225 protein-coding genes and 4 pseudogenes (2 of these 229 only partly in view) are annotated in these 228,592 nt (G+C 58.7%); 109 read left to right on the forward strand and 120 right to left on the reverse strand.

Features of this window, described 5'->3' with window-relative positions:
* The 3 genes in view from BN77_RS24790 to BN77_RS24800 are tightly spaced (each overlapping or abutting the next) and all read left to right on the forward strand, a layout consistent with a single transcriptional unit that may run on beyond the window.
* Positions 1-1,171, forward strand: the 3' portion of a protein-coding gene (locus BN77_RS24790; protein ID WP_007537280.1) for an ABC transporter ATP-binding protein. It extends 380 nt beyond the left edge of the window; only the last 1,171 of its 1,551 coding nucleotides appear in the window; its start codon lies off the left edge, out of view; its stop codon occupies positions 1,169-1,171.
* Entirely contained in the window at positions 1,171-1,839 is a 669-nt protein-coding gene (locus BN77_RS24795) for a cysteine hydrolase family protein (RefSeq protein ID WP_007537281.1), read from the forward strand. Before BN77_RS24790 ends, BN77_RS24795 begins: the two co-directional genes overlap by 1 nt.
* On the forward strand, positions 1,832-2,179 hold the full coding sequence (locus BN77_RS24800; protein WP_007537284.1) for a cupin domain-containing protein: 348 nt from the start codon (positions 1,832-1,834) through the stop codon (positions 2,177-2,179). Before BN77_RS24795 ends, BN77_RS24800 begins: the two co-directional genes overlap by 8 nt.
* A 363-nt stretch (positions 2,180-2,542) precedes the next feature.
* Here BN77_RS24800 and BN77_RS24805 read toward each other — a convergent pair whose 3' ends face one another.
* Positions 2,543-2,974, reverse strand: a complete 432-nt coding sequence (locus BN77_RS24805) for an Rrf2 family transcriptional regulator (protein WP_007537286.1) — start codon at positions 2,972-2,974, stop codon at positions 2,543-2,545.
* Between the two features lie 256 nt (positions 2,975-3,230).
* Between BN77_RS24805 and BN77_RS24810 the strand changes: the two genes are divergently transcribed.
* A complete protein-coding gene (locus BN77_RS24810; RefSeq protein WP_007537289.1) occupies positions 3,231-4,250 on the forward strand; it encodes a zinc-dependent alcohol dehydrogenase family protein in 1,020 nt (339 codons plus the stop codon).
* A 110-nt stretch (positions 4,251-4,360) separates the two neighbouring features.
* Positions 4,361-5,431, forward strand: coding sequence for an alkene reductase (locus tag BN77_RS24815; protein WP_007537291.1), 1,071 nt, complete (start codon positions 4,361-4,363; stop codon positions 5,429-5,431).
* A gap of 262 nt (positions 5,432-5,693) precedes the next feature.
* Here the strand turns inward: BN77_RS24815 and BN77_RS24820 are convergent, their stop codons facing one another.
* From BN77_RS24820 to BN77_RS24875, 11 genes are all read right to left on the reverse strand, one after another.
* Entirely contained in the window at positions 5,694-6,710 is a 1,017-nt protein-coding gene (locus BN77_RS24820) for an extracellular catalytic domain type 1 short-chain-length polyhydroxyalkanoate depolymerase (RefSeq protein WP_007537293.1), read from the reverse strand.
* Positions 6,707-6,880 carry an NUDIX hydrolase gene (locus tag BN77_RS35045; protein WP_007537296.1) on the reverse strand — a complete coding sequence of 58 codons (174 nt, stop codon included), beginning with the start codon at positions 6,878-6,880 and terminating at the stop codon, positions 6,707-6,709. The genes BN77_RS24820 and BN77_RS35045 overlap by 4 nt, the downstream gene beginning before the upstream one ends.
* A 611-nt stretch (positions 6,881-7,491) precedes the next feature.
* Positions 7,492-7,701 (reverse strand): hypothetical protein, encoded by a 210-nt coding sequence (locus BN77_RS24835; protein WP_007537298.1) that lies wholly within the window; start codon positions 7,699-7,701, stop codon positions 7,492-7,494.
* A gap of 202 nt (positions 7,702-7,903) precedes the next feature.
* Positions 7,904-8,212: a hypothetical protein gene (locus BN77_RS35960; RefSeq protein ID WP_040678431.1), complete on the reverse strand. Its 309-nt coding sequence runs from the start codon at positions 8,210-8,212 to the stop codon at positions 7,904-7,906.
* 660 nt (positions 8,213-8,872) lie between these two features.
* On the reverse strand, positions 8,873-9,757 hold the full coding sequence (gene purU, locus BN77_RS24845) for a formyltetrahydrofolate deformylase (RefSeq protein WP_007537302.1): 885 nt from the start codon (positions 9,755-9,757) through the stop codon (positions 8,873-8,875).
* A 263-nt stretch (positions 9,758-10,020) separates the two neighbouring features.
* Positions 10,021-11,205: an NAD(P)/FAD-dependent oxidoreductase gene (locus tag BN77_RS24850; RefSeq protein ID WP_040678760.1), complete on the reverse strand. Its 1,185-nt coding sequence runs from the start codon at positions 11,203-11,205 to the stop codon at positions 10,021-10,023.
* 87 nt (positions 11,206-11,292) lie between these two features.
* Positions 11,293-11,601 (reverse strand): MocE family 2Fe-2S type ferredoxin, encoded by a 309-nt coding sequence (locus BN77_RS24855; RefSeq protein WP_007537306.1) that lies wholly within the window; start codon positions 11,599-11,601, stop codon positions 11,293-11,295.
* A 115-nt stretch (positions 11,602-11,716) separates the two neighbouring features.
* Positions 11,717-11,896 (reverse strand): hypothetical protein, encoded by a 180-nt coding sequence (locus BN77_RS24860; protein WP_007537308.1) that lies wholly within the window; start codon positions 11,894-11,896, stop codon positions 11,717-11,719.
* Between the two features lie 82 nt (positions 11,897-11,978).
* A complete protein-coding gene (locus tag BN77_RS24865; protein WP_007537310.1) occupies positions 11,979-13,004 on the reverse strand; it encodes a sterol desaturase family protein in 1,026 nt (341 codons plus the stop codon).
* A gap of 11 nt (positions 13,005-13,015) precedes the next feature.
* Positions 13,016-13,807, reverse strand: a complete 792-nt coding sequence (locus tag BN77_RS24870) for a 3-methyl-2-oxobutanoate hydroxymethyltransferase (RefSeq protein ID WP_007537312.1) — start codon at positions 13,805-13,807, stop codon at positions 13,016-13,018.
* 157 nt (positions 13,808-13,964) lie between these two features.
* Entirely contained in the window at positions 13,965-14,963 is a 999-nt protein-coding gene (locus BN77_RS24875) for a LacI family DNA-binding transcriptional regulator (protein WP_007537314.1), read from the reverse strand.
* Positions 14,964-15,740: 777 nt separating this feature from the next.
* On the opposite strand from BN77_RS24875, the gene BN77_RS24880 reads away from it, so the two are divergent.
* The 3 genes from BN77_RS24880 (at position 15,741) to BN77_RS24885 (ending at position 17,033) form a co-directional block, all read left to right on the forward strand.
* A complete protein-coding gene (locus tag BN77_RS24880) occupies positions 15,741-15,944 on the forward strand; it encodes a hypothetical protein (RefSeq protein ID WP_040678432.1) in 204 nt (67 codons plus the stop codon).
* A gap of 240 nt (positions 15,945-16,184) precedes the next feature.
* Positions 16,185-16,565, forward strand: a complete 381-nt coding sequence (locus tag BN77_RS33730) for a hypothetical protein (protein ID WP_157224511.1) — start codon at positions 16,185-16,187, stop codon at positions 16,563-16,565.
* A 159-nt stretch (positions 16,566-16,724) separates the two neighbouring features.
* On the forward strand, positions 16,725-17,033 hold the full coding sequence (locus BN77_RS24885; protein WP_157224512.1) for a hypothetical protein: 309 nt from the start codon (positions 16,725-16,727) through the stop codon (positions 17,031-17,033).
* Between the two features lie 42 nt (positions 17,034-17,075).
* Here BN77_RS24885 and BN77_RS24890 read toward each other — a convergent pair whose 3' ends face one another.
* Complete coding sequence (locus BN77_RS24890; RefSeq protein WP_007537319.1) at positions 17,076-17,321, reverse strand: hypothetical protein; 246 nt, start codon at positions 17,319-17,321, stop codon at positions 17,076-17,078.
* Positions 17,322-18,096: 775 nt separating this feature from the next.
* Between BN77_RS24890 and zwf the strand changes: the two genes are divergently transcribed.
* Positions 18,097-19,566, forward strand: a complete 1,470-nt coding sequence (gene zwf / locus BN77_RS24895) for a glucose-6-phosphate dehydrogenase (RefSeq protein ID WP_007537321.1) — start codon at positions 18,097-18,099, stop codon at positions 19,564-19,566.
* Positions 19,567-20,028: 462 nt separating this feature from the next.
* Here zwf and BN77_RS35050 read toward each other — a convergent pair whose 3' ends face one another.
* A complete protein-coding gene (locus BN77_RS35050; protein WP_040678433.1) occupies positions 20,029-20,277 on the reverse strand; it encodes a hypothetical protein in 249 nt (82 codons plus the stop codon).
* 472 nt (positions 20,278-20,749) lie between these two features.
* Here BN77_RS35050 and BN77_RS35055 point away from each other — a divergent pair, with 472 nt between their 5' ends.
* Complete coding sequence (locus tag BN77_RS35055) at positions 20,750-20,929, forward strand: hypothetical protein (protein ID WP_007537323.1); 180 nt, start codon at positions 20,750-20,752, stop codon at positions 20,927-20,929.
* A 259-nt stretch (positions 20,930-21,188) separates the two neighbouring features.
* On the opposite strand, the gene BN77_RS24910 is transcribed toward BN77_RS35055, so the two are convergent.
* Positions 21,189-21,530: a type II toxin-antitoxin system HicB family antitoxin gene (locus BN77_RS24910; RefSeq protein ID WP_007537326.1), complete on the reverse strand. Its 342-nt coding sequence runs from the start codon at positions 21,528-21,530 to the stop codon at positions 21,189-21,191.
* Positions 21,527-21,787 carry a type II toxin-antitoxin system HicA family toxin gene (locus tag BN77_RS24915; protein ID WP_007537328.1) on the reverse strand — a complete coding sequence of 87 codons (261 nt, stop codon included), beginning with the start codon at positions 21,785-21,787 and terminating at the stop codon, positions 21,527-21,529. Before BN77_RS24915 ends, BN77_RS24910 begins: the two co-directional genes overlap by 4 nt.
* 479 nt (positions 21,788-22,266) lie before the next feature.
* On the opposite strand from BN77_RS24915, the gene BN77_RS24925 reads away from it, so the two are divergent.
* The 12 genes from BN77_RS24925 to BN77_RS24980 all read left to right on the forward strand — a co-directional run bounded on the left by BN77_RS24925 (position 22,267) and on the right by BN77_RS24980 (position 35,078).
* The gene (locus tag BN77_RS24925) at positions 22,267-22,467 is read left to right on the forward strand and encodes a hypothetical protein (protein ID WP_040678434.1); all 201 of its coding nucleotides are present in this window, start codon (positions 22,267-22,269) and stop codon (positions 22,465-22,467) included.
* A 405-nt stretch (positions 22,468-22,872) separates the two neighbouring features.
* On the forward strand, positions 22,873-23,448 hold the full coding sequence (locus BN77_RS24930; RefSeq protein WP_007537334.1) for a TetR/AcrR family transcriptional regulator: 576 nt from the start codon (positions 22,873-22,875) through the stop codon (positions 23,446-23,448).
* 3 nt (positions 23,449-23,451) lie between these two features.
* Positions 23,452-24,054 (forward strand): 2-hydroxychromene-2-carboxylate isomerase, encoded by a 603-nt coding sequence (locus BN77_RS24935; protein ID WP_007537336.1) that lies wholly within the window; start codon positions 23,452-23,454, stop codon positions 24,052-24,054.
* A 452-nt stretch (positions 24,055-24,506) separates the two neighbouring features.
* The gene (locus BN77_RS35060) at positions 24,507-24,764 is read left to right on the forward strand and encodes a molybdopterin dinucleotide binding domain-containing protein (RefSeq protein WP_007537338.1); all 258 of its coding nucleotides are present in this window, start codon (positions 24,507-24,509) and stop codon (positions 24,762-24,764) included.
* Between the two features lie 266 nt (positions 24,765-25,030).
* Complete coding sequence (locus BN77_RS24945; RefSeq protein ID WP_007537339.1) at positions 25,031-26,683, forward strand: ABC transporter substrate-binding protein; 1,653 nt, start codon at positions 25,031-25,033, stop codon at positions 26,681-26,683.
* 33 nt (positions 26,684-26,716) lie between these two features.
* On the forward strand, positions 26,717-27,727 hold the full coding sequence (locus BN77_RS24950) for an ABC transporter permease (RefSeq protein WP_007537340.1): 1,011 nt from the start codon (positions 26,717-26,719) through the stop codon (positions 27,725-27,727).
* Positions 27,724-28,572 carry an ABC transporter permease gene (locus tag BN77_RS24955; protein ID WP_007537342.1) on the forward strand — a complete coding sequence of 283 codons (849 nt, stop codon included), beginning with the start codon at positions 27,724-27,726 and terminating at the stop codon, positions 28,570-28,572. The genes BN77_RS24950 and BN77_RS24955 overlap by 4 nt, the downstream gene beginning before the upstream one ends.
* Complete coding sequence (locus BN77_RS24960) at positions 28,551-30,254, forward strand: ABC transporter ATP-binding protein (RefSeq protein WP_007537344.1); 1,704 nt, start codon at positions 28,551-28,553, stop codon at positions 30,252-30,254. The genes BN77_RS24955 and BN77_RS24960 overlap by 22 nt, the downstream gene beginning before the upstream one ends.
* Positions 30,251-31,342, forward strand: a complete 1,092-nt coding sequence (locus tag BN77_RS24965) for an LLM class flavin-dependent oxidoreductase (RefSeq protein ID WP_007537346.1) — start codon at positions 30,251-30,253, stop codon at positions 31,340-31,342. Before BN77_RS24960 ends, BN77_RS24965 begins: the two co-directional genes overlap by 4 nt.
* A 135-nt stretch (positions 31,343-31,477) precedes the next feature.
* Entirely contained in the window at positions 31,478-32,581 is a 1,104-nt protein-coding gene (locus BN77_RS24970) for an LLM class flavin-dependent oxidoreductase (protein ID WP_007537349.1), read from the forward strand.
* Positions 32,581-33,777: an acyl-CoA dehydrogenase family protein gene (locus BN77_RS24975; protein WP_007537352.1), complete on the forward strand. Its 1,197-nt coding sequence runs from the start codon at positions 32,581-32,583 to the stop codon at positions 33,775-33,777. The genes BN77_RS24970 and BN77_RS24975 overlap by 1 nt, the downstream gene beginning before the upstream one ends.
* 2 nt (positions 33,778-33,779) lie before the next feature.
* Complete coding sequence (locus BN77_RS24980) at positions 33,780-35,078, forward strand: ketopantoate reductase family protein (protein WP_007537354.1); 1,299 nt, start codon at positions 33,780-33,782, stop codon at positions 35,076-35,078.
* On the opposite strand, the gene BN77_RS24985 is transcribed toward BN77_RS24980, so the two are convergent.
* Positions 35,019-35,612: a type 1 glutamine amidotransferase gene (locus tag BN77_RS24985; protein WP_051177245.1), complete on the reverse strand. Its 594-nt coding sequence runs from the start codon at positions 35,610-35,612 to the stop codon at positions 35,019-35,021. The genes BN77_RS24980 and BN77_RS24985 overlap by 60 nt on opposite strands.
* 73 nt (positions 35,613-35,685) lie before the next feature.
* Here BN77_RS24985 and BN77_RS35065 point away from each other — a divergent pair.
* From BN77_RS35065 to BN77_RS25000, 5 genes and pseudogenes are all read left to right on the forward strand, one after another.
* Positions 35,686-35,775 (forward strand): annotated as a pseudogene (locus BN77_RS35065) (GntR family transcriptional regulator); the annotation flags it as partial.
* Between the two features lie 137 nt (positions 35,776-35,912).
* Positions 35,913-36,074 (forward strand): FCD domain-containing protein, encoded by a 162-nt coding sequence (locus tag BN77_RS35070; RefSeq protein WP_244426258.1) that lies wholly within the window; start codon positions 35,913-35,915, stop codon positions 36,072-36,074.
* Positions 36,071-36,319: a hypothetical protein gene (locus tag BN77_RS34265; protein ID WP_167540377.1), complete on the forward strand. Its 249-nt coding sequence runs from the start codon at positions 36,071-36,073 to the stop codon at positions 36,317-36,319. Before BN77_RS35070 ends, BN77_RS34265 begins: the two co-directional genes overlap by 4 nt.
* A gap of 30 nt (positions 36,320-36,349) precedes the next feature.
* Positions 36,350-36,478: pseudogene (locus tag BN77_RS24995) on the forward strand (GntR family transcriptional regulator); the annotation flags it as partial.
* Between the two features lie 4 nt (positions 36,479-36,482).
* Positions 36,483-37,264 (forward strand): annotated as a pseudogene (locus BN77_RS25000) (pyrroline-5-carboxylate reductase).
* Here BN77_RS25000 and BN77_RS25005 read toward each other — a convergent pair.
* Positions 37,261-37,809 carry a cupin domain-containing protein gene (locus BN77_RS25005; protein ID WP_007537361.1) on the reverse strand — a complete coding sequence of 183 codons (549 nt, stop codon included), beginning with the start codon at positions 37,807-37,809 and terminating at the stop codon, positions 37,261-37,263. The pseudogene BN77_RS25000 and the gene BN77_RS25005 overlap by 4 nt on opposite strands.
* Before the next feature lie 140 nt (positions 37,810-37,949).
* Between BN77_RS25005 and aptA the strand changes: the two genes are divergently transcribed.
* Positions 37,950-39,284, forward strand: coding sequence for an omega-aminotransferase AptA (aptA, locus tag BN77_RS25010; protein WP_007537363.1), 1,335 nt, complete (start codon positions 37,950-37,952; stop codon positions 39,282-39,284).
* A gap of 756 nt (positions 39,285-40,040) precedes the next feature.
* Here the strand turns inward: aptA and BN77_RS25015 are convergent.
* From BN77_RS25015 to msuE, 18 genes are all read right to left on the reverse strand, one after another.
* Complete coding sequence (locus BN77_RS25015; RefSeq protein ID WP_007537369.1) at positions 40,041-40,475, reverse strand: DUF2721 domain-containing protein; 435 nt, start codon at positions 40,473-40,475, stop codon at positions 40,041-40,043.
* A gap of 176 nt (positions 40,476-40,651) precedes the next feature.
* Positions 40,652-41,932, reverse strand: coding sequence for an alpha/beta hydrolase (locus tag BN77_RS25020; RefSeq protein WP_244426259.1), 1,281 nt, complete (start codon positions 41,930-41,932; stop codon positions 40,652-40,654).
* Positions 41,933-41,992: 60 nt separating this feature from the next.
* Positions 41,993-42,784 carry a hypothetical protein gene (locus BN77_RS25025; protein ID WP_040678436.1) on the reverse strand — a complete coding sequence of 264 codons (792 nt, stop codon included), beginning with the start codon at positions 42,782-42,784 and terminating at the stop codon, positions 41,993-41,995.
* Between the two features lie 14 nt (positions 42,785-42,798).
* Positions 42,799-43,440 (reverse strand): hypothetical protein, encoded by a 642-nt coding sequence (locus tag BN77_RS25030; protein ID WP_007537375.1) that lies wholly within the window; start codon positions 43,438-43,440, stop codon positions 42,799-42,801.
* A 71-nt stretch (positions 43,441-43,511) separates the two neighbouring features.
* On the reverse strand, positions 43,512-44,942 hold the full coding sequence (locus tag BN77_RS25035) for a DUF1254 domain-containing protein (protein ID WP_007537377.1): 1,431 nt from the start codon (positions 44,940-44,942) through the stop codon (positions 43,512-43,514).
* 22 nt (positions 44,943-44,964) lie between these two features.
* The gene (locus tag BN77_RS25040; protein WP_007537379.1) at positions 44,965-45,534 is read right to left on the reverse strand and encodes an OmpA family protein; all 570 of its coding nucleotides are present in this window, start codon (positions 45,532-45,534) and stop codon (positions 44,965-44,967) included.
* An 18-nt stretch (positions 45,535-45,552) separates the two neighbouring features.
* Positions 45,553-46,032 carry a hypothetical protein gene (locus tag BN77_RS25045; RefSeq protein WP_244426236.1) on the reverse strand — a complete coding sequence of 160 codons (480 nt, stop codon included), beginning with the start codon at positions 46,030-46,032 and terminating at the stop codon, positions 45,553-45,555.
* Positions 46,033-46,443: 411 nt separating this feature from the next.
* Positions 46,444-46,824: a response regulator gene (locus BN77_RS25050; protein ID WP_081593600.1), complete on the reverse strand. Its 381-nt coding sequence runs from the start codon at positions 46,822-46,824 to the stop codon at positions 46,444-46,446.
* Positions 46,825-46,931: 107 nt separating this feature from the next.
* A complete protein-coding gene (locus tag BN77_RS25055) occupies positions 46,932-47,576 on the reverse strand; it encodes a response regulator (RefSeq protein ID WP_007537386.1) in 645 nt (214 codons plus the stop codon).
* Positions 47,577-47,586: 10 nt separating this feature from the next.
* A complete protein-coding gene (locus BN77_RS31545) occupies positions 47,587-49,677 on the reverse strand; it encodes a PAS domain-containing protein (protein ID WP_167540383.1) in 2,091 nt (696 codons plus the stop codon).
* Between the two features lie 365 nt (positions 49,678-50,042).
* The gene (locus BN77_RS25065; RefSeq protein WP_007537390.1) at positions 50,043-51,281 is read right to left on the reverse strand and encodes an SfnB family sulfur acquisition oxidoreductase; all 1,239 of its coding nucleotides are present in this window, start codon (positions 51,279-51,281) and stop codon (positions 50,043-50,045) included.
* A 37-nt stretch (positions 51,282-51,318) separates the two neighbouring features.
* Entirely contained in the window at positions 51,319-52,098 is a 780-nt protein-coding gene (locus BN77_RS25070; RefSeq protein ID WP_007537392.1) for an ABC transporter ATP-binding protein, read from the reverse strand.
* Positions 52,099-52,218: 120 nt separating this feature from the next.
* Positions 52,219-53,562, reverse strand: coding sequence for an ABC transporter substrate-binding protein (locus tag BN77_RS25075; RefSeq protein ID WP_007537394.1), 1,344 nt, complete (start codon positions 53,560-53,562; stop codon positions 52,219-52,221).
* 70 nt (positions 53,563-53,632) lie between these two features.
* Positions 53,633-54,676 (reverse strand): branched-chain amino acid ABC transporter permease, encoded by a 1,044-nt coding sequence (locus BN77_RS25080; protein WP_007537396.1) that lies wholly within the window; start codon positions 54,674-54,676, stop codon positions 53,633-53,635.
* Between the two features lie 3 nt (positions 54,677-54,679).
* Complete coding sequence (locus BN77_RS25085; protein WP_007537398.1) at positions 54,680-55,576, reverse strand: branched-chain amino acid ABC transporter permease; 897 nt, start codon at positions 55,574-55,576, stop codon at positions 54,680-54,682.
* Complete coding sequence (locus BN77_RS25090; RefSeq protein ID WP_007537400.1) at positions 55,576-56,487, reverse strand: ABC transporter ATP-binding protein; 912 nt, start codon at positions 56,485-56,487, stop codon at positions 55,576-55,578. The genes BN77_RS25085 and BN77_RS25090 overlap by 1 nt, the downstream gene beginning before the upstream one ends.
* Positions 56,488-56,597: 110 nt before the next feature.
* On the reverse strand, positions 56,598-57,707 hold the full coding sequence (sfnG, locus tag BN77_RS25095) for a dimethylsulfone monooxygenase SfnG (protein WP_007537402.1): 1,110 nt from the start codon (positions 57,705-57,707) through the stop codon (positions 56,598-56,600).
* Positions 57,708-57,738: 31 nt separating this feature from the next.
* Positions 57,739-58,323 carry an FMN reductase gene (gene msuE, locus BN77_RS25100; protein WP_007537404.1) on the reverse strand — a complete coding sequence of 195 codons (585 nt, stop codon included), beginning with the start codon at positions 58,321-58,323 and terminating at the stop codon, positions 57,739-57,741.
* 283 nt (positions 58,324-58,606) lie between these two features.
* On the opposite strand from msuE, the gene BN77_RS25105 reads away from it, so the two are divergent.
* Both BN77_RS25105 and BN77_RS25110 read left to right on the forward strand, forming a co-directional pair.
* Positions 58,607-59,593, forward strand: coding sequence for an AraC family transcriptional regulator (locus BN77_RS25105; RefSeq protein ID WP_051177248.1), 987 nt, complete (start codon positions 58,607-58,609; stop codon positions 59,591-59,593).
* A gap of 58 nt (positions 59,594-59,651) precedes the next feature.
* Positions 59,652-60,860 (forward strand): MFS transporter, encoded by a 1,209-nt coding sequence (locus tag BN77_RS25110; RefSeq protein ID WP_007537410.1) that lies wholly within the window; start codon positions 59,652-59,654, stop codon positions 60,858-60,860.
* Between the two features lie 231 nt (positions 60,861-61,091).
* On the opposite strand, the gene BN77_RS25115 is transcribed toward BN77_RS25110, so the two are convergent.
* The 4 genes from BN77_RS25115 to BN77_RS25130 form a co-directional block, all read right to left on the reverse strand.
* Positions 61,092-62,117, reverse strand: a complete 1,026-nt coding sequence (locus BN77_RS25115) for an ABC transporter permease (protein WP_007537412.1) — start codon at positions 62,115-62,117, stop codon at positions 61,092-61,094.
* 42 nt (positions 62,118-62,159) lie between these two features.
* Positions 62,160-63,701: a sugar ABC transporter ATP-binding protein gene (locus BN77_RS25120; protein WP_040678437.1), complete on the reverse strand. Its 1,542-nt coding sequence runs from the start codon at positions 63,699-63,701 to the stop codon at positions 62,160-62,162.
* 75 nt (positions 63,702-63,776) lie between these two features.
* Positions 63,777-64,742: a sugar-binding protein gene (locus BN77_RS25125; RefSeq protein WP_007537416.1), complete on the reverse strand. Its 966-nt coding sequence runs from the start codon at positions 64,740-64,742 to the stop codon at positions 63,777-63,779.
* Between the two features lie 352 nt (positions 64,743-65,094).
* On the reverse strand, positions 65,095-65,694 hold the full coding sequence (locus tag BN77_RS25130) for a TetR/AcrR family transcriptional regulator (protein ID WP_007537418.1): 600 nt from the start codon (positions 65,692-65,694) through the stop codon (positions 65,095-65,097).
* A 117-nt stretch (positions 65,695-65,811) separates the two neighbouring features.
* Between BN77_RS25130 and BN77_RS25135 the strand changes: the two genes are divergently transcribed.
* Both BN77_RS25135 and BN77_RS25140 read left to right on the forward strand, forming a co-directional pair.
* Entirely contained in the window at positions 65,812-66,234 is a 423-nt protein-coding gene (locus BN77_RS25135; protein WP_007537420.1) for a tautomerase family protein, read from the forward strand.
* 58 nt (positions 66,235-66,292) lie between these two features.
* Positions 66,293-66,688, forward strand: a complete 396-nt coding sequence (locus BN77_RS25140; protein WP_007537422.1) for a VOC family protein — start codon at positions 66,293-66,295, stop codon at positions 66,686-66,688.
* A 400-nt stretch (positions 66,689-67,088) separates the two neighbouring features.
* Here the strand turns inward: BN77_RS25140 and BN77_RS25145 are convergent, their stop codons facing one another.
* The 10 genes from BN77_RS25145 to BN77_RS25190 are packed head-to-tail and all read right to left on the reverse strand — an operon-like array spanning position 67,089 to position 74,447.
* Positions 67,089-68,126, reverse strand: a complete 1,038-nt coding sequence (locus BN77_RS25145; protein WP_040678772.1) for a Gfo/Idh/MocA family protein — start codon at positions 68,124-68,126, stop codon at positions 67,089-67,091.
* Between the two features lie 7 nt (positions 68,127-68,133).
* Entirely contained in the window at positions 68,134-68,583 is a 450-nt protein-coding gene (aroQ, locus tag BN77_RS25150; protein ID WP_007537427.1) for a type II 3-dehydroquinate dehydratase, read from the reverse strand.
* Between the two features lie 27 nt (positions 68,584-68,610).
* Positions 68,611-68,979 carry a 5-carboxymethyl-2-hydroxymuconate Delta-isomerase gene (locus BN77_RS25155; RefSeq protein ID WP_007537429.1) on the reverse strand — a complete coding sequence of 123 codons (369 nt, stop codon included), beginning with the start codon at positions 68,977-68,979 and terminating at the stop codon, positions 68,611-68,613.
* A 13-nt stretch (positions 68,980-68,992) separates the two neighbouring features.
* On the reverse strand, positions 68,993-69,853 hold the full coding sequence (locus BN77_RS25160; RefSeq protein WP_007537431.1) for a shikimate dehydrogenase: 861 nt from the start codon (positions 69,851-69,853) through the stop codon (positions 68,993-68,995).
* Between the two features lie 18 nt (positions 69,854-69,871).
* Positions 69,872-70,633, reverse strand: coding sequence for an amino acid ABC transporter ATP-binding protein (locus tag BN77_RS25165; RefSeq protein WP_007537433.1), 762 nt, complete (start codon positions 70,631-70,633; stop codon positions 69,872-69,874).
* A 20-nt stretch (positions 70,634-70,653) separates the two neighbouring features.
* The gene (locus tag BN77_RS25170) at positions 70,654-71,478 is read right to left on the reverse strand and encodes a transporter substrate-binding domain-containing protein (RefSeq protein ID WP_007537435.1); all 825 of its coding nucleotides are present in this window, start codon (positions 71,476-71,478) and stop codon (positions 70,654-70,656) included.
* A gap of 41 nt (positions 71,479-71,519) precedes the next feature.
* Positions 71,520-72,170: an amino acid ABC transporter permease gene (locus tag BN77_RS25175; protein WP_007537437.1), complete on the reverse strand. Its 651-nt coding sequence runs from the start codon at positions 72,168-72,170 to the stop codon at positions 71,520-71,522.
* A 9-nt stretch (positions 72,171-72,179) separates the two neighbouring features.
* Positions 72,180-72,848: an amino acid ABC transporter permease gene (locus BN77_RS25180; protein WP_007537439.1), complete on the reverse strand. Its 669-nt coding sequence runs from the start codon at positions 72,846-72,848 to the stop codon at positions 72,180-72,182.
* Between the two features lie 46 nt (positions 72,849-72,894).
* A complete protein-coding gene (locus BN77_RS25185) occupies positions 72,895-73,716 on the reverse strand; it encodes a sugar phosphate isomerase/epimerase family protein (RefSeq protein ID WP_007537440.1) in 822 nt (273 codons plus the stop codon).
* Positions 73,716-74,447: a GntR family transcriptional regulator gene (locus BN77_RS25190; RefSeq protein ID WP_007537442.1), complete on the reverse strand. Its 732-nt coding sequence runs from the start codon at positions 74,445-74,447 to the stop codon at positions 73,716-73,718. The genes BN77_RS25185 and BN77_RS25190 overlap by 1 nt, the downstream gene beginning before the upstream one ends.
* A gap of 253 nt (positions 74,448-74,700) precedes the next feature.
* On the opposite strand from BN77_RS25190, the gene BN77_RS25195 reads away from it, so the two are divergent.
* The 16 genes from BN77_RS25195 (at position 74,701) to BN77_RS25270 (ending at position 90,967) form a co-directional block, all read left to right on the forward strand.
* Complete coding sequence (locus BN77_RS25195; RefSeq protein ID WP_007537444.1) at positions 74,701-75,594, forward strand: intradiol ring-cleavage dioxygenase; 894 nt, start codon at positions 74,701-74,703, stop codon at positions 75,592-75,594.
* A gap of 23 nt (positions 75,595-75,617) precedes the next feature.
* Positions 75,618-76,400, forward strand: a complete 783-nt coding sequence (locus tag BN77_RS25200; protein WP_007537446.1) for a fumarylacetoacetate hydrolase family protein — start codon at positions 75,618-75,620, stop codon at positions 76,398-76,400.
* A gap of 8 nt (positions 76,401-76,408) precedes the next feature.
* Positions 76,409-77,182 (forward strand): 4-hydroxy-2-oxoheptanedioate aldolase, encoded by a 774-nt coding sequence (gene hpaI, locus BN77_RS25205; RefSeq protein ID WP_007537448.1) that lies wholly within the window; start codon positions 76,409-76,411, stop codon positions 77,180-77,182.
* Positions 77,183-77,186: 4 nt separating this feature from the next.
* On the forward strand, positions 77,187-77,882 hold the full coding sequence (locus BN77_RS25210; protein ID WP_007537450.1) for a transporter substrate-binding domain-containing protein: 696 nt from the start codon (positions 77,187-77,189) through the stop codon (positions 77,880-77,882).
* A 173-nt stretch (positions 77,883-78,055) separates the two neighbouring features.
* Positions 78,056-80,692 carry an AMP-binding protein gene (locus BN77_RS25215; RefSeq protein WP_007537453.1) on the forward strand — a complete coding sequence of 879 codons (2,637 nt, stop codon included), beginning with the start codon at positions 78,056-78,058 and terminating at the stop codon, positions 80,690-80,692.
* Positions 80,693-80,802: 110 nt separating this feature from the next.
* The gene (locus tag BN77_RS25220; RefSeq protein ID WP_007537455.1) at positions 80,803-81,459 is read left to right on the forward strand and encodes a response regulator transcription factor; all 657 of its coding nucleotides are present in this window, start codon (positions 80,803-80,805) and stop codon (positions 81,457-81,459) included.
* Complete coding sequence (locus BN77_RS25225) at positions 81,456-82,832, forward strand: sensor histidine kinase (protein ID WP_007537457.1); 1,377 nt, start codon at positions 81,456-81,458, stop codon at positions 82,830-82,832. The genes BN77_RS25220 and BN77_RS25225 overlap by 4 nt, the downstream gene beginning before the upstream one ends.
* A gap of 134 nt (positions 82,833-82,966) precedes the next feature.
* Positions 82,967-83,650, forward strand: a complete 684-nt coding sequence (locus BN77_RS25230) for an MtnX-like HAD-IB family phosphatase (RefSeq protein WP_007537459.1) — start codon at positions 82,967-82,969, stop codon at positions 83,648-83,650.
* 22 nt (positions 83,651-83,672) lie between these two features.
* The gene (locus BN77_RS25235; RefSeq protein ID WP_007537461.1) at positions 83,673-85,094 is read left to right on the forward strand and encodes an aspartate aminotransferase family protein; all 1,422 of its coding nucleotides are present in this window, start codon (positions 83,673-83,675) and stop codon (positions 85,092-85,094) included.
* 4 nt (positions 85,095-85,098) lie between these two features.
* Positions 85,099-86,052, forward strand: a complete 954-nt coding sequence (locus BN77_RS25240; protein ID WP_007537462.1) for an arginase family protein — start codon at positions 85,099-85,101, stop codon at positions 86,050-86,052.
* Positions 86,049-86,402, forward strand: coding sequence for a DMT family transporter (locus tag BN77_RS25245; protein ID WP_007537464.1), 354 nt, complete (start codon positions 86,049-86,051; stop codon positions 86,400-86,402). The genes BN77_RS25240 and BN77_RS25245 overlap by 4 nt, the downstream gene beginning before the upstream one ends.
* Positions 86,399-87,271, forward strand: a complete 873-nt coding sequence (locus tag BN77_RS25250; RefSeq protein ID WP_007537466.1) for a fatty acid desaturase family protein — start codon at positions 86,399-86,401, stop codon at positions 87,269-87,271. The genes BN77_RS25245 and BN77_RS25250 overlap by 4 nt, the downstream gene beginning before the upstream one ends.
* A complete protein-coding gene (locus BN77_RS25255) occupies positions 87,261-88,076 on the forward strand; it encodes an alpha/beta hydrolase (RefSeq protein ID WP_007537468.1) in 816 nt (271 codons plus the stop codon). Before BN77_RS25250 ends, BN77_RS25255 begins: the two co-directional genes overlap by 11 nt.
* The gene (locus tag BN77_RS25260; protein WP_007537470.1) at positions 88,057-89,202 is read left to right on the forward strand and encodes a GNAT family N-acetyltransferase; all 1,146 of its coding nucleotides are present in this window, start codon (positions 88,057-88,059) and stop codon (positions 89,200-89,202) included. The genes BN77_RS25255 and BN77_RS25260 overlap by 20 nt, the downstream gene beginning before the upstream one ends.
* A complete protein-coding gene (locus BN77_RS25265) occupies positions 89,202-89,630 on the forward strand; it encodes an EamA family transporter (protein WP_040678440.1) in 429 nt (142 codons plus the stop codon). The genes BN77_RS25260 and BN77_RS25265 overlap by 1 nt, the downstream gene beginning before the upstream one ends.
* Entirely contained in the window at positions 89,630-90,967 is a 1,338-nt protein-coding gene (locus BN77_RS25270; RefSeq protein WP_007537474.1) for an SAM-dependent methyltransferase, read from the forward strand. Before BN77_RS25265 ends, BN77_RS25270 begins: the two co-directional genes overlap by 1 nt.
* On the opposite strand, the gene BN77_RS25275 is transcribed toward BN77_RS25270, so the two are convergent.
* Positions 90,908-91,732 carry a MipA/OmpV family protein gene (locus BN77_RS25275; protein WP_007537476.1) on the reverse strand — a complete coding sequence of 275 codons (825 nt, stop codon included), beginning with the start codon at positions 91,730-91,732 and terminating at the stop codon, positions 90,908-90,910. The genes BN77_RS25270 and BN77_RS25275 overlap by 60 nt on opposite strands.
* Positions 91,733-92,020: 288 nt before the next feature.
* Here BN77_RS25275 and BN77_RS35965 point away from each other — a divergent pair, with 288 nt between their 5' ends.
* Positions 92,021-92,392: a LysR substrate-binding domain-containing protein gene (locus BN77_RS35965; RefSeq protein ID WP_040678443.1), complete on the forward strand. Its 372-nt coding sequence runs from the start codon at positions 92,021-92,023 to the stop codon at positions 92,390-92,392.
* 520 nt (positions 92,393-92,912) lie between these two features.
* Here the strand turns inward: BN77_RS35965 and BN77_RS25285 are convergent.
* Together BN77_RS25285 and BN77_RS25290 are read right to left on the reverse strand one after the other, a co-directional pair.
* Positions 92,913-93,497, reverse strand: coding sequence for an RES family NAD+ phosphorylase (locus BN77_RS25285; protein ID WP_007537480.1), 585 nt, complete (start codon positions 93,495-93,497; stop codon positions 92,913-92,915).
* Positions 93,498-93,500: 3 nt separating this feature from the next.
* Positions 93,501-94,217 carry an antitoxin Xre/MbcA/ParS-like domain-containing protein gene (locus BN77_RS25290; protein ID WP_007537482.1) on the reverse strand — a complete coding sequence of 239 codons (717 nt, stop codon included), beginning with the start codon at positions 94,215-94,217 and terminating at the stop codon, positions 93,501-93,503.
* 601 nt (positions 94,218-94,818) lie between these two features.
* On the opposite strand from BN77_RS25290, the gene BN77_RS25295 reads away from it, so the two are divergent.
* From BN77_RS25295 to BN77_RS35715, 3 genes are all read left to right on the forward strand, one after another.
* A complete protein-coding gene (locus BN77_RS25295; RefSeq protein ID WP_007537484.1) occupies positions 94,819-95,595 on the forward strand; it encodes an SDR family oxidoreductase in 777 nt (258 codons plus the stop codon).
* Entirely contained in the window at positions 95,592-97,379 is a 1,788-nt protein-coding gene (gene treZ / locus BN77_RS25300) for a malto-oligosyltrehalose trehalohydrolase (protein ID WP_007537486.1), read from the forward strand. Before BN77_RS25295 ends, treZ begins: the two co-directional genes overlap by 4 nt.
* A gap of 288 nt (positions 97,380-97,667) precedes the next feature.
* Positions 97,668-97,985 carry an ATP-binding protein gene (locus tag BN77_RS35715; protein WP_157224514.1) on the forward strand — a complete coding sequence of 106 codons (318 nt, stop codon included), beginning with the start codon at positions 97,668-97,670 and terminating at the stop codon, positions 97,983-97,985.
* Here the strand turns inward: BN77_RS35715 and BN77_RS25305 are convergent.
* Positions 97,913-98,380, reverse strand: coding sequence for a DUF2269 family protein (locus tag BN77_RS25305; RefSeq protein WP_007537488.1), 468 nt, complete (start codon positions 98,378-98,380; stop codon positions 97,913-97,915). The two genes, BN77_RS35715 and BN77_RS25305, sit on opposite strands and share 73 nt — an antisense overlap.
* On the reverse strand, positions 98,377-99,663 hold the full coding sequence (locus BN77_RS25310; RefSeq protein WP_007537490.1) for an SDR family oxidoreductase: 1,287 nt from the start codon (positions 99,661-99,663) through the stop codon (positions 98,377-98,379). Before BN77_RS25310 ends, BN77_RS25305 begins: the two co-directional genes overlap by 4 nt.
* A 574-nt stretch (positions 99,664-100,237) precedes the next feature.
* On the opposite strand from BN77_RS25310, the gene BN77_RS25315 reads away from it, so the two are divergent.
* Entirely contained in the window at positions 100,238-100,438 is a 201-nt protein-coding gene (locus BN77_RS25315) for a hypothetical protein (RefSeq protein WP_007537492.1), read from the forward strand.
* 396 nt (positions 100,439-100,834) lie between these two features.
* Here BN77_RS25315 and BN77_RS25320 read toward each other — a convergent pair whose 3' ends face one another.
* On the reverse strand, positions 100,835-101,212 hold the full coding sequence (locus tag BN77_RS25320) for a response regulator (RefSeq protein ID WP_007537493.1): 378 nt from the start codon (positions 101,210-101,212) through the stop codon (positions 100,835-100,837).
* Between the two features lie 111 nt (positions 101,213-101,323).
* Positions 101,324-102,451 (reverse strand): helix-turn-helix domain-containing protein, encoded by a 1,128-nt coding sequence (locus BN77_RS25325; RefSeq protein WP_007537496.1) that lies wholly within the window; start codon positions 102,449-102,451, stop codon positions 101,324-101,326.
* Between the two features lie 230 nt (positions 102,452-102,681).
* Here BN77_RS25325 and BN77_RS35075 point away from each other — a divergent pair, with 230 nt between their 5' ends.
* The 7 genes from BN77_RS35075 (at position 102,682) to BN77_RS25350 (ending at position 109,233) form a co-directional block, all read left to right on the forward strand.
* The gene (locus tag BN77_RS35075; protein WP_007537500.1) at positions 102,682-103,626 is read left to right on the forward strand and encodes a cyanophycin synthetase family protein; all 945 of its coding nucleotides are present in this window, start codon (positions 102,682-102,684) and stop codon (positions 103,624-103,626) included.
* A gap of 33 nt (positions 103,627-103,659) precedes the next feature.
* Entirely contained in the window at positions 103,660-104,331 is a 672-nt protein-coding gene (locus BN77_RS35720) for a Mur ligase family protein (protein WP_007537502.1), read from the forward strand.
* An 18-nt stretch (positions 104,332-104,349) separates the two neighbouring features.
* Complete coding sequence (locus BN77_RS35725) at positions 104,350-105,462, forward strand: glutamate ligase domain-containing protein (RefSeq protein ID WP_007537504.1); 1,113 nt, start codon at positions 104,350-104,352, stop codon at positions 105,460-105,462.
* Positions 105,462-106,331, forward strand: a complete 870-nt coding sequence (locus tag BN77_RS25335) for an isoaspartyl peptidase/L-asparaginase family protein (RefSeq protein WP_007537506.1) — start codon at positions 105,462-105,464, stop codon at positions 106,329-106,331. The genes BN77_RS35725 and BN77_RS25335 overlap by 1 nt, the downstream gene beginning before the upstream one ends.
* Positions 106,324-107,154 carry a cyanophycinase gene (locus BN77_RS25340; RefSeq protein ID WP_007537508.1) on the forward strand — a complete coding sequence of 277 codons (831 nt, stop codon included), beginning with the start codon at positions 106,324-106,326 and terminating at the stop codon, positions 107,152-107,154. The genes BN77_RS25335 and BN77_RS25340 overlap by 8 nt, the downstream gene beginning before the upstream one ends.
* A 373-nt stretch (positions 107,155-107,527) precedes the next feature.
* Positions 107,528-108,598: a nucleotidyltransferase family protein gene (locus tag BN77_RS25345; RefSeq protein WP_040678782.1), complete on the forward strand. Its 1,071-nt coding sequence runs from the start codon at positions 107,528-107,530 to the stop codon at positions 108,596-108,598.
* A 392-nt stretch (positions 108,599-108,990) separates the two neighbouring features.
* Positions 108,991-109,233, forward strand: a complete 243-nt coding sequence (locus tag BN77_RS25350; protein ID WP_007537516.1) for a hypothetical protein — start codon at positions 108,991-108,993, stop codon at positions 109,231-109,233.
* A gap of 183 nt (positions 109,234-109,416) precedes the next feature.
* Here BN77_RS25350 and BN77_RS25355 read toward each other — a convergent pair whose 3' ends face one another.
* Positions 109,417-110,460, reverse strand: a complete 1,044-nt coding sequence (locus tag BN77_RS25355; protein ID WP_007537518.1) for an S-adenosylmethionine:tRNA ribosyltransferase-isomerase — start codon at positions 110,458-110,460, stop codon at positions 109,417-109,419.
* Positions 110,457-111,176 (reverse strand): SDR family NAD(P)-dependent oxidoreductase, encoded by a 720-nt coding sequence (locus BN77_RS25360; RefSeq protein ID WP_007537520.1) that lies wholly within the window; start codon positions 111,174-111,176, stop codon positions 110,457-110,459. The genes BN77_RS25355 and BN77_RS25360 overlap by 4 nt, the downstream gene beginning before the upstream one ends.
* 96 nt (positions 111,177-111,272) lie before the next feature.
* Between BN77_RS25360 and soxR the strand changes: the two genes are divergently transcribed.
* On the forward strand, positions 111,273-111,698 hold the full coding sequence (soxR, locus tag BN77_RS25365) for a redox-sensitive transcriptional activator SoxR (RefSeq protein WP_341872167.1): 426 nt from the start codon (positions 111,273-111,275) through the stop codon (positions 111,696-111,698).
* Positions 111,699-111,846: 148 nt separating this feature from the next.
* Here soxR and BN77_RS25370 read toward each other — a convergent pair whose 3' ends face one another.
* The 5 genes from BN77_RS25370 to BN77_RS25390 form a co-directional block, all read right to left on the reverse strand.
* Entirely contained in the window at positions 111,847-112,755 is a 909-nt protein-coding gene (locus BN77_RS25370) for a homocysteine S-methyltransferase family protein (RefSeq protein ID WP_007537524.1), read from the reverse strand.
* Positions 112,756-112,820: 65 nt separating this feature from the next.
* Complete coding sequence (locus tag BN77_RS25375) at positions 112,821-113,510, reverse strand: ABC transporter permease (protein WP_007537526.1); 690 nt, start codon at positions 113,508-113,510, stop codon at positions 112,821-112,823.
* A gap of 11 nt (positions 113,511-113,521) precedes the next feature.
* Positions 113,522-114,247 carry an ABC transporter permease gene (locus BN77_RS25380; protein ID WP_007537528.1) on the reverse strand — a complete coding sequence of 242 codons (726 nt, stop codon included), beginning with the start codon at positions 114,245-114,247 and terminating at the stop codon, positions 113,522-113,524.
* Positions 114,248-114,259: 12 nt separating this feature from the next.
* Positions 114,260-115,033 carry a transporter substrate-binding domain-containing protein gene (locus BN77_RS25385; protein WP_007537530.1) on the reverse strand — a complete coding sequence of 258 codons (774 nt, stop codon included), beginning with the start codon at positions 115,031-115,033 and terminating at the stop codon, positions 114,260-114,262.
* Positions 115,034-115,080: 47 nt separating this feature from the next.
* Positions 115,081-115,860 (reverse strand): ABC transporter ATP-binding protein, encoded by a 780-nt coding sequence (locus tag BN77_RS25390; protein ID WP_007537532.1) that lies wholly within the window; start codon positions 115,858-115,860, stop codon positions 115,081-115,083.
* Positions 115,861-116,032: 172 nt separating this feature from the next.
* Between BN77_RS25390 and BN77_RS25395 the strand changes: the two genes are divergently transcribed.
* On the forward strand, positions 116,033-116,521 hold the full coding sequence (locus tag BN77_RS25395; protein ID WP_007537533.1) for an Lrp/AsnC family transcriptional regulator: 489 nt from the start codon (positions 116,033-116,035) through the stop codon (positions 116,519-116,521).
* A 332-nt stretch (positions 116,522-116,853) separates the two neighbouring features.
* On the opposite strand, the gene speB is transcribed toward BN77_RS25395, so the two are convergent.
* From speB to BN77_RS25415, 3 genes are all read right to left on the reverse strand, one after another.
* Complete coding sequence (speB, locus tag BN77_RS25405; RefSeq protein WP_007537535.1) at positions 116,854-117,903, reverse strand: agmatinase; 1,050 nt, start codon at positions 117,901-117,903, stop codon at positions 116,854-116,856.
* A gap of 82 nt (positions 117,904-117,985) precedes the next feature.
* The gene (locus tag BN77_RS25410; protein WP_007537538.1) at positions 117,986-118,378 is read right to left on the reverse strand and encodes a YybH family protein; all 393 of its coding nucleotides are present in this window, start codon (positions 118,376-118,378) and stop codon (positions 117,986-117,988) included.
* A 15-nt stretch (positions 118,379-118,393) separates the two neighbouring features.
* The gene (locus BN77_RS25415; RefSeq protein WP_007537540.1) at positions 118,394-119,020 is read right to left on the reverse strand and encodes a TetR/AcrR family transcriptional regulator; all 627 of its coding nucleotides are present in this window, start codon (positions 119,018-119,020) and stop codon (positions 118,394-118,396) included.
* Positions 119,021-119,136: 116 nt separating this feature from the next.
* Between BN77_RS25415 and BN77_RS25420 the strand changes: the two genes are divergently transcribed.
* The 6 genes from BN77_RS25420 to BN77_RS25445 all read left to right on the forward strand — a co-directional run bounded on the left by BN77_RS25420 (position 119,137) and on the right by BN77_RS25445 (position 125,241).
* Complete coding sequence (locus BN77_RS25420; RefSeq protein WP_007537542.1) at positions 119,137-120,231, forward strand: polyamine ABC transporter substrate-binding protein; 1,095 nt, start codon at positions 119,137-119,139, stop codon at positions 120,229-120,231.
* Between the two features lie 73 nt (positions 120,232-120,304).
* The gene (locus BN77_RS25425; protein WP_007537544.1) at positions 120,305-121,168 is read left to right on the forward strand and encodes an ABC transporter permease; all 864 of its coding nucleotides are present in this window, start codon (positions 120,305-120,307) and stop codon (positions 121,166-121,168) included.
* On the forward strand, positions 121,168-121,959 hold the full coding sequence (locus BN77_RS25430) for an ABC transporter permease (RefSeq protein WP_007537546.1): 792 nt from the start codon (positions 121,168-121,170) through the stop codon (positions 121,957-121,959). The genes BN77_RS25425 and BN77_RS25430 overlap by 1 nt, the downstream gene beginning before the upstream one ends.
* The gene (locus BN77_RS35970) at positions 121,956-123,050 is read left to right on the forward strand and encodes an ABC transporter ATP-binding protein (protein WP_007537548.1); all 1,095 of its coding nucleotides are present in this window, start codon (positions 121,956-121,958) and stop codon (positions 123,048-123,050) included. Before BN77_RS25430 ends, BN77_RS35970 begins: the two co-directional genes overlap by 4 nt.
* A gap of 9 nt (positions 123,051-123,059) precedes the next feature.
* The gene (locus BN77_RS25440) at positions 123,060-123,794 is read left to right on the forward strand and encodes an MBL fold metallo-hydrolase (RefSeq protein ID WP_007537550.1); all 735 of its coding nucleotides are present in this window, start codon (positions 123,060-123,062) and stop codon (positions 123,792-123,794) included.
* Positions 123,795-123,807: 13 nt separating this feature from the next.
* Entirely contained in the window at positions 123,808-125,241 is a 1,434-nt protein-coding gene (locus BN77_RS25445) for an aldehyde dehydrogenase family protein (RefSeq protein WP_007537552.1), read from the forward strand.
* 226 nt (positions 125,242-125,467) lie between these two features.
* Here BN77_RS25445 and BN77_RS25450 read toward each other — a convergent pair whose 3' ends face one another.
* From BN77_RS25450 to BN77_RS25485, 8 genes are all read right to left on the reverse strand, one after another.
* Entirely contained in the window at positions 125,468-126,505 is a 1,038-nt protein-coding gene (locus BN77_RS25450) for a LacI family DNA-binding transcriptional regulator (protein WP_040678451.1), read from the reverse strand.
* Positions 126,506-126,608: 103 nt separating this feature from the next.
* Positions 126,609-126,992 carry an antibiotic resistance protein VanZ gene (locus BN77_RS25455; protein WP_040678783.1) on the reverse strand — a complete coding sequence of 128 codons (384 nt, stop codon included), beginning with the start codon at positions 126,990-126,992 and terminating at the stop codon, positions 126,609-126,611.
* A 71-nt stretch (positions 126,993-127,063) separates the two neighbouring features.
* Positions 127,064-127,624, reverse strand: coding sequence for a dTDP-4-dehydrorhamnose 3,5-epimerase (gene rfbC / locus BN77_RS25460; RefSeq protein ID WP_007537558.1), 561 nt, complete (start codon positions 127,622-127,624; stop codon positions 127,064-127,066).
* Entirely contained in the window at positions 127,621-128,505 is an 885-nt protein-coding gene (gene rfbA, locus BN77_RS25465; protein WP_007537560.1) for a glucose-1-phosphate thymidylyltransferase RfbA, read from the reverse strand. The genes rfbC and rfbA overlap by 4 nt, the downstream gene beginning before the upstream one ends.
* Positions 128,502-129,398, reverse strand: coding sequence for a dTDP-4-dehydrorhamnose reductase (gene rfbD, locus BN77_RS25470; protein ID WP_007537564.1), 897 nt, complete (start codon positions 129,396-129,398; stop codon positions 128,502-128,504). The genes rfbA and rfbD overlap by 4 nt, the downstream gene beginning before the upstream one ends.
* A complete protein-coding gene (rfbB, locus tag BN77_RS25475) occupies positions 129,395-130,444 on the reverse strand; it encodes a dTDP-glucose 4,6-dehydratase (RefSeq protein ID WP_007537566.1) in 1,050 nt (349 codons plus the stop codon). The genes rfbD and rfbB overlap by 4 nt, the downstream gene beginning before the upstream one ends.
* Positions 130,445-130,493: 49 nt before the next feature.
* Positions 130,494-131,933 (reverse strand): exopolysaccharide biosynthesis polyprenyl glycosylphosphotransferase, encoded by a 1,440-nt coding sequence (locus BN77_RS25480; protein ID WP_007537568.1) that lies wholly within the window; start codon positions 131,931-131,933, stop codon positions 130,494-130,496.
* 519 nt (positions 131,934-132,452) lie between these two features.
* Entirely contained in the window at positions 132,453-132,824 is a 372-nt protein-coding gene (locus tag BN77_RS25485) for a hypothetical protein (RefSeq protein WP_007537570.1), read from the reverse strand.
* A 417-nt stretch (positions 132,825-133,241) separates the two neighbouring features.
* Between BN77_RS25485 and BN77_RS25490 the strand changes: the two genes are divergently transcribed.
* Positions 133,242-134,108 carry a right-handed parallel beta-helix repeat-containing protein gene (locus BN77_RS25490; protein WP_244426238.1) on the forward strand — a complete coding sequence of 289 codons (867 nt, stop codon included), beginning with the start codon at positions 133,242-133,244 and terminating at the stop codon, positions 134,106-134,108.
* 29 nt (positions 134,109-134,137) lie between these two features.
* Here the strand turns inward: BN77_RS25490 and BN77_RS25495 are convergent, their stop codons facing one another.
* From BN77_RS25495 to BN77_RS25540, 10 genes are all read right to left on the reverse strand, one after another.
* Complete coding sequence (locus tag BN77_RS25495) at positions 134,138-135,427, reverse strand: tetratricopeptide repeat protein (protein ID WP_007537574.1); 1,290 nt, start codon at positions 135,425-135,427, stop codon at positions 134,138-134,140.
* A 23-nt stretch (positions 135,428-135,450) separates the two neighbouring features.
* A complete protein-coding gene (locus BN77_RS25500; RefSeq protein WP_007537576.1) occupies positions 135,451-138,327 on the reverse strand; it encodes a tetratricopeptide repeat protein in 2,877 nt (958 codons plus the stop codon).
* Positions 138,328-138,339: 12 nt separating this feature from the next.
* Positions 138,340-138,534: a hypothetical protein gene (locus BN77_RS25505; protein ID WP_040678455.1), complete on the reverse strand. Its 195-nt coding sequence runs from the start codon at positions 138,532-138,534 to the stop codon at positions 138,340-138,342.
* A 61-nt stretch (positions 138,535-138,595) separates the two neighbouring features.
* A complete protein-coding gene (locus tag BN77_RS25510; protein WP_007537579.1) occupies positions 138,596-141,547 on the reverse strand; it encodes a tetratricopeptide repeat protein in 2,952 nt (983 codons plus the stop codon).
* A complete protein-coding gene (locus tag BN77_RS25515) occupies positions 141,544-142,713 on the reverse strand; it encodes an alginate lyase family protein (RefSeq protein WP_007537581.1) in 1,170 nt (389 codons plus the stop codon). Before BN77_RS25515 ends, BN77_RS25510 begins: the two co-directional genes overlap by 4 nt.
* Positions 142,710-146,450, reverse strand: a complete 3,741-nt coding sequence (locus BN77_RS25520; RefSeq protein ID WP_157224515.1) for a right-handed parallel beta-helix repeat-containing protein — start codon at positions 146,448-146,450, stop codon at positions 142,710-142,712. Before BN77_RS25520 ends, BN77_RS25515 begins: the two co-directional genes overlap by 4 nt.
* A gap of 79 nt (positions 146,451-146,529) precedes the next feature.
* Positions 146,530-147,660, reverse strand: a complete 1,131-nt coding sequence (locus BN77_RS25525) for an alginate biosynthesis protein Alg44 (RefSeq protein ID WP_007537585.1) — start codon at positions 147,658-147,660, stop codon at positions 146,530-146,532.
* A gap of 10 nt (positions 147,661-147,670) precedes the next feature.
* A complete protein-coding gene (locus BN77_RS25530) occupies positions 147,671-149,326 on the reverse strand; it encodes a glycosyltransferase (RefSeq protein WP_007537588.1) in 1,656 nt (551 codons plus the stop codon).
* Positions 149,327-149,431: 105 nt separating this feature from the next.
* A complete protein-coding gene (locus BN77_RS25535; RefSeq protein WP_007537590.1) occupies positions 149,432-150,823 on the reverse strand; it encodes a nucleotide sugar dehydrogenase in 1,392 nt (463 codons plus the stop codon).
* An 867-nt stretch (positions 150,824-151,690) separates the two neighbouring features.
* Positions 151,691-153,409: an alpha/beta hydrolase gene (locus tag BN77_RS25540; protein ID WP_007537595.1), complete on the reverse strand. Its 1,719-nt coding sequence runs from the start codon at positions 153,407-153,409 to the stop codon at positions 151,691-151,693.
* Between the two features lie 337 nt (positions 153,410-153,746).
* On the opposite strand from BN77_RS25540, the gene BN77_RS25545 reads away from it, so the two are divergent.
* The 3 genes from BN77_RS25545 (at position 153,747) to BN77_RS25555 (ending at position 157,787) form a co-directional block, all read left to right on the forward strand.
* Positions 153,747-154,340: a DUF3611 family protein gene (locus tag BN77_RS25545; RefSeq protein ID WP_007537598.1), complete on the forward strand. Its 594-nt coding sequence runs from the start codon at positions 153,747-153,749 to the stop codon at positions 154,338-154,340.
* Between the two features lie 739 nt (positions 154,341-155,079).
* Complete coding sequence (locus tag BN77_RS25550; protein WP_007537599.1) at positions 155,080-156,516, forward strand: basic amino acid/polyamine antiporter; 1,437 nt, start codon at positions 155,080-155,082, stop codon at positions 156,514-156,516.
* Positions 156,517-156,530: 14 nt separating this feature from the next.
* Positions 156,531-157,787, forward strand: a complete 1,257-nt coding sequence (locus BN77_RS25555) for an arginine deiminase (protein WP_007537601.1) — start codon at positions 156,531-156,533, stop codon at positions 157,785-157,787.
* Positions 157,788-157,880: 93 nt separating this feature from the next.
* Here BN77_RS25555 and ureG read toward each other — a convergent pair whose 3' ends face one another.
* Positions 157,881-158,507: an urease accessory protein UreG gene (gene ureG, locus BN77_RS25560; protein WP_040678788.1), complete on the reverse strand. Its 627-nt coding sequence runs from the start codon at positions 158,505-158,507 to the stop codon at positions 157,881-157,883.
* Between the two features lie 308 nt (positions 158,508-158,815).
* Between ureG and BN77_RS25565 the strand changes: the two genes are divergently transcribed.
* The 7 genes from BN77_RS25565 to BN77_RS25595 all read left to right on the forward strand — a co-directional run bounded on the left by BN77_RS25565 (position 158,816) and on the right by BN77_RS25595 (position 165,183).
* Entirely contained in the window at positions 158,816-159,709 is an 894-nt protein-coding gene (locus BN77_RS25565; protein WP_007537606.1) for an urease accessory protein UreD, read from the forward strand.
* Between the two features lie 14 nt (positions 159,710-159,723).
* Complete coding sequence (gene ureA / locus BN77_RS25570; protein ID WP_040678458.1) at positions 159,724-160,026, forward strand: urease subunit gamma; 303 nt, start codon at positions 159,724-159,726, stop codon at positions 160,024-160,026.
* 12 nt (positions 160,027-160,038) lie between these two features.
* Complete coding sequence (locus BN77_RS25575) at positions 160,039-160,350, forward strand: urease subunit beta (protein ID WP_007537609.1); 312 nt, start codon at positions 160,039-160,041, stop codon at positions 160,348-160,350.
* Between the two features lies 1 nt (position 160,351).
* Entirely contained in the window at positions 160,352-162,055 is a 1,704-nt protein-coding gene (gene ureC, locus BN77_RS25580) for an urease subunit alpha (protein ID WP_007537611.1), read from the forward strand.
* A 54-nt stretch (positions 162,056-162,109) separates the two neighbouring features.
* The gene (locus BN77_RS25585) at positions 162,110-163,201 is read left to right on the forward strand and encodes an urea transporter (protein ID WP_007537614.1); all 1,092 of its coding nucleotides are present in this window, start codon (positions 162,110-162,112) and stop codon (positions 163,199-163,201) included.
* A gap of 97 nt (positions 163,202-163,298) precedes the next feature.
* On the forward strand, positions 163,299-164,348 hold the full coding sequence (locus BN77_RS25590; RefSeq protein ID WP_007537616.1) for a HoxN/HupN/NixA family nickel/cobalt transporter: 1,050 nt from the start codon (positions 163,299-163,301) through the stop codon (positions 164,346-164,348).
* Positions 164,349-164,448: 100 nt separating this feature from the next.
* Positions 164,449-165,183: an urease accessory protein UreF gene (locus BN77_RS25595; protein WP_244426239.1), complete on the forward strand. Its 735-nt coding sequence runs from the start codon at positions 164,449-164,451 to the stop codon at positions 165,181-165,183.
* Between the two features lie 120 nt (positions 165,184-165,303).
* Here the strand turns inward: BN77_RS25595 and BN77_RS25600 are convergent, their stop codons facing one another.
* The 3 genes from BN77_RS25600 to BN77_RS25610 form a co-directional block, all read right to left on the reverse strand.
* Positions 165,304-166,749, reverse strand: a complete 1,446-nt coding sequence (locus BN77_RS25600; RefSeq protein ID WP_007537621.1) for a GntP family permease — start codon at positions 166,747-166,749, stop codon at positions 165,304-165,306.
* A 247-nt stretch (positions 166,750-166,996) separates the two neighbouring features.
* Positions 166,997-167,623 (reverse strand): hypothetical protein, encoded by a 627-nt coding sequence (locus tag BN77_RS25605; RefSeq protein WP_007537623.1) that lies wholly within the window; start codon positions 167,621-167,623, stop codon positions 166,997-166,999.
* Between the two features lie 31 nt (positions 167,624-167,654).
* On the reverse strand, positions 167,655-169,049 hold the full coding sequence (locus tag BN77_RS25610; protein ID WP_007537626.1) for a selenium-binding family protein: 1,395 nt from the start codon (positions 169,047-169,049) through the stop codon (positions 167,655-167,657).
* 391 nt (positions 169,050-169,440) lie between these two features.
* Between BN77_RS25610 and BN77_RS25615 the strand changes: the two genes are divergently transcribed.
* Both BN77_RS25615 and olsE read left to right on the forward strand, forming a co-directional pair.
* On the forward strand, positions 169,441-170,841 hold the full coding sequence (locus tag BN77_RS25615) for a Do family serine endopeptidase (protein ID WP_007537629.1): 1,401 nt from the start codon (positions 169,441-169,443) through the stop codon (positions 170,839-170,841).
* 247 nt (positions 170,842-171,088) lie between these two features.
* The gene (olsE, locus tag BN77_RS25620; protein ID WP_040678461.1) at positions 171,089-172,045 is read left to right on the forward strand and encodes an ornithine lipid hydroxylase OlsE; all 957 of its coding nucleotides are present in this window, start codon (positions 171,089-171,091) and stop codon (positions 172,043-172,045) included.
* A 136-nt stretch (positions 172,046-172,181) separates the two neighbouring features.
* Here the strand turns inward: olsE and BN77_RS25625 are convergent, their stop codons facing one another.
* Positions 172,182-172,988, reverse strand: coding sequence for a response regulator transcription factor (locus tag BN77_RS25625; RefSeq protein ID WP_007537636.1), 807 nt, complete (start codon positions 172,986-172,988; stop codon positions 172,182-172,184).
* Positions 172,989-173,681: 693 nt separating this feature from the next.
* On the opposite strand from BN77_RS25625, the gene BN77_RS25630 reads away from it, so the two are divergent.
* Complete coding sequence (locus BN77_RS25630; RefSeq protein ID WP_007537639.1) at positions 173,682-174,494, forward strand: TIM barrel protein; 813 nt, start codon at positions 173,682-173,684, stop codon at positions 174,492-174,494.
* Between the two features lie 16 nt (positions 174,495-174,510).
* Here the strand turns inward: BN77_RS25630 and cobM are convergent, their stop codons facing one another.
* On the reverse strand, positions 174,511-175,272 hold the full coding sequence (cobM, locus tag BN77_RS25635; protein ID WP_007537641.1) for a precorrin-4 C(11)-methyltransferase: 762 nt from the start codon (positions 175,270-175,272) through the stop codon (positions 174,511-174,513).
* 10 nt (positions 175,273-175,282) lie between these two features.
* The gene (locus BN77_RS25640) at positions 175,283-176,515 is read right to left on the reverse strand and encodes a bifunctional cobalt-precorrin-7 (C(5))-methyltransferase/cobalt-precorrin-6B (C(15))-methyltransferase (protein ID WP_007537643.1); all 1,233 of its coding nucleotides are present in this window, start codon (positions 176,513-176,515) and stop codon (positions 175,283-175,285) included.
* Between BN77_RS25640 and BN77_RS25645 the strand changes: the two genes are divergently transcribed.
* Positions 176,514-177,284 (forward strand): cobalt-precorrin-6A reductase, encoded by a 771-nt coding sequence (locus tag BN77_RS25645; protein WP_040678463.1) that lies wholly within the window; start codon positions 176,514-176,516, stop codon positions 177,282-177,284. The two genes, BN77_RS25640 and BN77_RS25645, sit on opposite strands and share 2 nt — an antisense overlap.
* On the opposite strand, the gene BN77_RS25650 is transcribed toward BN77_RS25645, so the two are convergent.
* The 5 genes from BN77_RS25650 to cobF all read right to left on the reverse strand — a co-directional run bounded on the left by BN77_RS25650 (position 177,248) and on the right by cobF (position 181,564).
* Positions 177,248-178,012, reverse strand: coding sequence for a precorrin-3B C(17)-methyltransferase (locus BN77_RS25650; protein ID WP_007537647.1), 765 nt, complete (start codon positions 178,010-178,012; stop codon positions 177,248-177,250). The two genes, BN77_RS25645 and BN77_RS25650, sit on opposite strands and share 37 nt — an antisense overlap.
* A complete protein-coding gene (locus BN77_RS25655) occupies positions 178,009-178,740 on the reverse strand; it encodes a precorrin-2 C(20)-methyltransferase (protein WP_007537649.1) in 732 nt (243 codons plus the stop codon). Before BN77_RS25655 ends, BN77_RS25650 begins: the two co-directional genes overlap by 4 nt.
* Positions 178,737-179,369, reverse strand: a complete 633-nt coding sequence (locus BN77_RS25660; protein WP_007537651.1) for a precorrin-8X methylmutase — start codon at positions 179,367-179,369, stop codon at positions 178,737-178,739. The genes BN77_RS25655 and BN77_RS25660 overlap by 4 nt, the downstream gene beginning before the upstream one ends.
* A 2-nt stretch (positions 179,370-179,371) precedes the next feature.
* Positions 179,372-180,730: a precorrin-3B synthase gene (gene cobG, locus BN77_RS25665; RefSeq protein WP_007537653.1), complete on the reverse strand. Its 1,359-nt coding sequence runs from the start codon at positions 180,728-180,730 to the stop codon at positions 179,372-179,374.
* A gap of 66 nt (positions 180,731-180,796) precedes the next feature.
* On the reverse strand, positions 180,797-181,564 hold the full coding sequence (gene cobF / locus BN77_RS25670) for a precorrin-6A synthase (deacetylating) (protein WP_007537655.1): 768 nt from the start codon (positions 181,562-181,564) through the stop codon (positions 180,797-180,799).
* Between the two features lie 198 nt (positions 181,565-181,762).
* On the opposite strand from cobF, the gene repA reads away from it, so the two are divergent.
* The 3 genes from repA (at position 181,763) to BN77_RS25685 (ending at position 185,199) form a co-directional block, all read left to right on the forward strand.
* Positions 181,763-182,959: a plasmid partitioning protein RepA gene (gene repA / locus BN77_RS25675; protein WP_007537656.1), complete on the forward strand. Its 1,197-nt coding sequence runs from the start codon at positions 181,763-181,765 to the stop codon at positions 182,957-182,959.
* Positions 182,956-183,939, forward strand: a complete 984-nt coding sequence (gene repB / locus BN77_RS25680) for a plasmid partitioning protein RepB (protein ID WP_040678798.1) — start codon at positions 182,956-182,958, stop codon at positions 183,937-183,939. The genes repA and repB overlap by 4 nt, the downstream gene beginning before the upstream one ends.
* Before the next feature lie 126 nt (positions 183,940-184,065).
* On the forward strand, positions 184,066-185,199 hold the full coding sequence (locus BN77_RS25685) for an RHE_PE00001 family protein (RefSeq protein WP_007537661.1): 1,134 nt from the start codon (positions 184,066-184,068) through the stop codon (positions 185,197-185,199).
* 129 nt (positions 185,200-185,328) lie between these two features.
* Here BN77_RS25685 and BN77_RS25690 read toward each other — a convergent pair whose 3' ends face one another.
* From BN77_RS25690 to BN77_RS25700, 3 genes are read right to left on the reverse strand one after another with little or no spacing between them, the layout of a single operon-like run.
* Positions 185,329-186,045 (reverse strand): Bax inhibitor-1/YccA family protein, encoded by a 717-nt coding sequence (locus BN77_RS25690; protein ID WP_007537663.1) that lies wholly within the window; start codon positions 186,043-186,045, stop codon positions 185,329-185,331.
* A 23-nt stretch (positions 186,046-186,068) separates the two neighbouring features.
* Positions 186,069-186,836 (reverse strand): anti-sigma factor family protein, encoded by a 768-nt coding sequence (locus tag BN77_RS25695; protein ID WP_007537666.1) that lies wholly within the window; start codon positions 186,834-186,836, stop codon positions 186,069-186,071.
* A complete protein-coding gene (locus tag BN77_RS25700; RefSeq protein WP_007537669.1) occupies positions 186,823-187,362 on the reverse strand; it encodes a sigma-70 family RNA polymerase sigma factor in 540 nt (179 codons plus the stop codon). The genes BN77_RS25695 and BN77_RS25700 overlap by 14 nt, the downstream gene beginning before the upstream one ends.
* A gap of 232 nt (positions 187,363-187,594) precedes the next feature.
* Here BN77_RS25700 and BN77_RS25705 point away from each other — a divergent pair, with 232 nt between their 5' ends.
* From BN77_RS25705 to BN77_RS25735, 7 genes are all read left to right on the forward strand, one after another.
* Complete coding sequence (locus BN77_RS25705; RefSeq protein WP_007537671.1) at positions 187,595-187,954, forward strand: hypothetical protein; 360 nt, start codon at positions 187,595-187,597, stop codon at positions 187,952-187,954.
* Positions 187,955-188,215: 261 nt separating this feature from the next.
* Positions 188,216-189,142 (forward strand): cation diffusion facilitator family transporter, encoded by a 927-nt coding sequence (locus tag BN77_RS25710; protein ID WP_040678800.1) that lies wholly within the window; start codon positions 188,216-188,218, stop codon positions 189,140-189,142.
* A gap of 372 nt (positions 189,143-189,514) precedes the next feature.
* Positions 189,515-190,540: a sulfate ABC transporter substrate-binding protein gene (locus tag BN77_RS25715; RefSeq protein WP_007537676.1), complete on the forward strand. Its 1,026-nt coding sequence runs from the start codon at positions 189,515-189,517 to the stop codon at positions 190,538-190,540.
* A gap of 8 nt (positions 190,541-190,548) precedes the next feature.
* Positions 190,549-191,406: a sulfate ABC transporter permease subunit CysT gene (cysT, locus tag BN77_RS25720; RefSeq protein WP_007537678.1), complete on the forward strand. Its 858-nt coding sequence runs from the start codon at positions 190,549-190,551 to the stop codon at positions 191,404-191,406.
* Positions 191,396-192,268 (forward strand): sulfate ABC transporter permease subunit CysW, encoded by an 873-nt coding sequence (cysW, locus tag BN77_RS25725; RefSeq protein WP_007537680.1) that lies wholly within the window; start codon positions 191,396-191,398, stop codon positions 192,266-192,268. Before cysT ends, cysW begins: the two co-directional genes overlap by 11 nt.
* A gap of 10 nt (positions 192,269-192,278) precedes the next feature.
* The gene (locus BN77_RS25730; protein WP_007537682.1) at positions 192,279-193,316 is read left to right on the forward strand and encodes a sulfate/molybdate ABC transporter ATP-binding protein; all 1,038 of its coding nucleotides are present in this window, start codon (positions 192,279-192,281) and stop codon (positions 193,314-193,316) included.
* A gap of 267 nt (positions 193,317-193,583) precedes the next feature.
* Positions 193,584-194,408 carry a cell wall hydrolase gene (locus BN77_RS25735; protein WP_007537684.1) on the forward strand — a complete coding sequence of 275 codons (825 nt, stop codon included), beginning with the start codon at positions 193,584-193,586 and terminating at the stop codon, positions 194,406-194,408.
* 10 nt (positions 194,409-194,418) lie between these two features.
* Here BN77_RS25735 and BN77_RS25740 read toward each other — a convergent pair whose 3' ends face one another.
* The 6 genes from BN77_RS25740 to BN77_RS25765 form a co-directional block, all read right to left on the reverse strand.
* A complete protein-coding gene (locus tag BN77_RS25740; protein ID WP_007537686.1) occupies positions 194,419-195,474 on the reverse strand; it encodes an ABC transporter ATP-binding protein in 1,056 nt (351 codons plus the stop codon).
* A gap of 5 nt (positions 195,475-195,479) precedes the next feature.
* On the reverse strand, positions 195,480-196,310 hold the full coding sequence (locus BN77_RS25745) for a carbohydrate ABC transporter permease (protein ID WP_007537688.1): 831 nt from the start codon (positions 196,308-196,310) through the stop codon (positions 195,480-195,482).
* Between the two features lie 4 nt (positions 196,311-196,314).
* Positions 196,315-197,250, reverse strand: coding sequence for a carbohydrate ABC transporter permease (locus BN77_RS25750; protein WP_040678803.1), 936 nt, complete (start codon positions 197,248-197,250; stop codon positions 196,315-196,317).
* A gap of 83 nt (positions 197,251-197,333) precedes the next feature.
* Positions 197,334-198,593, reverse strand: a complete 1,260-nt coding sequence (locus BN77_RS25755) for an ABC transporter substrate-binding protein (protein WP_007537693.1) — start codon at positions 198,591-198,593, stop codon at positions 197,334-197,336.
* Between the two features lie 37 nt (positions 198,594-198,630).
* Positions 198,631-199,797 (reverse strand): PLP-dependent transferase, encoded by a 1,167-nt coding sequence (locus BN77_RS25760; protein WP_007537695.1) that lies wholly within the window; start codon positions 199,795-199,797, stop codon positions 198,631-198,633.
* The gene (locus BN77_RS25765) at positions 199,794-200,516 is read right to left on the reverse strand and encodes a FadR/GntR family transcriptional regulator (RefSeq protein ID WP_007537697.1); all 723 of its coding nucleotides are present in this window, start codon (positions 200,514-200,516) and stop codon (positions 199,794-199,796) included. The genes BN77_RS25760 and BN77_RS25765 overlap by 4 nt, the downstream gene beginning before the upstream one ends.
* Before the next feature lie 464 nt (positions 200,517-200,980).
* Between BN77_RS25765 and BN77_RS25770 the strand changes: the two genes are divergently transcribed.
* The 3 genes from BN77_RS25770 to BN77_RS25780 all read left to right on the forward strand — a co-directional run bounded on the left by BN77_RS25770 (position 200,981) and on the right by BN77_RS25780 (position 202,325).
* The gene (locus tag BN77_RS25770; protein ID WP_040678467.1) at positions 200,981-201,268 is read left to right on the forward strand and encodes a hypothetical protein; all 288 of its coding nucleotides are present in this window, start codon (positions 200,981-200,983) and stop codon (positions 201,266-201,268) included.
* A gap of 456 nt (positions 201,269-201,724) precedes the next feature.
* Positions 201,725-202,000: a ribbon-helix-helix domain-containing protein gene (locus tag BN77_RS25775; RefSeq protein WP_007537705.1), complete on the forward strand. Its 276-nt coding sequence runs from the start codon at positions 201,725-201,727 to the stop codon at positions 201,998-202,000.
* Positions 201,981-202,325: a type II toxin-antitoxin system RelE/ParE family toxin gene (locus BN77_RS25780; RefSeq protein WP_085989867.1), complete on the forward strand. Its 345-nt coding sequence runs from the start codon at positions 201,981-201,983 to the stop codon at positions 202,323-202,325. The genes BN77_RS25775 and BN77_RS25780 overlap by 20 nt, the downstream gene beginning before the upstream one ends.
* A gap of 316 nt (positions 202,326-202,641) precedes the next feature.
* On the opposite strand, the gene BN77_RS25785 is transcribed toward BN77_RS25780, so the two are convergent.
* Positions 202,642-202,845 (reverse strand): hypothetical protein, encoded by a 204-nt coding sequence (locus tag BN77_RS25785; protein ID WP_007537709.1) that lies wholly within the window; start codon positions 202,843-202,845, stop codon positions 202,642-202,644.
* A gap of 101 nt (positions 202,846-202,946) precedes the next feature.
* Positions 202,947-203,159, reverse strand: a complete 213-nt coding sequence (locus BN77_RS25790; protein ID WP_007537711.1) for a hypothetical protein — start codon at positions 203,157-203,159, stop codon at positions 202,947-202,949.
* A 337-nt stretch (positions 203,160-203,496) separates the two neighbouring features.
* Here BN77_RS25790 and BN77_RS25795 point away from each other — a divergent pair, with 337 nt between their 5' ends.
* From BN77_RS25795 to BN77_RS25815, 5 genes and pseudogenes are all read left to right on the forward strand, one after another.
* A complete protein-coding gene (locus tag BN77_RS25795; RefSeq protein ID WP_007537713.1) occupies positions 203,497-203,820 on the forward strand; it encodes a DUF982 domain-containing protein in 324 nt (107 codons plus the stop codon).
* Positions 203,821-203,999: 179 nt separating this feature from the next.
* Positions 204,000-204,446: pseudogene (locus tag BN77_RS32545) on the forward strand (ATP-dependent DNA ligase); the annotation flags it as partial.
* A gap of 138 nt (positions 204,447-204,584) precedes the next feature.
* Positions 204,585-205,259 (forward strand): L,D-transpeptidase, encoded by a 675-nt coding sequence (locus BN77_RS25805; protein WP_007537717.1) that lies wholly within the window; start codon positions 204,585-204,587, stop codon positions 205,257-205,259.
* Positions 205,256-205,810, forward strand: a complete 555-nt coding sequence (locus BN77_RS25810) for an OmpA family protein (RefSeq protein WP_007537719.1) — start codon at positions 205,256-205,258, stop codon at positions 205,808-205,810. The genes BN77_RS25805 and BN77_RS25810 overlap by 4 nt, the downstream gene beginning before the upstream one ends.
* Positions 205,811-206,645: 835 nt before the next feature.
* Positions 206,646-207,689, forward strand: a complete 1,044-nt coding sequence (locus BN77_RS25815) for an NAD(P)-dependent alcohol dehydrogenase (protein WP_007537725.1) — start codon at positions 206,646-206,648, stop codon at positions 207,687-207,689.
* Positions 207,690-207,703: 14 nt separating this feature from the next.
* Here BN77_RS25815 and BN77_RS25820 read toward each other — a convergent pair whose 3' ends face one another.
* Entirely contained in the window at positions 207,704-208,540 is an 837-nt protein-coding gene (locus BN77_RS25820) for a nickel-binding protein (protein WP_007537727.1), read from the reverse strand.
* A gap of 228 nt (positions 208,541-208,768) precedes the next feature.
* Complete coding sequence (locus tag BN77_RS25825; protein WP_007537729.1) at positions 208,769-209,770, reverse strand: catalase family peroxidase; 1,002 nt, start codon at positions 209,768-209,770, stop codon at positions 208,769-208,771.
* A gap of 218 nt (positions 209,771-209,988) precedes the next feature.
* Here BN77_RS25825 and BN77_RS25830 point away from each other — a divergent pair, with 218 nt between their 5' ends.
* Positions 209,989-210,216: a hexameric tyrosine-coordinated heme protein gene (locus tag BN77_RS25830; protein WP_007537733.1), complete on the forward strand. Its 228-nt coding sequence runs from the start codon at positions 209,989-209,991 to the stop codon at positions 210,214-210,216.
* A gap of 80 nt (positions 210,217-210,296) precedes the next feature.
* Here the strand turns inward: BN77_RS25830 and BN77_RS25835 are convergent, their stop codons facing one another.
* From BN77_RS25835 to BN77_RS25880, 10 genes are all read right to left on the reverse strand, one after another.
* Positions 210,297-211,190, reverse strand: coding sequence for a helix-turn-helix transcriptional regulator (locus tag BN77_RS25835; protein WP_007537735.1), 894 nt, complete (start codon positions 211,188-211,190; stop codon positions 210,297-210,299).
* A gap of 9 nt (positions 211,191-211,199) precedes the next feature.
* On the reverse strand, positions 211,200-212,096 hold the full coding sequence (locus BN77_RS25840) for a helix-turn-helix domain-containing protein (protein ID WP_007537738.1): 897 nt from the start codon (positions 212,094-212,096) through the stop codon (positions 211,200-211,202).
* Between the two features lie 40 nt (positions 212,097-212,136).
* On the reverse strand, positions 212,137-213,087 hold the full coding sequence (locus BN77_RS25845) for a catalase family peroxidase (RefSeq protein WP_007537740.1): 951 nt from the start codon (positions 213,085-213,087) through the stop codon (positions 212,137-212,139).
* A 122-nt stretch (positions 213,088-213,209) separates the two neighbouring features.
* Positions 213,210-214,466: a condensation domain-containing protein gene (locus BN77_RS25850; protein ID WP_007537741.1), complete on the reverse strand. Its 1,257-nt coding sequence runs from the start codon at positions 214,464-214,466 to the stop codon at positions 213,210-213,212.
* 52 nt (positions 214,467-214,518) lie between these two features.
* Positions 214,519-215,733, reverse strand: coding sequence for a 5-aminolevulinate synthase (gene hemA / locus BN77_RS25855; protein WP_007537743.1), 1,215 nt, complete (start codon positions 215,731-215,733; stop codon positions 214,519-214,521).
* 143 nt (positions 215,734-215,876) lie between these two features.
* The gene (locus BN77_RS25860) at positions 215,877-216,785 is read right to left on the reverse strand and encodes a helix-turn-helix transcriptional regulator (protein ID WP_007537745.1); all 909 of its coding nucleotides are present in this window, start codon (positions 216,783-216,785) and stop codon (positions 215,877-215,879) included.
* A gap of 342 nt (positions 216,786-217,127) precedes the next feature.
* A complete protein-coding gene (locus tag BN77_RS25865) occupies positions 217,128-218,495 on the reverse strand; it encodes an FAD-containing oxidoreductase (protein ID WP_007537750.1) in 1,368 nt (455 codons plus the stop codon).
* Entirely contained in the window at positions 218,495-218,953 is a 459-nt protein-coding gene (locus BN77_RS25870) for a hypothetical protein (protein WP_007537752.1), read from the reverse strand. Before BN77_RS25870 ends, BN77_RS25865 begins: the two co-directional genes overlap by 1 nt.
* 92 nt (positions 218,954-219,045) lie before the next feature.
* Positions 219,046-220,233, reverse strand: coding sequence for an acyl-CoA dehydrogenase (locus BN77_RS25875; RefSeq protein WP_007537755.1), 1,188 nt, complete (start codon positions 220,231-220,233; stop codon positions 219,046-219,048).
* 87 nt (positions 220,234-220,320) lie between these two features.
* The gene (locus BN77_RS25880; protein WP_007537757.1) at positions 220,321-221,241 is read right to left on the reverse strand and encodes a LysR family transcriptional regulator; all 921 of its coding nucleotides are present in this window, start codon (positions 221,239-221,241) and stop codon (positions 220,321-220,323) included.
* A 310-nt stretch (positions 221,242-221,551) separates the two neighbouring features.
* Between BN77_RS25880 and BN77_RS25885 the strand changes: the two genes are divergently transcribed.
* The 7 genes in view from BN77_RS25885 to mmsB are tightly spaced (at most 18 nt apart) and all read left to right on the forward strand, a layout consistent with a single transcriptional unit that may run on beyond the window.
* Positions 221,552-222,757 (forward strand): ABC transporter substrate-binding protein, encoded by a 1,206-nt coding sequence (locus tag BN77_RS25885; protein ID WP_007537759.1) that lies wholly within the window; start codon positions 221,552-221,554, stop codon positions 222,755-222,757.
* A gap of 4 nt (positions 222,758-222,761) precedes the next feature.
* Positions 222,762-223,544: an ABC transporter ATP-binding protein gene (locus BN77_RS25890; RefSeq protein ID WP_007537761.1), complete on the forward strand. Its 783-nt coding sequence runs from the start codon at positions 222,762-222,764 to the stop codon at positions 223,542-223,544.
* Positions 223,544-224,245 (forward strand): ABC transporter ATP-binding protein, encoded by a 702-nt coding sequence (locus BN77_RS25895; protein ID WP_007537763.1) that lies wholly within the window; start codon positions 223,544-223,546, stop codon positions 224,243-224,245. Before BN77_RS25890 ends, BN77_RS25895 begins: the two co-directional genes overlap by 1 nt.
* 4 nt (positions 224,246-224,249) lie before the next feature.
* A complete protein-coding gene (locus BN77_RS25900) occupies positions 224,250-225,137 on the forward strand; it encodes a branched-chain amino acid ABC transporter permease (RefSeq protein ID WP_007537765.1) in 888 nt (295 codons plus the stop codon).
* A 2-nt stretch (positions 225,138-225,139) separates the two neighbouring features.
* Entirely contained in the window at positions 225,140-226,129 is a 990-nt protein-coding gene (locus BN77_RS25905) for a branched-chain amino acid ABC transporter permease (RefSeq protein ID WP_007537767.1), read from the forward strand.
* A gap of 18 nt (positions 226,130-226,147) precedes the next feature.
* Positions 226,148-227,743 carry a GMC family oxidoreductase gene (locus BN77_RS25910; protein ID WP_007537769.1) on the forward strand — a complete coding sequence of 532 codons (1,596 nt, stop codon included), beginning with the start codon at positions 226,148-226,150 and terminating at the stop codon, positions 227,741-227,743.
* Between the two features lie 9 nt (positions 227,744-227,752).
* On the forward strand, positions 227,753-228,592 hold the 5' portion of the coding sequence (mmsB, locus tag BN77_RS25915) for a 3-hydroxyisobutyrate dehydrogenase (protein ID WP_007537770.1). 45 nt of this gene lie beyond the right edge of the window; the window shows 840 of its 885 coding nt (coding positions 1-840); its start codon is at positions 227,753-227,755; its stop codon lies beyond the right edge, outside the window.

Here is a 228,592-nt window from a genome sequence, read left to right on the forward strand (position 1 = left end):
CAAGGAGCGGAAGGATCTTTCCGCCTTCATGGAACGGATGCCATTCGACATCCCGCTCGACCGGCGGGTGAGCGAGCTTGCCGCCGGCGAGAAGCAGAAGCTCGAAATCGTCAAGCAGCTCTATCTCGGCCGCTCCTTCCTCGTCCTCGACGAACCGACCTCGGTGCTCACGCCCGCAGAAGCAGACGAGATGCTCGGCCTCGTGCGCGGGATGACAGAGCGTGGCGAGCTGACCGTACTGATGATCTCCCACAAGTTCCACGAGGTGACGAAATTTGCCGACGCCGTCTCGATCCTGCGGCGCGGCAAACTCGTTGGCACTGGCAAGATCGGCGAGCTTTCCACCGCAGATATGGCAGCGATGATGATCGGTGACGTGAAACTCGCCTCGCTTGATACCCGCGTTCCCGTTTCCCAAACCGCCAAGCCGGTGCTTAAGGTGGAGCAGGTGAAGGCGCCGGATCGCTCCGGGCTCAAAACCATCGAGATCGAGAATCTCGAAGTCCGCTCTGGCGAGATCGTGGGAATCGCAGGCATCTCCGGCAACGGCCAGAAGGAACTGACAGAGATCCTTGCCGGACAGCGGCCAACCGATGCCGGCCGCGTCAGCGTCAAGGGCGAGGCCTATGGCGCAACACGTCTCGAAACGCGCAAGAACAATGTTCGCTTCATCCCCGAGGAGCCGCTGCAGAATGCCTGTGCGCCGCGCATGACGGTCAGCGAAAATCTATCCTTTCGCACCTTCGATCTCAGGGCGGACGGCAAGGACGCGATCTGGCTGAACAGGAGCAAGATGAAGAAGCGTGCCAAGGCGCTGATTTCCGATTTTAAGGTCAAGACTGCCTCGTCGTCCTCGCCGATCGCGGCGCTTTCGGGCGGCAATGTACAGCGCGCCGTCCTCGCCCGCGAACTGACCGGTGAGGTGGATCTCCTGATCGTCTCGAACCCATGTTTCGGGCTCGATTTCTCCGCGGTTGCCGAGATCCGGGCCCGCATCATGAAGGCGCGCAACTCCGGCGCCGCCGTGCTGCTGCTCTCCGAGGACCTCGACGAACTGCTGGAGATGTCCGATCGCATCGTGGTCATTTCCGGAGGCAGACTGGTCTACGAGACACCGGCCCGCTCGGCAGACATCGGCGTGATCGGCGCCCATATGGCAGGGCATCATTGATGGATAAGATCAAGGCAGAACCCTTCTCCTTTCCGGTAAAACACGACCAGCTCGCGCTTGTCGTTATCGACATGCAGCGCGACTTCGCCGAGCCAGGTGGCTTCGGCGCAAGTCTCGGCAATGACGTCAGCCGCATCACGAGAATCGTTCCCGACGTCAAACGCCTTATCGAGGGCTTCCGCAACGCCGGCCTCCCGATCATCCACACGATGGAATGCCACAGGCCCGATCTCTCGGATCTGCCGCCGGCTAAACGCGACCGGGGCAATCCGACACTCAGGATCGGAGACATAGGCCCCATGGGCCGCGTTCTCATTTCGGGCGAGCCCGGCACGGCGATTTTGCCGGAGCTCGCTCCCGTTGAAGGCGAAGTTGTTATCGAAAAGCCCGGCAAGGGCGCCTTCTATGCGACTAAGCTCGGTGAGGTGCTGCAGCAGAGGGGCATCAAGCAGCTTGTCTTCGCAGGTGTGACGACTGAAGTCTGTGTTCAGACAACCATGCGAGAGGCGAACGATCGTGGCTATGAGTGCCTGCTCGCCGAAGAAGCCACGGAGAGCTACTTCGCCGAATTCAAAGCAGCAGCCATCGCCATGATCCGAGCCCAGGGCGCAATCGTCGGCTGGACGGCTCATGTGGATGACATTCTGGAAAGCATTTCCCATGCCTGAAACCACCCGCAAATTCCTGACGTCCGGTGGCTGGAAGGAACTGGAATTCGTCCCCTTCCGCGAAATGGTGACAATACACTGGATCCGCCCCTTCGAGGGCGACCAGCCAGGCGTAGCGCTGCTGAGATACGAAGCAGGCGCCGGTGTTCCGCGCCATCGACATGAGGGGCTGGAAACCATTCTCGTACTCGATGGCGTGCAATCCGATGAAGCCGGCGATTACGGCCGCGGCAGCTACATCGTCAATGCGCCCGGTAGCGAGCACTCCGTCTGGAGTGACACCGGCTGTGTCGTGCTCATCCAATGGGATCGCCCTGTAAAGATGCTCGAAGAGAAATAGCATGAAGCTCTAGGAGCCGACCGATTTCCAGAAGCGCTTCAGACTGCGATTTAACCGGCGTCAGTCAAGTAACTGACACAAACACCTGAAAATCGATACTTCTGGCGTGCGCATAGTTATGGACTCGATAGCAGAGGTCAGCCCGACATCGATCAGGACGCAAGAAGGCCTGGTCTGTCGAGGTGGAGGCTAGCGACCCCTCTTGCGACAGATTACTGCCGGCGCCACACACGCGCCTAGGCAGGTCTAGGCAGCGACAGTCAAAAACCTGCCTTTCACGATCCGAAAGCTCCCCACATTGCAGGAAGACCGAAGCTCCTTCGACCATCTCCCGCCAATCGCATTGTGGCTGATACTCGACATCTAGCGCCCTGCCAGCGTTTTCTCGAGGATGTCCTCAACCGTCGTGACGGCTAGCTCCCTCCGCAATACGTCATCGATCGAGTCGTAGACGCTGCCGAGTGCCGCCCCTATGCCGCGTCCGACGGGGCAAGCCTGATTGGGTGTCGATGGGTGCAGGGCAAAGGGAGCGCTCTCATTCAATGCGCTGTGGACATCGCGCAACGTGATCGCATCGGCGCGCTTGGTAAGACGCCATCCGGCGTTTATGCCCCGATAGCTCTCGACAAGACCTGCCTTGGCCAAGAGCCCCAGGGTACGTCGGATCACAACGGGGTTGGTGTTGACGCTTAGTGCAATACGCTCTGATGTGACTGGATCGGATGTCCTGCGCGCGACGAGAGCCATCCACGCAAGGATATGGGTCGCCACTGTCAGGCGGCTGTTTGCGCTCATGCAAAACTCCTATTGACAAGCTTAAATGTAACAGTAATTGTTACGACCGTTGTTGTCAACGGCAAGCGGTCAAGTGGACCTTGGCGAGGCCCAAAGGCAGGTGGATGGAGGTATCACGGTCAGCACGTCTGGCTGCCTTTACGCTTCCGCAGAAAGAGAGGCGTTTGCCGTCTCAGCCGTTTCGCGCAGTCTGTTGTAACAAACATAGTGACATCAGCTCGAATTGTTCGAGCTGAACCCGATAGGAGATCATCAGATGCAAACCATGCGCGCACTCGTTGCCCACAAGGTTGGTGAACCGGCCGAAGGGCTTCGACTGGAGACCCGTCCCATTCCTGAACCTGGCGTGGGCGAGATCCGCATCCGGGTGGAGGCAACGCCGGTTCATGCCAGCGATCTGCACATCCTGCGCGGCCGATATGGCTTCGCACCGACCTTTCCGACGGTGCTCGGGCTGGAGTCCGTCGGTGTGATCGACAAGCTCGGCGACGGTGTTACGGGCGTGGTATCCGGCCAGCGCGTCATCACGCTTGGCGTGACGGGCACGTGGCAGGAGTACATCGTCGCCGATGCGGGGCGTGTCCTCGTCGTGCCTGACGGGATTAGCCTGTCGACTGCCGCACAGATGATCATTAATCCGGTCACGGCGTTGGTTCTCGTCCAGGACGAGCTCCGAGTTCAGGCGGGCGAGTGGCTGCTGCAGACGGCGGCAGGCTCCGCCGTCGGCAAGCTGATCATCCAGCTTGGCAAGCACTTCGGTTTCAAGACGCTGAACGTCGTTCGCCGTCGTGCCGCCGTCAACGAAATCCTTGAGTTGGGCGGCACGGCGGTGATCTGCACCGAAGACGAGGACCTGTCCCATCGCGTGGCCGAGATCGCGAGTGCGCAGGGCGTCACCAAGGCGATTGACTGCGTCAGCGGCCAGGTGGGCGCGGATGTGTGCCGCGCGCTGTCTCCGGGCGGCCAGATGCTGGTCTACGGGGCGCTGGCAACGCACCGCCAGACCGACGCCGAAAAGCTGACGATCCCGCTGTTTGCCCGGTCGATGATCTATGAGACCAAGACCGTTCGCGGCTTCTGGCTCTATCGCTGGTTCACCGCGATGCCAAAGAACGAGGTTCAGTCGGCCGTCAAGCGGACGCTCGATCTCGTTTCGAACGGCACGCTCAAAGTACCCGAAGGGCAGCTATTCAAGCTCGAGAGGTTCGCCGATGCCGTAGCGCTCGCGGAAGCTCCCGCACACGGGGGCAAACCGCTGCTCGTGTTCGAAGCCTAACAACGCCGGAACAAGACTTGACTCTGGCCGGACCAAGACCGGCCAGAACATTCCTGCCGAGGGCGCCGCTCCGGCGCTCCCACTCCACCATAGACACGAAAGGCAAACCGATGGCCACACTCTTCGACCCCGTCCAGATCGGCGATCTGCAGATGAAGAACCGAATCGTCATGGCACCACTGACCCGAATGCGCAATTTCAACGAGCGCAGCCCCGGCTCCATCAACGTGAAGCACTATGTACAGCGGGCAAGCGCAGGCCTGATCATCACAGAAGCGACCTCGGTAACGCCGCAGGGCGTTGGCTACCCCAGCACTCCCGGCCTCTGGTCGGAAGCGCAGATCGGCGGCTGGAGGAGCGTGACCTCGGCCGTTCACGACGCCGGCGGCCTCATCGTGCCCCAGCTCTGGCACGTCGGCCGGGTCTCCGATCCAGTCTATCATGGCGGCAGGATGCCCGTTGCCCCGAGCGCGATCGCACCGGAGGGTCAAGTGAGTCGTCTCAATCCGAAACGCCCCTACTCGGTGCCGCGGCCACTGGAAACTGACGAGATCCCCGGCATCGTGGAGGATTTCCGAGTCGCGGCCGCCAACGCGTTGCGTGCCGGCTTCGATGGTGTGGCACTTCACGCCGCCAATGGCTACCTTTTCGACCAGTTCCTGCATGACGGCTCGAACAAGCGCACCGACCGCTATGGCGGCCCGATCGCCAACCGGGCCCGCTTTCTGATGGAAGCAGTGGACGCGCTGTTGTCCGTCTGGCCGGCGGGCCGGATCGGCGTGCACCTCAATCTAATGTCGAGCAGCCATTCGATGAGCGACACTGCCCCTCGCGCGCTCTTCGGCTATGTCGCCGAGCAGCTCAGTGCCCGCAACGTCGCCTTCATCTTCGCCCGCGAGGCGCTCGATCGTGGTGACCAGCAAATCGGCCAGGAGGTGCGACGGCTCTTCGGGGGCGCCTATATCGTCAATGAGGGTCTCACGAGGGAGCGCGCCCAACGGGCCATCGAAGCTGGCGAGGCGGATGCAGCCGGCTTCGGTCGCCTGTATATAGCCAATCCCGATCTTGTGGAGCGCTTCCAGCGTGGTGCGCCGCTCAACTCAATCAAGTCGGAGACCCTCTACACGGAGGACGAGACCGGGTATAATGACTATCCGCTGCTTGGCGAAGCCGCGGAGTAAGTCCCGTCCCGCCCAGGCGGGATGGGAGTGCGTGTTTTCCCTGCCACCCCGCCAACAAGTCGGCCGAGAGCAGACAATAATCGGCACCTCTTTAGCTGGAGGCTTCCCTGGGATGAGATTCGAACCTTAGCCCCCGCTGCTTATGGGGGCAGAACACGGGACCTCGTCAATTCGCCGTCCGGCTGCAGTTGATGGGAGCAGAAACCAAAACCCCGTCACCCACTATCGCCTAGCAACCGTACTTTCGACTATACAGCAAAGCTCACTTCAAGCCCCAGAGTCGTACCAATTCGGCTGGAGCCGAGATCTCCGCCGCGACGACGAAAGGGTCACCGGAACGTCTCGACCTTTCGGCGTCTCGCGCCTTGATTGGAAGCCCGTGTCCCAAATTCTTGATCGAATAGGATGCCAGTTTCAGGCCGTCTGAGGTCCGCCACGACTGCAACCTGCCCCACGGTTTTTCCTCGGCACGTCCACTGCTTTCGGCAATGCCCTGGACTTCCAACCACTGCGCTATGCTGGCGAGTGCATTGCCGGGGTTCACGGTGTGGTCGTCCATGCCCTGCCAGATAGTTATCGGAGGCCACGCCTTTACCTCGGAGGAGATCTCCCTGACAGGTCGCCCCCAACCGCCGGATGGCGGTGTGGCGCCCGACTTCATCGCTCGTAGCGCCGATATCGCATCTCGTGCCGAGCCGACGGGCATGCCGGCGATAATCGCCGCGCCTGCGAAGAGCGAGGGATAGTTCGCAAGAAGTACGGCTGTCATCGCCCCGCCTGCCGATAGTCCTGTGATAAAGATCCGTGAGCGGTCGATATGATGTTTTTCGCATGCATGTTCGATCATCTGCTTGATGGACAGGACCTCTCCACGGTCTCTGGCGACCGCGCTTGGGCGAAACCAATTGAAGCATCGTTGCGAATTATTGGCGCTTCTCTGCTCAGGATAAAGGAGAACGAAACCGCGTTCATTTGCGAGTTTTGAGAAGCCCGCGGCACTGTCCAGGCTCTCGGCTGTCTGCCGGCAGCCGTGAAGCACGACGACAAGTGCCGGGCTTTTCGGCAGCCGTGCTGCCGGCACGAAGGTTTTCATGATCAGCCGACCGGGATTGCTTCCAAACGCGGTCGTCTCGACCAGAACCGGTTTCGCGGCACGCGGTATCGGCCTTGCGCGTTTCGCCTTGTTTCGAGGCGGCTTGAGGGCCTTCTCGAGCAACCTGCTGAACTTCTTCTGGGATTTGAGGGCGCGCGCTAGCGACTTACCGAAACCGAACTTCATGCGCCCGTGGTCTCGAGCCGCGACAACAGCGTCCGCAGTCCTGGCTGCGCGGCTTTACGACTTGCTTCCTTCAACAGGAACCACTGCGTCTTGCGAAATCCCGCTTCAGGAAAGGCCGCGGCAATCTGGGAAACTTTCAAAAGATGAACGGTAGCCGGGTAACGGTTCATACTGCTGTCCTTTTAATAGGCAAAATGCCGACCGGCGTGCCATCGACGTCACCGATGATGCCGGCTTCCTCAAACGCCTCCCTCAAGGCTGTCGCGCGACTTGTCGCGGCTCTCCGTATGGCCTTTCGGAACGCCCCACCGACCGTTGCGTCGACTGCCGACCAAAAGCACTTCGAGACGTCCTTTCGCGTTCCGCCGGTAGCAGAAGGCGCTGTGCGACATCAAGGCCGATGTTGTCGGCTAGAGCTTCGTTTCGCGTGGACTCCTGGAGCATGAACGGTCTCCGATACAAGGCGCAAACTAGGCTGATGACGCTGGCAGGTCCAGTTGTTTCGTTTACATTTGCGAAACACAAGAATCCCGCGGATTTCGGCGTTGGCGGGCCAATCGAACGTGGAGCGTGTCTTTCCAAGATCCAAGTGAAGCTCGACCTCACAAGCCCGATCAGAAGCTAGCTTGGGTCGGGTGTCGAGCTGGGGCCGGTGTAAGGCCGCAAGTGGCTACTTGTCGGCTGCGGCTTCAACCTTGGATTGCGATGGATCTTCGATCGATATAGCATTGCTCAGGGCTATCGATTGGTCACCGGGGAAACTTTCATAATCGTGCATCGTTCACCACGCATGCTCAGCTTTTCGACGTGCCCCTTCAATACGTGTGGAGGAACCGACGCTTTCGATGGTGGCGAAACGCCGGAGGCTGGACAGCCGCTCAGGAGCGATCCGGTCGATCGCACGCCAAGCACCTTTGAATTCGTCGATTTCGGCGATCAGCGACAGGATTTCGGGCGTGATCCGGACGGTCGCCGTGTTTAGAAATTCCATTTCCCATCCATTCCCATCCAATTCCCGAGGGCTCTCATGCACTCGTTTCCATCCAATTTCTACGAGATAGTTTGTCAGATCTGTCAGCTGATCGCGCTAGATGACTGGACAGTCTTCTACAGCGGGGTCGTAGGTTCGACCCCGCTCAAGAGCGAAGTATCAACAACTGCAGGCAGAGGCAATTCAGGGCTATCGGCCAAACTTAGCCATAAGAAGAAACAAGCTGTCCCACCTGAGATCGCATCCACCGATTGGCCGGATCGTTGTCGTTTGAGAGCGACCAGACCATCGAAATCGGACTCACCGCTAACCACATGGCGCCCGAGTTGATGCGGTCGAAATCCACCAGCCGCTCGAGCGTCGCCTTGAGCGGTGCGACGTCATAGAAGCTCTCTGCTTCGATGCTCCCCGAGGATGAAAAGAAAGGCGGCAGCGGACGGGGCGTGAAGAAGCCCGCCGCGCCGTCCTGTTGGACTTGGCGATGGCGGGCGGTTTCGACCGTGCCCGTCAAGCTCCCGCACGCTTGTGGCATAGACCTGCACGCGGCGCGCCAGCTCGGTTTGGTAGGTGAAGGTTTTAAACGCGTATATCTCCGTCCTGATAGGGCTCGCGGGCGTGGCGATTGGCAGTCTGGCCTCGTTCGCCGCCACCTGGATTAGCAGCGGTCGCAGGTGAATGCGGGCGCGGCTTGGCGGAAGGATCGGATCTGGGCAGCGGGGCGATTTGATTTCGCCGGAACGAAATGGTTTCGGACGAATTTTCTCGCCGACCGCAACCTATCTCGGTTGGAGGAATGACTGTCCAAAGAGTTAGTGATCGTCGAGAGGGGCCTCGTCGGGGCTGTTGCGTGTATGGACGGCTATATTGTGAAGATCTGACACTCGATCGGATCTCTGTTCGGACGCAACGATCACGGCGTAGAAGGCCGCTGGGGTGATCTCCTTCTTCGCGGCTCTTCCGGACCGCTGCGATCAACTCCTTGGGTTTCATTCCCGGTTGGACGAGGCTGTCTATGGTTTCGGCTATCCTCGCGATTGCGGACATAGCATTGTCTTTCATCCTATGCCTCCGTCCCATAAGCCGCCCTCTGGATGCTCGGGGGTGTTGGAAGGGGACACGCTTCACCCGATGTGTCGTCTTGCTTGCCGACACACCATTTGTCGCAATGAACTCAACCCATATGTTCCGAAGTGTGCGAGCCAGGCGAGGCCGGGAACACGACGGTCTTGTTTCCATTTATGAACACCCGGCCGTGGATATGCGCGTGAATGGCCCGTGCCAATACTTGCGCCTCCACATCACGCCCCAACGAGACATAGTCGTCGGACGATTGCGCATGCGTCACGCGAATAATGTCTTGTTCGATTATCGGTCCTTCGTCGAGGTCGCCAGTGACATAGTGCGACGTCGCACCGATCAATTTAACTCCTCGCTCATACGCTTGCTTGTAGGGATTCGCCCCTTTGAAAGACGGCAGGAAGGAGTGATGGATGTTGATGATCCGGCCCGACATCTTCTGGCACATCTCGTCGCTCAGTATTTGCATGTAACGAGCCAGGACGACCAGCTCGGCACCTGTGTCCTCGACCACGTGCATGATCTCCGCCTCGGCTTGTGGCTTGTTGGCCTTTGTCACCTTGATACAATGAAAGGGGATGTCGTGGTTCACAACGAGCTTCTGGTAGTCCATATGGTTTGAGATCACCGCCACAACGTCAATTGGTAGCGCGCCAATCCGCCATCTGTAGAGCAAGTCGTTCAGGCAGTGTCCGAATCGCGACACCATCAGAACAACCTTCCTCTTGGAAGTTTCGTTGAAGAATTCAGCTTGCATTCCGAACTCGACCGCAATCGGCCTAAAGCCGGAGGTCAGTTCGCTCAGACTCCGGCCACCTTCGGAGATGAAGCCCGTGCGCATGAAAAAATAGCCAGTGCTGCTGTCGTCAAACTGGGCGCTGTCCGTGATATTGCATTCCTGGTTCGCGAGAAAACCCGAGATCGCCGCGACGATCCCCCTCTTCGATTTGCATTGAACGCGAAGAGCGAACTTCGTCATGTTGTAAAATCCTTTTTGCGGAATGCGGATCGCTTGTGAGCGATTGCACTCTTGCTTAAACGCCAGTTTCGGTGGAGTTCAGAAACGCCTCATACGCAATGGCGCGGCCCCTCGATCGAAAGCATGTCAAGGCCCGCTGCTCGGCCGCCATGCTTCGTCGAGTGTCGCGACATAGAGCATTTAGAGCTTCCCGCCGCTTTTTTCGCCCTGACGTCGGCGATCAAAGGTCTCTTTTTTGTCATGTTGAAATTTCCGCCCTGCGATCATGCGGCCTTCACGAGGCTCTTCAGGTTGACGTCCGGATTGGAGAGCTCGGCGGGATCGTGCTGTCGCCCGAGCTCGATCAACTTTTCCAGAAGGCGCACATCCTTCGCGGCCATGTTGCCTGGGCCGATTCCGGCAGCAGCGGAGAGACGACCATCGTTTTCGAATTGGAACACCAGATACGTATCCGGCGAACAGCTGCGGCTGTGGGTCGCCCGCAAAGGATCGAACAGGCCGACGACCTGCAGCGTCAGGTCATATTGATCGGACCAGAACCAGGGCATCTTGGCGTATTCGCCGCTGTGCCCGAGCATGGTGGCTGCAACGTGGGCACCCTGATCCTGCGCCGCCTTCCAACTTTCCAGCCGGACGCGACCATTGCGCCAAGGGAAGTTGCAGCAGTCTCCAGCCGCGTAGATGTGGGGGTCGGAGCTCCGAAAAGAGCTGTCGACCACGACGCCATTGTCGACCTCCAATCCGGACGCCTTGGCGAGTTCGCTGTTGGGGAGAGCGCCAATGCCCGCGATGACTACGTCGAAATGCAGAACCGTACCGTCGGCCAAGGTGATAGTCGTCAGCGTCGCTGACAGCACGCCTGAATCGACCAGCATTCTCACGCCCGCTGCCTCATGCCGCGCGAACACTACCGAGGCAATCTCCGCAGGCACCGCTCGCGCCAGGATGCGCGAACTCCTCTCGACTACGGTCACGTCAGCTCCCCCATTCCGCGCCGTGGCAGCAAGTTCGAGACCGATAAACCCACCGCCAATGATACCCACCCGCGCTCCTCGCTGCAGCTTCGTTAAGATGGCCGCGGCATCAGATTCGGTCCGCAATGTTAGACAACCTTCGTAGCTCGAGAAAATTTGTGGTCTCGCGCCGAGAGCGAGTAAAAGCTTGTCGTAGCCGACCGTAGTGTCGTCTGCCAAGTGGAGCTCACGCCTACCTCTGTCGATTGTCACGACGCGGGTGCCGAGCCGCAATTCGATGTTGGCGTTATCATATGCGGCTGCTGGCCGTATGTCCTTGAGCGTGCCGATACCCTTCGAAAGTGGGGGACGCTCATAGGGCAGCACCTTTTCGTCGCCGATGAGGGTCACCGCGCCATCGAAGCCTTTTTCGCGCAATTCGAAAGCGGCTCGAACACCGCACTCACCTGCCCCAACGATCGCAATTCTATCCATCTTAAACCTGCCTAGCTGGAAGAGAGTACTCCGGCGGATTTCCGCGGCTGCTTCGAGAGGCGCGCCGCGGCAATTTCTGCCCATGTGTCAGATTTCAATCATTACTCGGCCATTCTCGACCCTGGTGGAATAGGTATGCAGGTTCTCGCAAGCGGGAGGCGTCTCGACCTCTCCTGTCGTGAAGTTGAAAACGCTTGCGTGTTTCGGGCATTCGACGGTGTTCTCCATTACCAGTCCATCCGCCAGATGGATTTCTTCATGGGTGCAGAGGCCATCGGTGCAGTAATACTCGTCCTTGTCGTTGCGGAAGATCGCGAAGGTCCGGCCGTTGTGGTCGAAGCGGACCACGTCTTCGGCGTCGATCTCTTTGGCGGAACAGGCGTCAATCCAAGGCATATGTGTCTCCTTTCATTCGATTTATCCGAATTGGCTGAGGCTCTTTTTGCACGCTCCCTCCGGCTCCGCCCGTGGCAGACCGCTGGGCAAGGTGCTGGCGCCCACCCGTCCCGAGCTAGCGCTTCAGCTCGATGACTTTGGGAGTGTCGCCTACATGCGATTCCATGTAGCCTTCGATCGAAGCCTCGAGATCGGCCATCGTTTCTCCACCCGCCATAAGCTCAGTGATCTCTTCGCGGTCTTCTCCCTTTTCGGATGTGGGCCGCGTGATCTTCAGTACATTTCCTAACTTCATTTGGGATTTCCTCCTCCCCGTTGACCGCCGCGTTGTGCGGCGAAAGCTAGATCGTCCGCACCGACTCTCCGGCCGTTGTTACCTATTTGGCGGGCGTCTTCGCCGCCCGCTGAGCGTTCGCGCGCGCCTTCTTGGCGAGATAGCGCGCCTTCATTTGTTCGTCGGCTTGTTTGGAACCGTCGTGGAATGTGCCGAGCCACTTATCGATCGGGATCAGTCCATCCCCGTAGTTCACCTCGAAATACTTGTGGTGCAGGTAATGGATGTAGGCGTGGCTATCGACAGCGGTGTTCTCGGTGAGCTCGACCTTGTCAAAACCGACATGGCCTGGCACGGCTCCGAACCCCGCGTAGTGCAATTGATACATCGCGATGATTGGATTCGACGGGATAATCAGATGGTAGAAGGTGGCCGCGAAGTAGAGGAGATGCTCCACCGGATGCATGCTGAGCGAAGACCACGGGCTCGGGTTGATGGAGTTGTGATGCACCGAATGCACCCACTTGTAGAGAAATGGCGTGTGGATCAGGCGGTGGACGCAGAAGAAGTGAAATTCATGGATCACAGGTACGACAAGGCACAACAAACCAAGGTAGACCGGATTGGCGGCGAAGGTCAGCCATGGAGCGTAGCCGTTGGCGAATGCTGAAAGGACGATTACTTGGGCGCCCGTCCAGATCGGCACTCCCGACAGGAAGGCACGTAGCATGTTGTCCAGGTTCTGGCTCTTGAACCAGAAGACATCCGAAGGAGTTTCCGAGGGAAACTTGCCGTTATATTTGAAGCGGTTTCCCTGCGTACGACGTACATAGAGCTGCACTTCGAAGGCGAAATACCAGAAGAAAACAGCCACGGCGTTTACCGCGAAAAGCTTCAAAACCCAGCCCCATGCCAGATGTTGCATCGTTTCAACAGGCGGAATCACCCAGTGCCACCACGCCAATGCCGACAGGAAAAACAATGCGTTGTAGGGCAAGAAATAGCTTGGAATCCACTTCAGGAATTCCAGGGGCTTAGGGGGCCAAATGAATACCGGGGCAGTGCCAGCGGGTTGGTTCGGCGAATAGTTACCGCGCTTATCGCGCGTTCCATATTTCAGATCATCCATTTGACTCTCCGTTAGAGCCTGTCGGCTTTGCTGAGAAATCCTTCCAAGGCCTCAGCACTCATGTGGACCTCGTGTTTAGGCTCGGGATAGCTTCCCGATGCCACATCTGCGGCGAAGGCCTTCAGGGCCTCGACGCGCTTGGCCTGCAACTCCCGCTCAAGAGCGGCAAAGTCGGCATATCTCGCGGCATGGCGCGGATAGTGACCCGTGTTCGTGCCGAGCACGTCGCAGGAAAACAGGTACTGTGTATCGCAAGCATTCCCGCATCCCATCCCCATGGTGATCATGTGCGTGTTGCGCGTGATATGATCGGCCAGTTCCACCGGCACGACCTCGACTTCGACACATGCACACCCGGCGTTCTCCAGGTCCTTGGCTTTGCGAAGCACCTTCAGAGCCTCGTCCGCGCTCCTGCCGACGGCGCGGAAATTCGTCCAGGTCGCCCAATTCGGGACAAGTCCGACATGACCCGTCACTGGAATTCCCTCGCGCGCCATCGCTTCGATGAAGAATGGCGAATGCGAACAGTAGACCGCGTCCGCGCCGCGTTTCAGGATCTTAAATCCCTCACGGATTGCTTCCTGCGGAGAACTCACCAACCCGTGCGGCATACCTGCAGAAACGAATGCGGTCGGCGCGGCCGCGCGGATAGGCTCCAGGGAATGGTCCGGCTCGCAGGAGAGAATTACGATGCCGGCCTCGACGGCGGCAGCGGCTTCCTGCCCGCTGTCCACGTGCAACTGCAGCCATTTCCGCCGACCCTTTGCGGATTGAAGATCATAAACCGTGGGCTTCCCTCGCATGCGACACGTCCTCCTTTGAACACCCCCAAAATACGGTTTGGTTTAAGGAATAGCCTGCAGATTCTTGATCAGATCAGATCAAATCGCGTTCTCGAACCGGATGGGCATCGGACGGTCACCGCAAGGCCTCGCGCTATTCTGATCAGATCACCTCAGATCAAAGATTTTCTGCCGTGATGGTCGTGAAGCGGATCGGTGGATTGTCGACAGACTCGTGTAGGAGGCCGATTTTCGAGAAAAGAAGGTCCGTCGCACGCCGGGCCTGGGCTTCAGGCATCTGGTCGAAGATGACATCCGCCGTCCCGTCGGCCAGAGAGGATCGAGTGACATCCGTCAATTCATGACCAGCGAAAAACATCTTCCGGCCGCTGCGCCTAAGATATTGCAAGATGGCAGTGTTGGCCCCGCCGGCGTTATAGAATCCAACGAGGTCGGGCCAAAGATGAAGTGCCTCCATGACGCACCTGACGCTCGCGTTATGATCATCCATGCCGAAAAACACGTGATTGAAATTCAGTCCCTCGCGCGGGTTCCTCTCGATAAAGTCTGAGAAGCCCTGGATGCGCTCCTTGTGGACCTGGTATATCTGGCTATGGCAGAGCGCGACTAACGTGCCTTCCTTCCCAACGGAGCGAGAGAGCATCAGACCCGCCATCCGACCGACGGCGCGATTGTCGATGCCGACGAAATCGGCCTCTTCGATAGTTTTGCTCACAACCTGCACGATCGGTAGCCCGCCTCTATGAGCCTTTCGCAATGCGGCACCGATTTGCGGATGGCTTGGGCTGGCGATTACCAGCCCCGAGCGACGGATAGATGGATTTGTAATTCGCTCGCAGATCGCGACGGGATCATCCTCTTGCAGGAACGTCAAATGGATCTGAATTGTGGTATCGAGTGACGAAGCAATTCGCCTGAAAGCCCGAGCCAAGCGGGCATAGAAACTGGTGTCTGGTCGAACCAGGATGACTTCGATCCGAATAATGCCTCTATGCATTTCAGGCATCCGGCCTGGCCAATCGAGGGCTCGCGCCGCGAGCAAAACTTTCTGAGCTGTGTGCTCCTTCACGCCACCCCGTCCGTTGAGTACCCTCTCGACGGTTGCCGATCCAACGCCCGCGCGCTTGGCTATGTCAACATAGGTGGGCTTGGTCACTATCGCCCCCTTCATTTTGCGTCGGAATTCCAGTCTTTGCCACGATACTTTCGCCCCACATGAGCATCCACCGGCATTTTCGTTAATCGCGAACGCCGGCGTTGCCAAGCTGCTGCCGGGGATAGCCCTATATCGCAAGTTAAAAGGGACCGTCAGCCAACGAGTGACGTTCCGATCGGCGGAGCCCCTACATTGGCAGGCGGAAACGGTTCACGACAATGCCGAGCAGCGGGATGAGCGACCTTGCACCGGCAAAGAAAGCCGCGGAAAATGCCTGCCTGCCGAAGTGCGAGCGGACACGTGCGTCTCGCAGCGCGGGAGGCGGTATTGCGTGATCGACGTCCTCTCACAGCGCTGGAAACCGAGGCGCTCGCTAACCTTATTTCGTGAAATGTCCAGTGATGAGGAAGCGTGGCCGTCGTGGCTGTCTGTGTTTAACCGGAGCCCGACAAGATGCCCCACATTCAGCATGCCTTGGGACAAGCCCTGCGCGACTGCACCGATATCGGCCTGCAAGCTTACCTCGACACCATAAACCTTTCGACGCCAACGGCGCATGCTCCATCGAGGTCGCGGCCTGCTTGAGGGAGTTCTCGGCCACCGCGTCGATGGAAACGAGACGTTCGCTAAGCAGGCGAGCATGGGATCGATGGACGAACTGGAACTTCGGCGTCGACGGCAACGACGAAACGGCCACCGCGGACAGGTCGGAACCGGGCTACGCTGTTCTGATGTGGCTTGGCTCGATCGAAAGATAAGAAGTTGGTGACCCAGGAAATGGAACGCGTCGAGGGCAAGTTCCTTCTCGTCGAGAAAGATTGGTATTCCGACATCATGGGGCTTCAGCGGAAGGTGAGCACGCGGACAGCACGTTTGAGGATCTACGTGATCGCTCAGTTGAAAGGCGCCGACGCGCCGGACGCTGCCCATAAACAACAGGCCGCCGGCAGGAATAGCAAAATTGGATTTCGCGAAGACTGAATTGGCCTTCACTACGATCGCTCGCCCTTGAGGGGTATCGCGATCGTCCAACATTATTCCCGGCGCTACAGCGGATGTCCGATCCATATCAGCGATCGCGGTTCTGGAAAAGCTGAGCCACAACTTCGGTGTGCCGCTATTTCTGGAGAACAACGTAATTTTTTGCGCGGCCCTGGCCCGAATACCTTCCGGTGCCGCACCGATCCCATCCTGATTCGGTGAACTAATGCGAGCCACTCAGTGTCAGTTGATCAGCAAATTCCCGCTGGTGATGAAGTGATCGTCTTCCACGTCCACTTCGATCATCACGATCTCATCAGGTTTGCAGAAGGAAAAAACGTGTCGCCTTCCACCTGCCTGAACGACGATAAGACCGTCTTCATCCGGATGCCGGTGGCGACGAGGTTACGCTCGGGGCCTTCGTGGGAGATCGGTCCGGCGTCGCCTGCGCCCACGCGCATCGCGGTCATGTCGTGCGATAGCGAGGAAGGCGTTCTAAAGCTCCGACGCCGGGTCGAAGCACAATCGGCACTTTCCGCTAACTCGGAGTATACTGCTGCGTTGCACCAGGGTGAAATCAAACTTCCCGCGCCGCTACTAGCATGTTCACCGGAGGCCTGAACACGGGCCGCTTGGCAAATCTCCCCAGTCGCCGTGAACTCCAAGCCGCTCAAAACCTGTCGACAATCCTAATCGCACCATTTATTAGCATGGACTAATTCTGGTACACTTGTGCCATCCTAGCAGTTAACGACTCTATCGAACGGCATGGAGGCTGGCGTGCGAAAGATTGCGGTGAACGAGGACTACCTCGATATGGGCACCCTTGCTTGTAGCGGCGCGCTCCTAAAGGGCGTGGTGTTCGACAACATTAGCACTAGCCAGTCGGCTCCTCCCCATCTCCGCGACTTTTCCTTCATTAAATATGCCCTCAAGACTCTGTGCCGTGAGAGCGGGATCGTTCGGGATAGAAAGGCTACCGTTGAAGTCGCGGCACTGTTGGTGGCTCTGGTCAAGGAAGGCGCGCATTGCGAAGCGGAGCTGGTAAACCGTGCGCGCCAGAGATGGTCAACCCCTGAGCGGGGCTAAGGTGATCACCTGGGGCTTTGGGGGATTAATTCCAAAGCGCCATTAAAAGGGACTCTCCCCGGCTTTTGTTCCAACTGGAAGAGCTGCGCTAAAGTGTCCCTGCCACGGGCCAACGTAGGTTTCGATCAGCGCCGTGGCGATGCCTTCCACAGACCGATGGCCTTTGTCGAAAAGTTCCACAGCGGCGCGATTAAGGAGCGTCGATGCCTGGTCGTCCGGATCTATGTCGTAGTACAGATACCATTGCTGAACGGCCCTAGAGAGTATTAGAAGATCGGTGTGTTGCATGGCCGCCTCCCTTCGAGAAGGGGGCAAGTAGCGGAGCGCTCGCGCTCTTCAATAGTCAGGGTCGTTAGAAACGGGTTAGATTTAACGGGTCACCCGAGATCATGATGAACTAGGACCGTTCCTCGGGATCAGAGATGATGGCGTCAAAATCCGCGGACTTGTGAGCCGTCAAAGGCCGCGGTCCGTTTGCAGGGGCAGCCGCACCCAGACCGCCGCGGCACGCCTCCGTTGTTTAGCGGCAGCTTGAATTGGAGCGGTCCTTTCTGTGACCGGACCGACGTTTGATCTTCCCCAATGTGAACCGCGCCACCTAGTTTGCGGGTCTGCATCCCCGCGGTCAACCGCTGGCCGGTGGAAACGAAGAAATCGAGGCTGCGCCGCAACGGGGTACACCCATATGCCATGAGCAGAGGTCTCTCACCTCATTCCTTTGCGGTCCCTGCAACCCTCCCGCTATGCGAAGTGCTCACTGCGGTCGACAAAGCTTTGGATTTGCTGTCAATAGCCGCCTGCGCCTCTGAGCTGGGTCATCTTACTGACTAAGTTGCAAGGACATTGCTATTAAGAAGTCGACAAAGGAGCGACCGAAGGCCCTGAGACGCGGCAATTCGGGACGGTATTGCAGCCCCTTGCTCCGCTACGCAATCCATGCCTCTATTTAAACTCAGAGGGGTGAGCTTCAACGTCATGGCGTTACGCAAGAAGGTAGCCGCCTTCGCGGCAGCGCGAAGCTGAGGTCGACCTGCATCCCCAAGCGACAACGGAAGACTTGAGGATGAGTGTTTTGCGCAAGAATTCAACTCGGGTTGGCCCCGGCTATCCACAGGTCGTTGTGCTCGTCGGCGCAACGGGCGATCTCTCAAGGCGTAAGCTACTGACCGGGCTGTTCCACCTCACCAATGCGGGCTTCATCCCAGGGTGTCGCATTATCGGCGTCTCGCTCGACGACATCGATGCCGATGCCTTCCGCACCATCGCCCGTGACTCACTGGACAAGTTCTTGACTCGCAAGTTCTCGCAGTCCGAATGGGAAGCGTTCTCCGCATCGCTCGACTATGTCCCACTCGCTGCCGGCGCTAATGCTCTCAAGGAAGCGGTCGGCAGGGCCGAGGAAGCACTGGGCGCCGAGACGCGGCGCGTGCACTATTTATCCGTGCCACCAAGTGCCGCCCTCCCGGCGGTGCAACTCCTCGCCCAGGCTGGGCTGACTGAACGCTCCCGTATCATAATGGAAAAGCCCTTCGGCACGGACCTTGCCAGTGCGGTTGAACTGAACAAGGAGCTGCACGAAGTGTTCGACGAGAAGCAGATATTCCGCATTGACCATTTCCTCGGCAAGGAGCCGGCTCAAAACATCCTGGCCTTCCGATTTGCCAATGGGCTGTTCGAACCAATCTGGAACCGCAACTTCATCGACCATGTGCAGATCGACGTTCCGGAGACGCTCGGCCTTTCCACCCGCGCCGCCTTTTACGAGACCACCGGCGCCTATCGTGACATGGTGGTGACCCACCTCTTCCAAATCCTCGCGTTCATGGCGATGGAGCCGCCCACTGCCCTTGAGCCTGCGCCTATATCGGAAGAGAAGAACAAGGTGTTCCGCTCCATGTTGCCGATTGAGCCGCACGACGTGGTGCGCGGTCAATACATCGGCTACCGTAAGGAGCCTGGCGTCGATCCCGAAAGCGACACCGATACCTTCATCGCGCTAAAATGCGCCATCGATAACTGGCGCTGGGCTGGCGTGCCCTTCTACCTGCGTACCGGCAAGCGCATGGCCGAGGGGCAGCGCATTATTTCGATCGCATTCCGCGAGCCCCCGAAATCAATGTTCCCTGCGGGCTCTGGCGTGGGAGCACAGGGCCCTGACCACCTCACCTTCGACCTTGCTGATGCCTCCAAAGTCTCGCTTTCCTTTTATGGCAAGCGCCCTGGACCGGGCTTCCGGCTCGACAAGCTCTCGCTGCAATTCGCCATGAGCGAAACCGGTCTGATCGGCGAAGTTCTGGAGGCCTATGAGCGTCTGATTCTCGACGCCATGCGCGGTGACCACACGCTGTTCAATACGGCCGAGGGTATTGAGCGGCTCTGGGAGGTTTCCCAACCTCTCCTCGATCACCCGCCGCCCGTACGCCTCTACGACCAGGGCGGCTGGGGGCCGAAGTCGATCCACCAACTCATTGCGCCGAACGCTTGGCGCCTACCGTTCGAGCGCGCCTGGAGGGATGCGGCAAAGCCTGATTGACGGTCAACAGTTGGATCGATGCCGGCGACCAGAATAGCGCCGACCAATTGCGAAAAATCCCATTACGATGACGCTGTCAGATATGTGCAGGAAACCGAGTTTCGACCGCGAATGCTCCAGAGTGGCATTGGTGCTTGGATCTGCATTTGTACGGAATTCGTCTTTGACATCTTTTATCTCGTCGCCGGGTCGGTACCTTGCAGCGAACGGATTTCCGGCGTCCGCAGGTGGGTATTCGGTTCAGTATTGCAACGCCGGAGTCTCTTTTTGCTGAGCGGCGAACGAGCTGTGCAACCGGCTGCATCGTCGTCCTGGCAAGTGCTCGCTCCAGAGCTTCGATGCAGCCCGATCGTGCAAATGCCCCTAAAAGACTACTATCGACTTACTGATTGGCATGGCAACTCGATCCCGACGGCACGAAACCTTCATAAATTGGCTGGGCTGTGGTGATCGCATCAGGACTCAACCTTTGGGATCGCGGTCAAGAAGAAGACCGTGCAGGCGGCCACGTCCGCTATTAAGGGGAATGTCTTTGAACAATCGCGATATGAGGCGTGGTCGCAATCCTTGCCTCTCATCGATGAGGAGGAATGACATCCTCTTTATTTCGATCGTGATCACGCCTGCATGGTCATGGCGACGATAACTCCGCGAATCGATCGCATGGAAGCCGTTTTCCACCGCCCAGGCGGCTATCATATCCGCGTTCATCAGGGTCCTGCCTAGGAGATTCGGACGTGGTTTCTCGAGCTGTCCAGGTCGTGCAAATCGCTTTTGCAGTCCTACGGGTACCGCAACTGGAACGCTACAAGCCAGCCAAATCCGTCCATGATTCCACTTCTCACATAGGTGTTGCGAGAAAGACTCGCAGCAATCGGTACGACTCAACCGTAGCCCGCCCATTTAGTGCTCTTGAAGGGATACGAACCCTGGGACCCCTTTCTTGAAACCTCAGGGCCTAGCGAGGCGGAGGGCTCTGCCATCGAAAAGAAGGTCCGCCCAGGAATAACAATTTTGAACGAACCGAACCGTCAGTGATTTGTTTCGGGTTACCTTGAGTCCCATCTGCAACACCTGCCCCAACGTTTTTAATCAAAAGGCACGAAATGAGATTCTCCCTCGTCAAACAGCGACGAAGCGGCCATCGTTGCTCAAGCCGAACGACCTGCTCCAAGGAGACGCAATGAAACGAGATCATCTCATTGTACAGGCCCGTAAAAAGGTTTCAGATCCTTATGACGTAGCGTACTTCGCAAAGAAGCACGGGATAGACTCCACCGATGCGGCTCCCATCATCAACCTCCATCGGTCCGATAGAGATTCGGCAGATCGGGCCGCATACCATTTGAAAAACACTCTTTGAGACGCCACCCCTGTATTTTCCGCTGCCGGCGTTGTCGCTGCCGCGCTCTAGCTGTGAGCTATCAGGAGGTTGTCCATTCGGAGTGGATTTGGGAGACTGGAGTTACCACACCTCAGTTTTCCAGGATCACTCCGAAAATCCATAAGAATGCCAGACTGACGTCTTTGCGTCGAGAGGAGTGGCTCTGGCAGGCAACGACATCTGCTTTGATATCCATTGAGGAGGCGACAGCTGATGTGCGTGTAAGCTCGTACAGCGATTATGCGACCTTATGCGATACGGCGCGTTCCAGCGCCTGCGTTACCCATTTGTTGAGACTTACACCCTCGCGCCGCGCCGCGCTCGACACCGCCTTATGGACGCTGGGTTCGGTCCGAACGACGAACTGACCGGAAAACGGTTTTTCAGGCTCTTCCCCACGTTGCTTGCAGAACGCCAGGTAGTCCTCAACCGAATCTGCCAAGGCTTGCTTCAGTTCGCCCGCTGATGTTCCCTGGAAGGTGATGACATCGCGCATATTGATGACCTCGCCGTGAAAAATCTCGGCGTCCTCATCAAACTCAACAACAGCTTCGTAGCCCTTGTAGTGCATTGTGGTCATGGTTTTATCTCCGCTTCGAGCAGAAAGCCCCGGACGGATTTTACCGCCCCCTTGTCGGTCTCCTTTTGCGGGTGCGGGCGATGGAACACCGCGCGCACCCCGTTCAAGGCGACCCGCACCCGCGACCCTTGCCCTTCGGTGATCTCCGCCCCACATGCAGCGAACAGCGCTTCAATGTCCCGCCAGACAATTCCGGCAAGAACGGGGTCAGTAAACACGGCTTCAAGAGTTGCTTGGTGCTTCCTGCTTAATTTCATATAGTATCGCTTTTCAGTATCAAATTCAAGATTCCTGACAGGAGGCCCCTGCGACAGGGAAACCCCATTGCTCCGCGGCGATCAACAGCCCACCCGCGTGAGTGCGAACGTTTTCCGATTACTTTTTTGCAGTTGAAGGGATGCGAACCCGCGGCCCGCCGGCCAGCGGGCCAGCGATCACAACAGCAACCGCCGGGCACAATTTCGTTCTTGTGGGCTTTGACACCGACCCCAAACAGTATCTCGACGATCATGCCGATCGGGCCAGCCTCGGTGCGAGCAAAATCTTTGTTGCTGGGCCTAACCAGGGCTTATCCGGCACCCATGCATTCAGGCACAAGACAGTCGCCTCCCTCTGCCCGACAGCAAAACAGGACGTGGCACTTTTCCGGCCGGACCGGGTGGTCATGGCCGCTGGCCCTGCCGATCAGGTGAACGCTTAGGACTGCCGCGCAGCACCTGAACGGGACTGGGCGGTGATGGCCATACTCAGGAGCCTGCAGGCCTTTGCGACCGGTGAAGGTCGCCCCCGTGATCATGCGCTCGCGTTCGACGGCACCTTCGGTGACCAGATCGGGAGAGCAGCGATCGACACTGTCAATCTCGCGAGTTCGGCGGCCAGAGCAGTGGTAATAAGCATCCTTGTTTTCTCCCAAATGAGCGAAGCCGTAGATGGCTAATGCATTATTAAGAGAAGAGACGTCGCCGTGGTTCGAACCGCCCGCGATCGACCCGCATTCTTTCTCAAGTGGTTGAAGGGCCTGCTTACTCGATCCCCAAAAAAGTTGATCCTTCCGAAGCATATTCGGCGAAACATTTTCCACAAATATTGTAGAATAGGAACGACCTGTCTTTCTCTCATGTGCTCGATCATCTAGCGTTTGAACGTGAAAGGCAGTTTCGACCGTCACGACCCCGCGAGAAGGTGCAAAAATTGAAACAGTTCGCTGGAGGCGCGCGCACAGGTATCCACTTCCCAAGTGCCGAGTAGGGTGTTTACTCTTCAAAAGCCGAGCCTTGCGAGCGCCCGTCCCTGAAAAGGGCTTGCTGACCATTACCACAAGATCTCCAACCAAAGCAGTTCAATGAAAGAGCCCATATCCGACCATATTATCAGATCTGCTGGAACGCTCTTTTACCGTGAAGGCATCCGTGCCGTCGGTATCGATCGGATCATCGAAGAGGCGAACGTTGCCAAGGCAACCCTCTATAGACATTTTCCCTCGAAGGACCATCTCGTGGCAGCTTACCTGCACGAGAGGCACGAACGCGTCGTCCGCTCGCTGCACGAGGTTCTGAATACGATGGAGCGTCCACGGAACCAGATCAAGCTAATCTTCGAGCGGCTACATGAGAAAGCCGATAGCCCGGAGTTTCGAGGCTGCGCATTTGCCCTTGCGGTTGCAGAGCACGGCGATTCCGATCGTGTAGTCGCAGTGGCACAAACCCATAAGAAAGCGGTCGGCGACATTTTTCGAGCCATCGTGTCGAAGGCCGATATCAAGACCAATCAGATCGCTGCGCATCTTTCCCTTCTTTATGAAGGCGCGCTTGCGACGGTCGCCGTGGCGCGCGATCCGAAGGCTGTTCTCATCGCCCGCGACTGCGCGCTCCTGGCATTCGATGCGGCAGTTTCCTCGACCCAGCTCTTGAAAGCTTAGGCCATGGCAAAGACAATTGACTACTTCTTCGGCATCGGCTCTCCCTGGGCTTATATCGGCCTTGAGCCGTTTGCGGCCCTCGCTGCTCAACACGACGCGACGATCCGCCCTTACGTGATCTCGCTGATCGAAGACAATGGAGCGATCTATTCTCGCAACCGACCGGAGGCACGCCGCTCCTACTGGACCAAGGATCTGAAACGTTGGGCGGCCCTGCGCGGCAAGGTGCTAAACGTTGAAAATCGCTCAGGCCTTTCCGACCCGATGCCGGCCGGCATGTTGGTCATCGCCGCGATCGAAAAAGGCGCCGACTGGCTGAAGCTCACCGGGGCCCTTCAGGAGGCTTTCTGGACGCGCGGCGAGGACATCGGCAAGGTCGAAGTTCGCCGGGCGATTGCCGATGCAGCAGGATTCGACGCCACAGCGCTCGAAGCTTTTGCTCAGAGCGCTGCCGCCCGATCGATCTGGACATCAAACATCGGGATTGCCAAGGCCGCGGGCGTCTTTGGCTTTCCGACCTTCCGCTTCGAGGACGAACTCTATTGGGGACAGGACAGCCTGCCATTCCTTGAGCGCCATCTGAACGGCGAAAAACTGGTCGCCTGATCGCTGTCTTATCGGACCGGCGCAGCCATCTCTGCGCCGGATTTGATCTCTGTATTCCGGAGTTTCCCACGTCTCTTTCCCTGCCAGGCTCGCTCGTCTCCACCGAGTGGCTGGCCGCACATCTTCACGATTCCAACCTGGTCATTCTCGACGGTTCGTCGGCTCCTACGGCTGGTCCAGTGTCGGACGGGTTCATCACGCCCAAAGCCAGATCCACCGTCGCTGCCGAAGCAATCGGGCAAGATCTAAGCTTTTCTGACTCGATAGAGAGCTTTGGTTATCACGATTGCCTCGGCCATCCGCGCTGGTATGGACCCAGATGCGGGACCGAGGCTGCCGAGAGCCGAACCCCCTCATGCCGTCTGCAACCAGCCCCACTCGCGCCTTCACAGCCAGCTGACTATGGTGACTTCAGCCGCTCCACCAAGATCAACGGCCGAGAACCGGCACGCATGAACGCTGCTAATGCGGCAGAGCGCGGCGTTTCGGACGGGGATATCGTCAGGTTGTTCAACGCCCTCGGACGTTGCCTGGCGGCTGCGGCGATCAATGGGGATGTAAGACCGGGTGTGATGCAGCTTGCCACCGGCGCTTGGTTCGAGCCCGATGATGCGGATGCCGAGATTGCTATGTGTATTCATGGCAACCCCAGCATCCTCGTCCGCGATGCCGGCACCTCGCAGCTTGCCCAGGCATCCATGGACAGCTGACGAAGGTCGATGTCGCTTTGTCGGGGAACTGCCGCCCGCGCATTCTCGACAGGAAGACGTTCGTCGCTGGGTAATCCGCGCTATACGGATACGGATGCCTCTGCTAGGCGATCGAAAGCCGGAAATGCTGATCCTCGTGCTTCAGATTGCGCTGATAAAATAATCTACGAATTTGGTAGAAAAAGAACAACCAGTCTTTCTCGAAATCGATCCGCTCACATAGGCTCCTGTTTGTCATCAGCCCGGCAACCAAACAGGACCGCTTCATGGACGACCGTTTTTCCCGCCCTCTTCTTTCCCGGCGTCGTCTGCTGACCGCCACCTCTGCACTGGCATTTGCCGCTCTCGTCGCAACATCTGGTGTAACCCCGACCCTGGCTGAGGACGGAGCGCATGATGGCGGAGATGTCGTCTTTCTGATTGACTCGCTGGGCGACACCTGGATTCCCAACAACAGTGCGATCTCAAGCTTTCAGGGCCATATCTGGGGCCATGTCACCGACAAGCTTCTTTATGTCGATGCCGACGGCAAGGTCAGCCCGTGGATCGCCGAGCGCTGGGAACAGAACGACAGTGCGACGGAATTCACCCTGCATCTCAAGAGCGGCGTGACCTTCTCCGACGGTAGCGCGCTCGATGCGGCAGCCGTCGTCGCAAATCTCGACATCTGGTATGCCGGACGCAAGAGCGAGGGCATCAACCCGATCGGCCTCTTCCCCAAGACCTATGATCATGCCGAAGTCGTCGATGCGACAACCGTCAAGGTCTTCTTCAAGAAGCCGACGCTGGGCTTCATTCCAACGCTTGGCTATCACGGCTCGATCCTCATTTCCCCGAAGACCATTGCCTCGCCGGCGAGCAGCCAGGCCGATCTCGGCAAGACCTCCGGCAGCGGCCCCTATGTCGTCGAGTCCTGGAAGGAAGGCGACTACGTCAAGCTTACCAAGCGCAAGGACTACAACTGGGGTCCTGCGGCGGTCGGCCAGACCGGTCCGGCCCATCTCGATACGATCACCTATAAGCTCGTCTCGGAACCGTCGTTGCGTGTCGCAGCCGTCCAGTCGGGCCAGGCCGACGTTGCCTACAACGCATCGCCGCAGGAACTCGAGTCCCTCAAGTCGGAAGGCCTCACGGTAGCGACGCCCCGCTATCTCGGCTTCGTCAACGGCTGGGCGATCAATACCAAGCTTGCCCCCTATGACGACGTAAGGGTTCGCCAGGCCCTTCAGGCCGGTATCAATCGCCAAGAGATCATCGACACGGTCTATACGCCCGACTGGAAGCTTGCGACGTCGTTCATCCAGAGCAATGTTCCAGGTGCGACCGACCAGAGCGCGCTCCTCGCCTACAATCCTGAAAAGGCAGAGAAGCTTCTTGAGGAGGCGGGCTGGAAGAAGGGAACGGGCGGCATTCGCGCCAAGGATGGCAAGCCGCTGTCGCTGACGCTGAATTCCAACCCCTACCTCGCGGCATCGAAATCGATAGACGAGCTGATTGCGCAACAACTCGGCAAGATCGGCTGGAAGGTCGATATCCGGGCCTATGACGTCGTCACCTTCGGGCAGAAGGTAAAGTATGGCGGCGCGGGCGTGCCGGCATATGAGGTGACGCGCTCCTTCATCGACGCCGGCACCGTCGCCAGCATCCTGACGAATGCCAACAATGGCGAGAACTGGTTTGCGCTCGACGAGAGCGACAAGACGCTCAACGACCTACGCGACAAGATTGCCGGCGCCGGCTCCATCGAAGGCCGCAAACCGCTGCTCGATGAGTTACAGAGATACGTCCTCGATCAGGGCTATTTCATTCCGCGAACGCAGATCGTCCAGCGCATCTACGTGCAGTCGCCGAAGCTCAAGGGCGAGGTCTACAACGGCGTCGCCTATGCCAGCTACTACACCGCAACGAAAAGCGAATAGTCCGGTCTTTCAACAGACACAGAGGTGATGGGCATGAGCAAGGCCTATTTCGACTATGCCGGAAAGCGGCTCCTGCAGGCAATCGTCGTGATCCTGCTGTCTTATGTCTTCACCTTTGTCGTCGTCAGCATCCTGCCCGGCGACCCGATTACGAACGTCCTGAACAATCCCCAGAACGGCTTCACGCCGGATGAGATCAAGGAGATCATCGCTGCGCAGGGCCTGGATAAACCGATCCCCCTACAGCTTTGGAAGGCCTTTTCCGGTTTCGTGACCGGCGATCTCGGTCTGTCGATGCGAACGAACCGGCCGGTGGCGACGCTGATCGGCGAGGTTCTGCCGTCAACACTCGTGCTTGCCTCGGCGGGACTCGCAGTTGCGCTGTTCCTGGCGGCGATCATCGCCTACGGCACGCAATTTCTGCCCCGGCGGTTCGGCCAGGGACTACTCCGCGGCTTCCCGTCGTTGTTCCTTTCGGTTCCGAACTTCGTGATCGCCCTGGTGCTGATCCATCTCTTCGGTTTCCAGCTGGGCGTCTTTCGCGTCATCGAGCCCGACAGTTTCTGGGCAACGCTTTTCGCAGCGATCGCCCTCGGCATTCCGATCTCGGCACAGATCGCCGAAGTCCTGATTGCCAATCTCGATCACGAATCAGGCCAGGATTATGCCGCCGTCGCACGCGCACGCGGGCTCGGCCAGATGCGGCTCTTCGTCATGCACCTGCTCAAACCCTCATCTCTGCCGGTCATCACGGTCGTCGCTTTGACGATCGGCGAATTGCTCGGGGGCTCGCTCATCACCGAAACGGTGTTTGGGCGAAACGGCCTCGGCAGCCTGGTGCAGCGGTCGGTCAGCACGCAGGACCTGCCGGTTCTGCAAGCGGTCGTTTCTCTCGCCGCGGTCGTCTTTGTCGTCGTCAACCTGATCGCCGATCTCACCTACCCGCTCCTCGATCCGCGCGTCAAACTTGTCGGTGGGCAAGCGCGCCGCCCGACGACTACTGACGACAGTTCTCATTCCATCTCCAAGGCAGTGACCCCATGACACTTGCCTCTGTTTCCTCCACCCCGGGTGCGACGGCAATCGGCCGTCTGAGGGGCCTGCGCGCGCCGCCAGTCGTCATCCTGTCTTTCCTGGTCGTTGCTCTCGCGATCGGCTGGTCCTTGGCGCCTGGATTTTTTACCCATTACGATCCGGTGAACGGCACTCCCGCACAGAAGTTGCTCGGCCCAAGTGCCGCACACTGGTTCGGAACTGACCATCTCGGCCGCGATCTCTATGCACGCGTTGTCTATGGCACGGCCTCATCGGTGGCGAGCGCATTGATTGCGGTCGTCATCGGCGTCGTCGCGGGCGGAGTTGTCGGACTGCTGGCCGGCTTCTTCGGCGGCTGGGTGGACACGGTCTTTGCCCGTCTCGTCGATGTGTTGCTGGCCATCCCGAAATTCCTGCTGGCGGTCATCGTCGTCACCGCAGTCGGTTTCGACACAACGAATGCGGCAATCGCGACGGGCGTCTCCGCCGTTGCACTGTTTGCGCGGGTGATGCGCTCAGAAGTCATCAAGACCCGGCAGGCAACATTCGTCGAATCGTCCTTCCTTCTCGGTGGCTCGCGCTGGCACATTCTGTGGCGGCACGTGCTTCCGAACGCATCGCGATCGGTGCTGCCGCTTGCCGTCTTGCAATTCGGCGATTCCATTCTGGTGATCGCCAGCCTTGCCTTCCTTGGCTACGGCGACCCGCCGCCGGCCTCCGACTGGGGCCTGCTGGTCTCGATCGGCAAGGACTACCTCAAATGGCCCTGGCTGGTTTATGCCCCGGCCCTCGTCACGATCGCAACAGTCCTCTCTGTAAACAGGATCAGCCGATGGCTCCGCAAGACAGACTGACGACGCTTTCAAACCGACCGTCGACCCCACTGCTGCGGGCCGAAGGATTGTCGGTCGCCTACGGCACCCACAGGGTCGTGAGCAATGTCGGCTTCGAACTCGGACGCGGCAAAGGGCTCGCGCTGATTGGCGAATCCGGATCAGGCAAGTCGACCATCGCTCGCGCCGTCCTGCGACTGCTTCCCGCAACGGGACACGCCACCGGCCGCGTCGAATTCGAGGGCCGGGAGCTACTGGGGCTTCCGGATCGCCGCTTTCGCACGTTCAGAGGACGCAGGATCGGCTTCGTGCCGCAGGACCCAAGCAACTCCCTGAACCCCGTCCGCACGATCGGCGCGCAGGCAATGGAAGCGGCCGCACTGCTGGACGAACCGGACAAGGCGCTTCGCAAAACGTTCGTTCTGGAGACATTCGCGCAGGTCGGGCTCGACAATCCGCGGCGTGTCTATGACTCCTATCCGCATCAGCTTTCCGGCGGAATGCTTCAGCGCGTGTTGATCGGTCTGGCCGTTCTGCCGCGCCCTTCGCTGCTGGTCGCGGACGAGCCGACCTCCGCGCTCGATGTGACGATCCAGAAGCGTATTCTCGACCTGTTGTCGGCGTTGCAGCAGGAACTGCAGATCGGCCTTCTCCTGATCACCCACGATCTAGCGATCGCAGCAGAGCGCGCAGATTCCATCGTGGTCCTCAAGGACGGCGCCATCCAGGAAGCCGGCAGCACTGCTACGATATTTTCCGCCCCTTCCTCGTCCTACGCCAGAAAGCTCCATGCCGACGTGCCGGCACTCAACCCCGACCGGTACCGGCTGTTGCGAGAGCCTGGTTTCCAGCGTCTTGGCGGCAGGCGCGAGAAGACACCGAAGATCGAAGTTGCCGGCTTGACGAAGAACTTCACCGTCGACGGCAAAGTTCTGACCGCCGTCAACGACATCTCGTTCGACGTTCAGGCGGGAACGACGCATGCGCTGGTCGGCGAATCCGGATCGGGAAAGACAACAGCGATCCGGCTTCTGCTTGGGCTTGAGCAGCCTGATTCCGGGAAGATCACGGTGGGCGGCGAACAGGTCAACGGCAAGTCACCCGAACAGCTGCGCTCTGTCTGGCGCCAGCTGCAGCTCGTCTACCAAAACCCATTCACATCGCTCGATCCGACCTGGAACGTCGAGAGGCTCGTGCGCGAGCCGCTGGACCGCTTCAACATCGGGACGCATCAGGAGCGGGCGCTTGCGGTGCGCAAGGCGTTTGTAGATGTCGGGCTGGGGGAGCATCTCTTGTCCCGCAAGCCTTCCGCCTTATCTGGCGGGCAGCGCCAGCGCGTTGCCATTGCGCGCGCACTCGTCCTGAAACCTGATGTGATCGTATTTGACGAACCCACCTCGGCGCTGGACGTCAGCGTTCAGGCCGATATTGTCGAACTGCTGCTGTCGCTGCAGGTCAAGCTTGGTCTTACCTATATCTTCGTGTCGCATGATCTGGCGCTCGTGCGCCAGCTTGCCCACACAGTCTCCGTCATGCAACGCGGACGCATTGTCGAGCACGGCACCACCGGCGAGATCTTCGACACCCCCCACCAGCCGTATACGCGCTCGTTGCTGGAATCGATCCCGTCGGGTTCCGCGCGTTCCGCACGCGCCCAGCCCTTGCAGCAGCGACAGATCTTAAACGAGGAAAGGATCGCATGACCGTCACCGCCCCCGCCGCGGCACCGTCCGCGGCATTACGTCCGAAGAAGCGTCTTGGCTTCAACACACGCGTCTCGTTCAACGACGAGGTCGGCCCGGCTCACGGCTTGCGGGAGGGCATCGAACTTTTCAAGGCGGCAGAACGTCTGGGCTACCAGTCGGGTTGGGCCTATCAACGCCATTTCGACCATTATCTGTCCTCGCCGCTTCCCTTCTTTGCCGCAGCCGGCCAGCATACCAGCCATATCGTGCTGGGCTCGGCCGTCATTCCGATGCGCTATCAGGACCCCATCCTGCTGGCGGAAGCGGCAGGTACGACAGATCTCCTGATCGGCGGACGGCTGGAACTGGCAATCTCGACCGGCTCCAACGCCGCCTTCGATGCCGTCTTCGGCACGGTCGAAACCGATGCCCGGACGGAAGCCAAGCGCCGTCAGGCCCGTTTTCTTTCTGCAATCTCCGGCGAAGTCCTGCACGTCGTCGCGGAATCCGACCAGGGTGCCGCTGAAGGCAGCCAACTGAGGGTGACGCCGCACAGTCCGACCCTTCGCTCGCGCATCAGACAGGGTTCCGCTAGCCTTGGATCGGCGATACAAGCAGCTGAACTCGGCATCGGACTGATCGCCGGGACCGTACAGCATGACCACGCCGAGGGTGAGAGCTTCGGAGACTATCAGGCTCGCTGCATCGAGGCTTTCCGAGCCACCTGGCGGAGGGAACGGGCAAGCGAGCCGCCGCCTGTCGCCGTGGCGGCGTCGATACTGGTTGGCACCACGCCGGAACTTCGCGAAAAATACGCCGCCTATGATCTCGAACGACGCACCCAAGGCATCGCAGCGTCACGGCCAAAGGGCGCGCTTGAGCCTAGCGCGCGGACCAACCAGCCGCCGGGAAGCCAGATCTCACCCGTCTTCCACGGCACGCCGGACCAAGTAATCGAAGCGGTGCTTAGTGATCCCGGGCTTGCCGCGGCCGATGAGGTCGTCCTCTTTTTGCCACCTGCCTTCGGCCTGGCCGAGAACATCCGCCTGCTCGCCGATCTTACCGCAACCGTCGCTCCAAGCCTAGGCTGGTCTCCCGACTGGTAAGGCAGTCGCTCACCAGAGCTTTAGCCGATTAGTCAATATTTTCTATAGTTTCAATGGAAATAGAAAGACCTGTCTTCCTTACACCTTAGCCGTCGCCTAACTTTCGTCCAGCATTCGACAACCAGAGGAGCTCCCATGTCCGCGGAATTCATCAGCGTTAGCTTTCCCAACGCCTCGAACGACCTCAATCCCATTCCGGACGCTCCGGTCGATCCCCGCTATCTCGAGCGCTATGCGCGCGCCCTCGATGACTACGGCTTCAACTATACGCTTATCCCCTACTCGTCCTCCTCCTTTGACCCCTTCACCATTGGCGCCACCGTCCTTGCGCATACGAAGAACATCAAGATCATCGTCGCGCTCAGGCCTAACACCGTCTACCCGACAGTCGCTGCCAAATCGCTGGCCACACTTGACCAGTTGAGCGGCGGGCGCGTGGTCGTCCATTTCATTGCCGGCGGCAGCGATGACGAGCAGGCGCGCGAGGGGGACTTCCTCAACAAGGAGCAGCGCTACGAGCGGCAGGAGGAATATATCCGCATCCTGCGGCTCGCATGGAGTTCAACGGAGCCCTTCGATTTCGACGGCAAATACTATCAGTTCAAGCAGTTCCGCAGTGCCGTCCGCCCGACGCACGGGCTGATCCCCATCTCGCTCGGCGGGTCATCGGACGCCGCCTACCGCATCGGCGGCTCTCTCTGCGACATATTCGGACTGTGGGGCGAGCCTCTGGCGGAAACCAAGCAGCAGATCGAGCGAATATACGCGGAGGCAGCAAAGGCCGGCAGGGACGACCGGCCTCGGATCTGGGTGACGTTCCGTCCAATCGTTGCGGAAACCGACGAGCTCGCCTGGGAAAAGGCTCACCGGGTCCTTGACCGCCTTAAGGACAACCGGGAAAGGGGCCTTCATCGCGCGCCGCCCACCGCCCCTCGTCCCGCCAATGTCGGATCGCAGCGGCTTCTCGACATTGCTGCACGCGGCGACGTCCATGATCGCGCCCTATGGTATCCGACCGTCACGGCGACCAATGCTTCCGGGGCAACCACCGCGCTCGTCGGATCGCCGCGCACGATTGCCGATTCGATCCTCGACTATATCGACCTCGGCGCCGACCTGATCTCTATCCGCGGCTATGATAACTTCAACGATGCCGTCGACTACGGCCGCTACATCCTGCCGCTGGTGCGCGAGGGCATACGTGAACGGGAAGAGGCTAAGAAGAAGGCCGCAGCCTGATGATCGCCCATGAGACGCCTTTCGATCCAAGCCTGCTGAGAACGACGACGCGTGCTCTTGCAGACGCTGCCCCCGAGGCTGACCGAACGGGGGACTTCCCATGGGTAGGCATCCGTGCGGTTCATGAAAACGGCCTGCTCGAAAGCACCGTCGCGTCGAGATATGGAGGCGCCGGCGCAACCCTATACGAGGTCGCGACGATCCTCGCGGCGCTCGGTCGGGGTGATCCGTCGGTCGCGCTCATCAGCGCCATGACGATCTTTAGCCACCTCGGTCAGGCAACGAAAAGCCATTGGCCGGAGGATCTCTATAAGCGCCTGCTCACGCAGGCCAAAGAGCATCCGCTGCTCATCAACGCAGCGCGCGTCGAGCCGGACCTTGGTTCGCCCGCCCGCGGCGGCCTGCCGGCGACGCTCGCCCGCCGCACCGCCTCGGGATGGTCGATCACCGGTCGCAAGCGGTTTGTCACCGGTGCCCACGGCCTGACGCATTTTTTGGTCTGGGCGCACACCGATGAAGCACCGGCCCGCGTCGGAACATTTGTCGTGCCGAACAAGCTCCCAGGCATTCGCGTAATCGAGAACTGGAACAGCCTTGGCATGCGCGCCTCCGGCTCTCACGACGTCGAATATACCGATGTCGAGATCCCACTCGAGAACGTTATCGATCTCGTCGATCCGTCTGTTGCACAGCAGGACAATCGCGCGCACGCAGCAATCACGCTGGCGCTGACTGCGCTCTATCTCGGAGTGGCCGAAGCCGCTCAGGAAGCGTTCATCCGCTTTGCCCACGAGCGGATTCCGAGCAATCTTGGTCATCCGATTGCACGCACGGAACGCTTCGTGACACTCTCCGGCGAGATCGATCTGCTGGTTTCCGGTGCGCGGCAGATCATTTTCGATGCCCTGAAAGACAAACATGCCGATGCGGAGAAGCACATAAGGGCTCGGTTGATCGCAGGACGGCAACTGCGCGACGCGGTTCAGGTTGCTGTTCGCGGGATCGGTAATCCCGGTCTCGGAAACGAGCTAGGGCTGGAGCGACACTTCCGCGACATTCAGTCGGTGCTTGTCCATGCCCCGCAGGAGGACACGTGCATCTCCATCCTCGGGCGCGCAGCCTTCGAACGCTGGAAGAGCGAAAAACACGCACCGTCGGCTCCTCCGCTCAATCTCACCGTATTGAAAACGGCCTGATCATGACACGCTACATCATCATCGGTGCCGGTGCGGTCGGCGCAAGCCTTGCGGCCGAGTTCGAAATGCACGCCATCCCCTATGTCTTGGTCGGGCGCGGCGCCCAGATCGCACATATTGCCAGGCACGGTCTTTCCTATCGCCGTGCAGCGGAAAACAGGGCCGTGCGGCTCAACACCGCCGATACGGCCGCACCGCCGGCGCTCCGGCGAGGTGATATCCTCATCCTTGCGGTCAAGGCGCAGGATGTCGAGGCCACGACCGAGTTCTGGGCCTGGCGCAATGTCGAGAGGTCACGCTTCGCATCAGAACTGCCGCTGGTGACGCTGCAAAATGGACTGGCTGCGGAAGATATCGCTCTGCGGCGCTTTGATCGAGTCTATGCGGCCAGTATTCGCATTCCGGCGCGATACACGGTCACCGGCGAGGTCGTGGTCGGGGGTGAGCCGAATGTCGGCATCGTCGCCCTTGGATGCTACCCTGCAGGGCTCGACGATACGGCCCTCTCGATCGTCGCGGATCTTACGACGGCCGGCTTTCTGGCCGAGGCGCGTCCGGACATCCGCCGATGGAAGGCTGCCAAGCTGGAGCACAACGTCACCAATGTGGTCGAACTATTCGCCGGTTCTCCCGAGCTTTGTTCTAAAGCGGCAGCCAGCCTGGCAAAAGAGGCACGCGCTGTTCTCGTGGCTGCCGGCTATGATCCGGCCGCACCTTCGGAATGGAGGATCGACATCTCGTCCTGGCGGATCGCACCCGAGAGCGGCATAAGGCCCGGCCAGCAATCGACCTGGCAAAGTTTCACCCGTGGCACCTCAAGCGAGGTCGATTACTTGAATGGCGAAATCGTCAGGCTGGCCCGCCTCCATGGGATCGCAGCTCCTCTAAACGCAGCCTTCCAACAGGCGGCAGCAAGGCTTGCGCTCGAAGGCCGTCCACCGGGCACGAGGGATATCGGCGAAATCTGTGGCGAAGTACTGTTGCGCTATTGGATTGAGGAAAAGAGCATTGGAATGCGAAGGATGGTCGTGCGCCCCCTTTCGGCAATAATGGCGAGTGCACCGATCGGACCGCAGCCCATCACGAGCACACATATGCCCCATCAGCGAGCCTGCGCGGTTGACGGCGTGCAGCGTCACTGCAAAAGCCTCGAGGGGCTGAAGCCCCGGAGACTTGTAATACTCATGCGCCCTTTAATACGCTGGGCGAATGGGAGCGCTCGGTCGCCGATACGGTACAGCCTAACCGCGGCGGATCAGGAATTCCGCGATCTCGCTTGCAATTTCGGTCCGCGCCAATGAAACGCCGGCCGGGGCGGCAACGTTGCGCCGTAGCTCAATCGGCAGGACGCCCCCGCGCTTCGCCATGAGGTCATCGAAAAACGCCGGCGCGAATTCGGGATGCGGTTGATAGGTGAGCGCGCGGTCGTCATAGCGAAGCATCGCGTTGGCGCAGAACGAGCTTGAACCGATGACTTCCACCCCGGGCGGCGGATCGACAACCTGGTCCTGATGCCAGGCGAGCAGCGTCTGCGTCTTGCCGAGATCGTGCCGGTGATATTGGACCGGGCCGACCGACCACCCATCACCATATTTCTCGACCCTTCCGCCAAGCGCCTGCGCGATGATCTGGTGGCCGAAACAGATGCCGACCAAAGGAAGGCGCTTCGCATAGATCTCGCGGACAAGGTCTTCCAGTGGGGCGATCCAGGAATGCGACTCGCAGACGCCGAACCTGGAGCCGGTGATGAGCCATGCATCCGCTACGGTCGCATTCTCCGGAAAGCATCCGTCAACGTTGAAAGGATTTGGTTCAGTGAAAGACGGCGCAATCAAATTGGTTTCGGAAGGCAAACGCCCGACAGAGTCCATCAAGCAATGGGTCTATCGCAGTCTGCGCCATGCGATCATGACCGGCCAATTTCCACCCGGGCTGCCGATCACGATCCAGGGTATCGCCGAAATGCTGGAAGTGAGCGCCATGCCTGTGCTAGAAGCCCTTCATCGGCTCGTTGCCGACGGCGTCCTCGAAAGTCTTGATAACCGCCGCGTTCGGGTGCCCGACATTGACCCCACAAATTCGATGAAATCATTACTGTGCGTGTCTCGCTCGAGACGATCGCAGCCGAGCGCGCAATGCCATTCGTCGATTATCTCTGCCTTGCGCGCCTGCAGCAACTTGATGCCGAGATCGACGCCGCGTACGGTGCCGGCAACATCGAACTCGGCATCGAGAGGAACTTCACTTTCCACCGCTGCCTTTACGAGGCCACGCCGTCTGCGTGCTGCTGCCATTGATCGAATCCGTATGGCTGCGCCTTGGCCCATTCATGCGCAAGGCAACGGAAAATCTTGACGAAAGCTACCGCGTGGATCGTCATGCCGAAGCATTGGAAGCCATTCGCCAACAGGATGCCGCTGCGCTCACGGCCGCAATCGCAGCCGACATTCAAGAGGGTTCGGGACACCTTGGGCGCAAGCGGTTTCTCGATGTGGAACTAAAGCAATTTGGTTCACGTACACAGCCGCGCCCTGCTCGTTGACACACGATCGCCTGAATGCCATCAGGGACAAGGAATGTGGATCTCGCCGATGAGCTCGCCCACGCCCATACGCGCCAGTTCCAGGACAATTTCATCAACTTCATGCGCGAAACCTACACGACAGATGTCGCGCTAGGACCGCTTAGAGCCGCGGAGTGATCAGGTGAACGTTAAAAGCATCGGATTCGTCGGGACCGGCGTCATCACCGAGGCCATGATTCGCGGGCTTCTCGCTGACCGGCCTATGCCTTAGAGATTCACGTCTCTCCACGAAGCGCACACATTGCAGAAACTCTGGCAAGCGAATTCGCCGCTGTCCGGATTGCCAGGGACAATCAGGAGGTCGTCGATCGCAGCGACATGGTGTTCTTGGCGATCAGGCCTCAGGTCGCCGAGGATGTCGTCCGCGCGCTTTCCTTTAGGAATGGCCAGAGGGTCGTCAGCGTCGTCGCGGCGACGGAACGGCAGGCCCTCATCGACTGGATCGGCGCAGACGTGCATCTCGTCCAGGCGATCCCCCTGCCCTTCGTCGCGAAACGGCAGGGCGCGACCGCCGTCTATCCGGCTGATGACGCGGTTGCTGCGCTGTTCGACACGCTCGGAGGGGTCGTCCACTGCGAGTCGAGGAAGGAGTACGATCTTATTTCAGCCGCGAGTTCGATGATGTCGACCTATTTCGGAATTATGGAGACGGTTGCCGGCTGGCTGGAAAAGCGCGGCCTCGAAAGGGCCAAGGGCCATGCCTACATCGCCCCGCTCTTTGCCAGCCTCGCGCAGAAGGCAACCGGTCCCGGCGCCGAACCGTTCAGCACGCTGAGCAGCGAATTCGCGACCAAGGGCGGACTGAACGAACAGGTTCTTTCAGACTTCGAAAAGAAGGGCGGCATCGCCGCTTTGACCGCTGCCCTCGACGGCGTGCTCGCACGCATCGAGGGCAGGAACTAAAACGTCGGCGGCGTGCAGGCGCTGATGACTTCACAGGGCACCGGTCCGACGCAGCGGAAGCGGTGCGGACGCCTGCTTTCAAAATAATAGGCGTCCCCTGGTCCGAGGATGCGCCGCTCGTCGTCAACAGTCACCTCGAGCCTTCCCGAAAGTACGACCCCGCCCTCCTCGCCTTCGTGAACAAGCGGCACCTTTCCGGTGTCGGCCCCCGGCTGGTAGCATTCCTTGAGGATCTGCAGGCTGCGGCCGAACAAGCTCTCGCCGACCTGCTTGTAGGAGATGGCGCCCTTGCCGATCTCCACCAGTTCCTCAGCCGCGTAAAAGGCTTTCTTCGGCCGGTCGGGCTCGAAGGCGAAGAATTCCGCAAGCCCGATGGGAATGCCGTCGAGAACGCGCTTCAAGGCGCCGACCGATGGATTAGAAGCGTTCGATTCGATCAGCGAGATCGTCGAATTGGGCACGCCCGTGCGCTTGGCAAGCTCGCGCTGGGAAAGCTTGTGGGCGATGCGGAGATGACGCAGGCGGCCGCCGATATCGACTGACATTGGACTCGTTTCTGTTGTTCAGAATATCGAAAATGATATCTTGCGGTACATTAAATTTCAATGACTTGCATCGGCAAAGAAAAGGACTTGTTTGCAGCTGAGAAATCGCCATCCTCGCCGCCATCTCAAAGGAGGCCGGAATGGACCAGATCAGCAAGACGAACGCGCCCGTACTCGAAAATTTCTGGATGCCGTTCACCGCGAATCGGCAGTTCAAGGCCGCGCCGCGGCTTCTCGCCGGCGCAGACGGTATGTACTACGCGGACATCGACGGAAACCAGGTTCTCGACGGCACGGCGGGGCTCTGGTGCTGCAATGCCGGCCACGGCCGCAGGAGGATCGCCCATGCCGTCGAGCGGCAGCTTGCAACGCTCGATTATGCCCCGACCTTCCAGATGGGCCACCCTGTTGCCTTCGACTTCGCCGCCAAACTGGCTGCCAATGCGCCAGGTGGTCCTGATGCCAAGCTCGACAGGATCTTCTTCACCGGCTCGGGCTCTGAATCGGTCGATACCGCGCTGAAGATCGCCATCGCTTATCAGCGCGCCATCGGCCAGGGCACCCGCACGCGCATTATCGGGCGCGAAAAGGGATACCACGGCGTCGGATTCGGTGGCATTTCTGTCGGCGGTCTCGTCAACAACCGCCGGGTCTTCCCGCAGATACCGGCCGATCATATGCGCCATACGCTCGATGTCGAGCGCAATGCCTTTTCCAAGGGCCTTCCTGCTCACGGCGTGGAACTTGCCGACGATCTTGAACGCCTGGTGCAGTTGCATGGCGCCGAAACCATCGCAGCCGTCATCGTCGAGCCGATGTCGGGATCGGCGGGCGTGATCCTGCCGCCGAAAGGCTATCTCGAGAAGCTGCGGGTGATTGCCGACAAGTACGGCATCCTCTTGATCTTCGACGAGGTCATCACCGGTTTCGGCCGTCTCGGCACGCCGTTCGCGGTAAATTATTTCGGCGTCGTTCCCGATCTCGTCACCACGGCAAAGGGCCTCACCAACGGCGCGATCCCCATGGGCGCGGTCTTTGCCAGCCGCAAGATCCATGACGGCCTGATGGTCGGGCCGGACAACGCGATCGAACTTTTTCACGGCTATACCTATTCCGGCCACCCGGTCGCCTGCGCCGCAGGTCTTGCGACGATGGAAATCTACGAGGAGGAAGGCCTTCTCACCCGGGCAGCGGATTTGGCCGACTATTGGCAGGAGGCTCTGCATTCGCTGAAGGGCCTGCCCCATGTCGTCGATATTCGCAACCTCGGGCTGGTCGGCGCGGTCGAGCTGGCGCCGAGAGCCATAGCGCCGGGAGCCCGCGCCTATGACGTCTTCGTCGATTGCTTCAACAAGGGACTGCTCATCCGTGTCACCGGTGACATCATCGCGCTGTCGCCCCCGCTCATTGTCGAGAAGGACCAGATCGACACGATCGTCTCGACAATCGGCGATGCGCTGAAACGAGCGGCTTAAACCGGTAAAGAGGCGGGCTCCGGCCCGGCTCCGGCCCGCCTTTGGAACTTTCAAAGCAGCTAAAGGAGATCGGTCTTGATGTTTCTCAGGATTCGATTGCAGTGCCCTTCGCGTTAGTCGGAGCAGAACCTGAAACCCGGTCATTCAATGTCTTGGGCAGTTGAACAGATTCGAACCGTCGACCAAGCTATTTCGATTTTGTGGCGGGAAAGTTGGAATGTCCGTTTGTGCGACGGCGATCAGTTCGCGCCAGTATTGATCCAAATTCGGCCAGCCGGCAGCGTTGACGTTGCGCCCTTTTAGCCTTTTGCTCTTGAACGGAATCGAACCGTCGGCCCATCTCACGAATAGGTAAGTCACCGCAGGTGCCGACCTTTTAACATTCTATCCCTGCTCACGGTTCATTCCGGGACCACAAACGCTGAAAATTATAGGGGTCAGGAGCGGCTTGTTCCCATGATCCTCCCAAAACAGTAACACCGGTACCATCTATTTTGGCGGTCACGGTGGCATTAATTTTGATACCGCCGAGTGTGCTTTGCTCTTGGCCTGAATAGGATGCGCCAATTCTCCGAGCTGGAGGCTGTGAACCCGTTTCCAAGGTTAATGGCTGCTATTCTTGACGGAAGGCTACCCCGGTCGATCTCCCTGACGTTGAGGGTCTCCTGTAGATTTCGAACATTTACCGCAATGCTGCGCCCAGATCCCCCAGTAGTTCTAATACAGCCCTCTTCCATCTGGGACCTCCGACGTCGCCTACACATAGAAATCGAGGTCGTGGAGCGCGGCCCGCACTTCCAACAGCAATGTAACCAGGGAGGCGGCGAAGAATAGAAGCGCTATCGAGAACATGACCGCCGCGCCGTATTCATGCTTGAGGTTGAGAAGAGAGCTGGCAAAAGCCAATATGACAAGCACTGTCGTGCATATCCCGCTCGTCACGGCAAACTCAATCGCCTTGTTGAGCAACCTCGCACGCCGTTTCAACCTTGGAAGAACGACCTGAAGGTGGCTGCGGCTCATGTCCCCTTCGGGAAAGGCGCTTAAGACATTGCTGCGATCCGCGATGCGGTTCATGCGCGTGATCAGAACCGAGATGAATGCTGCAACCGCACCCAATAGAAAGGCTGGGGCAGTCGCTTGCGAAATCACGCGAGAGATCTGTTCGGCAGTTGTAACTTCGTTCAGCATCACATCTCCTATCTTGAGCTCACCTTGGAAGGTTGATCGCGAGGGTGGCCGCGTAGCTCAGCAGTGTTTGTTTTTCTGGTCTGTTGACCAATGGCGACGTCGCACTATTGCCAAGCAGCTGACCAAGGACAGTGGGGATCAGCTTTCATCCAAGCGCAACCCATTGTTGCAGCACCCTAGCGATCGCAGTTTTTGACTTTTGTCTGTCTGGCGGGATCACACCTGCTCCTGGCTACTTGCGAATTCGATTCACTGCCAGACACGACAAGCGACTGGGCATAGTGGCCGTAGTTCTGCCGCGTGTTTTGGTCGACGATGGCGACCGGAGCAGAAATGACCAGACCGGCGGCCGTCCCCACTGTTTGCGCAGCGCCGGTCGTCGCCACAACGATATTGTCGCCAAGCCCCAGTCTGCTGTCGGTCAGGGTTTGTCCGTCTGACAGGCGCTTGCCGATCAGTTGGACAATCTCGGGGGACTCGGCGAATTTGGTGTGGTGAAGACTATCTCCCTCCTTAAGCTTCGTCAGATCGATAACGGTGATCTTGTTGGCTTCCAAAGTCTCCCGATAAGGTGACTGGTCAGGATTGATTGCTCCCAATCGGGGGACGTTGCCCCAGATGCGGCGGGAGACAGCGAGCGCGCGGTCGTCGCGGGAAACGAACAGCGTGAAGCGCGGCCTTTGCCGGCCCATGTCGGCGATCTGCGAGCCGAAAACGTCGACATCGACGTCCGGCGCCGCCAACATGACGTTCTTAAACTTGGCTGGAAGGCCTCCGTTGCGAATGGCCATTTGTCGTAAGGATTCCAACGCCAGCCAATTGCCCATCGAGTGGGCCAGGATCGACACGTCCTTTACCTGCGGATCACGGGCCAGATATTGAAACAAATTTTCGACAGCGTTTCTCGTGTAATTGGTGCTTTCGCGATCGTACCCGTAGTCCAGCAGCTTGCCGCGTGACGGCCATGTCGCGAGGACCGGAACACTGTGTGCGCCTGAATCATGCACGATCTGCGCGAAACGAAAGACCGCGTCGTCAAACCGGTTATTGAACCCGTGTATGAAGACCAGAACGCTGCCGTCCGAGGTCTTGTGCACATGATTGCTCAGCCATTGTTCTGCCGCACGGCGGTCGATTTCCTCGGCCTTCAGCGTCGCAAAATCGGTCGCTGGATTTGGCGGCAACCGTCGCGGCCACGCGACGTCGCCCACTTTTCTGGCCTTGGCTGACGGAATTGATACGGTTATGTCGGCATAGTTCGGCGCGCGAGCGCGCTCGCCGCTGAACATCTCGCCTGGCTTATTTGCTTTCGCACGGGTCGTGGCAACTAGCATCTCGACTTGGCTTGCCGAAGAATTGGCTGTTACCGGTTCGAGCACGCCGGTGGGGCGGCCTGCACAGGCACAGAGCAAGGTTAGAAAAAGGGCTGCGCTAAGAAAGCCAAGCGAGCGTGGAATGACGCTGCCGGAGCTCTGGAAAAAATTCGCCAAACCAAATCCCTCACCGATGGCATCGAACTAGAAATGAACGACCAAGCCGAGGATGGGCCCCTGTTGGACGACGTCGAACTCGAAGCCATCGTTCTCGAAATCGACGCCGATGGCACGATATCCAACCACAGCAGAAACAGTCTCATTGAATTTGTAACCGAGAGTTGCAGCGACATCCCAGTCGAGGTCTGCGCCACCTCCCCCGACAAGACCCCACCCACTGAGGTAGACGTTCGGGGTCAGAGAGTAGCTTCCCTTGAAGCCGCCAACTGCATCGACCCAGGTATCGCCGTCGCTCCTCGATCTGCCGTCGAGGAGGCCGCCCTGCAACGAAATGGTCGTGTCGACCGACCAGACCCGCGCGCCGCCCACAAGGTCAAGCTGGCCGGTCGTATCTTCCAGCATCGAATATCCAACGCCGATGAGCCCGCTGAAAGCTTCAGTCTCGAGCTTCCCGTCATCGGCCAGAACGCCAAAGGGTGTTGCTTTCCGGCCGGATATCTTTGTGTAGAAAACGTCGGCGAAAATAGAGTATCGGTCGTAGCGAGCTTCCCCTATGGCCATGGCACCAAAGTCGAGATGGTCCCAGATTTCACTGAAGGACGCATCCACGTGAACCGCCGGCAGGCCGAACTGGGCCACCTGACCCGATAGCCCCGCGCCCCAGAAATAAGGTGCGAAGACAAAAGTCCAACCGCTCTCCGTCTCGATCTTTTTGGCGTCAGGAGTGACCGTGCGTGCCATATCGGCGGCAAGCGCAACGCTGTTGAGCAACAGCATCGCACCCAATGACATCGTCCAAAGCTTTTTCAGTGGCATTGAGTGCTCGCGTTCTAGTAGCAGGGGGGATATGGATAGAAGCCACAAGCGGGCCGGCCGTAGGCAGCAGCCGCTCCCGCTGCTGCCCCGGCATACCATGCTCCCCGAAACGCAGTGCGGCGCGCAACGCCCGCAAAGGACATTGGCGTCCTCGGCATGCCAATGATGTCAATGAAGATCGATGCGGGACCATCCGCCTTGGAAAGACCGCCCTCAAGCACATCCACCTTAAATGTCAGGTTCGTGCCTTCGAGTTTCGGTTCCTTCAGAACGACGACAGCGTCCTCGACACCGGCCCCATTCCTGTTAAGCACCGAGACAGTGGCGTTCGGCGGATCTTTTTCAAAACTGCCGCCCTGCGCCCATTCTTCCAGCAGGTGCTTGGTCAATGCATGGCCGGCCGAGCGAACCGGCCGATCGGCAAACAGGATCGAATTATCGGAAATGCTCGTCAGGGTGAGTGTGTCGCCCTTCAATGTCGCGCCGCTTGAATTCATCACGATCAGCGAGGGAACCAGTTCAGTCTTTTGATGGCTTGGAGCGCCAATGGACTTTGCTGCAGGAGCAGAAATCGCATCTTGCGCCGGCACTGCGCCGGCGTACAGGGCAAGGCCGGCCAAGGGGGCAGCAATCAATATAGTTCTTTTGAAGGTCATCAGGCTTTCTCTCTCGAATGGTGAGAACTATTTGGCCCGTCGTCCGGTTTGCAGACGACGGGCCGCTCGTTCTAGCCAATCACCTCGACGGGCGGGATCGTCCAGGTCGCGTCGATGATTGAAGGGTCATTCTCGTTTGGCCAGTATAGTCTCAACATCAGGATGAATTTGCCAGCCGGTGCAGGCAACCAGTTCGACTCCTTGCCTTTGCCGGGAGACTCATGCTGGAGGAAAAGGTCCAATGACCCATCGGCGTTATACTTCAGATCTTGCCGAGGGCTGATTGAGTAGCGATTGATTGGGTTTGCGACGAAGAAGTAGTTCTCGTCATACATGGTCAGCGACCAGAAGCCGGAGACCGGTGGCGCCTTGCCTTTATCGAAGTGGATGACATAATTCTTCCGGCCATCATAGGTCCGCTCGTGAGCGTCCTTTTGGGACGTCGGATAGACAGCGTCCTGGGGACGATTGGCACCGAGACCAATCGCCGTGACGAGCGCCCGCATGAGATAGTCTGTCCCGTAAAGCCCAGTCTTGGTCGTAAATGCCCAACCATTAATATTCTTGACCTGGCTGTTTATCTTGAACTGCAGCATGATCCGATCGAACCCGACGGTGGGGATCCGCTTATGGAACTCAGCCTTAAGCTTGCTGGCGTCAAAATCCTTGCCTGCGACCAATCCTATCCGCGCAAACCGTTCAAGTGCGGGCGCATCTGCGTCTGATGGCGGATTGGTCTTCATGAGCTCCGCGAGCAGAGTAAAATACTCGACGGCTGTCAGACGGTTCACCTGATCACGCACGGCCGTCTTCATGTCGATCGACGGATCGACCTTGCCGGGAGGCGGGGTATAGTCCTTGCCATAGGCACTCAGCGGGACCAACTTGAACTCGTCCTGCAACTTATGGACCGCGGCGTAGTCCTCGGGGGTTCCCGTGCAGTAAATTCGGCCGAGCAGCCAGACAATATTGGTCGGAGACTCGTATTTCGTGACTCCCTCGGGAAGCGTACCACTCCAGCCGGGGGCCGTAATGGCATATGTCTGTGCCCCCGTGCCCGTCGTCCGCTTGCCCGGCACCTGAAAGACGTTTGTCCAGCCATCGAGCATCGGCAGCAGGAAATACCGTCCTTTCATGTCGGGCACGCTGAGCACATAGGGCTCCTTGCCGACATCAAGCCAGGAGGTCGTGTAAAGCGTATCGGCGTTCGGTGCTGTAACATCCTTGAAGGACGCGTCCGGATACTGCCGCAGCTTGATGATATGCCCCATTGGGCCGCGGGTGCCCTTGAGTTCCGCCACGTTGGTCATGACGCGGCGCGTCATTTCCATGGTCACCAAAGGGTAGCCATAAATGTATGCGTCAGTGGCAATCCAGAAATCCTCAAGGTCCTCGCCAATGTGCAATCCTCCTTCGCCGAACTCGGCAAGGGCGGGAGAGATTGCGGTTCCAGCGAGTAGGCTGAGGCCGGCGAATGTCAGGGTGCGACGGGTAATATTCATCATGAGCTCCTTCCGGACAGCGTTACTTAAGCAATCCGACGTTGATCAGCTGGACTCTTCGATTTGCGGCGGCCTTTGGATCGGTGACGTTCAATGGCATTTCCTCTCCGACCCCAACCGCAAACAGCCGGTCGGGCGCGACTGCGAATGTCGTATTCAACGCGTCCCTAATCGCATCGGCTCGGGCCTGGCTGAGCTTGAGATTGTCTTTCGCATCACCGGTCGAATCGGTGTGGCCAACGATCAAAATCTTGTGACCAAGCAGTCTCGGATCGTGGAGGGCGTCGGCGATCATGCCGACATTCCGATACGATTCTGGTGCGATTACTACGGAGTTGAGTTCAAACTCGATATCGACGTTGATCTGCGGCATCGCCGCAAGGCTAGACCACGCCGGCAGTGCAGTGCTTCCCTTGCCGACATTTGCTGCGACTTCCTCGGCAAGGAGGGCCGCATCGATGGATGGCGCTCCCTCGGCGACTTGACCGAGGGTCGAGATCAGCTCCTGGTTTGTGAAGGTTTCTGCACACGCGCTACCCGCTGTGATCGTGCCGACCAATGCGAGCATAAACCCAAGTTTTGAAATCCGCATTTACCCCTCCAGCTAGAGTTATCGCCAACCGGCATCTGTTATGGCTTGGCTGCATTTTTTGCCGACGACCTCTGTCGCCCTGGCCAGACAGTTAACAAGGTTCGCCTCGCCAGGAGCCACGTCGTGGCAAACCCGCGCTGCATCTTCGCTGCAGATCTTGGTGACGCTGGCCTGCGCCGCTAGGCGCAACTGGATTGAATTCGTGACCTCGCTGAGCGTCGTGGTACAGCTTGGTGAAACCTCGGCCTGGTGCTGCTGTAGGCATTGTTGAACGCCATGGTCGGCGAGATTTACTCCCCTGCAGTGCTTTTTGATGTCGGTGCCGCAAGCCTGGACGAGTGTCGATACAGCATCTGCGAAGCTGATCGTCTCCGCGCGGACAACACCGGCGGCAAGCGACATCGCCAAAAGAGCGCAACTGAAAATGCGAGATCGTTTCTCCATGTCATCCCCTAAATTTATGGTCTTCTGCGACTTGCTCAGGTGCCTGAAAAGCAAGGCGAGTACGGGTAGGCGCCGCAAGATGGACGTAGATGCTAGCCAGAGGCCCGCTTGGCACTGACCCCAACGCAAGGTTGCTTAAAACGGAGCCAAAAATCACCTCGTAATATTACGAGTTCCTGGGTAGAAAATTTACGAGGTGAGCGTTGCCCCTCTCGATTAGAGCTTCTCGAAGGCCTCGCATCCCCAAAAACTGTGTCATCCAGGACGTTCCATCTCTCTTCCGAATTCTTGCCTGGACGCTCGGCCTTGCTGCCGTTGAACGCGCCGTTCAGTAAGTCACGCGGAATTCCGCCACACGGTGGTGAGCTTCGCATTGGCGCATTTTTCAGGGTTAGGCCCGCCTGCGATTGGGTACTCGACACTGCTCCCCTGCGCGATCAAAATTCTATATCGCCACAGTGGCCGTCACCGCTCGGCAGTACCTGTGAGCGCGTCCAGCGCGGGGATGAGGTCCGTTGCAATCGCTCGTTTAAGTACGAACGCATCCGCTCCCGCGCGCAGGACTGCGCTGCGGACACTCGGCTCGTCGTGAACGCTGATGACAATCAGCTTGAGGTCACAAAACTGCTCGCGCAGGCGGCTGATAATGTTCGAGCCGTTGCCATGCCCAATCGATATGTCAACAACAGCGAGCTCCACGCGCATGCGGTCGATGGTCTCGAACAGCGATGGCTCGTCCGCAACCATCACCACAACGCCAAATGTCGCCTCCAATAGACCGCGAATGCCGTCGCTCAAGGCTAGGTGACGGTCGGCTAGTAGAGCGCAGCGAGGTGACTGGCTAATCGTACCCTCCCTTTAGGCGGACAGCCTAAAAAATCGGTTGAGGGAACTGAAATGTCACCTCGCAAAAATACGGGTTCTCGGCCCGAAAATTTACGGGGCTCAAGCGTTCAGACCGCGACGATCCCGTTCTTGATTGCGAAGTGAAGGAGCTCGGCGCTATTGCGCAGACGGTGTGCGTCCATCATCTGGTATTTATGAAACTCTACGGTCCTCGGTGATATCGAGAGTGCCGCCGCAATCTCCTTGGCCGAGTGTCCCTCGGTCAGCAATTGCAGTATCTCGCGCTGGCGCTGGGTGAGAGCAGCGTGGGCGGGCTCTGCATCATGTTTGGGATCGCGCTCGATATCTGTCAGCACCTCCGCGGTCATTGACGGAGCGATAAAGGTCTTCCCCTTGAACGCGGCTTGGATGGCCATCACCAATTCGGCCGGTGCTGCGTGCTTCACCACAAAGGCGGAGGCGCCGGCTTCGATAGCACGGCGTGCGTAAGCCGCCGTCTGGTGCATCGTCAAGATGACGATCTTGACGGCGGGGTTGTCGCGCTTCAGGTGATAGATAGCCTCGATGCCGTTGAGGTTCGGCATTGAAATGTCGGTGACCACGACATCGGGTCTGAGCCTCCTTGCGGTGTCGACGAGCGCACGACCGTCTTCCACCACGCCAATCAACTCGAAATCGTCGGCCAGAATACGCTTCAGACCCTCCGCCATCATCACGTGATCATCTGCCACTAGCACCCGTAGCCGTTCCATCGTCCTTCTCCTAAAGTGGAACCGACGCGAACACGGTGGTTCCGGCTCCCGTGGCGCTCTTGATCTCGATTGTTCCGCCAATCAATCTGGCGCGCTGCCGCATACTGGCTAGACCGAGGCTCGCCTTCCCGGTTACAGCCAGTGGATTGTAGCCTTTGCCGTCGTCCTGGATAGTCAGGTTCAACTTGTCCCCCTTTTGGATCAGAGATACCCGCACTCGGCTGGCGCTTGCGTGACGGCCGACGTTGCGTAGCGCCTCCTGGGCGATGCGGAACAGGCACAAAGCAATGTCCGGCGATATGTTTGTGCTGGAGCTCTCTGTATCCAGGTCTATGATCGTCCGCTCCAAGCCGGCGAAACGATCACACTCGGCCCGCAATGCTTCCTCCAGTCCAAGGTCTTCGAGGATCGATGGATGAAGTCGATAAGACAGCGAGTGGACATCCTCGCTCAGCCGGACCAGCTCCTCGCGCATCTCATACATCGCTGCACGATCGGCGGGGCTTTCCGCCCTTCGCTCACCACGTCCCGCATTAATAGCGAGAACCGCCAGCCTCTGCGTGACATCATCGTGCAGCTCGCGTGCCAGTCGCGCCCGCTCGTCTTCGTGAGCATGAATGAGCCGGCCGCTCAGCTCCCTCGCCTCCTCCTCCGCTGCCTGTCGGCCGGTGATGTCGACAGCCACACCACGCATGCGGCTGGGATTGCCCGCTGAATCGAATTCCACGCGTCCGCGTGAGGAGACCCAGCGTAGTCCGCGTCCCGGCACAGTCAGACGAAACTGCGGCTCGAACTCCCCTCTCTGGGTAAGCGCCTCACCAACGGCACGCCAGAATGGTCTGCGATCATCGGGGTGGATCACTTTGACCAAGTGCTCGAACGTCGTGCCCTCGACGCCCAAGCCGAACAGTTGTCGCCCACTCTCCGACACCCAGATGTCATTCTTCTGTATGTCCCAGACCCATAGGCCAACGTCCGCGGCAATGGCGGCCGTGCTCAGACGCTCCTCGCTGATACTCAACGCTTGCTTGGTCCGTCTCAGCCGCCTGCGGTGTTCGAGCAACGCAACCACAAAGATGGTTTCGATCAGCAGAAGAGCCAGAACACCGAGGATCTGCCATCGATACGCTTCGTAGAAAGTTGGCTCCCTGAACAGCGCAACGCTCTCCACCGGCAGACGACTTTCGGGTATTCCCCACCGGGCAAGTTCTCGATCATCGAAGGTCGGTGCGCTTGGGCGGCGAGGAGGTATGCGGATATCGGCTGGCGCATCGCCGGCCAGCATTCGCAAAGAGGCATCGGCAGCGTCGCTTGCGAGATCGTCAATTGCCAACAGGGGGCCACCAACGATGCCCTTGCCTAGTTGACTGTCAAACAGACCGAACAATGGGGCATTGGCGGCCTCGTGGAGTCGGGCGATTACCCGATCCTCTTCGTAAGGTACGCCTGCCGCGTCGACCACCATTAGACCCGACAGGATCGCCGTGCTGGGCGGCAACGCCGCAACCCGGGAAACGATCTGGTCAAACGACATTGAGCTGGAAAATTCAAAGGCAATTCGATCCTTGAAGGGCTTGAAATCCTCCTCGGCTTCCTGCGCCCAGAACCGTTCAAGCGGGGAGCTGCCGATCACGACAAAGACCTTTTTCGTCTCGGGTCTCACCTGCAGTATGTTTTCGATCATTGCAGGCAGGTCGAGACTGACCGCGACCGCAGCGTCCTTGGCTGTCAGAGAGTCGGCCTTCAACACGCGCTCGTCCAGAGCTGTGAAGAGGGTAGGTGTCGAGGGGAACAATTCGCTGCGGTGAGCCTGAGCAAACCGCGTGGCAGCTCCCCCGATAGTGACAACAAGCTTTGGCGGCCGCGCCCTTACGAGAGCGGTAAGGTAGTCCACGAACGGATCGTCCTGTTGATCGGAAGAAAAGCGCGCGGTTTCAAGCGATGCCTCGTAAATATCGATCGGCTTTCGGGATCGGCTAATGAGATCGACCCGAAACGCGCTCGAGAAGGCGTTGAACGGGGAAAAATGCGCGCCAAATGAATGCAGCAGCAGCACCCGTTGCGGCTCTTCGGCTCCCCCAACGCCCTTGGCAAGACTCAACAGCAGCACCAACCAGAAAAGACGGCGAGACGCCCCCCAGATCTTCCCTTTATCCCTTATGATTTTTGCGCCGACACTATATGTGTCCCCCTCACGCCGAACACGCGACCGACGCATCGCCAGTCCATCGGCACCCTCTCATAAACTAGCATCAGCGCGTGCAAACGCAACTGGCTTGATGCACGTTATAATCGCGGCAAAATACATGGCGCCTTGTCACCATGCGCCGATTTAGCTCGAGCTGTCCTCTGGTCGGCGTGAGGCTGCGTAAGAGGCGACTTACACGGGCGAGCGGGCGACGGTGGCAAGAGCCTTTCTCTTGCCACCAGAACGTTGTCTTCTTGCAGCGCCGATGACGGCTATCTTCAACTCCAGGCGTGTAGCGGCGGTTTTTCACCATTAAGGAAGTACTTGCCGAGGATCGAATATTTCCACCGTACCGGATCATGCAACGTATGGGTCCGGGCATTGCGCCAGTGACGGTCGAGATTGTGTTCAGCGAGCGTCGAGCGGGTGCCGGCCAGTTCAAACAGCTTGTTGGTGGCCTCGATAGCGATTTCGGTCGAAAGAATTTTGGCCTCTGCAGTAGCGATCTGCGCTTCTGCCACGCTGTCGCCATCGGGATTGGCAACCGCCCGGTCGATCGCAAGTCCGGCCTTGTCGAGCAATGCCTGGGCGGCATGCAGCCTGAGCTGCAGTCCACCGATAGCCTGGATCGTATAAGGGTCCTCCCATGCGTGCTCGAGGCCGCTGTCGACCCACGCGCGCGACTTGGTGCGAACGAAGTTTATCGTCTCCTTGATGGCTGCCGATGCGATGCCGGTATCGACAGCAACCTGGATGATCTGGAAGATGGCGCCGTCTGCCGTCGGCTTGTCATATCCCTTATAGCCGGGCACCAGCCAGGCCTTGTCGACTTTGACGTTGTCGAGGACGACGGTTCCCGAGAGCGTGGTGCGCTGGCCGAAGCTCGACCAGTCGTCGATGACGGTCAAACCTGGAGCGTCCCGGTCGGCGATCGCGTACCAGGCACGGCCCTCGTCATCGAGCGCCACGATCGGCACCTTATGGGCAAGCAATGCGCCGGACGAGTAGAACTTCCGGCCATTCACGACCACGTGGTCGCCTTGGTCCACAAACTTTGTCTCGAAATCGACGGCACGTTTGGAGCCAAACTCGGAAAACGCATTGCCGAAACGCGTGCCCTTCAGGATTTCGCCGAATAACAGTTCCTGCTGCGCTTTGTCCGAGACTGTCCGGATCGCCGCCACGACGCCGAGGTGGTTCTGCGAGATCTGTCCGATCGACGAATCCGCCTCGGAGACGATTTCGACCACCTTGGCAAGCGTGACATAGGAGACCTCCGGTCCGCCGAAGGCCTTGGGCACGTTGATCGACCAGAGCCCGCTCTGCGAGAAGGCATCAAGTTCTTCCGCCGGCCAGATCCGCTCGCGGTCACGATCCGCCGAACCTTTGACGAACTCGGCGGCGAGCCGGTGGGCAACAGCGATCGCTTCTGCGTCATCTCTGATGATATGCGCGGGCTTGTCTGGCCGTTTGACGCCCGGTACCCCAACCCTGTCTGTTTTGGCAATGACGTTCATTTTGGTCTCCTCTTTTCGTGGTGGATGTGAGAGTGGATCAGGCCGCCGGCCTGTCGTGAGCGAAGGCCGTGCCTTCCCCGAGATAGAAAGCCTTGATGTCGTCACGGCCGCGCAATTCGGCGGCGGAACCCGACAAGACGGCGAGGCCGTTTTCGATGACGGTGGCATGATCGGCATATTGCAGCGCCACCGTCGAATTCTGTTCGGCAACAAGGATGGTAAGGCCGTGTTCGCGATTCAGCGCCTTGAGTGAGCGGAAGATGTCCTTGATTACGAGCGGCGCGAGCCCCATCGACGGTTCGTCGAGAACAAGAAGCCGTGGCCGCGACATCAGCGCCCGGCCGATCGCCGTCATCTGCTGCTCACCGCCAGATGTAAGCCCTGCCGCGATGCGGCGTTTCTCCTTGAGCCGAGGGAAAGTGGCATAGACGCGCTCGAGATCGGCGGCGATCTCGCCCCTGGACGATGAGCGGCCGAGGCCGCCGGAGATGAGGTTTTCCTCGACCGACAGGCTCTTGAAGCAATGTCGGCCCTCAAGCACCTGCACGAGGCCGGAGCGAACCAGGTCAGACGGCTTCGCGCTCAGCACATTTCGCCCGTCGAAGCGGATCGTTCCTGATGTGACCTGACCTCGCTCGGCCGGAAGCAGGTTCGAGATGGCCTTCAGCGCCGTTGTCTTTCCCGCTCCGTTCGATCCGAGAAGTGCAAGGATTTCTCCTCGCCGGACCCGAAAGCTCACGCCGTTCAGGGCTTTGATTGTCTGACTGTAGACGGCTTGCACCGCTTGGACATCGAGAAGGATCGTTTCGTCGGACATGTCACTCGTTCCAAAAATGGATAGCGAAAGGCGCGGAATGCAGGCAACCGTCCTCCACCGATGAAGTTGCCGCAGCTGCAATTGGGTAAGGGATGGCGCCAGGCGCCATCCCTTATGGTGTCAGTTGGTGGTCGCCGTCCCTTCGGCATCCGCGGCCGTGCGCAGCTTGATACCTTTTTCCTTGGCGTAGGCTTCCGAGGATTTTTCGATGATCGGACGTAACAGCTTCCAATCCGGAGCGATCCAGTCGGAGACGACGTTCCACTTCTTGCCGTCCCATTGCTGGAAGGTCACATAGCCATCGCCTTCGTGGTTGTCCCAGGTGACATTGATCGAGTGGAACAGATCTTTGGCGCCGAGTGCCGCAACCTTGGCCTCATCGAGCTTCAGGTGCTCGAAGCCCCAGCGCACTTCGTCCCCGGTCAACGTACGCTTGCCGAACTTTTCCTGGGCGGTGCGGATCGCCTCGACATTGAGGATGCCATTGACGATGCCGAGATTATGGTAGACGGAGCCGATGCGCTTCTTGTCTTCAAGGTTGCCCTTGCCCTGGTCGTAGAGCGTTTTCACGATCTCCTGGACGACGGGATATTGCTCGCCCGAGGCCTGGGTGGTGATTGCGGTATAACCGATGGCGGCCTCCCCTGCCGGGATCACGTCTTCTTCCGAATTTGACCAGACATTCCCGACGATCTTCGAGGCCGGGAAGCCGACCTTGGCCGCCGTCTTCAGTGCTACCGGGTTCATTACGCCCCAGCCGCGCAGAACGACGTAATCCGGTTTGGCGCGGCGGATCGTCAGCCATTGCGACTGCTGTTCGTTGCCAGGATGGGGCACTTCGATCTGCTGGACCGTGAAGCCATACTTCTGGGCCAGCAACTCATAGATCGGGATGGTTTCCTTGCCATAGGGCGAACCGTGATAGAGCACGACGATCTTCTTGCCCTTGAGCTTGTCGACGCCGCCTTCCTTCGAGGCAAGGTAATTCACGATGCCTGATGTCTCCGAATAGGGATTGAGCAGCAGCGGGAAGACATAGGGGAAGACGCGCCCGTCGGTAGAGTCGGTACGGCCGTGGTTTACCGTGATCAGCGGCACCTTGTCGCCGGTGATGCGGTCGATCATCGCATAGGCGATGCCGACCGAAAGCGGGTTCCAGGCTGCCGCATTCGGGTGGCTCTTCTGGCGCTCGTAGCATTCGACGCCGCGCTCGACCTCATATTGGGTTTCGCATTCGTCCCAGGTGAGCTTGACGCCGTTCACGCCGCCGTCGCGGCTGTTGATCAGGTTAAGATAGTCGATGAAACCACCGAAGAAGCCGGTGCCGCCGGCCGCATAAGGCCCGACGCGATAGCTCTGCAGCGGGAAATATTGCTCATCGGCATGGGCAGGCACCAAGCCTGTCGTGCCGATGATGGCGAGCGCCGCGACCGCCGCCTTGAATGTGGTTTTCAGACTTTTCATTGGACAAACTCCCTCTGTTGACCGGCCTCTGCCGGTGTTCCAATGTGATTAGAGATGATGATCTGGCAGCTCAGCCGACGGGTTTGGGCGCGCTGGGTCTAAAACGTCCTATCTGACGTTTTCCGAGTGCCGCGAGTCCATCGGGTTCGAGGATCAGGAAGGCGATGATGAGTGTGCCGATGACAATGCGCTGGCTCATGTCGAGCACGCCGGAATCGAACAGATCGCCTAGGAGGAACGATCCGACCCGCGACAACAGGACGGGAAAGACCACCATCAGCGCCGCGCCCAGGAAGGCCCCGCGGATCGTCGCCAGACCGCCGATGATGATGATGAACAGGACCTGGAACGACCGGTCGAGATTGAAGCCGGCCGGCTCCACCGTGCGAAGATAGGCAAAGGCCCAAAGTGCGCCTGCAACCCCGATGATGAAAGAGGAGAGCGCGAAGGCGAGCAGCTTGGTGCGCAGCACCGGCACGCCGATGATCCGGGCCGCCGTCTCGTTGTCGCGAATGGCGATGAAATTGCGGCCGGTCTGGGAGGACGCAACGCGCCAGGCGAACAAGGTCAGAACCGTCACGATGATCAGCGCGAAGTAGTAGCGCCCGGTCGAACTGTCGAAATCGATGCCGGCGATAGCGAGCTTCGGCGCATCGATGACGCCTGACGGGTTATCGTTTGAGAACCAGCCGAACTTGGTCAGCGCCCACTGTACGAAGAATTGCGCCGCGAGAGTGGAAACCGCGAGATAGAAGCCGCGCAGGCGCAGGCTCGGCAGCCCGAAGACGATGCCGACGGCAGCCGCGATGCCACCAGCAAGCGCAATAGAGACGAGAAGCGGCAGACCCTCGACGCGCAGATTGAAATTGAAGGCTGCGAAGGCGCCGACTGCCATGAAGGCGGCGCTGCCGAGCGATACCTGGCCGGCATAGCCGGTGAGCAGATTGAGCCCGACGCCAGCCAATGATAGCGCCAGGAAAGGAAGGAGCAACGCCTCAATCAGGTAGCTCGAGCCGACGAAGGGCACGACGGCTGCGGCGGCGAGGACGGCGAGCGGTGCTAGCCAGCCCGAAAGCTTTGCAGACAAGACGGGCTCGGAGGTGATGACAGCCATGGGTCAGACCCTTTCCACGAGTTTCTGGCCGAACAAGCCGGAGGGCCGGACGAGCAGGAAGATCAGCGCGATGACATAGGCAAACCATCCCTCGATACCGCCGCCGAAATATTCGCCGACATAGACTTCGGCGAGCTTCTCCGAGGCCCCGATCAAGAGGCCGCCGATGATGGCGCCGGCGATCGAGTCGAAGCCGCCGAGCACGAGCACCGGCAGGGCCTTCAGCACCACGAGCGAGAGCGAGAATTGTACGCCACTTCGCGCACCCCAAAGAAGGCCCGCAACAAGTGCGACAAGGCCCGAGGTCGCCCAGACCGTCGCCCAGATTCGTGGCAGGCGAAGCCCAACGGCGAGTGCTGCGAACTGATCGTCCGCCGCCGCGCGAAAGGTCAGGCCAACCCGGGTATAGCGGAAGAAGAGTGTCAGCCCGATGACCATCAATGCCGCCACGGCCGAGGCGAAGAGGTCGAACTGCGAAATGAAGACCCCGTAGAATTCGAATGGCACGTCCTCAATGCCGAGGTCCAGGGCATGGACCTGCGTACCCCAGATTAGCTGAGCAGCCCCCTCGATGATGTAGGAAAGCCCAAGCGTCGCCATGAACAGCGTGATCGGCGGCTTGTTCACGAGCGGTCGCAGCACCGTGCGTTCAATGCCGATGCCCAGCAACACCATGATGGCAAAGGTAATGACGAGCGCGAGAACAAACGGCACCCCCCGCTCGACCAATGAAACGAAGGTGAGAGCGGCAAACAGCAGAAGCGCCCCTTGCGCGAAATTCAGCACCCCCGAGGTCTTGTAGATCAGCACGAAACCGATTGCGACGAGCGAGTACATGACGCCGGAGAGCAATCCGCCTGTCAGCACCTCGAGGAAGAACAGATAGTCGAAGCTTTCCATCACGCGCCCGCCTCTTGATGGCCCTCGCGGGCAACGCCGAGATAGGCGTCGATGACGGCCTGGTTGGCGCGCACCTCAGCCGGCGGGCCGTCGGCGATCTTGCGGCCGTAATCGAGCACGGCGATCTGGTCGGAAAGTCCCATGACCACGCCGATATCGTGTTCGATCAGGATGATGGTCGTGCCGTAATCTACCTGTGCGGCGCGGACGAAGCCCGCCATTTCCTGTTTTTCCGTGGCGGTCATCCCGGCCATCGGTTCATCGAGCAGCAGGATCTGCGGATCGGGCGCCAGCGCCCGTGCAAGTTCGACGCGCTTCTGCAAGCCATAGGGCAGCGAGCCGGCAAGCTGGTCGTGGACGTGTCCGAGATGCAGGAATTCAATGATTTGCCGTGCTCGTTCCCGTGCCTCGCGCTCCTCGCGGCGAGCGCGAGGCGACGCGAACGCCTGTCCGACGAAGGTCGAGCGGCGCTGAAATGCCAGGCCAGTCATGACGTTTTCAAGAACCGTCAGCCCTTTGAACAGGGCAAGATTCTGGAAGGTTCGGGCAATGCCGAGGCGCGCGGCTTTCTCAGTGGGTACCTGCGCATAAGCCTTGCCGTTGAGGCGAATATGGCCGGCATCCGGCCGATACTGCCCTGAGATCACGTTGATCAGTGAGCTCTTGCCAGCCCCGTTCGGCCCGATGATCGCCCGGATTTCCCCCGGCTGCACTGCAAGATCGACGTTTGCGATCGCGGTGACGCCGCCGAAGGAAAGCGTGATCTCCTCGAGCGCCAAGATCGGCTGACGGGCAGGCGCACTGTTTTCGATATCCCGGAAGGGACCACTTGATCGATTGGACGCCGGCCGCAAGGAAGATTCCCTCAGCGTGGCGGTCTCATCGAGTGCCGTGTAATGCGCATTCACCATCGTCTGCTCCGTTGTGCGCAGAAATCCTGGCGCGCGACCTGTCGGCGCACGCCACCCCCCGGCTCCCCGCAATGGGGAGCCGTTCGCGTTTCAATTTGTGAAGGAAGCCGTTACTCGGCGGCTTCCAGCCGCTGGTCCTCGATCGCTTCCAGTTCGCGGACGATCGGCAGGACGTGCTTGCCGAAATATTCCACTTCTTCCTGGAAGTGCAGGAAGCCGAGCAGAATGAGATCAGCCCCCGCCCGCTTGTGCCCAATGATGCGTTCGGCGACCTGTTCCGGCGTGCCAATCAGGTTTGAACGGAAACCGTCGTTGTACTGTACCAGATCCTGGAACGTGGACTTCGCCCAGTTGCCCTCGCGTTCCGGCGAGGCATTGCCGGCATTCTGGACTTCGTGGTGGAATCCCTTGACCGCCTCGGGGATGGCCTTATCGAGGATCTCCTGCAGAACGTCCTGCGCCTCCTTCTCCGAAGAGCGGACGATGCCGAAAGCATTCATTCCGATCTTCGTGCGCCAGGTTTTGCCGAACGCCTTTTCCTTGGCGCGGATGTCATCCACCTGGGCCTTCAGGCCTTCCGGCGTGTTGCCGTTGGTGAAGTACCAGTCGGAAACGCGGGCCGCCATATCGCGAGCCGCGCGCGAGGAGCCGCCCTGGAAAACCTGCGGAATGCCGCCGATCGGCTTCGGCTTCATCGAATAGTCTGTGAAACGATAGAAATCGCCGCGCAGGTTATAGACGTCTTCCGTCCAGATGCCGCGGATCGCCCGGATGAATTCCTCTGAGCGGCGGTAACGTTCGTCATGGTCGAGCCAGGGCTCGCCGATGGCGGCGAATTCACCGCGAAACCAGCCGGAGACAATGTTGACGTCGACGCGGCCGTTGGTGAGATGACTGATCGTCGAAATCTGCTTGGCGAGTAGCGCCGGGTTCCATGGGCCGGGCAGGACCGCGGCAATGACGCGAAGCTTTTCTGTAGCCGCCAGAAGTGCGTGGGAAAAGGAAACCGACTCGTGCTGGTTGTCGGCGCCATATCCGGCCGTGAAGCGAATCTGGCTCAAGGCATATTCAAAGCCCGACTGTTCGGCGATCTGGGCGAGCTTGCGGTTGTAGTCGATGCCCCAATCGGTGCGTTGTTCGACCGAACTGATGACCAGGCCGCCGGATACGTTCGGCACCCAGTAGGCGAATTTCAAGGGTTCTTTTTTCGATTGTGACATCGGTCTTTCTCTCCGTCCTTATTCGTGATTGTCAGGCGCTCAGCCGCGATTGTTCTTCTGCGCGCGCCAAAGCGAGTGTCCTGGCGTGCGGAACGATCAGCTCCAATTCATGCACGGCCGCTCTGATCCGCTTCTGGATGTCCGAACTCGCAACCGCGTATGAATTGAAATCGCTCTCGAGCGCATAGACCGATGTTGGCAGTGCCAGTGCCTTGAAAAAGCTGAACAGCGGCCGCAGCTGATGGTCGATCATCAAACCATGCAACGGCGTTCCGCCAGTTGCGGCGAGGATTACAGGCTTGCCTGCCAGCGCCTCGTAGTGAACCAGGTCGAACAGATGCTTGAGCGCCCCGCTATAGGAAGCACGATAGACCGGCGAACCGACGACCAGCACATCTGCGCTCTCCACCGCGCGCACAATCTCTGTGCCCTCCTCGTCCAACTGGTCGACCCGCAGGGCTCGGAAGAGCGCCGGTGCAGACACTGCCAAATCGATGTGCCGTCCAGAAGAGCCAAATCTAGATTCGATCTGTCGAAGAACGGCCGCAACGAGCGAAGATGTGCGCGATGGCGCCTTTACGTTTCCTGAAATTCCAACAATGCGCAGGTCTTGCATGGGGATCCTCCATGCATAAAACCTATAAATTTAATAGGGTACTGGTCAACAAAGGTCCCGTCTTATTTAATCGGCGGGCGGAACATGACGTTCCAAAGAATAAGAGATATTAGAAATTTTTTATCTGCCTTGTCATGCCAAGGACCAGGCGTTCATCCGCGCTATTCTTTTGCGAATTCGAGCGCGATCTCTCTCACGGCTCTCAGCGGTGCCGCCATCGGAAGGGAGTTGCGTGGCGACCATCGTACTTGCATGCAGGACGTTCGAGACTTAAATTGGCGAAATGCTTGATCATTCGTCCCGACAGCTTTCGTCAAATATCCCAATGGATGCGCTGAGCGAAGTGCTACAAGACTTTCGCTTGAATGGAGTGAACTATGGGCGGTGCGAACTCCAACATCCTTGGAGCATCGCCTTTCCCCACCAACAGCTGCTTCGCTTTCACTTCGTTAGCCAAGGTCCGTGCTGGATTCATACCGAAGCCGAAGGATGGCAGGAGTTGAACGACGGAGATCTGGTGCTACTGCCGCAAGGTATCGCACATCGATTGGCCAGCGCACCAGATGTCGAGGGCTGCTCACTTGAAAGCTGTCAGATAACAAGGGTGGGCAGCAATGTTTGCGAAGTGGTGCGGGAAGGAACGGGTAGGACCAGCACGCTCTTCTGCGGCTCCATGGCGTTGAGCGCATATGCCCTGAACCCCTTGATCGCCTTGATGCCGCCAATGATCAGGGGCTGCGATGTCGCCGGCAACGATCCGATCATTGGTCCGCTGCTGGCGGCCATGACGGTAGAGGCTTCGCAGCCTCAGATGGGGAGCGCCACTGTCCTTTCCCGCATGGCGGACTTGCTCGCAGCACGGCTTATCCGGTGCTGGGTTAACTGCAGTGGAGCCTCGACAACCGGCTGGCTCGCCGCCATCCGTGACCCCCATCTCGGTCGTGTATTGGCAGCGATGCACCGAGACCCAGGCCATAACTGGACCTTAGAACGCCTCGCCAGTGTGGCAGGCCAGTCGCGCTCGCTCTTTGCCGAACGCTTCAGCACTGTCCTAGGAGAGGGCGCTGCACGCTATCTTGCCCGGCTGCGGATGCAGCTTGCCCGCGAATTGCTAGGTCAAAGCGGCATGTCGGTTGCCGAAGTTGCCTCCCGGTTGGGTTACGAATCCGAGGCGTCCTTCGCGCGCGCCTTCAAGCGCATCACTAGCGTCTCGCCCGGCGTTGTGCGTCGCACAAGTTCCGGACGAATGGACATGGATTTCGGATTTTAGGACACATATCATCCCGGCAACTTCGTCTATGAAATCTCCGAACGTAGGAGATGATTCAATGACGGACACGACATCACAACAAGACGACATCGCGGTAGAGTTTAATACTGCCGAGCCAGCCGCGTGGAGCCCAGCGACTTGGTTCGCCGTCCTTTCGATGGCGGCGACCAGCTTTGCGCTGGTGTCAGCTGAGTTCTTGCCGGCGGGCCTGTTGACGCCAATGGCTCGCGATCTCGGCATTAGTGAAGGAACAGCCGGGCAGGTCGTAACCGCGACCGCTTCTATCGGCGCAGTGACCGCCTTGTTGAGCAATGTTCTCATCGGCAGATTGAACCGCAAGACCGTACTGGTTGGTCTTAGTGCGTTGGCAATCGGCTCTAACATACTTGCCGCGCTAGCGACGGATTTTTGGTTTTTGTTGCTGGGTCGAGCCGGATTAGGCATCGCGCTTAGCGGATTCTGGGCGCTTTCGGTTGCCGTTGTGGCGAGGTTGGTTGGCGCGAATGCGACGGGGCGCGGGATGGCTGTCGTCACTCTCGGGGTCTCGCTCGCCACCATCGCTGCACCGTCGGTCGGCGCCTTGATCACCGACTGGCTGGGCTGGCGGCCCGCCATGGCTATGACAGCAGGGCTTGCGGCGCTTGCCATGCTGCTGCAGGTACTCAGCTTGCCAACGCTGCCCGCAAGTACAGGCAACAGTCTTGCCGATGTTTTTCGGCTGACAGGGCGGCGTGGCGTTCAGCTCGGAATGCTTGCCATCCTTTTGCTTATGACAGGGCATTTTGCCGGTTCGGTTTATGTGCGCCCCTTCCTTGAAAACGTGACGCTCCTGCAAACTTGGCCGATTGCCATGGCGCTGCTCGGATTTGGTATCGCCTCTGTGATCGGAAACATTGCGGGCGGGCGAGTGGCCGACCTCAATATCCGCATGGCACTCGCAATCACCGCAGCGTTAATGGCGTTTGCTGCGCTCGCGCTGGTGCTTTGGGGCGTCCATATCGGCGCTGCCTTCGGTTTCGTTACGCTTTGGGGCTTCGCCTTCGGCATGGCCCCGGTGGTGCTGCCGACCAACCTCTCCCGCGGGGCATCCGACGCTCTGGAGGCAGCCGGCAGTCTGATGGTCGTGTCTTTTCAAGTTGCCATCAGCATCGGTGCGGTACTCGGCGGCTATATCGTCGATCATTACGGCGCAGTCGGGCCCTTGACCCTTACCTCCGCCCTGGCCGCATCAACCGTCGCCTTGGCGCTCACGCAGCCGCGCAACTGATCTGCGCGGATTGAACAACAAGGCACGATCGGACTGGAGATGGCGTGGGGCTAGTGTGCATCTGGAAGGTAGCAGCTTGGCGACGCATGCTGGGACGAAATAGTGCTCTGGCGCTCTGCATACGAGGCTGCCGGTAACCGCCGGCGCCCTCCGTCGTTTTAGATTAATCGGCAGCTGCCGGCAAGGTTCGGACATCAGTGCCGGCCTGACCAAGCCATCATAGCCACCAACCTAGTCCTGATTGGCAGTCACGGGCACTGTGGCTTGGTCCGCCATATGGGCTTCGGTCTGGCGAGCGGCAGAGACGAGGCGTCGCTGTGCACGGATCGCGTTCCATTGCTGGTCGATCAGGACGCCAATAAGGATCACGCCTCCCATGACGGCGAAATTCAGCGACGAGGGGATGCCAAGCAGATTGACGAGATTCTGCAACTCCTGGAGCAGCACCGTTCCGAGCACGGCGCCAACAATCGAACCTTCTCCTCCGCGTAGCGAAAATCCGCCGAGTACGGCAGCGGCAATCGCATAGAGCTCATAGAACTGGCCATGGCTCGCCGGCGAGATCGAGCGTGTGTACATCGCAAAGTAGATCGCCGAAAGCGCCGTAAGAAGTCCGCAAATGACATAGGCCGACATTACCATCCTGCCGGTCCGGATACCGGAATAGCGAGCCGCCTCTTCGTTCTTGCCGATTGCATAAAGATACCGCCCAAAGACAGAGCGGTGCAGCACCACCCACATCACGACGGCAATGATGACGAGTGCAATAAACGTGTTCGGAATACCGTAGAGCCGGCCGGCGGTTAGGAATTCAAGGTCTGGAAAACTCTGGCCGAACGCAAAACCCGCGGTTCCGTCGGCCGTATAGAAACGCGCTGCTCCGCGATAAATTAGCAGGCCGCAGAGGGTGACGACGAAGGGCTGTAGGTTCAGCCGGGTGATCAGCAGGCCGTGAATGGCACCGATGGCCGCACCCAGCACCAGAATGAGTGGCAGCGCCAGCATCCACGACATGTCCTGCACCGCAACGAAATCGACAAACAGCACCCCAAGAAGCGCTACAAGCGAGCCCACGGAAAGTTCGATACCGCCTGTGATGATGACGTAGGCCTGACCGATCGACAGGATGCCGAACAGTCCGATCAGGTTGGCGGTATTGGCCAGATTGATTGGCAGCAGGAAGCGCGGATTGATGATGGCGACGACAATGCCGACGACGACGATCAAAAGCAGCAGCCCAAGATCTTTTTTGATCATTCGAAATCCATCCCCCGATACCTAAGCATAGTGGCAAGGCGGCTATTTTACGCTTCTGCCGACGGCAAGCAAAAGGACGCTTTCCTGACTGAAGTCGTCCTCATCAAGAATGCCGGCAATCTGGCCCTCATGCATCACGCCAATGCGGTCAGAAACACCAATCACCTCTTCCATGTCGCTGGAGATCATCAAGATCGCGACACCGGCATCGGCAAGCGCTCGCATCAGACCGTAGATCTCCTGTTTCGCGCCAATATCGATACCGCGTGTCGGCTCGTCGAAGATCATTACCTTTGGGCTCATCGACAGCCATTTAGCAAGCACCACCTTCTGCTGATTGCCACCCGACAAAGTGCCGGTTCGGGTCGAGACAGAGGGCGCCTTGATGCCGAGGCGAAGGCGCTGCTTTTCGGCCGCCGCCGTCTCCCGTTCGGCAGAAAGCATGAAGTAGCTGGCGAGCATCGGAAGATCGGCAAGGGTGATATTCTGGGTGATCGGGAAATCAAGAAGAATGCCGTTGCGCTTGCGATCCTCCGGGACGAGAAAAATGCCGCGTTGAACGGCGTCCCGCGCGGAACGGAGCACAATTTCTTGTCCGTCCTGCAGGATGGCTCCGCCGTAACTCCGGTCAATGCCGAAGAGTACCCTTGCCAGCTCGGTGCGGCCCGAGCCGACGAGGCCCGCAAGCCCCATGATTTCTCCATACCGGATTTCAAGGTCGACAGGCCGGCTGGGATAGGCCGCGGTGCGCAAGCCATTTGCCCTCAGCGCAACTGCGCCGGGCAAGCGCTGCGGCTTTGCTGTACGGGCCGCAAGCACCCGGCCGATCATCAACTTGACCATCTGGTCGTGACCGATGTCCTTCTTGGCGAGCGTGCCCACAAGGGCGCCATCGCGCAGTACGACAACCCGGTCGGCTACGCGCTCAACCTCGTGGAGGCGATGCGAGATGAAAATAACGCTGATACCATCCGCCTTCAGCAATTTTATGATGCTGAGAAGCCGCTCGGTTTCGGCCAGTGGAAGGCTCGAGGTAGGTTCGTCGAAGATTACGAGCCTTGCGTTGATCGACAGCGCCTTTGCGATTTCCACCATCTGCTGTTCGGCAAGCGAAAGCGACGCTACCGGTGTGTCGGCTGAAAAATGTGCGCCCACGCGCTTCAGGAGTGGTTTCACCATGTCCCTTAGCCGATCGCGATCGACGAGCCTAAGAAGCCCCCCCTTCAGTGGTTCGCGCCCCAGGAAGATATTTGCGGCAACATCGAGATTCTCAAAGAGATTGAGTTCCTGATGCACAAACGCGATGCCAGACGAGATGCTCGATTCCACAGTGAGGGAACGCAGTTCCACCCCGTCGAGCAGGATCGTGCCTCGGTCGGGTGCAATCACGCCCCCGAGGATCTTCATGAGGGTCGATTTACCAGCCCCGTTTTCGCCGACAAGGCCAATAACCTCGCCTGGCACGATGTCGAGTGAGAGACCCTCGAGCGCAACGACGCCTGGATAGGTCATGCCAACTCCGGAAAGCGAAAGAAACGGCGTTGAGGGCGCGCCCGGTGACTGAATATCGGAGCTATGGTTCATCGCCTGCCCGTGACTGCTGCATTGTCGGCGTGATCCCTTCGCGGCAGCGGCAAGTTCCGCCGCCGCGAAAGCGGGTTATTTTCCAGCCATGGCCTTCAGGTTGGCGGCATACTTGTCAACGTCATCCTTGCCGATGATCACCGTGGGGATAATGATCAAGCCATTGGCGGGAATGCCTGACTTATCCCCCTTAAGATAGGCTGCCATCAGTTTCATACCCTGATAGGCCCATTCGAACGGCTGCTGTACCACGGTCGCGGCGATCGTGCCTTCCTTGACGCCGCCGAGTGTGATCGGATCGTCATCAAAGCCAACAACGGTGATTTGGCCGAGTTTGCCTGCATCGCGAAGCGCCTCATAGATGCGCGGCGTATTGTAGGAGTAGAAGCCAACCATGCAGGTGAGGTCGGGGCTGGCTACAAGCGCGTCCTCGACGTTCTTCTTGGCACGAGTCTGGTCAATGTCGTCACCGCGTACATCGACAAGCTCGATTTTGGTGCCCTTGAGCCCGTCCTTCATGCCTTCGATCCGTTCGCGCGCGTTGTCGGCGCCCAGCAGGCCGACAAAGCCCATGCATTTGCCGCCGTTCGGCATTGCCTTCTTGGCAATTTCAGCGGCTTGCTTGCCGGCATCGACGTTCGAAGAACCGATGTAGGCGATGCGATTGGTCTTCGGCGCATCGCTGTCTGTGGTGAAGAGAGCCGTCTGTGAACCTATCTTATTGAGACCATCTGTCTGGGTTTTGGGATCAACGGCGGAAACCATGATTCCCTTGACACCGGCGCTGACGAGATCTTCCATGAGACGCTGCTGAATGGCGACAGCCGCCTGCTCGGGATACTTCAGTTCCATGGTGTAATCGGGCATTTCTGCCTGCGCCTTCTTAACACCCGCCTCGGCGGCCTTCCAGAAGTCGGACGCTCCGTTGACGACGAATGCGAGGGTGGGCTTGTCGGCAGCATGGGATGCCGCAATCGGTGCCGCACTGAGCATCAACCCGGCGAAGAACACGGCTGTATTTTTTAGTATCAGCTGTTTCATAATACACCTCCCGTGGGCCGCGTTTGCGAGGGCCCGTTCGCGACTTACGGTCGGCCGGATGCGCTCCCCTCCAAGGGCTCACCGCGAAGTGACATTTGGCATAGGTGCCGATCGCACCAAAAACGGTATACCAGAATCTTAATTAGTAAATAGTAATATTTATATCAGCCTGAACATGTTGATGGCAGGTCGGCTCTGTTCAAAAATTTGGTTGATATTAGAGTGCAGAAGATTTTCACCGAGCTTTTTGATGAGTGATTGTGGTTCCGTTCCGGCTGAGAGCGGAATGACACTTGAGCTTTTGACTAGGTTGGCGGCCCCTTAGCAAAACGCCGACTGATTGCTTGCTGCCTTACGCTTCGGGTTTCCCCCCGCGTAGCGCTTCCGTCGTTACAAGCTCGGCAATCTTCTCGGATAACGCAGGATTCGATACAGCCCGAGCGAGAGTGACACCGCCGGTAAGCAGGGCGAGTAAGAGAATGGCCCGGTCGTCCCGCGACGTACCTTGACGATCAGCTGGTGTACCTTCTGGGAGGCCAGCGGCGATTTCCGCGATGAGATGCTCCAGTTCTTCGGTATAGGCATCTCGGGTTTCGTTGTCGGTGCGCATGACATCGGCTGACAAGCTTGGCAAGGCGCAGCTTTCACCGAGATCGCATGTCCGCTTGTATCCCAAATAGTAATTGACGAAGTTTTTCAGCCAACCCTGTGGATGTTCGGCCTTGAGGGCCGATATTCCCGCACGTAACTCTTCCAGCCCTGCAAGGACGGCAACGCGGAAGGCCTCGCTCTTTGATCGAAAGTGCCCGTAGAAGGCGCCGTTCGTCACTCCTGCCGCCTTTGTCAGCGCGTCGATGCCCGCCCCACCATATCCTTCCTTACGAAACACCTGCCCAGCGGCGGCGATGACCTTGGCCTGGGTACGCTTCTTATGTTCAGCGCTGTAGCGCATATACACCTCATAGAGAGCAGACGCTCTTTTTATCTTGCATAAAGAGTTGTCGCTCTCTAATGATAGAGAGCGTCCGGTACATATCGCACTCGGACATGTCTAAAACAAGGAGAGACCATGCCCATCACACTGACCATCCCGGATGGCCTGCTGTCGCCTACCGCGCAGGCGGAGGCCTTTGCAGCATTGACGGAGGCCGTCCTCGAGGTCTCGGGCCTCAATGGAAATGCGTTCATGACTTCGAACGTTGTCGGCTCGATCAATGTCCTTCCCAGAGAGCACGTGCTTGTGGCCGGGAAGCCAGCGCAGGCAGCATTCGTCGAACTGAAACTGCCCGAGATCGCACTGGCGACGCCGGAAGCTAAGCGGACCTTTATCGAGAAAGCTACCGATGTGGTCGAACGAGCCGCAGGCGGGAGGCTGCAACGCGACCATATTTGGTCAAACATTGTCTATGCACCTGACGGAGCTTGGGGGATTGCTGGCCGCAGCTATGACAACGGTGACCTTATAAGCGCCATCACGGGGTCGGCGGCGTAACCACATTAGCCATCCAAAAGCCGGGCCGGAAGGCCCGGCAGCAGTAGGAATTTGATCCATGCAACTGGCCAACTATCTGTTCTTCACCACGCAGTGTGATGCCGCGCTCACCTTCTATGCGGAATGCGGCCTTGGGCGGGTAACGATGTTGATGCGCCATGGAGATCACGGAATTCCTCTCGCCAGCGAGGGGATGAAGGGTAAAGTGATGCACGCCCGTTTCGAGGGGCCGGGAATCCTGTTCTTCGCCTCGGACAATCACGACGCCGAGCCGATGAGAGGCTCGGCTCACATTCTTATCATGGACGATCGGGGCCGGACTGACGACCTGTTTGCGAAGCTGGCAGATGGCGGCAATGTGACGACACCACTCGTGATGCAGCCTTGGGGAAGCTACTATGGCAAGCTCACGGATAGGTACGGGGTTCAGTGGATGCTGGACTGCACAGTCTAGGGTCTTCAAAACGACAGCGCTGGGACGAGGCTGGTCACCGTATTCTTGCTGATGCAACATGCCGCTTAGTTTAGCCAGTGTGGTTTCGCATTTAATCGCAACACTGCAAATTCGATAATTTCAATAAGATAGCGCGGCACTTATATTGAGATCGGGCACCTGCCCTGAGATTCTGGGTTCGATTTTGGCACTTAATGTGAGATTCGCCGCCGTAGAAAAGATGACCGCCTACGTTCAAGCTTCATCGGAAAATACCAAATATCACAAAGGGATATTTCCGAATCGGGGAGCGTCAAGCGCCGAAAATCGCACCGAAAATCTCAAATTAAGTGCCATGACCTGCCGGAACGGGCGCATTCTTACAATTAAATGCCAAACGACAGCCTGACCCAACAAGGCGTCACTTCAACTCAATGCGTTCTCCCGTTGCCGCCGAGCGTTTTACCGCATCGATTACCCTCAAGGTTTCGAGCCCCTCACGCCCACTGACAAGCGGCGGTTCTTCTCCGCGGATCACTTTGCAGAATTGCCTGATCTGCAGGACAAGCGGGTCCTCGGCGTCGACCTCTATTCGCATCTGATCAAGTGGCTCCCACCAGCTCCGTTTACCAGGATTGCGCCAGACTTCGAGCGCTGGAACTGCCAGGGATCCGTGCGTTCCTCCGATCATGTAACAAGACTGCTCCGTTCTGGGATAGGCCGGATTCTCACCCGTTGTCATCTCCCAGCTCCACGGCGCGACCACCGAGTCCGAGACGGTCGCAGTTCCCAAAACTCCATTCTTGAACTCGATCAGGATCACAGCCGTTTCCTCAACCGCGTTGCCGCGCACCGCGTTGGACTCGCGTGCCTGAACTGCGACCACATCGCCGAAAAGGTAGCGCAGATTGTCGACATCATGGATGAGATTGAGGAAAACCGGCCCCGCGCCGCGCTCACGACGCCACGAGATGTCGAAGTAATCGTCGGGCTTGAACAACCAGAACATCGCATTGACAACAAGAACGCGGCCTAGCTTCCCGCTTTCGATGATTTCCTTTGCCTTCCGCATCATCGGATTGTGTCGGCGGTGATGGCCGGTCAAAAGAGGAACACCTTTTGCCTCTGCCGCAGCGATCAGCTTTTCGCCGGATATAATGTTGTCGGCGATAGGCTTCTCGATAAGTGCGGGAATGCCGGCTTCAACGGCTTCCAATCCATTCTGCACGTGAGCCTGGTTGGGCGTAGCCACGATGATCCCGTCGGGACGGTCTGCGGCAATCATCTGTGCGAAGCTTGTAAACCACTTCACGCCGACTTCCTTGGCAATGGTCTCGCCAACCGGCGTGGGATCGACCACGGCACTAAGTTGCGCCGAGGGCTCGGTCAGGACGTGCTGAATATGGCGCTTACCGATGAGGCCTGCGCCAAGCACGGCCAACTTAACCGGTCGGGTCATCATCACCTCAGCCCTTGCTCGCCGCCTTGATCATGGTCGCCGCGCGCCGGATGCCAAGCTGGTATCCTTCCGTTCCAAGGCCGCAGATCACGCCGTCCGCGCGGTGCGAAACGAACGAATGGTGTCGGAAGCTTTCGCGCTTGTGCACATTCGAGATGTGGATCTCGATCACAGGCCCTTCGAATGTGTTCAGGGCGTCGAGGATAGCGAGTGAGGTATGGGTGAAGGCCGCCGGATTGATGACGATGCCCGCACCGTCCTCGCGCGCTTCATGAATCCAATCGATGATCTCATATTCCCGGTTGCTCTGATGAAAGCGGATTTCATGACCGAGTTCGGCTGCCAGCTTGCGGCAGTCCGCCTCCACGTCTGCGAGCGTTTCATGCCCGTAGATATGCGGCTGGCGTTTGCCAAGCAGATTGAGGTTTGGTCCATTGAGAACGTAGATCAGGCTCATAGTATCCTCCTTGAGCACCCTATCTGGTCAGACGAACGCGATTGCTTGAACGGCAAAATCAGGGTCCGACTCGTAGAGATCTGCGCGTAAGCCGAGCCTTCCAGCTTCGAGAGCAGGCGCGGCGATCGTCCGCGCGGCCTCGAGAACGGCAGCAAGAAGCTTCTGCTTGGTCTCCGCGGTACGACCCGGTGCCATCCGCACAATAATTTGGATGAAATGATGATCGACATGCTCATCGCCCACGCAGGAGTATGTCGCCTCGCGCGCAAATGTGCGCACGGCGGAAGGTTTCACAAGGCCGCCATCGCGAACGCAGCGATGCACGGTCTGCGTCAGTCGGTCCATGGCTACATGCTCGCCTGCGCCCCGGCTGTAGTCGATGATGATGTGCGGCATTGGGATCTCCCCATCAAGCTGACAGGCGGCATAGGTCCGTAAAATGACGGGACATGCGCTCTGCGTCCGGTGCTATCCCGGTGAACAATTCGAAAGCTGCTGCTGCCTGGTAGACGGTCATGCCACCGCCACGAAGGGTCCGGCAGCCTCTTCTTTCGGCGAGAGCAAGGAGCTCTGTGACGAGCGGCATATAGACAATATCGGCGACCCAATGTCGTGGCAGAAGCCATTCTGGATCGATCGGCAAACCAGGATGGCTCTTCATACCCGTCGGCGTCGCGTGGATAAGGCCATCCGCGGAGCGAAGCGCGCTGCCGACGTCCGTCGTGGCATGCGCACAATCCCTTGAGAACCGATCGTTCAACTGCTGAGCCAAGGTTTCTGCCCGTTTCGAATCCTGGTCAAAGATCGATAATCGCTCAATACCGAGCTTGATTGCGGCATGCGCCACGGCCACACCGGCGCCGCCGGCGCCAAGCAGGACGGCATGCGACCTCGCAACGTTCACAAGGCCGCGCTGGAAATTCTCATAGAAACCGTACCAATCGGTGTTGTGGCCGATCCTCTCGCCGTCACGAAAGACCACGGTGTTGACCGCACCAAGCATCTCGGCATCCTCCGAAAGGCGATCGAGGTAGGCGATCACCGTCTGCTTGCACGGATGCGTAATATTGCTTCCGGCAAAACCACGCCGCTCTTCCTCATCCAGGAGGTCCGGCAGCGCCGAAGCAGTAAGGCCTCGCTCGGCGAAGTCGAGAAGCTCGTAGCGGTAATCGAGGCCCTGGTGTCGAGCCTCCGTTTCGTGGAGCGCCGGGGACTTTGACATTTGGATGTCGGCCCCGATCAGTCCCACAAGGAATTTCTTGTCTTGCATTGGTATGGCTTTCGAACGTCAGTGGTGGGCAAGGATTTCGCCGAGGAAGGTTTTCGTGCGTTGGTGCTTGGGAGACTTGAAGAAGATCTCCGGTTCGGCCTCTTCGACGATTTCTCCGGAAGCCATGAAGATGACGCGATCAGCGACCTGGCGGGCAAAGCCCATTTCATGTGTGACACAGATCATCGTCATGCCGTCACGGGCGAGACTGATCATTGTGTCGAGCACCTCCTTCACCATTTCAGGATCGAGGGCAGAAGTCGGTTCGTCGAAGAGCATGACCTTCGGCTCCATGCAGAGCGCGCGAGCGATGGCAACACGTTGTTGTTGTCCGCCCGATAGCTGCGCAGGATACTTTTCCGCCTGGTCAAGGATGCGAACGCGCTCGAGATATTTTCTAGCCAGCCGCTCTGCGTCGGCGTGACTTGCGCCTCGGACACGCATCGGGGCGAGTGTACAGTTCTGAAGTACGGTCATATGGGGGAAGAGGTTGAAGCTCTGGAAGACCATTCCCACTTCGCGACGGATCGCATCAATGGATTTGGTGCTTCCGTCCAGCACTTGACCCTCGACGAGGATCTTGCCTTCCTCGATCGTCTCAAGGGCATTGATGCAGCGAATAAGCGTAGATTTCCCGGACCCTGACGGCCCGCAGAGGACAATTTTTTCCCCTTTGCGGACCGACAGACTGATGGATTTCAATGCATGGAAAGCGCCGTACCACTTCTGCACGTCCTCAAGGGAAATTAGAGTCGGTTGATCGTTTGCGGAATTGAGCACGGGAACTCTCCGTTTGGGTTTTAATTGACGGTGAACGGGATGTTCGGAATTGACTGCGGGAACTGCGGCAGATCGATCGCCATCCACTTCTTCGTGATGGCAGCCAGCTCACCATTGGCCTTGATCTTGTCGATGAAGGCGTTGACGGCTTCGTTCCAGTCCTTCTCGCCGAGACGGGTCCCGACGCCGTTGTAGGTCGTCAGAAAGTTAATCTTGCGTTCATAGGTGCCGGCACTCGCCGCATCCAGACGCTGGCCGTAGAACTGGTTACCGCCAACTGCCTTTACCTGTCCGGAGATGAGAGCCTGGATGGTTGCGGCGTCGTCATCGAAGCGGCGGACCGTTGCGGTGGATCCGACGGCGTCCGTTACAGCCTTATCCTGCGAACTGGACTTTGGAACGCCGATCTCCCATCCCGCAACGTCTTCAGGCTTCGCAACGGTGTCGGACTTCGCGGCATAAAGCGAGATTGTGTTAGCGGCGTAGGGCTTGCTGTATTGAATTGATTTCGCGCGTTCTTCCGTCATTGCCATCGTTGCAAACAGGATGTCGACTTTGCCGGTCGTGAGCGCCGGAATTCGGTTGGCAACGGCGAGCGGCTGGAACTGAACCTTCACGCCCAACTCCTTGGCAAAAAGGTTGGCGATGTCAGCATCGAAGCCGTCCTGTACGCCGCTTGTGTTGACGAACCCCCATGGCGCATTGTCGCCCTGGATGCCGACCACGAGCGTGCCCTTTGCCTTGATTTCCTCTACAGTTGCCGCAGAAGCGGCGGCAGCGCCAACGGTTGCGAAGGCAACGGTTGCCAGTGCAAGTCCGAGAAAATTCCTGCGATTGTTATGCATGCTTATCCTCCTCCTTGAGAGTTTTGCTTCGAGCGAAGCGGCTAGCGGGCAGCTTTCGCCATCCGTTTTTCGAGGCCACTTCCGGCATGGGAGAGCGGCCAGCAAATGATGAAGTAGATCGCGCCGACGATCCCGAAGACGAGCAGCGGACGATAGGTCTGGTTTGAAATGATCTGGCCGGCGCGAGTAAGCTCAATGAAGCCGACGATTGATGCCAGCGACGTGCCCTTGATGAGCTGGACAAGGAATCCGATCGTGGCCGGCATCGAGATTTTCAGGGCCTGCGGCAGGATTACGTCTTTCATCCGCGAGACATAATGCAGTCCGAGTGCATTGGCGGCTTCTGTCTGGCCCTTCGGCACAGCCTCGATGGAGCCACGCCAGATCTCGCCCAGGAAAGCACTGGCATGGAGCGTGAAGGCGATTGCCACCGCGATCCACGCATTGACCTCGATGCCCAACAGCGCAACGCCGTAATAGACAACAAAGAGCTGCATCAGAAGGGGCGTGCCCTGGAAGACGCCGATATAGGCTGCGGTGATCCTCCGGGCGACCTTCGTCCCCGAGGTGCGCAGCAGCGCGATGAGGATTCCGAATATCCCGCCACCGATGAACCCCACGATCGCGAGCAGAACAGTCCACTTCAAACCCTGCATCAAAAAGAAGAATTCATTTTCGCCCATGGGACCCATGGCTGCCTCCTATCGCGTCGGGTAGTTGAAGTAATGGCGAGAAATGAGGGCAAAGAGGCCCATCATCAGGGTTGATATAACCAGGTAGATAGCGGTCACGGTGAAGTAGACCTCGAAGCTGCGGAAGGTGTCAGACTCAATGCGCTGAGCGGCCGAGGTCAGTTCATAAGCGGCGATTGACGTGCAGACAGAGGTTGTCAGCGTCAGCATGATGAACTGGCTTGTGAGCGAGGGATAAATCGCCCGCAGTGCCGGCTTGAGCACGATGAGCCGGAAGACGTCCGCCTTGTGCAGACCAAGTGCAAAACCTGCCTCGATCTGGCCGCGCGACACGCTTTCGACCCCGCCTCGGATGATCTCGATTGCGTACGCCCCACCATTGATGCCGAGGGCAATAATCGCCGTAACGGTCGGATTGAGGCGGATGCCCGCGAGGGGAAGGGCGAAATAGATAAAGAAGATCTGCACCAGGAATGGCGTATTGCGCACAACCTCGACGAAGACGATTACAAGAGTGCGCATGATCTTGATCTTGGAACCCCTTGCAACAACGCCCAGGATTCCAATGACGAGTGCGAGGAGCATCCCGGCCAACGCAAGGCCAAACGTTCCAAGCGAACCCCATAGCAATTCCGGGGCGCGGTCGAGGACCGCACCGAAGTCGAATGTATAACGCATGTAAGACTTCCTCCTCCCGACCGGCCTACACCGGGTCGGCGCCGGATCAATGATCCGGTTTCAAAACTCCCAGTACGCAGTCATGCAGATGTTTTAGATGTCTATCCGGGTCCACCGGCCCAACGAGTGGCACTTCAACCGAGATAGCCGCGCCGGATTCGGTTGCCGCCCAGAGGTCCTTCAACGGCAATTCGCCTTCTCCAGGAGCGAGCCTACCGCTTCTCGCCTCGGCGATCATTGCGTCCGATGTTTTTGGAGCGGGCCCGCGGACGTCGCAAAGCTGGACGTGTTTTACCTTCCCTGCATTTACACGAAGCTCGTCGATCGAGGCTCCGTTTCGAAAGAAGTGAATCCCGTCAACGAGGACACCGGCGTTCTCTGCTCCACAGGAATTCACGACTGCTACGCTGTCGCGAAAGGTTCTGACTGTCCGCCAGCCCATATTTTCGATGTCGACTGACATGCCATATCGCGCCGCGAGGGCGCAAAACTCTGAAAGGTTTGCGGCAAGACGGCCGCCGTCTCGATCATCGCCGCAAACACTCAGCCGGCGCGCGCCTATGTTCGCAGCGGCGGCCACGATCGCCTCATGGGAGGCCGCAACGAAGCTCTCGTCGATCACGAAGAACTCGATATCGAACACCTTGACGCCTTCGCCATCGGCAATTGTCTTGAATTCCTGGGCGCTGTGACTGCCGACCGGCAACTCGTAGAAAGGGGCGCCAGGGAAGGCAGGGTGAAGACGCAGACCTATCGACGCAAAACCCGCCCGAGCAGCCACCACGGCGAATTCCTTGGGCGGCAGCGCGATGGATGAAAAATGCGCCACGCCCAGTTCAAGCCTCTGTCTTGACGCCGCGACCGTCATTACAAAATCCCCTTCGTTGAAAGGTGATTGCGCAGGTTGGTTCCCGTGCGGTGGATATGCTGACGCAACATATCGCACGCATAGTCCAGATCCCGCGCGACGGCTCCCTGAGCAATCTCACTGTGCTCCTGGCTGACGTTGCGGTCACCCGACGTGCGGGTCAGAAACACGCGGCGATAACGGTCGTTCAGATTTAGAAGCAATCTGCAGAAATGCAGCAGGATCGGCTTCCCGCAGCCAGAGATGAGTGTCAGATGATATTCGCGGTGGAGTTCTTCCCAGCGCTCCAGTGTCTCTGGCCGAGCCGCGTCGCGCTCGGTGCGGTTAAGGCGATGCAGCGCGCGCATGACATTGCCCTCCCATTCCACATCGCCGAGCCGCATGGATTCGCGAAGCGCAAAGACTTCAAACTCTTCGCGCAGGGTGGTGATCTCTTCCAGATTGGCCAAGGAAATTGCTGAAACGCGGTAGCCGCGATTGTCCTCGAACTCCACTAGACCGTCCGATATCAGCCGCGCCAACCCTTCGCGCAGCGGACTGAGGCTTACGTTGAACGTCTTGCGCGCCTTGTCGAGATTGATCTTGCTGCCGGCTTGAAGCTCGCCGGAGATGATCGCCTCACGAAGACGGGATGCAAGCTGGCTCCCAATTGTGTTTTTGCCGTCATCGAGAAAGCCAGAAGACGGTGGAGCGTCTTCTGGAGCAAATGCGCCGTCGTCATCCTGCACCATTGTTCCCTCCCCGGCTCCCCGAATTAATCGTCGACGATCGATATAATAAACGATTATTTCTGTCAACTTGGATGCGCTTAATTTTGCAAAAGGACAAGCCAGAGCTTCCTTTCACGCAACAATAACGCAATAAAATCAGCGTTCCGAATGTGCTAATCCCCTCCCCCTTGACTTCCATGGGCCGCACGAATGCATGGCGGCCTTGACAGATAATCGATTATTTGGATAGTCAGAGAAATCGGGAGGTAGCCCAATGGTGATCAAAACTGAAAGCGATCTGACGCCAGCCGTCCTCGCTGCAATGAATCGCACTGAAGACCCCCGCCTGCGAGAAATCCTCGTGGCGATGGTCACGCATCTTCATGCCTTCGTGCGCGAGGTTCGACTGACGGAGGTCGAGTTTCGCGAGACGACAGCGATACTGAATGAGATCGGGAAGCTGCATACTGATCACCACAACGAGTTTGTGCTGATGGCCGGTTCTCTTGGCGTGTCTTCACTTGTATGCCTGCTGAACAACGGCGACAGAGGTCAGACTGAGACCTCCCAGTCGCTGTTGGGCCCGTTCTGGCGCCTCAACTCTCCGCGAGTCGAAAATGGCGGGTCGATCATCCGATCCGAGACCCCTGGCACTCCCTTATTCGTGCATGCCAGGGTCGTCGACCGCGACGGCAAGCCAATTGCCGGCGCCGAAGTGGATGTGTGGCATGCATCTCCCGTCGGGCTTTATGAAAACCAGGACCCGGATCAGGCCGAGATGAACTTGCGCGGCAAATTCATGACCGACGAGCAAGGTCGGTTCTGGTTCAGGACCGTCAAGATGGTCGGATATCCGATACCGGTCGATGGTGTTGTCGGACGCCTGCTCAAAGCGCAGGGGCGCCATCCGTACCGACCAGCGCACCTGCACGCACTGATCTTCAAGCATGGATACAAGACGCTGATTTCCCAGGTCTTTGACCCCAGCGACCCGAACATCGACTCCGATGTTCAGTTCGGTGTCACAGCAGCGCTGACCGGCGACTTCATTCGTCACGAGGAGCCCCATCCGACCGAAGCGGATATTCCTGGTCCGTGGTTCTCGCTCGACTACACCTATGTCATGGAGCCCGGCGAAGCCGTTTTGCCGCGTCCCCCGATCAAATAATCACGACCAGCAGAGCAAACGATATGATCACAGAAGAAGAACGCCGGGCCGCGGCAGACGCGCTGCTCAAAGCTGAAATCGAGCGCAAGCCGATCATTCAGCCTAGCAAGACCTTCCCGAACCTCGAACTCGAGGACGCCTATCGGATTCAGGCTTTGTGGGCGCAGGCGAGGGTGGCCAAGGGCGCACGGATCGTCGGGCATAAGATCGGCTTGACGTCACGCGCAATGCAGATGGCTTCGAAGATGACGGAGCCAGACTACGGCTGCATTCTTGACGATGCGCTTTACAACGACGGAGCGCAGATCAGGGCGGATTTGTTTATCAAGCCGCGCCTTGAGGTCGAGCTGGCCTTTGTTATGGGTGAGGATCTCGTCGGGCCTGGCACCAGGATTTATGACGTCATGCGCGCGACCGAGTTCGTTGTCCCGGCGCTCGAGATTATCGACTACCGGACGGAAGTCCCTCGAGCGATCACCGATACCATTGCGGACAACGCAGCTTTCGGCGCCATCGTCGTTGGCGGCCGTATAATTCGCCCGATGGACATTGATGTCCGGTGGGTAGGAGCGACTCTCTCCAAGAACGGCATCATCGAGGAATCGGGCGTGTCGGCGGCGATCATGGGACATCCGGCAGCCGGAATCGCGTGGCTGGTCAACAAGCTTCATGCTGTGGGCGGTGGCCTGAAGAAAGGACAAATAGTCCTGGCGGGCTCCTTCACGCGTCCTGTCGATATCGTGAAAGGTGATGTGATCCAGGCCGACTATGGCCCTGTTGGCTCCATCGGCGTGTCGTTCGTGTGAGGTGCTAGATGGAACATCCTGTCAATCGGTTCAAGCAGAAGCTTCTCGCTGGTCAAAGTCAGATCGGCCTGTGGTGTGCCTTGCCGGGAAGCTACGCCGCGGAAATCGTCGCGCCTTCAGGTTTCGATTGGCTCCTGTTCGACACGGAACATTCCCCGGGTGACGTTTTGACCGTATTGCCGCAATTGCAGGCGGTCGCACCCTACGACGTTTCTCCAGTCGTCCGTCCTGCCATCAACGATCCCGTTCTCATCAAACGTTTCTTGGATATCGGCGTTCAGACACTGCTCATTCCCTACGTTCAGAACGTGGAAGAGGCGAAAGCCGCAGTGGCGGCCGTGCGATATCCTCCCGATGGAATTCGTGGTGTTTCTGCCCTGACGCGTGCCACTCGTTTTGGCCGAGTTGCGCACTATGCGCAAAATGCCGAACGGGAAATTTGCCTGTTGCTGCAAGTCGAGACGCGGGAAGCGCTTAACAGCCTTGAGGCGATTGCCTCGGTAGAGGGAGTGGATGGCGTCTTCATAGGACCGGCAGACCTGGCAGCGAGTTTCGGACACAGGGGCCAACCGAACCACCCGGAGGTGGTCGAGGCAATTGTCGACGCGATTGAACGCCTGAAAGCGTTGGGCAAGCCTGCGGGCATTCTTACCCCGGATGAGAAGTTCGCGGCACGGTGCATCTCACTGGGAACGCTATTTACTGCCGTTGGTGTCGATGTCGCTGTTCTGGCGAGGGGATCAGAAGCACTCGCGGCACGGTTTGCATCGCAAGGAGCGTAAAGCAATGCCGCAACGTGATGAACTCCTCACTGAAATCGCACCGACCGGAGTCATCAGAGCGGCGGTCAACATGTCAAATGCCGCACTTGTCCAACTCGATCCAGTGACAGGCACGCTAACAGGGTCGAGCGCGAAGATCGCGGTCGCACTTGCAGCAGAACTTGACTGTGGTCTGTCGCTGGTTCGATACGGATCGGCCGCTGACATTCTTGCGGCTGCCGAAGGCGACGAATGGGACGTTGCGTTCATTGCATCCGATCCATCACGTGCCGATAGGTTCTCCTTCTCGCCCCCCTATACCAGGGTGACCGCCAGCTTCCTGGTACCAGACAGCAGCCCGTTGGACAGCTTGGAGCATGTCGATGTCGAAGGAGTGCGCATCGCCGCCGCCAGAAACGCTGCTTATACAAAGCAGCTTGAGCGACAGGTTAAAAATGCAATTGTCCTCCATACCGAAAATCCCGCCTCCGCCCTCGGTATGCTCGTATCCTCCGAGTGCGATGCGGCCGCTGGCTTGACAGAGTCCCTGTCACGTTTCTGCGAGGAGAATCCAGGTTTCCGCGTTGTTGAGGGGCCATTCTCGGAAGTGCCTCAGGCGATCGCTGTCCATCGGAGCTGCGTTCGCGCTTCAACCTTCCTGTCTAATTTCATCGAGCAGCATTGCAGTGCGGGGAATGACGTAAACCCCGAATTTGGATGATATCGGATCGACGATCCGCAAAGATGAGTTTGCAGCGACGATCACAATCCTTTCGAAAGTGGGAAAGCCGCCAACAAGATCAAAAACCGACGGGCTAGGCCGCCAGTAGTTGACTGCGAAACTCATGTATAATAGGCGCTTCGGAACGTTTTCCGGAAACCTAAAGCGCGAGCATGACCCCTCTCGACATCTTCTCCGAAATCCTTCGCGCGGATGATCGCGTGGCGCTTATCTTCGCCGATGGGAGGACGCTTTCATACGCTGACCTCAACGCGCGAACGTTACGGTTTGCAGAGCGGCTGGGCCAAGGAGAAAAGCGGCTTATCGCAATCTCGGCGCAAACCTCGGAACATATGATCGTTGCATATCTAGGTGCCTTGCGCGCTGGCCACGCAGTGGCGATGCTGCCCCCATGCGACGACCGGCTATGGACCGATTTTCGAGCGGCCTTTCGACCCGACTTCACCTTCCGGCAAGCCGACGGCCGCTGGCGCCTGTTCGATGAAAGCCGGTCTGCGCGAAGCACGCAGCAACTTCATCCCGATCTCGCTCTCGTGCTCATGACCTCCGGCAGCTCGGGCACTGCCAAGGCCGTGCGCCTTTCATACGCCAATCTCGACGCCAATGCTCGCTCGATAGCAAATTATCTCGACCTTTCCTCGGCGGACCGGGCTGCGTTGGTCCTGCCACTTCATTACTCCTACGGACTATCTGTCCTCCATTCTCACCTGGTCGCCGGCGGCAGTATTTTCCTGCCCGATGTCTCCGTGATGAGCGACGATTTCGCACGAGTGATTGGCGAAAGCGGCTGCACCAATTTTTCGGGTGTGCCTTATTCCTACGAGCTCATGGAGAAGACCCCCTTTCGGGCGACTAGGCTCAAGACGATGCGCTTCATGACGGTCGCTGGCGGACGGCTCGCCCCCGAACTCATTCGCCTCTACCGAGATCACATGCGCGCCAATGGCGGTCGTTTCTTCGTCATGTACGGCCAGACCGAGGCTGCAGCCCGTATCGCCTTCGTGCCGCCAGAAAGCCTGTCGGACAATGAAGAGCGGATCGGCATTGCCATCCCCGCCGGCAGCCTCAGCCTCGTGGATGATAACGGAAATCCGGTCGACCGACCGGGTGCTGCTGGGGAGCTCGTCTACGCAGGCCCGAACGTGATGATGGGCTACGGTTCAGATCGCATCGACCTTGCGCGCCCCGCCGAGGTCGAGGCGCTGCACACCGGCGATATCGCAGTCCGCGACGAGCAGGGTTTCTTCCGTATCGTCGGGCGGAAAAGCCGTTTCGCAAAGGTTGCAGGTCTGAGGATCGGCTTCGACATCATGGAGCAGGCTCTGGCGAAGGCAGGCATTGCTGCTGCCGTGGTGGGTGACGATGAAGGTCTGCAGGCCTATGTGACTGACATTGGCGCGGCTGATCGGACGCGGCGGACCCTTGCGGAGGCGAGCCATCTTCCCGTGAACCTGATCTCCGTTACTGAGCAAACGAGCCTCCCAAGGCTTGCTTCCGGCAAGATCGACTATGACAGCCTCGCAAAGACGATGCAGCAAACGCGCGAGAAAGACCGTCCGGCGTCCGTCAGCGTGCTGGAAGCTTATGCCCGCGTCTTCTATCCGCTCACAGTCGGCCGCAATGACAGCTTTGTCTCGCTTGGCGGCGATTCTCTTCGTTTCCTGCAGCTAGCACTTGAACTCGACCGGCTTGGCCTCGACCTGCCGGAAGGCTGGGTGCACACGCGGATCGCCGAACTCGACAATTGCCTGAAGGCAAAACGCCCCTCCCGGATTGCAGACACAAGAGCGCTGCCAACCGATCTGGTCCTAAGGGCTGCGGCCATCCTGATGGTGGTGCTGCACCACGAGATGCTATGGCCCATCCCCGGCGGATCGGGCGTCATGATGCTCCTCGTCGGCTTCAGCCTAGCGCGCTTCCAGTCAGCCCACTTCCTTGCCGGCCAATTCCGCCCTGCGCTGCGGCCCGCCATCAACATTCTTACTCCCTATTTTTGCATTGTTGCCGCCTATGCTCTCGTGTGGCGGACGGTTCCCTGGGCCTCGATCATGTTGACCGGCAATTTTGGCTATGCCGACCCGGAGCGTCACGAGATGGTCCCCTATCTCTACTGGTTCATCGAAGCTTACGCACAGACGCTTCTCGTCTTCACGCTTATTTTCGCGATGCCTCGGGTGCGCAGGTTTGCGCTGGCACAACCTTTTGCCTTTTCGCTTGGCCTGCTCGGGATGGCAGTCGCCGCTCGCTTTTTTCTTCCTTTCGTCTTTGACATCGGCAACCGGCAGATTTTCACGATCTATTGGGGATTCCACCTCGCGATCTTCGGCTGGTGCGCCGGCCTTGCCGATAGTAACGCCCGGCGCATGGTTCTGATGGCGCTTGCTTCAGCAGTGCTTGGTTATCTCGCCTTCTGGGAGACGGTTTGGATTGGAACGACGGTCAAGTATCTGACGATCTTCGCGGCGCTTCTTGCCCTTCTTTATCTGCCGCATATTCGCTTGCCCGTATGGCTCGGTCGCGTGGTGACAGTGATTGCAGTCTCGGCCTTTCCCATCTACCTGCTGCACCGCTTCGCACCGGAACTGCTTATGATGCCCATAGCCGGCGCCTTGCCGGGCCCGGTCTTTCACCTGCTGGCCATTGCCGGTGGTCTGGCGATCGGCATTTTCGCCAACAACACTCTGGCGGAGATCCGCAATGCGCTGAGTGCAATGGCGACAGCCAGGAATACCAATGTGCCTCAGCCAGCACCTGTTGCTGCCGCGACCTCGCCTCGCGCGGGGCGATAGCTCAGCAAGAAGGATCTGCGATTGAGGAGCTTTTCGAAGCCCGCCACAACAATGCTTCAAATCGCCCTTCTCATCGGCAAATCTCCGTCTATTGCAGGAACGAAACGACCGTGCGCATTCTCCTTGTCGAAGACGACAGCATTCTCGGCTCATCCTTGAAGAAGGCACTCGAAAAGCATGCCTATGGGGTCGACTGGATGCGCGACGGCGCGTCAGGTCTTGAAGCGACGGAGCATTCGGATTTTGCAGCCGTCATCCTTGACATCAACCTGCCGCGTCTCAGCGGCATCGAGGTGCTGAAAGCTGTGAGACGTAAAGGCAACGCCGTTCCCATCCTGCTTTTGACGGCGCTCGACAATGTCCGGCGAAAGGTCGAGGGTCTTGACGAGGGAGCGGACGACTATCTAGTCAAACCCTTCGATCTTGACGAACTGCTTGCCCGCCTGCGGGCGCTGATCCGGCGACGCGACGGCCGGACGGAAATCCTGCTTCGGTGCGGGGATATCGAGCTAGATCCATCGGCAATGGTAGCCCGCAAAGGCAACATACAGGTGCACACCACGGCAAAGGAGTTTCACCTGCTCAAGCTCCTGATGGAGCGCAGCGGTCGCTACGTGACGAAGAACGATATCGAATACGCACTCTACGATGCCTATAGCAGCGTCGAAAGCAATGCCATCGAGGTCACGATCTACAATCTGCGCAAGAAGCTCGGCACCGATTTCATCAAATCGATCCGCGGCATTGGTTACATGATCGAACGATGAGGCCATCAACCCTTACGCGCAAGCTCTTCCTGCGGATCGCCCCTGTCGTCGTCGTGACGATCTTGGTGGTCGGCGCCTTCGCCTTCAAAAGCGCCACGCGCGAGATCAACAATATCTACGACGCGCAGCTTATCAATGATGCAAACGTATTGTGGGGGCTGCTGCACAACCGGTTACAGCACTCGCCGGAGCACACGCCGCAACAGGTCGACGACATCGACTTCAACATGGACAATCAACTCGCCTTTAACGAGGACGCAGACGACTACGCCGATGCGCACATGTTCCGCGCCTGGGTGAACGGTAAGATCATTTTTTACTCCAGCACCGCATTTCTCTCCGACGTGCCCTATCAGAAAGCGGGCTTCAGCGACCTTTCTTACCGCGGTGAGAACTGGCGGCTTTACTCCTTGCCGATCCCGGCTTCGGGCATTGTCATGGAAGTCGGCGAAAAGATGTCCCTGCGCCAAACCCTGGTTTCCAACATCCTTCTAAACCTGTTCTTTCCGCTTCTCGTGCTGGTGCCGGTAATCGGCTTTCTGATCTGGCTCGGGATCCACAATGGCCTGCGGACCATCCACGGGCTTGTGCACCAGATCCGCATCCGTTCGCCGGACGACCTTTCGGCCATTGCGGTCAAGGACCTGCCGAGGGACCTTTTGCCTCTCGGCCGGTCGATCAACCAGCTTCTCGAAAAGCTCGGCCGGTCCCTCACCCTTGAGCGGCGCTTTTCCGATCTTGCCGCCCATCAGCTACGCACGCCGCAGGCAAGCGTCAAACTATTGCTCCAGATGCTGGCAAGCACCGATAACCAGCAGGAGCAGAAGGCGATCATCTCGGATCTGGTGACCAGCAACAACAGAGCCACCCATCTCATCGAGCAGTTGCTGCGCCTTGCCAGGGTCAGCCACCACCCGCTCGATCCGATGCCGGTTCAGATTTATCACATGATCGCGTCGATGATCGCGGACTTCGGCAAGATCATCAATAGCCGCAATCTCGACGTCTCGCTGGAAGGGCCGGAATCGGCTCAGATCAGGACGGATGAATCGCTGCTGCAGATGATGATCAGCAATCTCCTGGACAATGCGATCAAATACACGCCGGTCGGCGGCGCGATCGAGGTCGTCCTCTCCGCGGAAAGCGCGTTCTGGCTGATATCGATCAGCGATAGCGGACCAGGCATACCGCCCGAAGAGCGGGAGGCGGTGTTCAACCGCTTCTATCGTCTCGACACGCTGAATGCCGAAGGAGCAGGTCTCGGGCTTGCGATCGTTGCCGACACCGCAGACCGGCTTGCCGCTTCCGTGAAGCTATCCACCCCCTCGTATGGCAGCGGTCTGCGGGTCGAACTGCGGCTGCCGAAGAACTGACGCAGGACCGACTGCGCCGATCACGATCCGCGACAACGGCTCCGTCATTTTTCATTTTCGCATCATTTTGCTCTCAGGTCTGCCTCATTGGCCATCGGTAAACACCACCGCAAGGCAGATCGAAGGACTATTTGATGCAGGTATTTTCTGATTTTGACGGCACGATTTCCATTCAGGACGTGACGGATGTTGTGCTGTCCTGTTTTGCCGAGCCTGAGTGGGAAGACCTCGAGCAGCAATGGAAAGACGGACTGATCGGATCACGAGAGTGCATGCGCCGCCAGATCTCCCTCATTCGGGCAAGCCGTCGCGAACTGGACGCCATCCTTGACACCGTGGCAATCGACCCGGGCTTCCTCGCCTTCCGCGACTACTGCCGCATCAACGGCCTGCCCCTGACGATCGTCAGCGACGGCGTCGACTATTTCATCCGGCACGTGTTGAGGCGCAATGGCATCACCGATCTGCCGGTCGTTGCCAATCTGCTTCAATGTAGCGGTGTCGATGGCGTCGCCAGCTACACCCTGGCACCCACCTCCAACTCAGCCGGTTGTTCGTCCGGCTCGGGCGTGTGCAAATGCCGGATCGTCTCTGGCCGCGAGCCGGAGATCTATATCGGCGACGGACGGAGCGACTTCTGCGTCGCCGGTAGAGCCGACCTCGTCTTCGCTAAGGACAAGCTCGCCGACTACTGCGGCGACGAGAACATCCCATTCATCGCCTTCGATGATTTCGCCGACCTGCTTTCCAAAATGAAGGCCGTCATTCCGAGCATCGCGCGAGACCGTCGCGCGGTGCTGCAATCGAAAATCGCCTGAATCAGAACACCGAGAGGCCCTTATGAACATTGTGAACGCTGAAAGCTTCAACGAAAAGACGCCGCTCTCCGACCTATCGGAAGCCGAGCTGCGCCTGCTGGAGGAGACCTATTGCTCTCACGGCGATACGGTCCACTATTCGGCGGAGCCGAAATTCTTCGAGGAATGCGAAGGTTCCTATCTCTATGATGCCACGGGAACGCCGTTTCTCGACCTGCAGATGTGGTATTCCGCCGTCAATTTCGGCTATCGCAATGAACGGCTGGATGCCGCCGTCCATCGCCAGCTGAACCGGCTGCCGCAGGTCGCTTCGCAATATCTGCATCGCGAGAAGGTCGAACTGGCCGCCATGATCGCGCAGGACGCCGAACGCAAATTCGGCCGCAAAGGACGCGTTCATTTCAATGTCGGCGGATCGCAGGCGATCGAGGATTCGCTGAAGCTGGTGCGTAATTATACCGGCGGCAAAAGCCTGATGTTCGCGTTTGAAGGCGGCTATCACGGCCGCACGCTTGGCGCCTCGGCGATCACCTCCAGCTATCGCTATCGCCGCCGCTTCGGCCATTTCGGCGAAAGAGCGCACTTCGTCGAGTTTCCTTACCATTTCCGCGGCCCCAAGGGCATGACGAAGGAGGAATATGGCGAGCACTGCGTGCGCAAATTCGCTCGCCTCTTCGAAAGCGAATATAATGGCGTCTGGGATCCGAAAGTCGGCAGCGCAGAATATGCCGCCTTCTATGTCGAACCGATCCAGGGCACCGGTGGTTATGTCATTCCGCCGATGAATTTCTTCACCGAACTCAAGAAGGTTCTGGATCAACACGGCATCCTGCTCGTCGTCGACGAGATCCAGATGGGCGTCTACCGGACCGGCAAACTTTGGTCGATCGAACATTTCGGCGTTTCGCCCGACGTTCTCGTCTTCGGCAAGGCGATCACAAATGGGCTCAACCCTCTGTCGGGCGTCTGGGCCAGGGAAGAAATGATCAATCCGACGGTTTTCCCGCCCGGCTCCACCCATTCCACCTTCGCCAGCAATCCGATGGGCACGGCCGTCGCGCTGGAAACCATGAAGATGCTGGAAGAGGAAGATTTCGGCGCCGCGATCATGGCCAAGGGCGCATATTTCCTCGATGGCCTGAAACAGCTGCAGAAGCGCCATGCGATCGTCGGCGATGTCGACGGCCTCGGATTGGCGCTGAGATGCGAGATCTGCAAGGAAGACGGTTTCACGCCTGACAAGGCGACGATGGACTGGCTTTGCGATGAGGGCATGAAGGGCGACCTTATGGTCGGCAACAAGACCTATGGCCTCGTTCTCGACGTCGGCGGCTACCATAAGAACGTCATCACGCTTGCCCCGAACCTTTTGATTACCCGCGACGAGATCGACTTGGCGCTGACGCTGCTCGACCAGCTCTTCACGCGCGCAGTCCGGAGATAGGATAGTGCAGCTTCTCCTCCTTCATCTCGACGATGCTTTGGAGTTGCAGCCAGACTTCGTGCGCGCCTGCACGCTTGCAGGCGCGTGCCACCATGTCGACAAGCTGAGCGGCAAGGCGATCAGACTGTGGAGCAGGCAGAACATGCTTGCCGAACTCGGACGGGACATAGCCAGGTCGCTGCCGCTGCGCAGCAAAGGGCCGCAGCTTGCCTTCATGGGCTCGGGCGACTTCCATCATGTGACCGCCCTGCTGCTCGATGCCGCTCTCGAACGGCGTCCAGCTTCGACCACACTCGTTCATTTCGACAATCACCCAGACTGGGTGAATTTCGAGGGCGGCATGCATTGCGGCTCGTGGGTCAACAGCGCCCTTTCAAACCCTTATATCGAAAGGGTTGTTACGGTCGGGGTCTGCAGCCACGACCTGCGCAATCCCGAGCGCAAGGGCGCCAATCTGAGCTGGCTGCGGCAAGGCAAGCTCGAACTTTATCCTTACGAGCATCCCCCGAGCCGGGTGAAAGCGGATTATGGAAACGGCCCGAGCTACCACCAGGACGGAGGCGCCCTTCACTGGAATTCCATCTCCGAAATCGGCGAGGACAACTTCATCGATCGGATCCTCAGCCGCATCGGCACCGAAGCAGTCTATGTCACGATCGACAAGGACGTACTCGCCGCCGATGATGCCGTGACCAACTGGGATCAGGGGCGCATGCGGCTGCCCTATCTGATGGCGCTGATCAGCGAGATCGGCAGCCGCCATCGCATCATCGGTGCTGATGTCATCGGCGATTATTCGGTGCCGAACTATGCCGGCGGGATCATGACCCGCCTGCTCAAACAGGCCGAAATCTTCATTGATCAACCGCGTCTGCGGCAGGCAGCCGACGCGGTGCGAAACATCAACAGTGCCGCAAATCACGCATTGCTGGAAGTCCTGGCGGAATCGATGGGATGACCGGCAGTCTCACATTGCCCATGCTCGGCCTGATCCTCTTCTGCGTGCTGGTGGAAACGGCGCGCGAGGTCTGCTTCAAGCAGGCTGCCAGCGACCGCCCTGTGGTTGCGACGCTCGCCAAACCGCTGACCTGGCTCGGCATCGCATTCTGGGCCATCGAACTGCTGGCCTGGACCGTTGTGCTCGCCAGCGTGCCGCTCACGATCGCCTTCCCCCTGATGGCGCTGAGTTATGTGGCGACCGTCGTCGCCGGCGCCGTCATCTTCAGGGAAAATATCAACCTTCGTCACGCGACGGGCGTGTTTCTCGTTACCGCCGGCGTGGCCTGTGTCGGAGCAACCGGACTATGAAAATCTTTGCTCATACGAGGTGGGATGCCGCCCCCGTCCTTGCCGCAGTGGCGCATCTCGTTTTCGACGTCTACCTGATCGTCGACTTCCAGAGCCGGCCGCTCTGGGCCTCTTTGATCCTCGGATGCCTCTATGCCGTGTCGATATCCTGGAATATCAACAGCATCTCGCACAATTTCATCCACACCCCCTATTTCAAGCCACGATGGATGAATTACGCCTTCAGCCTGATGGAATCGGTGGCGATCGGCTTTTCCCAGACCTATTACCACTGGGTGCATATGCGCCATCACTCCGGCAACAGTGACCGGCCGGACGAGAAGGGCGAGACGGTCGATCTTCTGTCGATCTATCGCCATGGCCGGAACGGCGAGCCGGAAAACGTCTGGTCTTATACGCTGAAGAGCTTCTTCCGCGACAGTCTCGGCGATATCCACAAGGCCATCGCCAGGCGGCGTCCCTTCGATGCCGCGTGGGGCCGTTTCGAGCTGCTGGCCTTTCTCGGCCTGGTGGCGATTGCACTGATCTACGACTGGAAGGCCGTACTGTTCTTCGTGCCCTTCTATTATGCCGGCAACTGCCTGTCGTCGCTCAACGGCTATTACGAGCATCTTCATGGTGATCCGGACGAACCGATTGCCTGGGGCGTGAGCAGCCACAAGCCCTTCTACAACTGGCTGTGGTTCGGCAATGGCTATCATGCCGAACATCATTACCGGCCGCGCACCCACTGGACAAAACTCTCGGCCCTGCACGAACAGATCAAGGACGAGCAGGAAAGGGCGGGCACGCACGTGATCAGCACCTGCCATGCGTTTGGCTTCATGGCCCCGGAAAACCGCGAGGCGGAGCTTCGGCATGAGGTCTGAGGAATTGAGTTTCTTCCTGGAAGGCACGAATGGCAAAGGTGTGCTGCTGATCCACGGCCTTACCGGGGCGCCGGCCGAAATGAAGCTTGTCGCCCGCCAGCTCAATCGTCGCGGCTACAGCGTCCATGCGCCGCTGCTGGCCGGCCATGGTGAGGATATCAGGACACTGCGCCGCACGAATTGGGAAGACTGGCTGAAAAGCGTGCTGCAGGCCTCCGAATTCCTGGCCGAGCGCACGCAGGAGATATTTGCGGCCGGCATCTGCGTTGGCGGAAAGCTCTCACTGCTTGCAGCCGAGCAGCGGCCGGACCTGATCAAGGCGGTCGCCATCTATTCGCCGTGCTTCCACTATGACGGCTGGGATGTTCCCAGGCACTATACGCTGCTGTCGCCGCATATCGGATGGTTGTCGTGCATCCCTTTCCTCGACCGTCTCAATTTCAGGGAGAATGACTCTCTCGGCATCAAGGACGAACGGATGCGGCGCATGGTCGAAGGCATGACAGGCGAAGGAATGCTCGAGAAATTCCCCGGCCGCGGCATTGTCGAAATGCACCGGCTTGGCAAGGCGCTTCGCGGAACCCTGCCGCAGATCCAGACACCGACGCTAATCCTGCATGCGGAAGAAGACGATCTGAGCAATCCAAGACATGCCCTCTACATCTCCGAGCATATTGGCGGACCGCATGAACTGCGGTGGATCAAGGACAGCTACCACATGATCCATCTCGATCGCCAGCATCGGCAGGTCGCGGCTTTCACGGCGGATTTTTTTGAGGCAGGCCATGCTGCAATTCGCGCATAAACGTCCCTTTCCCGGCAGCTTCGAGCCCGTCACGCACGTCTACGACACGATCCGCGCCATCGGCCGTGAGGCCTGGAACGCGTGCTTCCGGGGACATGTCGAGGATTACGATTGCCTGCTGGCGATAGAAGACGCCGGCATCGGCGACTTCGAGTGGCGCTACCTGACCGTCGTTGAGGACGGAAAAATCACCGCTGCCATGCCAGCTTTCCTGTGCCCTTATCCATTGGATACCACGCTGGAAGAAGGTGTGCTGCGACGACTGATACGTCGCGTGCGGCAGCATGCACCGGGTTTTCTCGTTCTGCGGCTTGCCTGCCTTGGCTCACCCTGCACCGAAACTGGCGCGATAGGCTTTCATGCCGACGTGCCCGAGGAGCGCCGCGAGGCGCTGTTTGGAGAATTGCTTGCTGCCTTCGAGGCGCTTGCGGCCAAAGAGGGCTGTGCGCTGATGGGGATCAAGGATATTCCGGCACCGGTTGCCTCCGAATTCGGCGCGCTGTTTTCAAAACGCCGTTATGCTGCCATCGGCGGCCTTCCGTCCGCCTGGCTTGATATCGATTTCAAGACCATCGACGACTATATGGGCCGACTGTCGGCAGGCACCCGAAAGGACATGCGGCGCAAGCTGAAATCCTTTGATGCCATCAGGGTCGAAATCAGAACCGATATCGGCGATCTGCTTCCTCGGGTGATGACGCTCTATCATGACACGCGCAATCGCAGCGAATGGCAGTTCGAAGAACTGACCCCAGCCTATTTTGAAGGCATCCTCACCCATATGGCGGGCCGCTCGTTCTGCGCCCTTTATTTCGTCGGCGACGAGCTGCTCGCCGCCAACCTGATCGTTCATGACGAACGGCTCGCAATCGACAAGTTCTTTTGCATGGATGGCGAGCGAGGACGACCCTACAACCTCTATTTCCTCAGTTGGTTCACCAACCTACGCTATTGCCTCGATCGTGGTCTCTGCCGCTACCAAAGCGGCCAGGCCTATTATGAAAACAAGGTGCGGCTCGGCAGCCAGCTTACGGCAAACACCATGTTCTTCCGCCACCGCAATCGGCTGCTGCAGGCGCTGTTGCGGCTGGTCTCCCCCCTCTTCTCGCAGGACGAGGCCAAGTGATGACGTCAATGCGCCTGACATGGCTTGCCGTGCCTGTCCTCAACACGCTGTTCCAGATCTTCACCAAGCTAGGCGCGGCGCAACTCGGCAATGTCGAGAGAACGGCCTGGCTGGAGGATGCGCTGACCTCGCACTGGATCCTGGCAGCCGTCGTCGTCGAGATCGTCTGCTTCTTCATCTGGATGACGGTGCTCGCCGAACTCGACCTCAGCAAGGCCTTTCCGCTTTCTGGCATCAGCTACCTGCTGGTCGTTGCCACCGGCTGGTTCGCTTTCGGCGAACCGATCGTCGGCCTGCAGATCGTCGGCAGCGGTCTGATCCTCGCCGGTGTCTGGCTGATCGCCTGCGCATCGGAAAAACCGGGCGCCATCAGCGACCGCGATGGCGGACCGATTCTGCCGCACGCCCATGTCAGCAAGGATCGGTGATGCGGCCAAGCCAGAACTTCATCCTCCGCCATGGCAAAGCCGCTGCCTCGGCGTTTAGCAATTGGGTCCTCAAGCGAGCGCTTTCGCGCATCGTCACTCGTGGCGGCCTCGATGTCACAGCATCCAATGGGCAGCAACTTTGCTTCGGCGACGGGTCCGGAGAACGCGTGCATGTCAGCTTTGCCGACCTTGCAGCGCAATGGGCGTTTCTCATCGACGCCGATTTGCGGCTCGGCGAACTCTATATGGATCGCCGTTTTCTCATCGAACAGGGCTCACTCCACGACTTCCTGGCGATGATGCTGCGCGAGGCGCAGAACGCCAAGCATCCCCTCATCGCCCGGCTGATCGACCGTGCCCGCACATGGCTGCGCATCTTCCGCCATCGCAATCTGCAAGCCCGCTCCAAAGCAAATGTCGCCCACCATTACGATCTGGATGGGAGGCTCTACGAACTCTTCCTCGATGCGGACTGGCAATATTCCTGCGCCTATTTCGAGAGCCCCGACCAGTCGCTCGATGCGGCGCAGCTTGCCAAGAAGCGGCATCTCGCCGCAAAAATGCAGCTTGCGCCTGGCAAGAGTGTGCTCGATATCGGTTGCGGCTGGGGTGGGCTGGCCCTGCATATCGCCAAGCATGTGCCGGGCGGGCATGTGCTCGGCATCACCCTGTCGGAGGAGCAGCATGGCTACGCCCAGAAACGGCTTGCCGAACACGAGCGGATGGAGGCGGATATCCGGTTTGCCCTTCAGGATTATCGCAGCCTGAGCGGCCGGTTCGACCGGATCGTGTCAGTCGGCATGTTCGAGCATGTCGGTCTCGCATCCTACCGCGCCTTCTTCGAAAAATGTGCGGACCTGCTTGAAGATGACGGCATCATGGTTCTCCACACCATCGGCTGTTCCGCAACACCCGGCTTCACCACGCCTTGGCTCGACAAATACATCTTTCCCGGCGGCTACATTCCCGCGCTGTCGGAGATCCTTCCCGAAATCGAGAAAGCCGGTCTTGCGGTTACTGATATCGAGGTGCTGCGCCTGCACTATGCCTGGACGCTGGCTCATTGGCGAAAGCGCTTTCTGGCGAGCTGGCAAGTGGCTGCAGCACTCTACGACGAACGCTTTTGCCGTATGTGGGAGTTCTACCTTGCAAGCGCCGAAGCCGCATTTCGCTACGAAGATCTGGTGGTTTTCCAGATCCAATTAAGCAAGCGCAACGACGTCATTCCCGTGACGCGGGACTATATCGGCCAGCATGAGATAGCAGCAGCGCAGAGCTCAAAAGCCGATCTGGAAGGAGCGGTTGAGCGTGATACCGATGACGTTCTGGTCGGCTGAGCCGAGCCTTGAGGTGATCGGGCTGCTGGCGGCATCGCCCACGAGGCGGCTATATTTGTCGTAGATCTGCACGCTCCAGACCGGTGATAGCGTATAGGTCGCGGCAACCGTGAAACCGATGGATTTGAGACCACCATTCGTGTCGAACGCATCGACGCGACCACTGTTGGCGGCCTCCTCGGCGGAAACCGCGAAATTGTTGCGCATATTTGTGCCGTTTGCCACAGACAGGCGCGGACCAGCAGACAGCAGCCAGCGATCGCCGACCGGCTGGAACCAATCAAGAAATAGATCGGCAAGCAAGCCATCGCCGCCCCACAACGCCTGACGTGTTTCCCCTCGCACGCGCAGGCGATTCTCTATCGGCCAGTATTGCGCAAAGACGCCGGCATCCAGGTTCCACTGAACTGAATGCAAACCCTGCAGTTCGGGATCGTCAAACGACGACCGTCCACCCCTCAGGCCGACGACGGGGCCGATTTCGATGTCGCCGATATCGAAAAGCGCGTAGTCGATATTATCATCCGGCGCGCTGTACTCAGGCGCTTCGCCGAGGCGTCGAAAATCAAAAGACGGCATGCCGCTGAAGGAAAGGTGCCTCGATCCTTCATAGGAGGGGCCGTATTCGACGGATCCACCAAGCGTTACGATCCACTGATCATCGGAGGACCTTGCATCCTGGCTCAACGCCGAATGAGACCCCAGGAGTATCACCTGCAACGATAGCGCCGCCACCCGGAACAATGCCGTATCCGAAGAGACCATATACGCCTTGCTCCGCGCCTTAAACGTCAGCGAACGATCTTGCTTTCAAAAGGGGCCGCCGCTGGGCATTTCTTTAAAGCAATTCTGTTTTCTCTGCCAAGTGCCTTGGGGCACGCACATCCAAACGCCGCATTTCTTCTTTTCGGCGGCCGGCCGGAGGCAATGCTTTTAGCCCATCGACTGGGGGACCTCCGAAAATGCGGTCCCGCACAATTTCGGAACCATGATGTGGGAATGCGGTTGTAGTGGACCAAGGTAACCTGAATCCAGTCCAAATCGCGGAGCAGTATGAAATCCCTCAACACCGCCACGAGCGAGCGGGCGGTGAGAGTGCGCGAGGCAGCAAAGATTTCGGGCCGCTTCTCAGCAAGCTCCATTGAAGCAGTATATCAGGCTTGCTTGGGCGGGCTCGGCATTTCCAATCTTTCGCGATGGTACATTGATCCATCCTTCGACGAAGGCAAGCTGGAACACATCATATTGGAAGACGCCGAACCCGAGCCGTTGGGAATTTGGGCAGTCTACCCTAGCTCTCGAATGGTGCCCCCGAAAATCCGTCTATTTATCAGGGCCGCTCGAAAGTACACTCCGTGCGGGCGATCAAAGCAGCGAGTAACGGTCTGCAGCCAGCCTGGCGGCGAAGCGGAGCCGACCGGGTAGTGCATATGATCACAGCCGCGCTCGGACAGACGAACAGCCCGTTAAAGTCGTGCTTTCCGACCTCATCGCGGACAATGGTGAGCAATCTCTCGCTTTTTCCGGACCCTAACGTGTCGCCAGTCGATAAAGCGATCTTAGAGTTGTATGCTACAAGCAAAATTGAAGAATGCGACCCCGATATTTTATGTTTCTCCCTAAATATTCTATTTCAACAACCATGAAGTGTTGAATGCTGAATGAGCAACTACGCGGCTCCCTCGGGCGCGCGACCATTGTCCCTACGCCTTGATGGGAGCAGAACCTGAGGCCTCGAAGTCTGGGCAGTTGAAGGGATGAACAGACGACCCGGTTATTCCGGACTCCCTCTCAACGTTAATTTTGGCAAGTCAAAGATGGGCCGGCGGCCTTCATCGCGAATTGCGAGATCGTCGAGACTTTCGGACCGAAGCGATAAGGCGCCTTGCACGAACCACAACGCAAAACGACTTGCGAAAATCGACTAAGGCCAAAGTCTACCGCGCTATCGTCCGGCCCGGATCGATACGCCGAGCGACTGTAAGGCGGGGACGAGATCCGCCTGTCTCACAAGTTCCACGGCTGGAGAAGCGGTCAGCTTCACCCCGACAGCGCGATCATAGACCGCAACGCATGCCGCCGCCGTGAGGCGCGAAGAGTAAAGCAAGCCGTCGACGGCGAAGGAGCCATAGACGACTTCGCTTAGCTCCCGTCCCTCGCGATGCTCCTTCGCCCGAGCCGCATCCGTACTGACTCCTAACTTCAGCAGCCCGGTCGTGCGCAGGTCGAGAACGACAAGCGGATCGGTCGCCGTCACCTCGGCTACCGCCCAGTCTTCGATTTCGCTCTCGTCCAGTACACGTTCCTGCGTCCCCTCAAAGCGGTCACGAACAATGGTCTCCGCGATGGCAGTAGCCAAATCGCTCGCAATGTAGAGGAGCTTGAACGCCCGGCTCGGGCTGGAAAACCTGGTATTCCCGACGCCCATGCCAAGCGGCGTCGCCCTGTGCGCGACCGGCATGACACGGAGATATGACTGCGGCTGAAACGCGAGCGCGAGATCGGCAACGGTCCTGGAATCGAGCTTCACGGTTCAGCGGAAATCCCGCGCAGCGGCATCCACAACCTCGTCAACATAGCCTTTCTTGAGCCTGTCGAGCGGCGCTCCTCCGATGCTTGGCTTCGTCTGGATCAACCACTGCCAGGCAACGCGCGGATTGGGAATGATCTTCCTGATCCGCGACATGCCCTCCACAGGTCGACCATCAACAAACTGAGCCAGGGGAAAGACATGTTTCCGCTCGCCCTTGAGCAGACCGATCGCCGCCCCGCGTTTCTGCCAATCGTGCAGTGTCGATCGCTTCGTGCCAAACATCTTCTCTATGTCGCCGGGACCCGCAACAGGTCCCGCCCAGTCCTCAATCCGAGCCGGTGTTGCAAACTCGGCAAGTCGGCGACGTCCCTCTTCGATGCCCAAGGATTGCCCGAGGCCCGTCCCGGTGCTGACCTCCAAGGGCTTTCCGACCGGAACCTCCTCGAGATTGCGACGGGATTTTTCCGCCAAGCTAGCCACAACCGCCTCCACAGCCTGGGCCAGTTCCTTTTCGTCGGCGGCAATCCGTCGCTGCTGTTCAGCGGACAGCCGGGCGGTTGCGGCCGAGATCGCCGCCATGACCTTGCCTGTTGCTGCAAGGGCTGCTTTGGAGAGACGAGGATTGTGCCGCGCCAGGACCTTAAGGACGTCGGCGACGACAGCCTTGTCGACCTCAATCCCACCGTTGTGCTGCGACTTTCGAGCGGTAGCGACCATGTTCGCCTCCTTCATCTATACGGCAAAGATAGTAGAGATTGTCCGGTTTGTCCAGATTGTTGGCGATATCGAATGTGGGGGCGGCCATTTAGTTTGGCTAGGCCCAACACGCTGAATATCCATGATAAAGGGCGCCATCATAGTTATGGAGGTTCGCACTGGCATCGCCCGGGCCCTCACGCGACGTTACCAATTACCGACACGTCCGACAGGCCGCGACCACTCTGAGCGATGGTGGAATCCCTTGGTCGGTCGTTAAGGCCGTCGGTGATCTTTGTCATAAGGATACTCCTTTCAAACCTAACGACGGCCACGAGAGATCGTACAGCGAATCGCGAAAAAACTGCCGGAAAGCGAATCTGAAAAAGCTGCGATGTCGACGATCTTCAGCCTCTGAAACGATACACGGACCATGACATGATGGATTCGCACTCGCACAGAACGCAGGTTCTCGGCCTTCCGCTGAAAGCGTGGTGGAATTCGACCTGCAGATTTCAATCTCGGATAACTGCACATCCCCAAATTGTCCGATGCCGTACTGCATCAAATATCTATGCCGCGCGTTCATTCGAGCATCAACGGCTCTAAGCGTGGAGGCACGATGAGCGATCGCGTAGCACTGGTAACAGGGGCAGGATCCGGAATTGGTGAAGCCTCGGCAAAAACTCTCGCCAAGGACGGTTATGCAATCGGGGCTCTGGGCCACAGCCAAGATGAACTGGAAGAGACCGTCCGCGAGATCGAAGCAGCCGGCGGAGCGGCGAACGCCCTAGTTGCCGATGTCTCTGATGAGGAACAAATGGCCTCCGCCGTTTCTTCACTGATTGGTCGTTTCGGCCGTCTGGACGTCGTGGTCGCCAACGCGGGCATCAACGGAGTTTGGGCACCTATTAACGACATAACGCTTCTGGAGTGGACAAGAACTATATCGGTCAATCTTACCGGGACGTTCTTAACGATCCGCGCGACCGTACCGCTCCTCAAGGCGTCGGGAGGCGGTTCGATCATCGTAGTCTCCTCAATAAACGGCACCAGGACATTCACCACGCCAGGCGCGACGGCTTATACCGCCACTAAGGCCGCTCAGGTCGCCATGGTGCAGCAACTTTCGCTGGAACTTGCCCGTCACCACATTCGGATCAATGCCGTGTGTCCCGGTGAAATTGAGACGAACATCGACGCTAATACCGTTATTCGCGGCAAAAACCAGACTGCCATCCCCGTTATCTGGCCCGAGGGACAAGTCCCGATTACCGGAGGCAGCCCAGGTCGTAGTGAAGATGTTGCTGATGTGATTGCGTTCCTGGCGTCGGAGAAATCCCGGCACATAACGGGTTCACCTATCTGGGTAGACGGTGGGCAGGGCCTTCTAAGATGAGTGAGGAAGGAAACCAAGCAATCTTCCACAGAAACCATAGATGGGGCCCCGTTCTCCTCCCGGATGGGAAGACGCGTTTTGAACTGTGGGCTCCTGTAGAGCAGATGGTAAAGCTGAAAATCGGGCAAACAAACAATCCGATGACGAAATTAAACGATGGCTGGCACGTCATCGACATCGCGGCGGGTCCTGGCATACCTTATCAATTCGTGTTGTCCGACGGCCGGCAGGTCTGCGATCCAGCCTCGCGGCTGCAGCTCGGCGACTTGGATGGACCATCAGTCTTGACCGATAGCAACAGCTACACGTGGCTGAACCCAGGATGGCGCGGCCGTCCCTGGGAGCAGGCGGTCATCTACGAAATCCACATCGGAGCCTTCACTAGGGAAGGCACCTACAGCGCGGCTATAGCGAAGCTTCCGATTCTGGTCGACCTGGGCATAACTGCACTTGAGATTATGCCGCTTGCGCACTTTCCAGGAACCCGTGGCTGGGGCTACGACGGTGTCCTTCAGTTCGCGCCACACAATGCTTACGGCACTCCGGACGACTTGAAGGCACTCATCGATGCTGCTCACGGCCATGGGATGATGGTCTTCCTCGACGTGGTCTACAATCACTTCGGACCGCAGGGGAACTATCTCGGCAAATACGCTCCGGACTTCTTCAGATCCGACAGCCCTACGCCTTGGGGCGCGGCGATAGCTTACGAGAGGCCGGAGGTGCGAGCGTTCTTTATCCAGAATGCCCTTTACTGGCTTGGCGAATTTCGACTAGACGGCCTTCGGTTGGACGCGATCGATCAGATCAAAGATAGCAGCGAGGTACATGTGCTGGAGGAGATCGCAAATTGCGTCAGAGATGAGATCAACGGCCGCCATGTACATCTGATCACCGAGAATCCCACGAATGGCACTGACTTGATGGCTGACGCGCCGGGAGGACGCCACTACAAGGCGGACTGGAATGATGATTTCCATCACTCGGTTCATGTAGCGGTGACTGGTGAATCGAGCGGCCACTACGAGCCATTCAAGGACGATCCATGGAGGAAAATCAAGCAGACCATGGCGAGCGGCTACCTTAAACCGGGCAAACCCGTGCTCGGCGACGCCCCGCCCCCCACGGATGCACTGCCGCCAACTGCCTTCATCCATTTTCTGCAAAATCACGATCAAATTGGCAACCGCGCTCTTGGTGATCGCCTCCCAATTGGCATAAACGGCAAGCTCTACCGCGCCCTCACGGAAATACTCCTGCTTTCTCCCCAAATACCGCTGTTGTTCATGGGGGATGAGCACCTCTCGGCGAAGCCTTTCCATTTCTTCGCGGACTATCACGGTGAGATCGCTGAGGCCATGCGCCAGAACCGTCCCGCGGAAGCCGCGAATTTCGGCGGTATTCCTGCTGGAAAGACTGAGGCAGATATTCCCGACCCAAATAGCTGGGATACTTTGTTGAGGAGCAAACTTGATTGGCACGATTCGGAGTCAATCGGCGGCCTGGCGTGGGCAGAGCACATCCGCCACCTTCTCAAGGTCCGCAGCAACCACATCATTCCGATGTTGGCGGACGCAAAAGGGTATTCAGGTACCGTAATCGGCGCACCAGAGAAGTGCCTCTTCATCGACTGGAAGCTGGGAAGCGGAACGCTGAAGATAAGGGCAAACTTATCAGACGAGGACGTACAGCTTGGCAACGATCCAGGTGATGCCGTTTATGTGGCGGACCTTTTTTTCGACGGAGTGCTGAGACCGTTCGTGGTTGCAGTCTTTGTCACCTGACTCACCGACCTCGCATTGTGCGACGGCCCACGAGAACGCATCCATCATGAAGTGCGTATTCCGACGAAGCCGGCCATCGATTCCGATTTGACCGGCCAGTCATTCCGATTTGATTCCAGCCTCCGGTTTGGTGATCCTTAAACTGATCCTAAATGCGGTCGAGGCTTTGAGCGGCCTCGACAAGGGAGACGCGGGAGGTGCTGGTCAGCACCAAGGCGGATGCGAACCGGCGGCGTGCTCGTCAGCCGTTCGAGGCCTTCTACACGACGAAAGCCCGAGGGCCTGGGCATGGGCCTGTCCATCTACCGGTCGATCATCGAGGCGCATGGGGGAAGGTTGTGGGGTTCCCTGAATGAACTTCCAGGTGCCGTCTTTCAGTTCACCCTTCCGTTAGAACTGAACGAGGCCGTTGCCGCCGAGCGCGCCGATCCGCGGTTGAGGCTTCTGCATAAGCTTTCTCAATTGTCGGGAGGAATATTTGAACTGCATCTCACGTCGATTGCGATGCTGAGCCTTCAGCAAATGGCCCCTGATCATCCGACCGGGCGCGTGATCATCAGCCAGATAATTCCCAGCACCGCAGCGAAAGCCGGAAAGCCGAAATAGAACCAGGTCCAAAACAGCCGATGGTATCGCGCCGGCAGCGGTTGGCCAGTCGCCGCTGCTTTACTTGCAATGTTGCGCATCTCCATCTGCATCCAAACGACCGGCAGCCAGAACACGCCCGTCACAAGATAGAGAACGATCGACCAGAAGATCCACCGATCCCAGAGGGAGTAGCCGACATTCCAGGCGAGCGCGATGCCGGTGACCGGCTGTGCGATTACAGCCGTTGTGGTGAACACGAAATCCGCAATGACCACAATCCGCGCGACGGCGGCCACGCTCGTGGCATTGCCGGTGCGATGCGCGATCAGCATGAAGAAAGCGATGCCCGCGCCGGTGCCGAGAAGAACGGTGGCGCCGATGATATGCAGGAACTTGAGCACGAAATAGATCATCGCTCCTCCAAAATCGCGAGAGCAACGAGGTGCAGCACGAGGATTGGCCATATCTTTGTCAGCGGCCCGAGCGGCTCACTCCACAGCTCCGGCAATATTGCCGCGCCGGCCGCGGCATAGAAGAGCGACAGAAAGACAGCTGCAAAGAGGCCCCATCGTGCAATGCGGCGCCAAGCGATGGCGCATCCGATTACGATGTCGGTAAAAGCCCCAGCGATCACGCTGGGTGTTGCCAAGACTCCTGCGCCGCCCGCCAGCATCAGTTCGACACCCTTCTCGAAACCTGATGTCAGTGAAATTATCCCGGTCGATATCCAGAAGAGTGGCAGCAGCACAAAAATGATCGGTTTTAGGAAGTAGAGTTTGGCAAACCATCGCTCCTGAACCGAAACGGGGCGACGCGCCAAAGCCTCACCCAATGATAACGGCCGGATTCCCGTAGCGGCAATCCAATCCGTTGGATCACCCACCGCACCGCGAGCGATTTCCCTTGCGGCAGTGCTTCGAACCGGCGGCCGCCATCCCAACACGCCCGCAGTGTCGCCGAGCCAATAGAGAAGGCTCGCAAGCGGGCGGGGCAGCAAATAGCGTTTTGCGGGAGGCCAGCCAAGCCACCTTCGGTATCGCTCTACGATCTCATGGAACTCAAGCTGTTGCGGCCCGACGATTTCGAGCGAGAGTTTCGATGGGGCGGTTTTGTCGACAAGGCGAAGCACGGTTTCTGCGACGTCCTCCAGCTGCACCACCTGAAGTTTCCCCGTGGACGGCATCAATGGCAGAAGCGGCAGCGCGGCAAGCCCCCGAAACAGTGCACTGGAGCCGAAGGCCGCGTCGCCAAGGATCACCGCGGGACGCAGTATTATCCAGCCGAGATCGGTTTCCATCAATGCCATGTCGCCGTCAAGCTTGGTGCGCGAGAACGCCGACGGCTGCTGCCGATCCACCCCGGTCGCCGACAAATGAACAATGCGACGCACACCAGATTGCTCGCATGCACGGAACAACGCTCGTGGGCCGCGCGAGTGGACGCCCGCCATGTTGTGACCCATTCCGTCCTGCAGCGCGCCCGAACAGTTGACGACTGCATCTATGCCTTCGAGATGACGCAGCCAGTCGGCGGGATCAACCGCGCCTGCCACGTCGACTTCGACCCAAGCGCCGGGGTCAGCCGCCGGCCGTTTTCCGGGACGAACCGCGCGCATGACATCATGTCCACTTGTCGCCAGCCGGGCGCAGACCGCGCTGCCAACCAGTCCTGTTGCGCCGATGACTAAAATCTTCATACTTTCAGCCTGCGCGAACAAAAGCTCCGAACTTCTGCGCGCGCCATTCGTTCCGGAGCACAGCCCGGCCGTACCCAAGCCGTTCAACGAGCCTGTCCGCGACAGCTGTCAAGCCTTTCCCGCTCCTATCTGCCGCTGCGTATGCCGGTAAAAGGTGGGGACGCCGAAGGGCCAGCTTGACCGCACGGTCCACAGAGCCGCTTACGAGGAATCGATTTGCGCTCCACTTTCCCGGTTGATGAGAAACGCCCGCTCGATGCCGTCACCGCCCGATCGCAAAGCATTGCATGATGATGGTGGTGTTAGTAACCAGTCGATACCGCATCCGGCGGATTTGCCACACCCTGATGGCCGACTTAGAAATCCTAGTTCGTTGACGTGCTCCCGATATCGAGAACCCGACTTTGATGGTCGCAGTGAGTTCCGGCGACGGGCTGAGCTGTCAAACGGTTTGCCGAATCAAATGCGATACTGCTCCATCCCGTGCGGTATCGCACAGAAACCAAGGCAGTTCCCGCGTTGTTATTGATCAACGGTTTCCGTGTCGGGCGTGCATCCGCGAAGGAGCAGGACAATGGATACAGCAACGCAGTGGGCACTTTTTCTTGGCGCACTGACATTGGCGAGTTGGATGGCAGGTGGGCTGGCGGCCGTTCTTGGAAACATGGAGTTCAGCCAGCAATGGCAAAGGGTGGCAGATTATCTGACATTCGGATTGAGTGCTGCCGGATTTATCTCGGCACTCGCCATGGCTGTGATCCTGGTAATGCTTTGACGGCAGGGTGGCCACAGGTCGGGGAAGCGCGGCGGTCCGCGCGCAGACCGCTGCCTGCTGCCAGCTCCAGGGTTTCGCGATGAGAGCTTCGGCTATCGCTCCAGACCGCATGAATTTAGAGGCTGGCGGCTGAGGATTGACAGGAGGGCGATGCGATCCTGACCATGGAGGCGAACCCCACCGTATGAGATGGCTATAGTGGCACGGGAGCGACGTGTTCAGCCTCGCTGCCCAGGCGCCGCGGACTGCGACGCCGAAACATGCTTTGCATTCGGGCACATTGACGAGAGAGGCGGCCTCAGCGCGCCGCATCCATGCGAGCGTGCATTCCTCCGGAAACGCTTTTTACTACCAAGTGCCTCAAGGAGATGAACTTCGACGAACGCGGGTATACTTTCAATCAGGACGGCATAGCGACAGGGCGACTGCAACCCTTTCCAACTCGATCGGTTTCACACAGAGCGCAAACCTTTTGTACTTACCCGGCATGGAGGACGGATCGTAGCCGGTCGCAAAGACAAAACTGATCCCTCGCTCCTCCAGTTCATCGGCAACAGCGAAGGCGAGTTCGTCACCGAGGTAGACATCGATGATTGCCGCATCGATGTGTTCACGAGCAATAAGGTCGAGCGCGCGGCTGACTTTCGCCGCTGGACCTACAACGGTTGCACCGAGGTCTTGAAGCCTCCGTCGTGTCTCGTCGGCAAGAAAATATTCGTCTTCGACGATCAGGACACGCATTCCCGAGAAAAGATTTTGATTGTTTTTTTCCACTGGGGCTTTCTCCGAAGAACACAGGTGACAGCTGTCTACCCGACTGACGCCTTCGCGTTTCGAACCCTCGCTTAAGACAAAAGTTGCACGATGGGTGCAACCTCTTACTGATTATTCACGCTCGACTTTCTTGCCGAGTTCCTCGGTACTTCTTGCGGGAAACCCCATCAAGCGCTCATACTCCATCTCCGGAATACCATAAGAACCGTTGGCTTTCAGCATAAGGCCGTCCCGATCCACGACGATCACCTTTCCACGTACCGACCGGATAAGCTTCTCACCTTCCAGGAAGGGAAGCGCGGTTGTTACTCCCGCACGCCGGACACCGAGCATGGCAGACAGTTGGTCCTGGGTGAGCTGCAGCACATGGCCGTCTGACCGATCGTCAAGCATGAGCAGCAAGCGGGCAAGTCTCTGCTCGATCGTATAGAGGCTGCTGGCAAGGGCGGTATAGCTAATCTGAATTGCGAACGATCTGGAAAACGACGACAAAAGAGAACGCAACTGAGGTGCCCTGTGCGTGAGACGGAGAAAACTGTCGACGTCGATGCACTGAGCGGTCCCTTCGATCTGCACCATGAGCTTGTAGGGAGTGCTCCAATCACCTTCCAACAGCCCGGTGCCAGTTACCCCTTCGTGCCCGATGAGGCCAACCTCCACCTGTGAGCCGCCCAGGGAGGAAGCGATCACCGATACGACACCGGTTTCGATAAAGAAAATCGTCCTTATTTCTTCGAACTGCTGCTCGAGGACCTCACCTTTGTTGAGCTGAACCGGTTTCAGAAATGGCCGGATAAAACCATGTTCACGGATCGAGAGCGCGGAAAGAACGAGGTTCTTTTGTGCGCGCGATACCTTTTTAACCGAACTTCGGCAGGCTGTAAGGGCACCGTAGATGGCCTTCTTGTCAAACGGCTTCTCAACGAAGATCTGATCTGCAAAGCGGGGCGGAACAACGTCGCGGCTGTAGCCGGTCGCAAAATAGAACGGGATGTTGCGCTTCAAGAGCTCGTCCGCAACGGGAAACACCATCACTCCCCCCAGATTGATATCCAGAATGGCAGCGTCAATACGCGAAGACCCTTCGATATGGGCCAGCGCTCGTTCGACGCTGGGTGCCGGACCAATAGTGTTGACTCCGATCTCCGCCAGCTTCGATGCGAGATCGCTGGCCAAAGCAAACTCGTCCTCAACGACAAGGACGACCTTTCCTTCGAGCTCGCCAAGAGCGGTCGTCATAGAAGATCTGCCTCCCGGGCATAATAATTTTAGACAACCAACGCACATACTGATGAGCCTGTTCCGCAGCCTCCGTCGGATGAGTTGCGGCACCCGGATAGAAGCCAACCAAGCGCATCGGCACGAAGCACCGTCCGCTTCAACAGTGCGGTTCCGTGCTATCTCGGAACCGGAATGTGAGAATGCGGTTGTCATGGATCAAAGTTCCATCAAAATCGCGGAGGAGCAGCATGAAATCCCACAACACCGTCAGGAACGAGCGGGCGGTGGGACCCATGGATGTGCGCGAGGCGACCATCTATCGCGGACCGCACCTTTACAGCCAAACACCAATGATCCGGATCCAGCTGGACCTGGGAACGCTGGAGCAGTATCCGACGAACCGCCTTCCAGGCTTTGCGGAAAAGCTGACGAGGCTGCTTCCCAGGCTCGACCGACACGGCTGCTGCTACGGCGAAGCCGGTGGTTTTCTCCGCCGCATGGCGGAAGGAACCTGGCTTGGGCACGTGGCCGAGCATGTCGCCCTCGAATTGCAGAACATGGTGGGGGCCGACGTTGCCAGGGGAAAAACTCGTTCGGTGGCGGGCGAGAAGGGCGTTTACAACGTTATGTACGCCTATCAGGACGAGGAGGTTGGCCTATTGGCCGGGCGGTTTGCGCTGGAACTGGTGGGTAGTCTGCTGCCGCCAGAGCTGCATGGAGTGTCAAACCTCGAGAAAATTGCGGTTTCTTCACTCGACGCGTTCGACCTTGCCGGTGGGCTCGACGTTCTGCGATCGCTTCATCGGGACCGGGCGTTCGGCCCAACCACGGCATCTCTGATCAAGGAGGCTGAGGCGCGTGGCATTCCCTGGCGTCGACTCGACTCAAGCAGCCTAGTGCAACTGGGCTACGGCAAGCATCTCCGGCGCATCAGGGCTGGCTGCAGTACGCTCACCTCGGAAATAGCCGCTGAAATTGCCAGCGACAAGGATCTGACATGCAAGCTGCTGCATGAGGCGGGGCTTCCCGTTCCACGCAGTTTCATTGTCGAAGACGTCCCGGACGCAGTGCGCGCCGCAAGGCGCCTTCGTTTTCCCGTCGTCACTAAGCCGGTCGATGGCAACCATGGTCGCGGCGTCAATATTGGCCTGGTGAGCGATGAGGAGGTGACGTGGGGTTTCCTACAAGCGTAGGCGCATAGTCCATCGGTCCTTATCGAGCAGCAATTGACCGGCGCGGACCACCGCATTCTGGTCGTGGGCGGAAAACTCGTCGCCGCGGCGAAGCGAGTTCCCGCACAAGTCACCGGCGACGGACGATCGACGATCCGGGAACTGATTGAACAGGTGAACCGGGATCCACGTCGCGGCGAAGGGCACGAAGCAGCGCTGACCAAGATCGTGGTGGATGACTGCCTGCTGCATTTCATCGCGCGATCGGATCTCAGCCTTTCAAGCGTGCCTGCCAGGAACGAGCCGGTGGTGCTGCTGCCAACAGCCAATCTTTCGACCGGCGGCATTGCAGTCGACTGCACCGACCTGGTTCACCCCGACAACGCACTGATTGCCTGCCGGGCGGCACAGATCGTCGGTCTCGACATTGCTGGCATCGATTTTATCGCGCCGGACATTGGCCGGTCTGTCCTCGAAACAGGTGGTGGCATTATTGAGGTCAACGCCGGGCCCGGTTTCCGCATGCATCTTTATCCCTCCCAGGGACGGACCCGTAACGTCGCGAAGCCGGTTCTCGACCTTCTTTATCCGCAGGGAACGCCCTCGAGCGTTCCGGTATTCGCCGTTACGGGCACGAATGGCAAGACGACCACTGCCCTGATGCTTGCTCATATTCTCTCGGCCGATGGCCAGAAGGTGGGGCTGACCACGAGCACCGGCATATAGATAGACGGCCGGCGGATCATGAGCGGGGACTGCACCGGGCCCAAAAGCGCCCGAGTGGTCCTTGCCGAGCCGACCATCGACGTGGCGGTGCTCGAAACGGCCCGGGGCGGCATCCTTCGTGAGGGCCTGGCCTTCGAGCATTGCGACGTCGGTTGCGTGACGAACGTGGCGAGCGATCATCTCGGTCTGAAGGGCATTGCGACCGTTGAGGATCTCGCTGCTGTAAAGTCCATCGTGGTCGAGTCGGTCAGGCGGGGTGGATGGAGCATTCTCAACGCCGACAACATACATACGGCTGCAATGCGCGAGGAAGCAGGCGGTCAGCTGTGCTACTTCACGACACAGCCGCAGGACCACTGGCCCGATTTCCTGAAGGATCATGTTCGGGAAGGCGGCAAAGCCGTCGCTTGCGACCTGGCATCCAGGCGGCAGGACATACTGCTTTACGATGGCGGCCAGACGATGCTGGCCGCCACGGCGGGTGAAATTCCGGCGACCCTTGGCGGCCTGGCCGGCTTCAACGTCGAGAACTCGCTTGCGGCGGCGGCGATGGCCTATTGCGCCGGCATCGCGTTGCCGGTGGTCCGCAACGCGCTGAGCACCTTCGGCACCTCGTTCGAGCAGTCTCCCGGCCGCCTGAACATCATCGAACGGCATGGTTTAAGGATCATCGTCGACTATGCCCATAATCCCGACGGTCTGCGCGCACTCGGCGGGCTTGTCGAAAAGCTCAAAGCGGAGCACCGCAGCTGCATCGGCGTGATCGGGATCGCGGGTGATCGGCGTGATGAAGACATCTTGGAAATGGGCAGGCTTTCTGGTGGCGTCTTCGACAAGTTGATCCTGAAGGAAGATGGCGATCCACGTGGCCGGCCCGCCGGTGAGGTGGCCTCTATCCTGATGGAAGGAGCGAGACGTGCGAGTTTCCCGCTTGAGAATATCGAAATCGTCCTGAGCGAAAGACGAGCCGTCGACAAGGCTCTCGCTGTGGCGCTGGAAAATGATCTCGTGGTCGTCACTGCTGACGATGTGGGTAAAGTCTGGCAGCAGGCATCTCGTCAAGTCCGCAGGCGCAAAAAGGGCTTCGTTCCCCCCGAGATGACGATGAAGACCGAGGCGAGGACGTCCTGATGTGGTCGATCATTCTACATGGCGGCGCCAAGACCATTGCTGAAAATGATGCGCCCGCGAACCGTTCCGGCTGCCGACGAGCGTTGGTGGCAGGAGTGGAGATCCTGCGGAACGGCGGAAACAGTGTGGATGCCGTTGAAGCCGCGGTTCGCGTTCTGGAAGATGATCCGACCTTCAATGCCGGCTATGGCAGCGCACGCAATTCCGATGGCGAGGTGGAAATGTGCGCCGCGCTGATGGAAGGAGCGGGCTTTCACGTCGGAGCTGTGGCCGTTGCCAAGGGGCTGCGCAATCCAATCTCTGTCGCCAAGGCGATGCTCTATGAAGAGCCCGTTCTGATTGCCAGCGACGGTGCAAGAGCCTTCGCGACCGAGGCGGGCGAGCTGCTCTGCGACCCCGACGCAATGATAGCTGTGCCCAAACGATCGGCACATGAGGAAAGGGGGCACGATACAGTTGGCTGTCTTGCTCTTGACGGAAGCGGCCGTATTGCGGCAGCCGTCTCCACGGGCGGCCTTGAGGGCGCGCCGCCGGGAAGGGTCGGCGACTCGCCGCAGCCTGGCTGCGGCTTTTACTGCGACGACAATATCGGCGGCGTCGTCTTCTCCGGCGATGGTGAGCAGATCGCGCGAATGATCCTGGCCGCCCGTGTGATGCAGGCGCTGGAGGATCTTTCGCCCGACCAGGCGGTTGAGGCGGCGCTGGCTCATCTGGAGCGCACCGGCGGCGAAGCGGGCGGCATCGTATTGACGCCCGATGGGAAGTTCGGCTGGGCCCATAGCAGCGAAGATTTCGCGGTGGCTTTTGCAAGCAGCGCCCATCCTGATCCCCAGATCTACCTGAGAAAGGGGGAAACGCGCCGTGGCTAAGGAAACGAAGACCGGAAAATCCGGCCGCGGCACCCTGATCATCATTGGCGGGCACGAGGATCACAATGACCACCGGGTCATTCTGAAGGAGGTGGCGAGCCGCATCAAGGACGGCAAGCTCGTGTTGGCAACGGTGGCCTCGCACGAACCCGACGGCTATCTCGAGAAATATCGGTCGTCCTTTGCCGCTCTCGGCGTGCCTGACGTGACAGAACTCTACATCGATGAGCGGGACCAGGCGGCGATGGACGACAAGCTCGAGAGGCTAAGGCAGGTCAAAGCGGTGTTTTTCTCCGGGGGCGACCAGCTGCGCATCACCAGCCTGATCGGGGATACCCCCATCTACCGGCAGATTCACGACATCTTCGCCGACGGAGGGGTCATTGCGGGAACCTCAGCGGGCGCTTCGGCAATGAGTGAGACGATGCTGGTTCGCGGCCGGAATGCCTCCTCCTTCCGCATCGGCGACATCAGCATGGCCACCGGCCTCGGACTTCTCCCGAACGTAATCATCGACCAGCATTTTGCCGAACGCGGGAGGATCGGACGCCTTATCGGCGCTGTTTCGCAGAACCCGCGCGTGCTCGGCATTGGAATCGATGAGGACACAGCGATCGTCGTTCAGGGTCATCAGTTCAGGGTAATAGGCAGTGGAGCCGTCTATCTCGTCGACGGCGGTGATGTCACTCATTCGAACATTGCCGAGGCCTCTACTGAAGAAGCTCTGTCGATCTACGATCTCAGGCTTCACGTGCTGAGTTCTGGCGACACATTCGACCTCGAAACACGTCGACCTGTCCGGGAGCCACATAAGGAAGGCTGATTCCCGTGTGCGCTTCCGCGCCACGCCGGCTGACGTCAGCACAGCGGAGCTATCGCGGTCCTCGACGCCCGCTGCGCCATTGCCTTTGCCCGTCCCTGGCAAATGCATCCGTTAAAGCATGCGGCAGGTCTTCTGGGACCGCTGTTCCGCAAGGCTCAAAACGCGGCGGCGATTGCGCAGTAGTTATAATGTTTCTGCGCGAAAATTATAACTACTGCATTGACACACCCCAGGGAAGGTATAATGTTCTTGCGAAAACATTATAGCTTGGTGGTCCTCTGGAGTAAACGTAAAGCGTTTCAAGAAGCGGCCTCCCCTGGGCCGTGCCGAGGTGGCCAGCCAAAGGGCCGCGGCGCCGAAGGAAAAAATACCGATAATGAAAGAGATCGACCTCGCATACCGAACGATGTTTGCGGAGCTGGCGCAGCGTTCGCTCGATGCGCAGTTCCACGCGGACTTCCCCCTGGAGGGCCGTTTCGTCACCGTCCCCGTTAAGGGTCGCGAGTATTGGTACTTCGATCTACCTACTCCAAACGGCGACAAGCGAAGTTATGTCGGCCCGCACAGCGACGAAGAGATCACGGCGCGGGTGAAAGCCCACAAGGAGATCAAGGACAACATCAGGGAGCGCCGGCGCATGGTTAGCTCGTTGCGCCGTGCTGGTCTCCCCGGCCCGGACCCGTTCGCAGGCGACATCACGAAGGCCCTTGCGGACGCCGGATTGTTCCAACTGCGGGCAGTCCTGATCGGGTCGGTCGGATTCGGCACCTATGCGGGCCTTCTCGGCGTTCGGCTGCCCTCGTCGGCAATGCAAACCGGTGATGCCGATTTTGCCCAGGACTTCGCAATCGCGGCCGGAGTGCAGGACAGTTTACCGCCAGTGCTGGAAATCCTAAGGTCGGTCGACGACAGCTTCCGAGCGGTCCCACATCCATCGGACCAGGCGAAAGTCGTCGCATTCTCGAACAGCAAAGGCTACCGGGTCGAGTTCCTCACGGGAAACCGGGGTTCAGACGACTACACGGGTAAGCCGTCGCTCATGCCCGCCCTGGGCGGCGCGTCGGCGGAAAACCTGCGATTTCTCGACTACCTCATCTACGAGCCTGTTCGCACGGTGCTTCTCCATCGTGAAGGCGTAAACGTCCTTGTCCCGGCTCCCGAGAGATATGCAGTCCATAAGCTCATCGTGGCATCCAGACGGGTCGCAGACGCGCTCGGACGTGCCAAGGCGGACAAAGACCGATCTCAGGCTGCCTTGCTCTTCGAAGCGCTCGTCGAGACACGTCAAGGCGACGTGTTGGCCGATGCCTATGAGGAGGCGTGGCAGAGGGGACCGTCATGGCAGGAAGGGATCACCAGCAGCCTTAGGAGGCTTCCCGATAGCGGCAAAAAGGCACTCGCAAAGGCTCTCGGAATGAACGCGGATCATTTCGACAAGAAGTGAGAAGGCTGACGTTGCAGGCCAGCTTTGCGATCATCTCGGCGCGTCCCGACGGAAGGGTAGCATTTTGACCAGCGGAGTGTTCCATTTGCGAGCTCGCAGGCCAGAAGCCTTTTGGCACTTCATAACGGCGGTTGGACTGGAGCCGAAACCTGGGCGACTGCGGCGCCAGATAAGCGAGCAGGCAATCGCCAAGATCAGAAACGCGCTCGCGACCGCAGTAGCGGAGGCTCTCCTTAAAGGGGTCGACCACTGGTGGCCGAAAGCGATGAATAGGCGCAGCGCTCCACCGGTATTAATGCATGGTCTAGAGTTGTGGGGAAAACTCTCTGTCCCAATTGAAGCGTCGCCTTGCCTCAAGCAAAGATGAGGAAAATCCGAGGAGTCCTCACGAAATGCTGTCTGGATTGGCGACACTTACCATCGCGGATGACGCCTACAGCGAACACGTTGCGTTTGAACTCACCGACCAATCCGGACTGATCTTCGCACGTCAGGAACTTCTGGTGCAAGCAAAGTGCGCCCGGAACGTGCGCTTGTCACTTTTGACCGCCCGATCGGAACATGCCATCCGCATCGGCAATATCGATGCAAGCTGCGCCAATTTTTCGATCCTCCAAGACCTTACGCCCCGCTGATCCAAGCCATTGGTGCGCAAGCGGCGATCGCCCCCCAAAGGCGCTGATCAGAGCGTCTTCGCAACAAGCCCAGCGCGAACGCACGGGTCTCCTCGCTCTTCGGCGGCTTCTTCAGTGGCTTGGCGTCTCATCAGGATAGCCAAGCCTCAAGTAGAGCCTTCGGGTGAAGCACCCGCTCCGATTCTATTCGCGCGATAGAAGCGTGGGTTGGCGATGAAGCAACACGGAATCACCGAATTCGTGCGTGCGATAGCGGCACGCGGTGAGGGTCGCCGAGGCCCTCGCAAGTCGATCATCCTCGGCAAAGGCACGCAGGAGCTCGAAATGGCTTTCCCCAGGCTGGTGGACACCCGTGAGAACCGCATCGACGACGCGAAGCCGCGTGCCTCGGCCGATCCGCCCCGTCGCAACGCCCCCTCCGGCACTCACATTGCCGTCGCAATCGGTGGCCGCCTCAAGCGCGCGCACGACGCTTGTGCCGATCGCGACGATACGGCCACCACGGAGCTTCGCCCGTGCGATCTCGACGGCGGTATGCCTCGGGATGTAGTACGGCTCGTCGAATGGAAGACGCAAGTCGAGCGCTGGATCGCCAGTGGAAGAAACGCCCGCGGCATGCGTGAGAGTTGAAAAACCAACGGCGCGCCGACGCCAGGCTTGCAGCGTGTGCCAGTCGAGTGCGAAGCTTGCCGACGGCGCCTCGAACGCGACCGGCGCGGCAGCTATCTTCGTCCAGACATCCCATAATGGCAATGGTTCGGCAACATGGGCGTATTGGATCGGCCGACCGTGCCGTGCCAGTCCTGCAAACACGGCTGCCCGGTTGCTTAAAAAGCGCAGTTCCAGAAGGCGAGGATGGCCAAGAAGCCGCTCTATCATGGCTTCGAGCGGGCCGAGCCGGAGACGATCGCCCACCGACAGCCCAGGTGGAGGCAGCCGGTCCTCCGTGCGTGTGTGGTGGTCGCCCGAGCCGAAGGCAATCGCCACGAAACGGGCGGGATCCGAAAGTGACAGCCAGCCTGCAAGGCGGATCTCGATGAGCTTGTCACTCGGGAGATGGGTGCCGTGTAGGCTCGCTGGCAAGGTCGCGGCGTCATTGGCGATAACCAGATCGCCGGGATCAAATAAAGTTTCGAACTTAGCGCGCTGCAGGTGACGCATCGAGCCGTCCGCCTCTATGACGAGCAGCCTTGCTGAGTGCCGGTCCAGCCGGTCAGCGGCAATCATACATGGGCCCCGATGGCAAACGCATTAACCAGCAGCCCGTCTAGCATCTTTTCGATAATCTCGGCAGCGGCCAGCTCTGGGGCCTTCAAGTTGGACGGATCGGAATCCGGCAGCGCCAGCGCGTGCAGTGGAGTGTCCATGTCCCCAGGATCAAGCGCCAGGAGCCTTATGCCGTCGGCTTTCGCCTCCTCATCCCAAATCGCTGTGAGATGGGCAAGAGCGGCCTTGCTCGTACCGTAGGCACCCCAACCGGGATAGGGGTTCACCGCCGCATCGCTTGAGATGTTGATCACCAGGGCGCCGCGGCCTGCACGTGCGGACGCTGCAAGTGCGCCGAATAACGCTTTCGTCAACCGGAATGCGCCGACAAGGTTGACGGCGAGCGCCGATTCCATGTCCTCGCAATCGGTATCCGCAAGAAGCGCCAGGGGGACAGGGCCAAGGCTTGACGCATTGTTGATCAGGACGTCGAGCCCGCCGATGCGTGCCGTGATCTGCAACGCGATTGCGTAGATGTCCTCCTTCTTACCGACGTCGCCGACAATGCCGTGCGCCCCGGTTTCGTCAGCGATGCGTTCGACGTTCGCAGTGGTCCGGGCAATGAAAGCAACGCACGCACCCTTTGCTGTAAGCTGTCGCACTAGCGCCAATCCGAGGCCGGACGTGCCGCCGGTGACCGCCACGCGAAGTCCCTTAAGATCGTCATTCGTTCGCATTGTCACTGCTCCTTCAATCCTCATGGAACAATGGCTACAAGTTCAAGTTAACTTGAAGTCAAGCGGGAATCGTGCTTTCCTCTGCCTATGGATTCGATGTTGACCATCACTGACGTCTCAAGGCGCAGCGGCGTTGCCTCATCGGCCCTGCGTTATTACGAAGAACGAGGGCTGATCACATCGGAGCGGGCTGGCTCAGGACACAGGCGCTATCACCGATCCGTGCTGCGCCGGGTCGCCTTCATCATCTTTGCGCAGCGCGTTGGGCTGACGCTTGAGGAGATCGGTGCCGCGCTCGGCAAGTTGCCGGCCGACCACGTCCCGTCGCGTCAGGATTGGTCGCGATTGTCGGGCGAGTGGGCAAAGCGCATCGATGAGCGTATCGACGAGTTGCAACGTCTGCGCTCCGGGCTGACCGAGTGCATCGGCTGCGGCTGTCTTTCGATGGACCGGTGCATGCTTGCAAACCCTGCCGATGTGGCAGGACGCAAGGGACCGGGGCCACGATATTGGCTCGGATAAATTGGCCCTCGGCGGTTACGCTGTCGATCTCGTGTGAAGGCGCCGCATCGAAAGGCGGCGTCACCGTCCGGCCCGCCTCCTGGCTTCAGTCCTCCGACGCTCGCCATATCGTGGTTAGTATCGCGCAGACCATCGTAAGTGCGTCCTATCAACCCAGCAGTACCTGCCTGAGCCGATGAATATGGCCCGCGCCAACCCCGCAGCAGCCGCCGATCATTGTCGCACCGGCATCTGCCCACGAGCAGGCGAAGCGTGAATAGGTGTCATCATTCAGATCGTTGCGGGTCTTGTGCAGGCCCTCGTTGGCTGCAGAATCGCCTTGCTCGCCCTCGAAGGCGTTGGCATAGACACCAATATCGAGCGTCGCGCGCCTGTTTGAGAACACTCGGGCTGCCAATTCGACCGCCAACTGCATTACTTCCGGCTTGCTGCAATTGAACAGGAGCGCCTTTGCGCCGCTCGAGGCAGCCCAGATCGCCGCGTCCTCGACCAGCTCGCCGGAACGCAGTTTCGGTTCGCCACCGTTTCGCTGTGCCATGTCATCGGCCAGCGTAAACGAGATCCAGAGCGGCTTGGCGGTCGCCGCGGTCGCCGTGCGAACGGCCGCCCCCTCGGCAATCAGGCTGAGAGTTTCGCCGAGCCACACATCCACATAAGGATCGAGATTTTCCACGAGCACCTTCAGGTAGTCCTGCACCTTCAAGGGATCGAAGTTCTGTGGCTCGTAGGAGCCGAAGATCGGCGGCAGCGAACCGGCGACCAGAACCTTCCGCTCCTGGCACGCATCCGCGGCTTCGCGCGCCAGTTGACCCGAGCGCGCGATGAGAGCGGCACCTTCCTTCCAGAAACGTTCCTCGCCGATATGAAAGGGGACCAGTGCGTAGCTGTTGGTCGTGACGACGTCCGAGCCTGCGAGAATAAATTCATCGTGGACCTTGCGAACAATCTCGGGCGAATTGATCAGCGCCAGCGCCGACCATTCCGGCTGCTTCAGTTCTGCGCCGAGACGCACGAGTTCGCGGCTCATGCCGCCGTCGAGAATGTAGAGTTTGCTCATGGGTCTGGTCTCCGAGGATGCGTGGGATCCGCGCCAAGGCGCGACCCCTGCTTCATGCAGTGATGTTAGCGCCGCACCGGTACCTGCGCTTCGAGGAGGCGGAAGGCCCGGGCGATGATGGCGGTGAGAATGAGATAAAAGACGGTAACCACGATCAGCGGCTCATAGACGAGCAGCGTGTCTTGCCGCACCTTGCTGGCCACCGCATAGAGATCCATCACCGTGACCGTGAAAGCCAGCGGTGTTGCTTTCAGCTGCATGACGATTTCGCCGCCGATCGTCGGCAGTGCGATGCGAATGGCGCGCGGCAGCCAGATGCGCCAAATCAGCGTGAAGGGCCGCATCCCGAATGCACGGCCTGCTTCCAACTCGCCCTTTGGCACCGCAAGCAGCGCGCCGCGCAATACTTCCGCCTCATAGGCCGCGTAGTTCAGCGTAAAGCTCACGGCGGCGAAGAAGAACCCCTCACGCAGGATCGGCCAGAACGGGCTTTGGCGGATGCACGGGATCATCGGCAATAGCGAACCAACACCATAATAGAGAAGCCAGAGCTGGATGAGCAGCGGCGTGCCCCGGAAGAAGGTTGCGTAGCCACGAGCAAGATGCTGCACAAGCGGGCTGCCACTGACCTGAGCGAAAGCAAGGCCGATTGCGAGGACGAAACCGAACACGACCGAGATCACCAGCAGCAATACGGTCTGTCCGGCTCCTGCCAATAAAAGTGGCCAGTAGGATGCGATCCATGAGAAGGTCATGCCTTTGTTCCTCAGGCAGGCTTCGGCTGGCCGCGCCGTACGCGGCGCTCGATCAGGCTGAAAACGACGTTGGAGACGAGTGTGAGGGCGAGATAGAGAAAAGCAGACGCAAGAAAGAACACGAAGTAGTGCTTGGTGCTGGCGCCCGCAAGTCGGGTGGAGAGCGCTAGTTCCTGGTATCCGACGACAGCGACCAGCGCGCTGTCCTTGGTGATCGACATCCACAGATTGGCAAGGCCTGGCAATGCGTTCGGCAGTAATGCCGGCAGCACGACACGGCGGAAACGCAGCATCGGCGTCATGCCGAAGGCTTTCGCCGCCTCGATCTGACCGACGGGTATGGCAAGGATGGCGCCGCGCAGCACTTCCGTCGTATAGGCGCCTTGCACGAAGCCGAGTACGGCGACGGCCACGGCAAAGCCGTTCATTTCGATCGCCGGCAGATTGAGTGTGGCCAGGAGCAGGTTGAGACCGTCCATTCCGGCATAGTAAAGACCGACGATCAAAATCAGTTCCGGAATGGCGCGGATGGCTGTCGTATAAAGATCGAGAAGGAGGCGGAGCGGCCTGTTACCGGAAAGCTTGCCAAGAGCGCCTCCCATGCCGAGCACGAGACCGATCAGAAAGGCGCCGGCGGAGATGGCGACCGTAGAAGCGGCCCCCCAAAGCAACACTCCACCCCACCCGGGCGGGTAGGGGGAGAGCAGTTCCAGGATACCTTGTTGGGTGACCGCCATCGTTCGGAACGCTTATTTTGCGCCGTAGATGTCGAAGTCGAAATACTTCTTGGTGATTTGATCATACGTGCCGCTGGCGCGCACAGCAGCGATCGCCGCATTGAGCTTTGCCTTAAGCTCCGTGTCCTCCTTGCGCAGGCCGCCGGACACACCGGCTCCGAGAATTTCCCGGTCGTCGGCGACATCACCCATCTTGGCACAGCAATCCTTGCCGCTGTCGCTCTTCAGGAAGGCATCAAGAGCAAGAGAATCGCCGAAGACATAGTCGATGCGGCCGGAAGCCAGATCCTGGAAGGCCTCGTCGAGCGTCTGGTATGTCTTCTCCTCTGCGACATCGGCGAAATATTTCATGTAGTACTCCGACTGGATGGTGGACACCTGAATGCCGATGGTCTTGCCCTTGACGTCCGCGGCGGTCGCACCTGGCTTCTCGTCCCGGGAGCCAATCAGGGTGCTGGGTGTATTGTAATATTTGTCGGTGAAATCGATCACCTTGGAGCGCTCTGCGGTATTCGACATCGATGACCAGATCACGTCGAACTTCTTGCTCTGAAGGGCCGGAATAAGGCCATCCCAGGAGAGCTCGACGATCGAGCACTTTTCCTTCATCTGCGTGCAGACGGCGTTCATCAGGTCGATTTCCCAGCCTTGCCACTCACCCGAAGCATCCTTGGCAAAAAATGGCGGATAGGATTCGTTCATGACGCCGAAGCGGACTTCGGCGTGAGCCGTAAAGGCGCAAAGAGCAAGCGCGGCGCCGGCAAGAAGTGTCGAGAGCAGTTTCATTCGCGGGATTCCCTGGCTGGTGGTGTCTGTGATGGTTCGGTGCAGGATCAGTGAGCGCGCATACCGGTGAATTCCCGACAGCGACTGCTGAGGGGAGCGTCGAAGACCTGCTCCGGCGGGCCCTCTTCTTCAATCCGTCCCTGATGCAGGAAGAGAACATGGCTGGAGACATCGCGGGCAAAGCGCATCTCATGGGTGACGAGCAGCATGGTCCGGCCTTCCTCGGCGAGATCACGAATGACCTTGAGCACTTCCGCCACGAGTTCCGGGTCGAGGGCGGAGGTCGGCTCGTCGAAGAGCATCACGGCCGGATCGACGCAGAGCGCCCGGGCAATTGCCGCACGCTGCTGCTGCCCCCCTGACAGGAAGGCTGGGTAAGCGTCGCGCTTTTCGTAAAGTCCGACCTTGCTCAGCAGAGCTTCCGCCTTCTCCAGAGCCTCTCGGCGAGGAACGTTCATGACGTGTACCGGGGCCTCAATGATATTCTCGATCACCGTCCGATGAGCCCAGAGATTGAAGTTTTGAAAAACCATGCCAAGGCCGGTGCGCATTCGCTCCACCTGTCGCCAGTTTTTCGGCTGCATCTGTCCGCCGCGAACGGGCTTCAAGGCAATTTCCTCGCCATTCACGACGATGCGTCCCCGATCCGGAATTTCCAGGAGATTGATGCAGCGCAGCAATGTACTTTTGCCAGAGCCCGACGAGCCGATGATCGAAATCACGTCGCCCTTACCGGCTTTCGCCGAAATGCCTCTGAGCACTTCATGTGGGCCGAAGCTCTTGTGCAGATTGTCCTCACGAAGGGCCTGGGATGAGGGTTCAGCCATATCGGTTCCGGTCAAAAACAATTTGCGGAGAATATCGCGAAGACGCGCAGTTTTTGCGCGCAATTTCTGGTCATTTTAGGTAATATATGCAGAAATTCGTTCCTCGTGCATCAAACATGACGGAACGTCCGTCTTGGAGGCAACTAGCCACCCCCGGACCGAAGGAGCGGGAATGGAAAAACTGGATCGTTTCGATCGCGATATTCTCGACATCGTTCAGCGCGACTGTCAGCTTACGGCTGAGACCATCGCCGAACGGGTCGGGCTTTCGACATCGGCTGTGCAAAGGCGGTTAAAACGCCTTCGCGAGGACGGAATTATCAAAACGGAAGTGGCTGTCGTCGACCGTAAGGTCACGGGAACACCGATGGTGTTTATCGTTGGAATGGAGATCGAGCGAGACAACTACGACGCGCTGGCCAAGTTTCGCCTTTGGGCGGAAAAACAGGATCACATCCAACAGGTCTATTACGTTACAGGAGCGGTGGACCTTATCGCCATCATCACCGCGCGTGACGTCGAGCACTATGACGATATCGCGGCTCTGATCATGGCGGAAAACCAACAGATCCGCCGCATGCATACCAATGTGGTATTGCGGGATGTCAAGCTCGGTCTGTTCGTACCCCTGACAAGCGACGATCACGGCCGGGAGGGTTGAAGTCGGCAGTCTTTTGGCGATCGGAGGAATAGCAAATGATGGAGGCAGACCGCCCGCCCGCCTCCATCGAGATACATGTCACCTGCCGAAAAGTGCCGGCAACCCCTTGTCTATTCCCGTTTGTTGCGCTGGACCGCCGGCAGCGAATGCCAAGGCTATCGCACCCTCCTGTGGCCGAAATTGAACATCATCCGCAGCAAACCCCGCATCTGCTCGCGCCAAAACGCGGAAGGGGTCGATGCGGCAATTGTGGTCAGCAGCACTTTCTAGTGTCTTCCCAAACACAGAAACCAGCTACGATCTTTTTTTGGCAACTGTCTATCAAATGACGCCTACTTGTGCCCCGTCACTGCCGGGCTGAAGACCAGAAGACTTAGGATCTCAAACAGCACCTGGGCACCGACCTGTGCGGTGTTGGTGGTGCTATCATATTGCGGCGCCACCTCAACGACATCGCCACCAACAAAGTTGAGCCCCTTCAGCCCGCGCAGGAGTTCCAGCGCCTCACGGGTCGTCAAGCCGCCGATCTCGGGCGTGCCTGTGCCCGGCGCAAAGGCAGGATCCAGGCTGTCGACGTCGAACGAAAGGTAGGTAGGGCCATTGCCGACGATCTGGCGTGCCTTATCGATGATCGCCGGGATGCCCATCCCGTTGATCGTCTCGGCATGGATTACCGTCATGCCGGACTCGTAGGAGAACTCCCAGAGATATTCGGAAGGACCTCTAATTCCGATCTGGATCGTGCGGGTCGGATCAAGAACGCCGTCAAGCACGGCATTGCGCATCGGCCCGCCGTGATGGAATTTCGTCTGGTCAAACGGGCCACCCGTGTCGCAGTGGGCATCGATATGGATCAGGCCGACAGGCTCCTTGGCGCCGACCGCCTTGAGGATCGGATGGGTTATGGAGTGGTCGCCGCCGACAGAGAGCGGAATGACACCTGCGTCTACGATCTGTCGGATTACGGCCTCGATATTGTCGTGGCATTGCTCCAGGCGGTAGCGGCTGGCGAACGGGATGTCGCCGATATCGGCTGCGCGGAGATCGTAAGCTGGCGCGCAGTCGAGCGCATGGTTGTAGGGGCCGATCCTTTCGATACTGCGAACCGCCCTTGGTCCAAACCGCGAACCCGGACGATTGCTGACACCGAGATCCATCGGGATGCCGACCGCCGCAACCTGCAGGTCACCAAAGTCGGGGGCGGCGAAATTGACTTCCTTGTAGGGCAAGCCCGCAAAAGTCGAAATTCCAGAATAGGGCGCAGCGCGCGTGCCGCCCCTGAAGATCTTTTCAGCCACGCGCCGGAAACGCGGATCGAAGAATTCCGCGTTTCCGGCGAACTTCTTGCGCAGTTCCTCCAGGCGCCTTTTCAACTCGACCATTTTCTTGTCCCTTTCAAAATGCTCAACACGATCCCGATAAGCCCGACCCGCTCGCCACAGGCAGCATCCGATTAGACTATTCCTAAGTGCGCTGCGAGAGGTGCTCGTGAATGGCCAGCCACTCGCCGGTTGGCTGCTTCGCGAAAACGATGGTTTCGCGCTCCATGCTCGTCGACACTTCGCCGTCAAAGCTGAGGTCCGTCTCAACGGAATGTGTGAATATGGCAATGGAGCCGGCGATCTGGACGTCTCTGTCGCTCGAGCGGCAGCCGCGAACACGAAAACCGTCGCGCGTCTCCCAAACAGCCCACTGCGCCTCGTATTCGCCACGGCTGGCGAGCCGCCGGTCGAGGTTGTGAAATATGAAGGTGGCCTCCGGCGCAAAAGCAGAGAAATAGCTGTCGCGATCGTGCCTGCCGAAAGCGTCGATGAGGCGGTCTGCCGCGGCAAGCACGGCGTATTGCTGATGTTCCATCCCTTAAGTTCCCAGTTATTGAAGTCTTGGGCTGCTGATCAAGACAGCAAGCGGCCTGTTCTGTCGCCCGACACGCTCCTTGAGTGTCTCAAGTGTCATCGCTTCATCTTTGACGAACTCGAGGAACATCATATTGAGGTTATTAAAGACCATCTGGCCCACCGCGACCGTGTCGATCCCGGGCATGACGGCGCCGCGAAGCTGAAGTTTCTGGACCAGCATCGAAACCTGGTCGCACAGACGGCCGTCGAGTTCGGTGTACCGGCGGCTGAACGGGCTCTCGGGCTGCTGGATTGAGAAAGCCATGGCTGTGCGCCACATCTCCTTGCTGAGATAGACGAGCGAATGGTCGAAGTATTGGTCGATCAGGACCTGAAGCGCGTCGAGCGTTGTGGCAGGAGGGTTTTCGACGATTGACATGCCCGATTCCAGAACCTCCTCGACCTCCATGGAAACCGTGGCGACAAGAATATCTCCCTTATTTTCATAGTAATTGTAGACCGTGCCGACCGACACCTCCGCGCGCTCGGCAATGTCCTCGATCCGCGCGCTGTCATAGCCGACTTCACGAAACAGGCTCGCCGCCGCTTCCAGTATGCGACGATTACGATCGGCTTTCTGCCTAGCACGCAGTCCCGTCATGTCTGCTCTTTCGAATAATGAATGCCCTCAAAAATGATATTGACTTAAAAAATGAACTCATTCAATCTTTTTCATGAAGACGCCGAAACGAGCGTCACTGACCAGAGGGCAACATCATGACCGATCTTATTGCAGGCATATCTGCGCGCAGATTTTTGACATCCGCCGCCACATTGGCTCTTGCAGCGGCATCTGCTGCGCTGAGTTCGGCGCCCGTTCTGGCGCAGGATGAGTTGAACGCACTTGTCTGGTGCGACCACACCGATCCGGCATTGATCGAGCCATTCGAGAAAGCGAACAACGTCAAGGTCAACCTGAAGGAATACGAGGGCACCGGCGCTGGGCTTTCCATCATCGACCAGTCGCGCCCGGGAGACTGGGACGTGCTGGTTATTGACGGCGTCGACGTTCAGCGCGCTGTCGACAAGGAGATCCTTGCGGAGATGCCAGCCGATGCGCTTCCGAACGCGGATATCTTCCCTGAGGTGCGCATGGAGGCCAACAACAGTCGAGATGGCAAGATCTACGCCGTCACCGAGAAATTCGGCTACAATACCGTTTCATACGACAAGACGAAGGTTGATCCTGCCGACATGAAGGACATGTCGAAGCTCTGGTCAGAGAAATACAAGGGTCGTATTGCCGTCTATGACTACTATCTGCCGATGATCGGCTTGACCGGGATCGATCTCGGCAAGGCGACCTCGAGCCTTACGGATGCCGATATGCCGGCTATCAAGGACAAGCTCCTTGCCCTGAAGGCCAACGCCAAGCAGGTCAGCGACGTCGTATCGTCGCAGACGGCGCTTGCGACAGGCGAGGTGGACATAGTTTTCGGCGGCGGGGAGTGGCTGACCGCGGGATTGGTAAAGGACAAGCCCAACCTCGACTGGACCATTCCGGAGCAGGGCGCGGTGCGCTGGGCGCAGTCAATCGGCGTCATGAAAAGTTCGACGAAAAAGGACCTCGCTCTGAAGTTTGTGCAGTATATCGTCAGCCCCGAAGGACAGGCGCGGCTTGCGACCTCTTCCTGCTACTGGGCTATGCCTGCAAACGCCAAGGCAGGCGAGCATCTGACCGCCGAACAGAAGACCGCTCTGCGCTGGAACGAGCAGGCCGATTACCTCAAGCGCACGCAGCTTTATCCGATCCCAAGTGCTGAACTGGACGCAAAGATGCAGGATGCCTGGACAGAGATGCTTCAGAACTGACGCCTTTGCCCTTTCTGCGTCCGATCACCATACCCTCTCCCTGACCCTGGGAGAGGGCACCGGAGGCTTGTCCGTGCCTGCTTATTCTCTTGAAGATGCCGAACGCCGCAAAGCCTGGGGATTTGTCGCCCCGGCTCTCGTCTGGACAATCGTCTTCTTTGTCGCCCCCTTTCTCTTCATGGCGGCAATGAGCCTCTGGACGCAACAAGGCGGATCGATCGTTCACGTCTGGAACTTTGGCAACTACATCGCCTTTTTCGAAAAGGATGCTCTTTTCCGCGGACTGACAAACTCGCTGGAAATTACCGCTATCGTCACCGTCCTCTCGGTCCTTTTTGCCTATCCGCTTGCCTGGATCATTGCCGAGCGGGTGCCACAAAAATACCAGCGAACGACGTTGATCCTTGCAATCCTGCCGTTCTGGACCTCCTACGTCGTACGGTCCTATTCCTGGCTGCTGGTACTGTCGCGCAATGGCGTGATCAATCAGACATTGATCAAAATCGGCGTAATCAGCGAACCGTTGGAACTCGCCAGCAACCGCACGGCAACGGTCATCGGCTTTGTTCATTTCTTCGTCATGCTTTTGACCCTGACAATTTATGCCAATCTCGCGCAGCTCTCGCCAAACTATCGCCGCGCGGCAGCCGACCTCGGTGCGAATGCGTTTCAGACGTTCTGGCATGTCGTTCTGCCGCTGACCATGCCGGGTATCATGACAGGCGCTTTCCTGACCTTCGTGCTTTGCATCGGTGACTACGTCACGCCGCAGATTCTCGGAGGCAACAATGAACTTGTGCTGCCGCAGATCATCATGCTGCAGCTTGGTCGCCGCGCGGATTTCCCGATGGCTGCAACACTCTCGATCGTCCTGATGCTTGTGGTTACCGCCGCTTACGTTGCCTGCGCACGCTGGCTGAAAATCGAGAGAACATAATGACGCGCGACAGGCTCACCAACATTATCTCCGGCATTTACGGCGTCCTGATCTTTGGCTTCATCTTCCTGCCAGTTATTGTCCTCGTACTATTTTCCTTTCAGGATGGGCGCCTGCCGGTGCCACCGTTCAACGGCTTCTCGTTGCAATGGTACGAGGCCGTCTTTGCCGATCGCAAGCTGATGTCGGCGCTGCTGCACTCCTTGCTGGTGGCCACATCATCATCTTTCCTTGCCTGCCTTCTCGGATTTCTGGCCGCTTATGCGCTTGCGCGCTTCAAGCTGCCGGGATCGATCCTTCTACGTGGCTTGCTTATCGCGCCAATGACCGTCAGTTATCTTATTATTGCGCTCGGGCTTTTGACGGCCCTCAATGTCGCTGGCATCGGTCTTTCGCTCTGGACCGTCGGCATCGGTCACGTGGTGATCAATTTGCCGCTCTGCTTTGCGATCATCTATTCGTCGATGGGCGACCACCATATCAACATCGAGCGGGCCGCGCGGGATCTCGGTGCAAGTGACATCAAAGTCATGGCTCTCGTGACCGCGCCTATGCTGCTGCCGTCGCTTTTTGCCTCCTTCTTTTTGTCCATGACGTTCAGCTGGGACGAATTCATAATCGCATTCTTGCTGTCGCGCTTCGACGTGACGCTCCCCGTCGAGATCTGGAGCCTGCTTCGTTCCGGTCTCAATCCAAAGACCAATGCCATCGGATCACTGGTATTTCTCGTTTCGGTGACGTTGCTGGTCGTCTTGGAAGTGTTCCTGTTTGGAAGGACAAAGAAATCATGACCGCGACGGTTTCCATCGAGAACGCGACGAAGACATTCGGCAACTTCACGGCGCTCGACGATGTTTGCCTCGAGATAAATGCTGGCGAATTCATCGTTCTGCTCGGGCCGTCCGGCTGTGGCAAGACGACGCTTTTGTCCATCCTTGGAGGCTTCCTTGTGCCGACCAAAGGGCGGATTGCGATCGGCGGCAAGGAGATGACCAACGTCCCGCCGGCAAAGCGTCCAACAACAACGATGTTTCAGGACTATGCACTCTTCCCACACATGAAGCTCAAGGACAATGTCGGCTTCGGCCTTAGAATGCGCGGTGTCGGCAAGGCGCAGCGCGAGGAGCGCGCGAAGGCCTTCCTCGACCTTGTCGGCCTCAAGTCTTCCGCGGACAAGAAGCCACACGAGCTATCGGGTGGTCAGCGCCAGCGCGTGGCACTCGCCCGCGCCCTGGCTGTCGATCCCGACGTGCTTTTGCTCGACGAACCGCTCGGCGCACTCGACCTCAAGCTTCGCCGGCAGATGCAGGACGAATTGAAGGCGATCCAAAAACGCGTCGGCACAACTTTCATTCACGTCACCCATGATCAGGAAGAGGCAATGGCCATCGGCGACCGGATCGTCGTCATGAACCAGGGCAAGATCGAAGACTTTGGACCACCTTCTGAAATTTACATGCGCCCGCGCTCGCTTTTTGCAGCTGGCTTCATGGGTGAAGTGAACTTCGTTCCTGGCACGATCAGCGATGTTGATAGCAGCCACGCCATCGTCGAAACGCGGCTGGGCAAGGTCTCGTTGCCGAAAGCCTGTTTCACAGCGGGCACGCCGTCCGCCGGCCAGCCGACGACACTTTGCATCAGGCCGGAACATTTCCGCCGGGCTGGCGAAGGGGATGTCGCTGTCACAGCGCTCGGCCAGGCCACCGTTGCCAGCAGCGCCTTCTTCGGCACGCACTATCGGTGCCATCTGGCGCCCGCCAGCGCTCCGGAAACGAGCATCATCGCACACATGCCGCAATCGGCGGCCGTGATGGAGGGCCAGGCAGTCAACATTGCCGTCAATGTTGGCGATATCGTAGCCTTGCCGTCGAAACAGGCATAGGCTGAGACGATGCAGCGTGTCGACCCGGACAAATGGTACCAAGTGAAACGGCTGGCGGATGACGTCACCCTCATTTCTGAGCCGTTCATCCAGGAATTTTACCGATGCAACATCTGGCACGTGCGCGGGCGCGATCGCGACATGCTTGTCGACAGCGGCATGGGCGTTGTTTCGTTGCGCGAATGGGTACCGCTTGTCACTGAGCGCGATCTGATCGCAGTCGCAAGTCACACCCATTTCGACCATATTGGTTGCCATCACGAGTTCGAATGCCGGGCGGTCCATTCAGCCGAATCCGATCTGCTTGCCAATCCGACGCGGGCGAACACGCTTGCCGACCCCTACGTCACCGATGACATCTTCGAGGCGCTACCGCCCGAGCCTTATTGCTCGAAATGCTACGGCGTGAAGAAGGCACCGGCCACGCGTATCCTGGAGGACGGTGACGTTATCGATCTCGGTGACCGTACCTTCGAGGTGATCCATACGCCCGGCCACTCGCCTGGCGGTATTGCTCTTTGGGAAGCAAGGACGGAAACGCTCATTTCTGGTGATCTTCTCTATGATGGACCACTGATTGAAGACGCTTATCATTCCAACGAGGACGATTACCTCGCCTCGATGGAGCGCCTTTTGACCATTCCGGCCCGCGTCGTGCATGGCGGGCATTTTCCAAGCTTCTCTGGCGAGCGATACCGCCAGTTGATCACGGACTGGCTGGACAAAAAACACAAGAAAATCTGACGGGAGTAACAGCATGCTCGACAAACGCAAATTCTATATCGATGGCGAATGGGTCGCGCCGCTGGTGGCAAACGACCTTGAGGTCATCAATCCGGCGACCGAACAGCCGGTTGCGGTTATTTCGATGGGTACGGCCGCCGACATCGACCGTGCGGTTGCGGCTGCCAAGAAGGCTTTTGCGACCTACAGCCGCACAAGCGTCGAGGAGCGCCTGGCGCTCCTCGAAAGACTGCTCGAGATTTACAAACGCCGCTACGAAGAGATGGCACAGACGATCACGCTCGAGCTCGGTGCACCGATCACCATGAGCCGCGAACAACAGGCCGACGTTGGCGTCGGTCACCTCAAGGGCTTCATCGATGCACTGAAATGGCTGAAGATGCGCGACACACTGCCGAACGGCGACGTCCTTCTGCGTGAGGCAATCGGCGTCTGTGGGCTCATAACCCCGTGGAACTGGCCGATCAACCAGATTGCGCTGAAAGTGGTTCCGGCGCTGGCAACAGGCTCGACCTGTGTACTGAAGCCTTCCGAATTCACACCGCTCAACGCCCTGCTCTATGCGGAAATGGTGCATGAGGCGGGCTTCCCTGCCGGCACCTTCAACCTTGTGACCGGCGACGGTGTCAATGTCGGAGCCGCGCTGTCGAGGCATAGGGATGTCGATATGATGTCCTTCACCGGCTCGACCCGTGCGGGCATTGCCGTCAGCAAGGATGCGGCGGACACGGTCAAGCGCGTGACGCTGGAACTCGGCGGCAAGTCGCCCAACCTCGTATTCGAGGATGCCGATCTGGAGGATCGCGTAACGGCAAGCGTGCTTGAATGTTTCAACAATTCGGGGCAGTCCTGCGATGCGCCGACCCGCCTCATCGTGCAGAGTTCGGTCTACGATAAGGCCGTCGAAATTGCCGAGCGCGTAGGCCGCGAAGCAAAGGTTGGCCATCCGGCAGAAGAAGGTGGCCACATCGGCCCGCTTGTCAGCGACATCCAATTCGGCCGCGTGCAGGCATTGATTGACGCCGGTATTGCCGAAGGCGCGCGCGTTCTCGTCGGCGGAGCCGGCAAGCCGGAGGGCTTTGAGACCGGATATTTCGTCAAGCCGACGATTTTCGCCGACGTCAACAATGACATGCGGATCGCTCGAGAGGAAGTATTCGGGCCAGTGCTGGCCATCATGAGGTTTGACACCGAGGAGGAGGCGATCGCGATCGCCAACGATACGAACTATGGACTGGCTGCCTATGTCCAGACGGGTGACCCGGATCGCGCCGAGCGCGTCGCGACAAGGCTGCGGGCCGGAATGGTTCACATCAACGGTGCGCCGCATCGCTATGGAAGTCCCTTCGGCGGCTATAAGCAATCCGGCAACGGACGGGAAGGTGGAGTGTTCGGGCTGGAGGATTTTCTTGAGGTCAAGACCCTTCATCGACCTGATGCAGCGTGATCGAAACATGCCCCTGATGATGTCAAGTTGACCTGAGAAAGGGCTTCTAACCGCGAACGAAAAACTGCCAGGTCACCATATTGGTGAACTGAGAAAGCTGTTCGGCAGCACACGACACAAAAGGTCGTCGTGTCCGCCGCGATGCGATTGCGACAAGTGGACTTTGCCTGGTTCAGTCGACACTCTCGCGAGAGCGGCCGCAAACAAAATGGCGGCCACTCCTGACCTATGCCTTTAACGAAAAGGCATCGCTCTCGCCGGGCGCGAGCTCGAGAGGCCAAATCGTGTTGCGGGCACCCTTCGGGTAGTGTTCGGCATAGGCGGGCATCGTCGCAAGCAAGGTTTCAGCGAGCTCGACGCCGAGATCGCGCAGCGACATGCGGAAGCAGGTAAGCGATGGCTGCAGGAATTTGCCGCGCGGTTCTTCGCGAAAACCGATGACCGCAAGGTCGCGCCCGGGAACGATGCCCGCTTCGTTCAGACGCCGGTAAAGGCCGATCGCCATGAGCTCGTATATGAGTATGATTGCGGTCGGCTTGCGGTCGAGCCGCAGCATCTCGTGACCGGCCTGATAGCCGCCCTGCTCGCTCGATTTGACGCGGATTACCAGCGACGGATCGTAGGCGATGCCATGTCGTTCAAGCGACTGGCGATAGGCATCAACGAAAATATAGCCGAGGTTGATGTCGTTGGACGGCGCTGCGACGGCGATCCGGCGATGCCCCTTCGACACCAAGCGATCAACAGCGCACGCGGCAACACCCTCGAAATCAAGGTCGATCCAGGTGTGGTTGCCGCCGGATGTGCTGCGCCCGAGCGCGACGAAGGGAATCTTGGCCTTGACGAGAAGATCGATGCGCTTGTCGACGCGCTGTGTGGCCGAAATGATCATTGCGTCGACGATGCGCCGCGCGACCATCCGCTTCAGATATTCGTACGGGTCTTCATCGTTGGGGCACGGCAGCATGAGCAGGTCAAGCTTATGACGCGACAGGACGCTCTGCAGGCCGCCGGTAACGCCGAGGAAGAAGTTATCACTGTTTTCGACCGTTTCCTTGCTGGATTCAATCATCAGGCCGATGACGTTTGTCGTGCCTTGGCGCAGGCTCCGTCCCGACTGGTTCGCCACGTAGCCCAGCTCTTCGGCGGCCGCGAGCACGCGCTTGCGCGTTTCCTCGTTGACATCGGGCCGGCCATTCAGCGCACGCGAAACCGTCCCGATCGAAATGTCGAGATGCTTTGCGAGTTGGCGAATTCCCCTCATCTGCGGCAATCTTCCTCCCGATTGAAAGCCTCGCCTTCCTATCTGCCATACTAAAACGTTTCCGGAAAGCGCCCTTGATCGCCCGCCGAGTAGCCTCCTGGTTTCAAATTGCCATTGAGCCGGAGGTCGCCAATGCGACCATGGCCACAATGGCACCGGCTGCGGCTCCACTGGATTTGGCCATTGCGTCGGGCAGCCGTGCATGGCGCGACGGCGACAAGAGCTGCAGTAATTCAGACAGGCCTGCGCCGATCACACAAGCGAGGGCAACCAGTGCTGCGGAGCGTGAATAGCCGAGCACAAAGAAGAACGCCATCGCCGCGAAAGCCAGGCTCCGATCAAGGTTGACGTAGGTGATCGTCCGCGGCCGCAACCGGATGGGGGCAATCGTCACGAAAAGGATGAATACAAGCAGCGCCCACGCGATGGCTTGTGCAACGACGATCAGGCTCAACCCGCTCACAATCTGATCAGCCAAGTCGGACATCCTCTTGTCGCTTTTCAGGAACATTGCCCAAGGCTTGGCATATTTTCAACTATGAGATGAAGCAACAAGATTCACGAGTCCAGCGAACCGTTGAAGACTTCCGCATCTCGCAACGCCGGCGCGACGGCGTCCTTTCCTGAAAGGATGGGCATCGTATCCAGTGGCCAATGAATACTCAGCGTGGGGTCATTCCAGATGATCGCCCGCTCGTTCTCCGGCGAATAGAAGTCAGTGGTCTTGTAAAGGAACTGCGCTGTTTCGGACAGAACGAGGAAGCCATGCGCGAAACCGGCCGGAATCCAGAGCTGACGTTTGTTGTCAGCGGACAGGATTTCCCCGACCCATTTGCCAAACGTCGGTGATCCCTTACGAAGATCGACAGCAACGTCAAATACCTCGCCCTCAACGACACGCACCAGCTTTCCCTGCGGTTGTTTGATCTGGTAGTGCAGGCCTCGCAGCACGCCCCTTGCCGATTTGGAATGATTGTCCTGCACGAAGCTGACATCACGACCGACCACCGCTTTGAACTGCGCTTGGTTGAAGCTTTCGAAGAAAAAGCCGCGGTCGTCGCCATAGACCGTAGGCTCGATCAGCAATACGTCGACAATTGCCAGCGATTTTGCCTTCATTGACTTGCGGCCTCCGTAATGAGGCGCAGGAGATATTTGCCGTAGCCGCTCTTGGCAAGTGGCGCCGCCAGTTGCTCGAGATGGCGGCTGTCGATCCAGCCATTGCGGAAGGCAATCTCCTCTGGGCATGAAACCTTCAGGCCTTGGCGATGTTCCAGCGTCGAAATGAACTGGCCGGCGTCGAGGAGAGAGTCATGGGTGCCCGTGTCCAGCCAGGCATATCCCCGACCCATTATTTCCACGGTCAGGTTACCGTCATTTAGGTAGCGGCTATTAAGGTCGGTGATCTCCAATTCGCCCCTCGCCGAAGGCCTGAGCTGCTTGGCAAACTCAACTGCCCGCTCGTCGTAGAAATAAAGCCCGGTCACGGCAAAGTTCGATTTGGGTTGAGACGGTTTCTCCTCGATTGAGAGGGCCTTGTTTGCGCTGTCGAATTCAACAACGCCATAGCGCTCCGGGTCAAGCACATGATAGGCGAAAACGGTTGCTCCCGTTTCGCGCGACATACCGCTTTGCAGCAACAATGGCAGATCGTGCCCATAGAAGATATTGTCGCCGAGCACGAGCGCCGAGGGCGCTCCACGGAGAAAGTCCTCGCCGATGATGAACGCCTGGGCAAGACCGTCCGGCGAGGGCTGCACCGCATAGGAAAAACGCACGCCCCACTGGTGGCCGCTGCCAAGCAGAGCTTCGAAGCGCGGCGTATCCTGTGGCGTCGAGATCACCAGAATGTCGCGAATACCAGCAAGCATCAGCGTGCTTAGAGGGTAGTAGATCATCGGCTTGTCGAACACGGGCAGCAGCTGTTTGCTGATCGCCAGTGTCGCCGGATGAAGCCTCGTGCCAGAGCCGCCGGCGAGGATAATGCCTTTTCGAGTCACGACTGCAGCTCCCGTTTTCTAAGTTGCTGAAGCATTCTTTCCACGTGGACGGTCCAGTCCGGCAACTCCAATCCGAGGCGATCAGCGAGCGCATGACTGTTGAGCACGCAATTGCGTGGCCGCGCCGCTGGCAGAGGATATTCCTCGGTTGCAATCGGCTCGATGTTCGTGACATCCGCCTGCAAGTCAAAGCCCAGCTCACGGGCACGCCTGACGACGTGGCAAGCAAGCTCGTACCAGCTGGTTCGGCCTTGTGCCGTCGTGTGATAAATACCATCAGGGAGATGCTCGAGGCGATGCGCGGCTACCGCCAGAGCCGTCACGTCGGCAATCAGTTCCGCCGATGTTGGGGCGCCAAACTGATCGGCCACGACGCGCAGGTTAGGACGCTCCCGGGCCAGGCGCAGGATGGTGTTGATGAAATTGGCGCCTTCTGCGGAGAAGACCCAGCTCGTTCGCATGAGGATGAACTTGCATCCGGACGTCTGAACCGCCCGTTCACCCGCCCGCTTTGATCGGCCATAGACACTCAACGGGTTCGCCTCGTCGGTTTCCACGTAGGGATCCTGCTTCCGGCCGTCGAACACGTAATCCGTCGAATAGTGAACAAGGGTCGCCCCGTGCGCCTGTGCAAAGCTGGCAATGGTTGCGACGGCATCGGCGTTGATACGAAAAGCCCGGTCGGATTCGGTTTCCGCCAGGTCGACCTTCGTCCAAGCCGCCGCGTTGACGATGAGATCTGGAGCGTGGGCTTCCAGAGTTGCGGCAATTTTATCAGTTGATTCGAGGTCCAGGCCGTCCCGCCCGAGTGCTGTGACCGTGCCGAGGGGAAGCAACGTGCGCTGGAGTTCGAAGCCGAGCTGGCCGGTCTTGCCAAGGAGCAGGATGTTCATGCGTATTGCTTCGCTATCCAGTTGCGGTAGCTGCCCGACGTGACCGCCGTAACCCAGTCGGAATTGTCGAGATACCAACGCACTGTTTGCCTGATCCCGCCTTCCAGCGTCTCCGACGGTCGCCAGCCCAACTCCGCCTCGATCCGGTTCGCATTGATCGCATATCGCCGATCATGTCCGGGTCGATCACTGACAAAGGTGATCTGGCTCCGGTAGGAGGTTCCGTCCGCCTTCGGTTGAAGCTCGTCGAGCACGGCACAGACCATGGTGACAACGTCGAGGTTGGTCCGCTCGTTCCAGCCGCCGATATTGTACGTGCGTCCTGGCAGACCGGCTTCCAAGACACGCCTGACGGCGCTGCAGTGATCCTTGACGTAGAGCCAATCACGAATTTGCTGGCCATCGCCGTAAAGAGGCAACAGGCGTCCCTGCAGGGCATTGTGAATGACCAGCGGAATGAGCTTTTCCGGAAAATGATACGGGCCGTAATTGTTTGAGCAATTTGTGGTGAGGACGGGCAAACCGTAGGTGTGGTGATAGGCCCGCACAAGATGATCGCCGGCCGCCTTGCTGGCGGAATAGGGACTGTTGGGCTGATAGCGCGTCTGTTCGTCGAAGGCAGGATCGTCCGCGGCAAGCGTGCCGAACACTTCGTCCGTGGATACATGCAGGAAACGAAAAGCCTGGCGATCCTGTTGTCTTGCCCAATAGGCCCGCGTTGCTTCGAGCAGCCGGAAGGTTCCCACGATGTTGGTTTGAATGAAATCCTCTGGGCCGTGAATGGACCGATCGACGTGGCTTTCAGCAGCGAAATTAATCACGGCTCTTGGCTTGTGCCGTTCCAGCAAGCTCGCGACCAGTGTCGCGTCGCCAATACTCCCATGCACGAAGATGTGTCTGCTGTCGCCGGCAAGCGAATCCAGATTGCGAATGTTGCCGGCGTAGGTCAGCGCGTCGAGATTGAGAACAGTCTCATCATGTTGCGATAACCAATCGAGAATGAAGTTCGAGCCAATAAAACCGGCGCCGCCAGTCACCAAAATCATCGCTTACTCACCTCTCCAGCAAACTCAAACACACGACAGCGATAAGACCCTAGTAGACGTTGCGACGGTCAATGACCGTGACTGCGGTCCAGAAGACTATTTTCAGATCCAGCCACAGTGACCAGTTGTTGATGTACCAGAGGTCATGACGAACACGATCAGCCATCCGGTCCACAGTCGGCGTTTCGCCGCGGCATCCATTGATCTGAGCCCAGCCAGTGAGGCCCGGTTTGACATGCCTGCGTGAGGCGTATCGGGCGATAAGCGCTCCGTAAATATCATCGTGTACCAGCGCATGCGGACGCGGTCCGACCACCGACATATCGCCTCGAAGGATGTTCCAGAATTGAGGCAGTTCGTCCAGACTGGTTGACCGGATGAAGCTGCCGACCCGAGTGACCCGAGGATCGTTGCGAGTTGCCTGACGCACGTTGATGGAATCTTCCATCACGGACATGCTGCGGAACTTCAGGATGCGAAACGCGCGACCGTTATAGCCCTTTCGCGATTGCGCAAAAAAGACTGGTCCGGGGCTGTCGAGTTTGATGGCAGCCGCGATAACGACACAGATCGGAAACATGACCACCAAGGCGGCAATCGAAAAGACAATGTCGAACGCCCTTTTCAGCCCGCGCTCGTAATAGTCGAGCGGCGGCCGGTGTGTCTGAAAGACGCGCCGTTCCCCGACGGTTTGCGCCAAGCCTTCGACGACATCGCCAACAATGCCGCCGAACATGACGCTTACGGGCACACAGAATTGGCGAAGAGCGATCAGACACTGTTCCAGCGCAGGCAAGTTCCCATAATCACTCCAGGCGACAAGCACCTCATCGACGTCGGTGATGCCATGCTTCTCATAGGCTTCGCTTGCTGACGCCAAGGCCATATTGGCTTCGGTAATTCGCATCGTGTGCTTAACACAAAGGCCGCTCAGTGCGGCGCGTTGAACGACAGGCTCGGTCGGCATCGCACCCGGACAAATCAGCAGTACTCTGCGGCTTGGAAACGCCGCACGCGCAACGGCTCTGCTGAGGTGGCGGTGCCAGAACAGGCGCAATGCGATCAGTCCACCTATCGAGAAAACCGCAGTCGTGATGATTGCGCCCCGAGATATTGTCGTACCGATCTTCAGGAACAGGACAACAGCGAGAAGGAACAAAAAAACTGCAGGCAGGAATGCGGAAATCCATAGCAACTGGCGACGGAACGAGAGCAACTCGCCAGGTCGATAGGCATGGATGCCAAACATGGCCAGAACGAAAATCGTGGCAACAAGCAAGCCGATGCCAACGTAAAGCGACGGATCGGCGAGGCCGCCGAAGACGAGCCGTTCGTAGAACAAGTGGCCGGCAGCGCTTGCCGCGATGAGAAGAATGAAATCGAACGCCGCCGCGAAGCCGGTAATCGCAATGCTGTTGAAACCGAACCATTTCCGGTCGCTCTTGACGGAAAGATGCGGGCCCCAGTTCTGCTCGACTGGAATGGTCATGATTCACACCCTCAACCCTGCCGTATAGTTAGCACGGGTTAAACGGGCCCAACAATTAACCTAGAATACGCCTTATTGCGTAACAACTTGGACAATTGTCGATTATACTTCGCGCGTATCGGTCGCAGCGCGGTATTTATTCACGAGTAATTGAAACTCAATTCAAGATATACTGCTATATATGCAGAATTAACGATGCGTTGTTTGGCGCATTCAGGGAACCCGTGTATCGGTGGAATCAATCCATGTCATTGGCTGCTAAAATGCAGCGCTGCCGCTTGCTAGATGCCGTCTCAGACGCTGGGCAGCCTAGAAAATGCAGTGGCACTCGGGTGTTCTTATTGCCGCGCGACCAAAGCCGTATTCCGTGCCGCCTTAACCAAGATCTTGCGCCGGCCATGGCTTAGATCACCCGCTGCCATGTAGCGGCAGCTTCACGATTCTTGCTGGTTGCGCTCTGGACGCGTTGGCGAGCGACAGCGCGGATTCTCCCGAAGACTCGGGTCCCGAGGGTCGCTGCTACCTTGGTATGTCGAGCTTGTTTATTGCAAACGTATAATTGCTGCCTGTGCCCCCGCGGCTGACCACCAGTTTGCGTGTCTTGGTTATGATGCGCGCGAAATTTCCGTCTGTTGTAATCGACCGCGCAGTCGAAATCGTGGCGTAGCTTTCCCCCGGGAATTTTTGAGGGCATGCCTTGCCACCGGTGGCATAGATGCGCGCGCCGCCTTTCTCGTAGCGCTGCTGAATAGGCCGGCCATTGGCGTCGGCAAGAACCTTACAGCCGGGCGCATTCGGAACCGGAATAATCCTATACCAGGGACTGTCTGCGAGAACGCTGGGCGCGGATAATGACAGCAGGGTGGAGGTAACGAGGAATAGTCTCAACATGGTCCAGCTCCTTCATTCTCAGGAATATAAAGCTATATTAGCTCATGTTGATGGACAAGATTTTTTCGAGTCACAAGAAGAAAAACGACATTATATCTGTTTATCTATCAATCATTTGCCATAGTCACGTGAGATATTCCTAAAATATCTTAGGGCAAACGCATCCGTTTACTTGCCCCGAAGATATGCTTCTTCCACTGCCAGATAGGTCCTTTGAAGATTGCGAAGAGGTTCACAATGACTCATGGATCTTTGACGTGCTTTCTTTTCGCCCGCTTGGTTGCCTTTTGCAGTTGCACGGTGCTAGCGAGTGCAAGTTTTGCGGCAACAATTGATGTTTTTCCTTCGTCAATGCACGGCATCCAGGCTGCTCTCAACAGAGCACAGCCCGGCGACGTAATCCGGCTGAGACCCGGAGTGTACTATGAAGATTTCAAGACGGTCCGAAACGGCAGGCCGGGAAAACCGATCGTGATCACCGGTCCTCGGTCAGCAAGCGTCAGGGGAGCCGGTGCACCAAGAGTGATCGAAATCAACCACGACTATGTGGAACTGCGCGGCTTCACCGTCGATGGCAAGTTCGGTGCCGGCAACACCAATGGGAGCTACCGCGACAAGCTCATCTACGTAATTGGTAAGACGCCCGGAGACGGTGTAACGGGCCTGCGGATCTTGAACATGTCCGTCAAGAACGCCGGTGGCGAATGCATCAGGCTTCGCTACCAGACGCGCCGCAATGAAATCGCCTATTCGCAGATCAGCAATTGTGGCCGCTATGACTTCGCCTTCCGGGATGGCGGTAAAAATGGTGAGGGCATCTACATCGGTACGGCGCCGGAACAGCGAGGCGCGCATGGAGCTCCGGACCGATCCGTTGACGCCTCCGACGCCAATCACATCCATCACAATGTCATCGACACAAGGGGCAACGAGTGCGTTGATATCAAGGAAGGGTCAAGCCGCAACGTCGTCGAGCATAACCAATGCTCCGGCCAGCAGGACAAGAACTCTGGCGGCTTCGATTCTCGCGGCAACAACAATGTCTTCCGCTACAACACCGTCAGCAATGTTCGCGGCGCGGGTGTGCGTCTCGGCGGAGACAGCGATAGGGATGGCATCAACAACGATGTTTACGGCAATACGTTTCGCAAGGTCGGCGTAGCGGTCGTGCGAGCTGAACGCGGTCCACAGGGCAAGGTTTGCGGCAACAACTCGCAAAGCAATTCCGAAACGACGCAAAAGAAGAAGGGCAAGGTTCAGCTCGAGCCGCTAGCTGGCTGCTAACCGGTCGTTTCCCAGGTACAGGTGTCGGTTCAGTTGGATGACAGCTTCTGGAGCGCGGCGCGCGCCAGCGGATATCCGCCCGCCGCCGATTTCTCCAACCACTGTCGCCCTGTGGCGTCGTCTTGCGGTTTATCGGTCGACTGCAGCATCATCATCCCGAGTAAGTACTGAGCTTCCGGATCGTTCTGCTTGGCTGCGCTCTCGCGATAGGTCTGTGCTGTTTCAAGCGAGGCAGTAACGCCGGTACCATAGTAGTAGGCATCGCCCAGCACCTTTGACGCCGACACGTAACCGCTGGCTGCGGCCGATTGAAGGCTTGAGACAATCAGATCCTTCCCTTTCTTGTCGACATCTGAACGCGCGAGGGCCTTTGAGAGATAATCGATGGCATCGGCGTTACCGCGTTCCGCCAGTGTTCGGAATATCGAAATCGCCTCGTTGACGGCCTGCGGCTGATCCCTCTTCCACAGGACCTGCGCCATCACCTTGAGTGCATTTGGGTCGGCTGCCCGTCCTTCCGCCCGGATGGCGGCCATTGCTTCATCTTGGACGGAGGCTGGATAGTCGAGATTGAGCAATTGCTTCGCGGGTCGGCCTGCGTCCACCGGGTTGAGCGCCATTGATTGCAGAAGCAACTCGGAGCTCGCGGCCATATCCTCAGGCGTCTTGCTGAGTACGATGCGCGTGGCCATCTCTGTATAGAGCTTTGCCCGGCGAGCCGGCTCAAGCCTGGCGGCCCATTTCTTCGCTTCGGGGATGTTCTTGGGGGTGCCACGGCCTTCGGCCAGCGCAAGCGACGTTGCCTCGATGCCCTTGGCGTTCCCGACAACGGCCGCCCATCGGTACCACTTATAGGCAACCACGTCATTTTGTGGGACATCGAGCCCGGCGTATTGAATCAGTCCGTAGGCCGCTACGCAGCTCTTGCACCCTCGCATCGCTTCAGCAGCAAGTGCGCGCAGGACGGCCGGTGTCCTATCCCCAAAGACATAGTCGTTCATGAGAATGCCCTTGGCGAGAAGCCTTGTCGTGTCTCTTGACGTCGGGCCTGTCAGTAAAAGAGCGAAGCCGTAGTTGGGATCGCGCACCTTTCGATCGGGTGCGGTCAGCGCCGCGGTGGCAATCAACAGGCGTTTGGGCAAGGGAAGTTTGGCCGCCGCATTTACTTCGGGCCAGCCCTTTGCCAGCCGGAGTTCTTCCCAATTGGCGTATGTTTCGACGACGGGTCGAGGCGTAGGTTTTACGACTCTCGCTTCGGCGGTCGCCATCGTTGCTGTCGCCATCAGAGCGGTCAGCGATATGCGTAGGATGGTCTTCATGACGCCTACTCCTGCATGACTATTCAGTTTGCCAAGTCAGTCGACTTGCTCAGCCAGCGTTGTGCCTCTTCGCTATCGGCTTTTGTGCCGAAGCCGATCTGCAGCGCGATTGCATACTTTTCAAAGGCGCCGCGGTAGCCGGCATGGGCCGCCTTTGAGAGCCATTCAGTGCTCTTTGTATCGGAGTGTTCGAACCCGTGGGTGCCAGCCGCGTAGAAGTCGGACACCTTGATCATGGCGGAGCCGTTCCCGAGGGCTGCGGCCTTCAGGGTCCAGGTCTTTGCCGCTTGGGTGAATGCGGGGCTGCCTTCGGAGAGCCGCAGATAAAGCCTGGAGAGGAACATTGCGACTTGCGGTGAATTCTGCGCCGCGAGATCGCGCAGCAGCGCTTCTACCTTCTCGTCACCTCTGGAGGGGTCGTCGAGGGTTGCCTGCTGCGACAAAATTTCTGTCACCAGGCTTTGCAAGGCGGCTTCGTCGCCGAGCCGCGCGCTTTTTAAGAGCCACAGATAGCTGTTGTTCTCATCCACCGGCAACCCCTCGCCGGTGCTGTACATGCGGCCGATCTCGCGCATGGCCTCTCGCTTTCCTCCCTCGGCAGCGGCCTTCATGAGCTCGATTGCCTTTGCCTTTTCAGCTGGTCGTTCGTCCAGCATGATGCGGGCAACCTGGTATTCCGAGCCCGGATCCTTCATTGGCTCGGCCATCAGCTGATCGAAGAGACCGAGATAATCCTGCTTAAACCGCGGCACTGTTCGTATCGCCGCTGCGACCTGAACCTTTTCTTTCTCCTGACAAAGTGGACGGCTGAGCGCGACTTTGAAAATGGTCGCTTGCCGCTCGGGATCGCTTTCGAACTCAGCCTGCTTTAGGAGCGCGCGCAAATCGCCAGTCGCGTTCGCGCGGGCAAGCCACCGCTGCCAATCTGCCCCGCCACCGTCAGCGGCCGTTACCTTCATGTCCACCAGCCGCAGCATTGCCGAGACGCTGCCCTTGGACGCCGCCGCGACAAAAAGGGCTGCAGCCTTCTTGGGATCAGGTTCGAGCGTTGGATCGGGATCGATGTAAAGCCTGGCCAACTCGAAGAGCAGCTCCGGGTTTCCTGTGTGGGCCGACGCCTCCAGCATCGCTCTCGCCCTCATAGCATCGCGCTCCTCGGGGGCATCAGGTGACAGGACCGCCTGCGCCTCCGTCAACGTCGCAACACCAGCGTCAGCGGTCATCGCGCGCTTGTACCATGCGTCAGCCGCGGCAGCATCCTTCGTCGTTCCCCGGCCGTCACGGTAAGATAGACTAACCCGCATCATGGCTTCGACGTCACCTTGCTCGGCTGCCTGCATCAGATACTTGAGGGCTATCGCGTTGCCATCATATGTGCGCTTGGCGGACGCCTCGTCTGCCAATGCCAGCAGGCTTGCTGCGTTGCCCGCAGCCGCTGCCTTTTCAAGCCAGACGTGCGCCTTGGCGCGGTCCTTCTCGACGCCCGTCCCACAGGAGTAGAGCGATGAGAGTTCGCTCATTGCAACACCGAGGCCATGGTCGGCGGCCGCCTTCAGATATGTCAACGGATCCTTGTCGAGCCTTATCGACGGCTTTTCGCCCGACGCGAGATTGTAGAGCTCGAAGGCGGAACGGGGTGATCCAAGATCTGCAGCCCTCACCAGCGTCTGCTTGGCGAGTTCGAAATTCGGCGCACCGGCGCTGCCACGTGCGTACATGATCCCGAGTTGCTCCAATGTGCGCAGGTTGACGTCAGGCAGCGCGGCCGCCTTCTGCAGGCTCTGCAGTTCGAGACCGGGATTGGCTTCGGTGCCATAGGTCCCCCGATAGTAGGCGGCCTTCATTTCAAAAGCACGCGGGTTGCCACGCTCTGCTTCCTGAGCCAACAGTTTGAATGCTTCGTTCTTACTGCTTCCTTCGGCTGAGGTTGAAAGCAGAAGGTCGGCAAGCGTCAGCCGGCTCGCCGAGTGCCCAAGCGCTGAGGCCTGCCTCAAAAGCGCCATCGCTTGCTGTCGATTGGCGGCGTCACTGTCTTGCAGGTATCGGCGCGCAAGCGTCGACATTGCCCTGACATCACCAAGTTTCACGGCAGCCTGCAGCCATTGTGCTGCGCCCTGTTGGTCGTCGAGACCCAAATCGGGGTCGACCAGGATGTCGGCAAAACCGGTCAGAACGCTGCAATCGCCAGTGCCTAACCTCTCGGACATTTTCGAAACTGCACGGTTCAGATAGAGACGGCTCGCGTCGGCGCTCTCAGCGATTTGCTGATTCCGGTAATAGAGGCGCGCAAGCTCCACCTCGGCATTCGGATCGCCGGCATTTGCCGCCGCAGTGAGATATGTCTGCGACTTCTTGGGGTCGGCTGGCACGATCCGTCCTTCGCGATAGAGCCTGCCGAGAAACGTTCCCGCCTCGATCGTCCCGCGTTTGATCGCCTCCGTCTCGACCCGGACGATATCATCGGCGTGCAAAGACGCGTTGTCGTCGTCGGCAAGAATACGGGCGTAAAGATGAAGCGCGCGACCCGCTCCGGCAAACGGTACCTGGCTGAGGTAAAGGGCAATGCGCTCGGCAGTTGCCGGGCTTCTCTGATAGAGACTGTAGGGGTCGAATAGCGTTTGCGCATCCCGCAGCATGTCGTCGGGCGAGAGCGTGCTTTGACTCTTTCCGTCCCATCGGTTCCAGTTGCGCGGCGCGGGCACCGCTGGCGGTGCGACGCAGATGTGCGAGTAGTCGAAATCCGGGCTCAAGGGAATCAGTGTCTGAGCAGCGGTCGCAGCGATCGCGTTCGTCGCCAGAACCGGTGCGCAGAAGGCAAGCGTCGCGGCGAATACGGTTTTCCGGAAACTCCCGAGCCGACGGCCGATGGCCGCACTGCAAATCTCGTTTCCGCTTGGCATTTGACCGTTACCTCATTGCTTCGGACTGTCGTCGCTGTCGTCTTTTGTCGATCCCGCCGTCTCGAGCATGCGCCGGCGTGCCCGCGCGATAATCTCGCTTCTCACCAGGACGACCCAGTTCTCGGTCGGCCCAAGTTCGCATTCGTTTCGGGCCGGCACGATCACAGCGGTGCAGGCAAGGACCCGTGCTCCTTGGTTTTTCTCCAAGTTCAACCCTCCCAGAAGCTGGCGGGGTATTCGCCTGCGAAACGTGACGCTGCGTTGGCGTTCACTCTTCCACACCATCATCTTCAACCCCCTGCATCGACACGGAAGACATGTCTCCCGCACCCATTCTTTTGAGTTTTTTTGCAGCTTGAACATGCTGCAGGGCACGGGCCTTCTGCAGCCATTTGATTGCTTGCGCCTTGCTGGCATCGGTGTTGTCGGCTTCGAATTCCAGGGCGAGATGGAACATCGCAGTCGTGCTGCCAGCATTCGCGGCTCGCAGCTCCCATTCGCGCGCCTTCTTCGGATCCTTGTCGACGCCGATGCCGTACTTGTAGACCTCGGCCAGCCTGTACATGGCGTCGGGAGCGTCCCAGCCGGTGCCAGCGGACGCCCGTTCCAGCCAGAGGATGCCAGCCTCGGGATCGCGCTGGGTACCGAAGCCGGACAAAAGCGCGATGCCGGCTCCGATCATTGCGGACACATGACCTTCTCTGGCACCGCGCATGTTTAGTCTGAAGTTCTGTGACGCGTCGACGTCAGGCCCAATGGCTGCGCCATAGGTCTCCGCAAGATCACCCCAGGCAAAGACGAAGCCGTGCTGGGCCGCGGAGCGCAGCAGCTGAACGGCCTTGTCTTCCTCCCTCTTGACTCCGCTGCCCCACATGTAAGCGAGGCCTAGATCGCGCGTCGCCATGCGGCTTCCCGCATCGGAGGCAGTTTTCAGGTAGGTCGCCGCGACGGTGAGATTGCGTTCGACGCCTCTGCCTTCTCGATAGGCGCGCGCCATGCGCATGTTGGCGGTCGGGTCGTCCGGATGGAGGGCGATCACCGCGCGGTAAAAGCCAACGGCCTTCTCGCCATCTTCTTCGACATACTTGCCGTCCATATAGAGGTCGCCAAGTTTCAGCAGGGCATCGACGTCACCTTTCTGAGATGCCTGTTCCAACAATTCGAGACCGGCCCGAACATCTTTGGCTTTTCCTTTCCCCTCGATGTAGACATTGGATAGCGCAACGGCAGCGCCCGGGATTTTTGCGTCGGCGAGCTCGCGCAGCATCGAGGCTCCCTGAAGATTGAGACGTATGTCCGTCGGCATCAGCATGGCGCTCGCAAGATGTACCTTCTCGCGTGGAATCTCGCTCATCGTCTTCACGGCAACGCGCAGCCAGTCCACCCCGACATTCGGATTTTGGGCGCGCTCGGACAGATATTCGTAGAGCTCAACGGCCGCTGGACTATTGTTCTTTCGAGCGGCCGCGGTCAGCCGATCGATTGCTTCATCCAACTTACCGTTTGCCTTGAGGAAGCGCGCCATTTCAACCGGCGCCTCCCGGTTTCCTGTTGCGATTGCATCGGCGAAGGCTTCGTGCGCATCATGAAATGCGCTTTCCCCGCCACGCGAGAGATAAAGGTTCGCCAGACTGACCAGAGCATCGGTGGCGCCGAGCGAAATGGCCTGCTTGTAGAGGGTGACTGCCCTGTCGAAATCTTGTTCGACGATCTCGCCGTTGGCATAGGCCTCAGCCTCCTTCAGCATGGCGCTCTCGCTGCCGGCTCGCGAGGCACGCGCGATATAGGGGAAGGCTTTCTTGCGTTTTTCGATATCGGAGGATGAGAGATAGACCTCAGCCAGCCGATTGAGCACCTCGACCGACTCAGCCGTGGCAAGGGCTCTGCTATAAAGCTCGATCGCCTTCGTCTCGTCCGCCTGTCCGAAGACGCCTTTGGCATACATGTCGCCAAGCAGCAGTTGACCGGAAACGCTTCCCTTGGCCGCAAGCCCGTTAAGCTTTTCGAGAGCAAGCGCGACGTTTTCCTGGCTTCTCAGCGATGGCGCGTCGATAACCAGATGAGCTAGTCTCGTCAGGGCGGCATTGGAGCCGTTCCTTGCACCAAGCCGGAAGATGTTTGCGGCCCTCGTCTGGTCGATCACGACACCCGCTCCATCACGAAAGCTCTCGCCGATCCGGATCAGATCCTCGACATTCGCCACACCGCCGGACATGGTCGCCTCATAGAGCTGGTCCGACGACAACCTGCGCTGCTCGGCCGTTTCCTGCATTGCCTGTGAATAATAGAGAACCGCCGTCGCGTCCTTCGCGTCGATCAACTTGGCAATCCAGAGGTCGTAGACCTTCGGCGGAACCTTCAACGGACCGGCATCGGTGAAGTCCCGCACCAATTCCTCGGCAGCCTCGATCGATCCATCGCGGGCGGCCGCCTGATACTGTTCGACAGCGGCAGCGGGATCAAAGAATGGCATGTCGGGATTGCCGAGCAGACGGGCCACCCAGACAACGGCGGTGGCTTGCCCCAGTTGCGCGGATTTTCGATACCAGGCCAGGGCCTCTTTCTGATCCTCTGGCTTGTCCGACAGCCTTCGATAATATCCGCCGAGATCAAAAGCGGCACCGGCATCCCCTCGCGCAACGCGCTGACGCAGAAGGTTGAGCCCGAAGCTGGTCATTGCAGTCGCCTGCTCCGGTGTTGAACCGGCGAGCTTCGCGAGTTCGAATGCCGCCGCGCCATCACCCAGGCGAAGGGCCAGATTGAGGTTGTCGCGCGCTTCTTGAGCCCGGTTGGGAAGCGACGCCAGCTTTTGCCCGCGGACATAAGCCGCTTCGGCATTGCCAGTCTTTACGACGTCATCCAACAATCCAAGCGCGCGATCGACGTCAACCAGCCCGCCCTCGCCCGAAAGCAGCATCTTGGCAAGCACAAGCTTTGCTTCCGCCTGTTTGATGCCGGCAACGGTCACGGCTGCCTCGAGGGCCTGGCGTGCCTTGGGATAGTTTGGAACCTTCAGCGAATTGTCGGTCGAGACCACCACGCCGCTCCGCAGCTGCTTGGCGATTTTCAAAAGACCCTCGCCATCGTTCTGCTGAATCAGCAGATCGACCTGTTCGGCCGGCGTCGCGGTCACTTGGGCGGTTGCCACGAGCGGCGTTGACAATAACGCCAGATAGGTGGTTGCAAGCAGAACGACGAGATTCTTCTGGTAGAGTGTCATCCAACCCTCCAGAAACACGTGGCGTTGCCACCGGCGAATTCGTCGATGAGGGGACGTTCGTTTGCGCCTTCGCGCTCCAGCAGCGCGCTTGCGCGCCTCTGAACAAAGTTTGTCGGCTCGTGGACGGCCAGTGCCTCGAGGAATGCGAGATAATGTCGACCGTTACCCCGGTTTTCCAAAAAACCGAAATCCGGCGTCATGAAATCCTGTTCCGGCCCGGGAATGTAGTTCTCCGCGGAATAGGCATTAATCAGGATTGGATTGGTCATTCCATTCATCCAGTAGGACAGGACCGTCCACATGGATTTGCTTCTTCCATCGGCCGTCACCGTGGCGCCGAACAGGTCATTCTGCCCGCCCGCGGCAATCTCAGCCATGACGGTCATGCTGGTCAGCGATTGGCGCATGTACCAAAGTGCGCGCGCCCCGCGACGGGTTTCCAGAGGCAGGCTGCCATCCGCACGTGCGTCGCCCAGGATGACGCGAAAGCGGTCGAGCCCCTTCTGATAAAGCTTCTGGTCCCCCGTTAGGCTGCCCCAGGCCATCAGGACGCTGTCGGCTAAATAGCGGTGATTGTTGTAGTCGACGCTTCCCTCGAAAATCTGGTCGGTTCGTCGCACCAGCGGATCGATCCAGGCAATCAGCTTCTGCTGTTCGTCGTCGCTGAGGCCGTCACGGATGATCGAATAGGCGACAACGGTCGGCAGCATCAGGCGCTTAAGCGCATAGTAGGCGTCGTGAACTTTCTCGGTTTCATTGAATGCCCCTGAATTCGCCCACTTCAGAAGGAACGTCTTGAGCATCTCCTCGGCCCGCTTGTCGCCGGCAAGTGCACGACCGGATAGAACCATGACCGCCCATGCGTACTGGTTGCCAGACCGGTCCGTGCCGTATCCCTCTGTGGTCGTCAGGCCCTTGATGACCTCGATGTTCAGCCACTTAGCGTCGGCGTCGACCGCAAGGCACGCCTTGCGCGCGTCGGATAACGGATTCTGGGCGAGAAAGGCCTTGCGGACCTTTACATCAAAGAGACCCTGATAGCCGCCATCTGTCACTTGCGTCACAGATGCCTGCGTCCAGCTCGGCAGCGCCGCCGCACTGAGCATGGCTGCTACCAGGACAATTCCGCTGTTTACGGCGAGGAAAGAGTGAGGCGCATTCTTCAACTGCTGTCTCCTTTTCCATGGAAACTCTCGAATTGCACGGAGCCGCGCGTATCCGTGCAATTGCCGGACGTTTTGCTGTCAAAGAAAAGTGTGTCGTTCTCCCCCAAGAACCGGGCCTCCCTGAAGGCGCATTCGTAGTTTGCAGGGCGTTGCGGACGGCATGTGGATGTGATCGCCACGTCCTGACGCCCATTGAAGCGCAGCACGTGGCCCTCGAACGGGCGCGCGTCGCCGTCGAGGAGGCGGCCTTCCTGATCGTGAAACTCGTTTTGCGCCAATGTGAGCCCGGAAACGCCGGCAGCCTTTATCCCTTTGCCGTTTGCAGAGATAAGGTTGTCGGACGCGGTAAAGGTCGTCAGCGGCACATAGGGGTCCATCACCAGATCGCGCTTGTGCTCGCCTTCTGCCAGCGACAGATCGCTGATGTAACCGCTGATCGCCTCGAGCTTGTTATGGACGATGGCATTGTCATGGACGGTGATATCCCAGCTGTTTCGCATCCGCACGCCGGAACGGCCGTTCTCGACGAATGCGTTGGCAACCGCGAGGTTGCAGCTGCTCTCGAAGAATGTGAGGCCATCCTGGACATTCTCGAAGGAGAGGTTGCCATAGAGAAGATTGTCCACGCTGTCGCGGTCGAGCATCAGGCCGGAGCCCTTGTTGTGGAACACCACGTTGCCGATCTTCCAACTGGCATCGACGCCGCGAGAGATGATGATCCCGTGCTTCACCATCGTGTCGTGCGCAGTGTTGAGCGCAATTAGCAGCCGTTGCGAGCGGTCGTGAGGATCGACGCCATAGAGGACGTTGTTTGCGTATTCATTTCCGATGAGCGAGATGTCGTCGGCCTCATAGGAATAGAAACCGTACTCGAAGTTATGAAAATAATTCTCGACGACGATGCCGGTCGGGTTTCGCAACCTCTCCCGGGCCTTGGCGATTGTCTTCGGTCCGGCAGAAAACGTCAGGCCGAACGACTTCGAGGCTGCATACCCGAGCGAATCCAACACTGATCCGCCAATATACATTTCGGAATTGCTCCAGCCGACGATAAAAGGCCGGAATATTCCGCGCGTATCTGGACCGGAGTTGCGCGGTTTTTGCAGGGCTTCGTCCCATGAAGTTACGGTTGTGTCTTGAATGTAAAGCGTGCCGCCGACCGCGACAAAGGCCCCGGCAGTGGCAGACAAACGATAGGTGGATGCCTCCTGACCGGACAAGATCAAGCCTGCTCCCTCACCAACAAGCAAGGGCGCACGAAGCGTTACGATGTCGCCGTCCCGCTCGACCAACGGTTTGCCAGCCATGCTGTCCAGTTGCGTTGCGAGACTGCCCAGCGTGTAGATCCCGCTCTGGATGACGATGATCCGCGGATAAAGAAGCCCTTGTGCGCGCGCGGCATGGGAAAGACCGGTAAAGCCGGCTGCGAGGTCCTCCATGAATTTGCTTTCATAGGGGCTGAGATTTCCGAGCGTTATCGAGACTCGTCCCGGCGTCGGCAGCGGAACCATCGAGCGGGTCGTTGCCGCCGTCTTGCTTATGTCAGGGTACCCGTAATTGGTGAACAAAGCGCCCATCGAGGACGTCGTACGCAGGGACATTCTGCCATCACTGAAGACCGCCGTTGAGGGTTGGGAGAGATCATCCCCCGTCTCCAACGCTACCTTCTTCAGCCAATCCTTGTAGTCCGACGGATCACCCTTCCCCATTCCCCAACCGAGCCGATCGAGGTGGTGCAACTGTGCTTCCGCGATTGCACGAAACGTCCGTACCCGCAGCATCGCATCGTGAATATCCTTGGCGGCAAGAATGGCAGTCTTGACATAGTTTGGATCGTTGGCAGCCGCGACCATCACGTCGGCTTTGAGCTGCTCGTCGGCTGCAGCTGGAGGGCTGTCAAGATAGGCAATCGCGCTCTTTGTATCACCAGACAGTGCAGCCCGGCTCGCGATGCGTCCTGCTGCTTTGGCCTTGAGCTTCTCATCGGAAATCTTGCTGACGAGCTTCTTCGCGAGCTCGATCTGGTTGGATTTCGACAAGTAATCGATGATGTCGAAGAACAGATCGTCACGCGTCTCTGCCTTGTCCACTGCGCCTGCATAGGCAATCGCCTGCCCCACGACATCGCTCGCCTTCTCAGCATTGTTCTTGCCGGATATCTCCTTGGCGAGGCGAAGAAGCGCTTCAACGCGGTATTCCGGTTCCTTGATGGAGGTTGCAAGCCCGAGCGCATCGTCGATTTTGCCGCTGCGCGCCCAGACCCGGACGATCTCCGATTGCACGCGGCCCTTGTCCTCGTCGTTTGTTATCTCTTCGGCAATCTTTGCTGCAGCGTCGACATCTCCCTCTCTCGCCTTTGCGCGGCCTATGCCCGAGAGCGCCTGCTCGCGGTCCTTGAGGGTCGTGATTTTCACGAGAAGCGCTTCAGCCTTCTTCAAATCGTCGCTGTCTGCAAACGCCTTGGCAAGATTGCCGAGAGCGCTGGATGCTCCCTGCATGTCGGTTAGCTGATCTGCAAAAGCCTGGGCGTCATCGAAGCGCTTGAGATCGGTCGCGCCGCTTATAGCTGCGACAAGCGCCGCATCCTTTGCCTCGCCGCTTAGCGATTTAACGAGCTCCGTGCCCCGGTCGTATTGCTGCCCGGCCATCTTCGCCAAGCCGCGGTCGCTGAGTTCGGAGGCAAGGGTGAAGTCGATTTCCGCAAGCCCCGGGCCACGCTCCATCGCATCGGTCATTGCGGTCGCGTCGATCAGACGGTTGGCATCGACACGATCCTTGACGATGCGGACGATCAGATCTTCCTGATCGCTCCGGTCAGAAAGGCTCGTGGCAAAAACTGGGAACAGGTTCACTTCACTTGCTTTCAGCGCCGCACTGAGGACCTCGTTGACAGCATCCGCGCGATGTTCGGACGCTTCCGGATCTATGGCGAGAGCCAACAGCAGTGCCTGCTCCACCCTGCCGGCTTGGAGTTCGGCCTTCATCGCCGCGGAGATGTCCTCGAACTTGGCGTCCTTGATGTCCTTCTTGCCAAGTTTCCTGTCGCCAAGAATCCGCAGCGCGATGTCGTAGCGGGCAAATCCACGCATGCGCGCTGGCCACATGCCACCAACGGCCTTGTTGACGATGTTCGAAGTCAGCTTCGGCTCGACGTAGGCTCCCACCTGAGCGATGTTATTGAGGGCGGCATTCTTCTCCTGCGCGGAGGAAATCTTTGAGCTAACGTCAATTGCTCTCTCCAGGAGGTTTAATGCGGCATCGTGATCGCTCGCGATCTGTCGCGCATAGTTGGCCAGCGCCGATACCTTAAGCTCTGGCGCCGATAGCGTATCGACAAGATCGTCGATCCGCAGCCTCGTCGCAACCCGTGCATCCGGGTCGCTCGCCTTGTCGGTCAGGCTTGAAAGCGTGGCACTCAGCGTCCCTGTCGTGACGACGTCAGCGGTAATGCCGTCCGCCGCGAGGTCGGCGATGCTCGCTTTGGCAGCCTCATCACCACCTTCCGCACTTACCGAAAGCGCAGCAAGCTGATCGCGGGCGCGGTCATAGGCTTTGATCCGCTCGGCAGGTGTCTTCGCCTTGTCGACATCCAGGACAGATTGACGGATTTTTTCGACGATCTGCTGAACGCTATCAGATGTCTCAGCGTATAGAGGATACGTCCCGACTGCGCCGAACAGGGCGGTCGCAGTCAAGACAGAGGCGGCCAATCCGGCGAGGTATCGTTTTCTGCTCATTCGCATTGACTCCCTCAACTCATGTGTCCTTTTCGGGTTATCGAACTTGCCCGATGCCGTGTGTTCTTGAAGCGTTCCCTCATCCATTGGTTTCGGCGGCAGGTTGGCTCCTTGTGCCGGTTGGGCTGATGGCGTTCCTCAACATTTCCGGCAGGCTTGCGGTCACCCACGGGGACTGCACAAATCGCACGGTCACAGGCGTTCCGACGATGTGGGAGAGATCGGCCTCCCCAACGTCAATGTTAATCGGGATCTTGTTTCCGGACTGCAGATCGGTACTTGTAAGCCTCGGCAGATCCCGGATGGTCGCATTCGAGATCCGCTCGCCATGAGCGAGCTCGACCAGGACACGGGCGCCCTTGTAAAGACGCAACGCCTGGGAGTAATCGACCATCGCTACGACGTGTGGCTTGGCGTTTTGCATGCTGAGTGAAAGAAGCCGCTGCCCGGCACGGACCTGGCTGTCCAGCGAAACTTGCACATCCTGAATAGTGCAGTCGCAGCGGGCCAGCACGGTGACGCTGCGGTTGTTGGCGGTCGGAAGGATCGTCGCCACGGGGTCACCAGCCCTGACGGCTCCCTGTGTCACGATATTGGTAACCACACCGTCCGACGGCGCGATCACTGCAGCTGAATCGATAGTCACAAGCGCCTCGTCCGCGCCAAAGGTCCAGAGCTTCTGGTAGAGTGCACCCCATAGGAAAAACAGCAGCCCGAAGCCGAGGATCGCAGGCAGCGCGATACGCAAAGATCGTTTGGCAACGGCTTGGAACCTGTGGCCCGGAGTTTGATCCTCAGGGCCGGAATCTTTCTTGCGAGAGAGTGGATCGATGGATCGGCCCGACAGATCAAGCACGTCGTTGAGCGTGACGACCTCGCCTGTCAAATGGGCGTCGCGCACATAGCGCAGAAAGCGAAGCTGTTCCTCCGTCAGCGACATGTACTGGAAGCCGGTGCGTCCCTTCGTCGGGTCGCAGTAGCGAACCTGTGCCTCCACCCTCAATGTGAAGACAAAGCCATCGAAGGGAAATTCAAGGTCGACCGGAAATGTCTTGAATTCCGGCAGGACCGTCTTGCCGGTCGCAACACCAATGCCGCCAACCGACCAGTCAAGACAATTGTACCGGTATCCGTCGATGACGCACTTCAAGGGGAGTTTGTAACGTGCGTGCTGGCGCTGTACATCCGCTTCGAATTTTACGACGTTCATATCCACTCCCTCAATTTATCGGGTCCAGCCCGTAGGCCATTGCAAGTATGGATGTGTCTGGAATTGCCAATTGTCCCAGGACGAGGGCGACGATCGTTACGAAAATCATGATCGCGATGACATGTGTAAGTGTGGACGAGGCTTCGCGAACCCGGTTTTCGAACCGTGTCCGACTATCCACCAGCGTCGTCTTTTGACGCGTCCACTTCTGCTTGTTTAGATGGAAGAAGATGTAGGTCTTGATGATCGATCCGTAGATCTGGTTGAAATAAATGAAGAAGGGGTAGAGGGCTGAAACACGTCGGCGCGAATTGAACAGCATCAGCGTCAGCAGATAGCGCGTGACGAGCACCCAAAGAACGTAGATGAGGAAGGCGAACGGTGTTTCGAATAGTCCGACGAGCACGACCATCGCCAGTCCCGCGAGCGAGGTCCACATCGAGACACGCTGATCGAAGATCGTCCACCAAGTGAAGAGTCCGGTTTTCGACGATCCCAGTGCCAACGCCCGTGAATTCGTGCGCAGCATGTTGCCGAACCAGCGCACCATCAACTGGGTCGCTGCCGGCAGGAAGTGTTTCGATGGAGGCTCCTCGACGGTCGCGACGACGACGTCTGGAATGTAGAGCATCTTGTAGCGGTTGCGCAGGAGCCAGAACCAGCTCGACTTGTCGTCCCCGGTCAGGAACTTCAGCCGACCGAACCGCCAGTGATCGACGTAGTCGGATTCGACCTGCTTTACGAAGTCGGGGTTGCAGATGATCGAGGCCCTGAACATCGACATGCGGCCAGTCAGCGTCAGCACTTTCCGGGACAACCCGTTCGACGACATCAGGATATGGCGCTGCGCGAAGCGCAAGCTGTACCAGATATGGAACTTTGCCTTGCCGTGCACGCGCGAGACTTCGTCCGTGGTGAGCGCGCCAACGCTGCTGTCTGCCCGGAAAAAGCCCACGCATTTGCTGACAAAATCCGGAGGGACGATCGAGTCGCCGTCGATTACGGCTACCACGTCGTCGGCCTCGGGTTCCTGCCGGGAAATCGCACGAAACGCATAGGCCAGCGCATCGCGCTTGCCAGTCCCGGCGATGCGTGTGATGACAAGCTGAACATTGCTATCGTCACCGCAGATCAGGCGGTAAAGCAGTTTGACGAGACGCTGGTCGCCCATCTCGACGATGGAAGCGACCACGGTTGCGCCTCCTTGTGCACGCTTTGCCGCCTCGAATGCAGCGCGGTAGACGGCTGCAGTGGTGTCGCCGTCGATGCGGAAACTGGTGACCAGAAGAAAAACATGTTGGTCACCAAGTATGTCGGCGCTTTCACGCATCGCATTCTCGGCCTCGGCACGCATTTTCGGAAACACGATCGAGCGATAGATGTTGGAGCGCACAAAATGCGTAAGGCCCCATCCATACCGCCAGACCGCGAGGAACCCGAGACCAAAAAGCGCCCCAGAGTGAGCGCTTGCAAGACTATCGATCGGTGTAACGGAGGCCATGCCGAGGATAAGAGCAATGTAAGCGAGATGGGCTTCCAGCGTTTCGCTCCAGGCGACCAGCCATGAAGCGGATGCGGGGTCACGACCGTCGAACGTCTTTGCCAGTAGACGATCTACTGGCGCGGCAACTGCTTCATAGCCATCAGCATCCTGCGTTCCTGCCATCAGTCCATGCCTCGGTGATCATGCCATTTATGCTTTCGAGAAGCTTGGGGCTCCTCCTCTGTAGTTCGGCCAGGGATACCGGCCAGCAACCGGCGCCGTGCCGTGTCACCAGCACAGGCCGTGATAGATGACGTTTCTGTTTTCCGGTATTTCGATGCGAGCGAGATCAATGACGGTTACCAGCTTGCCGGCGGTCTCGATCGCATCCTTGAGACCCGGATACTTGTTGCCGACCACAATGACTTCGGACCGCGCGATAACATCCTTGATGCTGTCGTGGAGCAGCGGCGCGATGTGCTTGAGATAATTGCGGCCTTGGCTCGCATCCCTTGCTGCGTGAGGGTCGTAGATCGACACCTCCTTACCCTTGCCGAGAAAGCCCTCGACGAGCTCCAGCAATGGACTTTCCCTGAGATCGTCGGTATCGGCCTTGAAGGTCACGCCGATGAAGCCGATCGTCTCATGCGACGCCGCATCGATCAGCGAACGCGCGTGATCGATCTGGACGGCATTGGCAAGCCGCGCGGCGTCCAGGACAGGTGTCGGCACGTTCATGGAGCGGCCAAGAGCCGTCAACGCCCGCAGGTCCTTCGGGAGGCAGGAGCCCCCATAGGCAAAGCCCGGCTTCATATAGGCCCGGGAGATGTTCAAGCGCGTGTCGGAGCACAGCACATCCATGACGACGTGGCTGTCGATGTTCTTGGCTTTGCAGATGTTGCCGATCTCGTTCGAGAAGCTGATCTTGACGGCATGCCAGCAGTTATTGGCGTATTTCACGATTTCCGCGCTGCGCATCGGAATGACATGCGGCGTGACGCCGATATGGGCGACGAGATCCTTGAGCGCGTCAATGGAGCGTGTATCGTCAGCGTACTGCCCGAATACGATGGCACCGGGCTTGTAATAATCGGCGATTGCCGTGCTCTCGCGAAGGAATTCGGGGTAATAGGCAACGCCAAAATCATGACCGGCAATCTTCCCCGAAGCCTTCTCCAACGTTGGAATGACCAGTTCCTCCATCGTTCCCGGCAGGATGGTCGAGCGCATGACAACGATATGAAAGTCGGCCTTTTGCCGTAGCGCTTTACCAATCTCCTCGCAGACCTCACGAACGTGATTGGTGTTCAACGTGCCATCCGGCAGACTCGGTGTTCCAACACAGCAGAACGAGATTTCCGTATCGTTGATAGCGTCCACTGCGGAATGGGTTGCGCTCAGCAAGTCGTTTGCATGCGCGCTCTGAAGCAACTCATCTAGACCCGGCTCGACGATCGGAGCCTGGCCTCGGGCCAGGTGCTCGACTTTGAACCGGTCGGGATCCACCGCGACGACGGCAAAGCCGTCCTTGCTAAGGCACGCGGAGGAGACGCAACCAACATAACCCGCGCCAAATACACTCACACGATAAGGACGGGGCTCGACGCTCGGATAGTAATTCTCTAGAGCAGCGACTTTTGATTTGGAGGCAAGGCGGACGGAATTCAGGTCTATTTCCATGTGTAACCTCATCTGCGCACAGTTAAAGTTTCCGGAGAATTTGTTCGCCGGAACACATGCTTACAGCATAAGGAAACCCCCAACAGACGTGTTATTGGCCGTCTTTAGTTGTCGCGGTAAGAATTATGCTAAGCGCAAATATTGATGCTTGCAATAGGTAAAAATTAAACAGAACCAATATAGTTCGAAATCGAATGTATTTTTTTTCTGAATTAATCAAGACAAATCAACTAATTATGTGAAACTAAAAAAAACACTTTCGGCGCTTGTATCGGGATCAATATCATGCCACCCACTGATTAATCATCAGCTGATTTACTGCGAAACCGAAAAGGATCAAATCAATTCCTTCCGTGAGCTTGGAGCGTCCGCTCATATCCTTTCATATATTGCTGCGGTGAAATAATTTATACTGTTGCATTCGGTGCCTTTGTGGGGCCGTACCACCGTCCGCCGCAGACATCCCTTCATGTAACCCCATAAGAAACGTTCAGCTTTTTCTGCACATAGTCATGGCATCCGGGCCATGGCGTAATGGAAAGTAGAGCCACCGCTAGGAACCACGGCTTTCCCCCGCAGATCATCGCCCATGTGACGGCTCGAGGTTACGGCTCAGTCTTCGATGTGCATCAGCAATCTACGAGCTAAGCACTAGGTTCGGTACGATGACCGAAACATCCATGCCCGGATTATTAGGTTGGCTCGAATAGTGTTCGCGCGCCAAGACTATCGGGGGCATGAGTCTCGGCCTGAACTGCTTTGCGGCTTCCTATTCAGCATATCCAGGGGTCCTTGTGACGTTCGGCCGGTGTTCTGGGGTGATTTGACCTGACATCCGTCGGGAATCCTATCTCGCCTCCGTGAGGGTCATCCACCTCGGTTCGCGCCCGGAGTCTCTTCACCGCTGTTCGCAAGATCGGCCACCATCTTTTGTGCCAGGTATCGCTTCAGCCGGGCAATTTGGTCTGCCGACCATCCCTTCACGTCGCTGACATTGATCCACGCGTCGACATAGTGCTCGGGCGCATAAACATGCCCGTAGCCGATCGGCGTCGTCGTCGCCACCGCCATGTCCAGCGCCAGTTGCAGCATGGTCACGACAGGATACCAGCGCAAGTCCGGCGAAACGTCGGGACCCCGCGGGCCAGCCATCCAGTCGGGCATCCGGTAGAGGTCGCGGTAGTCGAAGAAGGTGACAGGATCGCTAGCGTATTGAAGATAGACGATGCGTGTTCCCCCCCAGGGCGTATCCGCAGGCAGTTTGGATCCCTGCTGGTTCATGAATCGAACAAAAGAGCCATCGCGATATTGCGGCAGCCATGCGGGCGAACCGGCAGCTCGCCTCTCGGTTACGGAGCGCCACAACTTGTTCTCGAACGGGGGACCGCTCCACAGCGCTCCATCAATCGGATTTCCGAGCATTTCCAACAGTTCCAAAGATTTTTCGGAATTCAGGGAGCCAAGGCTGAGACCATGAACGTAAAGCCTGGGCCTCCGGTCCTTGGGTAGCGTCGACCAATAGTTGTAAACCTCGACGAATAGGGCACGAGCGGCGTTCGCGCCGTATTCCGGCTCGATGATGAGCGAGAGCGGGCTGGAAAGATAGGAGTATTGAAGTGCAACGCTAGCGACATCGCCAGCATGCAAATATTCGACGCTGTCCATCGCTGCAGGATCAATCCACCCGGTGCCGGTCGGCGTAACGACGATAAGGACAGAGCGGTCGAAGCCATGGACGCGCTTCAACTCCTCCAGCGCGAGTTTTGCCCGTTGCTCTACAGTCTCGGCCGCCCTCAGCCCGACGTAGACGCGGATCGGCTCAAGCGCGCTTCGACCGGCAATGGCGCTGATGTCTGCGGCCGTTGGTCCAGACGTAATGAATTCACGGCCCGCGCGCCCCAGCTCATCCCATTTCAGCAGGGAGGCTGTACTCCCGGTTTTGAAAGGCTCCGTCGGCTGCGGGCGTTCCGGCTCGATCAAGGAATCATATTCCTCGAAGGAGGAGTCAAGCAGGTGAAACGCGGAGCGGAGGAGTAAGCCATTCGCAACAGTCCAGAACAGGACGACCGCAGCGGCGAAACCAATGACTTGTGACACCCTGCGCGGAAAAAAACGGCGTAGCCGTGTCGAAACCGCGCGGAACACCAACTGGAACAATCGCGCCAGGGCCATAACCGAAAGAAAGGTCACCGCCGCGACAAAGAAGACGTGAAGCGGGCCGACACTCGCGACTGGCTCGAGTTGCATGAACTTGCGAATGGAATTCTGCCAAGCAGTCGTCCACGACGATACTGTGCCAATAACAACAGCACAGAAGACCACAACGACAAGCCTGATGTTGTCTCGGGCTATCCCGCTCGCCTCAGGTAGTTCCATGAACGCCCACAGCCTGCGGCAGAAGATACCAATGCCATAGCCCGCAGCAAAACAAATCCCCGAAAGCACGCCCTGGGTCAAATAGGTTCGCGGAACGAGTGTTGGAGTAAGAGAGGCGACAAAGAACAGGGTACCCAACACCAGCCCACTGCTTGAAAGCGACAAGAATTCAGCCAGTTTCAAAGACTTGGGCTCATCCAACTCCCTCATGCGCCTTCTCTCCGTCACTGGATCCCATCTGGCCACCTATGTGAACCAGCACATGGCGCCAGACTACGCGCGATGAGTCCAGCGAAAAATCCCAACCGTGCGTCGCGCATTTTGCTCGAAGAGGCTGCGACGGTCCGTCCGGCGCTGCCTCCGGTCAGATCGGACCTCGAAGGGAGCTGCGACACGGATGAATGCCCTGGTCCCAGCCAGAGCCGGAGAGCGTGGAGATATTGGCCGGGGGCGAAATGTTGTATAGTGTAAAAGCCTGGGTTGCTGGGTACCGCGGAGCGGTTAGAGCACTGCACCGCCTGCATTGGGTTCAACCGGAGCCATAAAGATGTTGAAGTCGAGTGCGGACAGTGGACTTGCGAGGGCATTTTCGCGGCTCGGTTGGATTGGCTTCTGGATGCAGCTGGCCCTTTGGCTGATCTCTATCGGGTTGACAGTGTACATTTTCATACTGGATCGCGACCCCAGCCTGGCAACACGTGGTGCCTTCACGCTGGTCAAGTACTTGACCGTCGCAAGCTTGGTTGTGATTACGTTCACAATGATCTGGTTCTACCGATACACAATGCTCGCGGGACATATTGCTGACCCCGATCGCCGCCCCCCTGCATCAACCATTCGCCGAATAGCGGGGACCGGTGTCGCAGCGAGCATGGTTGGCCTCGTCTTCTCGATGTTGATCATGGTGTTCGAGGTAACGCAGCTCTTTCTTCATTTTCTCCGCGCGCCAAAAGCCGGCGTCCCTGTCATCCAGACGACAGGCGGCCCGGCGAGCTGGGTATCGGCCGGCGATATCCTCAACTTGGCCGTCATCATTCTGCTTACCTTTGTCGAGGTCGTTGTCCTTGTGTTCAGCCTCTGGCTGCTGTTTCGCGCGTCGACCGCTTCCGCCGAATATCCTCACCCTTACTATCCGGAGTGAACCGCCCTTCGAGGGACGGCAGCCAGACGAACGCACCACTGCCCTTGGCCGATCGCTTCGCGGACGCCTGGTGCGTAGAACAAAGGGCCGCTGACGCGCTCGCTGCGACGGGCTTGCGGCGTTTTGCATCGCCGCGACCAGGGGCGTGACGTAGGCAGCGGGAACAGCCCACATCGCCCGGTTCCGGCCGTGAGCTATAGAGTGTGAGCTATAGAGTAAGTTGCCATTGCTCATAAACATGGGAAAAGCGAGTTATAGAAACGGCATCTGTACCGTGGGCGCTCAGCAGCGCGCCGGCATAGGGTCGAGCGGGAACTCATTCCGCGGCGGAGTAGATAGCAGCCCTGTCCGGATTACTGCCGATAGTTCCCTGCCAATGGCGGCTCTCCCTCGGGAGCCCCCTCTCGGTTTGGCATTCTGCAATCGTCAAGCTTCGCGCGTCTATTGGCTTTAAGCCATCGAAGGGATTTGAGAGTCCCGAACCCACAACCTGACCTGATCCCCACGGCCCACGCGAACACGTATTCCGTCACAAACACACAGAGTACGCTATGCAAGCACTGCGCGAGCTTGTTGCCGTGTTCATCCGCTGACCCAGTCAGCTGAAATCGGAACTTTGAGCATAATTTTGGGATTCTGCGCTGATCACAGTCATTGTTGTTCGGCACTATAGTCCTAGCGAGCAGACAGACCTCCAAGGCGAAACATAAGGTTAAACTAAGCACTTATCGGGAGAACCATGAGCACCGAAGCGACGCAGAAATTCTCGCTCCTAACCCTGTCCGGAATGGTGGTCGGCTCCATGGTCGGCGCCGGCATCTTCTCGCTTCCACGGACGTTCGGCCTCGCCACGGGGCCGTTTGGCGCCGTTATTGCCTGGTGCATCGCCGGCGGGGGCATGTACATGCTGGCGCGCGTCTTCCAGTCGCTGGCCGAACGCAAGCCCGATCTCGACGCCGGTGTCTTCGCCTACGCCAAGGAAGGTTTCGGCGACTATCCCGGTTTTCTCTCGGCCTTCGGCTACTGGATCGGCAGTTGCATCGGTAACGTCTCCTACTGGGTGCTGATCAAATCGACGCTCGGTGGATTCTTTCCCGTCTTTGGCGACGGCAACACCATCGTCGCCATTCTGGTTGCGTCTGTCGGCATTTGGCTCTTCCATTTCACGATCCTGCGGGGGATCCAGCAGGCGGCCTTCATCAACACCGTGGTTACGGTCGCGAAAATCGTTCCCATCCTCGCCTTCATCATCATTCTCTTCTTCTTCTTCAAGCTCGACCTATTCCGGGCCAATTTCTGGGGCGGCGAAGGCATGCCGGAAGCAAGCCTCCTGCGGCAGATTCAGGCGACGATGCTGGCGACAGTCTTCGTTTTCATCGGCATCGAAGGCGCGAGCAACTATTCACGCTATGCGCGCACGCGCGCCGATGTCGGCAAGGCAACCATCATGGGCTTTGTCGGTGTTTCCGCGCTGATGGTGCTGGTCACGCTGCTACCCTACGCGGTCCTGACACGTCCCGAGATCGCTGGCATGAGCCAACCTTCGATGGCCGGCGTGCTTTCCGCTGTCGTCGGACCATGGGGTGCGGTTTTCATCAGCATCGGGGTGATCGTCTCGGTGCTTGGCGCCTATCTAGCGTGGTCACTGGTCTGCGCTGAAGTGCTCTACGTCGCAGCGCGCACGAACGACATGCCCCGCCTGTTCGGCACCGAGAACCAGAACAAGGTGCCGGCTGCCGCGCTCTGGCTGACCAACATCGTCGTGCAACTCTTCGTCATTAGCACCTACTGGTCACAGGATGCGTTCGCGCTGATGTTGAATTTGACAAGCGCCATGTCGCTGATCCCGTATTTTTTGGTGGCGGCTTTCGGCATTCTGATCGCTCGTAGAGCCGAGAGCTATGACGTCATCAGGCCACAGGAGCGCAAGCGCGACCTGACGATCGCCAGCATCGCCGCGATCTACACGATCTTCATGATAGTCGCCGGCGGCATGAAATTCGTCCTTTTATCTGCCCTTCTCTATGCCCCCGGAACGCTGCTCTACTTCTGGGCCCGCCGCGAGCAGGGCAAACAGATCTTTAACACGACCGTCGACTGGGTGATCTTTGCGGCCGCCGTCATCGGCTGCGTCGCCGCAATCGCTGGATTGTCCACCGGCTACCTGACAATTTGAGAGGGAGGAAACGCATGTCTTCTGATAGCTCCGCCCAGCAGGCCTTCGGCGTTCATTCTGAGGTCGGACAGCTCCGAAAGGTCATGGTGTGCGCTCCCGGCCGGGCCCATCAGAGGCTGACGCCGACAAACTGCGATGACCTTCTCTTCGACGACGTGCTCTGGGTCGATAATGCCAAGCGCGATCATTTCGACTTCACCGTCAAAATGCGCGACCGTGGCATCGAGGTGGTGGAGATGCACAACCTGCTCGCCGAGACCGTCGCCGTTCCACAGGCCAAGAAGTGGATACTCGACAACCAGGTCGTACCGAACCAAATCGGCCTTGGGCTGATCGATGAGGTTCGCTCCTATCTCGAAGGCCTGTCGAACCGTGATCTCGCCGAAACCCTGATTGGCGGACTATCGACCTATGAGTTCCCCGAAGCGATCGGCGGCGAGCAGTTGGCCCTGATCCGCGATGCGGCAGGCGTCAACGAGTATCTGTTGCCGCCTCTGCCCAACACGCTCTATACCCGCGACACCACGTGCTGGATCTACGGGGGCGTCACACTCAACGCGCTCTATTGGCCGGCGCGACACGAAGAGACGATCCTGACAACGTCGATCTATAAATTCCATCCGGACTTCGCCGGCAAAGTCAACGTCTGGTGGGGCGACCCGACCAAGGATTGGGGCCTCGCCACCTTTGAAGGCGGCGACGTCATGCCGATTGGCAAGGGCAACGTGCTGATCGGCATGAGCGAGCGCACCTCGCGCCAGGCGATCAGCCAGGTGGCGGCGGCGCTGTTCGAGAAGGGGGCTGCCGAGCGCGTCATCGTCGCAGCCATGCCGAAGCTACGCGCCGCCATGCATCTTGATACCGTCTTCACCTTTGCCGACCGCGACTGCGTGCTGCTCTACCCCGACATTGTCCATAACATCGATGCCTTCTCCTATCGGCCGGACGGCAAGGGTGGGGTGGAACTGCACAAGGACAAGGGCAGCTTTATTGAGACAGTGCGCGATGCGCTCGGGTTGAAGAAGTTGCGGGTGGTCGAAACGGGCGGCAACGCCTATGTGCGCGAACGCACCCAATGGGACAGTGGCGCCAACCTCGTTTGTGCCGCACCTGGCGTGGTCTATGCCTATGACCGCAACACTTATACCAACACGCTGCTGCGCAAGGAAGGCATCGAAGTGATCACGATCACCGGCGCCGAGCTCGGCCGCGGCCGTGGCGGCGGCCATTGCATGACCTGCCCGATCATCCGGGATCCGGTGGATTACTAGACTTGATTGCGGATGGAGCGAGGAACCAATTCGAAATTGGGTGAACCTCGCTTTTTTCCGGCTGCAACCGAACCGAGAATCTTTTTAAGGCTCTCATTCGCGAACCGACGACAAACCACCGTTGTCTATGACAAAGCGGATGATGTCCGCGACCCCCTTGCCGCGCGAAAGATCCGTAAATACGAATGGTTTTGCCCCGCGCATGCGCTCTGTATCGCCACGCATCACCTCGAGATCAACGTTCACATACGAAGCCAAATCAGTCTTGTTGATGATCAGGAGATCTGACTTGGTGATCCCCGGTCCGCCCTTGCGCGGAATTTCTTCACCCTGGCACACAGAGATGACATAGAGGGTCAAGTCGGCAAGATCAGGCGAAAAGGTCGCTGCGAGGTTATCGCCTCCGGACTCGATGAAGACGATGTCGAGATCGGGAATTCTGCTGTTCATCTCGGCAATGGCCTGCAAGTTGATCGAGGCATCTTCACGAATGGCAGTATGGGGGCAGCCTCCCGTTTCGACCCCAAGAATTCGGTCCTCGGGCAGCGCTTGCTGCCGCGCCAGGATCAAGGCGTCCTCCTTCGTATAGATGTCGTTGGTGACAACGGCGATGGAGTATTCATGGCGCATCGACTTGCAGAGCTGGGCTGCAAGCATCGTCTTTCCTGAACCAACCGGACCGCCTATTCCGACCCGAAGGGGTCCATTTTTCGATGACATGTACATGGCCTCTTCACAAACTGAACCATTGAGTTTCTGTGTCAGCAAATGAATACCGGGCTATCGCAGTCGCCGGGCGAGAGCACCAACAGCGGTTCCTGGCCCTTTTCGCATTGGCTTGAGCACTTGATCACGCCGATGACCATTCGGTGTGTCCATCCGTTGTCCCTCATTCCATAGCCCAGATTGCGTCATCCAAGAAGGGAGGGAGAGGGAATTGGGACGGAGAGCCGACAAATAGGACATACGGCCAATGGCCTCCATGCTGCCCTATGATACCCTTTATCTAGACAGCTGGGATCCAAGTGATGCACGTGCCACCTATTGCCGAGGAGCAGCTCGATGAGGTTGCGAGTGCAACCAGGCATGTTGATGCGCTGCCGAGCAGCTGGCAGGGGGAGCTGGAGTTATGGTTGGAGTCGCGCAACGGCAAGACACGGCTCATCCGACGCCGCCACTTTGGACCGCTTATCGTTCAACAGCCATTCAATCCTGAAGCGGATGGCACCTGCCATATCTACCTGCTGCATCCTCCAGGTGGCATCGCCGAAGGCGACAAGCTTGAGACGAAGATCCACCTTGGACAGGGCGCAAGGACCCTTTTGACAACGCCGGGCGCTACGAAATTCTATCGTTGCCAACAAGGCGGCAGCGAACAGCGCATCTTAATCGATGTCGGAGGGGCCGCGGTTTGCGAATTCTTCCCCCAGGAAACCATCCTGTTCGATGGTGCTGACGCCATGGTCGAGACGCGTGTGTGTCTTGCCGCCGACGCGACCTATGTGGGGTGGGACCTGGTTTGCCTCGGGCGTCCGGCTGCTCAGGAACGCTTTACGAGCGGCCGGGTCAGCCTGCGCACGGAAGTCCTGTGTGAGGGTAAGCCGGTGTGGTTTGAGCGCCTTGGTCTCTCCGGCGGCTCACCCTTGTCTCGATCACGTTACGCGCTGGCAGACCAGCCGATCTTTGGCACGATGATCTATGTAGGGCAGACAGTGGAAAATGCCGCCGATCGGGTGCGGGATGCCTTGGAGGGGCATGCCGGAGACGTGTTTTCCGTGAGCCAACTCGAGAAGGTGGTGGTCTGTCGTTATCTCGGGCCGAGGATCTCGCAGGCAAGGACCCTTTTTGCCCGGGCGTGGGACGTTCTGCGAACGGCATGTCAGGGCAAGCCGGCAAGTCCACCGCGGATCTGGGCAACGTAGGCGAGGAAAAGGCGATGGAACTTTTACCACGGGAAAAAGACAAGCTTGTTATTTTCACGGCGGGGCTGCTGGCGGAACGCCGCAAGGCGCGAGGTCTCAAACTCAACTATCCGGAAGCCATCGCCTATATATCCGCCGCGATACTCGAGGGCGCCCGCGAAGGCAGGACCGTCGCCGATCTGATGTCCTACGGGGCCACGCTTCTGGAACGTGGCGAAGTCATGGAGGGCGTTCCGGAAATGATCCACGACATCCAGGTCGAAGCAACCTTTCCGGACGGCACGAAGCTGGTCACCGTCCACAACCCCATTCCGTGAAGAGGGCGCATCATGATACCGGGCGAGCTTTTTATCGAGGACGGAACACTCGACCTTAATGCGGGCAGAGAGGTTCGTACGATCGACGTGGCCAATTCCGGCGATCGACCGATACAGGTCGGTTCCCACTACCACTTCTATGAGACGAACACGGCGCTGCAATTCGACCGTGAAAGCGCCAAGGGCTTCCGCCTCAACATTCCGGCGGGGACAGCGGTCCGTTTCGAGCCAGGTCAGGCGCGCCCCGTCGAACTGGTGGCGCTCGCAGGCGACCGGAAGATTTACGGCTTCAACGCCAAGATCATGGGCAAGCTAGGAAGCTAACATGGGCACGATCACGCGAGAGAATTATGCCTCCCTATACGGTCCGACCAATGGCGACAGGATTCGGCTCGCCGATACCGATCTCGTCATCGAAGTCGAGAAAGATCACACCGTCTACGGTGAAGAGGTCACCTTTGGTGGCGGCAAAGTTATCCGTGACGGCATGGGTCAAAGCCAACGGCTTGCAGCCGAGGTTGCCGATCTCGTCATCACCAATGTGGTGATCCTCGACCATTGGGGCATTGTCAAAGCGGACGTTGGCATCAAGGCTGGACGAATCTCCGGGATCGGAAAGGCCGGCAATCCCGACATCCAGCCAGGGGTCAGCATCGTTGTCGGGCCGGGCACGGACGTCGTTGCCGGCGAAGGCAAGATCCTGACTGCGGGAGGAGTTGACACCCACATCCATTTCATCGCGCCGCAGCAGGCAGAAGAAGCGCTCGCGAGCGGCACGACGACGCTTGTGGGCGGCGGTACCGGCCCTTCCGTTGGAACGCTTGCGACCACTGTTACGCCAGGACCATGGAACATTCATCGGATGTTGGAGGCGGTCGAGGATCTACCGATCAATGTCGGACTTCTCGGCAAGGGAAATGCCAGCCTGCCCGAACCCCTGCGCGAACAGATACGCGCGGGCGCCATCGGTTTGAAGCTGCACGAGGATTGGGGCACCACCCCGGCAGCAATCGACAATTGCCTGACGGTCGCCGATGAGGAGGACATCCAGGTCGCCATTCACACCGACACCTTGAACGAGAGCGGCTTTGTCAAGGATTCCTTCGCCGCACTGAAAGGTCGTGCGATCCACTCCTTCCATACGGAGGGCGCCGGCGGCGGTCACGCTCCGGACATCATCACGGCTGCCGGCGAGGAGAACATACTCCCTTCCTCCACCAATCCGACGCGACCATACACGATCAACACGATCGACGAACACCTCGATATGTTGATGGTTTGTCACCATCTGAGCCCCCAGATTCCCGAGGATGTTGCCTTCGCCGAATCGCGCATCCGCAAGGAGACGATTGCCGCCGAAGACATTCTGCACGATATCGGTGCGTTTTCGATGATGTCATCCGATTCTCAGGCTATGGGCCGCATCGGCGAGACGACGCTGCGGTGCTGGCAAACTGCCCACAAGATGAAGGTGCAGCGCGGATCGCTTCCTGAGGACAATGAACGCAATGACAACTTCCGGGCCAAACGATATGTCGCCAAGTACACGATCAACCCAGCCATCACACATGGCTTCGCCCACGAAATCGGCTCGATCGAAGTTGGAAAACGAGCCGACCTAGTCTTGTGGAAGCCGGCCACCTTCGGCGTCAAGCCATCGCTGGTGCTCATCGGAGGTATGATCGCCATTGCGCCAATGGGTGATCCAAACGCCTCGATTTCCACGCCGCAGCCTGTGCATTTCCGCCAAATGTACGGCGTCCTTGGCCGTGCGCGCGCTTCGACCGGTGTGACCTTCGTGTCGAAAGCAGCGCTCGATGCAGGCATCGGCGACCAACTTAAACTCAACAAGGGTCTCGTGGCAGTGAAGGGCACACGCACGATCCGCAAGAAGGACATGATCCACAACTGGCTTGCGCCAAAGATTGAGGTGGACCCCCAGAACTATCAGGTTCGCGTGGACGGCCAAATCATCACCTGTGAGCCAGCGGACGTGCTGCCGATGGCGCAACGCTATTTCCTATTCTGATTTTCCTGTTTTGATGCAGCGCGGCCCGCAGGCCGCGCTACTGTTTCGAAATGGATGAACCTCGACTGTGTCGCAGGAGAACCTGTCGTGAACCAGAACTACTTCCAGGACCATCCACTATTCGGCTTCGTCGACTGGTCTCTGCGCGGTATCGGCCAGGTCGTCTTTCAGAACAATCCATTGTCCGGATTGATCATCCTCGCTGCCCTGTTCTTCAATTCTTGGATATATGGATCAATCTGCATACTCGGTGTCGTGGTCGGCACGGCAACCGCAATCGCGCTGCGCGCCGACAGTGGATTGATCCGAGACGGGTTGTTCGGGTTCAACGGTGCGCTGGTTGGCCTCGCCCTCGTCGCTTTCACCAGCGAGAATTTCCGTACTGGCGCGGTGCCGTCACTCTACCTCGCGGTCTATATCGTCTTCGCAGCGGCAATGACGACGATCGTATTTTCCTCGCTCTCCACCCTCCTCGGTCCGTACAAGGTGGCAGCTCTCACAATGCCCTTCGTGCTGGTCGGATGGCTCTTCCTGTTCGCAGTGCTGAAATTCGACAACATCGAGGCAGGCCCGCTCGCCAAACCCGTTTCTCCGGACCAGTATGTGGAGGGCGTCGCTTATGTGCTGCCGACCTGGTACATGGGCATTGGCAACGCGATCGGGCAGATCTTCTTTCAGGACAACTGGATCAGCGGCTATTTCATCATTATCGGCATTGCCGTCCATTCGCGAATAGGCGCTGGAATGGCGCTTATTGGCGCCACGCTGGCGGCGCTCGTGGCAGTCATCTTCGGCGCCCCGGAGGGCGCGATCAGGGATGGCCTGTACGGGTATAACGCCGCGCTCACCGCCATGGCGCTTGGCGGTGTCTTTCTTGTCCTGACCTGGCGGGGATTGATCTATACGCTCTTCGGGGTGGTCGTGACGACCTGGTTATGGGCGTCCGTCGCGATCTTCCTGGAACCAATCGGCATGCCGGTGCTGACATCGACCTTCGTCATCGTGACCTGGCTGATGCTGATAGGCGCTTACGGCTTCAGTTCGCTGACGCCGATTCCCCCAGCGGAGGCGACGACGCCGGAGGACAACCGCAGACGCTTCTTGGCGGCCGGAGGAACACGCGATTCGAAGGTAACCATGGCTTAACCAGGGGTGTTTCGCGGCATCCGGAACAGAATTTTACGTCGCTGAAGTTCCTACTTAACAAGCCTCCGAGAGCGGCGGCGACCAACGAGGGCGGTCCATGATAGCCAATCCATTTGACGATCGGCCCTCCCAGGTCAAGGCCAAGGCCTTGTTTATTTTGCTGTTTCTTATCGCAGCAAACGTCGCTGTTTGGGTTTGGACCTGGGTCGCGTTTGCCGATCATTCCGTACTGCTGGGAACGGCTCTCATCGCCTATATGCTTGGCCTGCGGCATGCATTTGATGCCGATCACATTGCCGCGATCGACAATGTCGTGCGAAAATTGATGTACAAGGGGAAGAGGCCCCTTACCGTCGGATTCTTCTTCTCCCTCGGGCACGCGTCCGTTGTCGTTCTGGCTTCGGTTGCGCTTGCCGCCACCTCTTCGGCGATGCAGAGCCGACTGGATGATCTCCACAAAATCGGAGGTGTCATCGGGACCACGGTGTCAGCCCTGTTCCTGCTGGTCATAGGCATCGCAAACCTCATTATTTTCAGAGGTATATGGGTGGCATTTTTGCGAGCCCGACGTGGCGAAAAGATCATTGATGCGGAACTTGACGCTTTTCTCGCCGGCGGCGGACTTCTTGCGCGGATGTTCCGACGAACGTTCGAGATGGTTTCAGAGTCATGGCATATATACCCGATCGGACTCTTGTTCGGGTTGGGATTCGACACCGCAACCGAAATCGGACTGCTTGGTATTTCGGCCACCCAGGCCATGCAGGGAATGTCCCTCTGGACGATCCTCCTCTTTCCGGCACTCTTTACCGCCGCCATGTCGCTTATGGATACAGTCGACAGCATTCTCATGACCGGTGCTTATGGATGGGCATTCGGAAATCCGATCCGGAAAATCTGGTACAATCTTACTATAACCGGTGCGTCAGTCTTGGTGGCACTCTTCATAGGTGGGCTTCAAGCACTGGGACTGATCGGCGAGAAGCTTGGGCTGCAGGGCGGACTATGGGATGTCGTCGGAGGCTTCAACGACAATCTTAGAAACTTCGGATTTGCTGCAATCGGGATCTTTGTCGCGAGCTGGTTCATATCAGCGATCGTGTACCGGCTGAAGAACTACGACAGCCTACAGCGTGATCTGTCGTGAGGAGAGCTTCTGGCCTAGTTAACCAAACAGGTTCCGACCGCCGACAAGATTGTGGGACAGTATGAACGTTGACCGCTTGGCGAACCGTCCATCAGGAGGGGTGCACACCGCTTCAAATTCAGTGAAGCGGACGGCGGAGCCTGTCTCTCGCAAACAGCAAGAGGATAGGCAAGACGCTATCCCGCTGCATTTATTGCGGCTTGTCAGCCCAAGCCTCCCGATCGGTGCCTTCTCTTTTTCGCGCGGCCTCGAAGCGGCGGTTCATGCCGGATGGGTGCGCAGCGAAGCGGCAGCGAGAGATTGGATCCTCGGCTGCCTTGAGAACGTATTCACCGCGGTGGATGGCGCCCTGTTCTGGCGCATGATCCAGGCGCTCTACGCCGATGAGCATGAGGGTTTTGCCTATGCCAACGCTTGGCTCGCCGCGAGCCGTGAAAGCCGCGAGATGCAGCTTGAGGATCAGCGCATGGGGGCGGCGTTAATTTCCTTGCTCAAGGAACTCGATGTGCCGGCAGCGCACAGCCAAGCCCGCGCAGGACTAACTTATCCAGCGAGTTTTGCAATTGCCGCCCATCACTGGAAAATCGCGCCACTCGCAGCATTGACGGGGCTGATGTGGACTGTTGTTGAAGCACAGGTTGCGGCCGCTATTCGCCTGATCCCGCTCGGACACGTATCGGGTCAACGCATCCTTGTCGAGGCGGTTCCCGTCGTTCAGCGATGCACCGCTCGGGCCGCCACGCTGAAGGACCCCGAGATTGGCAATCTTTCCGTCGCAATGGCCATGGCAAGCGCGTGGCATGAAACTCAATACAGTCGCTTGTTTCAGTCTTGATAACTTGCTCCCCCTGCTTCCAGGCGCCGCACAACCAGGTGCCGCCTTAATCTTCGGCGTCGCCAATGCCGAAGAGGCGTCGATCCGAAGAACGACCACTCACAAGCCGCTTTGCCCTTATCAAAATGAGCCGAACATCGATGCAAGCACGACGACCACAGCAAGGGAGATGATCACACTCACGATCACCGTCATCACCATGTCCAGGTAACTTTCGCCGTGAGTGAGTTTGCTGATTTGCAGCAACAGCAGCACGGTGCCGTTGTGCGGAAGGGCGTCCAGTGTGCCAGCGCTGATCGTCGTCAGGCGATGCATCAATTCAGGGGCGATGCCATACTCGGTGGAAAGACGCATGAAGTCCGAGCCCAGTGCATTGAGGGCGATCGCCATACCACCCGAGGCGGTGCCGGTAAGCCCGGCCAGGACGTTCATGGACACGATGATGGAAACCAGGGGCCCTCCTGGAACATCCAACACAGCGTCGCGAACGGTAGCGAATGCAGGAAGTGCTCCAACCACAGCGCCAAATCCCACGAGGCTTGCGATCATCAGGATAGGCACGGCAGAGGAATTGGCGCCGGCATCAAGCGTTTCTCGAAGAGATGGCAGTCGCCGGTAATTGACGATTATGACGGTCAGAATGGCGGCCGCAAGCGCCAGCACGACAGCCCATACCCCAGCCACCGCCCCGATCGTAACGCCTCCCCATCTCTGTTCAGCCAGAAATGAAAAGTCGAGGCGTGGGAGCACGAACAGAGCCATCAGGAAATTGACCGCGATAACGACGATCAGAGGCAGTAGGGCGAGAATGAAAGGTGGCTCGTCTGCACTTCGCTTGCCGTGATCAATCTCGGCCGGATCGAACCCGCCGGTAGCTGCCGCTTGCTCGCGAGTCCTGTCATCGACGGTGCTATCAAGCTCCGCGCTAGCGACGTAGCCCTCGCCGGCCCTGCGCGCGGCCGCTTCGGCTCTGGCGAGCCACCACATGCCGAAAGCAAAGATAATGATGGAAGCGATGATGCCGAGACCAGGGGCGGCGAAGGTCGTGGTACCGAAATAGGGCATCGGAATGGCGTTGTTGACCGAAGGCGTCCCAGGCATCACCGACATCGTGAACGTGAACGCACCAAGACCGATGGTCGCCGGCATCAACCGGCGTGGAATATTGGCGGCACGGAACATCTCGTCCGCCATCGGCACCAGCACAAAGAAGGCCACAAAGACGCTTACGCCACCATATGTGACGACTGCTGAGGCGAGCACCACCGCGAGCAACGTGCGGTGTGTTCCGAGCCGCTCGGTCAGGAACCGTGCGATCGACTTGATCGAGCCGCTGTCGTCCATGAGCTTGCCGAACAGGCCGCCAAGCAGGAACATGGGGAACCATTGCGCGACAAAGCGGGCGGCGCCGCTCATGAAAGTCTGCGTCCAGTGGGCCAGAAGCGGTTCACCCGAGATCGCAGCCGCCACGAGTGCAGCCAACGGAGCCATTATCAATATGCTCCACCCACGGTAGGCCAGCCACATCAACAACGCCAGACCTAGCAATATGCCAAAGAGTCCCATGCTTGAGCCTCCATCCAAAACTGGGAATGCCATTTGAATTGCTGTGGTCGAAAGGCGGCGCCCGCTCCGGGAGCCGTACAGATTCAGAGATCTCACCCGTGCGGGTCTGCACAACCACAAGGTAGCACCGGGGCTATGCGCGTCAAGATGAGCTCCGGGCGAATCGGACGGATCCATAGATATCCGGGCATGGCATTCCCCGTTGGCCTGATGGCAGCCAAGCCATTGCAGCACACAGGCACGGCCGTCAGGCAAGCAACAGGATAAAGCCGGTGATGACCAGCGCCATGGTCCATAGAACGTCGAAGTTTATCCACATCGTGCGCAGGAGCGAGAGATCCAGCCACTCGAAGACAACGGCTGCAATGATGCCCGTGACCGCGAGCATTGCGCCTGTATGCAACGCAACTGCCCCGAGTGACACAGAAATCGAGGTGCCGGCCGGAAACGGTGTGCCGCCATCGGCGACACAGAGAGCAAGCACTGCCGGCACGAGCATCGCTCCTGCCCCATGGCTCGTCGCCATCATGAAGGACCAGATGCCGAGGCCGGTCACGCCCGTCTGCATGCCGATATTCACGCGATGCCGGTGACCGTAGATCGCATGCTGAGCCGCCAGCCCGAGGATAAGCAGGCCGCCGACGACCTTCAGCATCGCGAAGTCCAGGACGAGGCCGAGCGTCACAATAAGGACGAGCATCGCCGCAACCGCCGCCGCGTGACCGATCGCGATCGGCAGCAGCGACAGCCAGAGGACGCGCCGGCTCCGCCGATGCAGGCCGAGTGCAACGGCAAAGAGCCAGCCCATTGCCGGGTTGATTCCGTGGAATGCGCCGAGGCCGGCAACTGTTAGCCAAGGCAAAAGAGCCGTCATCGCCTATGGTTCCTCGGCAGCCGCGCACCTCTCACGGGTAGCAATAGGAATCGGAGGAACAGTCACCACCCTCGAGCCGAACCTGATGCGGACGATGGCCTTTGGGCCAATCGACGAAGAAATCCTTGTCGAACGAGATCCCGCCATTCTCCCCGACATCGAGCTTGACCATCCACCCGTCGATGCCTTCCGGATAAAATTGTGGGTCGATCGCACCATAGAGCGAATTGGTAAAATAGACCCGCTTGCCGTCGCGGCTGATCTCCACCATTTGCGGCCCCCCATTCAGGGCCCCGTTCGAGGCCTTCGGATGTGTGGCGCGAGAGACTATGCCGCCGATCCGCACCCGACCGGTTTCCTTCGGCGACAGCGGATCGGACACATCGTACTGGATCATGTCGCCGGTGCCCCAGCAGGAAACATAGAGGAACCGGTCGTCCATTGACAGATCGATATCCGTCACCAGCGGCGGCACCGCCTTGAAGCCCTTCAGCACCGGTGGCAGATAGTCAGGATCGGCCGGCTCTGCCGGTATCTCTATGATCTTCTTCGCTGCCCAGTGATTGCCCTCGCGATACCACGTCCAGATCGAGGCCGAGAGGTCCTTGAGGCTGATGACGCAGCCGACAAAGCCATGAGCTTTCGTCGGATCGTGCGCAGGGCGGAGCTCGAACACCAGCTGATGCTCCTCGCCCAAATCGATCTCCTGCAGGTGCTTGCGCTTCAGCAGGTCCCAGAAGTGCAGCTTGTGGCCATATTTCGAGCCTAACAGCACCTCCGGCACGAGGCCATTCTCGAAGGTGTCGGGCGTGCCCCATTCGCTGGTGATCATGGTGTCGTGCCCGAGGTGCCACCAGAAATCATAGGCGAGCTTCTGCGGGCCGCGATCGATTTCCCACTGCCCAAGCACATTGAAGCCGTCGTGGTCCAGCAGGAAGACGCCGCCTGGCGCTCTGCCGTTGGCATCGCCGAGCGCGTTTACATAGATTCCTTCCGGCCCGCAATGGACGGTGTGCAGGCGGGAATAGTTCGCCTTCTCGGCAATCTCGGCAGGCTCGATCACCCGAACAATTTTCGGCGATCGCGGGTCCGGCTTCGTGTCGATGATGTGCAGCCGCGACGATCTCAGTCCCGGCACGACGAGATACCGGCGCTCGACGTGCGGATGCGACGCATTAGGGCAAAGGCAGGACGAACAAGCGTTCCATCCGAAATGATGGAGTTCGTCGCCGACATTGGGCATGTCGACCTGCCCGACGATCCGTGAATAAGTGGCCGATGCTGGATCGACGTCCACCACGGCTATCGCGTCCGGCTTTCGGCGCTCGGGATCGAAGGCAGCCACATAGGCCAAGGTTTCCCTCGCCGCTTTTGCTGCCATTCGTGGAGATGGATAAAATGAGCTGTCCGGACGCCAGGTCGCCATTTCCGTTCCCCCCTGCTTTGCAGAATGTGACTTGAGAATGTATTAATTGCGGCAAAATCTGGCTAAAAGTATGGTCGCAACCCAAAGCAGTGGCTCGGATTCTCTCCGGGCCGGCTTGCGCGGGCCGGCGCCTCAGAGATGATCGGAGGCGCTGATCAAAAATGAAGGTGCCTGGGAAACGTCTGAGTTGCGCGACCGGTCGAGGTCGATCCCGCCCTCCCCCTGAAACCTTCCCAACTGGTATATTCAAAGAGAACGCGCTATAATTGAATTATGCTGTTCCGCAACATTGCTGATTGGATTGCCCGCGAACTCTAAGGGCGGGAGCCACACATTTCCGAAGTTCTGCCAACATCTGGCCCGAAATATCTAGAACACGGAGTGACAGACAATGGATACCTGTTATGCCGGATCCGCGACTTTGACTGTCGCACGCAGCGCCACACCGCGCGCTTTCGCGCGTTCTGTCGCTGTCGGCCTTGTTGTTTTTCTGATGCTTGCTTCCCCCAGCACGGCCCAAGTCAGGGATCTTTCTGATCTCGCAGCCAAAGTTATCGATGCCGTCGTCAACATCCAGACGAGCAGAAACGCCGTGGTTGACCCGAACTCCGACGCTCAAAGTCAGCCTCCGGAGGGAGAGCAGCCGCGTCCGCAACGTTCTCTTGGTTCGGGTTTCGTGATCGACGCTTCAGGTATCATTGTCACCAACGAGCACGTGATCAGGGGTGCTGAGGAGATTTATGTCATCCTCAACGATGGAACACGGATGCCCGCCGAATTGCTGGGCGAGGACAGGTACATCGACGTTGCCGTCCTGCGGGTCCAGCCGACGACCCCATTGCCTGTCGTGAAGTTCGCCGATTCCGACCAAATACGTGTCGGGGAGCCGGTCATGGCGATTGGCAATCCGTCCGGTCTCGGCGGCACGGTGACCGCCGGAATCGTCTCCGCCAAGAACCGAGACATCAGAACGAGTCCCTTTGACAACTTCATTCAGACAGATGCAGCAATCAATCGTGGCAATTCTGGTGGACCATTGTTCAATATGGCCGGCGATGTGATCGGGATCAACACGCTGGGCCTTACCCCATCTGGCGGCAGTATCGGTCTGAATTTCGCGGTGCCAGCCAACACGGCACAGCCGATCATCGCCCAGCTTCGTGAGTTTGGAGAAACCCGACGCGGCTGGCTCGGCGTATATCTCCAGGATCTGACCAGCGAAATTGCCGAGGCGTTGAGACTGAACCCACCCCGCGGAGTCCTGGTTTCAGGCGTCGATCCACGCGGGCCGGCTGTTCCCGCCGGCATTCGCGCGGGCGACGTGATCGTCAAACTCAATGGCCAAGAAATACACGATGCACGTCAATTGCAGCGCATCGTCGCCGAAGCGCCTGTTGGCACAACCGTGCCTGTGACCGTGGCGCGCGATGGTCGCAGTACCGAACTGACCGTTACATTGACACGCAGGGAAGCACCGGCACCAGGGACAACTGCCGTATCTGCCCTTGGCATGCAAGTTTCCAGCATTACGCCAGAGTTGCGAAACCAGCTCCAACTGCCTCGCGATGCCAGAGGGGTGGTGGTCGCAGCGGTGGATCCCAGCTCCCAGGCCGGCCGGCACGGGATCCGACCCGGGACCGTGATTTTGGAAGTACACAACGAAGCGGTCGACTCTCCGGGGGACTTTGTCCGGCGTGTGGAGGAACTGAAGACCGAAGGTCGCCACTCCGTGGTAATTCTCGTACTCGCCGCCAATGGGCAGACGCGGATCATCGCATTGAATTTAGCGTGAGCTAGGGGCGTAGAGTTTCGGTTTGGTCTGTAAAGTCCTCGGGGGCCGCAACGCCGGGGCCTACGTAAGGTATCAATATTGCAAAGTGGCCATTGCTCTGCCACAAGGGCGTCCCGCCTGTCGGCATACGCGCCTGCATTCCTTTACACGTATGACCATATGGCACTAATTGTCGCCCTGAGCCTTGCCTTGCAGTTGCAACTGCTATGTATCATGAGCCGTCTGAGGCGAGGTCAGGGTGCGCACAATGAATGAGAGAAAGTCGGTGCTTCACATTGCGACGTCATGGGCGCTATGGCCGGCACTCTTCGCGGCGGGATTGGCCGGGGCTGGCTTTGCCTTCCGCACAGACGCGCCGCTGCTGTGGTTCAATGTCGTTTATCTGACAATCGTGATAGCGATTGCAGTCTTTGAACGGCTGATGCCCTATGAGCGGGAATGGCTAAAGCACGATGGCGAAACTCTCAACGACATCGCACACACGCTTCTAACCAAGGGGGGTGTGCAGATTGCGGCGGCCATCGGTGCGTCTGCACCAATGGCGATAGCGACCGTCGCGCAGCCAGCTTTCGCGTCGGCAGCGGCGACGTGGCCTGATCACTGGCCGCTCGTTCTTCAAGTGGTGCTGGGTTTGGTCATCGCCGAGTTCGGCCTCTACGTTGCCCACCGCGCGGCCCACGAATTCCTTTCGCTGTGGCGATTTCATGCTCTTCATCACAGCGTCGAGCGTCTTTGGGTCGTCAACACCGGCCGCTTTCACGTCGTCGATTCGCTTTTCAAGATCGCACTCAGCCAGATTCCGCTTTATCTCCTTGGGGCCTCCCTGCCGGTCTTTCTTTGGATTAGCGCAGTAACAGCCTTTATTGGTCTTCTCACCCACTGCAACATGGATGTGAGGACAGGCCCACTCGACTGGGTTTTCAGCACCCCGCGTCTGCACCGATGGCATCATTCGAAGGTGCTTGCCGAGGGAAACACCAACTACGGCGAGAATCTCGTGGTGTGGGATCAGATATTTGGCACTTACTTCAATCCGCCGCGCAGGCCGCCGGCAGACATCGGCATCAGCGGACGGATTGCCGAAGGCTTTCTGGCCCAGCTTGTACAGCCTTTTTCAGCCAAAGGGTTCAGGCAGATCCTGGGGCGGCGCCATAAGCCACAGGTGAGCTCCTTATCTGGCAAGGAAGAGGCCGTGCCCGAGTGACATCCGCCACCACGAATGCCGGGTCATTTCGCTGTGAAGGAGAGATGGCCGCTTAGAGTAGATGGCGCTCAGCGAATTTACCGCGCGCCATCTGCGGAAATGTTGAAGTTCGTTCGCAGTGCGAGCCGGAAAAGAGTCACTCGGCGTGCGTACTCCATCTTGCATCGCCTTGGAACATGTCGTTGAGCTTGTAGGCAACTTCCGTCCGGTTCGTCGCCTTCAGCTTCTTCATAATGTTCCGGATGTGAACCTTGACGGTGCTCTCGCGCAGATTGAGCTCATAGGCGATGATCTTGTTCGCCTTGCCCTTGCGAAGCGCCTGCACGACCTCGGCTTGCCTCAGCGTAAAGATACGCGTCAGTTCTTTTGGTCGCTGCTGTTGCTGGCTCCGCTCGACACTAGCTGCTGCAGCCGGCGAAAAAGTGTTGCCCGCAACAATAAAGATGCCGCCTGCAACGGCCAGGGCAATCGCTTCGACGCAAACCTCGATTCCGACAGAGGTCGGAATGAACCCGCGAGCGCCGCATTCGAGTACCTTTAACGTTTGGCTGAGATCGTCGCCATCGCCTAGAACAACGACTGGAGCAGGCGCGACTTCAGACGTGATATTCGCGATTTCTTCGGAAAGCGCGGCGTCGTTAGCCTTCCCGCCGGCGATGTTGAGAAGAACCGCGCCAACAGACTGGCAGCTGTCCTTTTTTCGCCGCCATTCCGCAAGCGACCCAACGGCAAGCGCGGCCATGCCAAGACCGTTCGCCCTCAATGTTGTCGCAAGGCATTCGCGTTCAAGTGTCCTGGCGTCGACAATCAGCAGGCACTGATCGTCGTTGTGTGCCCCGTCAGAATACTCGATATCCGCTCCTGCCTTGGACAGTGTCGTTGCAGGCCGGAGCCTGTTCAATGCGATTCGTCCATTCTCAAATTCCGAAGGTACGTAATTCATACTAGCCTCATACCCCTTTAGTGCTGGAGATGGTTCGCAGGAAGTAAACGCAATACTTTGCGACGGTCTCCTAAACGCTGTGGTGTTTCCCCTTTAGTACGCTAACAAAGTAGAATTCATGTCTGTGTCAAATGCCAATGTCACTTAACGCTTGGTTTCTACTTTATTAACAAACTACATACACGATCTCTAATAAGCAATACAAAAATATTTCTGACAGTTAACAGAAGAAAGGTGAGTACATAAAATTGTACCGCTCATCGCCAAATAGTAGAATTTGGTTTCATGGTACTGCTGAAAATATATTTGACCCAAGGTAGTATTGACATACGAAGGAATAAAATTCCTGAAAGATGTTATCGCTTCTTCATCTATACGATTAAAATACGACGACAGATCGCATTCCCTCATATTTATTATCGGCGATTGCAGTCGAAAACCTGTGCTAGATTTCAAACAAAGGAGTGAATCCGGCCGATCGGTTGTCATTTTTATTTGCGTTATCTTCGAGGATCAAACAGCACTATTTCGATAATATCGTCGCCTGTTGCCCCGTGAGAGGTTTCTCTCATGGATGTTCTATTTTCTCTCACGAATGAGAGCATCGCCATCCGCGACCCAGATGGATCGCCGGTTTAATTCGGCTAGAGAGTCGGATGGACACGTTACGCTTCTCGGGCAAGGAGACCCCAAATGCCATCGCTTCGCTTTGCGCTCAATCATATGGCAGCACCGTCGCTTCCGATCCAAGACCTGTTTGCCTTGGCCGGTTCGCTCGGCATCGACGCGGTCGAAATTCGCAACGACCTCGCGGGAAATGCGATCATCGATGGAACGTCGCCGGGGGCCGTCGCAAAGGCGGCGCGGCATCACGGGATGACGATACTTTCCATCAACGCGCTGCAGCGCTTCAACGAGTGGAATGCGCGCCGCGCCGACGAGGCGCTGACGCTGATCGAATATGCGAAGGCATGCGGCGCACAGGCGCTTGTTCTCGTACCGAAAAACGATGGCACCGGTCGAGCCGATGGCGAGCGTCAGGACAATCTGCGCCAATCGTTGGCCGCACTGAAACCGATGCTTGATACGGCCGGAATTATAGGCCTTGTGGAGCCACTTGGCTTTGAGATTTGCTCTCTCCGTTCCAAAAGAGAGGCAGCCACGGCAATCGATGCCCTGTCGGCCCGATCGACCTTCAAGCTCGTTCATGACACGTTTCATCATCATCTTGCCGGCGAGGGACAACTGTTTCCCGACATGACAGGGCTGGTTCATATCTCGGGTGTCAACGATCCCGCTGTTTCTGTCGCGGATATGCGCGACCCGCACCGCGTCCTGGTAACGGCCGATGATCGCCTGGACAATGCCGGACAGGTACGAGCACTCGTGGAAGCAGGCTATGCGGGACGATTTTCGTTCGAGCCCTTCGCAGCCGAAGTGCACGATCTGAAGGATCCGGCAAGCGCGTTAAGGGCAAGTATGGGTTACCTCTCGGCGTCGGTCTGAGCCGAACCGATCCCGCCTATTCTCGGCCGCGAAAGCGGCGCTGATAGCCCGCGTCATAGAGCGAGCTCTCGCGAAAGTCGCTGGCCGCAAGCGATGGGCCGACGAAGATGATCGCCGTACGCTCGATGGGCTGTGCGGTCAGCTTCGCCTCGATGTCGCCAAGCGTCCCCCAAACGATCCGCTCATCTGGCCAGGACGCCTTGGCGACGATCGCGACCGGGCAATCGCTACCGTAGAGCGGCGTCAGCTCTGAAACCACTTGTCCCAACGCATGAATGGCAAGGTGGATGGCCAAGGTCGAACCCGTCGCGCCGAACGTCTGTAAAGTCTCTTCGTTCGGCATTGGCGATGCTCGACCAGAAACGCGCGTCAGCACCAGACTTTGGGCTACGGCCGGAATCGTCAGTTCCCTGCCAAGGCTGGCGGCTGCCGCCGCAAAAGCTGGCACGCCGGGGGTCATCGTATAGCCGATGCCATGTTTTTCGAGCCGACGGATCTGCTCGGCAACCGCACTCCAAACGGAAAGGTCACCTGAATGCAACCGCGCGACATCCTCACCGACGGCGGCGGCGCGAAGGTATTCGGCCTCGATCTCGTCGAGTGACATCGGCGCAGTGTCGATGATGCGTGCGCCGGACGGGCAGTATTGCAATAGCTCCGGAGAGACGATCGAACCGGCATAGAGACAGACTGGGCATTTGGTGATGAGGTCACGGCCGCGCACCGTGATAAGGTCCGCAGCACCTGGTCCGGCACCGATGAAATGCACAGTCGTCATCTGCTTTGTCTCACTTCTTTATATAGCGCCACTGCGTGACGGGCATGGCAGGGCGCCAGCCATTCATGCCGCCGAGGGGCGCTGCACGTGCGATTTCCATACGTGTCAGCGTCCCACCGTTCTTCTCATGCATCGAAAGCAGCATTGCATCCATCTCAAGCGTCACGGCATTGGCAACGATGCGCCCTCCCCTCTTCAGCGCCTGCAGTGCTCGCTCGAGCACCCCTGCCTCGCTGCCGCCACCGCCGACGAAGATCGCGTCGGGCTCAGCCAGGTTCAAAAGCGCCTCGGGGGCAGTTCCTTCCACGATCGCCAGCCCGGGGACGCCGAAGGCAAGGGCATTTCGGGCGATGCGTGCGGCCCGCTCGCTTGATTGCTCGATCGCGATCGCCCGCAGCGACGGGTCGGTCAGCATCCATTCGATGCCGATCGAGCCGGAGCCGGCGCCAATGTCCCAGAGCAGTTCGCCATGGCGCGGGGCCAATGCGGCAAGCGTGATCGCGCGGATTTCCTGTTTGGTGATCTGGCCGTCATGCTCGAAAAGCGCGTCGTCCAGCCCGGGCGTGAGCGCGATCGTTCGTGCCCCCTCCCCCGCCACGACCTCGACGGCAAAGACGTTCAGCGGATCGATTGCAGCAAGGTCAAAGCGATCGGCACGAGCATGGCGCTGCCGCTCGCGCGCCCCGCCCAGCGCTTCAAGAACGTGCAATTTGGATTGGCCGAAGCCGGAGAGGCAGAGGAGTTCTGCGAGATGGCGTGGCGTCTCGCCGTCCGACGTCAGTGCGATGATCCGCCGGCCGTGATGCAGGTGTGGCCGGATGAGATCCAACGGGCGACCGTGCAGCGAAACAGTGGTCACCTCCTGCAGTGGCCAACCGAGCCGCGAAGCCGCCAGGCTGAAAGAGGATGGCGCCGGGATGACATGCATTTCATCGGCGCTGATGTGTCGGGACAGCGTCGCGCCAACGCCGTAAAAAAAGGGGTCGCCCGAACCGAGGACGACGGTCGGTGAACCACGGCGCGCGACGACCGCCTCAATTGACCTGTCGAACGGGCTTTCCCAGGCACGCCTTTCGCCGCTGATGATCGCTGCCGCGAGCTCAAGATGCCGCCGACCGCCGAAAACCGCAGGCGCGGCAGCGATCAGCCGCTTTGCCTCATCACCCAGCCCGGCTGGACCGTCCTCGCCGATGCCGATAATAGTCAGCCAGCGTTGGCTAAGAGCGGAAGGCATATCAGACATGGGTAAAATCCGCATCCTGATGCTGGGTGGCACTGGTGAAGCACGCGCTCTTGCCCAAGCGCTCGCTGACACCGGCCGGTACGAGGTCTTGCTCTCGCTTGCTGGTAGAACGGAAAAACCGTCCGATCAACCGGTTCCGTTTCGCATCGGCGGTTTTGGTGGCGCCGACGGACTGGCTGCTTTTCTGCTTGATGGTCGCTTCGACCTGTTGATCGACGCAACGCATCCCTTTGCCATGCGCATCTCCGCAAACGCCAGTGAGGCCGTAGCGGCGATCGGCGTTCCCGCATTCGCGTTGCGCCGCCGCGAATGGGTGGCTGTACCGGGCGATCGTTGGACGAATGCTTGGACCGTCACAGAAGCGATTGAGAAGCTTGGCCCCTCGCCTCGCCGGGTCTTGCTGGCGATCGGTCGCCAAGAAGCGCATCGCGCCGAGGTCGCGCCCCAGCACTTCTACCTCGTGCGAAGCGTCGATCCGGTCGAGCCGCCCCTCGTCCTTCCCGATGTTCAGTTCGTCTTGGATCGCGGCCCTTACGATGTGGAACGCGAAGTTTCGCTGCTTCGCAATCATCGCATCGACGCCGTGGTGACCAAGAACAGCGGCGGTTCGGCGACTTATGCGAAGATCGAGGCGGCCCGCCGGCTCGGTATCGAGGTGATCATGGTCGCGCGCGGGCCAGCCGCCGCCATGCAGACGGTCGCCACTGTTGAAGAAATGCTGGCCGCGATCGATCACCTGTTTCCTCCTGCAATGAACCGCGGGGTGTAGACGAGGTCCGATTTGCCGTTTCTCGCAACAACCTTCGTCTCGGGCGAACCGATGATGACGCAGGTTGCCATATCCGCGCTCGCAGCGTCGGCCTCACCCAGCCGCTGGAGCGTGATGCACTCATCGGGGCGTCCTGCAGCCCTGCCGAAAATCACTGGTGTTGTTGCAGGCAACTCTGAGAGAAGCAATTCGAACGCCTTGCCCAATTGCCAGGGGCGTGCTTTGCTGATCGGGTTGTAGAGCGCGATAACGAAGCCCGCCTTGGCCGCCAAGGAAAGCCTATTTTCTATTAAATTCCAAGGCTTTAGATTGTCGGAAAGCGAGATGGCGCAAAAATCGTGGCCAAGTGGCGCGCCAATGCGGGCGGCAACCGCAAGCATGGCGGTAATCCCCGGTAGCACGACCAGATCGACGGTGCGCCATTCTTCAGCACCGCTATCGATGGCCTCGCAGACGGCTGCCGCCATTGCAAAGACACCCGGGTCACCGCCGGAAACGACGCACACGGTCGCACCGGTCGCTGCGGCACGCAGCGCAGCGGCCGCACGATCCAGCTCCTCCCGGTTGTCGGATGCATGCCGTCGCTGATCGGAGCGAAGGTTCAGCCGGTCGAGATAGGGTCCGTATCCATAGAACTCCGTTGCCTGTGAGACGGCGGCGTGAGCTTCTGGCGTCATCTGCTCGGGATTGCCCGGGCCCGTTCCGATCACGAAGAGCTTGCCGGTCATCGGCGGGCCTCCCAGCCGGGCACAAGCACCAGCGAGAAGTAGGGCGCGTCGCCATCGGGTCGGTCGGCAAGTTTCGTCATCACCGCATTGGCCATTGTGCCCCGCTCAACGTAGACGGCCTCGGCAAGGCGACCTGATGCCTCTAGCGCCCGGCGGATTTTCGCAAGGTTGCGCCCCACTTTCATGATCACGGCGGCCTGCGTGTCCGATAGTCGGCGCTGCAGTTCGGCCTCCGCCATTGTCCCTGGCAGCACGGAGAGGACGTCATCTCCCTGGACAATCGGAATGCCGGCAAGCGACCAGCACCCGGACATGGCGCTGATCCCTGGAATGACTTCGGTCGGAAAGCGGTTCGCCAGGCGTACATGCAGATGCATGTAGGAACCGTAGAATAGTGGATCGCCCTCGCTCAGTACCGCGACGGTGCGACCGTCTTCCAAGTGCTTGGCCACGGCAGCCGCTGATCGATCGTAAAAGGCGGTAATCTGGTTTCGATAGGCCTCTTCGTTTTTTTCGATTTCGATCGTCACCGGATAATAGAGCGGCAGCAGGATCTTTTCTGCGCTCAGCAGATGCTCGACGATCGCCTTGCCGTTGCCGCCCCTGCCCTGCTTGGCGAAGTAGGCAACGACATGTGCCGCCTCGATTGCCTTGACGGCCTTGACGGTCAGGAGTTCCGGGTCACCGGGACCCGTACCGACACCAATAAGACGGCCAGAACTCGTCATAGACCAGGTCTCGCCAAAGCGTTCAGGGCGGCCGCCGTCATGGCACTGCCGCCGAGGCGGCCACGCACGATCGCAAACGGTACGCCATAGGAGTTCTCCGCTAAAGCATCCTTCGATTCGGCTGCGCCAACGAAACCGACCGGCATGCCAATGATCGCTGCCGGTTTCGGCGCGCCGTCCCGAAGCAGTTCCAAAAGATGGAAGAGGGCTGTCGGCGCATTGCCGATGGCGACGACGCTGCCTGCGATCCGCTCCAGCCAAAGGTGAAGTGCGGCTGCCGAGCGGGTATTGCCGCTCTGCTTCGCAAGCTCCGCAGTACGCGGATCGTGGAGCGTACAGAGCACGTCATTGTGGGCCGGCAAGCGCGTACGGGTAACGCCATGAGCGACCATTTCCGCGTCACAAAAGATCGGAGCCCCGTCGTGCAGGGCAGCGCGCGCGGCGCTGACGAAGCCCGGCGAGAACACGAAATGCCCTGCCGCTTCAACAAGCCCGCATGCGTGAATCATGCGCACGGCAATATCGGCTTCCTCGACGGAAAACCGTGAAAGATCAGCTTCGCTGCGAATGATCGCGAAGGATCGCTCGTAAATTGCGTCCCCGCTGTGAATATAGTCGTAGTCAGGCATTCCTATCCCTGTCGCAGCGCCTTTATGGCGTCGTACTTGCCAATCCGCCTAAGGCAGGCGGCAGCCGATTCGCCAGCTTGTCTCTCGTCTTTGACGAGGCGAGCGAGCTTCTCTATAGCGGAATCGATGTCACCGCCAGCAATCTGTGCATCGGCAATATCCGACGCGACGCCGTCCAGCATGAGATTGTAGCCATCGTCCGCGCCGACAATGGAAAGAGCTGACCTCGGATGGGCACAACCCTTGGCGCAACCGGAGACGTGAACAACCATCGAGCCGTCCAGTAGTTCAACAGCAATTGCGGCCAACTTCTCGGCGCGAGCCTTGGTCTGGAAGCGGCCTGAAGCGCAGGCACCGGCCCCGGCGCAAGCAGCAATGCTCATCTCAGGATCGGAGCGGTTGACGGACAGACCATACTTGGACGCCATTTCCGCAAGAGTTTCGGCTGACCGACAGTCGAGTCCCGTCAAAAAGAATATGCGCCCAGGACCTGGCCTGACTTGCGTTGCGCCAAGCACCCCGGCTGATCCAAGAAATGAAATAAGCTCGCCGGCGTGGATCTGGCCGAAGCGCGGACTTAGACCGAGGACTGAGGAACCGTCAGGAAGGGCGAGAGTGCCGGCCTCGGGATCCTTGCGTTCAGGCGCTCTGGCGAGCACTCCCTCCATAAAGGGGAAGGCGGCCAGCAGAGCCCCGCGTTCGATATCGCGACACCGTTTGTGGCGGCCACAGGACATCAGCAGGTGAAGAAGATCTCCAACCGCTTGAACGGCAGCATCGGGACTTCCCGTCAGCAGGGGCAGGGCAGTTTGTTCGTCGCCGCTGATGGCGACCCGCCAGATACCAGCGGAAACTGCGGTCACACGGATGTCGCCGGTGACGGCGGCAAGACCATAGGTGCCACCGCCGTCGATCAGGATTGATAGTTTCGGCGCCAGCAAGGGCGAAAGAAAAGCCGCGGCAAGTTTGTCGCGCAGCAGCGCTTCTATCTCGGCTGGATTTCCGATCTCGTCCGGCGCGATGCCATAAAGCGGGGAGAGTTCGATGATAGGGCCGGGGGGAACCGAGATACCGGCGGCGTCGAGATCTGCCGCAAGCGGCTGGACGGTCTCTGTCCGAAGTCCACGGATTTGCAGGCTGCCGCGCGCCGTGATCTCGACTATCCCGTTTCCGTGCCTTTGCGCGGCCTCGGCCAACCGGGTAAATTGCTGAATGGAAAGAATGCCGCCAGGGGGCCTGAGCCGCGCGAGCAGGCCGTCACCGGTTTGCATCGGCTCCAGCAGCGTCGGGCAGGCGCCACGGCGCATCCAAGCCGACGGCTCTTGTCGGCTGTTTTGCGTCGTCTGTTCGCCAAGTGCCATCACTGCCAGTTCCTTCGATCACGTACTTACATGATCGGCACGATCATCGCAAAACCATGATCCGTGTCAAAGATCATCGAAATCATGTCCCTTGCGCAGCAGATAGATGTCCATGATCCAGCCGTGACGCATGCGTGCTTCAGCCCGGATCCTGACGATCTCGTCAGCAACCTCCGCCAATCGGCCGGCACGCGTTATCTCGTCAGGGGTTCCGAGGTAGGCGCCCCAGAAGATTTCCGCGTCGGGGTCATCGATCTTCGAAAAGGCCGTCTCGCCATCAAGCATGACGACCGTACTGTCGGCCCGATTGCCTTCCTCGACGAGACGTCTGCCGGTCGTAATTTCGAGTGCTTTTCCGACAAGGTTGATGGGAATGCGGTGGCTTGCGGCAAGCGCCTGGATACTCGTAATGCCCGGAATGACGCTGAACTCGAAGGCGAGGGCGCTCGTTTGGCGGGCGCGCTCGAGAACGCGGATTGTGCTGTCATAGAGGCTGGGGTCGCCCCAGACGAGGAAGGCGCCTTGGCCGGCCTCCGGAAGGTCCCTGATGAGTTTCGAATACCTCTCGGCAATGGCGGCATGCCACTCGTCAACGCTCTCGAGATAGGTTCGGCCAGCGGTGGCGCGCTTTGGCACGGCAAATTCGATGATCTTGGTATTGCTGTTCGTGACATAGCGACTGCAGATTTCTCGGCGGACAGCGGCAAGTCCGTCCTTTTCGGCGCCTTTGGTCGGAATGAAGATCGCGTCCACGGCGTTCATTGCGTTGATCGCCTGGAGGGTCAAATGCTCGGGATTTCCCGTCCCGATGCCGATGATGTGGATATGACGCAACGCCTCTTCCCCTTCAGTTCCGTTCGTTTCTCATAGAGCCCGCCCGGGCTCCACAAGTGCAAAGGCAAAATGTTGGCCGCGGCCAACTCTGCGAAGGCCAGCATGGCTGTTGTTGTCGTGATTCGCGAATCATGGCATCCTCGATACGCTTTTTAGCGCGATGTTGATAGAAAAGCGCATTGATAGGGATCGGGTGTTTTGGACAACATTAGCGTATCGACGACGGACGTGCGCATTGAGCGGCACGCCCACCAACTTTCACGTCAGCTCAAGCTTCTTCGCGAGAAGCTCTTTCCGCCACTGTCACAGAAGACGTTGCGAACGTTCACATCCGGGGAAGCCGCACAGATGATCGGGGTATCCGACGGATACCTGCGCCAACTCTCGCTGGATGGCAAGGGACCGCAGCCGGAGGTTTCCCTCAACGGCCGGCGTTCCTATACGCTTCGACAGATCAACGAGCTGCGCCACCATATGGCGCGGATCAAGCCGAAGGATGCGCTGTCCTACCTTCCCTGGCGACGACCGGGCGAAAAGCTGCAGACCGTTGCGGTGACGAACTTCAAGGGCGGCTCGGCAAAGACCACGACGACCCTTTATCTCGCCCAATACCTGGCGCTGAACGGCTATCGCGTACTGGCCATCGATCTCGATCCGCAGGCCTCTCTATCGTCCATGCTGGGTGTCCAGCCGGAGTTCGATTTGGCTGACGGCGACACCCTCTACGGCGCGATCCGTTACGACTCAAGCCGACGCTCTTTAAAGGACGTAGTGCGCAAGACCTATTTCGATGGGCTCGACCTGGTGCCGGGAAACCTCGAATTGATGGAGTTCGAGCACGAAACGCCGCGTGCGCTCGGGGATCGCCAGCGGACCGGGGAGGTGTTCTTCCGGCGTGTCGGTGTTGCGATTGCCGAGGTCGAGGCCAACTACGATATCGTCGTTATCGATTGTCCGCCGCAACTCGGATATCTGACGCTCGGCGCCGTCTGCGCGGCAACTTCACTTCTGATCACCATCCACCCGCAGATGGTCGACGTGGCGTCGATGTCGCAGTTCCTGCTGATGACGTCTGACCTTCTCTCTGTCGTACGAAAGGCCGGGGGCGATCTGCAGCACGATTTCATCAAGTATGTTGTCACGCGCCACGAACCGTTCGATGCGCCCCAGTCACAGATCGTCGCACTTCTGCGCAACCTGTTTGCGGACGACGTTTTGACGGCAACCATCCTCAAGTCCACGGCGATCGCCGATGCGGGACTAACGAAGCAGTCGCTCTACGAGATTGAAAGAGGTCAGGTTAGGCGATCGACCTACGACCGCGCGTTGGAATCGGTCAACGCCGCGAATGGCGAGGTGCTGGCAGGAATTCACAAAGCATGGGGTCGGACATGAGCAGACGGGATCGACTGAAGGGGTTGTTCGACGATACCGCACAGGAGTTGGCCGCGGCCAACCTGGAAGAGGAGGCGCCCCTTCGTGGCCCGGCCGGCCCGGTCCGCTCAATGGCCCTGACGCTCGGGCGGATGGAGGAAGAGAGCAGGGCGATGCAGGAGGCGCTGCTCTCCGGCGAGCGCGTCGTCGAGCTCGATCCGGACCTCATCGACGTGTCCTTCGTCAGGGATCGGCTGGCCGAGCTGCCGCAAGATCTTGCGGATGAACTGGTGCGATCGATCGAGGAAAATGGGCAAGAGGTCCCTATTCTCGTCAGACAGCACCCTCAGGTCGCCGCGCGTTACCAGGTGGTCTACGGGCATCGACGGCTTCAGGCGCTGCGCTTGCTTGGACGCAAGGTCCAGGCGATTATCCGCAAACTTGATGACGTCGACGTCGTCATAGCGCAAGGCATCGAGAACTCCGCAAGGCGCAACCTCTCCTATATTGAACGTGCCGTCTTTGCCTTCAACCTTGCTAGTAAGGGCTTCGAGCGACCCGTCATCATGACGGCGCTTTCGACCGACAAGACTGAATTGTCGAAACTGATCTCGGTTGCCAAGAGCATCCCGATGGATGTGATCATGGCGATCGGTCCCGCACCAGCTGCTGGACGGCGAAAATGGATTGCCCTCGCCCAAGACTGGACCAATGCGACCAGGACCCGCCTGCAGGGTCTGCTTGCCTCAGAGAACTTCGCCGCTCAGGAGAGCGATCGTCGCTTTGAACTCGTCGTCACCGAACTGGCAACGAAGCCTGACAGGCGGGCGGTAACCGAATACGAATGGTCCCCGAAGCAATCGGGCAGGATCAAGGGCCGTATCCGAAGCGCCGGCAATTCCTTTACCCTCGCGCTGAAGACCGGCGATGCTGCCGATTTTGGCGACTATATCTCGCGTCGCCTCGACGAACTCTACGACGCGTTCAAGGCTGGAAAATAGCATCTCTGGCCACAGGGGCTGCTGGACCTGCCGACCGACGATGTAAATGTAAAGATCAATCATGCATTCATAACGGAAGTTAAGCGTGATTTGGGTTCCGTTGCGTGGAAATCGAAATAGCTAACAATGCGCTATGAAATCGACAGTCCGTTGCTGGTCAGCCTTTTGCCGACGATCGTCGAAGCCGAGGATGGTTTGGCGAGGCTGGATGAGCGGGCGGCACGCGCGACGGTCGCAGAAGGTTTTGCCGAGCGCAGGCATTTTTTCGATGCCGTCGGTGCCCTTTGGGTCGCCGGTGAGTTGGTCCACATCGAGGACCTCGTTCTGCATGACGCCCATATGGATACGCGCACGCCAAGCCACGAACTGACGATTGCCCATTCCGTTCTGCGTGTGCGACGACGCATCTGGACGGCTGCGCCGGACTGGGCGCTCGCCCCCTCTGGATTGTCGGCCTTGGCTGGGGGCATAGAAGGGGAGGGGGCTGCCCCCGAGATCAACAGTGCAAAGTTGCTGGCCGACGAGGATGTAGACAGCGAGGCGGATGGTCTTCTCTCCGCTGAACTGGCCGAGATCGATGCGGTCCTTGAAAGATCGCAGCGATTGTTGGATAGCCATAGCCAACTCGGCGCAGCGGAGCTACTTGCTCCGCCCGACCGTCTTCGCGAGAAACGGAGCGACGATCCCCTTGGTTTGTTCGATGATGAGGAATGGGATGAGCCGGCGCGTCTTCGCGCATGGCGTAAGACTGTGGTGATCGCCGACAGCTTACCCGCGACGCTTGGCGCAGCTTTAATTTTTGATGCCTGGGAAAAGATCGAGCCCCTTCGTCGCCAGCATTGGCTCGGAGGTCTCCTCGTTGCCAGCTATCTTCGCGCACGCGGCAAGGTCACGTCGCACCTTTTTGCCTTCTATGCCGGCCTGAAGACAATACGCTATGAGCGGCGACGCGCGCGCGACCGGCTGACGCGCTTGCAGGCATTCCTTGAGGCCATGGTGGAAAGTGCGGCTGCGGGCCTGAAGGAGATGGACCGTCTTTCGCTGGCGCGGACCCAGATGGAAATCCGCTTCAGGGATCGTCGTTCGAACAGCAGCCTGCCGCAACTCGCGGACTTTGTTCTGTCGCGGCCGATGGTTTCTTCGGCAATGGTGGCCCGCGAGTTACGGGTGAGCAGCCGCGGCGCACTCAATTTGTTGAACGACATCGGTATCCGAGAAATCACCGGACGAGGGCGCTACCGGGCCTGGGGCATCATCTGAGCGAGAGTAAAAAGGAAAGCGGCCGGGCGTGATGACCCGGCCGCTTTGTAAGCACCCGGTCCGCGCATCCTGTCACAGAGTACGGACCGGGTGCCCTAGCGCTTCCTTTGCCCCCAGAAGCGCTTATCTCTACTCCCGCTCACCCGTGAAATTGAGCAGCAGCTGGAAGATGTTGACGAAGTTCAGGTAGAGCGAGAGCGCCCCGAAAACGGCGAGCTTCTGGTTCGATTCCTGGTCATAGTTCTCCGAGTACTGTTCCTTGATATTCTGCGTGTCATAGGCCGTCAGGCCAACGAAGACGAGGATACCGATCACCGAGATTGCGAACTGCAGGGCGGTCGAACCCATGAAGATGTTGACAATGCTCGCGATGATGACGCCGATCAGGCCCATCATCAAGAACGAGCCGAAGCGCGAGAGATCCTGCTTGGTCACATAGCCGTAGAGGCTGGTGGCGCCGAACATGGTTGCCGCGACGAAGAAGGTGCGCGCAATGCTCGTTCCCGTAAACACCAGAAAGATGGATGCGAGTGAAAGGCCCATGACCGCGCAAAAGGCCCAGAAGGTCATCTGGGCAGCGCTGGCCGACACAGTCTGAAGCTTGAACGAGAAGAAAAAGACGAAGGCGAGGGGCGCAAGCATCACGACCCACTTGAGCGGGGACTGGAAGATCGGCACGTAGAGCGCCGGCGTGCTGCCGACGATAAATGCGATGATGCCCGTGATGACGAGGCCGAGGCCCATGTAATTATAGACGCGCAGCATATGTTGCCGCAGACCCTCGTCGAAGAGCGCCTGCGAGCCGGCGGCCGAGCCGTAGCCAAAACGCGGATTGGTCGGGTTCATACTGATCTCCTCGGTTGGACGAACTAGTAGAGGGTGCGAGCGAGCCGATCGGCTGTCGCATCCAGGTTTATTTCGCGATCGCCGGCGACGAGCGCATAGGCCACATCGCCGATCTGCCAATAGGCAGCTTCTGCCTTGTCGAGCGCGACGTGGTTTACGGACTGCACTGCGAACGCCCCCGGTCGCACGGCAAAGAGCGAGAGCTGCTTGTCTTGCGACGTCTTGATTGTCATCTCGACGCTTGGGCCAAACTCGGACGGGAAGATCTGCACATCGGAAATCTTCCAGTCTTCTGGCAACCGCGGCATGACGATTGCTGTCGCTGCGCGAATGTCCTCTGCCTTGTAGCTCGCAACGGTTTGAGACGGCACGGACTGACGCAGCATTGCCGTGTGATAGGCGCGTACCGCGTCTTCGACATAGGCCGGCGCTGGTACCGAAGCCGCAACCTCGGTTGCGGTGAATGCGCCGAAGGAGGTGTGGGCGACCCAGCCTGCGGCGACCAGAACGCCGACAGCCGCAATCCGCTGCATCGAATGGAAGATCCGACCGTAGGTGAGACCGCGCTCCAGGCGCCGAGCGGCGTCGCGCGTTTCCGGGCGGCCGAAGGCGCTTTCGCTGGCAAGCGCGAGGCGCAACTCACCCCTAATGCTGAGGTCAGCCATGACCTTAGCGGCAATCGCGGGGTTCTCCGACAGGAAGGACTCGACCTGAATGCGGCGCGCCACGTCGAGTTCGCCATCCACATAAGCATCGAGATCAGCGTCGACGATAGGATCAATTGCCTTCATTGCCGTCCCCTCCGATTAGCCTTAAGTGCGCGGCGCGTGGCGTCTTCTCCTCGAACTCGCGCAGCTGCGCACGGGCGCGCGAAATGCGCGACATCAAGGTGCCGATCGGTATGTCGAGAGCCATTGCCGCTTCCTGGTAGGAAAGGTCCTCGATCGCAACCAGATGCAGTGCTTCGCGCTGCTCTTCTGAAAGATGGAAGAATGCGTCTCGCACCTGTTTGAGACGAACGGCATGTTCCTGGCCGGCCTGCAGCGACTGTTCGGCCTCCACTGCCGCCTCATCGTGGCGGCGCGCCAGCGAGCGAGCCTGGCGGACGCGATCGATGTGAGCATTGTGCATGATCGACAACAGCCAGGTGCGCAGGTTGCCGCCACGGCGGAAACTCTGTTTTTTCTCGTAGGCGCGCAGCAGCGCGTCATGGACGAGATCTTCGGCATCATCCGAATTGCGCACCAGCGAGCGCGCATAGCGCCGAAGCGCTGCGAGCTGGCCGATGACATCGAATGGGCGTTCTTTCCGTTCCATGACTGAGTATACGGGTGCCAGTGGTGATTTATTCCAGCCGTCGCAAATAATCTTCCGTTGAGCTTCGCGGGGGGCGTTGTCACATAGAGCTGTGTCGGTTCGACAGGAATTCGGGACTGACCTTTCGTCTATCAAGAAACCGAGCCTCACGCATGTAGATCACCCTCAATTTACATTTCGCGCAGTGCTATCTTGCGAACTGCACATCATGCGTTCTCGGGAGAAAAGAGCGATGAAGAAGTTGGCCTTGACAATCGGAATTGCCGCGTTGGTCGCTGCCGGCGTCGGTTCGGCTGAAGCCCAGCAGGATCGACGCGAGTTTCGAAGAATGAACTGGAGTGAGAGTTTGCCAGAAGCGGTGCGAACCTATCATGGCAAGCGGCTCTCCATTGTAAGCTATCGAACTGCAAGTTTTTCAGAGACTGGGGCACACCCGTCACCCGGGAGCGCACAGCATGTCGAAGCCATCAGAGCCGCGGCTCGATCGAACAAATGGCTTGTGGGGCAGCTGAAGGCCAAAAAGCTCACCCCGAATGACATTGAGTGGGTAATGCGCGCGCGCAACGGTAGCATGGTGTTCTATGTGAAATGACCGATCGCGGCGCCTTGAGGCGGGTGATCCGGCTGGTCCGGAGCGTGGCGGACCGAGCTGTCGACTCAATCATTTAGCCCGGTAGACGGCATCAGTGCGCTGTAGCTCCAGCCGCCGTTAACCCTGCAGCACGTTCTCTCCAAGGCCCAATACCGTGTCCGGTTCGTTGCGTCGTTAGCGGCCGCCCTTGCCAACTTTTCGATTGCGACGGAGACGCTAGTATAAGCACGGGCGCTGTAATTGGCCCTTTGGGAGGCGCTGATGTGGAACGAGCAGGGGGTCTTACGCATCTCAATTGCGGCCACCATGGTGATAGCCGCACTTGGCATCGTCTTCGGTATTCTTTCAGGCTCTTTTTCCATCGCCTTTGATGGAGTCTACTCGCTTGCTGATGCAGCGTTGACCGGGCTTGCGTTATGGGTTTCCAGCCTGATTGTGAAGTCGGCGCAGAACGATGCTCTGTCTGGTAGAATTCGCAACCGCTTCACCATGGGTTTCTGGCATCTGGAGCCGATGGTACTCATGCTCAATGGTTGTCTGCTGATGGCCGTGTCAGTCTATGCGTTGATCAATGCGATCATCAGCGTCCTCAATGGCGGGCACGAACTTCATTTCGGCGTTGCGATCGCGTATTCCGCCACGACGGTGGTTCTGTGCACCGTCGTCGCTGTCATCGCGATCAGGATGAACCGGCGTTTGAAATCCGATTTCATCTCCCTCGATATCAAAGCCTGGATCATGTCGGGCGGTATCGCGCTTGCGCTGCTTATCGCGTTTCTGGTTGGCCTCGCCGTAAAACAGACGCCTGCTGCCTGGATTGCCAATTATGTAGACCCGCTGGTGTTGGGCCTCGTCTGCCTCGTCATGATTCCGCTTCCGATCGGTACGGTCTGGAAGGCGCTAACCGAGATCCTGCTGATGGCACCCGTCGAACTCAAGGAGCATGTCGATCACGTTGCATCGCGCACGGTTCGCAGCCTGGGGTTCCTCTCTTATCGCGCCTATGTCGCCCGCGTCGGCCGGGCCACGCAAATAGAACTCTATTTCATCGTCCCGGAGGGCCTTCCACCCAAGACGGTCGAGGAATGGGATGCGCTTCGAGATGAGATCGGTGCTGCAATCGGGGATGAGAGCGCCAATCGCTGGCTCACGATCGCCTTCACCGCAGATGCCGAATGGGCCGAATAAGCTGCCCGGCTCGGCTTCGAGATGCTTTTGCTCCCGGGGACCGTTCGAGGTCCGCTCGTCGGGCGAGCTACCAGCAGTCAGTCACGTTGCGTTCGCGCGTTTTGACGACATCAGTCGCGCCGCTCGGATCCCCACCAAGTGTTAGAGAATGTCGTTTCGCAATGACCATTTCGAGGAACCGCATTTTGACCGAGGCCGATCCATTCAGGTGCCGGCGTCTCCCGGATTGCACCGACCCGACAGAGCAAACCCATTTCCAAAACAGGGCTCAAATGGGATGGCATTCCAGAGCAGGTCCTGGAACAGAAACATTCTTCGTTTCATTATACGACCATCTTGGTAGAGTTTCGGCCACAAACGAAGGAGGTTTCCATGCAGTCGATAAAGATCACGAGGCTTCTCGCGGCTGTGGCGCTGGTTGGCAGTGTCGCAATCGGTGGCGTTGCTCCCGCATTCGCGGATCAGACGCTTCTCAACGTATCCTACGACCCCACAAGAGAACTGTATAAGGATTTCAACGCAGCCTTCGCTGCGAAATGGCAAAAGGATACCGGTGAGGCGGTGACGATCAAGGCTTCGCATGGTGGGTCCGGCGCCCAGGCCCGCTCGGTGATCGACGGGCTTGATGCCGACGTGGTAACCCTTGCTCTGGAGGGCGATATCGATGCGATCGCCACCAAGACCGGCAAGATCCCCGCCGACTGGAAAACAAAGTTCCCGAACAATTCAACGCCCTATACGTCGACGATCGTCTTCCTTGTTCGCAAGGGCAATCCGAAAGGCATCAAGGACTGGGCCGACCTCGTGAAAGACGACGTCCAGGTCATCACGCCCAACCCGAAGACCTCGGGCGGTGCCCGCTGGAACTTCCTTGCGGCCTGGGCCTGGGCCAAGCAGGCCAATGGCGGCGATGACACCAAGGCTCAGGAATATGTGACGACACTGCTGAAGCATGTTCCGGTTCTCGACACCGGCGCGCGCGGCGCAACGACCACTTTCGTGCAGAGAGGCCTTGGCGACGTTCTTCTTGCCTGGGAAAACGAAGCCTATCTTTCACTTGAAGAGCTCGGTCCAGATCAGTTCGAAATTGTCACGCCGACCTTCTCCATTCGCGCTGACCCGCCGGTCGCCGTCGTTGATGGCAATGTCGACAAGAAGGGCACCCGTAAACTCGCCGAAGCCTACCTGAACTATCTGTATTCGGACGAGGGCCAGAAGATTGCCGCGAAGCACTTCTACCGCCCGTTCAAGCCCGAAGTGGCCGATAAGTCAGATATTGCGCGCTTCCCGAACCTGAAGCTGGCGACGATCGACGACTTCGGCGGGTGGAAGGTTGCGCAACCGAAATTCTTCGGCGATGGCGGCGTATTTGACCAAATCTACAAGCCGGCACAATAATACATCGCATGAAAGCACATAGCCCCACGCGGTGGCGGTTCAGACGGCCGAGTGTCATTCCAGGCTTTGGAATGGCGCTCGGCCTTACCTTGACCTGGCTCACCCTTCTGATCCTGATACCGCTTTCGGGCCTTGCCTGGCGGTCAAGTGAGCTTGGCTGGACAAAATTCCTGGCCATTGCCTTGGATCCACGTACGCTGAGCGCTCTTCGCATCAGCTTTGGCGCCGCCTTTGCTGCGGCCTTGATCAATGCGGCCTTCGGCGTCGTGCTGGCCTGGGTGCTGGTGCGTTACCGTTTTCCAGGCAAACGCGTCATCGATGCCATGGTGGACCTGCCGTTTGCGCTGCCCACCGCCGTTGCCGGCATCGCGCTGGCGACGCTTTATGCACCGAACGGCTGGATCGGCCAGTTTCTTACCCCGTTCGGCATCAAGATCGCCTTTACGCCGCTCGGTATCGTCGTTGCACTTGTCTTCGTTGGTTTGCCCTTCGTGGTGCGCACGGTGCAGCCTGTGATGGAGGAGATCGACAAGGAGGTCGAGGAGGCTGCAGCCACACTCGGCGCCACGCGTCTTCAGACCATCTTTCGTGTGCTTCTGCCCGGATTGGCCGCACCAGTCCTGACAGGCTTCGCGCTCGCTTTCGCGCGTGGTGTGGGTGAATACGGCTCGGTGATTTTCATCGCCGGCAACCTTCCGTTCCGGTCGGAGATCGCACCGTTGCTGATCGTCATCAAGCTTGAAGAATATAATTATGCTTCCGCGACTGCCATCGCCGCCGTGATGCTGGTCATCTCGTTCGTCATGCTATTGATTATCAACCTTATCCAGAGTTGGAGCAGACGGAGGTATGGCTATGGCGCTTGATACAAGCCTGCAACCGACAAAGGTGCGTTCCGCCGTTACCGAACATCGGTTCGCACGTTGGACACTGATCCTTGCCTCGCTCGTGTTCCTGACGCTGATCCTGCTTCTGCCATTGTCGGCTGTCTTCATCGAAGCGTTCCGCAAGGGTGCAGGACCGTTCCTTGAGGCATTGCAGGACGAGGAGACGTTTTCGGCCATTCGTCTGACCCTCATTGTCGCGGGCGTCAGCGTCCCCCTCAACCTGATCTTCGGCGTCGCAGCTGCCTGGGCGATCGCCAAGTTCGAGTTCAAGGGGAAGGCCTTCCTGACGACGTTGATTGATCTTCCGTTCTCGGTCTCGCCTGTAATTTCGGGTCTTGTGTTCGTCCTGCTGCTCGGCGCCAACACTCGTCTCGGCCATTGGTTGAGTGCAAACGACATCAAGATCCTGTTTGCCGTTCCCGGACTGATCCTCGCCACCATGTTCGTCACCTTCCCCTTCGTGGCGCGTGAACTGATTCCGCTGATGCAGGAGCAGGGAACGGGTGACGAAGAGGCCGCGCTTTCGCTCGGCGCCAGCGGCTGGCAAACCTTCTGGCATGTGACGTTGCCCAACATCAAATGGGGCCTGCTCTACGGCGTGCTGCTCTGCAATGCCCGCGCCATGGGCGAGTTCGGTGCCGTATCGGTGGTCTCAGGCCATATCCGGGGGCAGACCAACACCATGCCGCTGCAGGTGGAAATTCTCTACAACGAGTACAATTTCACCGGCGCGTTCGCCGTTGCCACGCTCCTTGCCTTGCTTGCGCTCGTGACGCTTGTTTTGAAGACGCTGCTCGAAATGCGATACAGCGAAGAAATTGCCGCCAGCCGACGGCACTGAAGGAATTAGAATGGAAGTTCGCGTACAAAACCTGCGCAAAGAATTCGACCGCTTTCCGGCATTGCACGACGTCTCGCTCGACATCCGCTCCGGCGAGCTGATCGCGCTGCTCGGGCCGTCCGGGTCCGGCAAGACGACCCTGCTGCGCCTTATTGCCGGTCTCGAGAGTCCGACGGAAGGGCTGATCTACTTCGGCAACGAGGATGCGTCGAAGAAGACCGTTCAGCAGCGCAATATTGGCTTCGTGTTCCAGCATTATGCGCTCTTCCGGCATATGACCGTGATCGATAACGTTTCCTTCGGTTTGAACGTGCGCGATGGCGCGAAACGTCCGCCCAAGGCGGAAATCCGCAGGCGGGCGCTGGAACTTCTCGATCTTGTCCAGCTGTCCGGTCTCGAGAAGCGCTATCCAGCCCAGCTTTCGGGCGGCCAGCGCCAGCGCGTGGCGCTCGCGCGCGCCATGGCGGTCGAGCCGAACGTGCTACTTCTCGACGAGCCCTTCGGCGCACTCGACGCGCAGGTACGCAAGGACCTGCGCAAATGGCTGCGCGAGATCCATGATCGTACCGGTCACACGACCGTTTTCGTCACGCACGACCAGGACGAGGCAATGGAGCTCGCCGACAGGGTCGTCGTAATGAGCCAGGGCGCGATCGAGCAGGTCGGAACGCCCGACGAAGTTTACGACAACCCGAACTCGCCCTTCGTCTTCGGCTTTGTGGGCCAGTCCAATTGTCTCGGCGTGCGGGTCAACGGCGGAGAAATCTGGTTTGAGGACCGGCCGCTCGGACTTAAAGTCGAGGGCGAAGTGGATGGAGACGCCCAGCTCTATTTCCGGCCGCACGACATCGAATTGCGCGATGGCTGTGGTGGCTGCATCGCCGGCTTGCTGACCACGAGCCGGCGCGTTGCTGGCACGCGCCACATCGAGGTCGACATCGGCAAGGGGCATCCGCCGATCGAACTGGAACTGTCGCCGGCGCAGGCCGGGGGCCTGGATCGCAGCCGGATTGCCTTTAGACCAACGCGATGGAAATTGTTCCGATAGCCAGTGACGCGGTCGAAGTTGGGCCCGAATCAGCTTGCCGACGGCATGCTGGTTCGCGCATAGAAGCCGTTCGGCTCCGTCGTTCCCCGTTAGAAATATAATTGATTTCAGTGGGCACGGGAGCGCGAATCAGCCAATAAAGGCGGGCGAAAGGCGGCCAAATCAAATTGTGATACTAATTGGGTTTGAAATTTACCCGAAACGCAGGTAAAAAAGCGACCACTTAATCGAGAAGGGCTTACTACTCTAAATAGGGGGCACCTGCCATTGAGGGCGCATCTATCGTTGGGAAAATCTCTCGCCGGTATCTTGTTTGCGGGCATGGCGGCTGCGAGCTGCACGACCGCCCAGCAACCGGCTCCGAAGGTGGCGAGCCAAACCACCAAGCCCAAGAATGCGGCGCAAGCGGCGCAGTCAACCAAAGTCACCTTCAATTATACTGCCAAAGATCGCGATTGCCTGAAGCGGGCAATGTACTTCGAGTCAGAGCATTCGGATCGCGACGGCTATATGGCCGTCGGGACCGTAGTCATGAACAGGCTGACGTCGGGTGCTTATCCTGACACAATCTGCGGTATCGTTGCCCAGGAGAAGCAGTTCGCACCTGGTGTCATGACACGCGAAGTCGAGCCCATGGCGGAGATCGAACTGACCGATGCTGCCGACGCAATCCTGCGTGGCGAACGGCATCCTGGCGTCAAGGATGCGATGTTCTTTCACACCGACGGATTGAAGTTCCCATACCGGAATATGCATTACGTGGCGATTGCCGGTGGTAATGCGTTTTACGAGAAGCGCGGCCGGGACGGAGAGCTGCAAACGCCTGCCCCGTTGCCCTCATATGAAGTTGCAATGAACTATCTGCCGGGCCAGAGCTTGATGCCGGCACAATTTGCGTCGCTCGTTCCGACGACGGTTCCGGTGCCAATCCCCATGCCTGGCCCTGTGGCGACCTTGGGAACGGAGCCGGCCGTTATGGCGCCGACGGACGCGGCCGTGCCCACCACCGAAGCAGTGATCCCGGTTGCCATTCCGACACCAAGACCAGCCTTCAATGATGCCGTGCTGCGCGGCAGCCTTGCCCACGGCTGAGGCCCGCTTCCTATTTTGCCCTGTTTCCATCTGGGTCGAAGACGTGCAGATGTTGCGCGGGAAACGACACGTTAACGGTCGGACCAGCTGTCAGCGCCGCGCGATCCAGCGTGAAGATCTTGAATGGCAGACCGTGCAGCGACAGATGCAGGATGATGCCGAACCCGGTCGGCTCGACCAATTCGACGTTCGCATTCAGGCCGCCCTGATCAGCAATAACGACATGCTCCGGCCGGATGCCGAGCGTGACCTTGGCGCCGTTTGCCAGCGACAGCGGCACAGCCAGCGGCACGACTGTCCCGTCCTTCAGGCGAACGCCGCCGTCCGTATAGGTCGCATCGAGGAAATTCATGCCCGGCGAGCCAATGAAACCGGCGACGAAGAGGTTGGCAGGGCGATCGTAAAGTTCGAGGGGGCTGCCGACCTGCTGCACAACGCCGCCGTGCATGGCAACGATCCGGTCGGCGAGCGTCATTGCCTCGATCTGATCATGGGTGACGTAGATCGAGGTTGCCTTCAGGTCACCGTGCAGTTTTTTGATTTCCGCACGCATCTGTTCGCGAAGTCGGGCATCGAGGTTCGACAGTGGTTCATCAAAGAGGAAGGCCTTCGGCTGGCGCACAATGGCGCGGCCCATGGCGACGCGCTGGCGCTGGCCGCCCGAAAGCGCCTTCGGCCGGCGCTCCAGAAGCGGGTCTAAGCCCAGCTTGGAGGCAGCAGCACCGACTGCATTGGCGATCTTTTCCTTGGCCGTTTTCCGGAGCTTCAGGCTGTAGCTCATGTTGCCGGCGACGTTCATATGCGGATAAAGCGCGTAGGACTGGAACACCATGGCGATGTCGCGGTCTTTCGGATGAAGCTCGTTGACGCGGTTACCGGCGATCCGGATCTCGCCGCCGGTGACATCCTCCAGGCCGGCGATCATCCGCAGAAGGGTGGACTTGCCGCAGCCCGAGGGGCCGACGAGCACGACGAACTCCCCGTCCCTGATCTTCAGGTCGACGTCGTGCAGCACTTTCACGGGGCCATAGGCCTTCTTGACGTTCTGGATATCGATCGATGCCATTTTGATTAACCCTTGACCGCGCCGGCCGTCAGGCCCTGGACGAGATAACGCTGGATGAGCAGGAAGAAGAGACCGGCCGGGATGAGCGCAAGCACGCCCGCTGCCATCATCTGTCCGAAATCCACGGAGAATTTGGAAACGAAGGTCAAAAGCCCTACCGGGAAGGTTGCCGCATCGTTGCCGTTGATCAGCATGAGAGCAAAGAGCAGTTCGCTCCACGCGGCGGTGAAAACGAAGCCGAGCGTTGCTGCAATGCCAGGCAGCGTCAGCGGCAGGATGATCTGCCGGAAGGCGGTAAACTGTGTTGCACCGTCGATCATCGCCGCTTCCTCGAGATCCTTCGGGATACCATCGAAGAAGGACTGCATCAGGAAGGTGGCGAAGGGCACGTTGAAGGCCGTGTAGACAACAACGAGGCCGGTGAGGCTGTTCGTCAGATGCAGCGGCGTCAGGATCTTGAAGATCGGCGCTACCAACATGACAAGCGGGAACATCTGCGTCAGCAGCATCAGCGCGACAATCCAGTACTTGGCCCGGAAGTTGAACCGTGACAGGGCATAGCCGGAAAGCGAGGCACAGATCGTGACGACAACGGCCGTCGAGGCCGACACGATCAGGCTGTTCTTGAAAAAGGTCGGGAAAGCACTGTGCTGGATAACGAAGGAATAGTGTTCCCAGGTCGTCCGCGAAGGCCACATCCGGACCCCCTCCGTATAGAGCAGGTCGTTTGGCGTCACCGACACCTTAAGAAGCCAGAACAGCGGAAACAGCGCAAAGACGATGTAGCAGAGAATGGCCAGCCGATGCGCGATGGTGGGCAGAATAGATCGCTTCATGGCATCAATCCTTGTTCAGCAGGGTCTGCCGCAGCAGGATGATCAGCATCGAATAGGCGAGCAGCAGCACCAACAGTACAAGCGCGATCGCCGACGCATATCCGAAGTCCAGGCGCTTGAAGGCCTGCGTGAAGATGTAGCTTGCGACGATCTGCGTCCGGTCGGCCGGCCCGCCGCCGGTCATGACGACAATCAGGTCGGCGAAATTGGACACCCAGACGGTGCGCAAGAGCACGGTGATGGCAATCGTCGGCGCGAGGAAGGGCAAGGTAATCGAGCGAAACCGCTGGAACCAGCCCGCGCCGTCAATCGAGGCCGCTTCATAGAGATCGCGCGGAATTGCCTGCAGGGCCGCAAGCAGCGTGATCGCGAAGAAGGGGATGCCCCACCAGACGTTGGCGATGATCGGTCCCCACATAGCATGTTGCGGATCGGAGAGAATGTTGCCGGGCTCGCTCATCAGCCCGAGCCCAAACAGCCAGTGCGGGATCGGCCCGATCACAGGATTGAAGAGCCACGCCCAGTTAAGACCAGCGAGGAAGGATGGGACAGCCCAAGGCAGGAAGACCAGAGCCTGCACGACGCCCCGGCCCCAGAACGGCTTGTCGAGGAGCAGCGCGAGAATGAGACCGAAGACGAATTGCAGCAGGACGGAGGCGCCTGTCCACCAGAGCGTATTTTTCAGCGCACCATAGAAGGCTGCATCTGTCGAGAGCGCACGGAAATGCTCGAGCCCGACGAAGCCACCCGAAAACGGGTTGAGGAGCTGGATGTCCCGGAACGCGTAGGAAACCCCGATCACCAGTGGCACCAGCATCACCGCGATGATCAGGATCAGCGAGGGCGCACTATAGAGGTAGGGTTCGCAAGAATCGGCGACGCGCTTCAGCCAGGGGCGTCTGTCCTGGCGCCTTTCCAGCGTATCGGCACTCATGGTCATTAGGCAAAATCCGTTTCGCAGCGCGTGTTGCGCCGTCGCAAGACAGTGAAAGAGGCGGCGGACGAATCCGCCGCCGGTGGCCATTACTTCTTGGCGAGGAACTTCTGCTGTGCCTTGGTCAGATAGTCCGCCCACTGGTCAGCCAGTTCCTTCGGCGTGATATCGCCGAGAAGTGCCTGCTGCGTCGTCTTGATGGCGAGCGAATCCTTGAAGAAGGCGAATTCCTCAAGGTAGGTAGGCATCACGGTCGGAACGACGTTCGGATCAGCCAGCTCCTCGAACCAGCCCTTGAACTGCGCGCCCGAATAGAAGGGATCCTTCTCGGCCGATGTGTGGACCGGCAGCGCGCCCGTGCGCTTGTTCCATTCGATGTTGCCTTCCGGGCCTTCAAGCGTTTCGATGAGCTTCCAGGAAAGATCCTTGTTCTGGCTCGTCGTGAACATCGACCAGCCGGCAAAGCCAATCGTGGTGAACGCCTTGCCGGAAGGTCCCGCCGGCATCTTGGTCACGCCGAAATCATCCGGCTTCATTCGCTGGGCGATGGCGATCAAAGCGTCCGGATCCTGGTCGAGCATCGCGCAGGTGCCGGAGTAGAAGCCGGCGACGGTTTCATTGAAGCCCCAGTTGACGCTGTCCTTCGGCGTCAGACCCTTCTTATATAGGTTGACGACCCATTCCAGACCCTTTTCCCAGCCTTCGCTGTTCATCGTCGAGGTGCCGTCCTCGTTGAAGAACTTGTTGGAGCCGGCCATCGTCGCACCAAACATCACCCAGCCGTTCAGACCACCCGGACCGCCGCGCAGGCAGTAGCCCGACTTGCCGGGAAGCTTGGAGATCTTCTCTGAGGCAGCCACAAAGTCGTCGAGCGTCTTCGGTGGCTCTGCAACGCCGGCCTCCTGGAAGAGCTTCTTGTTATAAAATAGCGCGCGCAGATAGAAGCCGTAGGGCAGCATGTAGGCGGTGTTCTTGACGTCGCGGCCTAGTTCGAGTGCACGCGGCGTCAGGCCCTTGGTGTGCTCCCACTTGGCAAGATAAGGCTCGAGGCTCTCAAGCATCCCGTTATTGGCATAGAGCGACAGCCAGGTGTCGGGCATTTCCATCACGTCAGGCGTATCGCCGGCCGAAACCATTGTCGCGAACTTCTGGAAGGCTTCGTTCCAGGGCAGCGAGATGATATCGACCTTGGTGCCGGGGTTTGCGGCCTCGAACTTGCCGACGATCGACTTCAGCGTCTCGGTGCGTTCGGGGCTGGTGATGACCTCTACCAGCTTCAGCGTGGTATCGGCGAGCGCCGTACCGGCCATCATCGTGGCGAGTAGAGTGGCGGTGATCAGTCTTTTCATGCTTGCTCCCCCTTTTCAGGTTTTTCAGGTTGTGAACTTAAGAGGCGATCGCCAATGCCGCCTCGATGTCCTTCCACAAGACCTCGGTTCCTTCGAGGCCGACGTGGAGACGTACGGACCGCGCATGGATCCCGAAGGTATCCGCGGAATTCGGTTGCGCCTTCTGCTGAAGGACGACCTCGCCTGGTACGATCAGGCTTTCATGCCCACCCCAGCTCACTCCCAGTTTGAAGAGCTTGAGGTGATCGGCAAAGGCGCGGATATCGACACCCTCGCGGAATATGAACGAAAACAGGCCCGACGTGCCGTTGAGACCTGCCGGCAGGCGGTTGGCAAGGCCCGGATGACAGACCGTCTCCACCACGTCTAGTTCCTGCAGGCGTTTGGCGATCGTCATCGCGGCCGCCTCGTGTGCCCGCATGCGGATCGGCAGGGTGCGCAGACCACGGATCAAAAGCCAGGCGTCAAACGGTGAGAGCTTGCCGCCGAGATAGGGGTAGGCTTCCGCCTTGATACGGGCGATCATCTCCTTCGAGCCGGCGACGACACCGGCCACGACATCGCTGTGGCCGCCGAGATATTTCGAGGCCGAATGGATGACTATATCGACGCCGAGCGAGATCGGCTGCTGGAAATACGGGCTCGCCCAGCTGTTGTCGATCATCGTGACGATGCCATGCTTCTTGGCGAGTGCTGCGAGCGCACCGACGTCGTGTGCTTCCATAACCCAGCTCGTCGGGCTTTCCATGTAGAAAACCTTGGCGCCGGGCAGCGCCTTCGCGACGGCTTCCTCGTCGCGACCATCAACATAGGTGACGTCGATTTTCATGCGCTTCAGGATGGTGCCGAACAGGCGGAAGGCGTCGGGATAGACGTGTTTGACGGCAACGATCCGGTCGCCCGGTTCGACGAAGGACAGGACGGCCGAGGAGATCGCTGCCATGCCGCTTGCGAAACCGAGCGCATCTTCGGCCCCTTCGAGCTTTGCCAGCATCTCCTCGAACATGCGAACGGTCGGGTTGAGGCCGCGCGTATAGATCGGCCGCACCTTCTCGCCCCGATAGGAGGAGATCATGTCGTCATAGTCGGAGAAGGTAAAAAGCGAGGTCTGAAAGATCGGTGGCACGACGGCTTCGGCGAAGTTTCCTTCGTCATGTGCGGTGATGAGCGAGGCAAGATCGAACGCGTCTGCGCCGTTATTCATTTCGACATTTCCTTGATATCTTCCTCGACAACCTCGAGGATTTTGAGCGTCTCTTCGCGCGCGGCCTCGGGGTCCCGGGCGGCGATCGCGTTGAAGAGCGTGCGGTGGAAGGGAAATGAGCGGCGGGCGAAATCCTCGCGCTCGAATGGGTGCTCCCAGAACTGCCAGAAGGTCTCGCGCATCTGCTCGAGCAGCTGGCGAAAGAGCGGGTTGTGGGTGGCATCATAGATCGCCAGATGGAAGGCTAGGTCTTCAGGGCCTGATGTGCCCTTGTCGATGTGGACGCGTTCCATCTCATTGAGGTTCTGTTCGATCAGGATGAGATCCTTGTCGGTCCGCTTTCGCGCGGCGACCATGCAGGCTTCGCATTCAATCCCGCGCCGTACTTCGAGCGTTTGCAGCAGCGCGTCGCGTAGATGGCCCGTATCAAGCGACAGCGGCATGTGAATCGTCGCCTTCGAAACCGGCTTCAGCAGGTAAGTGCCGCTGCCCTTGCGGGTTTCGATGACGCCGAGCGCCTGAAAGTGGCGGATCGCCTCGCGGATCGTCGAGCGGCCCACCATAAGCGCTGACATCAGTTCACGCTCCGCCGGCAATCGATCGCCGGCCTTCAATTGCGCGCTCTGGACATAATCGGCCAAGGCGTCGGTCACCTGACGCGCCCGATCGATTGTCGGAAGGGGCCGGATAACCGGCCTGTCGCTGCTTGATGCCTTCATGGTTCCCCAAATTTTTTATGGCAGCAGACTCTTTAAATTGGTCTGACATCTTAGCATTTCGCAAAGATTGGGAGCCGTCAAGTGAGTTTCTCCCGTGTTGTTTATGATCCGGGTCGCCCACAATGTCCGCACGCACTTCCGAATGGGGCAGAATGCACCTACTTCGGTAGCCCGGATTACGCAGCGCCTTTTTATGGAAGTGGCTAAGCGTTTAAAATAACTCATAAGTCGCTGCTGGGGCGCCATTGAGTCATGCCCGCCGATCGAGTAGCGGCACTGACGCCGCGATGCCATGTCGGACGTCCACTTTTTCTAAAGGCTCGAGGCGGATGGGACAGGAGTCCCGTCCGGATGACGAAGAACTTTACGTCGCGATGGACGGGGTTCGCGACAAAAAGCAACTGATCTTTGAAACCGCCTTTCCAACCCCGCCCGCCTGTTTTGGTTGCCCATGATGGCGGCTATTGGAATCGGTGGAAAATCGCTCGCTCGCAACGCCTGGAGTTGCAAGCGCCTTTGCGGATCTTCCTGCCACTTCACGAGATGCCTTCGCGGAAGCGGTCGAGACAATCTCTCGATTCCTCGTGCCATTCGACTTCTGGTCGATGATCGATTACGGCCTTTACGACAACGAAGGAGAAGAGCGTAAGCTCGCCGCGATCATCAACGATGAGGAAAAGGCGGGAGCATTTCTGCGATTACTCGACTTGACAGTTGGAGCTGCGGAGGGGTCGTCGTCCCGCACGATCTAACGGATGCGCTAGACCAGATAAAATCTGTCGCAGCTCCGCTGGCAGATGCGCCAGCTTTCCGTCGCCTTGCGACTGCAGCTCGCCGATAGGAACTTATCGCTTATGCTTGACTTCACCCAATTACGTTCGGTTTGGTAGGCCACCGATGCGATCAGCCGTGTTGGTTCGGTGTTTTTGGGTCGCTGACTAAATCAGCAGGATATAGCAGAAGGTCATGAACATCATAAACAGGCACCAGTGAGAAACCCAGGGAAATATCCGTTTGGTCTCCTGATAGCAAAGACATCAAATATCGGCCTAAGTGTTTGAACTAAAACAGCAATTACGACAAAATCAACAGAGTCATGATCAAGTTCGTCCTACGGGCCGTCATCCTCATGACGAATAGAGGGCGGGGTCCGGCAGATTGAAAAATGTGCTACTGGGTGGCAAACTAGGCTCAATGGAGATAAACCGATGAGTGTCAAATCGTCGATCTCGCTGACCGACCAGCAGGACGCGTTTGCACGTTCGCTGGTGGAGAGCGGCCGGTATTCCAGCATGAGTTCCGTTCTTCAGCAGGGCTTGGAACTCCTCCGCCAAAAGACGGAAACTGAGGCCGTCGAAACGGCAGCGCCTCGCGAATTGGTCCAGCGGCGTTTGAAAGGCCCGATGATTTCCACGACGGAAATGGAAAGCCGCGTCGAGGCAATGATCGAGCGGAAGCGGCGGGCTGTTCGTGTGGACTCTTGAATATTCCGAGGATGCCGATCGCGATTTAGAGTTGATTTTCGATCATCTCTTCGACTCCCATGTCGAACTCGGAGACTCGCCTGACGAGGCTTTGGAGCGTACCGCTGAACGAACCCGCAAGTTGCGTGTCGAAATCGATCGTCTCGTCGATACGCCTTATACATTGCGGGCCGACATTTACCCTGGAATCCGGTTTCTTCGGCGGGACAAGGCGGCTATCTGGTTCTTGCCGGTAGAAAGTAGTCGGACGATCATTATTGCTGCAATTTTCTACGGCGCGCAGGACCATATCAGACATATGCTCGCACGTATGCTGGCTGGATAAGGTCCCTATATGCGCCTAGGCCACCCTGAGTCCGGTGGCAGTTGCTACCTAATTGCGGAATTATCCCTCATTGCCTTTGCCGAGGGTCGGTTCGGGCGGTGGTTACCGCCTCGCACTCCACAACTCGAGTCTTGGTGAGGACATAAAGAAGCATTTGGCGGAATCGACGTTGCGAGGCTAAGGAATGCGATCGCGATTGCGGAGCTTCCCCCCGATTTCGGCTTTGCTAGTCCACATAAGGGACGAACGTATCGTCTGTCGTCTGGACCTAGTTCGCAGAGCCTTGTTCCGACCGGCGCGGTATCCGCCGCTGGTTTCATTGTAAGGTGATCGCTCGCTCTGGCACCTCGAACTCCTCTACTGCGAGGCCGTTGAGTGCGACGACTACCTCGTCGAGGGACCAGCCAGCGCTGAGAGCATGATCGATCATCAGGTGAAATTCTGTTCCGAGGTATTCCTTACAGTCGGCGAGACGATCGGACGACATAACGATCTGATGCGAATTTTGGGTCTTCAACATGGCCTTATCCTTCTCTGCGAAGATAACAGGCATGTTAGGCCATGGTTCCATAGGAGTAGCGCCAACGTTGGGTGCCGCCTCTTTAACAGGAGCCGCTGCTTTCAGCTGTCAGGATGTAATGCATTGGCAAGAGCAATCGACAGGCTCTCACGCGTCCTGAAGCCGGCTTCCATCAGGTCAAGCGCCGTCGCCGTCACCGCGCGCGCGCACTCGCTGTCCGGGTCTATTTGATTTGTTTGGCACCAGGCTCCAATGACGGACGTGAGGACTTCAACTTCCACGTCTTCCAGTGTGATAAATGTAGGTAATTGCATGGTGCGTTCCTCCCGTAATGGCAAGAGCGCTTAGGAGTCTCTCAATCGGACCGTGCCGTGTGTGGGTCCAACATCCCATTATACGTCTTATTCGTACGACGTCGCTGAAAAAGAAAAAGGCCGGAAACGAAGGGCGTGTCCCGGCCTTCCTCGATGCATCTCGACAACAACTGCCAGTACCTCCGTGGTCAGTGTTGCAAATGCCGTAATTCAAATCTAACGCGAACCGGACTGGATTCAAGTTCAGCTTTTGGAGGAGTTTCCCGAACGCAGCAGCGACGTAAGGGGAACAACCTGTGACGGCAGGGGTTGAGGGAGCGGATCGTACGGGGGAGGGATGTGTCTCCCCTCAGGTCTTACGTTGATTAACTGTGTGATCCACAACGTCCCATTTCTCGAATGCGGAAGCGGAAATCTTGTGCCGGCACCTGGATGGGTCATTATAGTCGTTGAGCGCAACCGAACGTTGCACACTATTGCATCGGCAGCCGAAGCCCTTGATATGCTGTTCACGAATTGGCCGGTCGTGAGCGGCACCGCCTTCGTCTTGGCACTGGAAGCCTGTGCAGGCACGGTCAGCGGCGCTGTGACCCAGGAAGAGGCCCAGTCCGCATTCCTTGCGGCAGCCGTTGAAGCAAAGGTCGCATTCAGGATCGCCTGAGGTTGGACGCATGACGGAAGCTTCGGTAAACTTCCTATAAAGGCCTGCGCGACGTGCACGACCGCGTCAAGACCCAGTCAATCACCTATCCCCGACCCACTGTCACATCGGGAAATTGTCTTTTCAAGGATTCCCTCATTTAATCCCCTGATGCAAAGTCACCGCCTTCCAAGCCACTCTTGGCAGACGAAAAGCCGCTTAGCAGTAGACCGCGAAAGCCGCGCGATCCGTTGCAACCACGACTTCCTCTAGATCCTATGCCCGCTCGAATCTAGCCTTGCCTGGCACTTTTAAAGCCGAGGCCACCGATTGGTCACGATTGGACGTACGAGATCAAATGGGACGGATATCGGATCGCAGTGCATCTCAACAACGGCAATGTCCGCATTCTCACGCGCGGTGGCCACGATTGGGCGCATCGTTTCCCCGCGATCTAGGCGGACGCTAAACGCCTTGGAGTCGGTTCCGCCATCCTTGATGGCGAGGCCGTCGTGCTCGACGAGCAGGGCCGTCCGAACTTCGGCCAGCTTCAGCAATAGCTCGGAGGAAGGGGTGGAAAGCTCAACTCCGGCGCTTCCATAATGTTCGCTTTCGACCTTCTGTATTTCGACGGTCATGACATTCGCAGCCTAATATCCTGCATCATATCGTTTTCCCGCATTTCCTCCTGAGGACACCCAGCCGCTCATTTTTTTGATCTTGTGGGCAACCGAGAATCTGTTTTACATGGGCGCTTCGCTGCTTGGCTTTCGGGGGAATTGCCGATGGGGTGGACGCGCAGGGATATTTTGTTGGGTGGTTTGGCTTCAGTGGGCACCGCAGCGGTCCACAAACCGACCTTCGCCGCGACATCTTCCTATTTTTCGGGCACCAGCGTCGACAACGGCGTGACGTTTAGAAGCACGAACTTTGCCAAGATCGACAGAAAATGGCTCCGCCAGGTGGTCAAATATTTCAGCAGCGAGCCGATCGGCACCGTCGTTGTCGATACCACGCATCATTTTCTTTACCTAATCATGGAGAACAAGACAGCTATCCGATATGGCGTCGGCGTTGGTCGTGAGGGCTTCAAATGGTATGGCCGCGCCACCATCGAGCAGAAAGCGCTTTGGCCGCGCTGGACGCCGCCACCGGAGATGCGTCAGCGCCACCCCGAATTGCCGGAGTCGGTCGATGGAGGGTCGCCGAAAAACCCACTTGGCCCGCGCGCCATGTATTTGCTTCGCGACGGCGTCGATACCGGCTATCGCTTCCACGGTACTCTGGAGCCCGGCAGCATCGGTAAGGACGCCTCCAGCGGCTGCATTCGCATGTTCAACGAAGACGCCATCGATCTTTACCAGCGCTGCCCCATCGGCACCGCAGTACAGGTACTGCCGCATATTGCCGACCAGGCTGAAAATGCCGCCAAGATCAGCCAACCGAATCCGGTCGAATGAGGAATATCACGCCGATGTCTGCATTAACCGGATGTTCAAGGCTGCTTGTCGCTGCGACCATGCTTCTGACGCTAGCCGCCTGCAGCACCACCGAAATCGCCGAGGTGGAAGAACCCACCGCAGCCCCGATAACCGGACAAACCAACGATCCGGCGCCCGGTTTTGAGAATGTTGCGGCCGGCAGCGAAGAGGACTTCATTCTGAACGTCGGTCGGCGGACCTACTTCACGCAAGATTCGGCGACGCTCGATTCCGTTGCCAAGGCAACGCTGGACAAGCAGGCCATCTGGCTCAACAGCAACCCGCAGTGGATGGTCAAGCTGCAGGGCTTTGCCGACGACACCGGCTCGGCTTCAGCAATGGCGACGCTGTCTCAGCGACGCGCCGATGCGGTGATGGCATATCTCGTCTCGAAGGGCGTAGATGCAAGCCGAGTTTGGGCCAAGGGTTACGGAAATGACCGCGAGGTCCGTGACTGCACGAGCCGCTCCTGCAAGGTGCAGAACCGGCGTGTCGTCTCCAATTTGCGTACTCAGCGTGACTCGGTCTGAATTCCTCGTGCCGTGTGAGGGCACGGAGATCCCTGAGTTGGGTAGACCCCTGCTTCTGTCGTTTCGAAGCGGGCGAACCGTTCCGCCATGGAGAAAATCGAGGAGACTACAGTCTGGGTTCTGCTGAAGCTCGTCTTTCCGACCCGCAAGGGGTACGCCTCCTTGGCGTGACATTCTCCTCGATGGAGCACCAGACCGACATAGCATTGACCTACTACCGCTGAAGTTGGCAATTTCAGCAACGAGTAGTTCGCTCGCCTGCTTCCATCGCTACCACGCGGTACGAGCGGTACCCAACGCAAACGCGTTCATTGACGAAACATGGGCGACGTGGGGTTTCACCGACACGACACAGTTTGTTGGGCAGTTGAGTTTGTACTCCGCCAGGTGTTTCAGCAGCTCCTCGACAGTGCGCTTCTCAGTAAGCGGAAATGTAAAAGTCATCCAGGTTCCTCCAAATGGCAGACGTCGTCAGCCATTAAGGGCCCGAATTCCTTCGCACCGCAACACGAATTTTTGAATGGAATAATTAAAATCGATTAGCATTTCAGTTTAATATTTTAAAATCGATTTAGATGGGAAAAGCCCGGCAGCTTTCCGAATAATGCTGTCGTCCAAAAATGGCGCCTAAGGTATCGGTTCGCTCCCGGCGATATCCGAACGAAGAATGGACCCTTCGCCCGGCACGGCGCAGAGCTGCTGCATTTGGGCATTTCATCATTTCGTGAGCAAAAGCTTATCGGCGCATTGAATTGCGATGGCTTCAAGTTCTATAGTCTTCCCCTCAGCCGCGCCGCCTCGGGGCGCGGGGAGGCAACCGGGAAGGAAACAGACAATGGCCAAAGTCCGCGCGCTGGTGCTCGAGCGCCAGCATGAACTTGCGCTTCGCGACATAGAGCTGCCGATGGATACCGGTCCGGGACAGGTGAAGATCAGGATCCACACGGTCGGCGTCTGCGGCTCTGATGTTCATTACTACGCCCATGGCAAAATCGGTCCCTTCGTTGTCAATGCCCCGATGGTGCTCGGCCACGAAGCTGCCGGCACCATCGTCGAGGTTGGTGCCGGTGTGACCCATCTCAAGGTGGGCGACCGGGTCTGTATGGAGCCCGGCATTCCCGATCCCAATTCAAAGGCGAGCCGGCTTGGCATGTACAATGTCGATCCTGCCGTGACCTTCTGGGCAACGCCGCCAATCCATGGCGTGCTGACGCCCGAGGTCGTGCATCCGGCCAACTACACCTACAGGCTTCCCGACAACGTCAGCTTCGCCGAAGGCGCCATGGTCGAGCCGTTTGCGGTCGGCATGCAAGCCGCGAGCAAGGCGAAGATCGTGCCTGGCGATACGGCCGTGGTGCTCGGTGCTGGCCCGATCGGCACAATGGTGGCGATCGCCGCTCTTGCCGGCGGATGCGCGCGGGCGATCGTAGCCGACCTTGCCCAACCGAAGCTCGATATCGCCACCCGATACCAGGGCGTCATTCCGGTCAATATCCGCGAGCAAAGTCTCTCCGAAGAGGTGGCGCGACTGACAGACGGCTGGGGTGCCGATATCATCTTTGAATGCTCGGGCGCGCCGAAAGCCTGGGAAACCATTATGGAACTGCCCCGTCCGGGAGGCGTTATCGTTGCCGTCGGCCTGCCGGTCAACCCGGTCGGCTTCGACATTTCCTCGGCCTCGACCAAGGAAATCCGCATCGAGACGGTGTTCCGCTACGCCCACCAGTACGAGCGCTCCATTGCGCTGCTCGGTTCGGGCCGAGTCGACCTGAAGCCGCTGATTTCGGAGACTTTCGGCTTTGAGGATTCCATCAAAGCTTTCGATCGCGCGCTCGAGGGTCGCCCAAGCGACGTGAAGTTGCAGATTGTGATGGAATAACGCGCCGCCCGGATTTACCTCGGTTCATCCTCTTCGGAATCGGTCCAGTCACACGCGAATGCGAGAACCGGCTTGGCAAACCCCTTCAGACTACGGCGCGTCGCATTGGTGAAAAGCTCCGACGCGCCGTGGTCGCGAAAAATATTCTCCGATACGAGTATCTGATCGCCGGCGGCGGCCGCACATAAGCGTGCCGCCAGTTGCACAGTGGAGCCGAAGAGATCGTGGCTGTCCTCGATCGGCTCGCCACAATCAAGCCCAATGCGAACGTGGATAGGTTCCGGCGTACCGCCGTTATAGTTCCTGAATTCGCGCTGGATACTCATCGCGCAGCCGACGGCGGCGTGGGTGGAAACGAACGAGGCCATGATGCCGTCGCCGGTATGCTTGACCTCTCTGCCCTCGCATTGCGCAAGACATCGGCGAACGATCGCATCGTGCGCCCGCACGAGTTCGGCAGCCATTCTGTCGCCAAGGCGTGATGTCATCTCCGTAGAGCCAACGATATCGGTAAAAAGGATCGCCCTGTGGCCGGCATCCCTTTCGGCGGCCGATCGGCCAGCCATCAGCTCAGGCTCATGAATGCGCCCGAGAAATGCCTCGACGGCGGATAGCGCGACCTCGACCACTTCACCGGCAATAAAACCATGCGCTTCGCGATGTACACATTGCGCGGTTTCGGCATCCGGCGCATCGATCAGACAGAACGCGGTTCCGCGCCGCTGGTCATACCAGTAGGTGAGGAACTTCACCCCATACCGATCCTGAACAGACAGATCCCTGCGATGCGCCTCGGCGATGTCTTCAGCGGATGTCCCCGCAAGATCATGCCGGTCCATGAAGATAGCCACGTGCGTGCGTCCTTCGGAGAGCCCCTCAGCATCGGCCGCATCTTACGCCGTTGCTACCGCTAGGTCCACAGCACGGATCGTAGGTTGCGTCAGGCAAGAAGAACATCGCGAAGAACTTCATGTCTATCGCATGCTCTGCGAGCCTGCCGCCACCAAGGAACTCGTCTCCGGGCTCGGACAGTCCACCGCCGATGAGATACCAGGGCGGTAGCCGGCAACCGACGCTTCCTACTGTCGCTCTCCGAACGATATTGGATAGGTGTGGTTGCGGAACGTCAGCATGGGGTCGGCCGGTTCGATACCAGGGTGACTGGTACCTGGTAGGAAAAGCGTTTGCTTGTCGGCGACGACCTTATCCTGCGGTAGGCCATTGAAATAAAATGTGCCGAGCTTTACAAGGTTGCGGCTCTCCGGCCATGCAATAGACGGGTCTTCGATCTTGTCGCCATCTTCGGCCACCTGCGCATACCAATCGAACACTACCGGCCCCTTAGTAATCCTCGACACGATTTCCTCCTGGAGATAGTTCGGTCCCATCGCTTTGAGTTCCTCGGGTTTCAAGTAGTGCTCTCCGGCTTTCGGCACAAAGCGGTAACGAACAAAGGCCGACTTTCCGTCACCATTGGTAAATTTGAACGAGTTGATCCCAAAGAAGGTCGCAGTTGCGTAGGATGCGGGGGACGTGAGTGTCTCAACAAAATGCTTAGAGATCGGATGGCCATCGAGGAATTTCTCCAGCGGCGTCGGATGCTCCACGCCCGGACCGCTCGCGGCTACCAATCGCAGAAAATTCGCGAATTCGTCACTTGTCGCGACGACGAATCCATTATGTTGATCGGTGGCGAAGTCAAATTCCGTTCCGTCCTTCGCCTTGATTTTGATCGCCAGGCCAGTTGGTGCCGCGCCATTCGCCGTATCTGGAATGTCGGGCACGCCTGCAAAAAGGGAGAAACGTGCAACGACGGGGAGTTTGCCTTCGGAGAACACCGGAGCTTTCGTAAGTTTACTCGCGTCCTTGGTCGGCGTGAACGTGCCGACCACCATCACGCCCTTGGTGTGCACCGCCCGTTCGTGGTGCGCACCAAATGTCCCATGGAGTGTGTTTATCAGGTCCTGCGGCGTTTCTTTCTGCCCGTCCGCCCAAGCGGCCGAGGATATCGCGGCAGCCAGAGAGACTGAGATCGCGAGGCAACGCTTGATCCGGAAATTGGCGGAAGTGAGGTTCCACATGCGATTGCTCCTTTTCGCTATGTTGACCACGTCACTTTGCCCCAGACGCGAACATCCAGATTTTCCGCAACTGTCATCTTTTTCCCAATCGGGCCATCAAACTGACCATTCGGGTAGGTTACGGAATGGCCGGATAGTGCAAGCAGCGTCGCCACCATCCAATACCTGCCGACTTGAGTGAGGTATCCTGCAGCGGCAAAAGAAGCTGGGAGGCATCCGTGAAAGAGTTCGCAGCATCACTCGAAACCGCAACGCCGCGCGAAGGCGTCGATCTTGCCGCCAGGCTCGCATGGGAAATGGTGAGGAAGGTCCAGCCTTCGAAGAGCATACGGGACCGGCTGGTGGTGATCTATGAGGACGATGCCGAAACTATTCTAATGGCCTGCCAAATCATTGCCACGAACTTTCAAGCCATCGCGGCGGCGAACAACTATTGGCGCGATTGACCCATTGCCTAGAGCGGAGAGAAGGAAAGCAAAGAGCAAATCGAATACGTACTAAAATGCGAGAGAGCGGTCGGTAGTGGTCAGTGGACACTACGCGGGTCGGTCCCGACCTTTCGGATAAAATCGCCGACGAAGTCTGAAACTTGCTCATAACCAAGGAGTGCGGCCACTTCTCTTGCTTCGTAGCCGCGGACCAACAGTCGCTTCGCGCGCTCAATCCTGAGGTCGCGCCTCCAAGCGTGAACGGAGCCGCCGACGGTTTCCTCGAAGGCGGACGCAAAATCTAACGGCGACATGCCGCATTCGTCCGAAAGTTCCTCCAGCCTGAGATCACCGTCGAGATGTTCTGAGAGCTTCTCCTGTGCTCTTGAGACTTCTCCGTACGACAAGGTCTTACGTCGCGTTGCTGTTTGTCGGAACGCACATGCGTGATAGCGCACCGCGTGGGCGGTTGCCGCAACTGTCAGATGGTCGACAAACAACTGATTGGCGAGACCTGGGGAACGGAACGCCGGAAGTATGGCACGGACCAGATTGTGCATGACGGGGTCCTGCACGCCAACCCCCGGATTGTGGTTGAAAGCGTCGACCGACGGTATTCCTTCCTTATCGGTTATGGCCGTCAATGCTGCTCGGGGCACATAAAAGCTGATATGGTTGAAAGCACTTATACTGTTGGCCACGGGAGACGAGCGCAAATCGTAAAAGCTCGTTGTCCCCACTGGCAGGAACGCGGTTTTAATTTGCTTGCCGTCTAGGAACATGTCGTGAGCCGGAACATCGCGCAACTGTACGGTCATGAGGAACGCGTCCTCGACTGCAATCGGCTCGCTCAGACCCGTGTTTGCCTTATCGCAACGGATTTCCGTAATGGCGATCCTTGCGTTTTTCAAAGTTTTGGCGACAAGGGATGGCGCGCGCGCGACTTTGAAAGTCCTTCTCAACCGTTCGCCGTAAGCGCCTGTCTCCTGCATATCGTCCTCCTAAGCGTGCCTGCGCCACGCGCCGGGCGAGATGCCGACGATGCGGGAAAAGGTGCGGGTGAAATGACTTTGGTCTGCGAAACCGCAAGCGAGTGCAATGTCGGAAATCGGCAATCCGGTGTCCCGAAGCAGGTCCTTTGCCCGATCGCAGCGCCGCACCACCATCCAGTGATGCGCTGGCATTCCTGTTGACTGCTTGAAGGCGCGCGCGAAATGGCGCGGCGACAGTCCGCATTGCGATGCAAGTTCCGCGAGGGAAATTTCTCCCGCAAGATTGGCGTCGATGATTTCCTTCGCGCGCCGCTCATTCTTCGCGGAGAGACCTCCAGCGACAGCCCGCGCAATCACGTGCAGACCGCCGTAGCGGTGAGCGATATGATTGGCGACGGCAAGCGTCGTGTGATCGAGGAAGAGCTGGCTCGCATATTCGGGATTGGCGAAAGCGGGCATTAGGGTCGTGCTAAGGGCGGCGATGATCGGATCATCGGCGGGCTTGTCGGACCGCATCTCCAACTCGCCAAATCGCTTGCCATGTTCCTCAGCTATCGTGTCCATGGCGCTTTTCGGCAGGTAGTACATCATGCAATTCGAAGTTTCGCCGATGAAGGACGTTGGGTCTTCACGCAGATCGTAGAAGGACGTCTGGCCACCGAAGAAAGGAAGCCTGCCGGTGCCCTTGCCGTTGATCCAAAGCTCGTGCTCGATGCAGTCTTCGATCTGATATGCCACTAGATAGGCATCTTCGGTCGGGATGGATGACGTCAGGCTCGGTTTCCGACATTTGATGTGGGTGACCGCCACTTCCGATCGCTTCAACGTTTTGGTCACGATGGCTGGGGCGTCGTCCAGGTGAAAGTGGTCTCCGAGGCTCTGTCCATAAACTCCCTGGCTGCGCATCTCAAAATCCTCGCGGGCAGTTTTGTAGCTCGATCGGTCGTTACTGACGCTTTGCCAAGGAAATTCGATAAGCCTTCAGACGCGCCGCGAACATTTCGTCGGGCGGATAGCCGACACCGTTGGCCAACATACCCGGATCGAAAATCGAGACATCGCAGGCTGCGTTGTCCTCGATCACGTCTATCGTAATCGTACCGAGGACAACTGTCTCGCGTTCATCTTCCCCGGGCCATCGAGCGGTAACATCCATGGTCGGATCGCCTGGTCGGTCGAGCAGTGCGAGAACATCGAACTCAATCCCCCCCTGGCGGATGCGTTCCTCAAGGTCGTCATGCAGAAAGTCTGAGGCTCTGTCCTTCGCCTCGTCGTCAGTCAGAACGATCTCTCCCTTTCGAGGTATGACTTTGAATTTAATAAACCTCGTCTTGCCTGCTTCGTTGGTAACCGGGAATGAGTGAACACCCCAATACGTGGTTCCTGCAAAGCTTGCTGGAAGCGAACGGGCCGCAATGTACTTCGCCTGGTTAAGCGTCTCCGGATTGGCGTCCGAAAAGGCTTTGACTTTGGCGGGGTCCGGTTTGCCGTCGGGCCCTGGAACCCTGGCCTTGAGGAAGGCAAGCATTTGGTCGAGAGTGCGAGCGAAATGGACCGGTGCGCTTTCGACAAGGATGTCCGAGGTGTCGCCGTCGGTCTCGATCCGAAAGCTGAATCCGCGCAACACGAGATTATTCGTATCTGGCACATTGGGGTTGCCGCCACCCATCGAGAACCGCGCGAGTACACGGCCTGGTCTCGTGAAATTCACAGAGCGTGTAATTTCCGCTGCGCGCTTTGATGGCACGTAGCGGCCGCGTACGCACCGACCCTTTGCGAAACTCGCTCGAACCTTTGGAGGATTGCCCGCAACAGCCTTGAGGGCCGCCACAATCGAAGCCGGCGTCGCGGCTTCCTCGGCCGAGAAAGCTTTGGTCGTTTCGATCACATCAGACATCGCCTATACCTCCGGGCAACCGCGCTGGTTTGCGTCGAGTTTAGTAGCGGCATCTCGGGTGTCGTGAACTGGGCGCCGATGTTTTGTCTAAAAAGGACAAAATCGCCGTCTGCGCGTCATGATCAAACGACGGCTTCCCGAAGCAGCTTCTCGGCAGTCTCCAGAAGGCCGGGAATTGGTGTGAAGCTCGTGTGAAGCAAATGAATGCGGCCGGCGACTGTCGCTGCACCGATCATCTGCTCGCCCTCGATGCCGACGAAAACCGATGGCCCCCAAAGGGCTTCGACACGCACAGGCCCGTATGCGTCCGACAAAGGCGCTTCCCCGAGGTTCGACAGCATCATTTCGCATGCACAAGCCTGTAACTCGATGGCGGCGAGCTCCTCGAGCGAGGGCGAAGCGTCGAAGATACGCTGAAACGCATCGAACGACTTAACAATTGCCTCTCGAGTCTTCATGGGCATTAGGTCTTGACGGACGTCCCTGGCCAAATCCCAGAGCCCAGTCGCGATATCCGGCGCGTACCCGCCGATCGGGAAGACGATGGAGACAACACAGTCGTCTGCGATGCCGAGCGTTGGTCTGAGATTGACCGGGGATACGGCGCGGATTGCCGTGTCGCACCATGCTTTTGATAGCCGCCGACCAGCCAGAATGATGGCCGAGAGGAGCGCGCCATGGACGGTCGTCGCATGACGCCGCACAGCCACCCTGAGCTGCGCGGAGAATTCCTGCGACAGTTGCAGGCTCGAAATGACGGGCGCGCCCTTTGAACGATCAAGCATTCGCGCCGGGCTCACCACTGCGGACTGGGCAGCGGCGATCGGATTCATGTCCCAATTTGAGGCGATGGTCTCTTGCGCAAAGGCCAGGCCGAGGTGTTCACGGTGACCACCACTCATCACCTCGAGCATATCTCGCAGTACAAATGCGATCGACACACCGTCAGCTACTGCGTGATGCGCAGTGAAGACCAGTGTCGCATAGCGAGGTGAGTGAAACAAAACGGCACGAACGAGCGGCGCGTCGGTTTGCTTGAACGGTCTCATCAGTTCATCCGATACTACTGCTTTCCAGGCATGTGGCGGTTCGGACCTGATGACTTCTAACGGGATCGGGCGATCACTGCCCCCGTAAAAACTTGGAACGCCGAACTCGCTGCGTGCGATGGTCGCACGCAGGAGGGGGTGCCGCAACCGGGTAGCCTCGAGCGCATTGCTCCAGGATTCGATTGTCGTTTCACCCGACACCTGCAGCGTCATGCAGAAGTGTTTGGGACTGTTTTGATCGCTAAGCCAGAAGTATTGTTCGACAGCGCCGAGGGGGCGAAGTGCGATGCCGGATCGTGGAGCGACTGGTTGCTCTACCTGCTGTTCCATGACGAATTCCTTTCTTCGGATGGTAGCAACGATTGCCGAAAGACTCGGGGGCTCAGGCTGCCGCTTTGGAAAGGGCGCAATGCGACCACAAGGTCGCGAGCGCGCTAACGAGATGTTCGATGTCCGCATCGGTGTGAAGTGGCGTAGGGGTGATCCTGAGACGCTCGGTCCGGCGGGGAACAGTCGGATAGTTGATTGGCTGTGCGTAAATGCCGAGATCACGAACGAGCAGGTCGGATACCCGCTTGCATTTGGCTGCGTCGCCAATGACGATCGGGACGATGTGGCTGGGATTGTCAATGTGAGGAATGCCGGCCCGATCAAGAAGCCCGCGCAGTCGGGCGACCCGATCCTGAAGCCGGGCGCGCTCGAACGGACTCTTTTTGAGATGCCGTATCGATGCCAATGCTCCGGCGGTAAGCGCCGGTGGCAACGCTGTCGTAAAAATGAAGCCCGAAGCGAACGAGCGGATGAAATCACACAGCGCTGCCGACGCCGCGATGTAACCGCCCATAACCCCGTATGCCTTGGCCAGCGTTCCCTCTATAATCGTCAGACGGTCTGATAAGCCCTCCCGTTCGGCAATACCGCCGCCGGTGTGCCCGTACATTCCGACGGCATGGACCTCATCAAGGTAGGTCATCGCACCATAGTTCTCGGCGAGGTCGCAGATGTCACGGATAGGAGCTATGTCACCATCCATCGAATAGACAGATTCGAAGGCAATCAGTTTCGGGGCGCGGGGGTCGGCTGCACGAAGTTTCTCGTTCAGATCGCAGACGTCGTTGTGTCGCCAGACAATGCATTCACACCTCGAATGGCGGATGCCTTCAATCATTGAAGCGTGATTGGCTGCGTCCGAAAAGATAATAAGACCGGGTATGTGGGTGCCCAATGTCGCCAGAGTGGCCCAGTTCGACATATAGCCGGAATTGAATATCAAAGCCGCCTGTTTGCCATGCAAGGCGGCAAGTTCGCACTCAAGAAGGACGTGGAGGTGATTGGTACCTGCAATATTGCGGGTGCCTCCGGCTCCAGCCCCATACGCATCCACCGCCTCCTTCATAGCGGAGACGACTGCAGGGTGACGCCCCATGCCGAGATAGTCGTTGGAGCACCACACGATCACCTCGCGCGATCCGTCCGGCGAGTTAATCATAGCTCGGGGGAACGTGCCGCGGGCGCGCTCCAGATCGGCGAAAACCCGATACCTGCCCTCAGATCTAAGGTCTAACAACCGCTCATTGAAAAACACCTCGTAGTCCATGTCTTTCTCCCGCGTTTCCGACTGAAGACAGGATCGTACGAACTGAACTGGAGGGCCGCTGGAAGCGACGGGTCATCTATTGTTTGATTCGGACAGGAAACAGTTCGAGAGCGGATTGCTGTTCCGCTCGGTCCTAACGAGGTTCATATGGCGTTATTCCGCCGCCATAGCCCGGGGCTCGTCCCGGTTAGCGCCACGAAAACTCGTGTGAAATGGCTCTGGTCAGCAAAGCCGCACGCCAGAGCCACCTGAGTGAGGTTCAGTTCGTTGGCGGCGAGAAGCCGCTTGGCAGTCTCCACTCGGCGCTGCGTCAGCCATTGGTGCGGCGAAATGCCGGTCGATTGTCGAAACGCCCGGGAAAAATGACGGGCCGACACCCCGCATTCGCTGGCGACTGCGGCGAGGGAGATATCCCCGCCAATCCCAGACACGATCATTTCCTTAGCCCGCTTCTCCTGCCAAGGTGCGAGGCCGCCGCGCGCACCTTCCCGCCTAAGCCTCATGCCGCCATAGCGAGTGGCCACGTGGATGCCGATGGCAAGCATCACATGGTCCATAAAGAGCACGCTCGCTTCTTCGGGTCGACCAAAGAACGGTAACAATCCGGCTGACATATTCCGCATAACGGGATCGTCGGTGGCCAATGCCGGCTTGTATTGCAGCTCATCGATCGGAGAAGCACCTGCTTCCTCTGAAATGGCGCTTAGGGCGGCACGGGAAAAATAGTAGTGAACAGTGTGGAAGCCGTGGTTCAGGAGAAATGTCGGTTGCCGCTTGAGGTCATAAATGATGGTCTGCCCTTGACCTATTGCGGATGCGGGAGCGGGACGACCGCTCTCCCAGTAAAGATATGATGGACAGTCGACCAGATAGTGCCCGACCATAAACGCGTCTTCTTCCTTTGGAGGAGTGGAGAGTTCAAGGCTGGGGTTATCATATCGGAGTTCGGTCGCGGCGATCGTCGATTTTCGAAGCGCTCTGCTGACATAGGATGATGCCTGCGCGCCAAGCCTTTTCCCGAAGCCTTCTCCATAGCTACCGCTCTCGCCCATTCGGCACCACGCTCATCGCCCAATATATGCGCATGATATGACAGTCATTCGGCGATGCAACATTCAGGCATCAAACATTGATCGGCGGGATGAAAACAACGGCTGAACAGATCATTAGTATACTGCAGATCTTTTTAGAACGCCCGGTTTCGGCGTAGCAAAAGAGGGTGAATGGGTTCGGTCTGACGGCCTGATCCATGTACCCTAGTGCATCCTTCGCGCGGCCGCGGGGCACAAGAAGATAGCCCATCGACATCCGGCAGTCGAAGTCGTTCGAGTCTAGCCGCAAAGACCGCCTCGCATGCGTCTCGGCACGCTCATACTGTCGATCGTAAATGCCCGTTACACCGCTTGTAGATCTCCAAGCAGCGTTGGGATCAGCTCGGAGACTGTCGGATGAATCGGCACCGACCATTTCAATACCGGGTAGGTCGCTTTCGCGTTCATTGCATCGATGAAGCCGTGGATCACCTCGTCGCCCTCGATCCCAAGGATGGCCGCACCCAGGATCTGTTGCGTCTCGGCATCGGCGATGACCTTCATGAAACCCTTGGTCTCGGCGCGCTCATTGGCGCGTCCGACCCGGCTCATCGGCCGCGTTGAGATCATGATCTTGCGGCCGGTGGCACGCGCCTCCCTCTCGCTCATCCCGACACGGCCGAGCGGAGGATCGATGTAGAGCGCATAGGCGAGGATGCGGTCGCTGAGCTTGCGGTCCTCACCATCGAGCAGGTTGGCGGCAGCGATCTCAAAGTCGTTGTAGGAGGTGTGGGTAAAGGCCCCGCGACCATTGCAGTCCCCAAGCGCCCAGATTCCCTCAACATTAGTCGCAAGCTTGTCGTCGACGGTAATGTAGCCGCGCTTGTCGGTCACGACGCGGGCCTTGTCGAGACCAAGATCGTCGGTGTTCGGCGTGCGGCCGGTGGCAATCAACACGTGGCTCGCCTCGACTGCCGGTCGGCTACTTCCAATGCTGACGCGGATGCCGTCTGCCGCCTTTGAAAATCCGATCCCGTCGGCGTCCGTATGCACGGCAATACCTTCGGAACGCAAAATATCGGCGATCGCGTCCGAGATGTCGGCATCTTCGCGCGATGCAAGCTTGGGCCCGCGCTCAATCACCGTCACCTCGGCGCCGAAGCGGCGATACATCTGCGCAAATTCGAGCCCGATATAGCTGCCGCCGATAACCGCCAGATGCCTGGGAAGGCTATTGAGATGAATGATCGAGGTACTGGTCAGATAGTCGATGTCGCCGATACCCGGCATGTCGGGAATGGTCGGCCGCGCACCGACATTCAGGAAGATCTTTGGCGCTGTCAGGGTCTCGCCGTTGACCGTGAGCGTATGAGCGTTCTCGAACCGAGCATGGCCATAAATGACGGTCATGCCGTCCATATTGGCAAACCAGTTGATGAGGCCGTTGCGGGCATTCATCGTTACTGTTTCGGCGCGCTTGCGCACCACCGCCATGTCGACACCGATAGCGCCCGGGATCTTCACGCCGTAGTCCGCCGCGCGCCGCGCCACATGGGCAGCGCGGGCGCTTGCCACCAATGTCTTGGTGGGCATGCAGCCGGCATTGACACAAGTACCCCCGAGGAACTTTCGCTCGATCAACGCCACGGTCATGCCCTTTGCGACCATGCGGGCGGCGAGGAAGGGACCGGACTGGCCGGCCCCGACGACGATGGCGTCGAAATGGGGCATCAGACTGCTCCTGCGATGATGAGCGCGCCGACGATTGCAACCGCATCCTCGATCAGCGCTGCCGGTGGATCCTTGCCGAAGGCGGCGGCGAGCTTACCACGGGCAGCCGCACCAGCGAATGTACCAAACGCGGCACCGACGATACCGGCAATGAGCCCGCCGACGAGCGAACCGCCGGTCGTGCCGATTGTGGCCCCCGTCAGCGCACCCATGATGAGGCGGGCGGCAAACTGCATCGGAACCTTGCGCGAGGGTGTCGAGGGCAGCTGGTCAGTGATCAACTCGACGACGGCCAGCAGGCTCAGCACCCATGGCGTCCAGCGATACCCAATGAAGGCAAGCGGTGTCTGCGACACGTCAAACCAGCCGAGTGCGGCACCCCAGGCAATAGCGGCTGGCGCAGTCATGGCTCTAAGCCCTGCGATAATTCCGATCAGAAATGCAAGAAACAAGAACATGCAACATCCCCCATTCCGCGCGCAATTGATCGCGGTCATGGGAAGCTGGCACATTGTCGTGCAGGTTTCAATTTGCGATGCTGATTACACCTTCAATTCGCAAAGGCGGCGATGCCGGTGATGGCGCGGCCGAGGATCAGGGCGTGGACGTCGTGGGTACCCTCGTAGGTGTTGACCACCTCAAGGTTGACAAGATGGCGGGCAATGCCGAACTCGTCGGAGATGCCGTTACCGCCAAGCATGTCACGGGCAAGCCTGGCAATGTCGAGTGCCTTGCCGCAGGAATTGCGCTTGACTACTGATGTCAGTTCCACCGGCGGATGGCCGTCTTCCTTCATCCGCCCAAGCCTTAGGCAACCCTGCAGGCCGAGCGAGATCTCAGTTATCATGTCGGCAAGCTTCTTCTGTATCAGCTGGTTGGCAGCGAGCGGTCGACCGAACTGGTTGCGGTCCAGAACGTATTGACGGGCCTTGGCATAACAGTCCTCCGCCGCGCCGAGTGCCCCCCATGCAATACCGAAGCGGGCCGAGTTCAGACAGGTGAAGGGACCCTTGAGACCGGTGACATTGGGCAGCAGGTTTTCTTCCGGCACGAAGACATTATCCATCACCACTTCGCCAGTGATCGAAGCGCGAAGGCCGACCTTGCCGTGGATCGCCGGCGCCGACAGACCCGTCCATCCCTTCTCCAGGATGAAGCCACGGATGACACCGTCCTCGGTCTTGGCCCACACGACAAAGACATCAGCGATCGGGGCATTGGAAATCCACGTCTTGGCGCCGGTCAGGCGGTAGCCGCCATCGACCTTCCTTGCCCGCGTCACCATCGAGCCTGGATCCGAGCCATGGTTGGGCTCGGTGAGGCCGAAGCAGCCGATCCATTCACCGGTTGCAAGTTTTGGCAAATATTTCTGCTTCTGCACCTCGGAACCGAAGGCATCGATCGGCACCATGACAAGGGAGGACTGCACGCTCATCATGGACCTGTAGCCGCTATCGACGCGTTCTACCTCGCGGGCGATCAGGCCATAGGCGACGTAGCCCAAGCCGGCACCGCCATATTCAGGTGCAATCGTCGGTCCAAGCAGCCCAAGCTCGCCCATCTCGCGGAAAATCTTCGGATCCGTCTTCTCGTGACGGAAAGCTTCGAGTACGCGCGGCGCCAGCTTGTCCTGCGCGTAAGCGTGCGCCGTCTCCTGCACCATGCGCTCCTCGTCCGTCAGCTGCTCCACTAGCCGGAACGGATCGGCCCAGTCGAAGATCTCACGGGTATGCTGCATGGTCATTCCTCCTCATTCCCCTGCCGGCGCGAACATCCTTCGGGCATAGACCTGCTGGACGCAGGGGTCAACTTGCCTGGAACCGATCTATCGCTTGACCCAGGGGGGAATGAATCTGACGTCTTCGCCGACGACCGCTTCGCGCAGAAAATCGATGACCGCCCGGACCCGCGGCGACTGGCGAAGATCACGATGACAAGTGATCCAGTAGTGTCGCCTGAGGTCGACATCGTCGGGAAGGACCCGTTCGAGTTCGGGGTATCGGCTCGCGAAGAAATAGGGAAGTACACACAGCCCGAGTCCGTTTCGCGTTGCCGTCAGCTGCGCGAAGATGCTCGAGCTTTGAAACCGCGGCTTGATGCGTGGGTGCACATCGCCGAGATAGTCAAGCCCGGGCGCAAAGATCATTTCTTCGATGTAGCTAATGAATGGATGATTCAGGAGGTCGTCGCGGCAGGTGATTGGCGCGCTTCGTCGCAAGTACTCCTTCGAGCCATAGATCTGCAGATGATAGTCGGTGAGCTTGTCAGAAAAATAAGGTCCGCCCTTCGGCTCATCGAGAACAACCGTGATGTCGGCCTCCTTGCGCGACAGCGACATGATCTGCTGGATCGTCACCAGCTCGAGAGACAAATTCGGATGGCTTGTCACGAACCGTGGCAGCACGCGCGCGAAAAAGAAGTTGGAGAAGCCCTCCGGCGCGCTGAGGCGCACCACACCGCGCTGCATCGTCGCGCCTTCGGTGAGATCGGCGCGCAATCGCTCGGTTTCCTGCTCCATCTTCTCGGCGGTCTCGACGAAGCGCGCGCCCATCGCCGTCATCACATATCCACGCGGGTTGCGCTCGAAGAGCTTGACTTTCAGAGCAAACTCCAGCCGGTCGATGCGACGCGAGACGGTTGCATGGCTGGTGCGCAATTGCCGCGCGGCGGTCGACAGCTGACCCGTGCGGGCAACCGCCAGAAAGAACTGCAGGTCATCCCAGGTAAACTGCGGCGGATTGTTCATGCACGCCCCTAGTCGGCCTCGGGATCGCCTGGCCGCTCGCTATTGGTCTTTCGTCTAATGCGCCACAGCCTGCGCCGCCCTAGGTTTCGACAAAAGCGCCCTAACGATCTGCATTCATTGGGTCGGCGCCGCGACAGAGCAGCAGTTCTGTTCAAAAACGAACAGATACTGTTTGGAATTGGTTGTAAAGCGGCCTTGCCTGATCGGTGCAATTCAATGATCGTAGGGTAGGTGCCGGCAGCTTTGAGGAGAGCTGCTGGCCAAATCTGAACAGATCCGCATTCTGGCCAATCTCTGGGAGGAGAGACATATGCGAAAGAGTCTCATTGCGTCGCTCGCATTTCTGCTTGCAAGCAGCACCGCAGTACTCGCCGATGGTGCATCCGATGGCAAGGTGAAGATTGGTATCCTGAATGACCAATCAGGCGTCTACGCCGACTTCGGCGGCAAATCCTCGGTCGAGGCGGCCAAAATGGCGGTCGAGGATTTCGGCGGCAAGGTTCTCGGCGTGCCTGTCGAGATCGTCGATGCCGACCACCAGAACAAGGCCGACATCGCGTCCAACATTGCCCGGCAGTGGTATGACACCGAGCAGGTCGACGCGATCATGGAATTGACCACGTCGTCGGTCGCGCTCGCGGTCCAGGCCATTGCGAAGGAAAAGAAGAAGATCGATATCGTCACCGGCGCAGCCACGACCGATCTGACCGGCAAGGCTTGCTCGCCCTATGGTTTCCACTGGGCCTATGACACACATGCGCTCGCTGTCGGCACTGGAGGCGCGCTCGTCAAGCAGGGCGGCGACAGCTGGTTCTTCCTGACGGCCGACTATGCTTTCGGCTATTCGCTCGAAGGCCAGACGAGCGATTTCGTCAAATCCGCTGGCGGCAAGGTCGTCGGTTCTGTCCGCCATCCCCTGTCGAACCAGGATTTCTCATCCTTCCTGCTTCAGGCCCAATCGTCGGGCGCCAAGGTCATCGGTCTTGCCAATGCAGGTCTCGATACGTCCAACGCCATCAAGCAGGCTGCCGAGTTCGGCATCACCCAGGGCGGTCAGCATCTGGCGGCGCTGCTCTTCACCTTGGCCGAGGTTCACGGCCTTGGGCTAGACGCAGCGCAGGGCCTGACGCTGACGGAAGGCTACTATTGGAATCTGGATGATAAGAGCCGCGAATTCGGCAAGAAGTTCTTCGCCCGCACGGGCAAGATGCCGAACATGGTCCACGCGGGAACCTATTCGGCCGTGCTTCAGTACCTCAAGGCAATCCAGAAGGCAGGTACCGACGACACCGATGCCGTTGCCAAGCAGCTGCATGAAATGCCGGTCGACGACGTCTTCGGCCGTGGCGGCACCGTCGGTCCGAACGGCCGCATGATCCATGACATGTACCTGCTGCAGGTCAAGAAGCCCGCCGACAGCAAGGAACCATGGGACTACTTCAACGTTCTGGCGACCATTCCCGGCAAGGAAGCCTATATCGACCCCGCCAAGAGCGGCTGCGCGCTGGTGAACTGAAGCGATGGCGGTTTCCGCAACCCACTTAAATTCAACGCCGCGGGTGGTCCTTTCCGCCCGCGGCTTGCGCCGCGACTTCGGCGGCTTCACCGCGGTCAAGAACGTCGATCTGGATGTGCACGATGCGAGCGTGCACGCCCTCATCGGCCCCAACGGCGCCGGCAAGACGACAGTTTTCAACCTGCTGACGAAGTTCCTGCAGCCAACCGCTGGCACCATCACCCTGATGGGCACCGACATCACAAAAACGGCGCCGGACAAAGTCGCGCGCATGGGGCTGGTGCGATCCTTCCAGATTTCGGCGGTCTTTCCGCACCTGAGCGTGCTCGACAATGTGCGCGTCGCGCTGCAACGGCCAAACAATTTGTCGACGCAATTCTGGCGTCCATTGTCGGCTCTCGACAAGTTGAATGAACGCGCCGAACAACTGCTGGCCAAGGTTGGCCTTGCCAAGGAACGCGATGCGATCGCAGCCGATCTCTCCTATGGCCGCAAGCGCGTGCTCGAAATCGCAACGACGCTTGCCCTTGATCCGAGAGTGCTCCTGCTTGATGAACCGATGGCAGGCATGGGACACGAGGATGTCGGGGTCGTGTCGGCCCTGATCCGCGAAGTGGCGCGCGACCGCGCCGTCCTGATGGTCGAACACAATCTGTCGGTCGTCGCCAACATCTGCCAACATGTAACCGTGCTGCAGCGCGGAGAAATTCTTGCCGAAGGCGATTATGCGAGCGTTAGCGCCGATGAGCGGGTACGCCAGGCCTACATGGGCTCGGAGGAGGGCTGATGGCGGCACTTCTCGAGATTCAGGGGCTGAACGCCTGGTACGGCGAAAGCCACATCCTGCATGGCGTCGACATGCAGGTCGGCGAAGGTGAGACCATCACCATCCTTGGCCGAAATGGTGTCGGGAAAACGACGACGCTGCGCACCATCACCGGCATCGTCCGCGCCCGCAAAGGAAAACTGACGTTCGCCGGCGAAGACATGATGCAGGTGCCCTTGCACAAAACGGCGCACCGGGGCATCGGCTTCGTGCCGGAGGAACGAGGCATATTCTCGACCCTGACGGTGTCTGAAAATCTGATGCTACCGCCGGTCGTTGCTTCAGGCGGCATGACCGTCGACGAGATCTACGAGCTGTTTCCGAACCTCTATGAGCGGCGCAACAGCCCGGGCACGAAACTGTCGGGCGGTGAGCAGCAGATGCTGGCGATCGCCCGCATTCTTAGAACCGGGGTTCGCATGCTGCTGCTCGACGAACCCACCGAGGGCCTTGCGCCGGTCATCGTCCAGCGCATCGGAGAGGTGCTGAAGCAATTGAAGGAACGCGGCATGACGATCCTGCTCGTCGAACAGAATTTCCGCTTCGCTAGCCGGATCGCCGATCGCTTCTATCTTATGGACCACGGGCAGACGGTATCGGAGTTCCCCGTGGGCGAGTTGCCCCAGCGGATGGACACACTGCATAAGGTTCTGGGAGTGTGATCTGATGACGATGATATTCGGCATTCCCCTGCAGGCATTCATGGGCCAACTCTTGATTGGCCTCATCAACGGTTCGTTCTACGCCCTTCTGAGCCTCGGCCTTGCCATCATCTTCGGCCTGTTGCGCGTCATTAATTTCGCGCACGGCGCCCAATATATGCTCGGCGCCTTTGCCGCCTATCTCCTCTTTGCCTATGCCGGCATCGGCTATTGGCCGTCGCTGATCCTGGCGCCCGTCATAGTCGGGCTGGCTGGCGCTGTGATCGAGCGATTGTTCCTTCGCCGGCTCTATGACCTCGATCCGCTCTACGGTCTGCTCTTCACCTTCGGCCTCGCGCTCGCTGTCGAAGGCACCTTCCGCTACCTCTACGGCTCATCAGGCCAGCCCTATGCTCAGCCGGCAGCTCTCTCTGGCGCTGTCAATCTAGGTTTCATGTTCCTGCCGGTCTATCGCGGCTGGGTCGTCATCGTGTCGCTTGTGGTGTGCCTCGGCACCTGGCTCCTGATCGAGAAGACGAAGCTTGGCGCCTATCTGAGGGCGGCCACCGAGAATGCGACGCTGGTCCAGGCATTCGGCGTCAACGTGCCGGTCCTTTTGACGCTGACCTACGCGCTCGGAGCCGGTCTTGCCGCTTTCGCGGGGGTGCTGGCCGCTCCGATCTACCAGGTGTCGCCGCTGATGGGCTCCAGCATGATCATCGTCGTCTTTGCCGTTGTCGTGGTGGGCGGCATGGGTTCGATCATGGGTGCCATCATTACTGGGTACGTGCTCGGTATCGCCGAAGGCCTGACCAAGGTCTTTTATCCGGAAGCGTCCAACATCGTGATCTTCGTCATCATGGCAATTGTTCTTCTCATCAGGCCCGCGGGCCTCTTTGGCCGGGATGCGTGACGATGGCAGAGATCACCGAAACGATCAGGACGGAAAAGAGCCGGACCGCCCTTTCGGTGCAGGCGGCCTTCCTCATCATAGGCCTGCTGCTTTTGCTGTTGGCGCCGTTCTTCTTTTACCCGATTTTCCTGATGAAACTTTTGTGCTTCGCGCTGTTTGCCTGTGCCTTCAACCTCCTGCTCGGCTACACCGGCCTTCTGTCGTTCGGCCACGCAACCTTCTTCGGTGGGGCCGCTTATTTTACCGCGCATGCCGTAAAGGAATGGGGATTTTCGCCAGAACTCGGCATCGCGACCGGTGTCGCGGGTGCAGCCATCCTCGGCCTCGTCATGGGGTTCTTCGCGATCCGCCGTCAGGGCATTTATTTTGCGATGATTACGCTTGCACTGTCGCAGATGTTCTTCTTCTTCTGCCTGCAGTCGCAGTTCACGCATGGCGAGGATGGAATCCAGTCCGTTCCGCGTGGACGTCTGGTCGGTCTCCTCGACCTCAACAGCTCGACCAACATGTATTATTTCGTGCTGGCCGTCTTCGTCGTCGGTATCCTGATCATCTGGCGCTTCATCAACTCGCCGTTCGGGATGATTTTGAAATCAATCCGCGAAAACGAGCAGCGGGCGATATCGCTTGGTTACTCCGTCGCTCGCTACAAACTCGGCGCCTTCGTAATGTCGGCAGCACTCGCGGGCCTGGCCGGGGCGGTTAAGTCCCTCGTCTTCCAGTTCGCAACGCTGACTGACGTCGCCTGGCAGATGTCTGGTGAGGTGATCCTGATGACCTTGCTTGGCGGTATCGGCACGCTGATCGGTCCGTTGTTTGGCGCCGGCCTGGTTGTCACGCTGGAAAACTACCTCGCGACGTCGGAATTCCCGGTGACCATCATCACCGGGGTGGTGTTCATGATTTGCGTGCTGATTTTCCGCCGCGGCATCATCGGTGAATTCTACGCATCGCGCCCCGGTCGGAAACTCGGCTTCTTCTACCGCCGCTAACCTGCGGGTGGCATTTACATGGATCGCTTCGACTACATCATCGTTGGTGCCGGCAGCGCCGGCTGTGTACTTGCCAACCGCCTGTCGGAAGACAGGAATACGCGTGTACTGCTGTTGGAGGCCGGCGGCAGCGACAACTATCACTGGATCCATATCCCTGTCGGATATCTCTACTGCATCAACAACCCACGAACCGACTGGTGCTTCACGACGGTTCCGCAAGAGGGATTGAACGGCCGCGCGCTCGGCTATCCCCGCGGCAAGGTGCTCGGCGGCTGCTCCTCGATCAACGGCATGATCTACATGCGCGGCCAGGCGCGCGATTACGATCTGTGGCGGCAGATGGGCTGCACTGGCTGGAGCTGGGACGAGGTGCTGCCGTTCTTCCGCAAATCGGAGGATTTCTACCGCGGCGAAAACGAGCTGCATGGCAAAGGCGGCGAGTGGCGCGTGGAAAAAGCCCGGGTGCGTTGGGCGGTACTCGATGCATTCCAGGCCGCCGCCAAAGAGGCCGGCATCCCGGAAACCCCTGACTTCAACACCGGCAACAACGAGGGATCAGGCTACTTCGATGTCAATCAGCGATCCGGGATTCGCTGGAACACATCCAAGGCCTTCCTGCGTCCGGCGATGCGGCGAGGCAATCTGACGGTTCTCACGAAGGCTCAGGTGCGCCGTCTGCTGATAGAGGAGGGCGCCGTCACCGGCGTCGATTATCAACATGCGGGCACAACGAAGCGCGCCTACGCGGCCAGGGAAACGATCCTTGCTGCGGGCGCGATCGGTTCACCGCACATTCTGGAGCTGTCGGGCCTTGGCCGCGGCGATGTGCTGAAGAGCGCGGGCATCGTGGTCACCACCGAGGTGAAGGGCATCGGCGAGAACCTCCAGGACCATCTGCAGCTTCGCATGTCCTATAAGGTCACCGGTGTCCCGACATTGAATGAAAAGGCAACAAGGCTCATCGGCATGGCAGCGATCGGCCTGGAATATCTTGTCAGGCGTTCAGGACCGATGGCAATGGCACCGAGCCAGCTCGGCGTCTTTACCCGCTCCGGTCCCGACAAGGAGACGCCTGATCTTCAATATCACGTGCAGCCGGTGTCGCTCGACAAGTTCGGCGATCCGGTCCACCCGTTTCCGGCCATCACAGCGAGCGTCTGCAACCTTAGGCCGGAGAGCCGTGGTTCGGTGCATGTGGCAAGCCCGGATTTCGCCGCCCAGCCGACGATCAGCCCAAACTATCTCTCGACCGAACGAGATCGCGACATAGCTATTCGTTCGATGCGCCTGACACGAAAGATCGTCGCGCAACCCTCATTCGCACGGTTTAACCCGGAGGAATTCAAGCCCAGCCCGAGTTACCACACCGACGCGGAACTAGCCCGGGCAGCAGGCGACATTGGCACAACGATTTTCCATCCCGTCGGGACATGTCGGATGGGCGCCGATCGCGACAGTGTCGTTGACCCTCGCCTCAAGTTCCGGGCGCTGGCGAAGCTTCGAATTGCCGACGCCTCCGTGATGCCGACGATCACATCGGGCAACACCAATTCGCCGACGATCATGATCGCCGAAAAGGCAGCGGCCATGATCCTGGAAGACAACAGATAGGAGGCTGGCATGGCAAGAATCGCTTTCATCGGGCTCGGCAACATGGGTGGGCCGATGGCCGCCAACCTCGTCAAAGCAGGTCATCAGGTCACCGGCTTCGACCTGGCAGCACCCGTCCTGCAGGCAGCACAAGCCCACGGCGTAACGGCTGCGAGCCATATCAGCCAGGCAGTCTTGGACGCAGAGATTGTCGTGACGATGTTACCGCAGGGAAAGCATGTGCTTAGCGCGTGGACCGATATCCTTCGTTCCATTCCCACTGGTACGCTTGTGATCGACAGTTCCACCATCGATGTTGACAGCGCCCGCCAGGCCCACGAGATGGCAAGCAATGCGGGCTGCCTTTCTCTCGATGCCCCGGTTTCAGGGGGCACCGGCGGGGCAGCGGCCGGCACCCTGACCTTCATGGCCGGAGGTTCCGACGAGGCCTTTGCGAAGGCAAAGCCGATCCTGGAAGCCATGGGCAAGAAAATCGTTCATTGCGGGGAGAACGGAGCCGGGCAGGCGGCAAAGATCTGCAACAACATGATCCTCGGCATATCGATGATCGGCGTCTGCGAGGCCTTCGCCCTCGGCGAAAAGCTCGGCCTTTCGCATCAGGCACTATTCGACGTCGCCTCGACCTCGTCGGGACAATGCTGGTCGATCAGCACGTATTGCCCGGTCCCGGGACCTGTCCCGACGTCGCCCGCGAACAACGGTTACAAGCCGGGTTTTGCAGCCGCGCTGATGCTGAAAGATCTCAGGCTGTCACAGGAGGCGGCACTTTCCACAGGTGCATCAACACCGCTTGGGGCCGAAGCTTCGCAGCTTTACGCCCTTTTCGAGAAACAGGGGAACGGCGGCCGC

Source organism: Rhizobium mesoamericanum STM3625 (assembly GCF_000312665.1).
In the GTDB taxonomy this organism is placed as follows: domain Bacteria; phylum Pseudomonadota; class Alphaproteobacteria; order Rhizobiales; family Rhizobiaceae; genus Rhizobium; species Rhizobium mesoamericanum.

Bases quoted from the DNA above. Each gene is read 5' to 3' on its own strand.
- BN77_RS25180 (WP_007537439.1), bottom strand. From the start codon at position 72,848: ATGCGTTATACATTCGACTTCGGTGCGGTCCTCGACCGCGCCCCGGAA.
- BN77_RS24820 (WP_007537293.1), bottom strand. From the start codon at position 6,710: ATGAAGTTCGGTTTCGGTAAGTCGCTAGCGCGCGCCCTCAAATCCCAG.
- BN77_RS24955 (WP_007537342.1), top strand. From the start codon at position 27,724: ATGACACTTGCCTCTGTTTCCTCCACCCCGGGTGCGACGGCAATCGGC.
- BN77_RS25310 (WP_007537490.1), bottom strand. From the start codon at position 99,663: ATGAAGATTTTAGTCATCGGCGCAACAGGACTGGTTGGCAGCGCGGTC.
- BN77_RS25160 (WP_007537431.1), bottom strand. From the start codon at position 69,853: ATGCAAGACAAGAAATTCCTTGTGGGACTGATCGGGGCCGACATCCAA.
- BN77_RS25430 (WP_007537546.1), top strand. From the start codon at position 121,168: ATGACGCGCGACAGGCTCACCAACATTATCTCCGGCATTTACGGCGTC.
- BN77_RS25545 (WP_007537598.1), top strand. From the start codon at position 153,747: ATGTTGAAGTCGAGTGCGGACAGTGGACTTGCGAGGGCATTTTCGCGG.
- BN77_RS25895 (WP_007537763.1), top strand. From the start codon at position 223,544: ATGGCGGCACTTCTCGAGATTCAGGGGCTGAACGCCTGGTACGGCGAA.
- BN77_RS25275 (WP_007537476.1), bottom strand. From the start codon at position 91,732: ATGGTCTCTTCGGATACGGCATTGTTCCGGGTGGCGGCGCTATCGTTG.
- BN77_RS24980 (WP_007537354.1), top strand. From the start codon at position 33,780: ATGACACGCTACATCATCATCGGTGCCGGTGCGGTCGGCGCAAGCCTT.
- BN77_RS25645 (WP_040678463.1), top strand. From the start codon at position 176,514: ATGGGTAAAATCCGCATCCTGATGCTGGGTGGCACTGGTGAAGCACGC.
- BN77_RS24945 (WP_007537339.1), top strand. From the start codon at position 25,031: ATGGACGACCGTTTTTCCCGCCCTCTTCTTTCCCGGCGTCGTCTGCTG.
- BN77_RS24910 (WP_007537326.1), bottom strand. From the start codon at position 21,530: ATGACCACAATGCACTACAAGGGCTACGAAGCTGTTGTTGAGTTTGAT.
- BN77_RS25185 (WP_007537440.1), bottom strand. From the start codon at position 73,716: ATGACGGTCGCGGCGTCAAGACAGAGGCTTGAACTGGGCGTGGCGCAT.
- BN77_RS35070 (WP_244426258.1), top strand. From the start codon at position 35,913: ATGCCATTCGTCGATTATCTCTGCCTTGCGCGCCTGCAGCAACTTGAT.
- BN77_RS25335 (WP_007537506.1), top strand. From the start codon at position 105,462: ATGTGGTCGATCATTCTACATGGCGGCGCCAAGACCATTGCTGAAAAT.
- BN77_RS25110 (WP_007537410.1), top strand. From the start codon at position 59,652: ATGACGGACACGACATCACAACAAGACGACATCGCGGTAGAGTTTAAT.
- BN77_RS25740 (WP_007537686.1), bottom strand. From the start codon at position 195,474: ATGGCATCGATCGATATCCAGAACGTCAAGAAGGCCTATGGCCCCGTG.
- BN77_RS25370 (WP_007537524.1), bottom strand. From the start codon at position 112,755: ATGAGCAAACTCTACATTCTCGACGGCGGCATGAGCCGCGAACTCGTG.
- BN77_RS25350 (WP_007537516.1), top strand. From the start codon at position 108,991: ATGCTGTCTGGATTGGCGACACTTACCATCGCGGATGACGCCTACAGC.
- BN77_RS25115 (WP_007537412.1), bottom strand. From the start codon at position 62,117: ATGATCAAAAAAGATCTTGGGCTGCTGCTTTTGATCGTCGTCGTCGGC.
- BN77_RS25600 (WP_007537621.1), bottom strand. From the start codon at position 166,749: ATGGGACTCTTTGGCATATTGCTAGGTCTGGCGTTGTTGATGTGGCTG.
- treZ (WP_007537486.1), top strand. From the start codon at position 95,592: ATGAGTGAGGAAGGAAACCAAGCAATCTTCCACAGAAACCATAGATGG.
- BN77_RS25190 (WP_007537442.1), bottom strand. From the start codon at position 74,447: ATGGTGCAGGATGACGACGGCGCATTTGCTCCAGAAGACGCTCCACCG.
- BN77_RS25015 (WP_007537369.1), bottom strand. From the start codon at position 40,475: ATGCTGAACGAAGTTACAACTGCCGAACAGATCTCTCGCGTGATTTCG.
- BN77_RS25695 (WP_007537666.1), bottom strand. From the start codon at position 186,836: ATGAAGGCAATTGATCCTATCGTCGACGCTGATCTCGATGCTTATGTG.
- BN77_RS25140 (WP_007537422.1), top strand. From the start codon at position 66,293: ATGCAACTGGCCAACTATCTGTTCTTCACCACGCAGTGTGATGCCGCG.
- msuE (WP_007537404.1), bottom strand. From the start codon at position 58,323: ATGCAAGACCTGCGCATTGTTGGAATTTCAGGAAACGTAAAGGCGCCA.
- BN77_RS25085 (WP_007537398.1), bottom strand. From the start codon at position 55,576: ATGGAAAGCTTCGACTATCTGTTCTTCCTCGAGGTGCTGACAGGCGGA.
- BN77_RS25875 (WP_007537755.1), bottom strand. From the start codon at position 220,233: ATGCAGCATACCCGTGAGATCTTCGACTGGGCCGATCCGTTCCGGCTA.
- cysT (WP_007537678.1), top strand. From the start codon at position 190,549: ATGAAAGCACATAGCCCCACGCGGTGGCGGTTCAGACGGCCGAGTGTC.
- BN77_RS25660 (WP_007537651.1), bottom strand. From the start codon at position 179,369: ATGCCTGACTACGACTATATTCACAGCGGGGACGCAATTTACGAGCGA.
- BN77_RS25415 (WP_007537540.1), bottom strand. From the start codon at position 119,020: ATGACGGGACTGCGTGCTAGGCAGAAAGCCGATCGTAATCGTCGCATA.
- BN77_RS25230 (WP_007537459.1), top strand. From the start codon at position 82,967: ATGCAGGTATTTTCTGATTTTGACGGCACGATTTCCATTCAGGACGTG.
- BN77_RS24935 (WP_007537336.1), top strand. From the start codon at position 23,452: ATGGCAAAGACAATTGACTACTTCTTCGGCATCGGCTCTCCCTGGGCT.
- BN77_RS25410 (WP_007537538.1), bottom strand. From the start codon at position 118,378: ATGGAACATCAGCAATACGCCGTGCTTGCCGCGGCAGACCGCCTCATC.
- BN77_RS25810 (WP_007537719.1), top strand. From the start codon at position 205,256: ATGAGGAATATCACGCCGATGTCTGCATTAACCGGATGTTCAAGGCTG.
- BN77_RS25080 (WP_007537396.1), bottom strand. From the start codon at position 54,676: ATGGCTGTCATCACCTCCGAGCCCGTCTTGTCTGCAAAGCTTTCGGGC.
- BN77_RS25790 (WP_007537711.1), bottom strand. From the start codon at position 203,159: ATGCAATTACCTACATTTATCACACTGGAAGACGTGGAAGTTGAAGTC.
- BN77_RS25170 (WP_007537435.1), bottom strand. From the start codon at position 71,478: ATGCATAACAATCGCAGGAATTTTCTCGGACTTGCACTGGCAACCGTT.
- BN77_RS25255 (WP_007537468.1), top strand. From the start codon at position 87,261: ATGAGGTCTGAGGAATTGAGTTTCTTCCTGGAAGGCACGAATGGCAAA.
- BN77_RS25375 (WP_007537526.1), bottom strand. From the start codon at position 113,510: ATGACCTTCTCATGGATCGCATCCTACTGGCCACTTTTATTGGCAGGA.
- BN77_RS25355 (WP_007537518.1), bottom strand. From the start codon at position 110,460: ATGATTGCCGCTGACCGGCTGGACCGGCACTCAGCAAGGCTGCTCGTC.
- BN77_RS25385 (WP_007537530.1), bottom strand. From the start codon at position 115,033: ATGAAACTGCTCTCGACACTTCTTGCCGGCGCCGCGCTTGCTCTTTGC.
- BN77_RS25215 (WP_007537453.1), top strand. From the start codon at position 78,056: ATGACCCCTCTCGACATCTTCTCCGAAATCCTTCGCGCGGATGATCGC.
- BN77_RS25550 (WP_007537599.1), top strand. From the start codon at position 155,080: ATGAGCACCGAAGCGACGCAGAAATTCTCGCTCCTAACCCTGTCCGGA.
- BN77_RS25070 (WP_007537392.1), bottom strand. From the start codon at position 52,098: ATGTCCGACGAAACGATCCTTCTCGATGTCCAAGCGGTGCAAGCCGTC.
- BN77_RS25540 (WP_007537595.1), bottom strand. From the start codon at position 153,409: ATGAGGGAGTTGGATGAGCCCAAGTCTTTGAAACTGGCTGAATTCTTG.
- BN77_RS25225 (WP_007537457.1), top strand. From the start codon at position 81,456: ATGAGGCCATCAACCCTTACGCGCAAGCTCTTCCTGCGGATCGCCCCT.
- BN77_RS25265 (WP_040678440.1), top strand. From the start codon at position 89,202: ATGACGTCAATGCGCCTGACATGGCTTGCCGTGCCTGTCCTCAACACG.
- BN77_RS25250 (WP_007537466.1), top strand. From the start codon at position 86,399: ATGAAAATCTTTGCTCATACGAGGTGGGATGCCGCCCCCGTCCTTGCC.
- BN77_RS24835 (WP_007537298.1), bottom strand. From the start codon at position 7,701: ATGGAATTTCTAAACACGGCGACCGTCCGGATCACGCCCGAAATCCTG.
- BN77_RS24810 (WP_007537289.1), top strand. From the start codon at position 3,231: ATGCAAACCATGCGCGCACTCGTTGCCCACAAGGTTGGTGAACCGGCC.
- BN77_RS25455 (WP_040678783.1), bottom strand. From the start codon at position 126,992: ATGTCCGACTTGGCTGATCAGATTGTGAGCGGGTTGAGCCTGATCGTC.
- BN77_RS25745 (WP_007537688.1), bottom strand. From the start codon at position 196,310: ATGAAGCGATCTATTCTGCCCACCATCGCGCATCGGCTGGCCATTCTC.
- BN77_RS25700 (WP_007537669.1), bottom strand. From the start codon at position 187,362: ATGGAACGGAAAGAACGCCCATTCGATGTCATCGGCCAGCTCGCAGCG.
- BN77_RS25520 (WP_157224515.1), bottom strand. From the start codon at position 146,450: ATGAGCAGAAAACGATACCTCGCCGGATTGGCCGCCTCTGTCTTGACT.
- BN77_RS25535 (WP_007537590.1), bottom strand. From the start codon at position 150,823: ATGGAAATAGACCTGAATTCCGTCCGCCTTGCCTCCAAATCAAAAGTC.
- BN77_RS25195 (WP_007537444.1), top strand. From the start codon at position 74,701: ATGGTGATCAAAACTGAAAGCGATCTGACGCCAGCCGTCCTCGCTGCA.
- repB (WP_040678798.1), top strand. From the start codon at position 182,956: ATGAGCAGACGGGATCGACTGAAGGGGTTGTTCGACGATACCGCACAG.
- BN77_RS25040 (WP_007537379.1), bottom strand. From the start codon at position 45,534: ATGCGGATTTCAAAACTTGGGTTTATGCTCGCATTGGTCGGCACGATC.
- aptA (WP_007537363.1), top strand. From the start codon at position 37,950: ATGGACCAGATCAGCAAGACGAACGCGCCCGTACTCGAAAATTTCTGG.
- BN77_RS25175 (WP_007537437.1), bottom strand. From the start codon at position 72,170: ATGGGTCCCATGGGCGAAAATGAATTCTTCTTTTTGATGCAGGGTTTG.
- BN77_RS25290 (WP_007537482.1), bottom strand. From the start codon at position 94,217: ATGGTCGCTACCGCTCGAAAGTCGCAGCACAACGGTGGGATTGAGGTC.
- BN77_RS25730 (WP_007537682.1), top strand. From the start codon at position 192,279: ATGGAAGTTCGCGTACAAAACCTGCGCAAAGAATTCGACCGCTTTCCG.
- purU (WP_007537302.1), bottom strand. From the start codon at position 9,757: ATGACGAAGTTCGCTCTTCGCGTTCAATGCAAATCGAAGAGGGGGATC.
- BN77_RS25630 (WP_007537639.1), top strand. From the start codon at position 173,682: ATGCCATCGCTTCGCTTTGCGCTCAATCATATGGCAGCACCGTCGCTT.
- cobG (WP_007537653.1), bottom strand. From the start codon at position 180,730: ATGGCACTTGGCGAACAGACGACGCAAAACAGCCGACAAGAGCCGTCG.
- BN77_RS25625 (WP_007537636.1), bottom strand. From the start codon at position 172,988: ATGAATTACGTACCTTCGGAATTTGAGAATGGACGAATCGCATTGAAC.
- hpaI (WP_007537448.1), top strand. From the start codon at position 76,409: ATGGAACATCCTGTCAATCGGTTCAAGCAGAAGCTTCTCGCTGGTCAA.
- BN77_RS25030 (WP_007537375.1), bottom strand. From the start codon at position 43,440: ATGACCTTCAAAAGAACTATATTGATTGCTGCCCCCTTGGCCGGCCTT.
- hemA (WP_007537743.1), bottom strand. From the start codon at position 215,733: ATGGACTACGAGGTGTTTTTCAATGAGCGGTTGTTAGACCTTAGATCT.
- BN77_RS25835 (WP_007537735.1), bottom strand. From the start codon at position 211,190: ATGCAGGAGACAGGCGCTTACGGCGAACGGTTGAGAAGGACTTTCAAA.
- BN77_RS25485 (WP_007537570.1), bottom strand. From the start codon at position 132,824: ATGTTGAGACTATTCCTCGTTACCTCCACCCTGCTGTCATTATCCGCG.
- BN77_RS24855 (WP_007537306.1), bottom strand. From the start codon at position 11,601: ATGCCTTGGATTGACGCCTGTTCCGCCAAAGAGATCGACGCCGAAGAC.
- BN77_RS25130 (WP_007537418.1), bottom strand. From the start codon at position 65,694: ATGCGCTACAGCGCTGAACATAAGAAGCGTACCCAGGCCAAGGTCATC.
- BN77_RS25605 (WP_007537623.1), bottom strand. From the start codon at position 167,623: ATGACGGCTCTTTTGCCTTGGCTAACAGTTGCCGGCCTCGGCGCATTC.
- BN77_RS35715 (WP_157224514.1), top strand. From the start codon at position 97,668: ATGGGCCTGTCCATCTACCGGTCGATCATCGAGGCGCATGGGGGAAGG.
- BN77_RS24915 (WP_007537328.1), bottom strand. From the start codon at position 21,787: ATGAAATTAAGCAGGAAGCACCAAGCAACTCTTGAAGCCGTGTTTACT.
- BN77_RS25105 (WP_051177248.1), top strand. From the start codon at position 58,607: ATGCTTGATCATTCGTCCCGACAGCTTTCGTCAAATATCCCAATGGAT.
- BN77_RS25155 (WP_007537429.1), bottom strand. From the start codon at position 68,979: ATGCCGCACATCATCATCGACTACAGCCGGGGCGCAGGCGAGCATGTA.
- BN77_RS25705 (WP_007537671.1), top strand. From the start codon at position 187,595: ATGAAGAAGTTGGCCTTGACAATCGGAATTGCCGCGTTGGTCGCTGCC.
- BN77_RS25075 (WP_007537394.1), bottom strand. From the start codon at position 53,562: ATGAAAAGTCTGAAAACCACATTCAAGGCGGCGGTCGCGGCGCTCGCC.
- BN77_RS25825 (WP_007537729.1), bottom strand. From the start codon at position 209,770: ATGTGGAACCTCACTTCCGCCAATTTCCGGATCAAGCGTTGCCTCGCG.
- BN77_RS25065 (WP_007537390.1), bottom strand. From the start codon at position 51,281: ATGAACGTCATTGCCAAAACAGACAGGGTTGGGGTACCGGGCGTCAAA.
- BN77_RS35060 (WP_007537338.1), top strand. From the start codon at position 24,507: ATGAACGCTGCTAATGCGGCAGAGCGCGGCGTTTCGGACGGGGATATC.
- BN77_RS25480 (WP_007537568.1), bottom strand. From the start codon at position 131,933: ATGACCATTCCAGTCGAGCAGAACTGGGGCCCGCATCTTTCCGTCAAG.
- BN77_RS25120 (WP_040678437.1), bottom strand. From the start codon at position 63,701: ATGAACCATAGCTCCGATATTCAGTCACCGGGCGCGCCCTCAACGCCG.
- BN77_RS25750 (WP_040678803.1), bottom strand. From the start codon at position 197,250: ATGACCATGAGTGCCGATACGCTGGAAAGGCGCCAGGACAGACGCCCC.
- BN77_RS35970 (WP_007537548.1), top strand. From the start codon at position 121,956: ATGACCGCGACGGTTTCCATCGAGAACGCGACGAAGACATTCGGCAAC.
- BN77_RS25805 (WP_007537717.1), top strand. From the start codon at position 204,585: ATGGGGTGGACGCGCAGGGATATTTTGTTGGGTGGTTTGGCTTCAGTG.
- BN77_RS25870 (WP_007537752.1), bottom strand. From the start codon at position 218,953: ATGTTCTTGTTTCTTGCATTTCTGATCGGAATTATCGCAGGGCTTAGA.
- rfbD (WP_007537564.1), bottom strand. From the start codon at position 129,398: ATGAACATCCTGCTCCTTGGCAAGACCGGCCAGCTCGGCTTCGAACTC.
- BN77_RS25890 (WP_007537761.1), top strand. From the start codon at position 222,762: ATGGCGGTTTCCGCAACCCACTTAAATTCAACGCCGCGGGTGGTCCTT.
- aroQ (WP_007537427.1), bottom strand. From the start codon at position 68,583: ATGAGCCTGATCTACGTTCTCAATGGACCAAACCTCAATCTGCTTGGC.
- BN77_RS25025 (WP_040678436.1), bottom strand. From the start codon at position 42,784: ATGCCACTGAAAAAGCTTTGGACGATGTCATTGGGTGCGATGCTGTTG.
- BN77_RS25850 (WP_007537741.1), bottom strand. From the start codon at position 214,466: ATGGAACAGCAGGTAGAGCAACCAGTCGCTCCACGATCCGGCATCGCA.
- BN77_RS25325 (WP_007537496.1), bottom strand. From the start codon at position 102,451: ATGACGACCGCTCTTGGCGAGCTCGAAGGAAAGGTCGTCCTTGTCGTT.
- BN77_RS35075 (WP_007537500.1), top strand. From the start codon at position 102,682: ATGAAATCCCACAACACCGTCAGGAACGAGCGGGCGGTGGGACCCATG.
- BN77_RS24925 (WP_040678434.1), top strand. From the start codon at position 22,267: ATGGCCATACTCAGGAGCCTGCAGGCCTTTGCGACCGGTGAAGGTCGC.
- BN77_RS25035 (WP_007537377.1), bottom strand. From the start codon at position 44,942: ATGAATATTACCCGTCGCACCCTGACATTCGCCGGCCTCAGCCTACTC.
- BN77_RS25055 (WP_007537386.1), bottom strand. From the start codon at position 47,576: ATGGAACGGCTACGGGTGCTAGTGGCAGATGATCACGTGATGATGGCG.
- BN77_RS24850 (WP_040678760.1), bottom strand. From the start codon at position 11,205: ATGGATAGAATTGCGATCGTTGGGGCAGGTGAGTGCGGTGTTCGAGCC.
- BN77_RS25715 (WP_007537676.1), top strand. From the start codon at position 189,515: ATGCAGTCGATAAAGATCACGAGGCTTCTCGCGGCTGTGGCGCTGGTT.
- BN77_RS25655 (WP_007537649.1), bottom strand. From the start codon at position 178,740: ATGACGAGTTCTGGCCGTCTTATTGGTGTCGGTACGGGTCCCGGTGAC.
- BN77_RS25585 (WP_007537614.1), top strand. From the start codon at position 162,110: ATGAACCTCGACTGTGTCGCAGGAGAACCTGTCGTGAACCAGAACTAC.
- soxR (WP_341872167.1), top strand. From the start codon at position 111,273: ATGTTGACCATCACTGACGTCTCAAGGCGCAGCGGCGTTGCCTCATCG.
- BN77_RS24890 (WP_007537319.1), bottom strand. From the start codon at position 17,321: ATGCAACACACCGATCTTCTAATACTCTCTAGGGCCGTTCAGCAATGG.
- BN77_RS25235 (WP_007537461.1), top strand. From the start codon at position 83,673: ATGAACATTGTGAACGCTGAAAGCTTCAACGAAAAGACGCCGCTCTCC.
- BN77_RS24865 (WP_007537310.1), bottom strand. From the start codon at position 13,004: ATGGATGATCTGAAATATGGAACGCGCGATAAGCGCGGTAACTATTCG.
- BN77_RS24950 (WP_007537340.1), top strand. From the start codon at position 26,717: ATGAGCAAGGCCTATTTCGACTATGCCGGAAAGCGGCTCCTGCAGGCA.
- BN77_RS25815 (WP_007537725.1), top strand. From the start codon at position 206,646: ATGGCCAAAGTCCGCGCGCTGGTGCTCGAGCGCCAGCATGAACTTGCG.
- BN77_RS25755 (WP_007537693.1), bottom strand. From the start codon at position 198,593: ATGAAAAGACTGATCACCGCCACTCTACTCGCCACGATGATGGCCGGT.
- BN77_RS25245 (WP_007537464.1), top strand. From the start codon at position 86,049: ATGACCGGCAGTCTCACATTGCCCATGCTCGGCCTGATCCTCTTCTGC.
- cobM (WP_007537641.1), bottom strand. From the start codon at position 175,272: ATGACGACTGTGCATTTCATCGGTGCCGGACCAGGTGCTGCGGACCTT.
- BN77_RS25380 (WP_007537528.1), bottom strand. From the start codon at position 114,247: ATGGCGGTCACCCAACAAGGTATCCTGGAACTGCTCTCCCCCTACCCG.
- BN77_RS25765 (WP_007537697.1), bottom strand. From the start codon at position 200,516: ATGAAGGCATCAAGCAGCGACAGGCCGGTTATCCGGCCCCTTCCGACA.
- ureG (WP_040678788.1), bottom strand. From the start codon at position 158,507: ATGTCATCGAAAAATGGACCCCTTCGGGTCGGAATAGGCGGTCCGGTT.
- BN77_RS25200 (WP_007537446.1), top strand. From the start codon at position 75,618: ATGATCACAGAAGAAGAACGCCGGGCCGCGGCAGACGCGCTGCTCAAA.
- BN77_RS24965 (WP_007537346.1), top strand. From the start codon at position 30,251: ATGACCGTCACCGCCCCCGCCGCGGCACCGTCCGCGGCATTACGTCCG.
- BN77_RS25440 (WP_007537550.1), top strand. From the start codon at position 123,060: ATGCAGCGTGTCGACCCGGACAAATGGTACCAAGTGAAACGGCTGGCG.
- BN77_RS24795 (WP_007537281.1), top strand. From the start codon at position 1,171: ATGGATAAGATCAAGGCAGAACCCTTCTCCTTTCCGGTAAAACACGAC.
- BN77_RS25575 (WP_007537609.1), top strand. From the start codon at position 160,039: ATGATACCGGGCGAGCTTTTTATCGAGGACGGAACACTCGACCTTAAT.
- BN77_RS25795 (WP_007537713.1), top strand. From the start codon at position 203,497: ATGTGTCTCCCCTCAGGTCTTACGTTGATTAACTGTGTGATCCACAAC.
- BN77_RS25905 (WP_007537767.1), top strand. From the start codon at position 225,140: ATGGCAGAGATCACCGAAACGATCAGGACGGAAAAGAGCCGGACCGCC.
- BN77_RS35045 (WP_007537296.1), bottom strand. From the start codon at position 6,880: ATGAACCGTTACCCGGCTACCGTTCATCTTTTGAAAGTTTCCCAGATT.
- BN77_RS25495 (WP_007537574.1), bottom strand. From the start codon at position 135,427: ATGAAGACCATCCTACGCATATCGCTGACCGCTCTGATGGCGACAGCA.
- BN77_RS24880 (WP_040678432.1), top strand. From the start codon at position 15,741: ATGGAACGCGTCGAGGGCAAGTTCCTTCTCGTCGAGAAAGATTGGTAT.
- BN77_RS25125 (WP_007537416.1), bottom strand. From the start codon at position 64,742: ATGAAACAGCTGATACTAAAAAATACAGCCGTGTTCTTCGCCGGGTTG.
- BN77_RS25135 (WP_007537420.1), top strand. From the start codon at position 65,812: ATGCCCATCACACTGACCATCCCGGATGGCCTGCTGTCGCCTACCGCG.
- BN77_RS25530 (WP_007537588.1), bottom strand. From the start codon at position 149,326: ATGGCAGGAACGCAGGATGCTGATGGCTATGAAGCAGTTGCCGCGCCA.
- BN77_RS35050 (WP_040678433.1), bottom strand. From the start codon at position 20,277: ATGAACGCGGATATGATAGCCGCCTGGGCGGTGGAAAACGGCTTCCAT.
- BN77_RS25615 (WP_007537629.1), top strand. From the start codon at position 169,441: ATGGATACCTGTTATGCCGGATCCGCGACTTTGACTGTCGCACGCAGC.
- BN77_RS25315 (WP_007537492.1), top strand. From the start codon at position 100,238: ATGGATACAGCAACGCAGTGGGCACTTTTTCTTGGCGCACTGACATTG.
- BN77_RS25395 (WP_007537533.1), top strand. From the start codon at position 116,033: ATGGAAAAACTGGATCGTTTCGATCGCGATATTCTCGACATCGTTCAG.
- ureC (WP_007537611.1), top strand. From the start codon at position 160,352: ATGGGCACGATCACGCGAGAGAATTATGCCTCCCTATACGGTCCGACC.
- BN77_RS25445 (WP_007537552.1), top strand. From the start codon at position 123,808: ATGCTCGACAAACGCAAATTCTATATCGATGGCGAATGGGTCGCGCCG.
- BN77_RS25090 (WP_007537400.1), bottom strand. From the start codon at position 56,487: ATGGTGAATGCGCATTACACGGCACTCGATGAGACCGCCACGCTGAGG.
- BN77_RS25525 (WP_007537585.1), bottom strand. From the start codon at position 147,660: ATGAACGTCGTAAAATTCGAAGCGGATGTACAGCGCCAGCACGCACGT.
- BN77_RS25360 (WP_007537520.1), bottom strand. From the start codon at position 111,176: ATGCGAACGAATGACGATCTTAAGGGACTTCGCGTGGCGGTCACCGGC.
- BN77_RS35965 (WP_040678443.1), top strand. From the start codon at position 92,021: ATGAAATCCCTCAACACCGCCACGAGCGAGCGGGCGGTGAGAGTGCGC.
- BN77_RS24970 (WP_007537349.1), top strand. From the start codon at position 31,478: ATGTCCGCGGAATTCATCAGCGTTAGCTTTCCCAACGCCTCGAACGAC.
- BN77_RS25880 (WP_007537757.1), bottom strand. From the start codon at position 221,241: ATGAACAATCCGCCGCAGTTTACCTGGGATGACCTGCAGTTCTTTCTG.
- BN77_RS25005 (WP_007537361.1), bottom strand. From the start codon at position 37,809: ATGTCAGTCGATATCGGCGGCCGCCTGCGTCATCTCCGCATCGCCCAC.
- BN77_RS25865 (WP_007537750.1), bottom strand. From the start codon at position 218,495: ATGCCCCATTTCGACGCCATCGTCGTCGGGGCCGGCCAGTCCGGTCCC.
- BN77_RS24815 (WP_007537291.1), top strand. From the start codon at position 4,361: ATGGCCACACTCTTCGACCCCGTCCAGATCGGCGATCTGCAGATGAAG.
- BN77_RS25690 (WP_007537663.1), bottom strand. From the start codon at position 186,045: ATGAACCCGACCAATCCGCGTTTTGGCTACGGCTCGGCCGCCGGCTCG.
- BN77_RS25710 (WP_040678800.1), top strand. From the start codon at position 188,216: ATGTGGAACGAGCAGGGGGTCTTACGCATCTCAATTGCGGCCACCATG.
- BN77_RS25760 (WP_007537695.1), bottom strand. From the start codon at position 199,797: ATGAATAACGGCGCAGACGCGTTCGATCTTGCCTCGCTCATCACCGCA.
- BN77_RS25500 (WP_007537576.1), bottom strand. From the start codon at position 138,327: ATGCCAAGCGGAAACGAGATTTGCAGTGCGGCCATCGGCCGTCGGCTC.
- BN77_RS24975 (WP_007537352.1), top strand. From the start codon at position 32,581: ATGATCGCCCATGAGACGCCTTTCGATCCAAGCCTGCTGAGAACGACG.
- ureA (WP_040678458.1), top strand. From the start codon at position 159,724: ATGGAACTTTTACCACGGGAAAAAGACAAGCTTGTTATTTTCACGGCG.
- BN77_RS24870 (WP_007537312.1), bottom strand. From the start codon at position 13,807: ATGCGAGGGAAGCCCACGGTTTATGATCTTCAATCCGCAAAGGGTCGG.
- BN77_RS25860 (WP_007537745.1), bottom strand. From the start codon at position 216,785: ATGGGCGAGAGCGGTAGCTATGGAGAAGGCTTCGGGAAAAGGCTTGGC.
- BN77_RS25450 (WP_040678451.1), bottom strand. From the start codon at position 126,505: ATGAGGGGAATTCGCCAACTCGCAAAGCATCTCGACATTTCGATCGGG.
- olsE (WP_040678461.1), top strand. From the start codon at position 171,089: ATGAATGAGAGAAAGTCGGTGCTTCACATTGCGACGTCATGGGCGCTA.
- BN77_RS24960 (WP_007537344.1), top strand. From the start codon at position 28,551: ATGGCTCCGCAAGACAGACTGACGACGCTTTCAAACCGACCGTCGACC.
- BN77_RS25785 (WP_007537709.1), bottom strand. From the start codon at position 202,845: ATGTTGAAGACCCAAAATTCGCATCAGATCGTTATGTCGTCCGATCGT.
- BN77_RS25840 (WP_007537738.1), bottom strand. From the start codon at position 212,096: ATGCGCAGCCAGGGAGTTTATGGACAGAGCCTCGGAGACCACTTTCAC.
- rfbB (WP_007537566.1), bottom strand. From the start codon at position 130,444: ATGATTTTGGTGACTGGCGGCGCCGGTTTTATTGGCTCGAACTTCATT.
- BN77_RS25270 (WP_007537474.1), top strand. From the start codon at position 89,630: ATGCGGCCAAGCCAGAACTTCATCCTCCGCCATGGCAAAGCCGCTGCC.
- sfnG (WP_007537402.1), bottom strand. From the start codon at position 57,707: ATGTCACAATCGAAAAAAGAACCCTTGAAATTCGCCTACTGGGTGCCG.
- BN77_RS25260 (WP_007537470.1), top strand. From the start codon at position 88,057: ATGCTGCAATTCGCGCATAAACGTCCCTTTCCCGGCAGCTTCGAGCCC.
- BN77_RS25420 (WP_007537542.1), top strand. From the start codon at position 119,137: ATGACCGATCTTATTGCAGGCATATCTGCGCGCAGATTTTTGACATCC.
- speB (WP_007537535.1), bottom strand. From the start codon at position 117,903: ATGGTCGAGTTGAAAAGGCGCCTGGAGGAACTGCGCAAGAAGTTCGCC.
- BN77_RS25910 (WP_007537769.1), top strand. From the start codon at position 226,148: ATGGATCGCTTCGACTACATCATCGTTGGTGCCGGCAGCGCCGGCTGT.
- BN77_RS24800 (WP_007537284.1), top strand. From the start codon at position 1,832: ATGCCTGAAACCACCCGCAAATTCCTGACGTCCGGTGGCTGGAAGGAA.
- BN77_RS25845 (WP_007537740.1), bottom strand. From the start codon at position 213,087: ATGTCTGATGTGATCGAAACGACCAAAGCTTTCTCGGCCGAGGAAGCC.
- BN77_RS25305 (WP_007537488.1), bottom strand. From the start codon at position 98,380: ATGATCTATTTCGTGCTCAAGTTCCTGCATATCATCGGCGCCACCGTT.
- BN77_RS25565 (WP_007537606.1), top strand. From the start codon at position 158,816: ATGCACGTGCCACCTATTGCCGAGGAGCAGCTCGATGAGGTTGCGAGT.
- BN77_RS35055 (WP_007537323.1), top strand. From the start codon at position 20,750: ATGAAACGAGATCATCTCATTGTACAGGCCCGTAAAAAGGTTTCAGAT.
- BN77_RS25510 (WP_007537579.1), bottom strand. From the start codon at position 141,547: ATGACACTCTACCAGAAGAATCTCGTCGTTCTGCTTGCAACCACCTAT.
- BN77_RS25640 (WP_007537643.1), bottom strand. From the start codon at position 176,515: ATGTCTGATATGCCTTCCGCTCTTAGCCAACGCTGGCTGACTATTATC.
- BN77_RS25610 (WP_007537626.1), bottom strand. From the start codon at position 169,049: ATGGCGACCTGGCGTCCGGACAGCTCATTTTATCCATCTCCACGAATG.
- BN77_RS25390 (WP_007537532.1), bottom strand. From the start codon at position 115,860: ATGGCTGAACCCTCATCCCAGGCCCTTCGTGAGGACAATCTGCACAAG.
- BN77_RS25885 (WP_007537759.1), top strand. From the start codon at position 221,552: ATGCGAAAGAGTCTCATTGCGTCGCTCGCATTTCTGCTTGCAAGCAGC.
- BN77_RS35725 (WP_007537504.1), top strand. From the start codon at position 104,350: ATGAGCGGGGACTGCACCGGGCCCAAAAGCGCCCGAGTGGTCCTTGCC.
- BN77_RS25145 (WP_040678772.1), bottom strand. From the start codon at position 68,126: ATGACCCGACCGGTTAAGTTGGCCGTGCTTGGCGCAGGCCTCATCGGT.
- BN77_RS25210 (WP_007537450.1), top strand. From the start codon at position 77,187: ATGCCGCAACGTGATGAACTCCTCACTGAAATCGCACCGACCGGAGTC.
- BN77_RS25685 (WP_007537661.1), top strand. From the start codon at position 184,066: ATGCGCTATGAAATCGACAGTCCGTTGCTGGTCAGCCTTTTGCCGACG.
- BN77_RS24930 (WP_007537334.1), top strand. From the start codon at position 22,873: ATGAAAGAGCCCATATCCGACCATATTATCAGATCTGCTGGAACGCTC.
- BN77_RS24860 (WP_007537308.1), bottom strand. From the start codon at position 11,896: ATGAAGTTAGGAAATGTACTGAAGATCACGCGGCCCACATCCGAAAAG.
- BN77_RS25590 (WP_007537616.1), top strand. From the start codon at position 163,299: ATGATAGCCAATCCATTTGACGATCGGCCCTCCCAGGTCAAGGCCAAG.
- BN77_RS25295 (WP_007537484.1), top strand. From the start codon at position 94,819: ATGAGCGATCGCGTAGCACTGGTAACAGGGGCAGGATCCGGAATTGGT.
- BN77_RS25650 (WP_007537647.1), bottom strand. From the start codon at position 178,012: ATGACCGGCAAGCTCTTCGTGATCGGAACGGGCCCGGGCAATCCCGAG.
- cysW (WP_007537680.1), top strand. From the start codon at position 191,396: ATGGCGCTTGATACAAGCCTGCAACCGACAAAGGTGCGTTCCGCCGTT.
- BN77_RS25775 (WP_007537705.1), top strand. From the start codon at position 201,725: ATGAGTGTCAAATCGTCGATCTCGCTGACCGACCAGCAGGACGCGTTT.
- rfbC (WP_007537558.1), bottom strand. From the start codon at position 127,624: ATGAAGGCAAAATCGCTGGCAATTGTCGACGTATTGCTGATCGAGCCT.
- zwf (WP_007537321.1), top strand. From the start codon at position 18,097: ATGAGTGTTTTGCGCAAGAATTCAACTCGGGTTGGCCCCGGCTATCCA.
- BN77_RS24805 (WP_007537286.1), bottom strand. From the start codon at position 2,974: ATGAGCGCAAACAGCCGCCTGACAGTGGCGACCCATATCCTTGCGTGG.
- BN77_RS25900 (WP_007537765.1), top strand. From the start codon at position 224,250: ATGACGATGATATTCGGCATTCCCCTGCAGGCATTCATGGGCCAACTC.
- BN77_RS25555 (WP_007537601.1), top strand. From the start codon at position 156,531: ATGTCTTCTGATAGCTCCGCCCAGCAGGCCTTCGGCGTTCATTCTGAG.